Origin of the sequence: Shouchella xiaoxiensis, assembly GCF_016907895.1 — a bacterium.
GTDB classification, from domain to species: domain Bacteria; phylum Bacillota; class Bacilli; order Bacillales; family Bacillaceae_D; genus Shouchella; species Shouchella xiaoxiensis.
Genome location: NZ_JAFBCV010000007.1, coordinates 1 through 217660, shown reverse-complemented (window position 1 = coordinate 217660; position 217660 = coordinate 1). Strand labels below are relative to the sequence as shown.

Below are 217660 nucleotides of genomic sequence, written 5' to 3'. Positions count from 1 at the left end.
GTCACACCCGTTCCCATGCCGAACACGGCCGTTAAGCTCTTTTGCGTCGATGGTAGTTGGGGGCTTCCCCCTGTGAGAGTAGAACGTTGCCGGGCTTTTTTTCTACATATATTTATTTTATTCCACAGTAGCTCAGTGGTAGAGCTATCGGCTGTTAACCGATCGGTCGCAGGTTCGAATCCTGCCTGTGGAGCCATTTTTTTGCTTCCATAGCTCAGCCGGTAGAGCACCACCATGGTAAGGTGGGGGTCAGCGGTTCAAGTCCGCTTGGAAGCTTTCGTATAAGTGCTGGTACATTAAGGTTTCTCTGATGATGGAGAGGCTTATTTTTTTTGTTTAAATAAGAAAGTAAGTTTCAAATAGACATTTTTATCCTGAGACAAAATAAAAAAGGTGTTAAGTATTAAAATATACTTAACACCTTTTTTATGGTTATTTGATATGAGCAAGAATACTTTTCTTAGAAGCCCAAATCGCTGGGGCTAAAAAAGCAATAATACCAATTGAAGGAGAAAGGAGTAATAAGATTAGACTTAATAAAATTGGAAGAGTCAAGATCTCTCCGTTAAAGGCAAAGTTTAAGTGTATAGTAATCCAAAAAGATATAGTCACTGAAACAAATCCACATATGGTAGACAATAGTGCCCCTTCTAAAATTAATGAGTAAGTCTGCAATTTCTTACTTAAGCCAATTGCTCTTAATATGGATAACTCAGGTAATCTCTCCTTAATGCTACTAACAGAGTTGTTCATTAATCCAATCATAGATAAACCTATCATTAATCCAACAGCTAAAAATAGAATAATTAATCGTTGATTGAACTGCTCATGAAAGTCATCAACAGCATCATATCGATTATAAATAGTTACTTCATTACCAAGGCCAAGATCGTCAATCATATTCTTAATAGTTGATTCCTCTAAGACATGACCTTGTGAAGAATCAATTAAGAGTTCTGAGTGGTTTATGACACCAAAGTGATCCTTCATTTGTTCGGATGTCATTAAAATTGTGTACACTTCGTCCCCTAGCATATGTGTATCCTCAATTAACATTCCAACTCTGAGAGAATAAACCCCATTTGTTTCTTCATCAAGTAATTCAATCGTGTCGCCAACACTATAGCCTAAAGTAGTAGAAGTACTAGATGTAATAATTACCTCATCGTCTTCTAGGTCAGTTATATTTTCTTTTCCTTCTAAAAATCCTGATGTTTGCAATAATCTACTTATATCTGTGCTAGTGATACCTGTTAGTGTTTGCAAGGATTTTGATTGTTCTACTGAATACATACCTGCCTCTGGATTTGGTAAATTTGTCGTCATATACATCAACGGCTTAGTGAAAAATAAAGAATGATCTGCAACGCTGTCTAGCTTGGATAAACTATTATACAATTCTGGAGAAAAACCATCAGATTCAAGTCTTTCATTACCGTATGAAACTTCTGTAAGCTTATAATCAGTAGGGTTAAGCGAGAATAATTGGTCAAAAGTTGTTTTTCTCATACTGTCTAAAGTTGAGAAACCAATGATACTAATTGACATACTCACAATAATGATTATGGCTACTTGCTTGTTTTTGTTCATTTGTCTCAAAGCATTAAACGGAGTAATCTTTAGAAAATGATTATTACCGAATAACCTTAGCGACTTAAGTGATAGTATTAGACCATAATGTAAAAAATAATGGACTAATAGCAATAACATGGTCATTAATGCTAGTATTGCAATAATATGCATGACTGTATTATTTACAATAAAACTCAATATCGATATAAAAACAGAAGCTGTTAGTAAAGTTGCAAAATAAAAACCTTTTATTTTATATATTGCATGACTTTTGCTCGTGTTTTGATAAGCCTCAATAGGTGAGAGGTTTGCTGCTTTAATTGCTGGTAAAGTAGACGCTGTTAGAATGAGCATGATATAAATCACACTGTAGAGAGTAATGCTAGACCAAGGTATTGATATAGAAACGACTTCTATATCTGCAATTGAAATCGAATTCTTTAATAGGAGCGATGGTATGAATATTCCTATTAGGATCCCCAATACTAACCCAATACTACCTAGAATAAGAGACTCAGTTAAGTTTAAAAAAACGATGGTTTTTTTGGAAGCCCCAATTATTCTCATTACTGCATATTGTTGTTGGCGATTCTGCAGAGAAATGTGAAGAATACTAGTAAGTAGTAAACCACTAACAATTAAAATGGCTATATTAAGCGCTGTGAGTATTGGGTAAAGACCACCTATATTATCACGTTGCTCGTCGGCTTCTTTAAGAAAATCAATTTTTAACTCAGAGTTAATCATATTAATCTGTTCACCGACAGCTTGTTTAGAACGATAAGAGTCTAAACGTATCATTAACATATTTGGGCCTTTTCTTGTTACGTTTTCTAACCAATCGTAATTAAATAAAAACAATCTATTTAAATATTCTCTCTCTTTAGAAAAACCAACTACTTTTAAGTTTTGATGTTCCTTGGGTGGAAATGGAAGGCTAATACTATCCCCTTCAGTAATGTTATTTGCTTTTGCATAAGCAGTAGAAACAATTACTTCGCCAGGCCCCGGAAGTCTCTGGTCTCCAATTTCAACCATAGTTGTTTGATATGCAAGGGGTTCATCTTTGAATCCAACATATATATAATCAAACATATCGTATTCAACTTCAAAGCCAAGATAAGGATAAGAAACTGGGGTAATTCCTTCGACTTTCTCAAGGTTTTCTATTGAACGATAATCATCTTCGGAGACGGGGTCAGTTGTATCATCTGCTACACCTAACTGATGGCCAACGTATAAGTCCATTTCTCCATAAAGCTCTTTGATAGAGGCTTCATTAGACTCTTCAATTGATGAAATGAAGATTTGTGAAGATGTAATAATAATGGCTCCTAAACTTATTCCGATTATAATTAATAAATTTCGTAGTTTTTGCTCCTTTACTAGTTGAAAAGCTAATTTTATTATTTTCATTGTCAATCCCTGCCCATGTCGTTAAGTAAATTAGACAGATACTGTACTTTTTTTTCTTGACCTTCTATACCATTAAGTAACTCATCTTCTACAACACAGCCATCGTGCATGAGTAAAACTCTATCTGCATAAGCAGCTACAGTAGCATCATGGGTTACGATAATGACTGTTTGCTTTTTTTGGATATTTAATTTCTTTAATTGTTCCATCACTAGTTTCGATGTGTTTGAATCGAGGCTACCAGTTGGTTCATCTGCCAGAAGGATGTCAGGATTATTGATTAATGCCCTGGCTATTGCTACTCGCTGCTGTTGTCCTCCAGACAATTCAGAAGGGAATGATTTAGAAAGGTGGTTAATATCAAGTTCTTTTAAGATTTTTAATGCACGCTTCTTAAGCACTTTATCATTTTCATTATTTTCCGAAAAATAATTAGGGAGCAAAACATTGTCCATAACATTCATGACAGGAATTAAGTGAAAGAATTGAAAAATAAATCCATAGTACTTGTTGCGCAAATTCGTCAATTCATTATCGTTAAGTTCATTTAGTTTGATGTCATTAAAAAATAGTGTTCCTTCGGTTGGTGTGTCTAAGCCTGAAATAATGTTAAGTAATGTAGATTTACCTGATCCGCTTGTTCCCATAATGGCAGTGAAAGACCCCTCTTCAAAAGTTACATTCACTGATTTTAAAGCATAGACAGTGTTTTTATTACTATCGCCAAATTGTTTTGTTACATTAATACCTTTTAGAATAATACCTTTTAGAATACTCATTATAGAAGCCCCCTCTTCAGATACTATAACAAGCGTTTATTAATTCATTATTATATTTTTATAAGAGGAAAATAAAAGTTATATATATATAAATTTATAGAACAGATTTATGTTGAGATGTAATTAGTAGAGACGAAAATTAAATGAATTATCGAGAGCAAACCTGTTCACCATTACGCTATAATAGCGGTGAGCTAATATGAATTATTGAAGTCTTGGATTAAAAGAAGGAGGAGTTGTCTTGTCTAAAAACGTTCTATTAGTAGACGATCAAGCGGACATTTTAGAAGTAATGAGTGATTATCTAGAAGCTGTGCAATATACTGTGCACATTGCAAGTGATGCTGAAGGAGCATTGAGGACTTTAGATAAGGAAGAAATAGATATTATTCTGTTAGATGTAATGATGCCTGGAGATAATGGTTTTACTTTATGCAAGAAAATAAGGAAATCTAGTATGATTCCTATTCTATTCCTGACAGCTAGGGAAAGCGATAACGATCGAATCAGAGGATTAACGATTGGTGGCGATGATTATATCTCTAAATCCTCAAGTCCTGCAGAAGTAGTTGCTAGGGTAAATGCTATAAATAGAAGGCAACAACATCATTTAGCTAGTATAAACGAAAAGTATAATAAATCTTCTTGCGTAGAAATTGACCATCTCTCATTAGAAATTAGTATTCTTGGAAAAAAAGTAGATATGAGCATTATTGAGTTCAAGCTATTTTCTTATCTCTATCATAATGTAGGAAATGTATTGTCATATGACCAAATACTAGAAAAAGTATGGAAGGATGATTTTTATGATCCTCAAATTATTAGGGTTTATATAGCGAAACTTAGAGAAAAATTAGCTGAGTACGATCAACTATTTCAAATAAAAAATGTAAGAACGGTTGGTTACCGTATGTTAATGGTTACTCAAGATGAAGAGTAAGAAAACCATTTCTGTTAATTGGTTATTAGTGAGTTTTTCAGTATGTTTAATTGCGATACCTCTTGGTTTAATACAAATCTACGATAACATGCTATATGACATTTTTCATAAAGAGGACCCAAATTATTATGATAACCCTAACAGGTGGATTGGCGAGAACCTTTTCATAGAAGACATATTTCTGGAAACAGCTGAGTACATAGACTATTTGGATCAGTTGGTAGAAAAAGAAGGCGTTGATATTGAAATTTTCAATGCGAACAGTGAATTGATGTATAAAAGTAGACAAACCACAAACCGTTCAATAGTAGATGATGAAGGAGATCTAACAACTGAAACCTCTTATAAAACAACAGTCTCAAATGAGGAAAATCAGCTTATAGGATATATTTATACAACGCCTGATGGGGCGAATTACACAAATGAATTGCCTACATCAAACGAATCTGTTGTCGTGTTTATTTTGTTTATTGTTATATTTGTAATTCTTCTTATCTTTTTAGTGTTGGTTAAGAATGAAATGATTAAACCTATTGTCGCTTTAAATAAAGCTTCTATTGAGATTTCTAATGGGAATCACTCGATTAAAACAAATACTTCTAGAGTCAAAGAAATCAATGAATTGACCGCATCATATGAGAAAATGAACGACAATTTGCTATCTTTAAAAAAACAAAGAAGCGAGTATGAAAACGATAGAAATTTATTTGTGTCTTCTATTGTTCATGATTTAAGAACGCCTTTATTTGGATTAAAAGGTTATTTAGAAGGTTTAACAAGTGGTATAGCTAATAACAACGAGAAAAGAGAAAGATATCTTAATAAAGCTCTGAAACAGGCATTAAGAATGGATGACTTAGTAAGTTCTTTAACTAATTATAATCGGTCATTCTTTTTATCCGAACATAGCTCTAAAGAAAAAATCGAGTTAAATAAACTCGTTGAAGAAGTCTTAACAGGTTTAGATTACCAGAAAAATAAAAAAGAACTACGTTTTATTCCTAAAATTGAAAAGGTATTGATTTTTGCAGATTACTTTTTATTATACCAAGCAATTGAAAACATAATTGCGAATGCTATTAGATTTAGTCCCATTAAAGGAACGATTTATGTTGGAGTAGGAAAAACCGAGGAAAACTGGGCAAAAATTGTTATAAAAGATGAAGGGCCTGGCGTAGAAGAGACGATGATTAATAATATCTTTAAACCTTTATATCAAATAGATCAATCACGAAAGTATGATGGTCATAGTGGCTTGGGTTTAGCAATTAGTAAAAAAAATATAGAAAGCCAAGGTGGAATAATAAAAGCTGTTAATTCAAAAGATAAAGGCTTAGAAATTGAAGTACTATTAAGGGTTAACAAATTTGATTAAGAGAGTCCTGATTGAAATGGGGGACAAAATCAATGCTTTAGTTAAGGGTTTTACGGAAAAGTTAAGCCCGCTCATATCTCTTGATACAGATAAAGTAGGTGGCGAATAGTTAGTGTCGAACGAGCATGGTTTTTTGACCGGAAGTGTGTTCATCCTCTGATTCATTACTTGTGATTCGTTAAGATACGTTACCAAGCGCTATATTTCCAAACATGGGTAACCACAGTCGAAAAACAGCTACATGGGAACCTTGAACGGTTAAGTAAGCAAACGTTGTGATACTAAAAAAATATAAACCGACTAAATTCATATGTAAAATGTCACCAAGCATCACATGCTTCCTCTTATTAATACCTTCCTTGCTGAAACATACTTACTATTTTCATACTCTTTATTGCTTTACTTAAAATGAATGAGTAAATTACCATCGAACGCTAATTTGAAACGTTTCATGTGTTTAGCCTTGCTACTAACTGAATTCAAAAATTGAATAAGGCGCTTTCATTTCATTTTTTTAAAAAACGGATTGATTTAAGTTCATAAGCTGTCTTCTTCGATTGATGATTACGTTTGTCCTTAAGCTTAAACATATGTCAATTAGTGAACAATTCTCAATTGTAAATAGTGAAGTGGGCTATCTTTACAATTCCTCTATATTAGATTTACAAATTCTCGGTATGATCAATTTAGGTTTTGAAAAGGCGGTAGTCTTTTAGAAGGGATTAACGTTCTTTTGGAGAATTTTTTTGAAGGAAACGAGCAATTTCTATTAAGTATGTCAGTCAGACTGACTTCTTTAGATCGGATGTGTTGATAGTGGATGCGTTTGTCATGCCTATTATTGAATTTTTAAAAGGGTTTTCATACTTTGGTATCATGTTAGCTTTGTCTTTTGAGTTTATTCCTGCTGAACTGGTGCTACCTCTTGCTGGCTACTGGGTTTATCAGGGGGATTTTAATTATTATCTTGTGGTGCTAGCTGGTACGATTGGTGGAGTAATCGGACCAATTACGCTCTATTGTTTGGGGAGATTTGGTGGGCGCCCGCTTGTGCTTCGGTACGGAAAGTATTTTCTGATTACGCCGAAGCAAGTCGATGCGGCGGATCGCTTTTTTGCGAAGTATGGGGGTGGAGTGGCGTTCTTTGGGCGCTTCTTGCCAATTGTGAGAACGGCCGTTTCGGTTCCTTGTGGATTGGCAAAAATGAGCATTGTGAAGTTTTCTTTGTACACAGGACTGGCTATGCTTCCTATTACGGCTTTATACGTTTACATTGGGCTTCAATTAGGTGAGCATTGGCAAGATGCTGCGCCGTTGTTTAATCAATATCTGAAGCCTGTTGCATTCGTTATTATCCTGCTTGTAGTCATCTTCGTTATTTATAAAATCATTAATAATAGTAAGAAAGGGTATTCAAAGCATGGTTAAAAAGATGCAACCTTTCTTTACATAAAAAATGGGGTAATTGCCCATCCTATGCTAAGAAAAGTGAAGGGGTGGGTAATTTTGCGTAAAAAAGGAATTGTCGTAAGCATGATCTGTTTTCTGCTTATGAGTACATCATTAATGACTGTTTCTGCTAAACAAGGAAATGAGGACGAGCGTCAGACTGTACCGTTACCAACCTTGCAAACCGAGTATCCAGGTGTGGTTTTTGTAAAAGGTGACACGACCACGAAACAAATTGCTTTAACATTTGATGATGGTCCTGATCCGCGATTTACAGGTCAAGTTCTTGATAAGCTTAAAACCTATGATGTACCAGCAACTTTTTTTGTGTTAGGTATGCGCGTGAATAGCAATCCTGATTTACTGAGACGTATTAATAGTGAAGGTCATGAAGTGGGCAACCACACGTTTTCTCATCCTAATTTAACAAATGCGAGTGTCGATGAGCTAGTGCAGGAGGTAACGGACACTGAACAAGCCGTAGAAGCGGTCATTGGTTATCGTCCGCGCTTGTTTCGTCCTCCTTATGGTTTTATTACAAGACCTCAAGTAGAGCGTCTAGCAGAGTTAAATAATTCAATTATTGGTTGGGATGTAGACACGAATGATTGGCAAGGAATTCCTGCTGAAGAAGTAGCTCAAACCGTTCTACAAACAACAAATGCGGGTAGCATTATCCTGATGCATGACGGCGGTGATGTAAACACGGCTAATCCAGTTATCTATTCTGCTGATGCATTGGATGAAATTATTCCAACGCTACAAGACCAGGGTTACACATTTGTTACTGTTTCTGAACTACTTGGGGTTTCGAGGGCTAAATAAGAAAAAAGCAAGCTGAGTTCCAGCTTGCTTTCCATATAGTGGATGCACGAGTTTGTTATTTTACGTAAGCCGCTCCAATGATGATAAGAAGAATGAATAAAACAACGATTAGCGCGAAACCGCCACCATAGCCACCGCCACAAGCGTTTCCGCCGTAACCGCCGCCGTAGCCGTAACCTTCGCATCCGCCGTAACCTCCGCCGTAGTAACTCATGTGTGTACACCACCTTTTTGTTAGGAATAATATAACCTATGCAAAGCAATCATTTTGGCGACAAATCTGGGCTCAAACAGCGTTCGTGCTAGAAGGTAGTAGGATGAAGGTCATTCAAATAATAAAACGATAATTTAATTGCTAAAAACTATTGCATTTGATTAGTCATTTTGTTATTATATTATTTGTCAGTAACGGCCCGTTGGTCAAGTGGTTAAGACACCGCCCTTTCACGGCGGTATCACGGGTTCGAATCCCGTACGGGTCATTTTTAAAATAAACTTTGTTTATTTTAAAACATAATGGGTAATCATAAGATGTGGTTATCAGTTTCATATGTCCGGTGGCAATGGCAAAGAGGTCACACCCGTTCCCATGCCGAACACGGCCGTTAAGCTCTTTTGCGTCGATGGTAGTTGGGGGCTTCCCCCTGTGAGAGTAGAACGTTGCCGGGCATACATATTTTTAGAATAGTATTGGCTACAAAGAGAAGTAGGAAGTTTCACTTATCTGAAAAGTCATTGACAAAGCGAAGCAAGAAGTTCGAGGACAAGAAGTGCTGGAAGGAAGGAGCGTACAAACGTACGTGACTAACTGAAAGACACGAATTGGACGAAGAAGTTCACCGCTTATCTGCAAAGTCATTGACAAAGAGAAGCAAGAAGTTCGAGGACAAGAAGTGCTGGAAGGAAGGAGCGTACAAGCGTACGTGACTAACTGAAAGACACGAATTGGACGAAGAAATTCGCCGCTTATCTGCAGTCAAAAATGGAGGATTAGCTCAGCTGGGAGAGCACCTGCCTTACAAGCAGGGGGTCGGCGGTTCGATCCCGTCATCCTCCACCATATACTTTACTCCGTGGAGGGGTAGCGAAGTGGCTAAACGCGGCGGACTGTAAATCCGCTCCCTCCGGGTTCGGCAGTTCGAATCTGCCCCCCTCCACCATTATTTAAAAATAATCCGATGGGCTATAGCCAAGCGGTAAGGCAACGGATTTTGATTCCGTCATTCCCTGGTTCGATCCCAGGTAGCCCAGCCATCGAGCCATTAGCTCAGTTGGTAGAGCATCTGACTTTTAATCAGAGGGTCGAAGGTTCGAATCCTTCATGGCTCATACAGAAACGGCTGACTCAGCCGTTTTTTTTATTTTCCTTATAAACAGTGATGTGGATTAGAACGTGAAAAAACGACCGAAGAGGTCGCTTTTTTTATATGGTCTTACTTGATTGACCGCTATGGATTATTAGAAAGGTTCTCATATTGATTTAGAAGGCTATCCAGCTTTTGACTTAACTCTAAAACATACTCAGAGTTGAGCGAATAAACGGAGACCGAATCGTTTAATTCCATACGGACATTTTCAATTGAGCGCGTTAATGGGTGAATGAGATGCTCGTTTGTCATAGCCATACCTCCCTTTCTTAATAAAATACGCCATGGGGCAAAGAAATCCTGCTATTTTTAAGAAAAAAGTTAAAATTTCTGTTATTATAAAAAACGAAACCAAATGTCGGTCAGTTCCGTATGTTGAATTGTAGGTAGGGGATGTAATGGATTCGTTAACAAATCGATTAATTAAAGAAATTAAGCAAGGTGATGAGAATGCCTTTGCGGAGTTAGTAGAACTCTATAAGGATAAAGTGTATCAAGTTGCTTATCGGATGGTTGGGCATGCTCAGGAAGCGCAGGATGTGTCTCAGGAGGCTTTCTTAAGAGCTTACACAAATCTCGATAAATACGATATGACGAGAAAATTCTCGACATGGTTATTTCGTATTGCAACAAATGTGGCAATTGATCGCTTGCGAAAACGAAAGCCTGATTTTTATTTGCAGGAAACAGTAAAAGGCACAGAAAATATGACGTATGAATCACAGCTTGCTGCGACAGATGATCTTCCAGAAGAACAAGTTGTGCAAATGGAACTACAAGAGTGGATTCAGTCAGAAATAAACCAGTTGCCACCTAAGTATAGAACGGCTATTATACTTAAGTACTTAGAAGATTTATCGTTAAAAGAAATAAGTGAAATCATGGATCTACCTGTTGCTACGGTAAAGACACGAATTCATCGAGGTCGTGAAGCGCTACGTAAACGTATGCGACATGTATAAATAAGGAGGAGTGACACGAACATGGATTGTCATTCTTACAATGAACTCATTCACATCTATTTAGATGGGGATGCGACGAAAGAGCAAAAAGAACAGTTGGAGGCTCACCTTACTAATTGCCCAAGCTGTAAGGAACACTTGCATGAGTTAAAAAAATCAATTGCCTTCATTCAAAGTTCTTCTCATATAGAGGCGCCAGCTAATTTTACTGCAGGCGTGATGGCTAATTTGCCAAAAACTAAAAAACGGTCGAAAGTGAAAACCTTTCTGAGGAAGCATCCAATCTTAGTAGCAGCAGCTATTTTCTTGATGATGATGTCAACGGCTGTGTTCTCTACATGGAGCCAGTCATCAGATGGAATTGTTGTCTCAGGGAATGGACCGTTTGTAATTAATAAGGAAACCGGCGTTGTGCTTGTTCCTGAAGGTGAAGTCATTGAAGGGGATTTAATGGTTCGCAATGGTACATTGGAGCTTGAGGGCGAGGTTCGAGGAGACGTGCTGTTATTGAATAGTTCTTTTGGACCTGAGAGCTTGTATGCTTCCCCAAACCAAGTTACTGGTGAGATTGAAGTCGTTGATCAAGCATTGTCATGGGTTTGGTATAATGTAAAAGGATTCTTCAGCGATGTTGTTACTGTTTTTAATGAGGAAGATGAAGAGAAATAAAATAAGCTAAAAGAATCAAAGATCGTGGGGTTTCTGTGTAAAACGGAAACTCCCTTATTTTATGGGCAAATAAATGCTATACTAGTTATATTTGACGCTCTGTGGTTTAAGCTAAGCCCTGTTTGTCAAAGGTAAAAAGAAGAGGACTGAAACATGGAGGGTCATATGTGTTTTCGATGAATTTTGATAACTTACCATGGCTAGTTTATATTGGTCAAATCGTTGATATTTTACTGGTTACATACGTCGTATACAAACTAATTATGATCATTCGCGGCACGCGGGCGGTTCAGCTCGTCAAAGGAATTGCTGCTATTTTCATTGTTTGGTTCGTCAGTAGTTTTTTAGGGTTAAGCACATTAGAGTTTATTACAAGGCAAACGGCTACATTTGGTTTGCTTGCCATTATAATCATATTTCAGCCTGAGTTACGTCGTGGGTTGGAGCAGTTAGGAAGAAGTCGGCTGTTTTCTAGTCGATCGATCTCAAAAAATGAAGCCATTCAACCGACTATTGACGCTTTAATGAAGGCGTCAGTGTATATGGGAAAGCGTCGAATTGGAGCGCTCATTTCGATTGAGCGTGAAACCGGGCTTAATGATTACGCTGAAACGGGTATCGCCATGCATGCAAATGTATCTTCTGAGCTTCTTATTAATATTTTTATTCCAAATACGCCGTTGCATGATGGGGCGGTTGTGTTGAAAAACGATAAAATCTTGGCTGCAGGTTGTTACTTACCTTTATCTGAAGATAGTTCTATTTCGAAAGAACTTGGGACGCGCCACCGGGCGGCTCTCGGGGTAAGTGAAGTAACGGATGCGATTACGTTAATTATTTCTGAGGAAACTGGTGCCATCTCGCTTTCTAAACGTGGAACGCTGTATCGCGAATTAACAAAAGAACAATTAAGAGATTTATTGGAGCAAAATTTATTAAAAGCAGCAACAACCTCTGACAATCGTTGGCAGTGGGGTGGCAAAAAAGATGGATAAAATGTTAAATAGTATCTGGTTCATTCGAATTCTAGCGTTTTTTATAGCGTTAATGTTATTTATCATGGTTAGCCAAAACAATATGGGTTCTCATTCAATTTTGCCTGAAGTTCCAACAGGGAATTATCTCATTGAAGATGAACCACTGACGGTTCTATATGATGAAGAACGATTTGAGCTTGTAGATCAACAAGAAGCAGTTAATGTTCAACTACAAGGTTCTCAGGTGTCCATATCCTTATTTCAAATTGCTAGCAACCGTTCAACAGAAGTGTTTGTTGATGCAACGGAAATAGATACGGCTGGAGAGCATATGTTAGCAGTAAACACGCGAAACTTTCCGAGTGATTTATCTGTAACCGTGCAGCCGCAAGTCGTTCGGATTGAGCTCGAGGAAAGGCAAACCGCATCCTATCCTGTCCTTGTTGAACTTGAGAATGCAGAAGCTGTTTCAGACGAACAGTCAGTTGGATCAGCGATTGTGGCTCCGTTAAATGTAGAAGTGACTGCAAACCGAGAAACAATTGAAGCGATAGAAGAAGTGAAAGTGTTCGTTGATTTAACAGATGCAACTGAAACGATAGAGGAAGACTTTCCTGTTCACTTTTATGATGAGACGGGTCAAAAAATGGATGTGCAAGCTGAACCTAATTTTGTTTCTGTAACCGTTCCGATCACGAGCCCAAATAAACTTGTGCCGGTAAAAATGATGCGTGAAAATCAAATGCCTGATGGTTTAAGCATTGATGATGTAACCATTTCACCGAATGACGTGACGGTTTATGGATCAAAAGCAGATTTAGAGACAATTGAATTTGTAGAAAGTGAACCAATTGATTTAAGTGAAATTGAGGACAGTGGCGAAACGACTGTTTCCTTAATGGTGCCTGACGGAGCAGAACGAATTGATCCTGATGAGGTAACGGTTACTTTTACGGTTGGTGACGAGGAAGAAGTGGTGCTTGATTCCGTTCCAATTGAAATGGTTGGTAGGGAGTCCGGAGTTGCTTTCGCCGATGGAGCACCAAGATCTGTAAGTGTTAGAGCATTTGGATCTGAATCAAGGCTGGATGGATTAATGGTTGAAGATTTGTCTGTACAGGTCGATGCGAGTGGATCTTATGATGGGGAGCAGGTACTGCCCTTATCAGTCACTGGGCCATCTCATATACGTTTTGAATTAGAGGAAGAAGAAACAACATTGCGCTTTACGGAATAATGTGGAGAGTGTTAAGAAGGAGCGATTATTCATATGGGTAAATATTTTGGAACAGATGGTGTTCGAGGAGTTGCGAATACCGAGCTAACGCCTGAACTCGCCTTTAAGTTAGGGAGAGCGGGTGGCTATGTATTAACAAAGGAAGTCAACCAACCAAAAGTGCTAATAGGGCGGGACACACGGATATCAGGCGAAATGCTTGAGGCCGCTTTAACGGCTGGCTTAATTTCAATCGGAGTTGAAGTGATGCGAATTGGCGTTATTTCAACACCAGGTGTGGCATTTTTAACAAAGCAACTAAGTGCCACAGCGGGAGTGATGATTTCAGCTTCACATAACCCAGTTGAGGACAATGGGATTAAATTCTTCGGTTCAGATGGATTTAAATTGCTTGACTCACAAGAAGAGGAAATTGAAGCATTGATTGATGGAGAAGATACAATGCCTAGACCAGTGGGGGCAGCGCTCGGTCAATTAAATGATTACTATGAAGGTACGCAGAAATACATGCAGTTCTTGAAACAAACGGTTGAAGGTGATTTTGAAGGAATTCATGTAGCAATTGATTGTGCTCACGGTGCAGCTTCTGCATTAGCTACACATGTGTTAGCTGATCTCGAGGCAGATATTACATCGATGGGAGCTTCACCAGACGGAACGAATATTAACGAATGCTGTGGCTCGACCCATCCAGAAGAATTAGCAAAGCTCGTAGTTGAAAAACAAGCTAATATTGGTCTTGCTTTTGATGGCGATGCCGATCGCTTAATCGCTGTTGATGAAAATGGTGCGATCGTTGATGGGGACAAAATTATGTTTATCATTGCGAATTTCCTTAAGGAACAAGGGCGCTTGAATCAGAACACCGTTGTATCAACCGTAATGAGTAATCTTGGTTTTTATAAAGCGCTTGAAGCCAATCAAATTGAAACAAAACAAACAGCTGTTGGTGATCGCTATGTAATGGAAGAGATGCGTAAGGGCAACTATAACTTAGGCGGCGAACAATCGGGCCATATCATTTTCCTTGATTACAATACAACAGGCGACGGATTGCTATCTGGTGTGCAGCTCGTATACATTATGAAGAAAACGGGTAAAACATTGTCAGAGCTAGCAGCTGCGATGGAGAGTTTCCCGCAATGCCTCATTAATGTTCGCGTCACGGACCGTGATGCAGTTAAGGAAAATGATCGAGTAAAAGAAGTAATTGCTCAGGTTGAAGAAGAGATGAATGGTGATGGCCGCGTTCTTGTACGTCCTTCTGGAACAGAGCCACTAGTGCGCGTAATGGTCGAGGCGAAAACCGATGAATTGTGCCATAGTTATGCGACGAAAATTGTTGACGTGGTAAAAGAAGAATTAGGTGCTTAAACATCGACATTGCTTTCTAACAATAGGGAGCAATGTTTTTTCTAGTTAAAAGAATCAACTATGTAACTAAAAGAATGACGTTGCATAATTTAAAACTATGAAGAACGATTGAATTCGATTGACGTAGGTTCTTCAATGATTTAAGATGAAGCTTGTATGATTAAGCTCATACAAAAAAAGCGCCAGGACTGACGGTAGGTCAGTTGACGAGGAGAGGGCTAATCGACTATTCGGCGGATTCCCTCCGGCTGCGTGTACAGTCGTAAGCTTATGTTAAAAACGACGAGGTGACTCGTTGCACAAAGACAAAAGCAACACGCATCAAATTCAAAGAGTGGGGGCAGGTCTGCCCCTGCAGAACCGTGCTCCCACTGCGGGAGGAAACTGGATTATGTGTGGAATTGTTGGGTACATCGGAAATGAAGATGCAAAGGAAATCTTGTTAAACGGGCTGGAAAAACTAGAATACCGTGGCTATGACTCAGCTGGTATTGCTGTTCGAACAACCGACGGAACGCATGTGTTTAAAGAAAAAGGAAGAATTGCAACATTGCGCGAAGCCGTAGACATGTCTGTAAAAACAACAGTTGGGATTGGCCATACACGCTGGGCGACACATGGTGTGCCAAGTCAAACCAACGCTCATCCACATCAAAGCACAACAGCGCGCTTTACGCTTGTGCATAACGGTGTAATTGAGAACTACAGACAGATTAAACAAGATTACTTGACTGATGTACATTTGCAAAGCGATACGGATACAGAAATTGTTGTTCAATTTATTGAACAGCTTTCAAAGGAAGGTTTGTCAACAGAAGCGGCAGTAAGCAAAGCACTCTCAATGATGAAGGGTTCTTATGCGATTGCGCTTCTTGATAAAGAAGACCCTGAAACGATTTTTGTTGGAAAAAATAAGAGTCCTTTACTAATTGGTGTTGGTGACGGCGTGAATGTAATTGCTTCAGATGCAATGGCAATGCTAAACGTTACGGATCAGTTCGTTGAGATTATGGATGAAGAGCTTGTTCTTGTGAAGCGCGATGGAATTGAAATTAAGACGTTGTCCGGAGTTGTTCAAGACCGGACTCCTTATACAGCTGAACTTGATGCAAGCGATATTGAAAAAGGCACGTATGACCACTTTATGTTAAAAGAAATAGATGAGCAACCGATCGTGATTCGGAACATCATTCAGAAATATCAACATGAAGATGGCAGCACCCGTCTTGATGAAGACATCCGCTCGGCGATGCAAGAAGCTGACCGCATTTATATCATTGCAGCTGGAACGAGCTATCATGCTGGTCTAGTTGGCAAACAGTTACTAGAAGGCATCTCGAAGAAACCAACAGAAGTGCATATTGCAAGTGAATTCTTGTATAACATGCCATTATTATCAAAAAATCCACTCTTTGTTTTTATCTCCCAAAGTGGAGAAACAGCCGATTCGCGTGGTGTGCTAGTCCATGTGAAAAAGCTTGGTCACCGTACGTTAACGGTAACAAATGTTCCTGGTTCAACACTGTCACGTGAGGCAGAATTTACGCTTCATACGTTTGCAGGTCCAGAAATTGCTGTAGCGTCAACAAAAGCATATACGGCACAAATGGCTGTCTTGACGTTGCTTGCTGTTGATACAGCGTATGCAGCAGGAATTAAATTAGACTTCGATCCTTTGCAAGAGTTGGGAATTGCAGCAAACGCAATGGAAGCACTCTGCAATCAAAAGGATGTTTTTGAAAAGATCTCAAGAGATTATTTATCTGTAACACGTAATGCCTTCTTTATCGGTCGTGCGTCTGATTATTACGTCGCGATGGAAGGTGCGCTTAAGCTAAAAGAAATCTCTTACATTCAAGCGGAAGGTTTTGCAGGAGGCGAATTGAAGCATGGTACAATTGCTTTAATTGAAGACGGCACGCCTGTAATTGCCCTTGCAACACAGGAACACGTTAATTTAAGCATACGTGGGAACGTGCAGGAAGTGGCAAGCCGTGGCGCTGCAACGGTCATCATTTCGATGGAAGGATTGAATCAAGAAGGCGATGCAATTGTCTTGCCGCGTGTGCATGAGTTAATTGCGCCACTTGTTTCTGTTATTCCAACCCAGCTAATTGCCTACTATGCAGCTCTGCACCGTGGGTGTGATGTTGATAAGCCGAGAAACTTAGCGAAGAGTGTAACGGTTGAATAATCCAGACTAAACGTTGCAAGACATGGCCCCACTAGATAACGATGATCTAGTGGGGCTTTTTTGCATAGCTGAGATCGGGGTTTAATTAAGGCGAGAAGATGGCAACTTAAAACGAACTATTTAATTGGACCGATCAAAGTGGTCGGCACTTTTGCCATTGTGAGTGAAGCTATATTTCACTATTGAAGCTGCGATAACACTAGCTTCTTTAAAAGACCAACTGGGTATGAATGTGGCTATCATGGAGCAGAACTTGAACTGGTTATCGCGCTATTATGCTAGAGACAATCCGATACATGCAATAAGCTTAATATACATAGCTGCATTCTTGCTTAGAGCTCTTGACAATAGTACGCTAGGGGAGAGAGAGTACCACATTTATCTTGCTAAAAGGAGATTTAATTGATGGACAGTATTATATTTGATTTAGACGGAACAATTTGGGATTCCCGCCAGACGATTGTTCGTGCTTGGAATCAGGTGCTTACCCAGTATGATGAAGTAAATAAAGAAGTTACGGAAGATGATTTAAAACGCGTGATGGGGCTTCAGGAAGACGAAATATCGGAAATTCTCTTTCCTGAATTAAGCAAAGAAAAGCGTAAAGAGATTATGGTCGCATGCGGCAAGCAGGAAAATGCAGTCCTTGCTGAAAAGGGTGGCGAGCTATACGACGGTGTCGAAGAAATACTTCAACATCTATCGGAAAAATATAAGCTTTTTATTGTGAGCAATTGTCAGGATGGCTATATTGAATCCTTTTATGCATTTCACCAAGTGGAAAAATACTTTATTGATTTTGAGAATCCAGGACGCACCGGTTTATCAAAAGGTGAAAACATTAAACTTGTGATGGAGCGAAACCAGTTAGAATCACCGATTTATGTCGGCGATACAGCTGGTGACCAAAAGGCATCAGAGGTAGCGGGCATCCCGTTTGCTTATGCCTCTTATGGTTTTGGTACAGTTGAGAAATATGATTACAAACTTGAACGTTTTGCTGATCTGAAGAGGTTTCTATAGAACAAAATTAAAGGGAGGACAGGTGGAAAACCTGTCCTCCCTTAGTTTTAAATTAAGTTGCATCATTATAAGCTAGATACATAACGTGAGTCGATAAAAAGTCTCCAAGACCGTTTTTTCCATCGGTGCCACCAATGCCTGATTGACGCATTCCAGCATGGTAACCTTGTACAGCTTCTCCTGTATCTCGATTGACGTACGTTTCTCCATATTGCAGGTCACGAGAAGCTTGCATAATTTCATTGTAATCATTGGAGTAAAGTGCTGATGCAAGGCCGTAAATGGAATCATTGGCTAAGTCAATTGCTTCACTAAAGTGCTTATATGTGGTGATCGGTAGAACCGGTCCAAAAACTTCACTCGTCATAATCTCGAAATCATGGCGAACGTTAGTGAGAACCGTTGGTGCATAAAAGTAGCCACTGCTATTAAGGCGTGTTCCACCCGTTTCTACTTTTGCGCCTTGTTTGATTGCTTCGTTAACGAGCGTTTCGATTTTTTCGAGATGGTGTTCACTGGATACAGGACCCATCTCAACCGTGTTGTCTTCAAGCGAATATCCGACTTTTACTTCTTGCATAGCGGCGATCATTTTTTGTGTAAACGCCTCGGCCACATCCTCTTGAACGTATACGCGTTCAGCAGAAATGCAGGCTTGGCCGGCGTTTTCAATACGCGATGCCTTGATATGCTTTACAGCCAAATCGAGATCTGCGTATTTTGAGACGATGATGGGTGCTTTTCCACCAAGTTCAAGGTTTACTTTTGTGATATTCTGAGCGGCAGCCTCCATCACTTTTGTTCCGGCTGCGACACTTCCTGTCATGCTCACCATTGCTACTTTAGGGTGTTTGGAAAGTTGGTTGCCAACGGTATCACCCTTACCCGTTACAAGGTTGTAAACGCCTTTGGGCAAACCAACTCGATCTAAGATTGCAGATAAAGCAATGGCGGTGTTTGGCGTTTCTTCAGAGGGTTTAATAACAACAGAACACCCTGTGATTAAAGCGGTAGCCACTTTCCGAGCGAAAATAAAGACAGGGTAATTCCACGGAATAATACCGGCAACGACACCGATTGCCTTGCGCTGAATTAAGATTTGCTCGTTAGGATCGTCACTTGGTACGATTTCTCCACCAATTTTTCGATTCCATTCAGACATATAGTAAAAGAAATCAACGGCTTGATCAACCTCTCCGCGAGCTTCTTCAATAGGCTTGCCTTGCTCCTCGCTTAACATCTTCGCAAAGCGCTCTTTGTCTGCGGCAATTTCATCGCCAATCTGACGTACAATTCTGCCACGTTCAACCTGTGGCACCTTTTCCCACTCTTTTTGCCCATGCCAAGCTGCTTCGATCGCTTGGTTTGTTTCCACTGCGGTAGCATCAACTATTTGGGAAATTACTTTCTCAGTTGCTGGATTAATAACATCAATGGTTTCCGTTGATTTTGAATCGATAAATGTACCGTTTATATAGAGTTGCTGTAAGTTCATTTTTACCTCTCCTCATTCATTCTGATGAAGCTTGTATTCCCAGTGAATGAGGAGTTAAACATCAATACTTTAAAGAAAGTTTCTGTTTTAAAAAGAAAATGAAGATGTAGCAATCGTGTAAACGGATACGTTATATTTTTAAAACCCCTGTTATCGTTCATGTAGTTTTAAATGTATATAGCGAGCGCTTAGTTGTTGTGATAGAGCGATAGCATGATTTCGGATTGGTTCAGGTGCAATGATCTCTGCAAAACCGAGCAATGGTAGAATGGCCCGTTTTGCATACGTTTCATCAAATAAGTTAGCGGAAATGGTTAGGTTGTTGTCCTGTTCTTCTGATCTTAACCATTCTAATTCTGGTAACAAATCAGTGTCTTGTTTATGTAACTGAAATGAAACAGGATAATATTCATTTTGAGCACAGTTCAGTTTAAACTGTTGCTGATTTACTGTCCAAAAAGATTCTAGATTGAACGATGCCGGAACGGTATAGTGCTCATTTAATACGGTAGCCTGCTCAATTCGATTGCATTTAAAAGTCCGGATTGCTTTTCTCGTTTCGCAATAAGCAACAAGATACCAGTCCAGTCGTTTGATTACAATGCCATAAGGATGAACGCGACGAATTGATTGGCTATGGCTGCTGTAGATCATAGCCAACGTCGTTTTCGTGAAAATGGCTTGGATTAACGTGTCTAAACAAGAGGCTGTTGTAGTTTTTCCCCACCAAGGGTTTTCATCAATGAAGAACATCGTTTGAGCTGAATCCATTAGCTTCTTTTGTTTTTCGGGGATGTGTTTTTGTAACTTCAACAGCGCATTGTTTATTTTTAAGGCAAGCTCTCCTTTAGTTGGTTTAATGCCAGCTGAGCTTAAATAAAGGTGGAGCAAATCTTCTTCATGGAGTTGCTTCATACCAAGCGAGTAGGTATCGACCATTTGAATGCCACCTGTTGGACCGGTAGAGGCGATGAGTGGAATGCCTGCTTCGCACAGGGTGTCAACATCGCGATAGATCGTTCTAGTTGAAACCTCTAGCTTCTCTGCGAGCTCCTTTGCTTTAACCGGACCTTTTGTTTCAATTATAAGTAAAATTGAGATAAGACGATGAATTTTCATAAAAGACCCCCTAGTCAATTAATTGATGACAGTCTGTTGTCATCAATCGCTTGGTACAATTTCTTTATAAATGGTTACGAAAAAGGAGCGTGTCATCATGAATGTAGCGGTATTAGGGACTGGCTTTGGGGTCGAGCATATTAGGTTGTATAAACAGCTGAAGTCCATTCATTCTATCACAGTGTTTGGTCGAAACGAGATAAAGCTAAGAGAAATAAGGGCAGAGTGGAACGTGGAGACCACGACGGACATTCATTCGATTCTTACAGATGATACGATTAAACTTGTGGATGTATGTCTACCGACAAATGTACATATGGAATACGTTATTAACGCATTAAAGCATGGTAAAGACGTCTTCTGTGAAACGCCAATCGCACATACGTTGGAAGATGCAAGGGCCATGTTAGAGACAGCTGATGAACTGGGACAGCGTTTATGGATCAATCAATTTATAAAGCGAGAAGCGCCTTATCAGGTGTTAGCAAATGCCTATGAAGACAACTTGTATGGGAAGCTCAAACTGCTTCATATCCAGAGACTGACGCCGCCTTTATGGGGAGACTTGTCATTAAAGACGCTATCAACGGAATTGATGATTCATGATTGTGATGTAGTGTCGGGGCTGTTAGGAGTGCCTGAGCGTGTAACTTCAATTGGAGCAAGTCATTTGCAGGGTCAATCGCAGCTTTATGGACTGCTGCAGTATCCCGACACGCTTGTTCATATGGAGGGGGCGTCAATGATGCCGTTTGGTTTTCCTTTTCGGGTAGGATTTAAGGCGATTTTTGAGGAGGCTACTTTAGAGTATCAAGAAGACGGCTTTAGGGATGAAGTAGTTGAGTGGTTCAAGCGATATAGTGACGGAAGATGCGAAGATGTTGTTTATACTAAAGGGAACTGTCTAGAAGAGACGCTGAAAGAAGTAGTACAGCTCTGTTTAAGCGAACGACAAGCTTCTAACCTAGATGCAGCTTACGCAGTCGCGTCGTTAGAGCTAGCACTTACGTTAAATGAACAGGTTATAGGGTAGAAAAAAACCAGAAGCGCTGCTGCGCTTCTGGTTTTCCCTTTATTGTTGACCTGCTTTTACCCAGCCAGCAATCGTTGCTGTACGTTTTGCTTGATGTTTCACGGCTTCTTCTACACCTTCAACCATGTTGCCCTCTTGGTCAACTGTAACGCTTGTTCCGTAAGGGTTTCCACCTGATGAAAAGGCAACTGGGTCTGTATAACCAGGTCCAGCAATAATGGCTCCCCAATGGTACATTGTTGTATAGAGTGAAAGAATCGTTGCTTCTTGACCACCGTGCGCATTAGCTGCTGAAGACATCGCACTTACGACTTTATTAGCAAGCTTACCGCCAGCCCATAAACCACCTAATGTATCAAAAAATTGTTTTGCTTGCCCAGGAACGTTACCAAAACGTGATGGAACACTGAAAATAAAGGCATCTGCCCATTCCATGTCATCTGGAGTTACTTCCGGTACGTCTTTTGTTGCCTCAACGTGAGCTCGCCACGCCGGGTTTGAATCAATTGCTGCAGCAGGTGCAAGCTCAGGGAATTTTACTAATTTCACTTCTGCTCCTGTTGCTTTAGCTGATTCTTCAGCCCATTGTGCAAGTTGATAATTTGTACCCGTTGAACTGTAATAAACGATCGCTACTTTTGTGCTCATAATTAGCTCCTTTAGTAGGTCGTATTGACCTGAGTATTTTTATCTTACCTTTACTTTAGTTTGAACCAATGGATACCACAAGTATGCACTTTATTGTAACTAGGTATCCTTTTTGTAACTAATGGGTTGAATAGGGGGTTTAGTCACTGTTTTTAATCAAGATAGCAGCCACTGTTCGATTTCTTTGATAAAAGTAGGATCTTTCCACACTACTAGCGCTTCATGCTCACCTCTTTCTTCTAAAAGCTCTTTAAAGAAAAGATCGCCAAGATAGTAAGCAAGTCTAGTTTGACCAAAGCGCTGCCCTCCATTTATGGAGTACCATTCACGAAACAATGCTTGTGTAGACATCGTTTGGTAATCGGATGCAAGTGACGTTTTAATAGCTAATTGGTTTTTCTCACTAAATTGGAGCCATTCTGGTCCTCCAAGACTTGAAAAAGTCAAATAGAGGTGGTCAGCAGCCTCAGGGACAATTTTCCTTGATAGATGGGTAGCAGCGCCTTCGCGATACAGCGCCAATAAGAGGCTCTCCCATCGGACGGTTTCCCACTCAATCCCTGTTTGGTTCGTCAATCGATTTTGAATGGCATGGCCGAATTCGTGAGCAACGAGAATAGAGAGTCCCTCTTTTGTTAAAGGCACTTGTTCCATTGCGAATGAAATATCAGGTATATATTGCCGATGAGTGTAAGCATTTGAGCCAAAAAGACCTACAAATAAATGAACAGTTCCTTCAAACAATACGTTGTATTGTTGGTGATAGCGTTCTTGTATCTCAGGCAATATGCGTTGAATGGTCTCATGCGACTGTTTAATATGAGGCAAGCATTGGTCATATTTTTGAAGGGAGTTATGAAGCCGCTCGTCAGTTTTCTTGCAATGAAATGAAAAATATTCTTGAAACGTTTGAGGGTGTTCGTTGTAATAGGACTCTAAAAATGCGAGCGTCGGCTGATACTTTTCAAGGAAATAAGGCACTGAATTCATTAGTTTCACGTTATTTACCCCAATCTATTCGTTCGATTATTAGCTCTGATTCTCTATCAGCAGATTTCCTAAAAAGTTATGACCTGCATGATGGAATCTTCTGTAAAATAATTTCATCTTTCACTCTTTAGGGATTCGACAAAAATACTTATTTCCCTGTCCTTTTGTTCACTTTTGCAGTGTAGACGATAAATGACACGCCGATTAGCACAATACAACCACCTAGCAATTGCATGGGGGTGGGGACTTCACCAATCCAAATCCAAGCGAAAAGTATGGCAAGAGCAGGTGTTAGAAAGAGGAAGCTAGTTGCTTCTGATGTACCAGATTGCTTGATTGCGAAGGCGAGACAGAAATAAGGCACAACTGTAGGGAAAAGGCCTAAGTAGAGAACAGTAAGATTCACATGTAATGGTGCACTCATTACCGTCTGTCCTAAACCTGGTAGGAAAGGCAACATAAACAGAGAACCAGCGACAATGGTATAAATCGTAAGTGGGATAAAGCTATATTGTTCTAAATACCTTTGCTGAAAAGCAAAATAGATACTTTCGCTGAATGCGCCAATCAATATGATAAGTGCACCTAAAGTAAGATAAAAAGATTCGCCTCCTCCAATAACGAGTAGTACAATCCCGAAGAAGGAAAAAACCATCGCGCTCCAACTTCTTATTCCAAGCTTTTCATTAAAGAAACGATTCGCTAGGATAGCCGCGAGAATCGGGGTTGTAGACACGAGAATCGAGGCGACTCCAGCTCCCACAGATTGTTCGCCAATACTAAGAGCCGTGTGGTAAACTGCAAAGCCAGAAAAGCCTAAAGCAAGCAGACTAGGTATGTCTTTTCTACTGGGGAGAGGAATGTTTAAGGACAAACCAATAATTAGTAGTACAATGGATGCAATGAGTAATCGCATGAGCGAGAGATGAATGGGCCCATAATGAGTCAGACCTATTCGTATTCCAGGAAAGGCGGAGGCCCATAAAACAAGCGCAATCGTATAAGCAATAATTAATTTCACACTAACACCTCAATCTTTACTATAAGAATGAGTTTAGTGAAAAAAGAGCGCTAAAAACCAACAACTTTTTGCTGATATAAACCAACATGTTAGGAGATCGTTACATGGCAACAAAAGTGGAAAAAGTAGTTGTCGATGTGGCAACAAAAATTGCTCAAGGAGAATGGTATTCTGGTATGAAGTTGCCTTCTCAGCAACAGTTGTCTTCACTTTATGGCGTAAATCGTAGCACCGTTGTTGAAGCACTTTCAAGGCTGAAGACAAGAGGAATCATAGTGTCTCATCAAGGGAAAGGAACGTTTGTAACGAGTGTTAAGAATTGTCATGATAAAGGCGAAGCTGTGGTTTGGAATGATTTAATAAACTGGTCTTTTTATCCTCGTAATAAACGAATGGTGCAGTTAGTCAATCATTGGGAAAATGACTCGAATTTGATTCAACTAAGCAAAGGGGTTTTATCTTCAGAATTAATGCCATCAGACCGCATTCAAGCCGCCCTGCAAGAGATAGCCTATTCAACACTTAATCAAGAGTACGGGGATGGCAAGGGCGATTGGGAGCTGCGGAAAGAACTAAGTGACTACTTGAACAAAAAAGGCATTCAAGTCTCACCAGAAGGAATACTTATTGTTTCGGGCGCATTAAATGGCATTCAACTGATCTGTACAGGTGTCTTACAAGCTGGAAGTACAATTTATCATGAGCCACTGAGCTATCTTCATACGCTTAATGTCTTTGACGCATTGGGCTTACGAACAAAAGTGAGTCCAATCTCAACTTATGCTACAGCATTTACGGGATTAAAAAAGAGTGCGCATTGTTTTTATACCAACCCAACGTATGCAAATCCGGACGGGCGTACGCTTACTGAGTATGAGCGGCTTTCTTTTTTGGCGAAAATGCGTGAAACAAGCACGCCGGTGATTGAAGATGACATTTACAGCGATTTATACTTTGATGATGCGGTTAAACCAATTAAGGCATACGACCAGATTGGACAAGTCCTCTACGTAGGCAGCTTTTCTAAAACACTTACACCTGCCTTGCGAGTTGGCTGGGTGGTGGGACCACAGGATCTTATTCGTAAATTGGCTGATCTACGGATGCAGACTGATTATGGCTCAAGTATTGTCTCACAAGCAATCTGTAAGGAGTTGTTGCGCTCTGGCGAATATGAGGCTCATATTCTTGAATTGAGAGCAGCTTTAAAAAAGCGAGAGCTTCATTTAAGAACATTGCTCGACACTTATATGAGTGAATTCGGAAGGTATAACGTGCCTAAAGGTGGCTTTTTTATTTGGTATACATTCGATGAAGCATTTCAATTATCTTCTCGATCACTCGCACTTTTATGTAGGAAAAAAGGTGTTGTTATTAACCCTGGATTTATCTATGGCGAACGAGGGTCCGTCTCCATTCGACTTTCATTTGCTTATGAGACAGAAGGTCAATTAGAAAAAGGGATTCAGCTATTAAAGCATGCCGTAGAAGAATTGCTAGCAAAAAAAAGGAGAGGAGCGGGTAGCGTGCAAAAACTGATGTGGGAAGATGCTTGGGATCGAACCATTGCGCCAAAGGATCGTCAAATGTATAGAGAGTTGTTTCAAACAAAAGAAAATCAAGAAAAACGATTTATCCCAGTTAGAGAAGCCATTAATTATAGGGGTGATTTGCTAATCACTGTCATTGTGCAAAATTTTAGCGATGTTATAGACCAATGGAACAGCGTCACTCTTGATTATGTAGAAGGCCATCAAATCATAGCGGAACAAACATTTTCACCGAAACAATTAAAGATTCCTCCTAAAACAAGCATGCCATGGACCTTTATATTTCCGAAGCATACGTTGAGGCACCGCCCTCAATTTAACGGTCAGCTTGGTGAGAAATAAAGCGCTTTTTGACTTGTTTAAATGGGATTATGGTAAACTTAAAAAGAAAAGAGAATTGTTGAAATCAATCCTCTTTCTTTGTAGTTGAATCAATCGTATCTTCTTCTGCAAATTCTGTATCAAATGCAAACCGAGTTCTCGGCTGTCTTCTGCTTCTCGTTTCACTAACATGCTTAAGAACATAGCGGTGAACAAACACTTCTGAGAAGGTAATAACAGAAGCGGAAATAATGCTGCCCCAAGCGATCAGCATGTAGTTGTGAAACAGAACAGAGCCAAAGACCCAAACTGTGAAATAAGTTAAAACAAAATCACTTACTAGTGCGGTACGATTGCCAAACCGCGGCAGTACGATGAGATCAATAGCCACATACGAAACGACGACAGTCAGTAACGCAAATGTAATAACGTCTACATAAGTCGCTTCAGTAAAAAATAAAAACCCAATGCTGAACGCGAATAAGCTTACAACGAGTTTAATTAGTAGCGTAATGCCATGCTTCATAAAAATAACGCCTCCTTCTTCTCTTCAGTTTTTCTGAAAAAGAAGGACGGTATACCTGTTAAACCTAAAAACGTCTCTTTGTTTCATTGTAAGTGGAGGATAACTTTTCTAAATAGAAAAAAGGGTAGATGGAGGGAATGACTTATGCGCTTTATTGCAATGACCGAAGATCAAGCGAAGTGGGTCGCGTATCAATGGAAATACAAAGGAGCTTATTCTTTTTTCCATGACAAAGATCAGCCAGATGTCCAGATGTTTCTTGAAGTTGGTAAGAAAAACACGCGCCAGTATGCGGCTTACGAAAAGGATGAAATTATTGGATTTATTGGAGTGAAATTAAAAGAAAAGACGCTTGAAATTGCCCCTGGGTTGAATCCCGAATTAATTGGGAAAGGCAGGGGAAAAGAATTTTTAGAGAGCTGTATTTCTTTTTTACATGAGGAGACGTTAGAGCAACTGCATGTGTATATCTCTAAAGAGAACCAACGAGCGATAAACGTGTTTGAAGATGTTGGCTTTATGCAAAGCTCAGCGAATGAACAACAAAGAATTCAAATGCAATACCGTTATTAAAAAGAAGAAGCGAACGAGTTCGCTTCTTCTTTTTTCATCCAATTATGCACTTTTTTGTTGCGGCTTGTTTCGCTTCATCGTAACAATCTGCCATCCAATTAAGGCTACAAATAAGATGAAGCCAATGATATCAGAGTAGCCTTCTGGATAAATGAGCATTAAGCCTGCTGCTAATGAAAGAATTCGCTCAAGCCAGTTGATTTTTCTAAACCAAAATCCAATCATACAAGCGCCGATGGCAATCATACCGACAAATGCGGTAGCAAAGGCTAACGCAATTTCAAAGAATGTAGAATCAATCATTAAGAGCTGTGGTTGTAAAACAAACATATATGGAATAATAAAAGCTGCAATCGCAAGCTTTGATGCATTTATTCCTGTCCGTATCGGTTCTCCTCCGGAAATACCCGTAGCAGCAAAGGCGGCTAAGGCAACTGGAGGTGTAATATCTGCCAAAATTCCAAAATAGAACACAAACATATGCGCAGCTAGAACAGGAATTGCAATTTCAGGATGACTGTTTAAGGCAATAATAGCCGGTAGCGCAATTGTTGAAGTAATGATGTAATTGGCTGTTGTTGGTGAGCCCATCCCAATAATGATTGACGTAATCATTGTGAAAAAGAGCGTTAGTAATAGCTGTACTTCAATACTTGTTGCGATTGAACCTGCAAGTCCTACGATCATATTCCCCATCGTCAGTCCTAAACCAGTCGTGGTCACAACACCAACAATAATTCCGGCACAGGCGGTTGCTGCCGCGATACCAAGAGCAGTGCGAGCGCCACTCGTAAGCGCCAAAATAAATTTACTTGGCGTAATTCTTGTTTCTTTCAAAAATAAACTAACAATAATCGTTGATAAAATACCAAGTAAAGCCGCTCGTTCAATACTAAATCCTGCAAAAAGGAGATAGATGATTACAAGAATTGGAATTAAGAGATGCAACTTTTTAAATACGACACTTTTAGGTGGTATTTCTTCTTTTGGTAATCCAAGTAAGCCGAGACGTTTTGCTTCAAAATGCGTCATGATCCATATTCCTGCAAAATAAAGAATGGCTGGAATGATCGCTGCTCTGGCAATTTCCCAGTAGCTTACACCTGCAAATTCAATCATTAAAAAGGCGGCAGCACCCATAATAGGTGGCATAATTTGACCACCTGTTGATGAAGCAGCTTCTACCGCGCCGGCGAAGTTTGGTTTGTAACCAAGCTTTTTCATCATCGGAATCGTGTAAGCACCGGTTGTAACAGTGTTGGCAACGGAGCTCCCTGAAATGGTACCGTTTAGAGCACTAGAGAAAATTGCTACCTTTGCAGGTCCCCCGACACGGCGACCAGCAATTGTAATGGCCAAATCATTAAAGTAATTCCCAACGCCAGTTTGTACAAGAAATGCACCGAATAATAGGAACAAGAAAATAAATGTGGAGGATACTTGTAATGGGGTTCCTAAAATCCCTTGTGTTGTGAAGTACATCGCATTAACGAACTGTTCAATGCTCAGACCACGGTGTGCGAGTACTCCGGGCATGTATGGACCAAATAAAGCGTAAGCCATAAACACCGCAGCAATAATAATGATTGGTAATCCGACAGCTCTTCGAGTCGCTTCTAAAACAAGCAAAATCGCCGCGATCCCAATAATTAATTGTGCGGTTGATTGAATGCCCCCAACTTGTTGAACGAGCGAATCATAAAAGAATGGCCAGTAGCCACAAACAATAACGGAAGCAAGTGCTAGTAAATAGTCATACCAAGGCACTGTCTGGCGCATTGTTTTTCTACGTGCTGGAAAGAGTAAAAAAATTAAAGTTAACGCAAAACCTAAGTGGACGGTCCGCTGGATATAAGCAGTAAATTGACCGAAAGCACCTGTGTAGAGGTGGAACAGTGAAAATGATAATAATCCAATAAACACGATGGCAGCTGTAATACCTTTTAGATTACGCGTGTTCGATTCAGGATCATATTTACGAATTAGTTCATCTTGTTCTTCTTGTGTTAGTGCTTCATTCGTTGTTGCCATTTAATTGTTCTCCTTTCAACCATTGCCATAAACTTAAGTGATCGACCTTCATTGTAATCCATGACCGTAGTTCGAAATGATCTTTAAACCAAATTTGATTTTCGGCATCATTTCCCCAAACCAACCGTTGCTCGGGAACAACGTAGCCCGTTCGAATGGCAATTTCAGCATGAGTCGTGTTTATGTTACGCAAATGGTATTCGCCTTCTTCAAAAACAAGTTCTTGGTCACCAGTTGCGTAAGACGGCATTCCAATACCGAATTCTGAAAAGCTCATTTCAGTTTGCTTAATCTCATAATCATCTGTAACAACATAATGTTCTGTTACATCGGTAAGGTGTATCGAATGAGTGTAAACAATGTTAAAGTGATCATTAGCGTTTAAAGGTAGATGCGCTAGGATTGTATTTGTATTTTCTTTATAAAAAACGAGAGACGATTGAACCGGTATCATCATGATGATTATCAAAACTAGTAAGCTAAAACCAATGAAAAAAAATGTACGTCTTTTCTTATGTAATTTCATTGATTACATTTGCTCCCCATATGAAAAGTCGGCTGTACATAAAATGAAGCACTATGCTACAGCCGACAGACTTTGTTCTATCCTCTTAAATTATTCTTGTTCGTCAAAATAACGTTGCGCACCAGGGTGTAAGTCAAATCCAATTCCTTCTTGTGAAGTCTCAAGTTGAATGGAAGAAGATCGTTCGTGAGCAATTTCGTCTGTTCTTTCATAAATAGCTTTAGTCATGTTGTAAACAAGATCTTCAGAAAGCGAGTTAGAAACAGCAATCATCGCGTAGACAGCAACCGTATCTACAGCGCTATCAATTCCATCGTACGTACCAGCTTCAACTGTAATAGGTGCATAGAAAGGATACTTTTCTACCAATTCATCCACTTTATCTGGTGACATTGTTACTAAAGCAATATCATTTGTTGCTGTTAAGCCAGATACAGCTCCGGTAGGTGTACCTGCAGTAATAAAGGCAGCATCAATATTGCCATCCTGTAATCCACTTGTAGACTCATCAAAGCTTAAACGTTGTTCATCAATGTCATCCATTGTCATTCCGTAAATTTCGAGAATTTGCTCTGCATTTACATATGTACCAGAGCCAGGTGCACCAACTGATACAGCGCGTCCTTCCAGATCCTCAACCGTTTCAATTCCAGATCCAGCAGTTGTAACAATTTGAATTGTTTCAGGATAAAGCGCACCTAAAGCAGATACATTGTCAATTGGCTCATCAAACGCATTGATACCTTCAATCGCGTCAGACATAACATCCGTTTGTGTAAAGCCAATTTCTGCCTCTCCATCACGCAATTGTGCTAAGTTGTCAGCAGATGCATTTGATGATTGTGCTGTTGTTTGTAGACCTGTTTCTTCAGAGATAATGGTTGCCATTGCACCACCGAGTGGATAATACGTCCCACCAGTACCGCCTGTTAGAAGACTTAGAAAACTAGGATCATCTGATGAGCCACCATTATCCCCATTCCCGTTGTCATCATCGCCCCCACATGCTCCAAGAAGAAGTGCTGCGCTTAAAGTGAAAAGAATTGGAAACGCTTTTTTCATTTGTAAAACCCCCTGTTTATTCAAGTTACTATTCTCTTAGTTTACAAAAAAATATTGAAAAATGTCAAACTTTTAGTGATTTAAAGTAATCAATTAAAAGAATATACGAAGAGATCCAACTTTAGAAAAAGTTGGATCTCTTTCGTCTTATTTTTCATCCTTAGTTTGTTTTAAAATTTCTTGAACCGCTTCTTTTTGCTGCATTTCTACAAGAATATACAAGTAATCATCGGCTTTAATCTCCGTACTGCCTGTTGGTGAAATAACGGAATCTTCACGTTCAATTGCGCTTACATTGACGTGAGGTGGGAACTTGATTTCTGCCAATGTTTTTCCGACGATAGCTGTGTTTTCTGTCGTTTGAAAGTGTAGCATTTCTGCTGTAGACCGTCCGGCAGCAAGCAGTTCTCTTCTAAGTTCTTCACGCCACTCTTCAGAGAGTTCTCGACGTAAATCTTCATAAGCTTCTTCTTTCATCGCTTTCTTTAATGCGTCATCATGGTCAGACTGTTTCCGTCGTTGTTCGGTTTTCCAATCACGAGTGATCATCGTTGCGACTGCAATGAGCATGAAGACGAGAATGAAAGCAAATGGAAGTGCTGCGGTTAAAGCGGCGGTTTGCAAAGCATCTAATCCACCGTCTCCACTAATAAGCAAGACTGAAGCCGTTCCTGCAATTAATACACCCCATAATACTTTTAGTTTAAAGGCCGGGTTTAGGCTACCATTTGATGTCATTGACCCGAGAACGAAAGCGGCTGAATCAGCTGATGTAACAAAAAATATTCCAACTACTATTACAGCTAATAGACTTGAAATCAATGTCAAAGGTAGCTGGTCAAGCATGTAAAATAACGTTAACTCTACTTCAGAATTAGCGATGTCTGCCATTCCGAAAATACCTTGAATTTCAATGTCGAGTGCTGTCCCGCCAAATACTGAAAACCAAATGACAGCCATGAGAGTGGGGACGAGCAGAACACCAGCGATAAATTCACGAATCGTTCTTCCTTTCGAAATACGGGCAATGAAGAGCCCGACAAAAGGTGACCACGACATATGCCATGCCCAGAAAAAAATCGTATTGGCTCCAAGCCAACCATCGTCTGAATAAGGCTCCATTGAGAAGGACATCGATACAACGTTCGACACATATCCACCGAGTGTTGTGACCATGCTCTCAAGTAACGTAATTGTAGGACCGGCAAATAGAACAAATAATAATAACATACCAGCTAAAATTAAATTTAAGTTCGTCAGTTTCTTTATTCCTTTATTAATGCCTCTTACTGCAGAAAATAAGAATAGAACCGTAATAATGGCAATAATCGTTAATTGAAGTGGAATGCCATTTTCTAGTGGCGTTAAGAATGAGACGCCTCCGGAAATCTGTAAAGCACTAATGCCAAACGTTGTTGCGACACCTGCACATGTTGAGATTACCGCTAATAAATCAATGCCTTTTCCCATCCATCCATCTGTTTTTTTCCCTAGAAGTGGGTAAAAAGCAGAACTAATCAATGCAGGTCTGTTTTTACGGAACTGAACATAGGCAAGCGTTAAACCGACAACAGAGAAGGCTCCCCATGCGTGAAGTCCCCAATGAAATACTCCGTATCGGAGGCCAACTTCGGCTGCTTCACCGGCTTCACCTGGTAAATTAAACGCATAACCTGGAGGAGGATCGGAATAGTAAAGAATTGGTTCAGCGACCCCAAAAAAAACAAAACCGACACCTAGCCCTGCTGCAAAAAGCATACCAACCCAAGAAATGAATGAGTGCTCTGGTCGATCAGTTGGTTTTCCGAGCCTTAGTTTCCCGAATGGTGTTAGTGCCACAACGACACCAAACAAAATGAAAACACTGGCAATTGTCATGTAGAACCAGCCGAAATTCGAGATGATCCAATCAAGAGCTGAGTCGGCGGTTGCGCCTAAATGCTGTGGGCTAATGATACCCCAGAGCACAAATAAAGCGATAATGACCGACGAAGAGATAAGAACAAAAGACGATGATTGTTCTTTCAAATTTGAAGATGAATCAGGCTGTTTAGCCATACGCATCAACTCCTCTTTTCCTTTTTATGTACATGCACAACGGGCATATAAGTGTCCCATACCCGGTTAAGGATGTTCGTATACATCTTTTTAGAAATATCTTTAAAGACAGTTAATTAGTTTGCTACGTTAAGACAAGCACGGAAGCACTATTATTTCATTCTATAGGTCATTTGTGTGCGCCATTTATGCACGATTGAATACTGTATGTAGGGGAAATCTTGGTGATAGAGCAACTTGTAGAATATGGCATGAATTTGTCGAGTGAAAGTCTACAAAAACCCGTTGACTTTCTAATTTGAGAGGAGTAAGATTCGTCTTAGACTTTGCGATCTTGCTGCAAGTGAAATCACAAAAGCTAAAAAGGGGATAGACAACATGGAGAGAGGCATTGCTTCTTTTTCGTACTCGGATAATACGCTTGAATACTCAATTACAGGGGAAGGCGACCCAATTTTATATTTGCATGGGGGCCACTCAAGCTGTTTGGAGCAGCTCGGACTAGAGGAGTTAGTGGATCAAGGATATTCTGTCATTGTTCCATCTCGAGCTGGCTACGGGCACACGTCAAAGAAGATCGGGCGCACGCTCGAGAAAGCATGTAGTTTCTATATTGAACTACTAAATGAACTACAGATTGATCAAGTGCATTTAATTGCCGCATCAACTGGAGGACCATCAGGAATTTATTTAGCAAGCCATTACCCAGAACGAATTAAAACGTTTACGTTGCAAGGTGCCGTTACAAAACCTTGGAAGGAAAATCGTTTAAGAGATGCGGTTTTGAGCAGATGTTTGTTTCACCCATATGTGGAGAAATTTATTTGGAAAGGCGTATCGTCATTTACGCGTTTTTCACCAGATCTTGCTTTTAAAACAATCGCACCAGCATATAGTAAATTACCATATGAGGAAATAAAACAACGAACGCTGGCAAGGGACTGGTATTTATTTGACCGAATGACAGAATTCCAGCGCTCTCGTCACGGTTTTTTAATTGATCTCCAGCAAATGAAACATTCGCTTGAACACGAGCTTGATTCAATTTCAGTTCCTACATTAATTGTTCATAGTATAAATGACGCAATTGTGCCACTTGATCATGCAGAGTATGCGAAAGGCCACATTCAATCAGCTAAACTACTTTGTCTTGATACATGGGGGCATTTGCTTTGCCTTGGTAAAGGATCTGAACAACACGCAGATGAACTAATTGGGTTTTTAAATCAACATTCAGCATAAAGAACACGGCTATGCCGTGTTCTTTTCTTGTTAACAGCTAACTTAGTATTACAACAATTTCGATCCCCATTGACTTCGTTCGACCATTTTCTTAAGCTGAACGTTGTTAGAATCTTTTTTTAACATTGTCCAAAAAAAATCTGCAATAACTCTACAAAGTAGGGGATAGTAAGAAAACAATATACATATGACACCCAGGAGGTTATTATGCAACATGTATTATGGGGTTTAATGGGAATAGTGGTCCTATTAGGAATCGCTTTTTTACTTTCTTCGAACAAGAAAGCGATTAATTGGCGAACAATAGTTACTGCTTTGGCACTACAGGTTTTATTTGCTTTTATCGTGCTGTGGACGGAAGTAGGAAGAAATGCTTTGGAAGGGTTAACAAAAGGAGTCCAAGCTGCTATTAATACGTCAGAAGCAGGTATCAATATGCTATTTGGCGATGTATTAGCGCTTGAAGGAGTGGGTAATGTCTTTGCCTTCCAGGTACTGCCAATTATCATCTTCTTTTCAGCGATCATAAGTATTTTATATCACTACGGAATCATGCAGTTTATTGTAAAGTATTTAGGTGGCGGGATTTCTCGTTTGTTAAAAACGAGCCGCGCGGAGTCAATCTCTGCAACTGGAAACATTTTTGTTGGTCAAACAGAAGCGCCTTTGCTTATCAAACCGTATCTTGGCAAGATGACGACTTCTGAACTATTTGCAGTTATGACAGGTGGTATGGCAACGGTAGCCGGTTCTGTAATGGCTGGAATCTCTATGATGGGAATTCCGCTCGAGTACTTAATTGCCGCGACGTTTATGTCAGCACCAGGTGGTTTGTTGATGGCGAAAATGCTTGTGCCAGAAACAGAAGTAAGTGAAACGAAGGACAAAATCAATTTTAAAGTAGAAAGTGAATCACGTAATGTAATCGACGCTGCATCAAACGGTGCCCTTGATGGCTTAAAGCTTGCACTAAATGTTGGGGCGATGTTAATTGCGTTTGTATCTCTAATCGCTTTGATCAATTTAATCCTTGGTTCAGTTGGTAATTTGGTTGGATTTGGAACAATTACCCTTGAAGAAATATTAGGATATGTCTTCTCGCCAATTGCTTGGGTCATTGGTGTACCTTGGGGAGAAGCTGTTCAAGCAGGTTCCTTTATCGGGCAAAAAACGATTGTTAATGAGTTTATCGGATTTGATGCATTAGCAAGTGCAGAGGGCACTTTATCAGATCGGACCTTTATTATTACAAGCTTTGCTCTATGTGGTTTTGCGAATATCAGTTCAATTGCTATCTTGCTAGGTGGTTTAGGTGGATTGGTTCCAGAACGTCGTCCACTAATTGCAAAGTATGGTGTGAAAGCACTTATTGCCGCAACGCTCGTAAACTTAATGAACGCAGCCATTGCTGGAATGTTAATTGGATAATGAATGAAGGTAGTCAGAATCATGGCTGCCTTTTTTATTTTCCGATAGAATGATGTGAAAGGAGAGTGAGAACCATTGACAATTGAAATAAAGGAAGCGACGTTACAGGATGCGAGGGCTATTCTTGAGTTACAAAAAATCGCTTACCAAAGTGAGGCGGAACTATATAAAGATTATTCCATTCTTCCGCTCCATGAGACAGTTGAAGACGTAGAACGGGCTTTTACGAAGAACGTCGTGTTAAAAGCCGTTAGTAATGAGAATAAAATAGTTGGTTCTGTTCGAGCAATGCGTGAAAGTGACACGACGAAAATAGGGAAATTAATGGTGCACCCTAGCTGGCAGGATCAAGGTCTTGGAAGAAAGTTGATGGATGCGATTGAAGAGACTGTTGAGAGCTCAGTCTATGCGCTATTTACAGGAAGTAAGAGTGAGAAAAATTTGGCGTTCTATCAAAAGCTAGGTTATAAAACGATTAAGCTCGATACGTTGCCAGGCGAAGCAACCGTCTTTGCATTTATGGAAAAAACGGTTTCATCGAAATAATTATTATGGAGCAGCGCGCATAGACTGAAACTATGTCATATGTAAGCGAGGGTCCTGTTAATGCAAGAAGCAATCTACACCTCTATTCATGGGAAATGGAACTCCTTTCAATCGATGTTTACACAGCTAGAAGCGTATATTGCTGAAGAACCAATGTGTAGGTATAGAATCAGTATAGGGACAGATTCACAAGTACATGCTCAGACAACGCGGTTTGTGACTGGAATTGTCGTTCAACGGATTCATTTAGGGACATGGGCCTGTCTGACTAAAAGAATCGTTGCTGAAAAGATGCTTAATTTGTACGAACGTCTCTCTTATGAGACGGCATTGACTGAACAGGTTTTAATTTTATTTACCCAAGCTCGTAAGGAACAGTTGCTTAACTTGATTAACTCACAATTAGGAGAAGAGGCCTTATTGTTTGAAGCACATCTGGATCTTGGTTCGCAACTAGAAAATCGCTCATATGTCTATGCAGACGAAATGATCAAACGTGTAGAACGATTTGGTTTTGTTGGTAAACTTAAGCCGGATTCTTTCGTTGCAAGCAGTTATGCAAACCGGTTCACCAAATAAGGTCACCTCGCTTAGCGAGGTGGCCTTTTCCAATGTGGATGCCTTTGAGGAAGAGGCGGTGGTCCAATCGTTTCACGAATAACGGTATCGTTCTGATGGGGAAATTGATGAACATGACGATAAACTTTATTTGTTACATAATGTGTTAATACAGGGTGAACTTCTTTTACAACAAATTCTTCCACATAAGGGTGTGGACCGTTTGGGCGAAATCTCGGTTTTCGAAACATAAGAATTCATCCTTTCCTTTACGATCAGCTTATGTACCAGAGAGCGAATTGGTATAGGCAAAAAGTAGATCGATTATGCACGAGTAAAAAGCCAGCAAACGGCTCCTTTCAAAGGGGGCTGCTTGCTGGCTTCATTTAAACGCGTTTTGGACGTGATCGCATGCGAATGCGAATGAGACGGTACGTATGTTGAACAATAACTTTACCAACTGCGTACGTCGGAACAGCAAGTAAAATACCAATGAAACCGGCTAATTGACTTGCTACCAATAATACAAAAATAATTGTCAGTGGGTGAACGGAAAGCTGTCTACCCATAATTTGTGGTGAGAACACATTGCTTTCAATTTGTTGGATAACAACCACTCCACCGATAACAAGAAGTGCGGTGAACGGTGAGTGAAATAACGCGACAACAACGGCAGGGGCTGTACCAATCCATGGCCCGATAAACGGGATAACGTTCGTAAATAAAGCAACTAAAGCTAAGATTAAGGCGTAATCTAGCCCAATAATTAAGTACCAGATTAAACAAAGGACTCCGACACAGGCGCTAACTAGAATTTGTCCTTGAATGTAACCGCTAAGTGCACTATCTAAATCACTTAGTACGCGATTTCCTTCTTCTTGTTCTCTAGCAGGAAACTGATTGATAACCATCATCGGTGCTTTTTTTCCGTCTTTAAGCATGTAGAACAAGACGAAAGGAATAATAACCGCGACAATTACAAAGTTGGCAATCGCGCTAATAAACGAGCCAATACTATCAACGGCTGATTGAAGGTAGCCCTCTAAGTTTTCCGTAATCGTGTTAGAAATGTTTTCAAATGAAAAATCCATCTGCTCAACAATGTTTTGAAACGCTGGTTGTTCTTGCAGATCTTCAACAAAACTTTGCACGGTATTGGCGTAACGAGGTACATTATCAAAGAACGACATGACCTGATTCTGAAGAATCGGACCAACATAGAGCAACGCACCTGTTGCAATCCCAATCAAGACTAGAAAGACAATTAAAATGGAAAGTCCACGATGGAGCTTTTTGCTCAATATATTCACAAATGGTCTCAGCAAATAATAGATAATGAGCGCGATAACGATTGGAGCAAATAACGTTTGAAACAAAACAGCAATAGGTCGGAAGATGAAGTTAACGAGTGACCCAAGGTAAATGATAAGAAGGATTACGATAATCCAACTTGCAAATCGAAATGCTTTGTTATCCATCATAACGAGCTAAAACCTCCTCTTTTAAAAAGTATATGTATCTCATTTTGAAAAATATTAGTAAGTGTACTATACCACAAATTTTAGAAAATCCAATCAATATGAGAACCAATCGCTGTTTCAGTAAAGTCGAACAGGGAATACATCTGTACTACGAAGAAAAAGGGTGAGAGTCATGCGTATCGTAACTGGTGAAGAAATGGCGAGCATTGACGCAATCACGATAAATAAGATAGGTCTTCCCGGAGTCGTGCTGATGGAGAATGCGGGGCGAGAGATTGCTCGCAGATTAATTGATCTATATGGGATGGAAAAACGCTTTCTTCTATTTATAGGAAAAGGAAACAATGGAGGCGATGGCTTTGCTGTTGCGCGAATGCTCAAAGAACAAGGTGTTTCCGTTCTTACATGTATTGTTGAAGATGAAGCGATTTTTGAAGGAGACGCTAAGCTTCATAAACGTGTTTACGAGCAAAGCGGCTACCGCTGGCGTTACTGGAAAGAGATGAATCGAACCTGGAGTGAGGTGCTTTGTGAAGTAGACGTTGTTGTCGATGCGATGCTCGGTACAGGACTAAGAGGCGCCATTCGCGAACCGTATACGTCCATCATAAAAAAAATCAACCTTGCGGATAAAGAGATTGTTTCAATTGATTTACCTAGCGGTGTACCAGCAGGGGAAGCAGAAATGGAAGGTGAGCCAATATCGGCTGATCGCACATTTACATTACAATTAATGAAACTTAGTTACTATTTAGAGGCAACAAAGCCATACTATGGCGAGGTAGAGACGCTACCAATTGGCATACCGCCTGCAACAATGAATCATCTGGAAGCGCAACGGTGTGTGTGGGGCAAAGATGAAGTGGTTAATAGTTGGGTTAAGTCGAATCCTTTTGCTCATAAAGGGAGCAATGGAAGAATTGGAGTGATTGCAGGTAGTCAACAAATGCCAGGTGCAGCCGCATTATCAGCTAGTGCGGCTATTCGAGGAGGGGCAGGGTTAACGACTGTTGGTACGGTCAGTACAGCGATACAAACCGTTGCCACTCATGTAAAAGAAGCGATGTACACAGCATTTAGCGAGCAGAGCGGATTGATTGCTCCGACAGAAGAAGAACTCTTTGCTTTTTATGAAGGGAAAGCAGCTATCGCAATTGGTCCTGGGATTGGCCGAAGTACTCGTATAAAAGCAATGATTGCCCATGCCATTGAGCATTACACTGGTATCCTCATTCTTGATGCTGATGCACTCGTTTATGTAAGTGAACTACATGATGAGGTAAAAAAACGCCGCTCTCCGCTTGTTCTCACTCCACATATTGGTGAGATGGCGCATCTTGCAAATGAGTCAGTTGATGTTGTAAAACAATATCGATTTACTATTGCTGAGACGTATGCACAGACTTATCAGGCTCACATCATCTTAAAGGGTCCGCACACAATTGTTGCGAATCCGAATGGGGGAATGACGGTCAACCATTCTGGAAATGCCGGTCTTGCCAAAGGAGGATCAGGTGATGTGCTAACGGGTATCGTTACAGCATTAGTGGCAAGGCAACCACTAGAAACCGCCTTGTCAACAGCTGTATTTCTTCATGGGCATGCGGCAGATCTATTAATTAACCAAGGTTTCTCAATTAACAGCTTGACCCCAAGTGATTTAATTGAAGGTTTAGCAGAAGCATATAAACTGTGTGAATAATCCTTACATGATGATACAAGCTCTTACACCTCATGACGTGTTTTTATTCTCCTATTTTTGAGAATACTGGTAGTAACAGATTCTACATGATAAAGGAGTATGTGAAGATGAAAAAATGGTCAATGGTTTTTGTGGCGACTTTAACAGCTACTGCTTTGGTCGGATGCAACCAAGATGAGCCTCAAGGAGAGACCAATCAGTCTCCTGACACTACGAATGGTGGAGAGCAAGGAGATAGCACAAATAATAGCAATGAGATGGACGACCTTGGTGTCTATATTGATCTTAATGTTGCTTTACAAGAGTTTGAAGATGCCTATCCAGATGCTTCATTAACATCTGTGGAGTTTGATACACGTGCGATGCTATACGAATTTGAAGGTATGGATGATGATACCGAATATGAGATGGATATAGATGCAACAACGCAAGAAATCACCCATCAGCGAGAGGAAGCTCTTGATGCAGACGATGCAGCTGGAATTGAGAGAGAGGAAGAAGGTTTTTCATTTGAAGGGCTAATCACTCTTGATGAGGCAGTTGATTTAGCACGAGAAGAAGTTGCTGGTGAACTTCGATCTTGGGCATTGGATCGTGACAATTCAAGAACGATCTATGATGTGACAATGGATGTTGAAGGTAATGAGCACGAAGTGAAGATTGATGCAGAGACGAGTGAAATTATAGAAGTTGACAAGGATTAATTAAAAAAGCTGTTTAGCCTATTTATTGGCTGAACAGCTTTTTACTTTTGGGTTTCCGCTAGGTGCTTTAGTTCTTGTGTTCGTTGTTTTAAAAAACGAGTCATATAGGCTTTTAGAAACAGGAAATTTGCTATGTGACCAAGAAACCCTAACGGAGCTTTATACGTAAATGTATCAGTCATCATTGTGCCGCCGCTAACCTCGTGAAATTGGTGAACATGTGTAAATGAGTGAAAGGCACCATTTACCATAACATCAGTAAATTCAGCGGGAACATTCAAATCAACTATTTGAGCCGTCAACCGTTGCTTTACACCAAGATGAGTTGCTTCCCATGTTACGGTGTCATGTAGCTCTAATAACCCATGTGTGACACCAGCAACTGCTCGCTCGTTTGTATTCCCTGTTGTTAAAGTGTGAATGGTCACGTCGCGGGCGAGATCAAAGCAAATAGAACGATCAGCTTTAATAAACGTGCGTATTCGTATCGTCGGCATCGGCTCGCTCCTTCTATCAGTCTTTGCAGAAAACTGTACAATAAGTATGATAGAGATACAAGAGGAGGGAAAGCTGATGAAAATGGAAACCCATTTATTTTTGTTTGGCGGAGGACCTCCGTTTACGGGGAAGCTCGCTAGACAGTTTTGTGAAAAAGCCCTACGACAATCATGTACGATTCTAGTAATGCCGCGTCCTGGGTGGGAGAACTATCAGTCTGTTTATGCGGATAAACTGGCTGAATATGGGTTAAAATGCGCGTTCATTCCGTTGGGGCAGGTACCGGTTAACGAGGCCGTAGAAGAGATTAACCAAGCAGGTGCACTTGTAATTGGTGGAGGAAATACAGAGCGCTATATTGATGAAGTGGTTGAAACGCCCATCGGAGAAGCACTAAAAAAACGTTTTCGAGCAGGTGTGCCAGTCGCTGGCTTTTCAGCAGGTGCAATTCTAAGTATGGAAGAGAGTCTGCTTTCACCGCGCGACAATAACACAGGGAGATTATTGGAACGGCGAGGATTAGGCCTCGTAAAACATACAGCGGTTGCCGTTCATTTTAGTGAATGGAATGATGAACAACACTTGCTTGATCTGGCATCTACTTATAAGAATAAGGAATGTTACGGGATTGATGAACAAACCGGTCTCTATTTAAAAAATGGGGAAATCGAATTCTATGATGGCCGTGGTGTTTATACGGTCTTACATAATCAGATCGTGAAGCTGGGGGAGAAACCATGACTGAGTTTAAAATAAGACATGCGAAAGTTAGTGATGCGGCAAATCTAATTGCGCATATGAAACATGTGTTTACAGAAAATCCTTCATTTTATGGCACGGCCGTAGAAGAGTTTACATTGAGTGTCAGGGAAGAAGAGGAATGGATTAAAAACCATCATGCAGATGGGCTCATTTTGCTGGCAGAAATCGATGAGCAACTGATTGGCATGATGCATTTTAAGCCTTCATCTAGTAGGCGTTTTGCCCACCAAGGCATTCTCGGAATCAGTGTTAAAGAATCATATGCAGGATTAGGAATTGGTACCCGATTGCTTACGCAGCTGCTTGATTGGGCAAAGAAGAACCCCAACCTTGAGAAACTAACGCTTGAAGTGTTTTCAAATAATGAGCGTGGAATTCACTTATATAAAAAATTAGGGTTCCAAGAAGAGGGGCGCTTGTTAAGAAACGCGAAGCTCGATGATGGGACATATGTTGATGATATTATTATGTGTCAGTTTGTTTGAAATTTTACTTGCGTGTGACGTTACGTCATCAACTAGGATAGAACAATGGAGGTGACGTGATGGAAGAGACGATTGGACGTTTTGCTAAAAGGGTCGGGACAACACCTAGAACATTGCGGTACTATGATCAAATTGATTTACTTAGGCCAGCACACTTAAACGAAAAAGGACAGAAGGTATATACATTAAAAGAGTGGGAACGTTATCAGCAGATTCAAGTGTGCAAGCATTTAGGAATGTCGCTGGAAGAAAGCAAACAGGTTGTGAATAATCCTGACTTAAGTCCACGCTCCATGCTGAACTTGCAAAAGAAACTGCTCATTAAAAAGAAGAATGAAATAGAAGAAGTACTTGAAACAATTGAACGGACAGAGCGGCTATTTGAAACGGTAGAAATAGGAGACAAAGAAGTCGACGATCTTTTTTTTATTTTATTAGATTCATTTCGAAAAGAGCAATTACAGACTAAAGAGCTAAAAGATCATTTTTCTGAAGAGGTTATCGGTACACTCTTTGGAGAATACGAAACCCCTGCTGTTCGCAACGCGATAGATCAGGAAGTGCTTCTTTTTTATAAACGGATGCGGCAATCAATGGAACAAGGGCAAGATCCGACAGCTTCTAAGGTTCAAGAAATGGTGAAATCTTTTTATACACTTTTACCGGTCGATTTTTCAGCTGAACTATTGAGTCAAGATGCATCTTTTTTTGATAAGCATCATGGATTGTTCTCAGTTTATTTTCCAAAAGAGCTTGGGGACTACATTCATCAAAGCATTGTCGAATATTTTGATCAAAGGGAGAATGATGCACGTGGACGTTGAACAAAAGCAAACGCTAGGAATTGGCCGTTTTTTCTCAATGATAAAGCCGTTTCTTCCTAAACCATTTTTACTTGTGCTAGCGGTTCTCCTCGTTGTATTTGAGACAGCTCTCGCTTTAATTGTGCCGCTGTTAACGATGAATTTCATTGATGGAATGACGTTAGACGGGATGCAATGGAGCACGATTTGGATATTAGTTGCCGTCTTTATCTCCCAACTGATTATGTCTGGTTTGGCTATTTATACAATGGTCTACATCGGTCAGCGAGTGGTCCTGTCGCTAAGAGAGACGGCGTGGCAGCGGATATTGCGTCTACCTATTTCCTTTTTTGATCGGCATTCTTCTGGAGAAATGATGAGCCGGATGACCAATGATACGCTTGTTATTAAGGATTTTATGACGCTGCAACTAATCCCATTCATTTCTGGAATTATCTCAATCGTTGGTTCCATTGTGATTTTACTTGTGCTCGATTGGCGGATTACGTTAATGATGCTAGCGGTGGTTCCGGCTTCCTTGCTTGTGATGATGCCTCTTGGACGGCGGATGTATAAGGTGTCCCGTTCTTTACAAGACGAGACCGCATCATTTCAAGGCGATTTAGGAAGAGTGCTGTCTGACATTCGGTTAGTTAAAGCATCTCTTGCTGAAGATCAGGAAAACCGAGTTGGGTTGTCTCGAATGAAGAAATTGTTTGGCTACGGGGTGCGAGAAGGGCGAATCATGGCCGTCATTCAGCCAATCATGATGAGTTTGATGCTCATTATGCTTGTCGTTATATTTGGATACGGAGGCGTGAGAGTTGCAGCAGGAACACTCTCAGCGGGTGCGTTGGTTGCCATTATCTTTTACTTATTCCAAATTTCTATGCCATTTACGCAAATGGCAAACTTCTTCACACAGCTGCAAAAAGCACTAGGAGCAAGTGAACGAATCGATTCAATCTTAAAAGCGGAGCAAGAGAAAGACGTCCATGAATTAAGTAAACAAACGAACGCTTCAGAATCACTTGAGTTTAAGCGGCTCTCGTTTCAATATGCGGATGAAAAACAGATTTTAAATAAAGTAGCATTTCAGGCACCGATTGGACAAATGACTGCATTTGTTGGTCCGAGCGGGGCTGGGAAAACAACGTTGTTCTCGTTAATTGAGCGTTTTTATCAGCCAACTGAAGGAGATATTTCCTATAGAGGAGAATCAATCTATTCAATAGGGTTAAAAAATTGGCGCAATAAAATTGCTTACGTTTCTCAAGATTCACCGATGATGTCGGGGACGATTCGAGATAATTTAACATATGGACTTGATCATGTTAAAGATACTCAAATTGATCAGGCGATTATGGATGCGAATCTCCAGTCCTTTGTTCAATCCTTACCAGAAGGGTACGATACAGAAGTGGGTGAGAGAGGTGTTCGCTTATCAGGCGGTCAGCGTCAGCGCCTTGCAATTGCCCGAGCAATGATTCGCAATCCAGAAATCCTCCTGCTTGATGAAGCAACAGCACATTTAGACAGTTCATCCGAGAAGCTTGTCCAAGAAGCACTTGAGCGCTTGATGTTAGACCGGACTACGCTCGTCATTGCGCACCGCCTAGCAACGGTTCGTCACGCTAGTCAGCTGATTGTTTTAGAGGAAGGGCAAGTGACAGGAGCAGGAACACACCAAGAGTTGCTTGAAACACATGATCTGTATAAAGAGCTTGTGCAGCAGCAATTAACATTTGATTAAGGAAAAAGTTGCCTAAGGGTAGCTTTTTTTTATACCTTAATCTTGCTTGAATAAGGTCGAGACCGGGTAAAAAATATTGTTTAGCTTGTTACCTACTATTTTTTAATGAGCGTCATATAGTAGCTTTAAAGGAATTAAATTGGTTATGGAGGAATGATAATGGAAGAGAGACTGGGCACGGAAGATCGTAATGAACGAACGATGCAGATGGATGAAATGCCGCTAAGGAATTTACTTCAAATAATGAATCAAGAAGATGCTCACGTCATTTCTGCCGTAAAAAGCCAATTGCCACAAATTGAACAAGCCGTTCAGGCTGCTATAGAGTCATTTCAAAATGGAGGAAGGCTTCTTTATGCTGGTGCAGGAACCTCAGGTCGTCTTGCTGTTTTAGATGCGGTTGAATGTAAGCCTACTTTTGGAATGGGGGCAGATCGGATTCGAGCTGTTATTGCTGGAGGGCAAAAAGCGGTAACTGAGGCGGTTGAAGGAGCAGAAGATGATTATGATACCGGAGTAAGAGAATGTGCGTATCTAAAGGTAGGTGCTAAAGATACCGTTATCGCTTTAGCGGCAAGTGGTCGGACGCCCTATGCGATTGGCTTCTTAAAAGAAGCTAGGGCACGAGGGGCCAAGGCTATCTCAATTAGCTGCAATAAAGATAGTTTGCTTAGTGAACAAGCTGATATTGCCATTGAACCAGAAACAGGGCCGGAAGTCTTAACTGGGTCAACACGCTTAAAAGCTGGAACCGCTCAAAAGCTCATTTTAAATATGATTTCAACTGCGGCAATGGTCGGGATTGGCAAAGTTTATCAAAACTTAATGGTCGATTTGCAACCAACTAATGAGAAATTAGTAGACCGATCAAAACGAATTGTGATGGAAGCAACGAATGCTACGGAAGCAGAAGCGATGCAGGCGTTAAAATTAGCAAACAATGCTGTTAAACCTGCTATTGTCATGTTGCTTTTAGATTGTAGCAACGAAAAAGCTAATCAATTGCTAGCAGAGAACAATGGTTTTATAAAGGAAGCTGTTCAAAGAAAATAAAGAATTGCACAGGTGTTTTTTTACCTGTGCAATTTTTTCCGTTTAAAACAAATATGTAATTAACCATTTCCCGTTATGTAGCATTAATTCAACTTCAATTTCTTGCGCTTCTTCATCATTAAAGAAAGATGTGGTCATCGCCATTGTGGCATAGACCGTTGCATATTCCCCATCAATTTCTTCTTCTAAATTACTTAGCTCAAAGTCAACCATTGAGAACATTAGTTCTTCGAATCCATTCCCAAATTCAGCATCCATCTCTTCTAACACGTGAGCACCTTCTTCGGGATGAATATATGTTTTCATCTGTTCAAAGTCAGCTTCGTTTAGTGAATGAACGAATCCTTCAACAGCTCCCGTTGGCGTGTTAGCAAAAGTGGTGCGGAAGAAAGCGAAATAAATAATGAGTGCGATGACTGCGACTGAACCGATACCTATGAAAATCTTCTTTTTAGACGTGTTCGTAGATTGGTTTGCACCGTTTGAATGAATCGGTTGTGATGCAGATTGTTGACTCGCTTGTTCCTCTGTTGCAAATGCTTGACCGCAGTTCGTACAGAACCGGTCATTTTCCTGACGTTTTGTACCACAATTTGAACAAAACAAAAAAATCCCACCTTTTGTATGAATTAGAGCTCCTCTATCTTATAACTGATTGCAGGTAAGAAGAAACCCTTTTTTGTTTTATTTACGGTAAAAAATTGGAGTTGAGGGTTTCTTTTTATAAATTGTTACGAGAAGCAGTATAAGTATAAAGGATTAGTATAAAAGATTGTTATTTTGCTTGAATCTGTGCATAAATGACCGATATAGTTAATTGGTGGCAAACGATAAAAAGGAGGTGAAGTTGTGTCTTTCTGTGGACAATGTGGAAATAAACGAGAGGTTGGAAAGCCCTTTTGTGGGAACTGTGGTCAATCATTAACCGAACAAACCAGAAATGGGAGTGCAAAGCCAGCCTCTGTAGTCAAACGAAAGCGTACCAAAAAAGAGAAAGGTTTACTTGGTGGGATGATTGCTGTCATTTTACTTGTAATGGGGGGAATCTATGCTGGAAATGAATACACATCAGCAGAACGCACCGTTGATCGATTTGTGAGTGCAGTTAACGCTGAAGATATTGAGGCGATTGAAAAGCAGTTGGATCGGGCTGGGGAACACGCCGTGCAGCCATTTGAAGTAGAAGCAATGATTGCTCTATTTGAGACAGGGGATGTAAATCTAAATCAATTGGCATCGTCATTAAAGAGTGTAGGATCATCGGAAGGATTCACGCTTGTAGAAGAAGGCACTTTTTTATTTATATTTAATACATATCAAATTGAAGTTAATGAACATTATTACGAAGTACATATACCACATGAAGAAATTGAGTTGACAATTGATGGCGAATCAATTAATACTGCTCAGGCAGACGATTATTTTATTCGAGTTGGACCGTTTATCCCGGGGATTTACACAATTGAGGCACTCGTTACTAATGAGTTTGGTGAGTTTACCCATACACAAACAGCGTCCTTTATCTATGGATACGAAACAGTCTATGTCGATATGAATATCGACCTTGTTTCTTTTAACATGTATGAGGAGAACGAACATGTTTCGATTTTAGTGAATGACACAGAGGTGTCGCTTGCAGAAGGTTCGGCTGAAGTGGGACCAATGCTAATTGATGGGCTATCGAGCTACCAAATTGTCGTTGAGTACCCATGGGGGGAAGAAACGTCTGAACCATTCCCAATTGATTCTGCCTATCAAGATGTGCTACTAGATTTTGAGATTAATGAAGAAATAGAAGCAAAGTTGGCTGAAGCAATCATTGAGTTTGGTGAATCGTATTATGAAGCGTTTAGTCAGTTTGATGAGGGGTTGCTAGTAAGAACGAGCGGAGAATTGCCTCATAATCATCTAGCAACGTTTTATGAAGTGTATGAAGATAATTCCTATGAATACGCAGCGCAGCTTGATTCAATTGATGTTTGGTATGAGGATCACTACTTAAGTTCAACTGAATCAGGAGAAGTGTTGCTCGTCCTGCCGATTGAATACGATGTTCAGGTAAACCGTTCTGGATTGGATTTAAGTGACGGTTTGTATCATTCAAGTGAAGCTTGTTTTATGAATCTTACCTTTGATAAAGAGGCGGGGTGGAGCGTGTATGACTGTCAGTTAAGCGTATCTAGCTGGCTTAACAGTGGTGATTCTGTCTCATATCCAGGATCTCAAGTCTTGCATCAATCAGATGATTCAGTGGAGATAGAGTTTTAGACCATAGATGAACCGTCAAATAAGCAGCTTTATCAGGTAACTAAATAATAGTAAAAAGGAGTACAAAAAATGAATTGTCCTAACTGTCACAAGGAAGCAAGTCCGAATGAAAAATTCTGTACAGCATGTGGTACGAAATTACATACACAATTTGGTGAGGGTAACCCGAGTAGCGAGAGCCACAGTGACCATACAAATGTGCAAGCGCAGCCACCAAGTCAACAAGCCTCTCAGGGCGACACTTTTTCAAATCAGGCAACCACTTTTGGAAAAGGGTTTGCACAAACATGTCTCGCTGTTTTAAAATATCCAACATCTATAAGTCAAGCAGGTGCAAGTGGTTTTGGACACGGTTTAGCGGCGCTGCTTCTATTCTCCGTTTTCATGCCGTTAGCAATCTATGCTTTTATTCAAAACATGCCATTTTTCTCGGCATTCGGTGGCGTTAGCTTTGGAGATATTGTTCCAGAGGTTTTCCTAATGATCATCATTACCCAAGCTGTTGTAGTCGGTTCTATATTTGTCTCATTAAAAATAGGTAAGGTTCAGGTCGCGTTTAAAGAGGTTGTAGCGCGTTATGGCGGGTTAATGATTATCCCAACGGCGCTTTCACTCTTATTGATTTTTATAGGTTTCGTTAATATAACAACTTTATTTTGGTGGACGATCATCTTAATTTGCATTACATCAAACCTTGCCTTGATAACAGCCATTTATAGTTATGCAAGTAAGAAAGCGCAAGCGGGTGTCGATCTCTTTTACTTACCTGTCATTGCACAATTCATCCTTTACCTTGTGATCTATTTTTATGTAGAAGGCCGCTTGAATACCTTTATGAACGGGTTATTTGAGATGTTTGGCGCTATGAATATGTTTTAAGCTGAAGCCATTCTCTGTTAAGGAGATGGCTTTTTTTGAAAATGAAAAACAAGAATGTTATAAATGTAGCAACCTAAGTAAGTTCCCTAACGTATAATAGAATGAGAGAAGAGGGGGCGGAATGATGAGTAACTCAAAAATGAGCTTAATTACATGGACAGCACTTTTTGTCATAATGACGCTTTGGTTTCCTAGCAAAGCCAACGCAGAAGCAGTTGTAGAGGACAATGTATCGTTTTTTTCGAGCACGGAAGCGGAACAAATTGAAGCAGAAGCGGATGATACATACTTTGATTATTACATACAAACCGTTCCGACTGTTGGCGAACAGAACATTGCTGAGGCAGCTGATGAGTTATTGAATGAGGTTGGTCAGCAAGGTTTTGATGTGTCGGTCTTAATCGTAGAGGATGTAAGCGAGATCTTTGTAAATATTCGACCAGGTTCTGAAGTAGATGATGTGTTGGGTGGAACAAGTATTGAATCGGTTATTGACCAGACCTTTATGAACTCACCTGATGGAGAGGGAATTACCGCGCTAATTGAATGGTTTGAGACGGAGCGCACGAGTGAATCATTTTATGGCATGATCATAAGCATTGTGATGATCGGTTTTGCCGGTTTTATTGTAGTCGGGTTTTTCATCAAGAAAAGAAATGAGAAAAAAGAGCGACAAGCTTCGATTAATACCCTTGTTGATCGACAAAAGCGTGTGCTTGCCGATACGCTTGAGCCGTATCATCAAGCGAATGAGCGTAGTGAGCTGAGTCGTGGAAAGACGCAGGAGTTATTTAAAGAGCTACACCAAGAGTTGTTTCAATTCTTAACAGAAGCAAAAGATCACGAGCAAGCGCTTAACAAATGGATAGGAGAGAATCAAAAGCAAAAAAAGACTGCATTTACGGCTGCCATTAAAGGATTGATGCAGGTAACAGAAGCTCAGGAGACTGAACTTGAAGAAAAAAGAACACGTTTGAAAACGATGATTGATCAAGAGATGGAAATTTCGTCTCAGATAAAATCAATGCGTGGACAAATGGATCAAATTCAGCAAAAAGCGAAGCAGGCAAAACAAATCTCGTCGTATGAATTAACAAAGGCTATGGATGAGATAGCGGAAGCAGAAAAGAAATTTGAGGAGATTGTTGCGGCAGATGAGGCATTTGACTTTATTACAGCTGCTAATCTTTATACCCAAGGAGAGAGCTTAATAGAGACCGCTGAAGCGCATATCGAGCTTATTTCTGCACTGTTGGAAAAACAGGATGAAGTTCTCGATCAAGTAGCGCAGCAGGAAGAGGATATTAAGATTATAGTGAAACGGGAAAACCTCCTATTAGTGGACGAAGATCCATATGCTCTTTTGCAAGGAGTGAGAGACAACTATTCGACATTTAAGAAGTCTCTAGAATACGGCGATGCAGCAAAAGCGAACCAGCAGTACGAAACGATGCAAAAAAGTATTGCTGAAGCTAAAACAAAAGTAGAATACCTTGTGCAATTAAGAGATGCAACGAAAAAGAGTTACCTTGAAGTGGAAAAGGAGCTTCGTAGGTTCCAGAGCCTTGACGAAATGTTTGCGGTAGAAGTAGAAAAATTGCGCGAAACGTATCATTCCAGTCATTGGACCCATATCGAGCAGTCGTTTCAGCAATTAATCAAACAGCTTTCTGAACTAAAAACAAAAATGCCGGTCATTGCTTCACTGAATGATGACCAGACGCAACACTATAAACAGGCGAACCAAGAATTGACTGAGGCCCAAACGATGCTTGGATCTGCAAGATCATTGTATAACGATTGCTTCCATACATTTGATCAGTTAGAGGCACAAAAAAACCAACTAGAAGAAAAGGCGCAATCGTTGCAGCAGGAATGGTCTGCAACTGAAACAAGAGTCAAACAGCTGGTGCTACCTCTTTCAAATGGGCTACTTGATCAATCCGAGCGGTCGATTAGGCTGCTTGAGCAAGGATTGAAGGAAAAGCCATTGAATCTAAGCAGTTCTGAGCAGGACCTAGCAGAAGCATCGCATCAGCTTAGCCTTATGAGAGATGAGGCGACAAGGATGGAGGAGGAAAAGAGGCAAGTTGAACGAGAGTGGCAGGATGTAGCGGCTTCTTATCAGCGTATCTCGCGTAAACTCTCACTTAGCTTCAGCGGTTCCTCCTTTAGAAGACGGTTTGAAACGGCGCAACAACAAATTGTCCGCTTGATTAGCCAAGGTTCCTATGCAAGCGCCAAGAGTGAGGTAGACATTGCTAGACGTATCGTTGACGAGATGCGGGAAGAGGAGCGGAGAATTGCTCGGAACGCTCAAACGGCGGCAACCATTAGTACAATGAGACATTCAAGCCGAAATTCTAGCGGTGGAAGCTGGGGATCTGGCGGTTCGCGTGGTGGCTCCTCCCGTGGAGGCGGCGGTGGTTTTGGCGGCGGTTCCTCGCGCGGCGGCGGAGGCAGTTTCGGCGGCTCATCACGTGGCGGTGGCGGCAGTTTTCGGAGCAAAGGCGGCGGAAGAAAGTTTTAATAGTGGACAAAGGATGCTCTGGTTAAGGGCATCCTTTTTTATAAAGGAGGTATGGATGGAACGAAAGGCGCTAGTCTTAATTGATTTGCAGCAAGCAATGTTTTATGAAGTTTAGGTTATCAAGCCATTTTAGCTTCTGATTGCCCATAGTACTTGGGATTCACAGGACTTGACGGTAAGCGAAATAATGACCCATTATAATCGTGTGCTAAGGTGGTTTGCAGTAGTAAAGCCGTCTCCGTTAATTATCTTCTAATAAGAAAAAAGCCTATCCGCAGAGCGTGATAGGCTTAAACGGGTTAGGCTTCATTTTTCTTGTTCAATTTTGCTTTTAACGCTTCCAGTTCGCTGTCCACTCCGCTGTTCTTATCGAGTGCGGCAAGCTCATCATCGAGTGATTTATTGTCGCTCCGTAGCTCTCCTGATGCATCAGCTTCGGCTTCTTGGCGCATTACTTTTTCTTCCATGCGGTTAAAGCCGCCACGAGCTCCACTTGAACCAATCGATGATAGGGATTCATTAACCTTAGAACGCGCTTTCGCACTTTCTGAGCGGGCCTTTAACGAATCTTTTTTCATATTCATGTCACGGTACTCATCTTTCATTTCGCGTAACTTTTCTTTCAGTTCTTCTGATAACTTTGCGGACTCTTCATGAGATTCTTTTAGTGAATCACGTTGCGTTTGTTGTTTGTTTTTATCTTCTAAAACACGACGAGCTAAGCCTTCGTCACCAGATTCTAATGCTCGCATAGCTTGATCTTCGCGCTTCGCGACAATCTCAGCGACTTCGTCATATTGTTTCTTAAGAAGCTTCTCGTTTGCTATTTGTTTGGCAACGGCTGCTTCAACATCAGAAATGTCTTTCTCCATATCAAGTAAATATTGGTCCAGCATTTTGCCTGGATCTTCAGCTTTGTTAAGCAAAGAATTTAATTCGGAAGATACAATTGTGCGAACACGGTTAAAAAAACGAAACATTGGTCCTTCCCCCTTTAATTGATCTATACATTCTTACGATACCATAACTCGTTCGGTAATGGATATTTCTACGTTATGAATGCATAAATGGTTTCACTTTTATTCAGCGAAGCAAGGTTTGTTCAGAGCTGCGCTCGTGGTATGCTATAGACATACAGATGCTAAAGGAGTGGAGAATCAGATGAAACGAATTGCAATTGATATGGATGAGGTTATGGCGGACTTCACGAAAAAATTCATCTCATTATATAATACGGATTATCAAGAAGCGATTACCTTAGAAGACTTGCATGGGAAGAAGCTGCGCGAACTTCGGCCAGAGCGGGCCGAAGCGTTACGCAATTATCTAGTTGATCCTGGTTATTTTAGAGACCTTGAGGTCATGCCGGACGCCCAAGCGGTCATTAAAGAGTTGTCGGGCAAATATGAAGTGTATATTGCGACTGCTGCTATGCATTTCCCCTCTTCCTTCACTGCAAAATATGAGTGGCTTCAGGAACATTTCCCTTTTTTAGATGACCAGCATTTTGTTTTTTGTGGAGATAAAAGCGTGATTAAAGCCGATTATTTAATTGATGACAATGTCTATCAGCTAGAACGTTTTACTGGCGAAGGAATCTTATACACTGCTCCTCATAATGTACATACGACAGAGTATACGCGCGTAAATAATTGGCAGGAAGTGCGGTCGTATTTTTTAGATTAACGTAAAAAGCCGAGACTTTGTCTAAAGTCTCGGCTTTTCGTATACCTTCTTCATTCTTCAGGGCGCTTCCCTGGATCCATCTGTTCACTCGTTGCTGTACGCAACGGTTTTACTTTCATGTCTTTTTCGATTCTAATTTGACAGGATAGGCGTAAGTTTGGTGCAGTGATGCCTTTCTTTTCGCGAATCCCTGCTTCCGCCTCGCCGATCGGCTCAACTTCTCCTTCAACAATCTCACAAATACAAGTTGTGCAACGGGCATTGCCGCCACAGCGGTGAAGAATATCAACACCGTTGTCTTCCAGTGCTAAAACGAGCTTCTTTCCTTGTTCTGCTTTAAATGAGTGGTACCCTTCAACGTGAATAATTGGCATGAGCGTTATAACCCCTTTATAGATGCTTTTTTTCTCTCTTTCATTAAGTTTAGCATGAAACACTCAGAGCATGAATGACTTTCATGAAACTCATGAGAAAGGATAAACGATCTAATGAAAAAAGGGCAATTATATGTGGCGATAAGTTGTGTTATTCTAAGCCGTAATGAACGAGTAACTGAGTTTCTAAATGCTCTGCTTGTTCGAAGCTCAAGCTTTTACGTTTCTTCCGAACATATTCTTCAATTGCGCGTAAGTAAGCAGACAGCTCACTCGTTGCCGTTGGGATTAGTTTACTTGCATGATTTTCAATTGCTTGTAGATCTTCAGATGTATACATCGCGTTCACTCCTATGAACATTTCCTTTATACCGTTTAGTGTACCCTGGATGTCCTCCCATAACTATTAAACAGCTGCTAAACAATACGTGAAAGTGTCTAAACAAGTTGTAAAGAAAGCGGATAAAGTCTCTGAATGATTTGTTTTGATAAGACAAGGGAATGGGTCTATGTATGAGTGAAGTAAATTAGTCAATCTTAGTAGAGAAAAGAAAAAGGAGTGGTGTTAGATGTTATGCCGTTCGAATGATGAGTTACAGCTCCTCGTTAATCAGGCAAAAGATCTCTGTCCTGATGGGAAGGTTGCTGATTACATACCTGCTCTTGCTGAAGCAGATCAGGCTAAACTTTCTGTCGCTTTATTTTATCCAGATGGGCGTCTTTATTCAGCTGGAGATACAAAAGAAAATTTTACATTGCAAAGTATATCCAAAGTGCTCGCGCTTGCGCTCGCATTAATTGATCATGGAGAGGAACATGTTTTTCAGTGGGTGGGCAAAGAGCCAACGGGAGACCCGTTTAATTCCATTGCTAAATTGGAAACAACTACTTCAAAGCCGCTTAATCCGATGATTAATGCAGGAGCGCTTGCGGTAACTCATATGATAAAAGGGTCTTCGGTGTCCCATCGGTTTGAACGTCTACTCGAGTTTGTTCGCTGCCTTTCTAGCAATAAAGACATTGATTATAATGAAGAAATTGCAAAATCGGAGTACGAGACAGCGCACTTAAACCGAGCACTGGCTTTTTTTATGAAACAGCATGGTGCGATTGATGAAAAAATTGAAGGACTAATTGACTTGTATACGAAGCAGTGCGCAATTGAGATGAATTGCATGGATTTAGCGAGAATAGGCTGTGTGTTTGCAATGGATGGTCGAGATCCAGAGACGGATGAGCAACTCGTTCCGCTTGATGTAGCTCGGATTTGTAAAACATTTATGGTAACGTGCGGCATGTATAATGCCTCAGGTGAATTCGCTATTAATGTAGGAATACCCGCTAAAAGTGGTGTGTCTGGGGGCATCATGGGGGCAATACCGAAGAAATGTGGAATTGGAATATGTGGTCCCTCACTTGATGAGCGAGGAAATTCAATCGCTGGGATGAAGCTGCTGGAGATGATGTCAAAACAATATTCTTTTAGCATGTTCTAAGCAGGTCACAAAAAGTGGCTTGCTTTTTTGTATTTCCTCTAAAGCTGTTATCGCGTATAATCGGATGGCGGAAAAGTAGGGAGACGTAATGGAATGAAACAGATAAGTAGTGAATTAAAACAATTAAAGCAAGAAGTGCTGGCGCGAAAACAGAAGCGGATGACCATTAAGATGCGGTCTTTTTTAACTCGGCTCGGGCAGAAGCGCAGAAGCAAAGCACTCATAAAAGAAATAACCTATTGGCTCGATAAGTATGAGTTAGAAGCTTACACGTCAAAGAAAGTACCTTGGCATCAAGTGAAAATGGAGCAGTGGCTGACCTTTTCGGAGAAGAGAGTAAACCAATTTGCACGTCAAGTTCTAGTAAAAGATCAGGCTGAACCACTCAGACTGTATGTTCATCAGGAACAAGCGCTCAGGGCGATAAATAAACAAATGCATGAGCGATTTTCTGGCATTCTATCTATTCCTACAGGTGGGGGAAAAACGATTGTGGCTGTGCAGTGGTTGCTTTCGCATGGGATTCGAAATAAGAGAAAAGTGTTGTGGCTTGCTCATCGCCATGACTTGTTGGAACAGGCATATCATTCAATTGAAACGCTCGCTGTAAAGAGTTTGCTTTCTAAGCGAAAATCGTTTACTTGTCGTTTAATTTCAGGTCATAGCGAACACGATTCGATTACAGAGGTAACGGCGATGGATGACGTCGTTATTGCGACATGTATGAGTCTCGCCAATGCCATCCAGCTTTTTACGGAGCGATGGTTGAGAGAAGATGAGGAACTGCTTGTTATTGTAGATGAGGCACATCATGCAACAGCGAACACGTATCAAGTCGTTTTAAATGAATTAAAGCGTTATGCGAATCCGAAAATCCTTGGACTTACGGCCACGCCCTTTCGGACAATCGAAGAAGAGAAAGGTCTTTTAAAGAAAAGCTTTCGCGACGATCTCATTTATAAGATCGATTTAAGAACTTTAATCGCACGAGGAATTTTAGCTGATCCATATTTTAAAGAAGTAAAACTGAATGCAGGGGAACCCATTTATTTAACAGATTTAGAGAAAGAACAGATTAACCATTTTGATCAACTACCAGAGCGAATTGCTTCTCAATTAATTGATCACAAAAAACGAAATGATGTCATTGTAAAGGAATATGTATCAAACAAGGATGCGTACGGGAAAACAATTGTGTTTGCCATTAACCGAAAACATGCGGTTCTTCTGACTGTGCTGTTTCGGGCAAAAGGAGTGCGAGCCGCCTATGTTATTTCGCAAGAAAAAGAATCCAATCAACATAGAGATGCTACGCTCCACCAATTTAAGACAAATAAGCTTGATGTCATCATTAATGTGAACATGTTAACGGAAGGAACGGATCTACCCGATGTTCAAACCGTATTGCTGACAAGACCGACAACATCAAGAATATTGATGACGCAAATGGTTGGTCGAGCACTGCGGGGAACGGAAGCTGGGGGTACGGAAAAAGCATCTATTGTTTATTTTCAAGATAATTGGCATGACACGCTTACATGGGTTCTACCGCAAACGCTTTATGTAGATGAATCAGCAAGTCAACCAACTAGCAGAATAAGAGAGAAAGAGATTGTGCAGAGTCGTACGATCCCTCTCGAGCACTATGAACAATTGTTTAAACAAATTCCCACTAGTGAGCAGATTGATCACCTTCCATATAATAAAACAATTCCCGTCGGCGTCTATTCTTTTACCAAATTGAAGAATCCGGATGGGGAAACGATCGATATCCTTGTTTACGAAGTTCTTGAAAAGGAGTATCAATTGTTTGTGGAAGCTTTGCCGAAATTAAAGCCCAGCCAAAACATATGGGAGGTTGAAAAAGATTATTTTCCAGGACTAACAAATCAATTTGGATATCGAAGAGAAGATGTTGAAACGATCATACTCTTTTATAACGAAACGAAGCAAAAACCAATTTTTCGCTATTTTAAAGATCGTCATAAAGTAGATTTGGCTGTCATTGCGCAAAAAATACACGAAGAAAAGTTAGTTGGACAAGCAAAAAAAGCCTATATTGATGCTTGCTGGAGTGAGGAATCGAGTTTTCTGCCGATTTACTTCGGGTGGAATAAGCTGCTGTTTCGCAAGCGACTTGAGGTGGAGTTATTAAAACTGGAAGAACCAGAGCTTTTTATGAATGAGCAAACACCCAGTTGACGAGGCAACTGGGTGTTTGTTGTTTAAATTGGACAAGTGCCAGAGCAGTACACAGTTCCTCTGTAAGTAACAGTGTGACCACCAAATTCACTGTTCGTACTAACTCGTTGGAGTGTACCAGAATATCCTCCTTGGTTATAACGAATGGTATTAGGAATTGATTGGTTGCTAGAATAAAAACGCTGAACCGTTACAACTCTACTATTTTGAATCGTCACATCTCTATCAACCTGCGCATTTGTACCTGCTTGTTGCGGAGCAGCCTGCATGTCCCCTTGTGGGAAAACAACCATCGCTAGAACCGCCATAATCGTCACCATACTCATTTTTACTGTTTTCATGTAATGCCTCCTAATTATTAGTAGTTTTTACATTTCAAACATAGCAGTTTTTAATAGAATAATCAATCTATTCTGTGTTGGGAAAAATAGCAGTCTATTGTCTCTTTTTTTCATAGATTAAAGTAAAAAATAGAGAATATTATAGTAAATAAGCGATATACTCCTTCTGGGATGATGGAATTATTGGGAAAATTAACGTCAAGTAAACAAATTTTTATTCCATCATTTGAATAAAAGAACGTGCGACAGTATGAATGGCTTTCACTGTATCAACATGCATAAAAAAATGCTTTGTTTTAAGATAAAAATTTCGTACAATTAACCTAGTTCATTTTATCTAGTTGATGCGTTATACGTTATTTTTAAAACCCAAAAATACATAAAACATGGGGAGGAAACATATGAACGATTTGTTTTTTCTTTTATTTATCTTATCGATGGTTTTATTTATAGTTGGATTAATTAAACCTCAGCTTGCGCTCTGGTGGCTTCCAAACGAGCGAAGAAGTAGAGGGAAAGCGATGACATTATCTGTTATTGGGATGATTTTGTTTTTAGTTTTGTTTGGAGTGACGGCCGATCCAGTAGAAGATGAAGCTGCTGCAGTTACAAGTTCTAATGGAGAAGCAAAAGAAGGTTCTGATCATGAGGCAGAGAACTTAGCTGAAGAAAAGGCAGAACGTAAAGCCGAGGAAGAAGCGAAGAAGCAGGCAGAAGAAGAGGCAGAGCGTAAAGCCGAAGAAGAAGCGGAGAAGCAGGCAGAGGAAGAGGCAGAGCGTAAAGCCGAAGAAGAAGCGGAGAAGCAGGCAGAGGAAGAGGCAGAGCGTAAAGCCGAGGAAGAAGCAAATGCAGCTACGGCATCACAACAGCAGGCAATTGCAATGTCTCTGAGCTACTTGGACTATTCCGCGTTTTCAAAAAGCGGGTTAATTGACCAGCTAGAATTCGAAGGGTTTAATACAGCGGATGCTACATATGCTGTAGAAGCAATTGAGGTGGATTGGTCAGAACAGGCAGTGTTAACAGCTGAGAGCTACATCCAATACTCGGCGTTTTCAAAAAGCGGATTAGTTGATCAACTAGAATTTGAAGGATTCAGTAGTGAAGATGCAACTTATGGGGTAGAGACAATACATGTTGACTGGCCAGAACAAGCTGTAATAATGGCACAAGACTATCTCGATTACTCATCATTCTCTCGATCAGGGTTAATTGATCAGTTAATTTTTGAAGGCTTTTCTCAAGCTGATGCAACAGCAGCTGTTGATGCTGTAGGACTTTAAATAGAAAGTGTTAACCCGTCATGAAAAATCATGACGGGTTTTTAGTGTGAATTTATCAAAAAAAATGGAATTGTGCGTTTGAAAAACAGTGACAAGGTAATAGAAGAATAGGATTATTCCTTCAATTCTATTAAATGAGAGGAGAATGGGATTAATGAAGCTCGGTTTAGAAGTAGCAAAAGAACTAATCGCACGTGCCGAAGAAGAGGCTGAACGAATCGGTGTACAAATGGTTATTACAATTGTTGATGACGGTGGAAATTTAATTGCTTCGCATCGAATGGATGATGCATGGCTTGCAAGTATCGATATTGCTGAGAACAAAGCATGGACGGCGGTCGCTTTAAAAACGAAAACGGCTGATTTAGCTGAAGCTACAACACCGCATTCAGAACTTTTTGGATTGAATACAACGAACAATGGACGAATTGTTGTGTTTGGTGGAGGTATTCCGTTAGAGAATGAGAATGGCATTGTTGGCGCGATTGGCGTGAGCGGTAGTTCGGTTGAAAACGATATTCGAGTTGCTGAAGCAGGGGCAGAACTATTTACACAACAAGTTGAAAAGATGAGATAGGCGTCAGCTACAAACGAATTTGAAAACCACTCATTTATACCGAATGGATTAAATAAATCTTTACGAGGAGGAATCAGCGTGGTCGGAAATCGTGGTGTTGTCTACATGGGTAAAAAAGGTGTCGAAATACAGGATATTGAATACCCAGATCTTGTCTTAAAAGACGGTCCAGGAGTACCTGCTGCAAACGTAGGAAGAAAATGTGAACATGGTGTTATTCTGAAAGTGCTTACAACAAATATATGTGGGAGCGATCAGCATATGGTGCGGGGGCGGACAACTGCTCCTGAAGGTCTAGTGCTCGGTCATGAGATTACAGGCGAAGTAATTGAGGTTGGGCGCGACGTTGAATTTATTCAAAAAGGTGATTTGGTGTCTGTGCCATTTAACATTGCCTGCGGTCGTTGTGTGATGTGCCAAGAGAGAAAAACGCATATCTGTACAAACGTAAATCCGGAGCGCCCAGGTTCAGCCTACGGATACGTAGATATGGGCGGCTGGGTCGGTGGTCAGTCGGAATATGTCATGGTTCCGTATGCTGATTTCCAGCTACTCAAGTTTCCAAATAAAGAAAAAGCAATGGAGAAGATACTTGATTTAACGATGTTATCTGATATTTTTCCAACAGGGTTTCACGGAGCATATACAGCTGGCGTAGGAATTGGTTCGACTGTCTATGTAGCTGGGGCAGGCCCAGTTGGTCTTGCCGCTGCTCATTCGGCTCAGTTGCTCGGGGCATCAACCGTCATAGTTGGTGACCTGAACGAAGAGCGTTTGCAACAAGCAAGGAGCTTTGGTTGTGAAACAGTTAATCTAGCAAAACATGATCGACTTGGTGAACAAATCGAGCAAATTCTAGGAGTTCCAGAAGTCGATGCTGCTGTCGATGCCGTTGGTTTCGAGGCCACAGGTCATGGAGAAGGCGGTAGCGAACAACCTGCTGCTGTGTTAAATGCGATTATGGAAGTCACACAAGCGGGAGGAAGGCTTGGAATACCAGGCTTGTATGTGACGGAAGATCCCGGAGCATCTGATGAAGACGCTAAGGTGGGTTCACTTAAAGTTCGTTTTGGACAAGGTTGGGCGAAAGCACATACCTTTGTTACTGGACAAACACCCGCTATGCAGTATAATCGCCAGTTAATGAAGTTAATCATGTCCGATAAAGCGCAAATCGCTAAGGCGGTTAATGCGACGGTGATTTCTCTTGATGAAGCGCCTGCTGGGTACAATGATTTTGATGGCGGGGCTGCGAAGAAGTTTGTCATTGACCCTCATGGTGTGTTGAATTAAAAATAGGTTAGCATCTTAACGAGCGAGGGCTTCCTTGCTCGTTTTATTTTTGGCATAATAGATAAAAAGAACGTTGTTTAAAGGAGTTCAAACGATGGATAAAGAACAGGCTGAACAGATCATACAACAATTAAGAAACAAAGAGTTGGATCAATATAAAGTGGCAAAAGAAGATTTTCCAGTCTTCAGAGAAACATTGATTAGTCAAGACGACATCAAAGATTTTCGTGGGAATGCACAACATTTCGGCGCAATCATTTATACGTATCAGCCTGGGTGGACTGCTTAATCGTACTTCCATCAAGTTGAATACATGTAAAGCGTACTCATTTAGAGTACGCTTTTAAGACTGCCTTGAAAACCTAGCGATAGCGTTCATGAATGGTATTTTTCTTTAATGTACCGTCCGTTCCAAATTCATAGAGTTCAAGGGAAAGAGCAAGGGATCTTTGCGTAAAAGTCTTAGAGAAGTGGTCTGTTAAAACGGCAAATAAAGCAGTGCAAGTGTGATCTTTTTCTGTTTTTGTTCGTCCTGCTCCAATCTTCAAAGTAAGATGGACAAAAGCGTCGTTGCTGTCTGCCCCATCCGCCACATAGTAGTGTTCCAAGGCAATGGCTCTTGAACGGATACCACCGATAGGGAAGGTTTCTGGTTGAGCAAGGAACACCTCGTGAAGGGACGGGAGTAATTGATTGACGTTTATATCTGCAACTAAATTATTCGTGTACTCAACGATGATATGAGGCATGACGATCTGCTCCTTTTTTTGGCGTAAACGTTTCATCTCCGGCGATCGTATTCACCAACCTACCAATTTGCTGAATTTCGGTTATGACCTCGTCTCCAGCGAACACATTTGCTAGTCCTTTTGGCGTGCCAGTTAAAATGATGTCGTTTGGGCTTAACGTCATGAAAGAGCTTAAGTATTCAATTAAAAAAGGGATGTCAAAAATCATGTCACATGTGTTGCCTTCTTGTTTTAATTCGCCATTTACGTACGTTCTTAATGCGAGATTCATAGGATCGTCAATAGCTTCAGCATCAACAAGATAAGGACCAATCGGTGTGCATGTATCACGGTTTTTTACACGTAAATTAGGTCGATAATAGTTTTCCAGATAATCTCGAATGGCGTAATCATTGGCTATTGTATAGCCTTTGACATAGTGATACGCGTCTTCTCGCTTAATGTGTTTGCCCGTTTTTCCAATGACAACGCCAAGTTCGCATTCATAATGCATCTGCTGAGCTGAGTCAGGTCGGTAGGTAAGAGATCGATGTCCAACAAACGTATTCGGTCCTTTTAAGAAGACAAGTGGCTCTTCTGGCGCTTTAAAAGAAAGCTCACCAGCATGATCAGCGTAGTTTAATCCAAGTACAAAGACAGTTCGTGGCTTAACAGGAGGCAAAAATACGACATCTGTCTCTTTGAGCAATTGCCCGTTTTCTAACTGCAATGTTCCATCGGGTAAAGAAACGGCCTGCTGGACAACACCGTTTGCTGCGACACGTGCTGTTCTCATTAGCCAGCCTCCTTTTTTTCAGCTGCAATAGCATGATTTAACTGTCCAATTTCTGCAATATAAATGTCAATTTGATCGCTTTGTTTTGCCAGAGGCAGCTCGCTTGGTGTACCAACTAGTAAACAGTCACCTTGTTGCAGCGTCATGAATTCAGTTACTTCGCTAATGAGCTGTTCGACAGAACGGACAAGCTGAGATGTATGGAATGTAGCTGTTTGTTCGTTATTAATAGTTGTTACAATCAACAGGTTATTTGGGTCGCTGACTGCATCTTTGTTGACGATCCAAGGTCCAGCTGGATTAAATCCATCAAGTGCGCGGTATTTAACGGCAGGGCGAAAAAAAGAATCGTGAGGTAGGGAAAGATCGCTGACAATGGTATAGCCAGAAACGTAATGAAGCGCATCCTCGATTTTGACAGAAGAAGCTGTTTTGCCAATGATAACCCCTAGGGTAGCACCGACATGAACATGACTTGCAGAAGGTGGTAGCGTTACTTCTGCTCCGTGACCCGCCTTTGTATTCTCCGGTTTTATGTAAAGGATGGGTGCCAGAGGTGGAGCTATATAGGGTTTTTCAGTAAAACGAGGAGCGTTAGCTTTTAGCGCATTTACTTCATTTAGCAAACAACCGTAAATTGTACCTGTTATGGGGCAATCATAGTTACGATCTGTCGCGAATGCGCTCCGCATACCATGAAATTGTTTTCCGTTATAATTACCAGTTATCCGTGTCACATAAAAACCTCCTTTAGTTATTTATTATGGGGATTCATTATTTTGAATACAGCTTTCAATGAAGCGAAGAGCAGCTTTTGATAAGTAACGGTCCCTTAACCAAATAAATGCAGACTCTGTTTCTAGTTGAGTTTGTCTAATTGCTGTGACTGAAGTATGAGGGGGTTGGAAAGCAAGTAAAGTCGATTTTGGCACGATTGTAACCCCAAGACCGCTTGATACAAGTGATAGAAGCATAGAAACATCTGGACATTCACAAAGGATTTGTGGATGAAGCCCTTTATTCGTAAAAGCTTCTATAATTTGTTCATATTGACCTGTACCGCTTATGCGGTGGAGTAAAAGCAAAGGAGTGGTGGCAAGTTCGGTTAAATCAATGGATGGAGCGGCAAACTGTTGAAATGACGATGGATAAACAACAACATAAGGTTCTTTTACTAAGTGATAGTAGTCAAAATTATCTAGGTTAAGAGGCATGCGAATGAGCCCAATTTCAACTTCTCGTGCTTTTACGAGCTCGCTAATTAAGTAACTGTCTCCCTGTCGTAGAGAAAAAGAAACATTTGGATAACGTTTATGGAATTTTTTCATTCGTTCAGGAAGGTAAGCAAAACATGATTTGACAGCTCCTAGACGCAACGTCCCACGTAAGCCGAGGCCCGTTTCCCGTATTTCTTTTTCCAACTCGTCCAGCTCATCAAGTAGATGTTCTGAACGTTGATAAAGCGCTTCTCCTGCCTCAGTTAAGAGCAATCGCCTGCCTTTTCGTTCAAACAACATCACGTTTAACTCTTCCTCAAAAATTCGGAGCTGCTGGCTTAAAGGAGGCTGCGCCATATGCAACGATTTTGCTGCTTTTGTAATCTGCCCCTGTTTCGCTATTTCGCGAAAATACCGCAATCGCTTTAAGTCCACAAGTCATCACTCCTTCACCTATAGCGTGTAAGATGAGCAAACTATACTTAATGCGTATGTACTTGATACAAAACTAATATTTTTCCTATACTTTACCACGTGCTAGAGTATATGCAAAGACTTTTTGTAAGCGCATTCATAAAGGGAGTGATTCATATGTATGAAGAAGTGAAGAAAAAATTAAGAGGATCCATTGCACCAGTTGTCACACCATTTAATGAAGATGAAACGCTTGATTTAGCTACTTTTTGTTCATTAATTGACTGGCATATTGAAAGCGGCAGTCATGCAATCTCCGTTACAGGCACAACAGGAGAGCCGAGTTCATTAACGATTGAAGAGCGGGTCCTGTTGATGGAGACAGCTGCCAAGCAAGTGAACGGACGCGTGCCATTTGTGCCGGGGACAGGATCAACGAACCATCAAGAGACGTTGTATTTAACAAAAAAAGCGAAGGAACTGGGTGCTGATGCGGCTCTAATTATTGTTCCTTATTACAATCGTCCATCTCAACATGCGCTGTACAAACATTTCAAAGCGGTTGCCGACGCGGTCGATATTCCGATTATTATTTACAATATTCCCGGTCGAACAGCGACCAATCTGCACGTAAAAACATTGGCTCAATTAAGCAAAGACTGTGAAAACATTATTGGCGTCAAAGAATCGAATAAAGATTTCGAGCATGTGAACCGCGTATTGCTTGAGTGCGGCCGTGATTTTCTATTGTATTCAGGCATTGAATTGCTTTGTTATCCGATGCTAGCAATTGGTGGTGCGGGACATATTAGTGCAACGGCTAATCTTGTTCCGGGTAAAGTAGCTGAAATCTATGATGCTTGGCAAGCAGGTGAAGTCAATCGTGCTTTAAATCTACATTATGAGCTCATGCCGTTAAACGACGTTTTGTTTAAAGACACAAATCCAGCACCGTTAAAAGCCGCTCTCGGAATGATGGGCAAAACAAAACCGGTATTAAGAATGCCGATGGACGTTCCAACAAAAGAACTTCAAGAAGAGATTCGTACCGTATTACAAGACTACGTAGAAGTCGTTACAAACTCATAAGTTAAGGAGGAAGTCTAATCATGAGCCAACAAACGCAGACGGTTTGGAAAAGAGAAGACGTTCAAGTGAGAGACATCCAGCACTATATCAATGGGTCTTTTGTTGAAGCGAGATCCAACGAATCTTTCGCGAACATTGATCCGTTTAAAAATAAAGAGCTTAATCAAGTTGCTTCTGGAGATGAGCGTGATATTGATGAAGCGGTTGAAGCGGCCTCGCGCGCTTTTAAAAGGGGGCCTTGGGGATCGATGACGGTTGAAAAACGGATGGTTTACATTAACCGGATTGCCGATTTAATTGATGAAGACATTGATGAGATCGCTCATCTGGAAGCTCTTGATACAGGATTACCTATTAGCCAAACGAAAAAAATGACGGCACGTGCTGCAGAAAATTTCCGCTTCTATGCACGAATGGTGCAGTCCGTTTTACATGGTGAGTCTTACCCAGTTGATCAAGCATTTCTTAACTATACCGTTTACAAACCGATTGGCGTTGTTGGATTAATTACGCCTTGGAATGCCCCGTTTATGCTAGAAACGTGGAAGGTTGCTCCGGCGCTCGCGACAGGAAATACGGTTGTTTTGAAGCCTGCGGAACTGTCGCCACTCACGGTTAATAAATTGGCGGAAGTAATTGATCGAGCTGGTTTGCCAGCAGGCGTGTTTAATGTTGTTCATGGATACGGAGAAACGGCTGGTGCTGCTTTGGTTGCGCATAAAGATGTCGCTGCGATCTCGTTTACAGGAGAAACAACAACAGGAACGACGATCATTAAAAACGCAGCCGATACATTAAAGAAAACATCGATGGAGCTTGGTGGAAAGTCGCCTTTAATCGTTTTCGAAGATGCAAACTTTGAACGTGCGCTTGATGCAGCGGTTTGGGGGATCTTCTCGTTTAACGGAGAGCGCTGCACAGCTAACTCTAGAGTTTTTCTTCATAAGAGCATAAAAGATCGGTTTGTTGAAGCGATGAAAGAGCGAGTCGATCATTTAACGTTAGGTGATTCGATGGATCAGACGACTCAGCTTGGACCACTTATAAGTAAAGAACATATGAACAAAGTAAAGAGCTATATTGACCTTGCAAAAGAAGAAGGTTGTGACGTGTATCAAGGGGCTGTGCCTGATGCATTAGTCGATGGGAATTTTGTGCCACCAACGCTGCTTTTAAATGCAGAAAATCATATGCGTGTCTGTCAGGAAGAAATTTTCGGACCGGTAGTTGCAATTATTGAATTTGAAGACGAGCAAGAAGTGATTGACGCAGCAAATGACGTTGAATACGGCTTAGCGGGCTATGTGTGGACGAATGATTTACAAAGAGGCCACCGCGTTGCCCAAGCTGTGGATGCAGGGATGATTTGGGTCAATGCACAGAATGTTCGTGACTTGCGCATTCCATTCGGTGGAATGAAAGCGAGTGGAATCGGTCGTGAAGGCGGGCATTACGCGATGTTTGAATTTTATACAGAGCCAAAAGCGATTCACATTGCGCTTGGCGATCATCCTATTCCGCAATTTGGAAAGAAAAAATAACGGGGGGCGTTTTCTTTGCCAGCAAAAACAGGACAGCAGTATATCGACCGGTTAAAAGAAGCGAAAAACAATGTATACATGCACGGCGAACGAATTGATGATGTCACGACTCATGCGGCAACAAAAAATGTCGTGCAGTCGATGGCGAAGCTGTATGACGTACAGTTCGAGCAAAAAGAGAAGATGTTGTACACCTCAGAGCAAACGGGCGATCAAGTTGGCATGACGTTTCTGCGTCCTAAGACGATTGAGGATCTTGAGCGTCGTCGTGAAGCGATTCAAGAGTGGGCGCGAATTTCTGGTGGAATGATGGGCCGTTCTCCGGATTATTTGAATGCTGAAGTGATGGCGATGGGCGTTTCGAACGACCTTTTTGCGGAAGATGAGCAGCGTTTTGCTGATAATGCCCGGCGCTACTATGATTTTGCTAGGGAAAATGACATCAGTTTAACGCATACGCTAATTCACCCGCAAGTGAATCGAGCAAAAGCACAGCATGAACAAAAAGATGCGAACGTGGCGCTTCGTTTAGTTGAAAAACAGAAAGACGGCATAATTGTAAACGGAATTCGCTTATTAGCGACGCAAGGAGGAATTACAGACGAAATCCTTGTGTTTCCTTCGACTGTTAAACCAGCGGGAGAACTTGACGATCCGTATTCACTGGCGTTTGCGATTCCAAACAATACGGCTGGCTTGAAGTTCTTGAGTCGTGAGTCGTTTGATTACGGGAAGAATGCTTGGGATCACCCGATGTCTGCTCGTTTTGAAGAAGGAGATGCCATTGTATCGTTTGAAAATGTCTTTGTACCTTGGGACCGCGTTTTCGTCTGTGGAAATTCATCAATCTGTAATCGGACGTTCCGCGATACGAACGCGGTTGTGCATATGTCTCATCAAGTTGTTTCGAAGAACGTCGTGAAAACAGAGTTTTTACTAGGCGTTGTCTTAAAACTAATGGATGCAATTGGTATTGACGGTTTCCAGCATGTTAAAGACAAGGGCACGGAGATTATGCTCACGCTTGAAGCAATGAAGTCTCATTTGTATCGTGCAGAGCAGACTGCCAAACTCGATCAATGGGGAACGATGACACCGAATTTTGAAGCGTTAAACGCGGCCCGTAACTGGTATCCGCGCGTATATCCGCGCTTGAACGAAATTTTACGAGTACTGGGTGCTTCAGGCCTGATGGGAATTCCGACAGAGGCGGACTTTCATAACGAAGAAATTGGGGATATTCTTAACCGCGGGCTACAAGGTAAGAACATGGAAGGATATGAGAAAGTACAGCTTTTCCGCCTTGCATGGGATATGACGATGAGTGCGTTCGGAAGCAGACAAATGCACTATGAATACTACTTCTTTGGAGATCCAGTTCGGATGGGGATGGCTTACTTTGATGGGTTTGAAAAAGAGTCATACAAAGCACAGGTTGACGAATTTTTAAAGAGTATACCAGGTGTGAAACCGACACTTGTGAGGGGGTCATAAGATGAGCGGAGAAATTATTCGTACAGGTCGTGCGGTGCTTCACGTAACGGATTTTGAAAAGGCAAAAGACTTTTATGTAGAAAGTTTAGGTTTCATTGAAACGGAATCAACGGAAACAGAGATGTATTTAAGAGGGTTGGAAGAACATAATCATCACTCATTACTACTGAAAAAGAAAAAGGAAGCCGCAATCGAGGCGATCAGTTATAAAGTCTATACTGACTCTGATCTGGACGCACTTCATGAACAATGCCTAGTAGAAGGGCTAGAGCCGATATGGATTGAAAAAGGAGCTCAGCAAGCGATTGGCCGCACGCTCCGTGTGCAAGATGTATCCGGTCTACCGGTTGAATACTACGCCGAGATGGACGGAGTCGAGCGTTTATTACAACGTTACGATTTATATAAAGGTGCTCGCGTGCAGCGAATTGATCACTTTAACTGCATGGTCAGAGATGTAGAAAAAGCCTATGCCTTTTATACAGAAAAGCTCGGCTTTGCTTGTTCGGAGTATACAGCTACGGAAGAGGAGCGAGTGTGGGCGGCTTGGTTACATCGGAAGCCTTCTGTCCATGATGTTGCGTTTATGAATGGAAAAGGTCCTCGTTTACACCATGTTGGTTTTTGGTTAAGCGATCCACTTGCTCTGATTCATGCATGTGATGTATTAGCAGCAAAGGGTTATTCCCCAAGCATCGAACGTGGCCCTGGTCGACACGGCTTATCAAACGCCTTTTTCTTATATGTCCGTGATCCAGACGGGCACAGAATTGAACTATACAATGGCGACTATTTAACAAGTGATCCAGATTTCAAACCAATTCGGTGGGGGATCAATGACCCGATGAGAGGGACTTTCTGGGGGCATGAAGCGCCGGATAGCTGGTTTAATGAAGCGTCGATCGTACTTGATGTTAAGACACAAAAGCCAGTTGAAGTGAATACACCAGTATTAAAACAAGGAAAGCCACAATTTGTGATTTAGGAGGGGATGCGACAAATGGATGATCGTTTGTTTCGCACAGCAATGAGTAAGTTTGCGACAGGTGTTACTGTCATTACAACAGAAGTCGAGGGTGACGTACATGGGATGACTGCAAATGCGTTTATGTCCGTTTCATTAGACCCGAAGCTTATCCTCATTTCGATTGGAAATAAGGCAAAAATGAAAGGCTTTATTGAGCGTTCGGGTGTTTTTGCAGTTAATCTTCTGTCTTATGCACAAGAAAACGTTTCGAAACAATTCGCAGGACAAATTAACGATAAAACAGCTGCGCAGTTCACGGAATTTGCTGGACTTCCCGTTATTGACCAAGCGCTTGCGAACATTGCCTGCGATGTTTATGATTCGAGCGTTCAAGGAGATCACACCTTATTTATAGGAAAGGTGAGAGATATTGTTGTAACAGATGCAGATCCTCTGACGTTCTATTCAGGGAAATACGGCATGATTTCATAAAAGAAGAACCGATCAAAGAAGTTGATTGGTTCTTTTTTTATGGTGGATACAGTTAAATGTTTGTTTTCCTTCCGGCAACAGCTCTGTTTTTGTCAAAGGGCAAACGATTAGGTTGATTCAGTACTCTGACTAAACCAGGACGAAAAACTGTGTCTTTCCAACGTTCAGGTTGAAAAGGCAGAAAAGGATATAAGTATGGGACACCTACCGAGTTTAAGCGTGCTGCGTTAACAAACAAGAAAGCAGAACCAATAAAAATCCCCACAAAGCCTAGAAAATGTGCAAGCAGCATCAATAAAATTCGATTGAAGAAAATGGGTGACAATAAACTCCGATGTAAGACTGGAAAGCTTGTTATGTAACATATGCCGATAATGACGATTGTAACTGGGTGAAAGAAATTCACTTCAGTTGCAACATCACTTATAAGCATCGTTCCGATAAAGGTGACGGCAAAAATCGCATTTCCAGGAAGTTTATATGAACCGTCCATAATAAGCTGCATTAAAAGAATGACAAACAACAACTCAATCGTAAAGGGTGTAAGCGTGTCATGCGTCTTTTCTAACTGTTCGTATAAGCGATTCGGCATGGAATCCAAATGGAACTGAACAATGGCGACGGTAATTGCTGGGATGAAGGTAGAAATAAAAAAGTAAGCGTAGCGTAAAGGACGAGCACCAAATCGACCAAAATCAGAGAGATAATCGTCTTGATTTTGAAAAAAATGATAAAGGATGCTTGGCGCGATTACTGCCAAAGGTGATCCCTCAACAAGAACGATGATTTTTCCCTGTGAGAGGGCCATTGCACACGCATCAGGCCGATCAATCGACATCGTTCGTGGAAATAAAAACCCTTTTCCCTCAAGTGAGTCCGTTGTGAGCTGATTTATGATGAATTGATTGGCTTTTACGCTTTTTAACCGGTAAATCACTTCTTCAACAAGCTTGGTATCCGCTGTGCCATTAACAGAAAGAACAGCCATTTCTTTTTTTGCAGCGCCGCCAACTAAAAAGCGCTCAATTGCTAAGTTACTGCTTCGATAATAGTTGCGTAATAAATTTAAGTTAATGGAGATGTCTTCTGTTAAGCCCGATGCTGGCCCTTCATAAACACCGCTACTGAGTGGCTGGTCCACAACACGAACTTGCCAGTTTGAACAGTTCATGACATAAGCTGATGAATGTGCAAACAATAAGACAACGCGGCCATTAAGTAGTTGATCAATGCAGCTCTGTACCGATTGAGTTGAAAATGGACTTCCGTCGCGAATGACTTCGCTAATTTGTTCAAATGAAAGTTTTTCGTCTAGCAGGAGCTGAAGGGGTTCTAACAGGAATGAGTGAATTTTTTTTTCATCTACTGTTTCTTCTAAGTAAAGGAGAACTCCCTCGATCTCAGAGCCGACTTGAATGGATAATGATTGTATGCTTTCAGAGTGATTGAAAGGCTGTTTAACTAAATCAACGTTTTTTTGCAGGTTAGTCGTTAGTGTCGTCATCGTTAAAGACGCCCTTTTTTATAAGATGATTGTAGTATGTAAAAAAAGGAAGTGATGTATTCACCACAAGATCCATTTATATCTAGGGTATATGTTCAAGCACCTTCTCTGGGCATGTGCGTAGTATAGAGCATAGATGATCAAGGAGGTTGTGCCATGAATTCATATCCATACCGATTTAGCCCGCCATTCTTCCCCCCTTTTCAGCCAGGAGATAGTCCAGGTGGTCCAGGGTACCCAGGTCCAGGGTTTCCGGGTCCTGGTGGTTCAGGTTTTTTCCCCGCTCCTGGTCAAGGCGGGCAGGGTTTTCCAGGTGGACCGCCACCGCAAGAAGGCCCAGGAGGTTCCGCTGGTCCACCAAGTGGTCCACCCCCGGCAACGGCACCGCAGTTGAGTGCGCAAGCAGGTGTGTATGCGGTTGATCCAGGCGCAATTAGCGGCTGTATGTACCGCTACACGTATATGCGCCTAAACAGCGGTGAGCAATTTTGGTTCTATCCAACCTATGTGGGACGCCAATCAGTTGCTGGTTATCGCTGGGTATTCTTTCGTTGGATTTATTTTGGCATTGATACGAATCGAATTGCCAGTTTTCAGTGTGTGTAAGGCAAAAGAGGAGACCGCAAAAAAGCGGTCTCCTCTTTTATTTACTTATCGGTTCAATAGTTTGCTCAAGAGTAGCGACAATACCATTAGCTTCTATGAGACCACTTAAGTGAATAACGCTCTTCTTAAAAGAAGTAGGGAAATCAGAAATGGTTGGAAACAGCCAATCTGCCTCTAATAAAGCTGAGATCATAGTAGTAATTGGCACTTGTTTCTGCCACTCCGCTTGCATATTTTCCAGTGCTTGTTCATTGTCACGAATAGCTATTTTTTTATTATTAATGGTTACATACCAGCTACCATCCTCTGCCTTGGCGACGGTGCGGTAGAACAGTAACAATGCGGCTAGAGATAGGGCTAAATGGTCGTTAGATTGTTCACTGACGCTTGGCCAGACGCGTGCTTCCCATTTTGATAAAGAATGCATGGCGATGGCGCTGAATTGATGTTCCATATAGGGATTTGCGAATCGTTCTAGCGTTTCCTGCGCAAATCGATGTTTCCGTTCATCGTCTTGATCAATTGATGGAAGGATATCTCGTACTAATGCTTGTTCCACAAATACTTGCAGGAGCGGATGCGCCATGGCCTCTTTTACGGTGGAAAGACCGCATAAAAGAGACGGTGCCGCAAGGGTTGTGTGTGCGCCATTTAATATACGGACTTTTAACGTGCGGTATTCAGCGATATGACCGTAAGCTACGTTGAATCCTGCTTTTTGTAAAGGAAGGATCGCTTCAATTGCAGTTCGACTTTCAATCGCAAAAAAATGATAAGGCTCACTTACAGTTAAAAGAACATCATTGTATGGAAGCTGAAATACGTTCGGTTGATCAGGATAGCCTGTGACAATTCGGTCTACAAGCGTGTTACAAAAATCAATTTCTTCTTCAATCCAGAGTGAAAAGCTTTCCGGTAACCGCCAGTCTATTGCCAGCTGAAGCACAATTTCCTTTAGCTGCTGTCCGTTGTTTTCAATCAGTTCAAGAGGGACCACAATTAGTCCTGCTTCACTACTGCCGGAAAAATGACGATAGCGGTGATAGAGAAAAGCCGTAACCTTCCCTGGATAAGATAGGGGACTGATGCTAGGATCGAATGGTTCCTGCTCATACGTGATCCCTGCTTCTGTTGTATTGGAAACAAGCAGCTGAATGTCTGTTGATCTGGCGAGTGCGAGCACCTGATCCCACTCTTCATAAGGATTAATTCCACGTTGGATTGAGCTAATAAGCGTTGATTGATTGATGTCGGTTCCGTTCAGCTTGCCCCGTTCAATAAGTGTAAACAAGCCCTGTTGTTTGTTGAGTAAAGGCACAATCTTTCCCCGAGGGGTTGGTTGAATTGAAACAATTTTTCCGTGATAAAGCCCTTTTTTTAACAGCCCGTCAATCATCCAGTCAAAATAGGCTCGAATAAAGTTTCCTTCGCCAAACTGAACGATTGTTTCCGGGTAAGGCTGCTGTTGATCCTGATAGGTAAGCAGTGGTTTTTTAGTCAATTGGGGATCCGTCCCTTCTTATAAAATAACACCGTCTTTAAAAATGGCGATTTCCTTGAAGTTATATGTTTCGTTCCGAGCTTGTTTGGTCCCTTCAGCAATTTCTACTACAAGGGAAAACAAGCTATCGCGAGCTGTTTCCATCTCTGTGTTTTCCATTAATACGCCTGCATTAAAATCGATCCAATGTTTTTTCTTCTCGTATAATGTGCTGTTTGTTGCAAGTTTCAACGTCGGAACAGGGCCACCAAATGGGGTGCCACGGCCAGTTGTAAACAAGACGATGTGGGCACCTGCCGCAGCCAAAGCAGTCACGGAAACCAAATCATTACCTGGACCTTGAACAAGGTTTAATCCATTTCGTGTAGCGCTTTGACCGTAGTCGAGCACATCGGTAACAGGAGAAAATCCGCCTTTTTGAACGCAGCCTAATGATTTTTCTTCAAGGGTAGTAATGCCACCTTGTTTGTTTCCGGGGGATGGGTTTTCATAGACTGGCTGATTGTAGCGCATGAAGTAATCTTTAAAATCATTAACGAGGGAAACTGTTTTATGAAAAATTTCCTCGCTTGATGCTCTCTCTAATAAAATGGTTTCGGCTCCGAACATCTCTGGAACCTCAGTCATGATGGTCGAGCCTCCATGAGAAATGAGATGGTCTGAAAAGGCTCCAACGAGAGGGTTGGCGGTAATTCCAGAAAATCCATCTGATCCGCCGCATTTCAAACCGACTTTTAAACGGGAGAGAGGGACGGGTTCGCGTTTGAATTGGGATGCGTACACGGCCAGCTCTTCAAGCAGAAGCAAACCTTGTTCCATTTCATCATCAACGTCTTGGACGGCTAGAAAACGCAAGCGTTCTTCGTCTAAATGTGGGAATGCTTGTTTGAAGGATTCAATATAATTGTTTTCACATCCTAAACCAAGAATTAGTACTCCGGCTGCGTTCGGATGGTTAGCGAGCTGTGCCAGTATTTTCTGTGTGTAAGTTAAATCATCGCCAAGCTGTGAGCAGCCGAACGGATGAGGGAAGTGGTAGACTCCGTCAAGTGAATCACCATTGAGCGTTGTATTCCCTAGCTTTGCTAAGTGCTCACCTACTTTATTAATGCAACCGACCGTGTTGAGAATCCAAATCTCATTGCGGATACCTACGTCGCCATTTTTACGAAGATAACCAGAAAAAGTAAGCGAAGAAGAGGGTGTTGGCTGCATTTGAGTTGGTTTGCTATACGTATAGGATAGAGTTCCTGTTAAATTGGTCTTTAGGTTCTCTGTATGCACCCAGTCTCCACGCTTTATTGCTTTTGTTGCATGTCCGATTGGATAGCCATATTTTAGAATGGTTTCGTTCACGTCAATTGGCCTGAGCGCTATTTTATGTCCTTTTGGAACATCCTCTGTAGCTGTTATTGCTGTGCCGGCAATTGAAAAAGATTCATTTTCTTTAATATCACGAAGTGTAACAAGGACATTATCTTGATTATGAATCTGTAAAACACTATTCATCGCAAGTTCTCCTCTTTTTTAAATGTTACAAAAAGTGTATCATTTAAAAAAGGTAACTGTAATTGCTTACATTGACTGTTTTATACCTTATTTTGATTAGGGAGGTCTGAATAAATTGGCTATAAATAAATCGTATGGACGACAAATGAAAGGACCTCTTTATTTATCTTATCACCAGAACAAACCGACTGAGGAAGAGCTACCCGATCATCTGCATGACTGGCATGAGGTAATTTTTGTTTTCGGAGGTTCAGGAACGTTTTTAATTGATTCGCAACTTCTTCCTGCGAAGGCCGGGGATGTTTTTATCATACCAAGTAATAAAATACACCGCGGTATACCTGATAAACCTCATTATATTTTATCGAATGTTCTTTACCTTCACCCGCGTTTGTTTGCCGAATCGAGCGACTACGAGGCATCGATTATTCACTTAGCGAATCAAACGAAGCAATACAAGTTTCATTTAACTGAGCAAGCGCACTGTACATATTTGCTCGATCAATTGCATAAAGAACAAACGGAGCAGGCATTAGGGCATGTGCAAGCTATGATGGCGTTCGTGCAGCTAATTTTTGTGCATTTAAACCGTTTCGCAATTGAAGATCGACTCCAACCGCGAATGAGTCGATTTGGAAGCTTACTTGCTTATATAGAAGAACATCTTAGTGAGCCTCTCTCTTTAGACGAGTTAGCTAAAAGAGAGAATGTCACAACCGCTCATCTAAGTCGGTTGTTTAAGCGGGAAGTCGGTTTAACTGTGTTTGATTACATTTTAACGAAGCGAATTAGCCTTGCTAAATCAAAATTAATGGAGACGGGTGATACGATTGAAGAAATTGCCTATCACTCAGGTTTTTCTAGCCTCCCTCATTTTTACCGGAGTTTCAAACGACTGACGGACATGACGCCGCATTCTTATCGAAAAGAAAACCGTATCCTAAAAAAGTAAAACGGCTGGAAGATTAAAGTTTTGTAAAGGCAAGGATTTTAGATTAGATGTATGGGAAAATGAATAGGAGATTCCAGTGAAGGGAGACAGATAAAAAAGTGACAGCCATTTACGGACATAGAGGAGCGATGGGAACCCATCCAGAAAATACGTTGGAAAGTTTCGCTGAAGCGATAAGAGCAGGGGTAGAGGGAATTGAACTAGATGTGCAAATGACGAGCGATGGTCATATCGTCGTCATTCATGACGCGACCGTTGATCGAACAACGAACGGAACTGGATCTGTGCATGAGTTAACGTTGGAACAAGTAAAGAAGCTTGATGCAGGAGGAAAGTTTGCACATAAAACAGCAGGACACATTGAAATTCCAACATTAAAAGAAGTACTTGAACTAATTACGCCATATGAAATTGAATTAAACATTGAATTAAAACCAAATCTAGCAACGCGGCTAGGCATTGAGAAGGCTGTGCTGAAAGAAGTAGCTCCATTTCAAGAAACGCTTAAGGTGATTTATTCTTCATTCCATCTGCCCTTGCTAATTCGATTAAAGGAAATTCAGCCGGAAGTCTCCGTTGCCTTGCTACTTGAGCAGGAAATTCCATATCCAAGCGATTATCTGGCAACGTTTGAGCTAGAGACTTTTCATCTGGCGAAAGCAATTGCGCTGCGTCAATCAAACCAGTTTCAACAAGCTGGTCTGATGAAAAAAGTAAGAGTTTGGACGGTAAATCAAGAAAGTGAGATAAAAGAGCTGCTTCAACTTGGTGTAGCGGCCATTATGACGGACTTTCCAGCCAAAGCCGTTGCTTTAAGAAATGAGTGAAAGAAAAGGTTCTTTGCCTAAAGCAAAGAACCTTTTCTTTATTCGTCTGCCTCTTGGTAGCGGGTATACGCCTCAGCTTGAATGGACATGTACTCTTCCAGACCAAGCGATTCCACTTGTTCTACATATGCATCCCATTCGTCAAACGATTTTCTCCCGGTGATAAAGGCATCTTCTGTTTCATTGATAAACGTTTCAAGGTCAGCCCCAACAGAATCTCTAAACTGCTGTTCTTCTCTTGTGTAGTTAAAACCGTTCCAAACCTCTTCGACAACGTCGGGTTGAGCCATTTCACCGTTCTCTACAGCGTTGGGCAGTGTTTCAGAACCTTTGAAATAATGTTCCTGCACATAGCCAGGATAGCTTCCCCCTAACCAAGTCACATAGCTTGCGAGTGCCTGGTCTTGCGTTAGACCGTCGGGGTTGTCGGTAATTAGCTCGGTAAAATCAAGGCTGCCATCATCGTTCTCTACAAACGTATTTCCTTCTTCACCCATAAAGTAAAAGGTAGCTCCCTCTTCACTATAGAAATGATCCATCCAGCGCAATGTCGCTTCGGGATGCTCATTTTTATTGGTAATTGCAAAAGCGCCTACATGGATAAGCGGTGGTTTTACATGACTGTATAGTTTATCACCATAAGGCCCTTCAAGTGCCTCGCCACCAGAGAAGGTATCTTGATTCATGAGCGATTCAGGGTTGCTTGTTATAACCGCTCCGAGTCGTCCCGCAGCTCCTTTTGCCAGAAGTTGTGTGCTGTCATGCGTGTACACTTCATGGTCAAGCAGCTCTTCTGTGTAGAGCTTGTTCAAGTACTCAAGAAACTCTTTGTATTTGTCTTCTGTTCGAAAGAAACGAAGATCATTTGTGTCTGGATCAATGTCAATAAACTTATGACCGACCCCCCTGGTACCAAAACCCCAAGCGCCTTGAAGGTGTCCACGTACTTCTGTTATATTCGTTCCAGAAAAGGGGATGGCGTCTCCTTCACCAAGTGTTGGATGATCTTTAACTGCTTTTAAAAATTCATAAAACTCATCTGTTGTTGTTGGTCGTTCCATCCCAACCTCGGCTAGCCACTCTTCATCAATCCAAAGCGGAACACCTATCAACATTGGTAAGAAGCTAGGGTCATAGTAAGAAGGAATGGAATAAATATGTCCATCTGGCATCGTTAATCCTTTACGCATGTCTGGATGCTGCTCGAGCGCTTCATGGAAGTTTGGTGCATATTCTTCAATCATCTCGTCTAGGGCAATCAAAATCCCTTGTTCACCATAAGTAGCAAGGTCACTTGATGTTAAACGCGCTGAATAGAAAGCATCGGGGTAATCACCACTTGTTAAAACAAGGTTTCTTCGTTCAGACAAACCATCAAATGAATTTAATTGAAAGTTGATCTTCATATCAGTCATGTCTTCATAGGTGCTCCAGACATACGTTTCTTCAAAGTTATTTGTATTTGGTTCTGATTTTCCAGTAAAAAAAGTCAGCTCAATTGGCTCAGTGACAATTGGAAATCCGGTTTCGTTTACTAAATCTGCATTGTTGCTGTCTGGATTAGAAGCATCATCTGAATTTGAGCAGGCACTAATGACACCTAATGCAATGACTGAAGTTAAAACCGTTAATCTTTTTTTCAAAGTCTGCATCTCCCTTACTTCAAAGATATTCTACAGCCTATACGCAATAGAAAAAACCCTAATGAACGCCAATATCTATTGGCGTTCATTAGGGTTTTCTCCGGTCGACTCCACCCGCATATGAAGCTGTAGTGACCTAAGTATTAAATAAACAAACTGAAAAGTCAATAACAAAAAAATAAATATATTGTAAATTATTTTAATTTAAACATTGACAAAGAAAGCGCATTCATTTATCTTTTATAGATATTCACGACCAAATGTTTCTTTAACAAAATCATTACTTGGCATTCATATTTGTTTTACAAGAAAATGTCATAATGAATACTATAGCTTGGGTGGAGTCCATTGAGAAAACCCTAATAACTGCTGGCCTTATGTTTAGGTTGCCTGCATTTATTAGGGTTTTTTTCTGTGGAAAAGGAGGATGAGATGAGGCATTACGACCATTATTTCTTTGATCTTGATGGAACGCTGATACATGGGAAAGCCCTGCTTCCTAAAGCAGCAGACTTGATTACCTATCTATATGAACAAGACAAGCAGGTGTTTTTTTTGACAAATCATCCTGTGCGTTCCAGAACGGTATTAGCAAAGTATTTACAAGATCTGGGACTATCGGTCTCGTTTGATCAGCTAATTACACCGGTTGCGGGGCTTAAGGAGTACATCAGATTTAGGCATAAGGGCGACAGGAAATTGTTTGTTGTGGGGTCAAAGATGATAAAGGAAGACCTCTGTAAATCAGGTTTTTCAGTTGTTGAAGACAGCACTGAACATCCAACCGAAATGTCGGTTGTTCTGGGGATGTCTCCTGACCTAACATACAGCCAACTGCAGGAAGGGTTTTGGCTTATGCAGCGAGGGGCTGAGTTAATCTTGCTAAATGAAGATCTATTGTGTCCTCATCCAGACGGGTTTCTCATTGACACCGGATCATTGGCGCGCGTACTCCAGCATGTAAACAAAGATCCAGTTGTTGTTGGTAAACCGTCAAGTTGGATGCAGCAAGCGATGCGTCATCGCACGGGGAACAATCTGCAGAAGGCTGTTATTGTGGGAGATTCCTTAGCAAGTGATATTGGAATAGGCAATGCATTAGGAATTGATTCTGTGCTTGTCTGTTCAGGAGTTACATCCGTCGAACAAATCAGGCATGCGGTTCAGACACCTACAACTGTTTTTCCATCTATTCGTGAGGTCTATCAAACGATAAAGGGGTAAAGCCGAATGTTTAACCAACCATTCATCCATGCCATCACGAATGAACATCAAGAAGAGAGATGCTTGCAGTCTGATTTAAGTACCATTTTTTTACTGACAGGAAATATGCACTTGTTACCTGACCAAGTCTATCATTTTCAGAAGAAGGGCAAGGAGGTATTTGTGCACGTTGATTTAATTTCAGGAATCGCCTGTCATACCGCAGATGGAATGAAGTATGTCGCAGAAGTGATCGCACCTGATGGCATTATTAGCACAAGAAGCCAGTCCATTATGCAGGCAAAGAAATGTGGATTAAAAACGGTTCAACGAGTTTTTTTAATTGATAGCCATGCATTAGAGAAGGCGGTGCAGACTGTTAATAAAATTAAACCTGATGCGGTGGAGGCGATGCCTGGCTTAATGCCAAGAGTGATTAAAGATTTGGTCGGAATGACCAAGGTGCCAATTGTTGCAGGAGGTTTATTTAAAACAAAGGATGAAATGAATCAAGCACTTCAAGCTGGAGCTATAGCTGTATCAGCAAGCATTATTTAAAAAAAGGAGGGCGTAAAGATGGAGAGCAAGTTGGAACCGGCTCGTAGAAAGGTAAACAATCCTAAGCAGTTGAGACGCAATCGGATTAGACGCAATTGGGATCTGTATTTACTTGTTTTGCCTGTTATTGTCTACTTTCTAATTTTTAAATACTACCCGATGTATGGGGTACAAATTGCTTTTAAAGATTTTATAGCAATAGAAGGAATTTGGGGAAGTCCTTGGGTCGGTTTTGAGCACTTTACTCGCTTTTTTAATAGCTTTTACTTTGACCGTTTACTTACAAATACGATTGGACTAAGTCTTTATAATTTAGCGATTGGTTTTCCAATTCCTATCATTCTCGCCTTATTGATTAATGAAATACGACTTAAAAAAGCGAAGAGTTTTGTTCAGACCGTAACGTATGCCCCTCATTTCTTATCAACTGTAGTTGTTGTCGGTATGCTTTTCCTTCTTCTATCGCCTTCAGGAATAGTGAATCAATTTCTTGGTTTATTCGGGCTATCGGAGATTTCCTTCATGACCGAACCTGAGTGGTTTAAGACCACCTATGTGTTTTCAGGGGTATGGCAGCAGATGGGCTGGAGTTCAATTATCTATCTAGCAGCGCTTGCCGGAATCGATCCACAGCTGCATGAAGCTGCCAAAATTGATGGAGCAAGTCGGCTAAAGCGAATTTGGCATGTCAATCTTCCCGGAATCCGCTCGACTATTATCATTCTATTAATCTTACAAACAGGAAGCATTGTGAGCGTTGGTTTTGAAAAAGTATTTCTAATGCAAAATCAATTAAATATGGAAGCGTCAGACGTTATTGCAACACATATTTACCGAACAGGGATAGCAGGGGCTCAGTATAGTTACTCAGCAGCGATTGGATTGTTTGAATCAGTCATTAACTTTTTCCTGTTGATTCTAGTTAACTATACGGCAAAGAAAACGAGTCAGACAAGTCTATGGTAGGGAGGTGTTAGGGATGAGAGAAAGTGCAGGCGATCGTTTCTTTGGTATAAGCGTCTATGTACTGGTAGGTTTGATTACGTTAATCGTACTATATCCACTTGTTTATGTGCTTAGTGCATCTTTTAGCGATCCAAGTGCCGTTTTAAGAGGAGAACTATGGTTATTCCCAATCAACCCGACCATTGATTCGTATCTGCGAGTTTTTAATAACCAAGATATATGGATTGGTTTTCGAAATACCTTTCTGTATACAACGCTTGGTACAGCATTAAATTTAGCATTGTCGATTATGATTGCCTATCCGCTAAGTCGAAAAGATTTTTATGGTAGAAATGCATTAACGATTTTCCTTGTGTTTACGATGTTTTTCAGTGGAGGGATGGTTCCTACTTACTTACTTGTAAGAGATTTAGGAATGCTCAACACAATCTGGGCGGTCATCGTGCCTGGAGCTGTTTCCGTCTATAACGTCATTATTATTCGAACGTTTTTTCAGAATATCCCAGTTGAATTAAGAGAGTCGGCAGAACTAGATGGCTGCTCAAATATCCAATACCTCTTTAAAATCTTACTGCCTTTGTCAAAACCGGTTATTGCCGTAATGATTTTATTTTACGGTGTCAGCCAATGGAATGCCTTCTTTGATGCATTAATTTACTTAACCGATCGAAGCTTGTTTCCACTTCAATTGTTCTTACGGGAAATGTTAATTCAAGACCAGCTTTCCGATATGGTTCAGGTTAGTGATTCAACCTTGGATGCCCATGCGATGACGGTTGAAGGAATTAAATATGCTGTTGTTATTGTTGCGAGTTTACCAATGCTTATTTTATATCCGTTTTTGCAACGTTTCTTTGTTAAAGGCGTGATGATTGGGTCCATTAAAGGGTAAAGCTTTATATAGAATGTACTAAATTAAAAGAGAGGGTGTATTCCCATGACACGCACAATAGCGCATCGAGGCTATTCAGCAAAATTTCCAGAAAATACGCTAACAGCTTATCAGGCAAGTATTGATCAAGGTTTTACTCATATAGAAATTGATGTCCATTTGAGTAAAGACGGGGTACCTGTTATTATGCACGATAAAACCGTTGACCGAACAACAGATGGTGAAGGACCGATTATTGAGCATACATTAAAGCAATTAAAAGAGCTCAAGATGAACGAGGATGAACGAATTCCTACGCTTGAAGAAACGCTTGATTTTGCCAAGGGTAAAGTTAAAGTGGCGATTGAATTAAAGCAACCAAATGATTTGTATGCTGGTCTTGAACAAAAAGTGTACGATTTAGTGGTAGCAAAAGACATGGTGAAGGACGTTTACGTGAATTCGTTTAATCACCAAGCGATCGTGCGGATGCGGGAAATTGCCCCAGAGTTGGAGCTCGGACTGATTAAAGCGAAAGCAACGGATGAACTGTTTCCTTTAATACATGAAATAGGTGCAACGTCCCTTGCGATGGAGTTACAACACTTAACAGAGCCGTTTGCGGAGCAATGTAAACAAGCGGATATCCAACTAATTGTTTGGCCGGTTGATACAAAGGAAGCTTGTTTGCAAATGAAGCGCTATCCTGAGATTTGGTGTACAGTTAATGAGCTAGAAACTTTTAATGCGCACTATATGAAATAAGTTTGAAACGTCTTGGCTTGTAGCCAAGACGTTTTTTAAACTCTTTGTATACCCACTTCTTTCTGAAGTTAATCGTATAAATTAAAATTCTTTTTTAAATGTAGGGAGTAATAGGACTGATTTCAGTTGAAATGATAGATTTGAATCAGTATAAATAGCCCTGCTAATTCCTTTATAAGGAATTGAATGAGTTTGATTTTTATTTAAGAGGAAACACTACGGTGTTTTAGGCAAGAAGAATACAGTAATAGAAGGATTTCTCAATTCTAGTAAACTAGTTCTATCACCTGAGACGAACTCAAAAGTTAATTGTAGATATTTTTTGTCAAGATAGATCCTAAGAACTATAGAAAAAAAGAGAAAGATATGTAGGAAAATAAAAATTCATAAACAATAATATCCATTATTAAACATAAAACCCTTTTGTAAGTTGGTTGGTTCTCGTTATTTTACAACTAGACTTTAAGACTATGGTCTCCGGACTATTGAAACAGCTTTTATAAAGGTCTATGATTTTGTAGGTAGATTAGCGGATACAATTAGTAGGTAACTTGCAGAGGAGAGAAGCGATGACCACATTATCAAGAGTTGAAAAAGTGCGTCTTAGTAAACGGGCAAAGCGGATTAAATTAACGCGCACAGGAGCTATTTCAACGATGGCATTAGGGCTAGCTGGGTGTGTTCAAGCATCGGCAGCTGCTGCTTATAAGGTTCCAGAGACGATTAATCAGGAAGCTGGGCAATTAGTAGAAAAAAAACAAACTGTTTCCGTTGTAAAGAAAGAAAGTCCCTATTATTTATATTCAATTTATGAAAACGATGATTTGAATCAAGAAGTAAAAGTGTATGGTTTCAAGAATACAACTGAAGAGTCAAAATCAAACCCTATACGGTCAGATAAGACCGAATATACAGCTAATAATGAAACAACTAAGCCATCAATTAATCATAAGTTAGCTCCAGCGGAAACCAACGCAAAAGCGAGTGTTGCTGAAAAAGTAGACGCTGACGTAGCAAAGAAAGAAAAAGAAGTAGTGCAAGAAGAAAGCACTGAAATTGGTGAAGAAAAAGTGGCGCAAGAGATTGAGGAAAAAGAAGTCGACCAACGAGAAATGGACAGCGAGGAGCCAGTAAGTGAAGAAAACAATGGATTGGAAGATGAGCAAACGGCGAGTAATGAAGAAGAGACAACAGCTGAAGAGAAAAATGAACCTGTTGATCAAGAGCAACCGCAAGCAGCGATTCAGTGGAATAACCACGGAAAAGTCTTATATGTAGAAGACAATCGGTTTGCGTTGGAAACAGAGGATGGACCGAAATGGTTTGTGAACAATGGTGAGAAATCGATTAATAAAATCGAGCCTGGAATGGCGGTTAGCGTTTATTTCGTCGTTGCTGGAGAAGAAAATCAACTCATTAATTATTTTATAACATATATACCTGATAAAGGTGATCTATCTGAATTCATTGAAGCTAACTTCTTGCACTATGCGAGTGAAGAAAAGCGTGCGATTGTTGTATACATCCCGCACCAGCAAGTGATTTTTGATTTGTCTGAGCAAGTGCAGACCCAGGAACTTGAACAGGAGTTTGCAAACGGGGATCCGATTATGCTGAATACAATAAAACAAGAAGACGGATCGATTTTAGTTAAATCAATTACTGCAAGAAATTAAAAGAACGACAGTCCCAATACGGAGGCTGTCGTTCTTATTTATATTCATACTGAATAAGCGTGCTGATTACACCTAAATAAGCTTCAGAACCATGGCGGCTTCTTTCTTTAAACCCGATCTTCTCCAACATCTTTCTTGAACGAATACTAGCTTCATGTGTTTCTGCATCAAATACCGTTATTCCTAAGTTCACATAAGCATCATTCATTATAATCTTAGCAGCAGCTGATCCAATCCCATTTCCCCATAATGTTCGTTTGCCAATCGCAATGCCAATTTCGGCGCGTCCATTTTTTATACAGGCGAGGTCGGCGTAGCCAATAAGCTCGCCATCGTATTCAAGACCCTTTCGGATAAAATCGTCGGCTGTATTGGTGACACAGTGTTGCCACCATTGATAGAGTTCGATCGCATCTCTGTTTCGTTCCCACCCGTTTGCGGTACAAAAAAGTTCATCCTTACTCCATGATAAAACCGTTTTATAATCCGCGAGAGCGATTGGGCGGATGTGTAGTTTCTCTAAATGATTGAACAATTTCAAGCCCTCCCTAGTAGCTTTACTTACCATTCAATAGATAATGCGCAAATCCTTTTAAAAAGATACTTGATTTTGACGTTAGGTAAACTTTTATAATGGAATGGAGGGGGGATGACATGCTGACCATTGGAGAACTTGCTAAAAAATCAGGTGTTACAACGAGAACGTTAAGACATTATGATGCAATTCATTTATTAACACCGGATAAACTGTCAGAGGGAAAGCACAGATTGTATTGTGAAGAATCAGTGCTGACATTAGCGAAAATTCAGTTATTTAAAAGAATGGGTTTCTCATTAAAGCGAATGAAACCGCTACTTGAGCTACAATCCAGCAATGTACTGGAAGAACAGTTAAGAGTGGTTAAAAGAGAGCAGGAAAAGCTGAAGGAAATGGAAGAGACAATTAATGGGCTTCTTCATATCCATAAAATAGAGGGTCAGTTTAACTGGCATTTACTGCTTGAGTTGATTAAGAAAACCGAGGATCCGGTCAAGGAGCTTGATCGATTACAATTTATTTTACCTAAATTATGCGATGATTCAAACGAAACCAAGTCGCTTCTTCTGTTAATTAATCATTCAAAATCAGTTGACCAATCCAATTTAATGCAAATGCATGACTTAGGGAGTCGACTAAATGAATGGATAGGTAAATTATGTGGAGGTGATGAACGTTTAATAAAAGAGCTTTATAAGCTGCTTTATAATGGGAATATCTCGGCGACTTTGGGCTGTTATCCAATACCAGCACCTATTGTTTCGCTTTGGAAAGAGGCAACATCATGCTATTACTAACGATTTGCATCATCTTACTCTGTTGCATTTTCTTTATGCCAATAAAAAAACAAAAACCTTCACTGAAACAGAGGGAGAGTGTATCGGTGGACGGATTGAGACTCTATTATCTAAAAGAAGGAAGTGGGCAGCCTCTAGTCTTCTTACACGGAGCTATTCTTTGTGCAGATGATTTTTCAGAGAGTATAAAAGCTGCAAGTCATGCTGGGTTCCAAGCTATTGCATTTGATCGACCCGGTTATGGAAAAAGTAAGCGGGATGACCGGTTATGGACACCAGAAAAACAAGCTGCCCTTATAAAAAAAGCGCTGAGCAAATTAAACATAAAAGATCCAATTTTAGTTGCCCATTCGTGGAGTGGGGCGATGGCACTTTCGTACGCAAGGCAATATCCAAATGAGGTGAAGGGCGTTGCTCTGGTAGCAGCAGCTATTTATAAAGAGGGTTATCCTGCAGAACACGGGGAGCCAGTCTCAACACTTCTTGCAGTACCGGTTATTGGCAAGCTTATTTTAATGGCAATATGCTCTACTTTCTTTGGTTGGTTTTTAGCAAATGGAATGCTAAAAGCGACGTTTGCTCCGGAAAAGCCCCCTTCTAACTACGGGAGGCTTGTCTATAATCTCGGATTGACAAAACAACAGTTTCTCGCGAATCGGCAAGATGTTCAACTGTTTGCACAAAGTGCTTTCAAGGAAAGCAAACATTATAGTCGAATAGAGACACCTGTATTTATTCTAACTGGTGAGCAGGATCCCTTTGGTGTAAATGAACAGGCAAAACGTTTAATGTCCGAGCTTCCTCACGCTAAAGGTCATCAATTAAACAGCGCTGGACATATGATTCCCCATCTGCACGCTGAACGGATGATTCAGCTCATTAAAGAGCATTCGGTAAAGGCTGAGTAAATCATTCGAAGAGCGCTAAAAAAAAGTTTACACTTGAAAAAGAAGGCGAGGAGGAATGAAGATGGATCTACATTTAGCAGGGAAATCAGTTATTGTTATGGCAGCAAGTAAGGGTCTTGGTCGAGCGACGGCCGAATTGTTTGCTGAAGAAGGAGCAAAGGTCGTTATTACGAGTCGCAACGTTGAAGAATTAGAAAAAACAACAGCTGAGATTAAACAAAAAAACGTGCAGGCTCAGATCGATTATCATGTTTGTGATGTCACACAAGTAGATGATGTAAAAAAGGTGGTCGCTTACACGAAAGAGAAGCATGGTTCTGTTGATGTGCTCATAAATAATTCTGGCGGACCACCGGCAGGAGGATTTGATCAATTCAGTGATGATGATTGGCAGGCAGCATTTGAATTGAATTTGCTAAGTTATGTTCGAGCCATTCGAGAGGTCATTCCACATATGCGTGAGCAAGGAGGCGGTCATATTTTAAACTTTGCCTCGTCATCGATTAAGCAGTCACTCGACAACTTACTCCTTTCGAATACGTTTCGAGCTGGAGTTGTTGGGCTGGCGAAAAGCTTGTCTCAAGAGTTAGCAAAAGATCATATTCTTATTAATACACTTGGTCCGGGGCGAATTGCAACTGACCGGCTCGCGCAGCTTGACCAGAAAAAAGCCGAACGTTTAGGACAAACTTTTGAAGACGTACAGGCAGGAGAGCAGAGTGCTATCCCTATCGGGCGTTACGGGGAACCGGAAGAATTCGCGCGCCAAGCTGTCTTTCTATGTTCAGGGGCAAATACGTATGTAACGGGACAAGCGTTTCTTGTTGATGGAGGACTTGTAAAAGCGCTTTAGATCTTTCCTTTTAGGGTATAGGGCTTTAGACTTGAAAAAGGAGAGGTTTATAAATGGCAAATGTAAAAGTTGCAGTTATCTATTACAGCTCAACAGGAACAAATTATCAGCTTGCCCAATGGGCTCAGGAAGCTGCTGAGAGTGAAGGTGCTGAAGTTAGACTCCTTAAGTTTCCAGAGCTTGCACCTAAAGCGGCAATTGATTCAAACGCTGCTTGGCGAAATCATGTTGACGCCACAGCTCATGTTCCGGAAGTAACGACTGATGATATGCTTTGGGCAGATTCGTATATCTTTAGCGTTCCTTCACGTTTTGGCGTTGTGCCGGGACAAGCAAAACAATTCTTTGATACATTAGGCGGGCTATGGGGAGAAGGTAAGCTAGCAAACAAAGTTGTTAGCGCGATGTCGTCAGCAGCAAATGCTCATGGTGGTCAGGAGCAAACAATCCTGTCTCTTTATACAACAATGTACCATTGGGGCGCGATCGTTGCTGCACCTGCCTACACGGACCCAGTAACTTTTGCGGCTGGTGGGAACCCTTATGGAACAAGTGTTACGGTTGATCAAAATGGGAAGATGGTTGAAGATGTGGAATCAGCTGTTAAGCATCAGGCAAAACGAACAGCTGCTGTTGCAAACGCCATTGCCACCAGTTTATAAAAAAGAAAACAGCCTCCGGCGCTTTGCAGGAGGCTGTTTCGTTTAAAGGCGGGGATCAACGGGGTCGCTTTCAAGCCCTAGTGTTGCTAAAACACATTCATGCACACGTTCAACAGACTCTTCTTCAACAAAACGGCGAATGCCTTCAACGCCAAGCGCAAATTCTTTTAACGCGAGCTTTTGTTTCTTCGAGACATTGCGTTTCTTCAAACGCTTGAGGTTATGCGGTTCTAGATAATCGATTCCGTAGATAATGTGAAGGTACTTCTGACCGCGCACTTTAATTGCAGGTTGAATTAATTTCCCCTTTTCTTTACTAATAAATAGGTCTGGTTTAATGACTATCCCTTCATGTCCGTCGGCGGTAATCTTTTCCCACCATGAGATCACATCGGCAGCGGAAGCATCTGAATCAATGATCTTGTATTCCGTTCGGACAAACAAAGAAGATCGTTCAGATAGCTGTTCATTCATTCCCATATGCCATTCATGAGACTGATCAAAAAACGTTTTATTGCTATGGGCTAAAATATGGAATGGAGCAATTTGAATCTCATTAAGACCGTGAATCTCCCAGCAGTATTTCTGATAGACTTGTTCAAAAATTTCCGTGTGAGCAAGCTTGTTTTGATAATCGTAAAGCCATTCGGACAGATCATGGTCGAGCGTACTATTCTGCATTTTATCAATCAGATGACTACGATCCATGCGCGCATTCTCCGCCACATGCGCATATTGCTGAGCAATGAGTTCTTTTGCTTTTAAATTCCAAGGCATAATCTCCGCATCAAGCAAAACAAAGTCAGTTTTATGTTTCTCGTAATAAGGCTGTAGGTCAATGCACAATTTTTCAAGTACTTTAGCTTCAGTATCTTTATCAAAGAATGCTCTTCCAGTTCGGGTATAAATAACTCCGAGACTAGCTTGATCGATGTAACGTACGCCCGTCTCTTTTGATTTAAACAGCAGGAGAACAGCGCGGCTGCCCATATGTTTCTTTTCTGCAATCATGCGATTTACACCCTTTTGTTGGTAATAATTAATCGCTTCTTGCGGATGCTCTAAATACGAATCAAGCGATGAAGGCGCAGGAGTCGGGCTCATCGTTGGTGGAATGTAAACAAGTTCTTCTAACGGGACAGTGACATGTGAGACAGCATCAAAGGCGGGAATGATCTGCTGCTTGCCAACATGGATATCGCCAAAATCCTCCGTTGATGTCGAGTATCCATCCATATACTTCGTTAAGTTTGGTAAGTCAAAGCGCTTTTTTTCCAGTTCTAATAAAGGGTTATGGGAGCCGTCTGAATAATCTGTCTCGACATTAACGGAAACGCGTTCTTTTTCAGGGTAACGAAAAGCCGTTAATTCACCACCGAATACAGCACCTTGATCAATGTTGATTGTTTGGTTTAAAATCGTCGCTTTTTTCCTCGGGTCATGTCCCCAGATAATAAGTAAGCTGTTTTTATGGTTGATGGTCCAATCTTTGCGGATGGGCTTTTGCTGCTCATCAAATCCATCAGTATCGCCATAGCGGCAAAAGTCACTAATGGCATGAGATTGTTTACCGATCCATTCATCACGGATACCGGCATGGACACAAGCGGCTGTGGGCACTCCCTGTTTCTTGATGATGTAATGGGAAGGTGCTTGCAGGAGCATCTCCTTGAGCTTTAATTTTAATTCCTCTGTTTTTTCTCGTCCGTTCGCCTGCTCAAACGCTTGTAGTTCCTGCATCATTTTTTCATCACCGTGAGTGAGTTGGACGTCCTTGCCGTCAAGCCAGCGGGCAATTTTCCAACCGTGATTGCTGTCAATCATATAGGCTAAACCAGCCTCGAGATGGCGATAAAAAAAGAGCATTGTCGGCAGCGACTTCGGACCACGACTCATAATATCTCCTAAAGAAATAAACTTTCGACCTTCTGGATGAATGTATAAGCCTGCTTCATTTTTCTGATAGCCAAGCTTCGTTAGTAATTCCAACCATTCATCAAAACATCCATGAATATCCCCGACTATATCGAATCCTGATTGTAGTTCTAATTCAAGCGGTGAATTCTTTTGGCGTATGACACTCAAAGGCTCGCCGTCCTTAATCGTGTAAATCCGGGCATAGCGTTCTTTTTTTAGAAAACGTAATTCACGTTTAAATGATTGGAACTGTTGCTTAATGCGCTTTTTTCCTCGTGGTTCTTCTCGGTTGTTGTCTCGATCTAATAACGTTTGTTCATCCATATGAAAAACGAGTGAAAGTATGGGTAAATGGTGCTTCTTTGCTAGTTGACGGTAGCGCTCTCGATCATCTGGATGCAGATGTGTTGCGTCAATGATTGTTAACTTATTTAAACGACATCTTGTTTCAACAACTGCGTCCATCGTTTGAAAGGCTTCCCTCGATAGTTCTTGATATTGATCGATTAAAGAATTAGCCTCGTCCCTTGGGCGCCCTTTCCAATCAAGAAAACGGAGATCACCCACGAGCTCGCGAAAATCGTCTGAGCTGACGACTTCAGAACGTTTAACGGTGCCAGCGGCAATCCAAGATTGGAGTAACGTGGTTTTTCCACTATTGGAAGGCCCGATACAAAGAATAATTCCGGCGTAAGGTAGATACATATCCATTTAGCTTGGCTCCTTTCTCGTAAAGCAACATAGTTGAGTGGGGCATCCGAATGAAGCGTGCTCCTCCCCAATCCCAGTGAAGGATAAATCGTAATGTCCATTATTAGTTGTTTCACACCAGTTCTTAAACTGATCTCTTGTCCATTCAAAGCGGTGGTCAGGATGTCGGTAACCTACTCCCATATCATAAATCTGATTATATTCTTGGTTTGGAGTCGAAATAAGCAGTGTGTTTGGACGGTATCGATCGAGTAGGGTATCCATTATTTTTGGCAAACGCTGTTCGTCAATGTGTTCAATTACTTCGCATAAGATCATTACGTCCATATCTTGCAATCGTTCATCGTAATAAAATAAGGAACTCCTTACGGGAATTGGCTGAAGAAACCGTGGATCCTCCAAGCGTTTCTCAAATCGTTTTAATGCTTTGTTCATTGCTGGTTCAGAAGGCTCAACTGCAAACAACGTCTGAATTCCTTGAATGTAGCCTAATTGCGAAGTGAGCTTTCCCTCGCCAGAACCGAAATCGACAACGGATGTTTTCTTTTTTAAGGAGTTCACGTAGGAGACAATCGTTTCGTAGCGTTGCTCATTTAAGCGAACAGGTTTTACTGGTTGAGCAGAGTCTTTGGTTTTCCTTTCTGTTTGTTCATATTGCTGATAAACGGCTTTAAAGCGTAGTGCTTTTTCAAGAATGTATGAGCGTTCAGGGTGGTTCTCAAGCCAACCTTCGCCGTAGCGGTTTATCTTTTCAACTTCTTTTTCGTCAATATAGTAATGTTTGTAGTCATCCAGCACCGGAATGAGCACAAAGAGCTGTCTTAAACCTGTTTGTAAACTTGTCTTTCCTTTTAATGTAATCATTTGTGCAGAGCCTTTATCTTTAATGTCAGCAGGTGCTTTCTGATCGCTTAACTCAATAAAAACTTCATAACCAAGCGGTTCAAACAATCGATTTAGCAAGTGATCTCCTACTGGTTTGGCAAGAGGACCAATAGAAAATTCAAGCTGAAATGCGTAATCAACCCAAGATAAATAAGCTTCCTTCGGTTTCCCATTTAACGCGGTGCCAAGCGCAGAGCGGAGCAGCGTACAAAAAATGCTGGAGATGGCAAACTCACGGTCATTAATATAGGAGGTAATGTCAAAGGCGTCGGCATTGTCTCGAGAAAGCTCTATAGAGTCAGGCGTAACAAAAAAAGTTACTTCTACATACTGATAAGAAAAATGGGAAAAAAACATACGGACAAGATGTCCATTTACCTCACGTTCATACAAGCGGTGTGGGTTTTTGGCAAGTAAGTGTGATAGAACTTCAACATGTTCACCTGTAGCTTTAATTGTTAACTGCACATCGTTCTCTCCTTTTTACTATAGATGAGGTAGTTCCATCATACTATGAACAGGAAGATTGTGGCTGATTAAATCTCAGAATAATCGATGTCTCGCTCAGATGAGAGATAAAAAGTAAGAGGAAATCATCGGTTTGTAGCGAAGTGTAACAGTAAGAGGAGATTGAATGTAGGGGAGGAATAGAGATGAAAGTTGGATTAAGTTCATATAGTTTAGTAAGCGCATTAATGGACGGTAGGATAACTATTTTAGAAGCAATTGATTGGGTGGCGGCAAACGGTGGCACACATCTAGAGCTTGTCCCCGCAGGTTATTCTGTTGTTGATAATCCTGAGCTCGCTTTAGCGATAAGAGAAAAAGCGGCAAGTGCGGGAATTGAACTCTCTGCTTACTGTATTCCTGCAAATTTTATTCAAGCGACCGAGGAAGCTTTTTATACGGAAGTAGAGCGAGTAAAAACACATGTTGATGTGGTCCAGCAAATGGGTATTAAGGTGATGCGCCATGACTTAACGGGTTTTTCTAGAAAACCCGAAGAAATTTCCATTCATTATTTTGAAGAGCATCTTAAAGAAATGGTACTAGGAAGTCAACTAATTGCTGATTATGCAACAAAATACGGCATTACGACCACGATTGAAAACCACGGCTTTAATGTGCAGGCGAGCGACCGAGTTCAACGAGTGCTGCGGGCAGTAAATCGCGATAACTTTAAAACTACATTGGATATAGGTAATTTCTTGTGCGTTGACGAAGATCCTCTCGTTGGCCTGCGAAAAAACCTTCCTGCTGCGGCAACGGTTCATTTTAAGGACTTTTATGTGCGTCCCTACTATGAGAATCCAGGAGAAGGACCATGGATTAAAACGACGAATGGAAATTTTCTTAGGGGAGCAATTGTGGGGCATGGGGAATTGCCGATTCGTGAAATCATTCGCCAGCTGAAAGTCGATCAATACGATGGTTACGTGGTAATTGAGTTTGAAGGAATGGAGGATTGTTTTGTCGGATCGCGAATTGGCATGAATAATGTCAAGCGGCTGTGGGACGAAGTGCAAGTAGATGGTTGGAAAACACTAGATGAGAAGGTGGAAAAGTAAATGCTAAAAGTAGTTGTAATAGGTCTTGGAACCATTTCTGATATGCATATTAAGTCTTATGTAGCAAATGAGCAGGTTGAGCTGTATGGCTTGTGCGATATGAATGAACAACGCGCCAAAGAAAAAGCTGCTACCTACGATGTGAGACAAGTGTACACAGATCCCGAAGACGTTTTTGCTAGTCCTGACGTTGATGCAGTCAGCATTTGTACTTGGAACAAAACGCATGCAGATCTTGCTGTGCGGGCTTTACGAGCAGGAAAACATGTTCTTGTCGAAAAGCCATTAGCAATGACGGTGAAAGAGGCGGAGCTAGTAGCAGAAGCCGCGAGAGAAAGTGGAAACATCCTGCAGGTTGGTTATGTTAGGCGGTTTGGGACAAATGCCCAAGTGTTAAAGTCATTTATAGATAAAGACAGGCTGGGCGATATTTATTATGCAAAAGCCTCGTTGCTGCGCCGGGTCGGAAACCCGGGTGGTTGGTTCTCTGACAAAGAGCGCTCAGGTGGTGGACCACTTATTGATTTAGGTGTTCATATTATCGATAGCTGCTGGTATTTAATGGGTCGACCAAAAGTAAAAGCAATCACAGGTCATGTTTATGATCATTTAGGCAACCGCAGCCATATTAAAAACCTGTCATTTTACAAGGCGGCTGATTATGATGCATCAGCCAATTCAGTAGAAGACTTAGCCAATGCGCTTATTACATTTGAAAACTGCAGCTCGCTCATGGTTGATGTTTCTTATTCACTTCACACAAAAAAAGACCAGCTGTCCATGCAACTTTTTGGCACAAAGGGCGGTGCGGAGCTTGAACCAGAGCTTCTACTCGTTATGGAAGAGAATGATACAATTTTGAATGTTGAACCACAGATCGATCAACGAACCTTTGATTTTAATGGCGCGTTCCAGAAACAAATCGATGCCTTTGCAGAAGCCTGCCTGACAGGTGGACCGAGTCCTGCTCCGGCAGAGGATGGTTTGGAGCTGATGAAAATATTAGAGGGCATTTACCAAGCGTCTGAACAGAAAAAGACCGTTCAGCTGTAATATCATAAAGGAGGAAGGGGTTTGTCTAGGAATTTTCAGGTTGCAATATGGGTTGCCCTTGGCTTGTTTTTAGCATTTGCTCTCATTGGGCTAATCACGTTTTTCTCAAACATATAAAAGCATAGTAAGAGGGGCTAGGATAAATAGTAAGCTCTCGTTAAAACACGAACTCTCATACCAATCCCGCTACAGGAGGAGTCTCCGGTTTCCGTTCTCTCGTGACGGCAGAAACTATTAATAGACGACTGATATTCATTGGAATCAGTCGTCTTTTTACTCTGTTGATCTCTATTTGTCCCAGCCTGTTATTTCTATCAAAGATGCAGGTGCCTCTCTCTTAATGCAAATAATAGATGAAAATCAACTTCTGCAACAGCACCGATTGGTTCCGTTAGATCCCATAAACGAATGGCAGAAGTTTCATTATTGGTGATAAAAGGATCAATTGTCTGCTTGGTCGTTTGGTAAATCGGATTTATTTTGTGTAAACCCCGCCTATTTGTACTATGGGCAAATCCAAGAAAAGATAGGTTGGAAGAACGTTGACCGGTTTCCTCATAGAGCTCCCTGATCGCGCAATCGAGAGGGGTTTCATTTGCTTCTCGTTTGCCAGCTGGAAGCTCCCATTGTTTGCGCAACGTATTATAACAAAGCAGGACTTGTTTGTTTACTTGTAGGATAACCATTGAACCGGATAAGCTGGTGTGAGAGGAGAGAACAGTTGAGTTAGCATCTTCAAATCGAAGAAAGGAGAAGCCATTGTTATTAGGATATGTATTCAACTTGATAAATACTCCTTCATCATAGTATGTGGGAAATCGTTATTCACTTCTCTTAAAAGATCAGTCATAAACAAATCGAGCAATTGAATAAAAGCGTCCATTTCTTTTTTTACTACTCCGTTTTCAATTTGATTAAGAGGGAGAGGTAGCTCCTCCATATCTAAGATGGAATAAGATAGATCAGGTAGAATAAGTAAATCAATGATTAGGTCACAAAACTCGACTGTATGTGTTGTAAATGTGGTTCTGGAAACAAAGTTAACGTAACTACCGAGGTACTGACCGGTTTGATTTCGCCAGATATAAACATTGTAGAAGCGATTTTTCCAATAGTAGGCAGTTGTATATGTACCTATAGGAACGTAAAATGTAGCTCCATTCGTTTTAATTTCAAAAGAATCTTTTATTTCGTGAAACAAAACAGTAAAATCAGTCGTTTGACGTAATAATTTACAGCTATGATCTACGATGTCACCCCAGTATGTATGTTTTCGCTCGATTATCTTTTCCATTCATCTCCCTCCAGTTCTAAACACAGGTTATCACATTACGAAACTGAATGGGACGTTTTGATTGAATAGATAAATGAAAATTAGCCTTAGCTTATTATCAAGCTGAGGCTAATTTTACGACTGTAACAGTCTCTGTGAAGGTTTTATGTGTCCCAATAGTAAGAACTGAAGCAATGATGATAGAACCGATTAAGAATTTCACTTTCTTATCTAAAATCACCTTCCTTTAAGAGGAAGTATTCATGAATACTAACTGAAATTGTGGAAAGTAATTTTGATACTATCGAATAGAGTAGAAGCTTTAGAACCAGGCAGCTACATTGTTTTTTACATTATGACATGCACTAAAATCGTCAATCCTCAAGCAATGTCTCTTTACTTCGCGTAAAAAAGGTCTTGCGTTTTCCGACCCTTTTCTTTATGTAGCCACCTTTAAAATGACGAGGTTCAAAGGAAACAATAAAGGCGTCAGGCTCATGGCCATGAACGAGATTCATAAACTCCGCTTCACGATCTCGTCGCGCAGTGCAGTCGAGTCGAAAGCGAAGAGAATCAATGCCTTCCACTGCAGAAATAGCGACGCTGAATCCTTCATTTCTTAGTTGGTTCACTAACGTTTTATTATTTTTCTGTGTATTTACTTGTAAAGAAACATAGCCAATCGCGAGTCGTTCTTCCAGTAAAGAGCCAAGGTACATGCCGACTCCAAATCCAATCGAATAAGCAATCATGTTCAAGTGATTGGATAGATCGCTAAATACAATTGACAGAGAAACAACATGAACAGCTCCTTCAAGCGTAGCGAATAAAGCAGATCGTTCTTTTTCTCCTTTTACCATCATTAATGTTCGGAGTACGACAAGTGGAACGTAAAGCAGCTGTGCCCCAAAAATAAGAAGTGGTTGTAGAAGCATTTCTTATCACCCCGGTACCAAACTTGTTTTGGGTTATTATGACCAGACTTTTCATTTCTATTCAGAGCGATGTGTGCAGTAGAAGCAAGTATTGATTGAATAAGAAAAAAGCCCCTTACGTAAGGAGCTTTTTCATTCTACCGGATAAATTCAATGCCAAAGTACAATAAAACACCGAGTACGATTGACCATGCGGTAATGGCAATAGTCATCCAGAGTGTAATATACTGGCGGCTTGCACCTGATGCTAGCGCAATGGCTGCACCAATATGATAACCAATTAATGGACCAGCAAATGACACACCTGGGACACCGTATCGCTGAAACAGCCCTTGGGCTCTTTTCCAGCGTCCGCCGTCTTTTTTCTCTTTTTTACGCTTTCCACGAAAGTAGTCAATAATCCAAATGAATAACAAGACGGATGCTAGGTTACCAACGATTGCAATAAGCACAATTGGTATAGCAGGGAACTGCAACGCGAGACCGAGTGGGATGGCCGCGTATGATTCGAAGAAAGGGCCGATTGAAATGACAAAAATGCCAATATACTGATAGATGGTATCTGCTTCCATAATTGATAAAATGAAATTTTCCATTGAGAGAGTCGCTCCTTTTTTGTTTGTATACGTTTAGTTTATAGCATTAAAAGACAATAAGCCTTATGTTTGGAGCGAATGGAGGAAAGATCACGTTAAGATGAGTTAGAATAAGCCTGAATGGAGCATTTTTTTAAGAGATGCAACAGTAATTTCACTTCTTATCGACAAAGAATGATAAATTATTTCCAAGGAAATAAAAGAATGACGATTTTCGTAACTACATATTCAATAGATCTTTTAATGACCCATAATTCCCTTTTGATAACGGAATCGTGCTCTTCTTTTTATCCTTGAGGCTCAAGCTGTAGCTGTTTCGGCTCCAGACGATAATTTCGCGAACTCGCTGAAGGTTTACAAGATAGGAACGATGGCATCGAAAAAAACCAAATGGAATGAGACGTTTTTCTAAATCTTTTAGCGGGACGGTTGTTTGAAACATTTCTCCATTTACATGTAACAACGTTTGTCCATCTAAGCTTTCTATGTAATCGAGCTCCATTGGATCAAATAAGATAATTTTATCGTCAACTTTAGCGGAAATTTTCTCGACTTTAAAGGGGTGAGCTGTTTCGCTATCGCTGTCGGAGTTCTCAACTGACTCAAGTCCACGTTCGGTTAGTTGATAGGCTTGACCAAGTTGGACAGCTTCCTCAAGAGATGTTGTTAGGAGAATGACATATCGGTGTTCAAGCCGTTTTAAAATTGACTGAAACACATGTTTTGTTTGCCTGTCAACATGGTGTGTTGGCTGATCAAATAGACAGACAACACTTGACGTGATGAGGCTGCGCGCAAAGTGAAGCCTCCTGATCTCTGAATCATTAAGGAAACGAATTCGTTTGTCCGCAACGCTTGTTAACTCGGTAAAGGACAAAAGATCTTGCAGCTGAGCATTGGAGTTGTAGAGCTTTTTCCAAAAAGCAAGTGTTTGTCTAGCCGTTAGTCGCTTATAGAGCCCATCGGTAAGCTGATGGATAAAACAATCTGTCTTGTGATCATAAGGCGTCTGATCCTCAAAGGAAAAGGAGCTCGTTTTCTCCACTGGTTCTTCAATTGCTGCTAGAAAGCTTGCCATAAATTCTGGCTCCATTTGCAGGGCGACAGGTGTTCCCTTTTGAATGGTTAAGGTAATTTCGGGATGGATTAGTGAGTTGCCTTCTATTTTCGCAGGCAATGATAAATGAAAGGTCATACAGCGCGCTCCTTTGAATCTTCTGTCTTTTAAGACTACAGATTTTTGACAAAAAAGTACAGTTAAAGCATGAAAAGCCGGCTAGTAAGCCGGCTTTTCATGCTTCGGTTTTGCAACCGTTTCTGCTAAATCCAGTAAGTACGGCATTTTTAGTTTCTGCGTACTGTTGTCTTCGTTTTTTAAGTGGGATAGAACAATGGCTGCCCCTTCTTTTCCTAAGTCTTCATAGGAGAAGGACACACCTGCTAGTCGCAAGCGTGACGCGTCTGCTAAAACCGTATTATCGAGTGATAGAATGGAGATGTCTTCTGGTACTCGGTAATTTAATTCAGCCAAAGCTTTCATAGAGCCGAGAGCTAGTCCATCATTAACCGTGATGATAGCAGTAAATGGTTTATTTTTTTTAAATAAATCTAGTGTTTCCCGGTAGCCAGATTCGATGTGGTAGTTCGTTGCGACAGCTAAATCGTCTTGAAATGAAAGGTTGCTATCAGTTAATGCCTGGATGACGCCGTTTTTCCGTTCTGCAGCTGTTAATGAATTTGCTGGACCTCCAAGTAGAGCGACAGATTGATGTCCCAATTTTAAAAGCGCCTTTGTTGCTTGATAGCTCAACCCAGCATTATCAAAAGTAACGCATGAAATTGGTTCACTTTTTGTATCTTGAAGAAGGACAACAACAGGAACGGGTAAACGTTGAATGAAAGCAGCATGCTCGTTAGTGAATGACCGGGTAGAGAATAGGATCGCATCAACCCGTTTTGATAGGAACGTATTAAAGTGATTTTGTTCCCGCTCTTTACTTCCTTTTGATGTAGCAATTAAAAGCTGATAACCGTTAACTTCAAGCGTTTCACTAATGCCATTTACCATCCGAGGAATGCCCTCTCCAACGAGGTCATAGACAATAAGTCCAATCAATGCGGTTTTTTTATGAATCAATTCCCGCGCTAAAATATTCGGGCGATAATTGGTTTCATGGATAACCGCTTCTACTTTTTTTCGTGTCGCCTCACTTACATAGGAAGAATTGTTAAACACGCGTGAAACAGTCGCCATGGATACGCCTGCACGTTTTGCGACTTCCTTAATGTTAATTTCTTCTCGTTTCATGTCTAATCACCTGGGTATTTTTAATACTCCCATTGTATCGCTTTTATTGACGAGGATCCATCTTCTGAAAAAAAGGAAATACCCGTGCTTCCTTCTTGTGGAAAGATGCGTGCAGTGAAGGTAGCTTCTCCATTGTTCACAAACACTTCAATTGAGGATGAGTCAACAAAGATTTGGAGTTTAATGTGATCTTTTGAATAAGGGACACTTCGTGTGGTTCCATATTCTTCAGCAAATGACACGCCCGAGTTTGTGCGGTCGAGTACGACTCGATTTAACATGCGATCCATATAGAGAAGCGTTTGCTCTTGCTCGCCAACGCATAAGGCAAGGCCGGCCTTCTTTGCAGAGGAGAGGGTGATGGTTGCAGCCAATTCATAGCGCTTAGCTGAGAAAGAAGAGAGTAGCGTGTGTGTGGAGGAAACTTGGTGCTTTTCTGTCACAGCTGGACCGCGTAATTCCTTCAGTTCTCTAGCAGGGCGTTGGCACAAGCTGCCGTTTTGTAAAAAAAGCTCCCGTGGGATGGTCATACAGTGTGCCCAGCCTTCTTGGTCGGTAGGGTAGGCAATTTCAGGCAAGCCCATCCAGCCAATAAGTAAGCGTCTCCCATCAGGTGCTGCTGTAGTTTGTGGTGCATAGAAATCAAACCCCGCATCAATTTCTTGAAAAGGTGCGTGAGTCAGTTTACCCGATTTTAAATCGAGTCTGTCTCCAACAAATGTTCCAGCTTGATAGAGGTTTTGGTAAGATTCTCCTTGCGATTGCAGTCCTTGAGGAGAAAAAAGCAAGATGCCTCGTCCATCAAGTTCGAAATAATCAGGACACTCCCACATGAAGCCAAACTGATCTTCATTTGTCTGTAGTTCCCCAATCAATTTCCAGTCGAATAAATTCTCCGAGTCGTAGAAGAGGATACAACCTGACATGTCGTCGCGCTGTGCTCCAATTACCATATAAAAGCGATTTCCAGCTTGCCAGACTTTTGGATCACGGAAATGTTCGGTATAGCCAGGCGGCTGCTTTGCGATAATTGGTTTTTTAACTTTTGTTATGGTTCCATCCGTTTCCATGATTGCAACACACTGAGAAGACTTACGCTCCCACTCGTCGTTGCGATGGTTAGCCGTATAAAACAAGTACAGTTTATCGCCATAAACGAGACCGCTACCTGAAAAAATTCCGTGACTCTCATGATCGTATTCTGGCTTAAGTGCAATGCCATCACTCTCCCAGTTTGTTAATTGGGCAGAGGATGTCTGATACCAGTTTTTTAAGCCGTGTACGGGTCCGAAAGGGAACCATTGATAAAACAAATAAAAGCGTCCATTAAACCAGGTGAATCCGTTTGGATCATTCAGCAACCCGTATGGCGGCTGAATGTGAAAGCCTTGTCTCCAGAAGCTGGTTGAAACACTGGACAACAGCGTGTTTTGTTCTGCTGTTGTCATTGTGTCAAAGGTGCGATAGCGTTGTTCTCTAGTCCATTCCATTACTGATACACTCCTGTTTAAAAAGTAGCTTATCTACAATTATATGTCTTGTTTTTTACCAATTGTTTTTGAGAAAACGATTGTCATAACAACCGTTACGATAAAGGATATCGAGATGCCGATAATAAAATCAGTCACAGCATCTGGTCGAATGGCAATCACTCCAGGAATTCCAGCTGGACCAAGTGCGCCAGATAGAACCTGTTGCCATGTTATATAAGCAGCGGCAACACTTGAACCGATTAATGCTGCATAAAATGGAAACCGCAGTTTTAAATTCACGCCAAAGATTGCTGGTTCAGTAATACCGAGCAGAGCAGATATGCCTGATGCCGATGCCGTTCCCTTCATTTTTTGGTTTGTTGTCAACCAGAATACGGTTAAGGCAGCAGCACCTTGTGCGACATTGGCAGCAGAGGCAATCGGGAAGATAAATGTTCCGCCTGTTCGAGCAATGTCAGCAAGAAGCTGAACTTCAATGGCAATAAAGCTGTGATGAACGCCAGTAATGACAATTGGGGCATAGAGAGCCCCAAAAATCGCTCCTCCAATCGGTCCAACTGTTTCATATAAGAAGACAAGACCTTGTGTAATCCAGTCACCGCCTGAGCGCATAAAGGGTCCAATCACCGTAAAGGTTAAGAAACCAGTGATGAATAAGGTGAGTAAAGGAGTGAGCAGATTATCAAGTACAGACGGTACAATCTTTCGGAAAAACTGCTCAATCTTTGCTAATAAAAAAGCGGCAGCTAAGACAGGAAGGACGGTACCTTGATAACCTACTTGACCAATTTCTAAGCTGAAGATAGACCAGGTGGGAACATCGCCACTCAGAGCTGCTTCTCCTGCCCCGTAAGCATTTAATAAGTCAGGATGAACCATAATCATTCCGAGCGCAGCCCCAAGATAGGCATTTCCACCAAACTGTTTTGCCGCAGAAAAACCAATTAAGACCGGGAGAAATACGAATGCGGCATTGGCAAATAGATTAACCATGCTAGCAAAATCTTCAATTTGGGGAAAGGCTTCGATAATGGATTGGTCATCAAAGAAAAGACCTGCTGATGTAAGAACGTTATGAATCCCCATCAATAACCCACCGGCAACGATAGCAGGGATGATGGGAACAAATATATCGGATAAGGTTTTAATTAACCGTTGAAACGGATTCATTTTTTTAGAGCCTGCTTGTTTGACCTCTTCTTTCGAGGTGTTTTCATTTAAATCTGCTTCTTTAACAAACTGAGCATAAACGGTATTGACGGTCCCCGCGCCAATAATGATCTGATACTGTCCTTGAGTCGAGAACGTTCCTTTCACCACATCAAGCTGATTTAGTTTTTCTTCATCAACCAGCGCTTCATCTTGAAGAACTAATCGCAGCCTGGTTGCACAATGTGTTCCTGTAACAATGTTTTCGGGCCCACCAAGAGCAGTAACAATATCGGAAGCCACTTTTTTACTATTCATCTCTAACCCTCCATTACGTTCTGAAAAGCTTTTCATAAGGAATTATAAAAGCGCTTACTAATGTTGTCAATATTAATTTATTTGAATAACGTATTTATGAAAAGCTTTTCCTCTTTTGCGGATAAGAAGAGAGCGTGCCTTGTAAGGTCATTACTTAAACCTTAATCGCACACTCTCTAGTTTCATTAAAACTCTTCGTATTCATTTGGGTTTTGTTGATCAATTCGACCGTCTGCTTTTGTTAATGTGTTAATGGCGCTCATCGTTTCGTCGCGTAAGGAAAAATCGAATACCTCTAGATTTTCTAATTGGCGTTTGGCTGATGACGATTTAACAATTGGCAATGTACCAAGCTGAAGTTGCCAACGAAGAATGATTTGGGCGGGGGTTTTTCCATATTCTTCAGCGATCTCGCCAATGTGTGTATCGGTAAGCACACCGTCTTTTCGACCACGACCAAATGGGCTCCATGCTTGCGTGACAATCCCTAATTTGTCGTCATACGCACGCTGCTCTGCTTGTGAAAAATACGGATGTAACTCGTTTTGATTTATGCTTGGCGTGACGCCGGTTTCATTAATAATTTTGTCTAAGTGTTCAGGTAGGAAATTGCTGACGCCAATCGAGCGGACAAGTCCCCAGCGTTTTGCATCAATCAGTGCTTGCCAAGCTTCAAGAAACAAGCCTTGTTTTGGGTTTGGCCAATGAATTAAGTAAATGTCGTAATAGTCTAGTCTGGCGCGGAAAAGAGATTCTTGGATTGTCACGACGGCGTTGCTGTAGGCATGGTGCCTTCCTGGTAGTTTTGAAGCAATAACGAGCTGTTCTCGGGGAACTGAACTACGCCGAACCGCTTCACCGACAGCACCTTCGTTTTCATAATTAAAAGCTGAGTCAATTAAGCGAAAACCATTCTCTATTGCACTCATTATGGTCGTAACACCGACTTGACCCTTCACATGTGCGGTTCCAAAACCAATGGAAGGAACGGTTAGGCCGTCATGAAGCGTTCGTTCCTTACGTATTTGTACCAAATGAATCACTCCTCCTACGTATTGTCTATCAGTCTAGCATTCTGTCATAATAGAGTCTATTAAGATGCATGATTATTTCGAAAAAGAGAAGGGGAGGGGTAGTCATCTTTGAACTAGCACAGGAAATTGAACAAGCATTTCTAAATCAATCAAGAAAGCGTCCTTATCTTGTCGCGCTCGATGGGTTAGGCGGTGCAGGCAAAACAACGTTAGTGAAACAGTTCGTTGAGTATGCCATGGATCGACAGCACGCTTACGTGATTCATATAGACGATTACATTGAACAGAGGCAGGAGAGGTATCAAACGGGCTATGAGCCTTGGTATGAATACTATCAGCTTCAGTGGGATGTGGACAAATTAAAGCGGCAATTATTCAAACCACTACTTGAAGGAATCACACAGATTGAATTAGATTCATACGAAAAGCAGACCGATTCTCACAGAAAGACGACGTTAAACATTAAACAGAAAAGCATTGTATTCATTGAAGGTATTTTTTTGCAGAGAGAGGAGTGGCGCTCTTTCTATGATTATATTGTTTTTTTAGATTGCCCAAGACAGACGCGTTATGAACGGACTTCAACACGAGAAGGGTTAGAGCAAGACAACCAAACGCGACTTTCAACCTATCAAACACGCTATTGGCCTGGAGAAGAACATTATTTAACAACCATGAAACCGCTGGACAGAGCAACGAAGGTCTATTGTACTGATAATGGATAAGCAAAAAAACGCCCCACATATGCATATGCGGGGCGTACTGCTTATTGTTCAATTGCCAACTGAATTGTTTCACCTTCAACATCAAACGAATTCATGTTTGCTGTTTCTTTGAAGTGAAGCTGATTAATTAAAACGTGGTTTTTCATAAACGCTTCATAACGTGAAAGGATATCTTCAGCAGGAGCAGAGGCGTGAATGATGAGATCAACTCGTTTTTCAACTGGAAGCTCAAGCTGTTTGCGATAAAGTTGAACAGCACGAATGACTTCACGGACAAATCCTTCTTCTTTCAAGTCTTTCGTCACATTCGTATCAAGCACGACAAGGTAAGCATCACCTTCAGCAAATTCAAACCCTGATAAAGGTGTTTTCTCAACGAGAACATCTTCTTTTTCTAGTTCAACGACTTGATCATTTGGTAAGCTCAATACCATTTTTCCAGCGTCCAAGAACTGAGAAGTTTCAGTCTCGCCAAACTGCGCTACCATTTTCTGCACAAGCCCGACAGATTTACCAAGTTTTGGTCCTGCGACAGGGAAATTTAGCTTTAAGTGATGAGAAACGTATTGATCTTGTTTTGCATCAAACTGAACGTTCTTCACGTTTGTTTCTTCGGCAATAATTGATGTGTACGCACTTAGGTCAACTGTTTCTTTCTGTGATACAACGGCAAGTTCTGCTAAAGGCTGCTTTGTTTTCAAACTTGTTGAATTACGGATCGATCGTGTTAATTCAACGATTTGACGAACAGCCTGCATTTCTTGTTCAAGCTGCTCATTCACAAGCGAACTGTCGGCTTTCGGATAATCGCTTAAGTGGACACTTTCTCCTGTTAAATCACGGTAGACATCATCGCTTAAGAATGGTGCAAATGGTGCAAGCAGCTGCGTTGTTTTTGTTAGTACTTCATAAAGTGTGTGATACGCTGCTTTTTTATCGTCTTCCATTCCGCTTGCCCAGAAGCGAGAACGAGAGCGACGAATGTACCAGTTGCTGATTTCTTCTAAAAAGGCACTGATTGCGCGTGCTCCCTTTGTCACATCGTATGCGTCGAGGCTTGTTGTTACCTCTGCAATGACCGTATGCAAACGGGAAAGAATCCACTCGTCAAGCTTAGCAGGCGTCCCTTTTGCAACTGTTTTCGCATCAAACTGATCAATTGATGCATACATCGCGTAGAAAGAATGGATGTTTGCGAGTGTATCTAGCACTTTTGATTTTGTTTGACTAACGGTTTTCTTAGAGAAACGCTTGTTGTTCCAAGGCGCGCTGTCAGCAAGAAGGGCAAAGCGCAGGCTATCTGCTCCGAATTCTTCAATTAATTCAACCGGACTTAACGCATTGCCTTTACTCTTCGACATCTTCTGCCCGTTTTCATCGAGGATATGGCCAAGAGAAAGTACGCGTTTATACGGTGCTTTTCCTGTAAATAATGTCGAGACGGCGAGCAAGCTGTAGAACCAGCCTCTCGTTTGGTCAACTCCTTCAATGACAACGTCAGCAGGGAATTGAGTCTTCATTTTTTCATCGTTTTCAAACGGGTGGTGGTACTGAGCAAATGGCATTGATCCACTATCGAACCAAACATCAATTACTTCACTTGTACGCTTCATCGTTCCGCCACATGAACAAGTGAAAGTGACTTCGTCAACATAAGGCTTATGAAGTTCAAAATCAGGCGCTAAATCTTGATCAGCGCGTTCCCGTAGCGTTGCAATAGAATCAGGTGATTCCTGCTTATCACAGCTTTGGCATTCCCAAACGTTAAGCGGTGTGCCCCAGAAACGATTTCGGCCGATATTCCAGTCAACGAGGTTCTCTAAGAATTTACCGAAACGACCGTCTTTCATATGGCCAGGGTACCAGTCAACTTCTTGGTTGTTGGCAACCAGCTGCTCTTTTACCTTTGTTGTTTCAATGAACCAGCCTTCCATTGCATAATACAGAAGCGGGCTGTCGCAGCGCCAGCAGTGAGGATAGCTGTGCTCATAGCGTTCTTTTGCAAATAGGCGATTGCTTTGTGCAAGCATTTTAACAATGTCTACATCGCAATCTTTCACAAAACGACCGGCAAGTGGGCCAATTTCTGCCGTATAGCGCCCTTTTGAATCAACAACATTAACAAAATCAATGCCATTTTCACGGACAACGCGATAGTCATCGTCTCCATGAGCAGGTGCCATGTGAACAAGACCAGTACCACTTGAGTCTGTAACAAAGTCAGCACCAACAACTTGATGGCCTTTTTCTACGGAAATAAAGTTAAAAGGCGGATCATACGTAATTCCAACGAGCTCAGATCCTTTTAAAGTCGCGACGACATGAAGGTCTTCGCCAAGCAGTGATTTTGCCAATCCTTCGGCAACAACATACACTTCTTCATCTTGCTGAACCTTAACATATGTCAGTTCTGGATTAACGGCAATCGCTACGTTTGCCGGAAGGGTCCAAGGTGTGGTTGTCCAGCCAAGTAAATATTCATTGTCTGTTCCATCAATTAAAAACTTCGCTGTTGCAGACAGGTCGGTCACATCAGCATAACCTTGTGCGACTTCATGAGAGCTAAGTGAAGTTTCACAATTCGGGCAGTAAGGCACAACGCGGTGTCCTTTGTATAATAAATCTTTGCGATGAATGGTCGAAAGGATATTCCAGACCGATTCAATATACTCGTTATCGAGCGTTACGTACGGGTCATCCATATCAACCCAGTAACCAAGTGCTTCGGTAAACTGGCGCCATTCTTTTTCGTAAGTGAAGACACTTTCTTTACATTTCTTGATGAACGCTTCAATTCCGTACGCTTCGATATCATCTTTACCACGAAGGTTCAGCTGCTTTTCGACTTCAAGCTCGACCGGAAGACCGTGCGTATCCCAGCCTGCTTTTCGTAACACTTGATAGCCAGACATCGTTTTGTAGCGGGCTACAAAGTCTTTCATTGTACGTCCGAGCGCGTGACCTGCATGAGGCATGCCGTTTGCGGTCGGGGGCCCTTCATAAAATACATATGTTTCTTTGCCAGCACGATTATCCATTGATAATTGGAACGTTTTTTCCTTGTCCCACTGTGCCCGCACTCGTTGTTCGCGTGCGCTTGCCGTTTCAGCCATCCTTATCACCTTTTCTTTATAAAATAAAAAAACTCCATCCTGGTCGCAGGATCGAGTGAATAAACCAATCGATTTAATGAGAAAAAGAAAAAACCATACAGAAGTAGTGGTTTAAAACATTCTCAGATCACTACGTACCATCATACGCGCCCTCAGTAACGGTTGGAGACCGTCAAAGCTTATCAAAAGCATTCAGCTTTGCTTCTCGGAGATGATTTTCATTAAGGTCTTAACGTTGATTTTCAGCAAAACATCAACTCTCTGGGGATAAGTTCCAAAATTACTCGTTCTCGTCATCAAATTTCTATTGAATTAGTCCTAGTATAATGAGGGATTGAGAGAAAGTCAAATTGTGGATAAGATTTAATGGTAGTAAAAAACAAGCAGGAATCCGCATTTCTTAAGCGGAAATACAATCACAAAATAAATTGTAGAATGTTGAAACTTTTTCATGAAGGTAGAAGCTCTAATAAAGGAGGTGGTCAGGGGATGGGAAACAACGCAGAACAAATAACAGCAGCCCAAGAAGGAGATGAAGAGGCATTTACAGCTTTACTAGCTATGGAAGAAAAGAAATTGTATTATACCGCACTCTCATTTACAAAAAATCATGATGATGCGCTAGATGCTGTGCAGGAAGCAGCGTGCCAAGCTTATCTAAACGTGAAGAAACTGCGAGAGCCTGCTTTTTTCTCAACTTGGCTGCACCAAATTCTCATGCGTCAATGTTTAAAAATCATTCGTAAGAAGAAACGGTGCTTGCCCTATGAGGCAGAAGTATTGAATCAACAACTCATCTATCATCAAGTGCTTGAGATCGAAAACGATAGGCTAAAACCAATCATACGATCATTGAATAAGCGAATGCAGGACGCTATTATCCTCTTTTATTATCACGACTTATCGATTAAAGAAATAAGTAAGATCCTTCAAAAGCCTGAAAACACGATAAAAACCTATTTAAGGCGTGGCAAACAAGAGCTGAGAAAAATGCTAGAGGAGGACGGACACAATGAGCGATGGATTTAAGAATGATAAACGTTTTCCAAAAGAAGCAGTAGCCTCGGCCATTTCAGATGGGCTAAAAAAAGCCAAAAAGAAACGGAAACGGAAGAAAACCGTGCTTACAACTGTTTTGATTGCCGTTGCCCTCTGTTTAATCTTTATCGGTTCGGCACGGCAATCACCAGCAATAGCCGAGACATTGGCAAAAATTCCGTTAATCGGCAGCGTTTTTTTAGATTCTGATCGCGAAAGGGTTAGCCAAGCAAGTGAAAGGGGGCTATCGACGAAAGTTGACGATACAAAGGAAAGCAATGGACTGACTGTAACTCTTGAAGAAGTACTTTATGATGAGAACTGGTTAAGTCTATCGTTTAACATGCAAGTAGACGATGCAGTGGAGCTCGCTGGTGACTATAGTCGGGACATTTCATTTTATGTGGATGGAGATAAGTTTGAACCTATTAGCTCAAGCTCAACGTTCAACAATCCTACTGAGAATGAGTATTCTCAGTTCACGCAAATAGAATCAGAGGCGGATCTGCCAGATGAATTTGAATTGAAGGTAGAGTTAACGATTGAAGACGAGCTATTTGCTTTTACACATGAAGTGCAAAAAAGAGCAAGCGAGCAAGTTCACGTTGATGATCGGGTAATTGAAGCGGATGGGGTTACGATTGAATTGGAGAAGTTGACCCTCAGCCCGTCTAGTTTAGAGCTTGTTTCTGTCTATCGCTTTGATGAAAGTCTTCCGAAGCGGGAAATAGGCTTTGTGTTAGCAGCGCCGAATCTTGGGAGGCTCGAACCCTATATGGTTCATATCAAAGGAGTTGAAGAAGATCAACCAAGAGCAACCTACTCATTTGACTATACAGGAGAAGAAGACCTTCACATTATTCCATATGTAACAGAGGAGGGTAGCGAGCAACGTATCTATCTACAGCCAGTTTTAGTTCATACAGAATCTGAAGGAGCAAACTAATGGACATCATCGTTATAAGTATACTCCTCGCTTTCAGTGGGGGCGTTTTATTCTTACACTATTTGCCAACGTATCTGAGAAAAATTGAATCGTCTCGCTTCGTTTACCAGCTCCAAGAAGCTGACTGGTTTCAAAAACCTGTTTATGCTGGGTTGTTTATTTTCGGTGTAAATGCCCTTTTGTTTAGTCTCGTTTGGTTGTTGGTGCTAATGCCACTTTTTCAACAAGTATGGAGTGTGTTGCTACTTTTAAGCATGACAACTTTATGTAGTGTTTGGTTTTGGATGGTTACGAGCAGAGCATATCGTCAGCCAAGCGGCAGATGGATCTTTAGTGTGATCGGAAGCAGCTTTTACTTGTTTTGCTTTCTGTTGCTCCTTTATATACACACCACAGTAGCGCCAGTGGATCTTTACTTAGAGGTGAGTTTCTTTTATTTAATCGGTGCGTTTATTGCTCTAGCAGCATCAATCATCCAGTTCTTTGTAACAAGCATTGAGCCGAGACAGTTGGAAAAAGAGCAAACCTGAGCGGTTTGCTCTTTTTTTATGAAACGGCTTTAAGACCAGTAACACCGATAACAATAATGACTAGACTAATTACGCGGCCTTTGCTTTTCGACTCACCAAAGAACAGCATATTAATTAGTACAGCTGCAGCGGTCCCAATGCCAATCCATACAGCATAAGCGACGCTTACTTGTAAATGCATAAAGGACAAGTATAAAAAGACGAATGATAATCCAAACCCGCCAAAGAATGGTGCCCCGTTTTTCAATGATTTGTGCTGACTAAACGATTTTAAACCAATCACGCCAAGAACTTCAAAACCAGCTGCAAGAGCAACATAGAACCAACCCATATTATTCCTTCTCCATTTCTGTATGTTGATCAGACAATTTCAGCAATATTACACCGAAAACAAGTAGCGTCATGAAAAACAATTTAGCAACGCTTAGTGCCCCTTCAAATAAAAACAAGTCCATTAATGCCGTACCGACTGTTCCGGCTGCGGCAAAAATGGCATAAACCGTTCCTGTTGGCAATGTTTCGCATGCTTTTGCTAGAAAGTAGAAATCAATTAAAATGATTGTGATAATGATGATCCAGTGCCACCAAGCTGACGCGACGTTAAAGCCATATACCCAAAACAGTTCAAATAAACAAGTGAGAATGACATAAATCCAACCTTTATTCACAACGATCCATCTCCTATTCTTTTTGATGAATGACGATCAGTCATTTTTAATTGAAAGAAAAGCAAGCGGTACTACTCGCCTGCACGTAACGCTTGCTTAATAAATGTTAACAGCTCTTTTTTATGGGCTCTAGCATGGGCAAAACCTTCTTGGTTGTACAAATATATTTGTTCAGCAGTCGATTCAATCGCACCGACCATGATGCGCGCGGTAAAAGCTTCTTTAATTTCTGGGCGAATAGAGCCCGCAGCTTTCGCAGATTTCAGAAGGTTTTCCAACCAATCATATAAAGGCGTATAGATGCTCTCCCACTCTTGTAAATGCTCCGATTGGGTTAAACCAGAGTAGATCAAGATTGCCAGATCTTTGTTCTCATCTGTTATGTGAAAAATAGATTCAACAACTTCAGTTAGTTGCTGGTCAAACGATTCACCAACTACCTGCGTTTGCAGTCGAGTTAAGATTTTAGTTACAAACACTTCTGCGATACCTGGCATCACGGAAAGCTTGGAAGGAAAATATAAATAATATGTGCCTTGAGCAATACCGGCGCGCTTTACAATATCGGTAATCGTCGTCTTTTCGACACCTTTTTCTTGAAAAGCGATCATAGCTGCATCAATAATTTTTTCACGTTTGTCCAACCTGATAGCACTCCTTCTCTTCACAATATGACTGACTGTCATTCATAATTCATTTTACGTGCAATTTCTTCATCTGTCAAGTACGATCATTAAGTCAAATGAATTAGTTCAAAAGGTTTATTTTTTGGATAAAAGTGGTACATAAAAAAGAAAAACAACGAGGGGGCAATACTAGTGTATAAGATTTCACTGCAGAATAAAGATCATGCCATTATTGAGATAAAGTGGGAGAAAGAGCTCACTCCTGAAGGAGTAGAAGCGGCTAACCGGGAAATAGCTGAGATTATTAGAGAACAATCTTTTAAGCGCTTTGATTTAATTGTTGATATGAAAGATGTGGTTGTTTTTAAGCCAGAGACTCAAAAAGCGATTGTCGCTCATCAAGCATGGCTTAAAGAAAAAGGAATGAATCGTGCGGCTGTTATCGTAAAAAGCAGCGTTGCCAAACTGCAGTTAAAGCGGACAGCAAAGCAATCAAGCCACACAACAGAACAACATTTCGTAGATCATAGCGAGGCGCTTGCTTTTCTTATAGAAATGCAGGCGGTGTAATATAAGCGACACAGTCTGATTCATTCAGGCTGTTTTGTTTTGTCCAAACGATTTAATTAAACGTTTGATTAAAAATGGGAAAGAGTTCTTTATCTCTAATAAGCTCTTTGGTATGATGGATGAATTGAAATTGAGGACAAAGGAGCAAAGAGATGGAAGAGTTTACAACAGAGAAACAGAAACGCTATTATACTTTTTTACTATTTGTTGCTGTATTAATGATTGCTTCAACTCTTAGATCTCCTATTACGTCAGTCGGTCCACTTATTCCATTTATTCGAGCAGATTTGGATGTTTCGAATGCATTAATTGGTATGGTCAATACCCTACCGTTGCTGGCCTTTGGTCTATTTTCACCGTTTGTACCAGCGATATCCAGACGATTTGGAATGGAGAAAACGCTTCTTATTGCGATGGTTGTTCTAGCGATTGGTATTGCTGTTAGGGCTTTTGGTGGCATCTCGATGCTTTTATTTGGAACGTTGCTGTTAGGTATGGCAATTGCTGTCGGAAACGTGCTCATGCCTGGCTTAATAAAATTAAGCTTTCCATTTCGCGTCGGATTAATGACAGGTTTATATTCCGTTTCTATGAATGTATTTGGGGCGCTTGCCTCAGGCGTCTCTGTCCCGTTAACGCAAATCGCTGCTTTTGACTGGAGGACAGCATTGCAGATATGGAGCGTATTAGCAGTGGCATCAATTATTGTTCTACTTATGCGACTGCCTGCTATACGCGCTGGTCAAAAGAAGGTGCCTGGAAAAGTGAAAAACCAGCCACCGACCGCTCTTTTTAAATCGAAAATTGCCTGGTCAGTTACGCTTTTTATGGGACTCCAGTCATTTATTCCATACAGTTTATTTACGTGGCTCCCTGATATTTTGCTAACGAAAGACTTTAACGAAAGCGAGGCAGGTTGGTTAATTGCCCTTTACCAAGTCGGTTTAATTCCGGCAACATTTGTTGTACCGATCATAGCTGCCCGTATGAAAAACCAGCGCGTCATCGCCTGTATGTCCGGTATTGTTTTCTTCTTAGGCATTCTTGGTATTACGCTTACTTCTTCCTCACTAATTATCGCATTTTTGTTGTTGGCGGGTGCAGGGGCTGGAACGACGTTTAGTTTAGCGATGATGTTCTTTGTACTTCGGACGAATACTGTTACTGAATCATCGCAGCTATCAAGTATGGCGCAGTCGATTGGATACATGATTGCGGCGATTGGTCCAATTATGCTCGGGACAATTGCCGAGTGGTCTGGCGGTTGGATTGTACCACTATGTATCTTAATGGCTGTCGCTCTCTGCATCGCCTTCTTTGGAACGATCGCTGGGAAAGATGAGAAAATCGCTTTTAAACCAACATCTTAACAGAACAGTTAAATGAGCTCTTGGCTTACAAAGGGCTCTTTTTTTTTATCTATTTGCGTCAGGTTTGTAAGCGTTTAATTAGTAATTAACGAAAAAAAAGACTTGCCAACGGAAATAAGCTTTGCTAAACTAAGCTTCAATTCAAACAAATTTAATAGCAATATCTTATTAAGAGGAAGCAGAGGGACTGGCCCGATGAAGCTTCAGCAACCCCACGTAAGTGGAAGGTGCTAATGCCTGCAGGAGAATATCCTGGCTGATAAGAGCGTGCTTGAATAGAATCTATTCGCCCCTCTTTCATCAGAAAGAGGGGCTTTTTCGTATCTTTTTTAAAAGGAAACTAGAGGAGCAGGAAATCGTTTAAGTAAAAAACTTAGTAAATCAATAAGAAAAATAAGTATTAGAGGAGAGTGATCTTCATTGATCGTATTTGATGGAGTTTCAAAATCATTTCAATCAAATAAACAAGCAATTACGGCGCTTGATAACGTGAATTTAACCATTGAGACGGGTGACATTTACGGTGTGATTGGCTTTAGCGGAGCGGGTAAGAGCACGCTCTTGCGTTGCGTAAATCAGTTAGAGAAGCCAACATCAGGTGCTGTCTGGGTGGACGGAAAGAACTTGGCGACATTAAGAAATGGGGCCCTGCAAAAAGAAAAACGTAGCATCGGTATGATTTTCCAGCACTTTAACTTGCTTCAATCGAAAACCGTTTTTGATAATGTCGCGATGCCTCTTCGACTGGTGCGCACGTCAAAAGCTGAGGTAAATCAAAGAGTCACCGAGTTATTGTCGTTTGTCGGTTTATCTGATAAGGCAAAATCATATCCTGAACAGTTGTCAGGAGGGCAGAAGCAACGGATTGGCATTGCGAGAGCACTGGCAACAAATCCAAGCATTCTCTTGTGCGATGAAGCAACTTCAGCACTTGATCCAGAAACAACAAGCTCAATTTTACAGCTGCTGAAGAAAGTAAATAGAGAGTACAAGATAACGATTTTGCTCATTACTCATGAAATGGCGGTTGTTCGTGAAGTCTGTCATAAAGTTGCTGTGATGGAAGCGGGCAAGGTTGTTGAGAGCGGAAGTGTTCCCGCCGTTTTTGCATCACCTCAGCATGAAACGACGAAGAAATTTGTCCAATCAGTTATTCCAAACACGGTTCCGCAAAGCGTACTGGAGCTAGTGAAGAAAGTGGAAGCAGATCAGACGGTTCTTGAAGTTAGTGTATCTGACCAACAGCCATCAACAACGTTAATCAGTGAGTTAACAGGTTTAGGTGTAAGTGTCGATCTGCTGTATGCATCAATGAATGAAGTCCAGGGTACCTCGTTTGGTAAATTATATATCGCGCTAAAAGGAAGCCGGCAGGAGCTGGCAATTGCGAGAACGTACTTGGAAGAAAGTCATTTTAAGGTGAGAGAGGTGAACAAGCATGCTGAACTGGTTGCCTGAAGCAATTCAACCACAAATTACAAGTGAAATCCTTGTGCAAGCACTTTACGATACGCTCTATATGGTTGCCTGGTCACTCTTGTTTTCAACAATTATTGGCATTTTGCTAGGTGTTATCTTAGTTGTTACGCGACCAGGTCATATTATGGAAAATCGATTTATCTATTCTGCCATTAATCCAATAATTAATGTTATACGATCCGTCCCTTTTATTATTTTACTAGTCGCTTTAATTCCGGTTACTCGATTTATTAATGGTGTTGCTATTGGCGCAACAGCTGCGATTATCCCTCTCGTTGTATACGCAGGTCCATATATTGCTAGACTTGTCGAAAATTCGTTGCTGGAAATTGATTCAGGCATTATTGAAGCTGCGGAAGCAATGGGGGCAACAAAGTGGCAGATCATCTTTCGCTTTCTTGTACCGGAGGCAATGAGCTCATTAATCTTAACGATGACAACAGCGACGATTGGTCTAGTAGGTGCTACGGCAATGGCAGGTGCTATTGGCGCTGGAGGAATTGGAGATGTTGCAATTGCTTATGGCTATCAGCGCTACGATGACGGAACTACGTTGTTAATGGTTGTTCTGCTCGTGCTCATTGTGCAGGGACTTCAATCACTTGGAAATGTCGCATCAAAACGAGTTAGACGTAGATAAAGAAACTGGAGGAGAGAGAAGATGAAGAAAAAACAAGGATTTACACTAGGGTTGGCACTAACAGGTCTCATTAGTTTGACTGCATGCGGTAATGAAGAGGCAGTGACTTTAGCTGAATCAGACGGGACGTTTAGCCCGGAAAATCCGGTTAACGTAAAGGTCGGCATCAGCGGTACGGATTCACCTGAATGGGATTTAGTCGCGGAGAAAGCAGCGGAAGAAGGAATTGAAGTGGAAATTGTCCGCTTTAATGACTATGTCTTACCAAATCAGGCGCTTGAAGGCGGTGAGGTTGATATTAATGCTTTTCAAACCGTGTCCTATTTTGACCATTTCAAGGAAGAACACAACCTCGATTTAACAGCAATTGGGTCAACTGTGCTGGCGCCTATGGGTCTTTATTCAGATAAGTACGATTCAGTTGAAGATATTCCTGACGGAGCGGAGATTACAATTGACCGTGAAGCGACAAATCAAGCGCGGAATTTAATGCTGCTGGCAGAGGCAGGTTTGCTTGTGTTAGAAGATGATTTTGGCGTTACAAGTGGAATTGATCAGATTAAAGATAATCCGAAAAATATTAAGCTAACGGAAATTGTGGCGGGAAATGCGCCGCGTTTAATGCAGGATGTTGATGCATCAACCGTTAATAATGGCATTGCTGTTGACGCTGGATTGAGCCCAAGTGAGGATGCTATTTTCCTCGAAAGTGAGACTGCTACACCCTATATCAATATTATTGCTGCTCAGACTGCAGACCAAGATAATCCAGTTTTGAATCGACTTGTGGAGATTTATCAGACAGAGGAAATGGCAGATTTCATTGTGGAAGAACACAAGGGAGCGCGGATTCCCACCTTTATTTCATTAGATGAATTAAATAGCTATCCACGCTAATCCATATAGAAGAGAGGGATATGAATGACAACAGTTACAGCAAGCTTATTAATTGAGAACTCTATTGAAAAACAAAGAGAAGTTTATATTAAAACAAGTCACGAAATTCATGAAAATCCTGAAATCGGAAATCAAGAAGTATTTGCTTCGTTTAAGCTGATTGCTCTGCTTGAAGCAGCAGGTTTCTCAGTGCGAAAAGATATTGCCGGTCATGCAACAGGCTTTATTGCCGAGAAAAGAAGGGATTCGGGACCAACTGTGGCCTTTTTAGCGGAGTATGATGCTTTACCGGGTCTTGGTCATGCATGTGGACATAACATTATTGGCACGACGAGTGTGGCAGCAGCAATTGCTTTAGGCGAACAGCTGGAGGAGACAGGTGGACGAGTCGTTGTTCTAGGAACCCCAGCCGAAGAAGGCGGTGATAACGGCAGTGCGAAAGGTAGCTTTGTGCGAGAAGGGTTTCTTGAAGGGGTCGATGCTGCTCTTATCATTCACCCTGCTAACCAAACGAGTTCTTCTAGTCCTTCTCTCGCTGTTGATCCAGTTGATTACGTCTTTCATGGGAAACCAGCGCATGCTGCGGGTGCTCCAGAACAAGGAGTAAATGCTTTAGATGCAGTCATTCAACTATTTAATGGAATTAACGCTCTGCGCCAGCATCTAACGGATGATGTGCGGATACACGGAATTATTCCTGATGGTGGAGAGGCTCCTAATATTGTTCCTGAATACGCGCGCGCTCGTTTCTACATTCGTGCAAATACACGACCAAAAACAGACGTCGTCAGGGAGAAAGTCAATCGAATTGCACAAGGTGCAGCGCTTGCGACAGGTGCGACATTGGACATTGTGGAATTTCAGAACAAGGTTGATGATTTAGTTTTAAATGATACGCTGAATGATGTTTTTAAAGAGGTGTTCCAAGAGCTTGGTGAAGACATTCAGGAAAAGCGGGGCACAGGTATTGGATCGACCGACACGGGTAATATTAGTCAAGTTGTCCCGACAATTCACCCCTATATAAAAATTGGTCCTCAGGAAATTGTTCCACATACGGTCCCTTTTCGCGAAGCGGCAGCATCTGAAAAAGGAGATCAGGCACTTTTAACGGGGGCAAAAGGGTTGGCGCAAATTGGCTATCGTTTGCTGACTGAACCGGCAATCTTAGAGCGGGCAAAAGCTGAATTGCAGGAAAGAAAGCGTCAAGCAGAGAAGCTTGTTCAAACGCTTTAAATGGGTATTGGTAACAGACGTCTCCTAAATTTGGGGCGTCTGTTTAACGTAAATCATGACAAAATTCTATTATTTCCAGGGGAATAATTGCGCAGCAGCTGTCGAATTGTCGTTTATTCTTTTCAGCAAAAAACAAGTCGGTTTGTTTTTTCAATGAGAAACGGATAACTTATTTCAATTTTTAATTCCTACTTAGTTTGTAAGTTTTTTGTCTGTTAAACAGTTATCCTTTTGAAAAGAGATGGGCATATCTTTTAGATAAGCAACATAAACCTTTTCCAAAAAGGAATTAAAAGTGTTAAGAAGATGTTTATAAAAAAACAAATAAATTCTAGTTGACTAATCGGGATTAAATGCATAAAGTAGAAAATACATTGTTGATGGAATGAGTGTCCACGATAGATGAACTTAAAAAAGTAAGGGGAGATTTAATTGGAATTATGGCTAACAATTGCCGTCATTGCGTCCGTTGTTCTGGTTGCGGGAATTCTTTTCTGGATGCAGCGGAAACGATTGTCCTTTTCCGTTCGGGTTTTAACGGCATTAGGTGCAGGGATTGTGTTAGGATTTATTTTACAATACTTTTTTGATCCCGAATCCAGTGTTATCGCAAGCGCAATGGATTGGATAAGCATTATGGGAACTGGTTATGTGCGGCTGTTACAGATGATTATGATGCCGCTAATTTTTGTAGCAATCTTGTCCGCGTTCACGCGTATTACTGCAGCTAAAGATGTTGGTAAAATTAGTGGACTTGTAATTGGGATGCTAATTGCAACAACGATTATTGCTGGTGCGATTGGCTTTACATCGGCTTCTGTATTCAATTTAAGTGCCGATGATATCCAGGTTGGGCAAGCGGAAACAGATCGTGGAGCATCAATGGAAGAGCGCTATGAGTCAATGGAAGGAACGACGTTACCCCAACAGATTGTACAGTTAATTCCATCGAATCCTTTTCAGGACTTAACCGGCGATCGAGCAACATCAACATTAGGCGTCGTCATCTTTGCAGCATTTTTAGGCGTTGCGTATCTTGGTGTCCGCCGAAAAGAACCAGAGGCGGCGGAACTGTTCGGTAAGATCATTGGAGCGATATTTGCGGTTGTTATGCGAGTCGTTACGCTTATTTTACGTCTAACACCATACGGGGTCTTAGCAATTATGACATCGACGGTTGCTCAAAGTGATTTAGGTGCCGTCTCGACGCTTGGTACATTTGTTATTGCTTCATATGTGGCATTGGCAGCGGTGTTTGTTGTACATCTACTCATTTTGTTATTTATGGGGCTTAGTCCAATTCAGTATGTGAAAAAGGCGTTCCCAGTGCTTGCGTTTGCATTTACGTCACGAACAAGTGCTGCAGCGTTGCCAATGAACATACAAACACAGAAAAAGCTTGGTGTCCCTGAAGGTACAGCAAACTTCGCCGGATCATTCGGTCTTTCCATTGGACAAAATGGCTGCGCGGGTGTCTATCCAGCAATGCTAGCGTTTATGATTGCGCCAACGGTCGGACAAAATCCGTTTGATCCAGGTTTTATTGCGATGTTGCTTGCTATTATTGCGATTAGTTCATTTGGTGTCGCTGGTGTTGGTGGGGGAGCAACATTTGCTGCAATTCTCGTTTTGGCAGCAATGGATCTTCCAATTGCGCTTGCAGGACTCCTGATCTCGATTGAGCCACTGATTGATATGGGAAGAACGGCAGTGAATGTATCAGGAAGCATGGTTTCAGGAATCTTTACATCGAAAGTGAAAAAAGACTTAAACCACGATGATTACCGCAATGATCAATTGCGGATTGATATGGAAGAAGCGAGTTAAACAAAACGAAGCCAGCCCTCTTTATGAGGCTGGCTTTTTACTTGCGGTTATATTCTTCTCATTCGGGCAAAAATGGTGCAGGTAAAAACGTTATTCAATTAATTGGTGGCGTATTGACTCGCCCATTCTTCTCGCAATATGCCCATGCGAATCGAATCATAGTGAGTTCCATTATAAAAGCGAACTTTTCGCATACGGCCTTCCATTGTCATACCAAGCTTTTCGGCCACACGCACCATGCGATAGTTGCCTGACCATGTTGTTAAACCAACGCGAACGAGGGGCATTGTTTGAAACAAATGGTTCATCCATAGGATGAGCGCACGAGTTCCAAGCCCTTTTCCCCAGCTTTTGCCTTCGTAAAACCCAATCCCCATCTCTAACCAACGCTTCTGGGCGTCCTCATAATAACAAGAGACAGTGCCGACGACGACGTCATTCACCTCAATTAACCAACAATGATCATCGTCAATCCACTGTTCTTTTTTAGCGAGAAAAGCGGCAAGTGTTTTAGTGTGGTGAGGGAAATAAGGGGCATCCCACTGCTTCCATTCAGGATTTTCTTCTTTAAAGATAAGTTCCCAAAGTCGGGGAAGGTCCTTCTCTTTAACAGGACGAATGGTTAATTCTTTATCTGTATACATGCAGCAATTCCTCTTTTCAATGAGTAGTTTCCAATACGATTGAAAAGAAGACGAGTAATGAATCTACTTTTCAACCACCGTAAAATGCTTGTTCTGTTTCATTTTTATCACACTCCTCTATGTAGTAGTGCATTAATTTTAGCACTAAAAGCAGCTCGATTGTAAATAATTAATAGAATAATAAAAATAGATCATTTACAATTATGAAGACGGGAGCAGAGTGAGTGAAGTTAATCCAATTAATCTAAAGTAGACTTGGTATGTTAAGCATCAATTATATTTATCTAATAGAATGATAAGCCAAAGTGAATAGGAGATCGAAAAATGAACTGTTTTTTGTGAGATTGTTTCAGGCGAACGCCAAGCTGAGATTATTTATGAAGACGATTTTATTCTTGCTTTTTATGGATTGCATTTTTGTGCGCCTGTACATGCGTTAGTTATCCCTAAAATTATAAAAAACGTAATGGATCTCACAACTACTGATGAACATTGTATTTAAAATACATCAGGGCTTGCAAAAAGTTGCAAAGCAATTAGGTGTGGAGAAACCTGGATTTCGGGTTGTATCGAATAACGGCCCTGATGGTCAGCAAGAAGTAGACCACTTGCACTATCATCTTATGGGAGGAAGACAGTTGAAGTGGGAGATCTAAAGAATAGTAGAAATGGCATGTAACGATTCTAATTGAATAGGAGGAGCCAACATGAGGTTTTGTAACAGCGGCGATTGATAAAAAAATCAAACAAAAAGGAAGGTGGTAAACGAAAAAAATCTGAGGTGTTTAATCAATGTATACATTATTAATAAATCGTAATTTTGTGCAACTGTGGTTTCACAACATCACAAAAATTCTTAACGAACGTTTTCGTGAATTGATTATTCCGATTGTTGTGTTGGGATTAACCCAATCCCCGCTTGCAACGGCACTCGTCATGTTGTCGCAGCAGCTTGGTGCAATCCTGCTTGCAATTCCAGTAGGTACTTGGGTTGAAAACAAGAACTTATTAAAAGTAGCGCGAACAAGTCAGTTTTTGTACGCCTGTCTTGTATTTTTACTTGCTTATTTCATAGCAGTTGAAACCGTTCATGCCCTCTTCATCGCGGTGCTGTTGTTCATTATGGGAATCGTAGGGTTGGTTCACGGAACCGTATTCCAAGCAATGGTTCCAAGAGTTGTTGGGAGAAAGCGACTTTTAAGTGCACATAATTTATTGGAGGCAGCAGATGCAATTGTTACGCTGATTGGTCCGGCCTTGGGCGGGATACTGCTGGCCCGGTATGGGGCGTCCCCGACGTTAATGATATGTGGCTTACTTTTGTTCACCTCTGTTATCTTTTTAAGCTTTGTTAGAGCTGAAACGGTTGTTGAAACAAGAGATGCAGCCCTACCTCTCAAAAAAAGGGTAAGTGAATTTTGGCTACGTTCACAAGAAGGTGTACAATACCTATTTGCAAATTCAGCGCAGAAAGCGGCTATTTGCACAGCGGTTGCACTGGGATTTACAACAATTTTCATGTCTTTAAGCGTTATTTTTCACGGTAGAACAACCCTTGGTTTCAATGAAGCGGAGATAGGTTTGTTATTGTCGTGTGCAGGCATTGGTAATATCATCGGTGTGCTCATAATGAAGCGGTTTAAACAAGTGAACTGGCTGTATTTTTTAACAGGTTTGCTTATTGTAGCTGGTTTAGGAGCAAGTTTTCTTTTAGTGCCTGTTTTTGTAGTGATGTGTGTGGGCATGATTCTGTTTGATGGGGCGCTGTCGATGGGCTTTGTTGCACAGATTACTGTGCAACAAGGAATTACACCAGACTCAGCCCTTGCTCGTGTGAGGAGTGCCACGACCGTCATTAGTGGTGTGGTGACGCTTTGTGCTACATTCTTATCCGGTTTATTTGCAGAATGGAATTCCTATATTGCCCTTGGATTTGGAGCGAGTATGCTTGTGAGCGCTGGTTTCTTCATTTTAAAGTATAAAAAAAGTGGCATTCCGCTAGACCAAATCAAGCCGATAAACAAGACGAATTGATCTTCCGCATAGAGGAGGAGAGGAATAAAAAATCCTTGCCTTTCTTGTCTGTTCAATTGGGAATTGAATGAAAATGTGACAATTAATAATCTTTTTTGGTTCGAATTGACATCACCTTCTGTGCCATATACAGTAAAAATGTAGCATGAAAATCGCAGGAGGGGTCAAGCCGGATGAAATATGAGTTAAATCGTTCTGACAACACCGAGATCGTTACCCACAACTTAGAGAGATACGAGAAAGATGTAATCATCCACTTGCATGATGTACTTAAACAGAGAGGGCTGACAATAAGTGATTTGCATCGGATGACAGGGATTCGAATCGCTTCGCTTAGTGAGCTTGCAAACGCAAGAAAATACTCAGTGAATATTATTCACCTTGTCTTAATCATGCAGGCTCTACGAATTACAGATGTGACTGAGCTGTTCGAGGTACGCTTTTCAGCAGAAACTAAAGCAGAGTGGGCAGAGGAAATGGCCCATTATGTTTCAGGTTTAACAAAGCAGCAAGAAGACGAGGTAAACGATAACTTGCAGCGAATGAATAAATAAAGGACAAAAACGAGCCGGATTGACGTGCTCGTTTTTTTGTATGGTTGTGAGCACGGTGATCAACCTCATCGCTAAAAATCGTTTTGAGCTGGACGGGTTTTTAAGTATAACAACTCCTTCTATTTCTTTTCTGTGATGAAGCCTAACAAAAAAGAGTTGCATCGTCGTTTGTTATCAAAGATGATGGAATGGTGAAGAAGTGTAAACTTGAGCAAGTTGTCGTAAAGGGAAAGAGTGTAAAAAGGAGATCTAATTCATGCAAAGAGACTGGAAGTTAATTGGCATGTTGTGGCAAGGTTTTGTCATTATGGCACTGGCGGGCATATTGATGGTTTTCTTTATGCAGTGGGGTAATACGGTTCCTTTCATTGTGCGCTTATTTCAAACGGATGCATACAAGACATCAACCCTTGTGTTAATTGGCGCGTCAAGTGGTTTGATTATGGCTCTTACTGCTCTTGGTTTGATTAAGTTTGCAAGAATTACATTACCGGAAAATGAGATGACCGACATCTTGTTTCGACTGGTCCACGTCCGTGGTGGGTTACTGACGATGAGTCTTGGTGCAGGTATAGCTGAAGAATTCTTGTTCCGAGGAGTCCTTGTTGGGCTGTTTCTTGGTTTTATGCCTGTGGGTGTGTTACTCCCGCTAAACGCGCTTTTATTTATGCTCGTCCACATTCCTCAATATAAAGGCAGACCGCTACTGCACGTATTTATTTTTTTCATTGGCTTATTCTTAGCTTACTTGTTTTACATAACGGGCTCGCTTGTCGCCCCAATTATTGCTCATTTTACGTACAATTACGTGATCGGCTTGTCAATGCGAAAATCTTCGTAAACAAAAGCTGTGCCTGGTCTGGGCACAGCTTTTTATCCGTTATTCTTCTTCAACGATATCGTAAGTCCACTCAACTGATTCAAGCTCTGATTGGAGGATATTCATTAGCTCTTCGGAATCTGCTTCGAGATCATCGACTGTATAGTAAGAAATGTATATCTCACTAGAGCGATTTGAATTTGTTGCTAAACGGATATTCCAATGCTGGATCGTATGCCCCATCTGCCGGTCTAAATAGTCCATCTGTAGACGGTTTTCTAGGTTTTCCCCGTCGCCTTCGAACGTAACGTGAACATAAGGAATTTCAATGTATTCAGGAGTCTGATCTCGGCTAATAAAGATATATGCAGCCGCTCCGACAGCGATTAAAAAGATAAGCGGAATGATTAGTTTTTTACCCAAAATGTCATCAGCTCTTTTCATGTAGTCTTTCTATTATAAACAACTGTGGGCTAAAAAAACAAGTTGTGCCTCCTGTTGGCACAACGAAATAGCTGTTATTCTTGTTCAACGACATCGTGAGTCCACTCAACCTCTGCAAGTTCCGTTTCAAGTAAAGAGATGACTTCATCAAGGTCTTCTTCTAATTGATCCATCCCTAAATAGGATATATACATTTCGCTAGGCCGGTTGGTGCTGTCTCTTAACGTTATGTTCCAATGGTTGACGGTCTTGTGAATTCTTTCGTTCAAGTATTCACTCTGAAATGTGCCTAATAGTGAAGGATCGCCATCTCCTTCAAAGGTTACATATATGTATGGTGCTACAATTCTCTCAGGCGTTCGATCGCGGTTAATCCACAGAACGATAACAACAAGCAGCGTAATGAAAGAAATAAGGGCAATCATCCATTTTCGATTCATCTGTTAGATCAACTCCTTAAACCGTCTTTCCTGGTGAAAACGTTAGCGAGAAAACGTCTCACCGGAAAGTGTTTGATGTTATTGTTTCATAACCAAAATCTCTTCAGGTACACAAGTCTCGCAGTACACAGATGGAACGCCAGATAGTAGATAGTCCAACGTTACTCGCTCTGAGTCTGTTATTCGTTTCTGGCAGTTTTCACATACAAGTAGTGATCGAACAAGATCAGCTCCCTCCATATATACCTTTACCCAGATATATGGAAATAAAACGGTAACAGCTTGAATTAAAAGGAGTTATGGACGGATACAAGTAGCTGTTCGAACAATTCATAATCCATTTCACCGGTCTCCCACAGAGGGCGTGCTTGTTCAATTAAGCGCTGTGTTTGCTCGGCCCACTCTAAATAGAGCTTTTCCTGCTGGATTGCATGGGCGTATACGGCTGAGGCAATTAACACACGTTTCTTTACCTGACGCCGCTCTCGGATGGAGGCTAAACTTTCAGCCAAAAAAGCATTCATTGCAGTCAGCTTTTCTTGCTGCTGTTTTTGGAAAGTTTGTAGCTGAAAGATCGTTTCATCAGCAGAAAGCTGATCCATAAAAAAGCTCTGCATCAGAAAAGCATCTTTCCGTTTTGGTAAGGTGGATGGTTTACTAAGCCACTTGACTAACTCTGATTTGCCATCATTGGTAATGGTGTAGAGCTTTTTATCGGGCTTGCCTGTTTGTTCAATGAGTCGACTCTTGATAAAACCATCCTGTTCCAATTTCGTTAATTCAGGATAGATCTGCGATAGATTTGAATGCCAAAATACACTAACAAAACCATCGAATTCTTGTTTTATATCGTATCCGCTTGCTTCCCAGTCACTGAGCAGGCCGAGTAAGCCGTGTCGTAAGCTCATCTTTTCTCTCCTTTGTTTTGCCAAGCGCCGGAATAACGAGGACACCGCATATTCCTGTAATGATTAAAACGCTGGCGATAAGTAAAACCGTTGCTTCTATTGTCAGTGTACTTAAGAGCAGACCGCTTAACAAGATGCTCGGCAAGATCATTCCGCTTGTAAGCAGTAAATAAAGCGTAAAGACGCGTGATTGAAAGGTTGCGGAAGTCCATTCTTGAATCAGTGAGATTGTTGTAACTTGAAAAAGACCAATAGCCACGCCTTGTAAAGTGAAGAAAGGCAGTAGGAAAAAGAGCGTATTTGCAAAAAATAGGGCCACAAATGTAACTGCAATAAAAAAGAACGGTGGAAGTAAAAGCCATTTACGATTAATGAGGCGCATTAGTTTTGGCGCGAGAACGGAACCGATCATGAGACCAACAATGCTTGCTGATCCAATCCAAGCCATATTTTCCACACCAACTCTAAGTGTATCTGTTAGAAAGGTGAGTAAAATTAGTTCAAACGAGTGAGCCACAAACATGCCAATCGCAATGAAAATAAACAGCAATTTCAATCTTTTATGATTCCAACAAAATTGAAGACCTTCGTTCATTTGTGTAAAGATGGACTGTTTAATTGGAACGTTGATTGGAACATGGGGTATTTTTTGAACGGTTAAGGCTGAAACACCAAATAATAGTGCACAAACAATTAGCAGGGAGAGGGGATTTAAACCAATAGAAAGAAGAAACCCACTTATTATCTGAGCCAGAATGCGAGAACCGGTTAACGCGAGCTGGAACAAGGAATTGGCTCGTGGACGATGTACCTCATCAACTAAGCGAGGTAACAGCGTCTGACTTGCAGGTAGGAAAAATAAATCCAGCATGCTTAATAGGACGAGTACAACAAAAACAAATAGCAAAGGCATTTGCGGTAGAAATAAAAAGGCCGCGAGTAGCAAAGCAGCTCTACCGATGTTCGTTACTTGAATGACGCGATGAAGAACTTTTGCACCAACCCACGTTCCAATAGGCATCCCCAGCAAAACGACTGGAGCATAGTAAGCGACATAAAACCAAGTAAATGAAAAAGAGGAATCAACACGTAGCTCGATTTCTTTTAACAAGGCAAAGAAAAGCAGAGAATCAGCAAATACACATAATACACGAGCAGAAAATAATCGTTTAAACGAAGGAGACCACATCCAAAAGCACCTCATTAATATATAAATTATTATATATAAATATTTATATATTAAAAAGAAGCCTTTTGCAACTCTTTTTGAAGAAAATTCTGGTTTTTGATTTTAGTAAGAGGGAATTGTTTGTTTAGGGGAGGTCTTATGATGACGATTGAAGTAAATATCCTTACTCTTCTAATTGGTGGCGTTGTTTTTCTTGCAGCATTGTTTGTTGTCGTGGAAAAAGCCGTCCAGCGTGGAGTGGATGCATCACGTTTAAGAGATCAAGTGGAAGCTTATATGGAGGATGAACGTAAGAAACGAGACATAGAATAGCGCCTTAAGCAAGATGAAGCATCTCGATATGATACAATTTAACTAAAATAAAAAACATCCACTAGGGGTGCGATTTCGCTGAGAGAGGATTTGGGCCTCAACCCTTATGAACCTGATCTAGTTTATGCTAGCGGAGGGAAGTGGCACGCTGTTCATCGACAGGTATGCCGTTTTCTCACTGGAAAGCGGTTTTTTTGTGGAAAAAGGAGAGTATTTGATGCAAAGTGTGATTGACCAAGTTGAACAAAGAGAAGAAGAATTAATTCAGCTCGTTTCGCAACTTATTACGTTTGAAACGCCAGCACCACCTGCTCGTAATACAAGTGATATTCAACAGTTCATTGCCCGGTATGTAGAGGAACTAGGGTTAACTGTCGATCAGTGGGAGGTTCACCCAAATGACCCCAATTTGGTTGCAACGTTGAAGGGGCGCAATTCGAAACAGTACAGCAGCCTCATTTTGAACGGGCATGTTGATGTAGCAGCCATTGAGCCAAGTGAGAAATGGCGCTATCAGCCGTTTGAGCCAACTGTTTCTGGACGTGAGCTGTTTGGACGAGGCGCTGCTGACATGAAAGGCGGATTAGCGGCATGCTTATTTGCGATAAAATTGATGAAAGAGGCGGGGGTTGAACTTAATGGCGATGTGATCCTCCAATCAGTGGTTGGCGAAGAAGTGGGGGAAGCAGGGACGAAGCAGTGTTGCGAACGAGGGTACAAAGCGGATTATGCGATCGTGGCAGACACGAGTAATTGTGAAATACATGGACAGGGTGGCGTTATTACAGGATGGGTCACCGTCAAAAGTCCCGCGACGCATCATGATGGTACTAGAAGGCAAATGATTCATGCTGGCGGTGGCTTACGAGCTGCAAGCGCCATCGAAAAGATGACTAAGCTAATGACAGCCCTGCAGGAACTTGAACGGGATTGGGCGGTTACGAAGTCATACCCAGGATTTCCAGCAGGAACAAATACGATTAATCCAGCTGTAATTGAAGGAGGAAGGCATCCGGCTTTTATTGCAGATGAATGTCGGCTCTGGATCACAGTCCATTATTATCCGAATGAAACGGCTGAAGCTGTTGCAGAAGAAATTGAAACGCATCTCTTAGCTGTAGCGCAAGGTGATGTCTGGCTACGAGACCATCCACCGCAATTTAGTTGGGGCGGCGAATCGATGATTGAAGACCGTGGCGAAGTTTTTCCATCCTTTTCTGTTGATGAAGCGCACCCTGCCTATGCTCTTCTAAACGAAAGTCATCAAGCTGTTTTAGGAAAAGCCCCGCAAACACGGATGTCGGAAACGGTAACCGACGGTGGGTGGCTCGCCGCATATGGGATTCCAACGGTCTGTTACGGACCCGGGCAGTTGCGCCACGCCCATGCAGTTGATGAACGGGTTAACATTGATCAGCTTGTGCAATACACGAAAACACTCCTCCGCTTTATGATGAGCTGGTGTAATCAACCGAAGCAGACGTAAAAACACGGCCGCCAAAGCGGCTGTGTTTTTACCTTACCATAATGAGAGCAGCGGTCCATTTTCACCAAATATAGGATCGGATTGTGGTTTCGAAACCGTTTTTATATTGCTTAAGTGTCGTTCACGCTCGTTCGGATCTCCCGTGCATAAATCAAAAACAGCTCCGTTCGGATAAGCGCCAACAACAGCGAAGTTGTCGCTCCCTTCAACAAACTTATGACCAAAGCCTGCTGGTAGCACGAGAACATCACCTTTTTCTACATAAACTTGCTCACCCTGAACGCCACCAAGATGAAGTTCAGCATGCCCTGTATCAACGACAAGAACTTCATGGGCGTTGCTATGGTAGTGATGATACGCAAAAACGCCACCACGCCAAGAATTGCCCCAGTTGTTTGCATTAAGTACTTGTTCTATATTGTCACTCGCATCAAAGACATGTTTGTATATGAGGAGTGGGTAGGTTGGATGATTGGGAACCTTACCATCGTCAGGGAAGGAAAGAGATTTAATTTCAAATTCACCTTGGGTTTTCATGTAAACGCCTCCAGTCTGTTGTTATTGTTCTATACCACAATGGCTGGAGGTGAAACATAGACGAGTTTCATATGCAACTTGAAGAAAGGAATGATGGTGCAGCAACTCGTATAGAGAAGGAAGATTAAGCTGACAAAGGATGGGTGAAGGCAAGTGGAAAGAAAAACACTTCTCATTTGTTGGGATTGTGAAGATGTTGAAGTAGCTTAAACATACAAAGAATGAGAAAGTGAAAAATATACCGGTTGAACTAGTCTTTGATGATAAACGATTAAATAGAGAAGGTGATCGTTTGGTAAGAAAAACTGCACGAGAAGCAGCGAAAGAGTTTATTGGAGCGCATTTTCCAACATGTGAATTGGCGATTTTGGCCGGAAGTGTAGCGCGGGCAGAGGAAACTACTTCTTCTGACATTGATCTTATTCTATTTTTAGCAGAAACAAATGGTTATCGAGAGAGTTTCTTTGCTTATGGCTGGCCGTTTGAAGTGTTTGTCCACAGTCAAGAAACCTACTTAAATGAATTAAACCGCGAGACTCAAGTTGGACGATCTCTGCTGGGCAATATGCTTTCAGAAGGGATCGCGTTAATAGATGACGGTTCTTTTAACCGCATCAAGCAAGAAGCTATTAACCATCTAAAAGCAGGACCAGCCCCATTAACAAGAGAGTATATTGAAGCTTCTCGTTACGTGATGGGCAATTGTATTGATGATCTTATTGACGTAACGAGTGAAGCTGAAGCACTAATGATCGTGAATACGTTATCGATTGAAGTTCCCCAATTCATATTGCGTTACCATAATCAGTGGCAGGCAAAAGGGAAATCGCTCAGCAGAGCGCTATACGCATACGATTATGACTGTGCGGAACGATTCTTTTATTCTCTTCAAGCCTTTTATAAAAAAGGGCAAAAAGACCCTATCATTGCCTTTATCCAAGAAATCTATGAACCAATAGGAGGTTTCTTATTCTCAGGATTTCGCCGGGAGCATGGCAAATAAGCAACATCTTTAGGATTGTTTACCTATGTAGTGATCAAGTTCGGGAGACGGATACCAATCCGGTTCAGCCGTCGGCGTAGCATCGCCATATTTGATTGTGTGAATAACGGCATCGGGATGCAGGTAAAGATTGTGGGGACAGTACGGTGAGACAGTCATTGTATCACCAGGGATGAGCTCCTTTATGACAAACGTATCCCTTTCTAGGATGGCAAATAAAATTGAGCCTGATTGAACAACATAGAGCTCGGTCATTTGTTTATGAAAGTGGCTGTTTTGCCAAGCCCCCTTATCCGAAGCTTCGGTTCGGCAGTAAGAAGAGCCATCTTTTGCTAGAAGTCGAAAACGTTTTTCTTTGTTAGGCATCTCTTCGAATAGTGGTTCAATTCCGTATGCTTTTGCTTCTTTCAAAGAAATATGCTTGTTCATTAACAGTGCCCCCTTAAACTAGTTACTTTCCAAAGATATAGTTGAAAAAAAGATAAGTTGTTGTAAGTAGCTGTTCTTCTTCTGAATCGAGCTGAGCCGTAAATCTTAATGCACGAATTGAGCGCTCTTTCCTGTCTCCTATTGCAACCTCTTGATGCGCATCAAACAAGGATGCACGGGAACCAATTAAAGCGGATTGCCACTCATAATGCCTGTCTTCATACTGAACGAACAGTTTACGTTGCTGATCTTTCACGGTTTTAAGTGATTGATCAACTGCAATTGAGCCAATTTGCATTTCGTTCTGATAGATTCCCCACGTTCTGATTTCTTGCTTTTTCTGTAGTTCCTGGATGGTCAGCGTAGGACCATCTTCAAATGATATATGAAGCTTTAAGTACCAATTTCCAGGCCGGCCCATCCCGTCAGCAACATAACGCTGCCACCATTTCTCATAAACGCGTTGGTACGTTGCAATTTTGTGTTGATTAGAAAAAATAGACTTTGGTTGATCCGACACCCGGTCGGCAAGACGAGTTGAGAGAGCTAACATCTCAGCCGGTGGTCTATATTCCTGGTCGTTTATGTACTGTTTTCGTGTAAATAGGGCAATGACAATCGCTCCAATCGGAAAAAGTATGAGCAGTAGCAATTGATTTAATTCGAATTCACCTACATATACAAAACGGAGCAAAAGTCCAATGAAGCCTGCAAGGAATAGTACGAGTAGTCTAGTCAAACAATCATCCTTTCTATGAAAGTCTTAAATGTCGAGTATACCGAATCGAGCTATACCTCACAATCGAAAGGAATCTAATGATTTGAAGAAGAAGATAGAAGAAAGATAATTAGGAGGAGAAAAGCATATGAGACAGTATGAGCAAGAGCGCTTTCGAGTTAATGCACCGCATCATCCGCAAATACAAGATATTGATGAGCAGATTTGCGCGTTGTTGCAGAAGCGGAAGCAACAGTCAGCAGGTAATCCAGGCATTCCAACGGATGCGCTTTTAGAAAAGTGGGCAGGTCAATATCAGCTGGAGGAAGACATGCTTTATTCGATTTTTTATGCATCCAATAGCGAAAAGGATTTTAAGCCTGTTGTTGTGCCAAAAAATTATCAAAAAACAATTCCGGTTCATAAGTGGCATGAAGAGAATGGCGTTATTTACTCCATATCAACCGTACAGCAATATACGAATGCGAGCGTAATGGTGTTGCAGACGATATGGGATAACAATCGTTACGAGGAAACTCCTACCTATACGATGATCGATCTAGGGTCAAGCTTTCAGGTGATTAAAACGGATGGCGTTGGGTCATCAGGTACGAAAACAGAACGGTTTGTTATCACCCCGCCACTTACAGATGACCTACCAGCAATTAAGGTCACGGTTAAACAAATGGAGAATGACACAAGAGTAGTCGAGTGGAGCTTTTAATGAGTCTGGTGAACTTCAAGACAATCGACTATTTGGCAGCAGGGAATTCAAAACAGAGAAGAGCGTTTGATACATTAAACGAACTTCAGCTATTGACTAAGTTAGCTAGTTACAACCCGGTTTTATGTGGAACGATTCCACTAGAAATTGATACAGACGTATCTGATCTTGACATTATTCTAGATGTTGCTGATTTTTCCCAATTTGAACAGAGTGTACGTCAGTTTTATGGTGATCTGGCTTGCTTTTGTGTGAAAAGAAAACACATTCGTAGTAAGCCGATTATAAAAGTGAATTTCAATTATGGTGGGTTTGAATTTGAACTGTTTGGCCAGAACCAGACCGTTACAGAGCAGTACGCTTATTTACATATGGTTATTGAACACGCCATTCTGCAGCGCCATCCAGAACTAAGGCAGCCAATTATCAACTTAAAGCGAAAAGGGGTAAAGACAGAGCCAGCTTTTTGTACATTATTAGGCTTAAATGGTGATCCTTACGAAGCGTTATTGACATATGGACGTCAGAATCGGATGATCTAGCACATAAGCATTTGAGGAAGATGTTGTTTCGTGTTCTTTCCGCTTTTCAGGTGGTACAATAGAAAAAACAATTCACTAAGGTTGGTGTACAATCGATGCAAACTGTTCCAACAAGCGCGTTAAAAGTCGTAAAGCGCGCCAAAAAAGAAACGATCCCAAAAGCACATAAACAGCTTGCTTACTGGAAACAAGAAGGTCAGAAAATACAGGATGAAGAAATTCGCAATCAAGCAACCTGGACGGTGAACGACAAGACGTTTCACGCGGAAGGTGGAAGTATCATTGGTCTGCTTGCTGGTGATAACCAAGATGGATACGTCCAGTTTATGGTTGGCTACCAATCGATCTGCGATTACTTGGACACGCTGTGCGATAAAAATGACAGCCACAATCCTGATGATTTCCGGGCAATGCACCAAGCGTTACTCGATTCGCTTGAGAAAGACGGCGATATGGGGGACTACTATCAGCATCGACCTGGATTTAATGATGATGGTTACTTGAAGAAACTGGTTGCTAGTTGCCGGGAAGCCATTCAGACGTTTCCAGGCTTTGAGGTGATGCAGGCTGACATGAAAGAAGTGTCGCAATACTATATTGATTTCCAAGTGTACAAGCACGTTGAAGAGGACAAGCGCGAGCCGCTACTCGTTCAATTTTATGAAGAAAATCAAGCGCTAGTTCCGGGAATGCGCTGGTATGAATTTGCCTGTGGTGCCGCATCAACGCTTGCGCTCTACACGCTTGCGGCCTATGCTTCTTCCGCTCCACGAACAAAAGAAGTGTCAAAACAAATCAAAGAAGCGTATTTTCCATGGGTGCAAGGGTTGCACATTATGCTTGATTATTTTATTGACCAAGAAGAAGATCGTTTGGAAAATGAAATGAATTTCGCAGCTTATTACGAGACAAAAACAGAGCTGTTTGAACGCTTCCGTTTTCTTGATGAACAAGCGACTCAGCGCCTAGCTGGTTTGCCGGATGAGAAGTTTCATTTGCTGATAAAAAAAGGGCTATATGCCATTTATTTATCAGATGAAAAAGTGAGCGGAAATGAAGAATTAAAGAAAGATGCAAAAGAAATTATTAAGCTTGGTGGAAAGCAGGCAGCGTTTTTCTTCCAAAATCGCTGGATGTTCAAGCGTGCCATTTAAATAGTCTGGAGGGGGGTCTTTCAAATACAAACTCCCCTTATTTTTTAGAAAAGGTGACTTTATGTTGATAATTAAACCGATTGAACCAAACGTACAAGGCGATGTGACGCATTTCTTTCAAGCGCGTTGGGGTTCAACACAAATGGTTATTTCAAGTGGCGTGTATGACTGTGCTTCTATGGACGGATTTATTGCTTTAAACGAAAAAAACGAAATAATTGGACTGCTTACATATATGGAGAGAGAAGAGAGCGTGGAAATTATTTCGCTTGATAGTATTGTAGAAGGACGGGGAGTTGGCAAGGCTTTACTTCAGGCGATTGAACAACATGCGTTAAGGAATCAGATAAACAAGATTTCACTTGTAACAACAAATGATAATCTATACGCATTAGCATTCTATCAGAAACGAGGCTACCGATTAAGACGTATTATAATTGATGCTGTTAAGCAGGCAAGAGTTCAAAAACCGAGCATTCCTTTAGTGGGTTATGACAAGATTCCGATTCATGATGAGATTGAACTGGGAAAACAGCTAATGGAGCAAAGCTAAAACCGCTGCTACTTTTTTCTTTTTTTGATGGAAAATTTGAAGGAATAGAACAGGGTTCGGAGCGCCGCACAAGAGATAGAGGATACGCCCACCGGGAAAAAACGCGAAAAAGCTTGCTATAAAAAGGTTTTTGAACGATTTTTAGACGATAGAAAGGTCTCGTTTTTACCCTTTTCAAAGGGGGGTAAAGTAGCGTTTTTACCCTTTTTAAGATGGTGACCAAGCTGGAGGGATTTTTGAGTAAAATACGCTCCAAACCATTGCTGCATATAGTTTTTAGGTGGTGAGGAAGTTCCGAGGAGGGGGATTTAGGGTGACGATTCACATTGAACATTCGCGAGACCCAGAAACGATATATAGCGTGATGATGAAAGCATTCTGGGAATATCAACAAGCCGATCCCCCATCAAGTGCTCTGGCAGAAACGGTTGAGCTGGTTGCTGAAGATTTACAAACGAATGGACAGGCGCTTCTAATGTGGGAATATAGCAAGCCAGTAGCGATGGTGCGCTTTACTCTTGAAGGGAAGACATTGACGTTTTACCGTCTGTCAGTTATCCCCGAAAAACAAGGTCAGGGCATGGCGAAGCAATTGCTGCAAGCATTAGAACAAATAGCAAGGGAACAAGGCGTTGAAACCATTTATTGTAAAGTGAGGGCTGCTGTCAAGAAAAATCTACAGCTGTATCAATCGGTTGGATTTGAAATCTATGAAGAATCGATTGTTATAAATCGAAACAATCAGCCTGTACAAATTGTTGCAATGAAACGTGTATTGGAAAGGGGTGACATCCATGGGCGTCGAGCTAATACGAGCTACTCAGGCCGATGAAGAAGTGCTTAAGCATTTGTTTCAGTTTTATATTTATGATTTTTCCGAGTACATGCCCATTGAGGTTGAAGGCAATGGAAAATACGATGACTATCCTTTAGCTGCCTATTGGGTTAATCCAGCTTATTTTCCATACTTAATTAAAAAAGGTGTGCATTATATCGGCTTTGTCCTAGTAAAAGAAAGCAGAACGCATACAAGTATTGCTGAGTTTTTTATTATGAAACGACATCGGCGTGGTGGTTTTGGCAAAGCTATTGTACATAAAATTTTCCATCAACATCGAGGCAACTGGGAAATATCGCAACTAAAGAACAACGAGCCAGCCCAGGCTTTTTGGCGCCGAGTGATTAACGAGGCTGTAGCGGGAACGTTTACTGAGGAAGAAAGAGACAATAAGGTGGTTCAAACGTTTTCTGTTTGATCGAGCACAATTAGAAAAGGAGGGGATTGAAGATGGATGTAGTTGCAATTGATTTTGGCTGGCCATGGTGGGTTTGGGCTGTGGCGCTTGGTGTAGCGGTAATTGTCGTGTTAGCAACGATTTCTTTAATTAAAAAGTTTGGCTGATAGAACCACATTTTCGTAGAAGAAAGGGTTGAACTGCATGAAGCAAGCGCGAAATCCGGCAACTGTCCATAAGCCAGTTGCCCCTTATGTACATCAAATTGAAGTAACAGGAGACAATCGGTGGTTGAATCTATCTGGACAATTAGGAATGGAACAAGATGGAACGGTTCCGGACAGCCCAATGGATCAATTGAGCTTGGCATTTGAGAATGTGAAGCGAAATTTGGAAGCGGCAGAAATGGGCGTAAGTGATCTTACGAAGCTCGTCTTTTACTTAGTGGGGGATTTTGACGCAGCAGAAAGAAGAGAGCGCATTCAAGCTTTCTTAGGAGAGGCCTTACCTTGTACAACAATGATCTATGTTGTTGCGCTAGCTGCACCAGTCTTTAAAGTCGAAATTGATGCCTGGGCATGTAAAGCAACGGAAATGCCGCTATAAAAAAGATCTGGCGCAGCCAGATCTTTTTTAGGTGGAATCTCTCGTTCCATATGCAACCAAAGCAAAGCCGGATAAAACCGTTGTGAACGCTAGCACTAAACCGCTCCATGCACCATCGAGAATGGTGATATGAATGAGAACGGTTAGCTGCATCAGGCAAATAATCCAGATGAACAGGCGGGAGATTTTCATATCAACTCCTCCTTTTTAATTAAATGTATCATGGATTTTTTTGCTAAAAGGGTTGTTGATTTAGCTTTTTGGTTTCTGTTTCGATCGTGCCAACATCAATTCGCTTGAATAAGGGAGCGACTGTTGGGATTGATGTTGCTGCTAATTCAATCGGCTGCCAATTGAACGTCTTAAGACTGAGCCACTCGCATATTTTTTCACTTGAAAAAGGCAAAATTGGTGCAAGCAGTTGAGCGAGGTTTGCAATGAGATATGTGCAGGTAGCGAGCGTATCGCGGCAGGCACGATCGTCATGTTTCACCTGGAGCCACGGCTGCTGGTCATCAAAATATTTGTTGGCTTTGCGAACAACAGCAAAAATTTCTTCAACAGCTCGTTTAAATTGTGTCTGTTTAAACAAGTGCCCCACGCGATCATACAAATCGTGTACCTCTGCTTTGAAAGTAGGGTCAATGGTTCCTGTTGGGACTTCGTGCTGATAGGATTTTTCGATAAACTTCAGCGTTCGATTGACGAAATTGCCGTATGCACCAAGCAGCTCGCTGTTATGACTATACACAAATTCGCGCCAGGAAAAGTCGGAATCACGGTTTTCCGGGGCATTAATCGTTAAGAAATACCGAATCGAATCTGGATCGTAGCTCTTTAACATATCGGGTAGCCAGACGGCCCAGTTTTGGCTGGTTGATAGCTTTCTTTTTTCTATCGTCACGTATTCATTGGAAACGATATGTGTCGGTAACGCTGGCTGTTTGAGTCCAAGTAATATCGCCGGCCAAATGATCGAATGAAACGGGATGTTGTCTTTACCGTGAACGTAATACGAACGGGTCTCTTTAGTCCAGAAGGATGCATCATCCTGACCTGTTGCCGCTGCCCACTGCTTGCTAGCCGAGTAATAGCCAGAAACTGCCTCAATCCAAACGTAGATTTTCTTGTCTTCATATCCTTTTATAGGAACAGGAACGCCAATGGACAAATCCCGTGAGACCGCTCGATCCAGTAATCCTTCCTGCAAGTAACGCTCAGTCAAATGAATCGCATTTTCACGCCAGCGTCCTTCATTTCTTGCGACTTCTAGATAGCGTTCTAGCTCTGCTTGAAAAGCAGATAGTTTAAAATAAAAATGCTCGGTCTGCTTTCTTGTCGGTTCGTCTCCGCAAAGTTTGCATTTTTTTTGAAGCAGCTCAAGCGGTTCAAGAATGGTGGCGCAATGATCACATTGATCTCCGCGTGCGCTCATACCACAACTAGGGCACTGGCCCTCAACAAACCGATCAGGTAGAAACTGATCACAGCGATTGCAGAAAGCTTGCTCTACTTCTTTTAGCTCAATTGTGTTGTTCTTATAGAGCTGCTGAAAAATGCTCTGAACCGTTTCGTGGTGATGCGCTTCATCTGTATGAGTATAGTGATCAAAGCTAAAGCCTAGCTGTTTGAAGCACGACACAAACTCAGTATGATAACGATTGGTTATCGTTTCTGCAGGCACGCCTTCTTGACGGGCACGAACCGAAATGGGCGTTCCGTTACAGTCGCTGCCAGATACATATAACACCTGATCACCCTTTTGTCGGTAGTAGCGAGCGAGCAAGTCGCCTGGCAATAAGCTGGCGACATGACCGACATGCAAAGAACCGTTTGCGTATGGCCATGCTCCTCCAATAAATACATTCATCTTTTTTCCTCCTTTATTTTTGAAAACTAAAAAAGCCCGCCCAAGGATCATTGATCCAAGGACGAGCTTATACCCGTGTTACCACCTTTATTTACCAGTTATTCACATAACTAGCCTCAACAAGTACGGAACGCAAAAATAGGTTCTTATACTGTGACAGTTGTAACGAGTGCCAACTCTCGTCATCGTCTAACGGGTACGCTCAACGATGCAGCTCCAGGGCCATTTTCAATCAACGATTCTTTGCTTCTTTTCAGCAACCGAAGCTCTCTGTGTAAGAATAAGTGGATTTACTTTCCCTATCATTGCTTTTGTTTGGTATGAATATAGCACATCATAGCATGTTTTTTGCTAAAGTCAACTCGTTGAAGATTCTTCTATATACCGTTCAAAAACGAGATCATTAGACTTTAATTGGCCGTATCCTCCAGTACGGTTTGGTACCGATCCCACGTAGCGCCAGCCTTTTGATGCGTAATCATTAATAATCGATCGGTGGGCATTTGTACTCAAAAAATTGGATAGACCTACTTCAACATACTCGTAAATATACATCTCATTCACCTCGTTTAAGATACGTAGCAACGCGGATAAGTGTTTCATTTTAAAGAAAATTTTGTTTTCAAATCAAGGAAAATGATGTAAAGTAAACGAACAAGATAGAGAAGGTGTTAGGAAAATGAATCCACGTTATCAACCGGTAAAGTCAAAATATGAACGCTTTAAAACATTCGTTATCCATACGATTAATCTGCTTTATTTACTGATGATTTTGGTTATAGGTGTTTCTCAATGGATCGACTATATGGGGACATGCTCGATATCGTTAGTGATCTTATATCCGTTATTAATGGTTGCTCTGTTGTTTCTTTGGGCCGTTAACTATTATTATCAATGGTTTACAAGAAGCGGTTCTCTTATTGTGGTAGGAACCTGTTTATTTATATTTCCTTTCACTTGGACAACAGCCGTATTCTCGGCAAGTTTGTACCGCTCTTTTTGCTAACTGATTAAAGACATTGGAGGAGAGGCATATGTATAATAAGTTTGATGAAACAATGACAACGGAACGGTTGGAGCTGCGCTTATTTAACCAAGATGATGCTGAAGAAGTAAGCAGGCTCTGTAACAATTATAATATTTTTAAAACGACACGTAGTTTGCCCTATCCCTATCCAATTGAAGCAGCAAAGCAGTGGATTGCTTCACTTGAACAAAACAAGAATGGGGATAAAGGTTATACATTTGCCGTAACAGATAAAAAAAGCAGCATTTTGTACGGTGCGATAGGTCTTTCTAACAATGCCGCTGATCAAAATGGGGAGCTTGCGTACTGGATTGGTGAACCTTATTGGGGAAGTGGTTACGGCACAGAAGCTGCGAAAGCGATGATTGCATTCGCATTTGCAGAAAAAGGCTATCACCGTGTGTATGCGCGCTTTTTTAAATCAAACCCTGCATCAGGAAAAATTATGGAGAAGTGCGGAATGACCTACGAAGGCACGCTCGCCCAACATGTGCTAAAGGAAGGGAACTTTGAAGACATGGTTCATTATGGAATCATCCATCCGAACTCGAATGAAGCGAGTGACGCAAATGAGATCAAAGTGGTTTGATTGAGGGAAGCTGTTCATTAAGCGAACAGCTTCTCTTTAAAAAAAGAAGAAAACACTTGATAAACCGTAACGGTTACGATAAGATTAATGACAGATATAAAGGGTCTTTAATAGTTGGTTATGATGTAAGTTCATCATAATGGCAATAAAGATCTTCTTTTTAAGGATATAAACAGTCTTTAATATATATGATAAAGGAGTGAATGAATCATGTTTGATTGCATCGTTGTTGGAGGTGGCCCAGCAGGATTAAATGCAGCGCTTGTGCTTGGACGGTCAAAGAGGAACGTGATGTTGATTGATGAAAACCAGGCAAGAAACGCGGTTACGCATGAGTCACATGGGTTTATTACGAGGGATGGGGTTAGTCCGCAACAGTTCCGCGCGGCGGCGCACGCTGATTTGCAAACCTATCCGAATCTACAGATAGAGCAAGATCGAGTCATTGATATACAAAAAGAAGAATCCGTTTTCGTTGTAAAAACGGCAACAACGGTCTTTAAATCGAGAAAAGTGATTCTCGCAACCGGTTTAAAAGACAAGCTGCCAGATGTCGAGAATATTTGGCATTACTATGGGAAGAGCTTATTTAACTGTCCGTTTTGTGACGGCTGGGAAATGAAAGATAAACCATTGCTTGTCATTGTTGAGAGTGAAGCGGCACTGCATTTTCCTAAGATGATTTGGAACTGGAGTGACAACCTCGTGCTAGCAACAAACGGAAAGTGGCGCTTAACCGGCGAGCAGAAAGCACCATTTTTAAAAAGAGAGATTGCGATTATGGAAGAAGCCATCATCGAGCTCGAGGGAACAAACGGGCAGCTTGAAACCGTCCATTTCCAAGATGGAACATCGGTCAAACGAAGCGGGGGTTTTGTGGAAACGAAGCTTGTTCAAGCAACATCGCTCGCTGAAGCGGCCGGTTGTGAGCAAACGGATATAGGTGGAATTAAAACAGATGAGTTTGGACGCACCACGGTTGCAGGTCTTTTCGCATGTGGTGATACAGCGTTGAAAGCTCCGCCACAGCTTATCCTGGCAGCTGCTGATGGAAGTAAAGTAGCAAGCAGAGTCATTGGCGATTTAATTGATGAAGATTTTTAGAGAGTAAAAGAGTGGTGCTATTACCACTCTTTTTTTAGATTAATAAATTTTCAAAAAAGTATTGCAAAAAAGAAAAGGAATGCATATAATCTGAACTACCATACTAGTATAATTAACGTAGAAGATTATACGAGTAGAAAGGAGGTACATCTAATCGCAACGATTGAATCAAAGCGTGTTAATGGTTCGACAAGAGATTATGTCTATCAAACCATTAAAAACCGCATTATTGACTGGGATCTAGTCCCGGGTGCGAAGATTTCTGAAAAGGAAGTAGCCATGCAGCTTCAAGTGAGCCGGACTCCTGTAAGAGAAGCGTTTTTAATGCTTGCCCAAGAAGAGCTGCTTGATGTATTTCCGCAAAGCGGAACAATGGTTTCTTATTTAGATCTTGCCCTTGTTGAAGAAGGTCGGTTTATCCGTCAGACAATTGAACAAGTGATTGTGAGAGAGGCATGTGTAACGTTGCAAAGCGACCAATTATTTAAGTTAGAGAGCAATTTGGCGATGCAGACACTTTGTTTAGAGAAAGGCACGCATCAGCAGTTATTTGAACTTGATGAAGCATTCCATCAATTGCTGTTTGAAGGCTGTCAGAAAATGCGTTCTTGGAAGATCATCAGGCAATTAAATAGTCATTTTGATCGCTTACGTATGTTAAGGCTTGCGTCTAATTCGGATTGGCTCAACATCGTACAGCAGCACCACCTTATATTCGAGGCGATAAGCAATAGGGATGCCGATAAGGCGGTTCAACAAATGACGGACCATCTTCAAGTCGTTAATTTTGAGAAACAAGCATTAAAGGAAAAGTATCTTGATTATTTTAAGTAGGTTTTTGAAAGCGCTTTATATTAAAGGAGGATCAAACGTATGCAACATGTGGAAATGGAATCCATGACGGAACAGGCTTATCGCTGCTGGCTTCAGTATGAAACAATTTTGAACAAGCAGGAAGAAGCACATTACTGGAGCTATGTACAAACAATTTCGTTGCAAAAAGAAACGTTGATTGGGCAAGCGATCAAGAGGGAACTAAATTTGGCGGTTGAGTCGATGTTTGGAAAGACGTCCACTTGGCAAGAAGATGCACAGCTTGTCCTGACAACGGTTGCTGATAAAGCTCGTTTACGGAAACATGGAATCAATCAAGAGGAAATCGCTGAATTAAACGAAGAGGGCTACATAATAAAAGAAAAGGACAATCAACTGATTGTCGTGGGTGCATCGGAGAAGGGCTTGCTGTATGGCGTGTTTCACTTGCTCAGGCTCATTTCGCAAAAACAGTCATTAACAGATTTGACGATCCAAGATGCTCCGCAAAATCAGATTCGGATGCTCAATCAATGGGATAACATTGACGGGAGTATTGAGCGAGGTTACTCTGGACAATCAATCTTTTACAGCAATGGTACCGTAACGACAGATGAAAAGAGATTAACAGACTATGCGAGACTGCTTGCTTCCGTTGGTATAAATGCGATCTCGATTAATAATGTGAATGTCTGGAAAGAAGAGACCCATTTGATTTCAGAACGGTATTTAACGGACGTGCAGCGGCTGGAAGAAATCTTTCAATCTTACGGCGTTACAGTCTATTTAAGCATTAACTTTGCAAGTCCAATTGAATTGGGCCATTTAGATACAGCAGATCCACTAGATGCAGGGGTTCAGCAATGGTGGAAAGAGAAAGTAGCGGAAATCTATTCATATATGCCACGATTTGGCGGTTTTGTCGTCAAAGCAGATTCTGAGCATCGGCCTGGACCATTCACATACGAGCGTGATCATGCGGATGGGGCAAACCTATTAGCTGACGCCCTCAGCCCTTACAATGGCATGGTGATCTGGCGTTGCTTTGTTTACAATTGCATGCAAGATTGGCGTGATCGGAAGACGGATCGAGCCCGTGCTGCCTATGATCACTTTGTTCCGCTGGATGGACGTTTCCGTGACAATGTGGTGCTACAAATTAAGAATGGACCGATGGACTTTCAAGTGAGAGAGCCGGTATCGCCATTATTCGGTGCGCTGCAACAGACAAATCAGCTACTTGAATTCCAAATAACACAGGAGTATCTAGGACAGCAAAAAGATCTCTGTTACCTTGTGCCAATGTGGAAGGAAGTGCTTCAGTTCGATACGAAAGTGCAGGGAGAAGGATCCACGGTGCAGTCAATTGTAAACGGATCGTTGTACCAAGCAAAAATAAGTGGTATTGCCGCAGTAGCAAATAGTGGTGACGAACAGAGCTGGACAGGTCATACGCTGGCCCAAGCGAATTTATTTGGATATGGTCGATTGACGTGGAATGCTGATCTTACAGCCGAGGAAATTTTGCATGAATGGATTGTCCTCACTTTTGGCCATGAAGAAAAGCTAAAGCGAGTTCTATCGGAAATGCTGCTGGCGTCTTGGTCGATCTATGAAAACTATACAACGCCATTAGGCATTGGCTGGATGGTAAACCCGAATCATCATTACGGAGTCAATGTTGATGGGTATGAATATTCACGCTGGGGCACGTATCATTTTGCTGATCGGGAAGGGTTGGGCGTTGACCGAACAAGAGAGAGCGGAACCGCCTTTGTGGACCAGTATGCAAAGGAGAACGCAGACCGCTTTAATGCGCTTGATCAATGTCCTGATGATCTGCTACTCTTTTTTCATCATGTACCTTATACGCACCGCTTAAAAAACGGCAAAACCGTCATTCAGCACTATTATGATTCCCATTTTGAAGGTGTTACTGACGTGGAGTGGCTCATTAGTGAATGGCAGTCTCTCAAATCACTAATTGACCCTTATCGTTATAAAAATGTTGCTGAAAGACTGCAGCTACAGCTATCGAACGCCCGAGAATGGCGTGATCAAGTGAACACGTATTTCTTACGGAAGTCGGGAATACCAGACGCAGATGGACGAAAAATGTATGAGTAGGAAGTAAAAAAACGAAAAACGACAAAATCTGAAAGAATGGAGGTCAATTCAACAGAAAGAGGATATTGACATTTCTGAAAATGGACGATATGCTTCTGCTATACTAACATGCTAGTTGGAAGACCATAGTAAGATCTTAAATGGAAGCGCTATCTTTTTTTATTAACTTTGTTTATCGTATGAACAAACAAAGTTTGAGACGAAGAAAATGCTTCCTTAAAGGAGGGAATTCTTTGCAAGAGATTGCTAAAACGATAACCATGCATTCACCTGAGCCTAGTACGAAGTGGCGCAAGTTTAAAAAAGTGATAAAAAAAGATTGGCAGCTTTACTCGTTACTCGTCTTGCCGATTCTATTCTTTTTAATATTCAGATACGGACCCATGTTCGGAAACATCATTGCCTTTAGAAGATTCATTCCTGGAGGAAGCATTATTGGTGAAGAATGGGTCGGATTTTATTATTTCCAAATGTTTTTAAGTGATCCAACGTTTTTGATGGTCTTTCAAAATACGCTTATTTTAGCTTTTCTCTTACTTGTTATTACCTTTCCGATTCCTATTATTTTTGCACTGCTTTTGAATGAAATCAGGCGAAAAGGGTTTAAGCGATTTGTGCAAACAACTTCCTACCTGCCTCATTTCTTCTCAATGGTTGTTGTTGCAGGGATGGTTCTTGAGCTTGTGGCGATTAACGGCTCAATTAACAACTTGGTCGAATTCTTCACGGGAAATCGCTATAGCTTTATCCAGTTGCCAGAGTGGTTCCGTACCATTTTTATCTCTTCTGAAGTCTGGCAAACAACTGGCTGGGGTGCCATTCTTTATTTAGCAGCACTTACGGGAATAAATGATGAGCTCTATGAAGCGGCCCGGATTGATGGAGCGAACCGGTGGAAGCAGACACTCCATATTACGATACCGGGAATACTACCGACGATTATCGTGCTTCTCATTTTGAACATAGGAAATTTCTTGCAGGTTGGTTTTGAGAAGATCCTCTTATTGTATAACCCACTTGTTTATGAAACGGCTGATGTCATTTCAACCTATGTTTACCGGATTGGAATTCAATCAGCAAGCTTTAGTTACGGAACAGCAATTGGTTTATTTGAAGCTCTTGTCGGACTTATCCTCATTTTCGGCGCAAATTTTCTATCGCGGAAGATGACGGACAACAGCTTATGGTAAGGAGGGATGGCTGATGAAAGATTCTGTTTCGTACCAAGTGTTCAAAGTATTTAATGTTTTTCTTATGCTTGTAATCGTATTTGTAACGCTGTATCCATTTCTGAATATCATCGCGCAGTCGTTCAGTTCAGAAACCAATATCATCGCTGGAAATGTAAACCTCATCCCACAAGGATTTAACATTGATACGTACCGGGTTGTCATGAGTGATTCGATGTTTTGGATCAATTACCGAAATACCGTTGTTTACACGGTTGTCGGTACATTTATCTCTCTCGTTTTATCGACAATGCTGGCTTATCCATTAGCGAAGAAACGATTACGAGGTCGGAATTTCTTGATTATGTTTGTTGTGTTCACAATGTTTTTTAATGGAGGACTGATTCCGAACTATGTGTTAATTAACAGTCTTGGTTTCGGAAATACGATTTGGGCGGTAGTTGTTCCAGGGGCAATCAGTGTATTTAATCTACTGATTATGAAAACCTTCTTCGAGAATATTCCAGATGAGCTGGAAGAAGCAGCAATTATCGATGGTTCAAGTACGTATGGTATTTTGTTGAAAATTGTGCTCCCACTATCGAAGCCAATTTTGGCAACAATGATGCTATTTTACGCAGTTACCCATTGGAATTCTTGGTTTCCAGCGTTTTTATATTTTACCGATAAAGACTTATTTCCGGTTTCTATGTACTTGCGCAATATGATAAAAGGCGTTGAGGGGACGCTCTCGACAGGCGCGACTAGTGCAGATAACTTAAATCAAATCTCATCTAATATTAAATCTGTCACGATGGTGTTAACGGTACTGCCGATCCTTTGTGTCTATCCATATATTCAAAAATTCTTTGTATCAGGGGTGATGCTTGGTTCTGTAAAGGGATAAGGTTGTACGTCTTTGTAAGCGTTTAATCCATTAAAATCCAGAGGGGGATTTATTGTGAAAAAAATCGGAAAAGCTTCTATGTACCTTATGTCCAGCGTTGTGATGTTGTCAGTGTTAGCCGCTTGTAATAACGAGGATGAGGCGGCAGGAGTTGACGAAGATGTGAGCGGAGCTGCAATGGAAGAATATGCAGTGGGAGATCAGTTCCAAGCAACAGAACCCATTTCATTCTCTTTATTATTTAGTGACCACCCGAATTACCCGTACAAAAATGATTGGCTGTTAATGGAAGAGATTGAGGAACGGACGAACGTCTCATTGGACGTTACGGTTGTGCCGATGAGTGACTACACTGAAAAGAGAAGTTTATTGATTAGCAGTGGCGACGCGCCTTATATCATTCCAAAAACCTATCCAGGAGAAGAAGCTCCGTTTGTTTCGTCGGGCGCTATCTTACCTGTAAGTGAATACCTGCATTTGATGCCGCATTTCTCCGCAGCGATTGAAGAGTATGAGATGGAACCGTATTTAGAAACGTTGGAGCATGAAGACGGGAATTATTACATTCTGCCGGGCATGCATGAAAACGTTTGGCCAGATTACACGTTGGCCATGCGCATGGATATTTTAGAAGAATTGAATCTAGATGTGCCTGAGACATGGGATGAAGTGGAGACCGTTCTTGAGGAAATGAAAAATGCCTATCCTGATGTCACTCCTTTCTCGGACCGATTTACGTTTGAGAGCACGATGAATATCGCGGCGCCTTCTTTTGGGACGGTAGCTGGTTGGGGACTTGGTAATGGGTTAATGTTTGATCATGACAATGAAGAGTTTTATTTCGCGCCAGCAACGGACGCTCACAAAGAATTCGTTACGTACTTTAACGGACTTGTTGAAAAAGGGCTGCTTGATCCGGAAAGCGTTACGCAGGAAGACCAGCAGGCACAGCAGAAGCTGGTAAACGAAGATTCGTTTGTGATTAACACAAATTCACAAACGGTTATTGATTACCGTAACGATTTAAACGGGACGGTTGGTGAAGGGAATTTTGAAATTAAAAAAATTCCGGTGCCAGCAGGTCCTCTCGGTCATGTCATTGGTGGTTCTAAGCTTGAGAACGGCGTTATGATTAATGCAAAAGCAAAAGAAGATCCAAACTTTGATGCGATGATGCAGTTTATTGATTGGCTTTTCTATAGTCCAGAAGCAAAGGAATTCACCAAGTGGGGCGTTGAGGACGTCACGTTTACTAAAGACAGTGACGGCAACCGACAGCTTGCTGAGGATGTTAACTATGTAGGCTTGAATCCAGCTGGGACAAAGGCGCTTAATGTTGACTTTGGTTTTTCTGGAGGGAACTTATCGTATGGCGGTTCAACTGAGCTCTTACATTCCATGATGAACGAGGAAGAGATCGAATTTCAGGAAGCGATGTTAGCAACAAAAGAAGTGCTTCCACCGAACCCGCCAATTAAATACAATGCGATGCAGCTTGAGCAATCAACGCTGTTAAGTACGCCGCTAACCGATTACGTTAGACAAAATACACTGCGCTTCATTTTAGGGACGCGTGACTTGTCGGAGTGGGATGAGTATGTCACCGAGTTGGAATCGAGAGGCATGCAGAACTTCGTTGATCTTGCGAATAGCGTGTATTCAGAACAATAATCCTATCGATCTGCCTATCTTTAGGCAGATCTTTATCCATTCTAGAAAGGTGTGAACCTCATGAGTGAAGACGGCAAAGCATTTGGTCAAGGAATTCTTTCGGTCATTACGAATCATATTTACTGGCTGGCGATGCTTAATTTTTACTTTATCGTTTGTAATCTGCTTTTCCTTGCTTTTTTTCTGTTTCTTGTTCCGAGCTTTTCAAATATGGGGCTTTATTTCTTGGCGCTCATTCCGACAGGACCGGCAATCACCGCCTTGTTTTGTTGTTTAAATAAAATGATTCGTGAACAGGATCTTTCACCTACAAAAGATTTCTTTCACCATTATAAAAAGAACTTTTTCAGTTCAATAAAAGTATGGCTTCCGATGTTAATCGTCTATTTTATATTAGTTGTCGATTTTTATTATTTTAATATCCAGCCCTCTACATTTAATCAAGTCTTGGCAGGGATTTTTCTCGTTGCGCTCGGCCTAGCGCTTACGTTCTCCTTCTATGTATTTCTCTTACATGCCCAGTTTCATTTTCGCGTACGAGATTTTTACCGTTTGGCCGTGTATTATAGCTTTCTTAAAGTAAAAGCGACAACCGGAAATGTAGCAATCGTTATTCTGACGGTCTTTGTTCTGTCGATCACATCTGACTTCCTGTTGTTATTTGGTGCAAGCGTAATTGCTTACTTAATAGCCCTTAATAGCAATAGCCTCCGAGGTGATGTGATGAGCGAGTTTATTGAAAAAGAGGAGCAGACTGAAGAGGAGGGTGATCATGAATACAAAAACATTATTTAACAGCGATTGGCAGTTTGCAAAAACGTCATTAGGTGAGGGAAGTTGTGAAGGAAGCTTATTTGAAAACGTGGCGCTTCCTCATGACTGGCTAATTGGCGACGCGACGAAGCTCTATGAACCATCAATTGGCTGGTATAAAAAGACGTTACATTATCGAAAAACAAAGAGCGAGCGGGTTTGGCTTACATTTGACGGCGTCTATATGAATTCGAGTCTGTTTGTAAATGGAAAAAAGGTTGGAGAATGGAAGTACGGTTACTCAACTTTTGAACATGAGATAACGACCGCACTAAGAGATGGCGACAATGAAATTCTAGTGAAGGTAGTGTATGAAAGCCCGAACAGTCGGTGGTACACAGGTGCAGGCATTTATCGCAATGTCTGGCTTAAGCAAAGAGGTCCTACATACATTGAAACGGATGGGGTGTATGTGCATACTCGGAAAAATGAGGAAGGTTGGCATGTTGAACTGGAAACAGCGCTTTTCGTGCAAGAGAAGGTACGGCTGTCGCACCACCTGTTTGCTGGAGAAAAGGAAATTGCGTCGAAATATCAGCTTTTAGAACCAGCGGAACAAAGTGTAACAGACATCCAAGTGATGAAGGTTAGCGATGTATGCTTATGGGAACCGGATAACCCCCACCTGTACAAACTTGAAACGCGAGTTTACCGTAGCGGTGATTCATCTACTTTAATTGAGACAATGGCGCAAACAATCGGTTTTCGTACCGTTCAAATGGACGCGAAGCAAGGGCTATTTGTAAATGGAAAGCAGATGAAGCTAAACGGCACATGTGAACATCATGACTTAGGTGCGCTAGGAGCTGTTTTTAATGTCGATGCGCAAAAGAGACGGTTTCGGTTGTTAAAGGAAATGGGCGTGAATGCTGTTCGTTCGGCACATAATATGCCAGCTAAAGAATGGATGGAGCTGGCGGATTCATTCGGCTTTTTTGTTGTGACAGAAGCTTTTGATATGTGGGAACGTCCAAAGACTACTTATGATTACAGCACGTACTTTAAAGATTGGGTAGATAAAGATGTGAGAAGCTGGGTTCGACGAGATCGAAATCATCCATGCCTACTCATGTGGAGCATTGGAAATGAAATTTATGATACTCATGCTGGTTCAAACGGGACGGAGTGGACCATCTATTTACGCGATCAAGTGTATAAGCATGATCCAAAAGGCAACGGTAGAGTGACGATTGCCTCCAATTATTTGCCTTGGAAGCAAGCGCAGGAGAGTGCTGATCAGCTAAAGCTAGTTGGTTATAATTATGGAGAAAAGTATTATCAACCGCATCATAAAGTGTATCCGGACTGGATCATATACGGGAGTGAGACAGCGGCAGTTGTGCAGAGTAGAGGGATTTATCATTTCCCGTTGGGGCAGTCAATTTTAGCTGATGATGATGAGCAATGTTCCGCGTTAGGGAACAGCGCAACGAGTTGGGGAGCATCCTCCATGGAGGCATGCATCGCCCATGAACGAAACACGCATTTTTCCTTAGGACAGTTTATCTGGACTGGTTTTGACTACATCGGTGAACCAACGCCGTACCACACAAAAAATGCCTACTTTGGTCAGCTTGATACGGCCACTTTTAAAAAAGACTCCTACTATATGTACCAAGCAGCTTGGACAGTAGGACAGAATAAACCAATGCTGCACTTGTTTCCGTATTGGGATTTTAATCCGGGGCAAGTAATTGATGTCCGGGTTTGCTCAAATGATGCGGCGACGGTTGAACTATATTTAAATGGAAAATCGCTAGGTGTTAAAGAGGTTGATCATAACCAAAACGCTTTTGTGTTGGATTGGAAAGTCCCTTACCAGAAAGGAGAATTAATGGCTGTTGCTCGCAATAAGGCGGAAGAGCAGATTGCAACAGCTGTGCGTCACTCTTTTGAAGACGCTGCTGTATTAAAACTAAAGGCAGATCAAGAACAGATCCGTGCAAATGGAGCGGACCTTGTTTTTGTAGAAATTTATACGGTTGATCAAGAGGGCCATATTGTCGAAAATGCAACCAATCGCGTGACGGTGACCGTTGGTGGAAAAGGGCGTTTGATTGGGATTGATAACGGAGACAGTACGGATTTAGATTCATACAAAGGAGTCAGTAAACGGCTTTTTAGTGGGAAACTGGTGGCGATTGTTGCCGCAACAGGAGGAGCAGGCGAAGCAACGATTGCCGTTCATTCTGCAGGGCTGTTGTCTGCTTATTTATCGATCGATGTATTGGACACAGAAGAAGTTAGGGCAATTCCAGCAAGCAATGAGCCGAGTCTCATTCTTAATGGAAATAAAGAAGAGCTGCCGGTACGGAAATTGGAGATTGTTAGTGAGAGTGGTCAATTGTTTCAAGCTGGGCAAGCAGAAAAACAAGTTCGAGTAGATGTTTTACCTGCAAATGCCTCCTATCCCGATCTAGAGTGGAGTACGGTGAATGACCGTGGCATACCATCAGACATCGCTGTAATTAACGCGGATGGGCGAACGGCTACTGTGCAAGCGAAAGGAGACGGCAGCTTCCGCATTCGCTGCACGAGCAAAAATGGGACAGATAAAGTGAAGCTTATTTCTGAACTAGAGTGTCAGGTTGAGGGACTCGGGATATTACATAAAGATCCTTATCAATTTATTTCAGCGGGCCTTTATGATTATTTCAAGGGTGACCTCACAAACGGAAATGAACGTGGCATCGCCACAAGCCGAGATGGAGAAACGGTTGTCGGTTTTAAGGATATTCAATTCGGTCAGACGGGATCAGCAGAGATCACGCTGCCGATCTTTGCATTAACCGATGAACCCTATTCTCTGCAAATTTGGGAGGGGGAGCCTGAAACGGTAGGAAGTCAACTGCTTGCAGATGTCATTTACCAGAAAAAATCTCGCTGGAATGTCTATCAAGAAGCAACGTATACGTTGAACAAAAAACTAACAGGTTTGTGCGCAATTAGCTTTGTGACAACAAAAAAGATGCATATCAAGGGGTTCTCATTTCTGCAACCTGAGCAGGCGTTTGCGCGTCATGCAGCAAGCAGCTGTGAGCGAGTGTATGGCGATCACTATCATGTAAATGGTGACGTTGTTGAAGAGATTGGCAACAATGTCTCGCTTGAATGGCGCCACTTTTCTTTCACAGGAGCAGGTACTGATGCCATTAAGATCAAGGGTCATGCACCGATTGCAAATTCTATTCATTTGCTTTTTTCCAACGGGGTAGAAAAACAACAACGTCTGATCGAATTTCCGCAATCGGAAGGGTACGTCGAGCAAACCTTTCCGCTTGAACGACTGACTGGAAAATGGGACGTAACGTTTCTCTTTTTACCTGGAAGTCACTTTCATTTTAATGGCTTTCAATTTCTGGAAGGAACGAACCGCTGAAAAGCGGTTCTCTTCTAATCTTTAGATGCTGTCTTCTGTTGTAAACGGTGCCGCAGGTAACCCTTCTTTGTTATAGAGCGAAGCGTCACGCGGGTTAGCCGACCAGCCATAGCGGGCGTGAAGCGGTACCTGAATCCGAGGATGATGAACATGCACCGTGTCTCCGTGGATTGATGCATGAGCAGGGTGGAAAACGCCGTCCTCCCCGCATAATGAAAAGCCGGTTAAAACCGAATTCCTACCTATGAGCCCGCCACCGACTTCAGTAAATGAAACGATGAGGACCGCTCCTGTCCTCTCAACATGAGAAAATGCTGGGCCACTAAAAACAAGAGATTTTCCGTAAGCATAGTGTTTTGCACACAAGGCAAGCCGCTCACCAACGGCTTTTTTGTTTTGTGGATGAAGGTCGTTTTCCTCACCGACATCGATGGTAACGGCCATTGCGGTGCCAGTTGTGTTTAAACTGCGGCGCTGCTTCTCTCGAATAATTGGCCAGTTTTCTTCAGCGGTATCCGCTTTGAAATTCGCTAATTGCACAAAGAGAAAGGGGAGGTCGCCTTGTTGAAACAGCGTCCGCCAGTCATTTATAACCGCTTGGAACATCTCTTCATAATGTGCGGGTGCTTGAGTGTCGGATTCGCCCTGGTACCATAAGAAACCCGTGATCGGATGTTGTTTTAATGGCGCAATCATTCCATTGTAGAGTCCTGTTGGTTTTGTTTGAAAAAACGTTTGTGGTTGAAGTGGCTCAAGCTGTGCGCCTACACGGTAGTGCCATTCACCACTTAAATCAATAGATTGGTCTAGTAGATTAAGCTCATAAGGCATGTTAGCTACAAAACCACCAGTTGATTCTTTGCAAATGACCCGAACGATAAGTACGTTTTTACCTGGTTTTAAGAGATTGGAACGAATAGAATAGCGTCTTGGCGGATATTTATAGCCGGTTTGCCCAACGAGCTCTCCATTTAAATAGGTTTCATCTGCATCAACAATGGTACCTAGTTTAAGTAAGGATGAAGTTGCGGTAGCTTGTTCACTGTATAAGTGAAATTCTTTACGGAACCAGATGGAGCCGCGATAATTGAGCAACGACTCGGTAAAGCGGGTTGGGAGTTGAATTGACGTCCATTGTTTAGTCCATTCTGTTTGTTGATACCATACAGGTTTTTTCAGACCAGGATCTGTCGCATTCAGCTTGTAATGCCATTGATCAATTCGCTTTGAGTCCGCGGCAATGGTCTCCTGAACGTGCAGAGGATGTTGAACTTCTGCTAATTTGGCTGCATCTGGAAGGGTTTGACGATAGCTTGCTTCGGAAACCCAAGCATGGGCCGGGGTACCACCTACAGCAGTAAGGATTAACCCAATTGGAACATTCTCTGATTGAGAAATAGCCAGCGCAAAAAAGTAGCCAACTGCACTGAAATGATCAATGGCTTCTCCGGTTGCTTGTATCCAATCACCTTTAATTATGGTGGAACATGGTCCTGAGAAGTCATAGACTTGAGGAACGTTAAATTGACGGATAAAAGGGTAGTGATGATTCTCAATATCCTTCTGATGGCGATCTAGTGTCCGCTTTATAGGCAGTTCCATATTCGACTGTCCACCTAAAATCCAGACGTCGCCAATAAGAATATCGCTGATGACCGTTGTTTTTGCTTCAACAATCGTTAGTTCGTATGGACCGCCAGCTGGGAAGGACGGCAGAGTTATTGTCCAGTCACCTTGAGCATCCGCCTTTGCCTGATAAAGAGTATCTCGAAAAGAAGCGCTTACATTAGCGTGTGGTTCTGAGTTTCCTCTGATCGGATAAGGTTTATTTCGCTGAATGACCATTCCATTGCTTAACATCTATACCGCCTACTTTCAGTCAGTAGAATCGTTTTCATAGACTATCTAAATCTATTATAATGAAAGAAAGTCGAATAGAGAATGGGGAGGAAGATTCTTTGTGGAATTAAAAGAAGCATATCAGCTACTAGAAGTACATGAAGATGCAACGGACGAAGAAATTGAGAAGCGCTATATGATCTGGGTTCGTAGAGAAAGAGCCAATCCATCTCTTTCAATCGAGAAGGTCACGGAAGCGTACACCATTATTCGTAGGTACAGAGATTATGGCCCAGAGGTAGAGAAAAACGAGTCTTTTAAAGCTAAAGCTGGCCACTTCTTTTACTACTATAAAGTGCATACATTCGCTGTAATCGCGGCAATGGCTCTCTTAATCTCAATTGGTTTTACAATGTTTACTAACTATCAAGAGAAACAGCAGCTCGCCTTATTGCCTGACGAGCAACTTGAAGTAATGTTTTATGGTGCCTATCTAGATCCGCTTGCTTCAATAGATGATGGTGCAGTAGAGGCAGTAGAGCAGAATATCCTAACTTTGATGCCAGAGTGGGAGCGTGTATCTCCCATTTTAAACTATCATACGTTTCAAACTGACAGCATGACCGATGTAGGAACGCAACAGCGCAGTGCCGTACTGCTGGCAACGGAGCAACCCGACTTATATATTCTGGATGAAGCGTCGTTTCAGATGTATGTTGGAAGCGGAATGTTTCTACCATTGGATCAACTAGATCATGAACTGCTAGAGACGGTTGATGCTGGAGCTCATGCTTATGGAGTTGTTGAGAATGAAACAAAAGAACAGCTTTTTGGGTTAGCGCTACCTGCACATCCGATGCTAGATAGTGTAGGGACAGATGATGGTGTTAAACAAGTTGCAGCAATAAGAAGAGACGCAGCAAATCAAGAAAATGCACTGGAGTTGCTACAAAAGCTAATACAGGCAGAGATCAATTGATAAGGAGGATACAATGAAGCTAGTAGAAATCCATCATGTCAGTATCATTGTCCACAATCTGGAGCGGGCAAAACGCTTTTATGGCGAGACGTTGGCGTTGGAAGAATTAAGTCGACCGCCTTTTGATTTTGAAGGGGCATGGTATGCAATTGGCACGCAGCAGCTGCATTTAATTGTGCAGGAAATAAAGGAAGAAGCACCAGCGACCATTCAAACGAGAGGGAGACATATCGCATGTAAAGTCGACCATTTCGATCGAGCGGTGCAATTTTTACAAGACAGAGGAATTGAAACAATCGTAAAGAAGCACAGCACAAGTGGATTTCATCAAGTATTTTTCACAGACCCAGATGGAAATACAATTGAATGGATGGCAGAAGTAGAATAAGAAAAAAGGTGAAGAGAGCTTCACCTTTTTTCTTATTTTCCCCGGGCATATGTTTTCTTTGTTCTGACGCTTGAGCTGCGTCGTATCATGTTTAAAAGCGGTTGTCTCTTTTCACCAATAAGCCCAATAATCTCTGCGAACAGCTGAACAAACAGCGTTACGAGCAACAGAAGGAGCAAAGAGAGCCACAAGTTTGACATGGATAAAAGCAGGGCGGCAATGCCAAACAAAAGACTGACGCCATAGATGGTCAAAACAACTTGTCGATGGCCATAGCCTTTTTTCAATAAACAATGATGGAGATGACCTTTGTCCGCTTCGCCAATGCCTTGTCGATTTAATTTCCGTCGCACGATCGCAAACAATGTGTCTACAATAGGGACGCCGAGGATGAGCAGGGGGACGATTAAGCTGACGATCGTCACGCTTTTGAAGAAGCCCATTGTCGAGAGTACGGCAATCATATAGCCTAAGAAGAGCGAGCCCGTATCACCCATAAAGATTTTTGCTGGATGAAAATTGAAAAGCAAGAAGCCACTGAGGCTGCCGATTAACGGAATGGCAAAAGCAAAAACAAGTGCGTAGGCAGCTGGATTTCCGGTGGCGAGTACAAGCATTGTCCCAAGCGCAATGATGCTCACGCCAGCAGCCAGTCCATCAAGGCCGTCGATTAAATTGATGGCGTTCATAATGGCAATGAGCCAGATGAAAATCATGATGCTGCTTAATAAGCCAAGATCAAGCCGTTCGCCAAAGGGGATTGCAATAAATTCAATTGAAATGCCCGAGCTGACAATAATGGAGGCAGAAACGAATTGAGCGATTAATTTATGTCTGGCTTTTAACGTGAAGCGATCGTCAAGCAATCCAATGAATATCAACGGAATCGCGCCAGCAATCATAAACATCGTCGTGCGATAATCGATTTCCAGCAGGTCTTTGACAAAGAAAAGACCGACAGACATTCCGATGATAAAGGCAAGCCCACCAATTCGAGGCATTGCTTTATTATGGACTTTCCGTTCATTAGGGGTATCAACAAACCCGTAACGGCGAGCGAGCTTAATCACAAATGGCGTCACGAGAAGGGTCACGATAAAACTGGCAAGGAATGCAATGAATAAAGAGTTCATGTTGTTCTCCTTCGAGTGCGGCTTCAGGTGTCAGGTTCAATGCAGTAATGGGTAGGTCATATTACATGTCCTTATAATTTTTTGAAGCCATTCCAAGCGTAGCTACAGAAAACACGGCATGATTTCAATAAGGAAAGTTCTTCATGCTTGCGGTAGATCTCCCAGTTTTGTTTGGCAGCTTTCCACTTGTTGCTTGAAATAGAGTTGCCAACCTTGCGATACGCTGCTAGCTCTTCGTTTATGCCATAGGCAACCGTTCCTTTTTTTAAAATGGATAGCCAGAGCAACAAATCCTGTCTCGTTCGTAAGGTTGGCATCTGTAGCTTTCCGAGCTTTTCTTGATTTAACATGACGGTCAGGCAGCCAATAATGGTGTTCGCAAGCAGCTGGTCATATGTAATTCGCTGGGGGGCCTGAATGACTTTTGCTCGCTCCGTCCCATCTTCCTTTAGAATCCGGTAACCAGTGAACGTGAAGCTGTATTGATTATCTTCCATGAACTGAACCTGGCGGGTGAGCTTCTCATTTTTCCACAAGTCGTCCCCATCTAAGAAAGCGACGTATTTGCCATTCGCATGCTGAAGCGCTTCATTTCGAGCAACGGCAGCACCACTGTTTTTAGGTAAATGGTAAAGGTGAATGCGGCTATCTCTTTTGGTATAGGCATGAGCAATTGTTTGGCTGTAATCACTTGAAGCATCATTGATAAGTAATAATTCCCAATTTTCATACGTTTGATTGAGGACGGATTCAATCGTATGGGGCAGGAAAGCCTCGCAATTATAAACAGGTGTGATAATGGAAACGAGCGGTTGACTAATCATTGGAACGTTCCTCCATAACCGAAGTAATCTTCCATACGTTATGAACCTGTTCGTATTGAACAAGAACAGTTGACCAGCGTAGCATCACCGTATTCTCTTCTTCCATCAGTAAAACAGGCTCAACATCAACCGGAATGGAAAGAAACAAGGCTATGTCTTCAGGCTCAATTGACGATTCGAAATGAACGTCGAGCCAGTCCTGATCTCCTTCTTCGGCCGTAAATAGTGCTGCTTGATGATGGCGTTTTATCTCAGCGATCGTGTGGTTGTCGACTCGTTCATTTTTTTCCCGATAAGGATCGGCGTTTCCTTGATCAAGAAAGAAAAAACCGCTTAAAAACAAGAGACCGATGCAGATGAATAAGAGACGGGGTACCATTGTCTTACCTCCTTCTAGGTGAAAACCTGTTTATTTCGCTTTTCGGTGAGGCATGGAATGATACTCGAGCTGCCCGTCGAGAGAAGATAAGCGATTATCAACAATTTCCCGCCCAACAGAGTCATAATAAAAGCCCATTTGTTTCATATGATTTGGATTGAAGATATTTCGACCGTCAATTACAACAGGTTTTTTCATCTTCCGTTTTAATTCACCTAAATCAATTGCTTTGAACTCCTCCCAGTCTGTTAAGACAAAGAGGGCATCTGCTTGATCAACAGCTTCCTGCCAGTTCAATGCTAGTTCTAGCTCGGGCATTAGTCTTCTTGCTTGAGCTGAGGCAATGGGATCATAGGCGATAACTGTTGCACCTTCGTTCTGCAAGAAGTCAACCACTTCAAAAGCTGGAGATGCTCTCATATCATCTGTATTTGGTTTAAAGGCAAGGCCGAGTATGGCAATGCGTTTCTCGCGTAAATAATGACCTGGATAAACCGTTTTTAGTTTCTGCACAAGCCGTTGCCGTTGCTGCGCATTTACTTTTTCTACAGCAGGCACAATTTGCAAGTCGTAGCCAGCATCTTCAGCGACGCGTATAAATGCCTGAGTATCCTTTGGAAAACAGGAACCGCCGTAGCCCACTCCTGCTTGCAGAAAGGAGGGACCTATACGGGGATCAAGTCCGATTATTTCTGCAAGAGACTGCACGTCGGCACCAACACCTTCACATACATTGGCGACTTCATTGATAAAACTAATTTTTGTTGCTAAAAAGGCGTTTGCTGCATATTTAGCAGTTTCTGCTGTTTCAATTGTTGTAACGATAATGTTCGTTTGAATTGGTTCATGAAGCGCACGTAAAACGCTCTCAGCAAGATCGTCTTCTACACCAAAGACGGCTCGTTCCATGTGCAATGTATCTTTAATTGCACTACCTTCCCGTAAAAACTCAGGACATGAGGCAACTGAAAACTGCTGATGGCCGCAGGAGAGCGTAATCCATTTCTTAATTTTCTTATTTGTACCGACGGGAACGGTGCTTTTAGTAATAATGGTCATTCCAGGACGAATGTGCTGACCAATTTCAATTGCGACTTCTTTAATGAACGTTAAGTTTGCTGACCCGTCCCGGTTAGCAGGTGTACCGACTGCAATAAGAATCGCATCGGCATCAGCCATAGCTTTTTGCAAATCTCCTGTAAAAATAAGGCGCTTTGCCTGCCTGTTTTTATTCATTAGTTCCTGTAATCCAGGTTCGTATATAGGAGAAATGCCTTCATTCAGCTGATCAATTTTAAGTGAATCATGGTCCACGCAATAAACTTGATGACCGAGCTCACTGAAGCAAACACCTGACACAAGGCCGACGTAACCTGTTCCAATTACACATACATTCATGTTGTCACCTTCGCTTTCAAAAAGGGTTCTTTTCCGAATTGATTTAATGCTTTATTTCGGCGTGCTAGCTCAATAAGGCCAGCGACAATTATGACAATGAGCCAGAAGCGCGGAGAGGCAAAGTCCGATCGATACATGCTGGTTACACCGAGGTGGAGCCAAAGTAGAAAAGCAATGCCAACATAAAGATGGTTGTTGCGCTTAAGCCACAAATACAGCAAAATGCTTAAAAATACGCCGGTAAAAAGTAAACTGCCAATTATTCCATGTTCGAATAACAAATCAACAAACACATTATTGGATGTGCCGCTTAGTGTACCTTGGTGACTTAAAAACTTCGTTCGGGCAAGAAAGTCATAGCTCCCCGAACCAAAACCAAACAACATATTGATCATCGAGTAATCACTTAACCAGATGAATGGAAAAACGAGCATATACAAACGACTGTGATGCATCACATCAAACAGTCCGTCTAGACGACCGAGCACAGGCATAAACAAGTTTAGAAGAAGCTCTGGAAAAACGGCTAACGCCAGACCAACCAAGACGAGTGATGAGAGAATACTGTAAAGCATTGTTTTTCTAGAAATTCCTTTTTTAGAAATCAAAAGAACAAAAGCCGCACAGCCAATTACAGCGAGATTTAAGTAGCCGCTGACTGAAAAGGACAGAACTAAAACAATAACTGCAAACAAAGCGTAAAGGAAATAGGTTTTTCGTGATAAAAGCAAGCTACCAATAAGCAATCCATCAATTAAAAAGGGGACAAGGAAACTTGGCTCATCTGTGAAAGAAGTCAGTCTAAAGTTAAAAAGAACGTCGCTTTCGACGCTATGTACATAAGCGCGTGTTTCAAAACCAGGCATCGGATAGCCGATTGTAAAGTGCAGGAACTGCCAAATCCCACCGACAATTAGGATGCCAGCTCCAATCGTATAGCCAAAGATAAGCGCAGAAGTTGTTTGTTGTGCCTCTTTATTGATGTAATAGAGAAGGAGCATGGTCAATACACTGTATAAGCCTAAGTTAATAAGCCTGTTCACAAGTGATTCACTCATATAGTCAACGTATTCAACTGATAGAAGCGTCAAACTTGCAGTCAGCACTCCTATGAGCGAAAGCAATGCTGGTAAAGCAATTGAAAGACTAGTCAGTGCGCCTACTTTATTGACGCTTTTTAATGAAATCAGCTCACGGTTTGAGATGATTGATAGAAACAGGAAGCTGATAGCTGTAAATGTTAGCAAAACCGAGCTTGGCAGAGGCGTAAGATGTTGCAATCCTCCAGACACAGCGATCGGTGCACAAGCGGCGTAAAGCGTCATGACTGAGTAAATTGGAATCATACGCCTTTTTGATAACGGATAGGACAGTGACTGCATGTAAGATGACCCTTTCTCGATTGAACTGCCGTCATCGTATCATGTGAACGCGCTCTAGTTATAAAGGCTTCTTAAAGATAACGTTAAGATTCAGGAGCCATGTTTTTACGATTTTAATCATTCAGATATTTGTCCCCACGGTATCAAGCTTTGTCCTGAATGTGGCATCTTTACAATTGAATTTCGATCCTCTTCCATCTTTTTTTCGTTGGAACTATACTAGGAATAGTTCAGCTTATGGAGGTTAGAAGATTGAAAAAGCTACTTATTTTGCTATGCCTCAGCCTGCTTGTGGGGTGCGGAGAGCAACCATTAACCGTACGCTCGACATTAGAAGGAGACAGCTACTTACGAAAAAATAGCCAAGCGTTATCAGAAGAACAGTTTCTTTCGCTGTCGAGTGAACAACAGCTGCTTGGTGGGGACGATTACGAATTGTTTAAGAATTTGATGAAGGAACATGTAAATACGCGATACCTGCTTATAGATGATCGGATCTACCGGTATTCACAAAGTGATAAGCTGCTATATGTAGCGGACTGGGTCGAAGAAGAGGGGGAGTATAAGTTAAATACATTGGTTTTTCAATAGAAAAATGCGCCCAGCAAGGGCGCATTTTTTATTCGCTATTTGGTCTAGTTTTAAATAAACGTTCGTACTGATCAGCGCAGGCGTTGACGGTAAAGGCAGCGGCGCGCCGCTGAAGAGTCTCCGGTTCCATTGGCTGAAGAAGGGCTTTCTCCATTGCGTGAGCGAGTTCGACGGGATCTCCAACTGGCACGATATGGCCGTAAGCCCCTTCAGCAAGAATTTCTCTTGGACCGCTCGGACAATCGGTTGAAACGATTGTCGTACCGGCGGCTAGAGCCTCAACGAGCACATTCCCAAATCCTTCATAAAGAGAAGAGAGTACAAACACATCTGCTTGTTTGATATAAGCATAAGGATTGTTTTGAAAGCCGACAAAACTGACGTCATTCGTTAAACCGTTTTCGTCTACAGCTGTCTGCAAGCTTGTTCGTTCTTCACCGTCGCCCACGAAAAGTAAGCGCGCCTCTGGTATACGACTGCGGACATGTGCAAAGGCTCTAATCAGAGTGGTGTAATCCTTCTGCGGATGAAGCCGTCCAACGGTTAAAAAAACCTTCTTGTTTGCTTCGCTAAAGTAAGGGTGATCTGCTGTTTCCGTCATTTTCGCTTGAAGATCACCAGTGACTACCGGGTTATAAATCGTATGAACGGTAGGCAAATGGGCAATTGCTTTTATATCTTCAGCGACTCCGTTTGATACCCCAACAACATGATCGGTGAAGCGGTATGTTCGCGCAACCCATTTCTTCATTTTTTTTGTTGACGGATTTAACCGGGCTTGCTCACTTAAATGAACCCGGCTCGAAACAATGAGCTTTCCACTTGTACCGCTACATTTTTTTGCGACAATGACAAGAACATTGAGATAGTCTTTTGCTGAAATAATAACGTCGGGCTTTCGCTTGCGAAAATATGAAATCATCGCTGGAATGGCATTTCGTGCTTTTTGTTTAGAAAGATGAATGATCTCAACTCCAGCCGGCACTTGATTGATGTAATCCCCGACTAAGTGAAAAACGAGCAGGTCAACTTGATAGCCTCGCTTTAAGAAATCTTCAGCGAGATGAAGCGTCATCCGTTCAACTCCACCAGTCTCGAGAGAGTAAAGGACGAATACAATTTTCATAGATACTCTTCTCCCTAATGTACAATCTTTTTAGTTGATTCAAGTAAAGCCTTTACTGCTTTAACATAGCTAGTTGCCGGGTGTCGAATAACTCGACCCTTTTTTATAAATAGGGCCGTTAATAACAATAAACCAATTGGGACATTATACATTTCGTTGAACAAAGGACCTTTACTCATTAGCTGGGCCTCTGACAGCCGTGACTGTTGCGTTGGTTTTTCATGATAGACAATGATTTCTGGAAAGTAAGAGAGTTGATTGCCAGCTTGAATGAATTGCTTAATAAATAAATTTTCTTCTCCGCTTGGGTATTTTCCACCTAAGCCAAACGCTTCGTTAAACCGAATCGACATAATGGCTTCTGTTTTAAAAAAAAGCTCAATTGATGATTTACGAAACAGCATGCGTCCTTTGACTTCTGTTGCAGAGCGCTCAGGATATGATTTATAGCTTTCTTTCATATAAGGATCGTAAATTTGAAAGCAGCATGCATCCGCTTCACCTTGCATCCGTTTCGTGACTCGAGCAACCGCATCGGGTGGATACCAGCAATCATCGTCAGAGAAAGTCACCATATCACCTTTAATTAGTGGAAAAGCATGGTTACGCGCTTTTGAAAGTCCTTTTACCGATATTTTTACATGCATTATTTGCAACGATGTTTGCTGAATCCAAGCTGCGACTACCTCATGATTGTCCTGTGAAACAACAATCAGTTCAAAGGATGTATTTGTTTGTTCTTGCAAGCTTGTAAGAAGCCGTTCGAATGCTTCTGGGCGCTGTCCTAGTGTGGGTACAACAATCGATAGCATGATTAACCTCCTATGCCGTCTCATTCTGTTTCGTTCGCTTGCGTAAAAATAGCCGAATTTGCTTTACGGAAAGTAAGCCAAGCACAACGGAATAGCTGAAAATACCAATAAGTATTTGCAAAATTAGAGCAAAAGCGCTGCTTTCGGAAGAGAATGGGAGCAAGGCGAAAAACATGACAGTGCCTGCACACATAATCTTTACAAAACCTTTAACTGGAAAAGGCAAGGATGTTTGTTGAAAATAGAGCAGAAACCAGCTGCTGAGAATGGCTAACGCATAGGCGATAACTGTAGCGATTGCCGCACCTTGTAATCCGTAGGAAGGAATGAACCAGATCGTTAAACCGACATTGGCCACAGCAGCAAGCACAACCGGAATAATTTGTAGCTTCGTTTGTTTTTTTAGATGAAAGAGAATATCAATTCCGTAAAGTTTGAAGCCTTTCAGCAAAGCGCCGACTGCAATAAAAGGAATGAGGCTGACCGCTGTTTCCCTAAATGCCTCCCCTAAGAACAAGGTTGCAATTGATTCTCGTGCCATGACGAATCCAATAAGCATCGGAAGTCCAATCGCTAAAAGCAAGGTCATGTTTGCTTTTACTTGACGATTAGCTGCTTGCTCGCCCTCATTGTCTAGTTTTTTAACAGCAAGCGGAAAGGCGGCAAGATTCACTATTAGCAGTAAAGTAAAGATAGACTGCTCTGTTAAGTCGTAGGTAACCGCATAGCTACCAGTGGCCTCAACTCCCATCATTGCTCCGATAATGAATCGGTCTGATTGATGAATAATCATTCCAAGCAGCAATGTAATCGTCAACGGTAGTCCGTAAGCAGCGTAGCTTCTGAGCAATGGTAGACTGACAAGAGCAGGTTTTATGGAAAAGCCCCAACGTTTCCTAAACAAAGGCATGGTTGAAAGGAGTAACCCACCGATTAAGCCAAGCAAGAGCCCGATTTCTGCATAACCGAACCAAATAAAGAGACTTGCAAGTGCAAGTCCGAGCACAGCACGAGCAAAAGCAACTTTTCCGTATTGTAGTGGCTTTAGTTCAGCACGGAGTAACGATAGGTTAAGCTGATACCATGACTGTCCCCACGAGAGCACTAAAGCGAGAAGAATCAAAAATCCATCGATCTGACTGCCGTTGCTCAACAACCAAAACCCACTTGCACATACAAAGGTGATGCCCAATAAGGCGAAAAAAACGACTTTAACAGACATATAAAAGACTTCGTTAGGAGCGCCGTTTCTTTGTAAGCGAAGAACACTTACCTTCAGCCATTCAAACACAACGGCATTCATTACGGCTGCCGAAGCAAATAGCAGCGCGTAGCGTCCATATTCTTCAGGGGTTAACCAGCGCGAATAAAGCGCAATCCCGACAAACCCTACAATGGCAGGCACGCCGTGGGACAATAGATAAGCAAAAGCATGTCTAGCTAACACACGCTGCACAACCCTTTCTATGCTTTTTTAAATTTTATTATAGGACAATCCGATTTTAGCAAAATCATTCAAAAATGAAAAAAAGGCTCTGTTTACATTTTAAATGAACCTTTTACAATCGTTACAATGATTAAACAATCGATTGTAAGAAAAGGTGAATAAGTCTGATGCACGTACATATTTTTAATGAAAGCTGAATTAATCATTGCTACGATTTCCCATTAAAGCAGCTTAATTCAACAAAAGTGACAAAATAAAAGCAGCTATATTAAAAGTTTGTAAATTATCTATGTAAGAATCAGCGTTCTTCTTTATTTGCTTCGTGTATTTCTGTATAATCTTGTTAACGCTGTCACAGCAGGGATTATAGTTTGTTACACATGAAAATTTCCTGCATTTTGATGATGGGGTAATCCGATTTAATGATAATGATAGGGGAGGGAATGACATTGGGAAGGCGTTATTGCTTACTAACTTGTTGGAAGAACTAAATTGCGTCGTTAAGGAAAATACGAGAAGAATCAATAGCAGCCTTTTTGCTGTTCCCTTTCCTTTTTTCTTATAAAAGACGTTTTCTAGTAAGAACGGGAATAGATCATTGCCTATTGAAGCACCCTGTCTCTATACAAAGGGCAAAAACTCGTATGATCCAAGAGGTTTTAAGGACAAAAAAGAGTTTTTAATTTTGTTGGAGGTGAATCCCTCATTTTGAGGGGAAGAATTGGATTTAATTACATTGATTAATCTTATTTTGCTTGTTATTTTACTGGCATTAACAGCATTTTTCGTTGCTTCTGAATTTGCCGTTGTTAAGATTCGCGCATCTAGAATAGAGCAGCTTATAGCGGAAGGAAACAAAAAAGCGTTCGTAGCGAAACGAGTAACGGAAAATCTTGATTATTATTTATCTGCTTGTCAGCTCGGTATAACGGTTACCGCTCTTGGTCTTGGTGCACTGGGAAAGCCAGCTGTAAGCAACATTATGTATCCTGTTTTTGACTATTTTAATGTACCGGATTCATTGTCATCCGTCATTTCATATGCGATTGCTTTTCTACTCGTGACCTATCTGCATGTCGTAATTGGTGAAATGGCTCCTAAGACATTGGCCATTCAATTTTCAGAGAAGATGACGATGTTGTTAGCAAGTCCGTTGTACTGGTTCGGTAAAATTATGTTCCCGTTCATCTTAACGTTAAACGGGGCTTCGCGCCTGCTGCTTCGCATGTTTGGTGTGAAACCAATTGGGCATGATCAAGCCTACACTGAGGAAGAGTTAAAAATTATTATGACGCAAAGCTACCAAGGCGGTGCGATTGATAAAGAAGAGCTTCAATACATGGAGAACGTATTTTCTTTTGATGAGCATGTTGCAAAAGACATTATGGTACCCCGGACAGAAATTGTTGCTATTCATCAGGATATGACAAAAGATGAACTGGTTCAGGTGCTAGACGAGCACAATTACACGAGATATCCCGTTATTGAAGACGGTGATAAAGATAAAATCATCGGTGTGGTCAATGCAAAGAAAATGCTTCAGTCCATTGTTGCTGGTCGAGATGTCGACATGAGCGCGTATATCCGTGATCTTCCATATATCTTGGAAGCAACAAGTATTCAAGATGTGATGTTGAAGATGCAGCAGGAAAAAGTGCATATGGCAGTAATTATTGATGAATACGGCGGTACATCTGGAATTGTGACGATGGAAGAAGTGATTGAAGAATTAGTCGGTGAAATTCGCGATGAATTTGATGAAGATGAAGAAGCCGACATTGAAAAAGTCAGCACGGACGAATATGTGGTCAATGGCCGCGTTCTCCTTGATGATTTAGAAGAACAGTTCGGCTTGGAATTTGATGACCGAGAGAATGTTGATACGATTGGTGGCTGGGTTCAATACAAATCTCAGGAATTTGATGAAGATCAAGTGATTAACGTTCAGCTTGATGACCATGTATGGACTGTGTTGGAAGCGGACAATCATCAAGTAAAGAAAGTGAAGTTTAAACAATACATTGATCAGACACGCATTGGTCAGGCTTAGAGGATTTTTATAAACCATGGAGGTGAAGCCCTCTCCTAGGAGAGGGAATAATTGGACTCAATTATTTATATTAATTTAATTCTTGTAGCTGTATTTATTTTATTAACAGGGCTTTTTGTTGGTGGAGAATTTGCCATTTTGAAAGTCCGGATGTCCCGAATTGATCAGCTCATTTCAGAAGGAAACAAAAAAGCAGTTTTAGCAAAAAAGGTTGCTCATGAACTAGATTATTACTTGTCAGCCTGTCAATTAGGAATCACCATTACGGCGTTAGTGTTAGGAGCGCTAGGTGAACCAACTGTTCAAAGACTCCTTCGGCCCGTATTTGATTATTATAGCGTTCCTGATGCGATGGCGACGGCTCTTTCCTTCGCGATTGCCCTGGCGATCGTTACGTTTCTTCATGTTGTTATTGGAGAACTTGCGCCGAAGACGCTGGCCATTCAATTTCCTGAGAAGATGACGCTATTATTAGCACCACCGTTGTATTGGTTTGGTGTCGTAATGGGTCCGTTTATTCGCATTTTAAATGGGTCGGCGCGTAGTATTCTCGGTTGGTTTGGTGTAAAGCCTGCCGGGCACGAAACCGTTTATTCGGAAGAAGAACTGAAGTTAATCGTTGCCGATAGTTACAAAGGTGGAGAGATTAACCAAACCGAGCTGGCTTATTTAGAAAACTTCTTTTCTTTTGATGGTCGGACGTTAAATGAAATTATGGTTCCAAAAGAACAGATTATCACGCTAGATGTCGATATGGAGCTTGATGGGATTTTGCAAGTGCTTGATCAGCATGATTACACACGCTATCCGGTTCTTAGCGGCAAAGACCGCAACGCAACGCTAGGGTTTGTTAATACAAAAGAAATGTTAACGAGCATTGCAGCAGGCCGTAATGGCGGAATTGAACAATTCTTGCACCACATTCCTCGTGTAAAACAGTCGATGTTCATTCAGGATGTCTTCTTGAAAATGAAGCAGACACGCACGCATATCGCGATTGTGACAGATGCTAAAGGCATAATGATCGGCCTTGTTACAATGGAAGACATTCTAACCGAGATTGTTGGGAAGATGGAAGACGTATATGAGGGAACTGAAGGATTTGCGACGTAACGAAAAAGCTTTCTCTATCTAGAGAAAGCTTTTTCATCTGGTCTTAACGATCTTTAAAGACGTATAAAAGTATGCTTAAGACGGCTAAATAAAATAACGCTACTAAAGCACCGATGATATAGGTAATGTACTCAAGATAATAACTGGCTGATAGTGTGAAACCTTGTTCACCATTATTGATATTGAGAATTGCAGGTACAATAATGGGGGTAAGCAGAGAAAGCAAACTGATCAACGTTAAACTTAATACGAGTTTTTCTTTACTAGTTAATTTGCTTGATTGTTCAGTCAATGAAACACCTTCCTTTATGAATTTGTACTTTATGTAATCAACTTCCAAAAATGAGTGCTAATTGAAGTATAACTCTGGTATAAGAAATAGCAATAGGCTATCTAAGCATATTTCAAATGGAATGTTCAATCTTTGCTTTCGAATTTTTTTAAGGAATTTTAAAAAAGGGGGATATTCATGTATGGTTGGTTAAACATAGCAAGCTTGGTGTTAGGGCTAGTAGCGTGGATCGTGCCGATCATTTATCTGATGAAGCAAAACAAAGAGAAGGATAAAAGATGGGGACTCTCTTTAATAGTAAGTATGAGTGCCTGTCTCATGTCTATTTGTTTTCAACTTTTATATAACGATTATTTAGTCAGAATTGAGGATTGGTCTGCACTTATGGATACTTCGAAAGGATCTGTTCGCCTTTCTTTCTTGCTTGCTGTAGGAACCATTTTTCTTAACAGCGTCGTGGCAATCATCTATAGCAGAAAAAGAATGTAACTTCAATTTCAATATCTTTAAAAAAAGGATTGTAAAGGCGAGAAAAGACACTACTTTTCTTGCCTATTTGTTGTGAATTCAACTTCAGTAGGAGATGACAAAGTGCAGCGTTGTATCGACCTTGGTCGGATTTATATAACGGTGAATTTGGTTGCCGTTAAAGCGAATGGCGTCGTGCTCGTACAGGTGGTGTGTTCCGCTCTCTAACGCAATGATTAGTTCGCCACTCATGACGGTAATACATTCGGTGACTCCAGGTGCATGCGCTTCTGACTGGTAATCACAGTTCGCTTTCATATAACCTCGATAAAGCTCATATTCTTTTTGCTGAAAAATAGGTTCCGCAATAAACGTCTCTTCTGTGTTTGTTAGAGCAAGCCTGGCTTTTTTTCGTGAGATTTCTACTTCATTATTTGTGGCAAGCAACGAAGCAACGGGCACTTGCAGTCCGTTCGCTATTTTCCAGATTACGGACAGGGTGGGGTTTCCATCGCCACGTTCAATCTTAATGAGAGTTAATTTACTAATGTCAATTTGCTTAGCAAATGCTTCAACTGTCATGCCTTTCAGCAGGCGTTGATGCTTAATGGTTTCACCAATTTGTTTAGTAACATATGCGTCCATTCGTCTCCTCCAGTATATTTTAGTGATAAAAAAATATATTTAAATATTGATTTTATATTATAATATCTTTATATTAAATTATAATATATAAAATCAGAGGAGGCAAGATGAAGATGAACGTAAAGAATGCAACCGTTCGAACAGTTTGGATAGAAGGTGGTCCTGTTGCATTGGCGATTGCTTCTTATGGTGTTTCTTACGGGGTATTAGCGAATCAAGCGGACTTCTCGATTTTGACTGCAGTTGCGATGTCGATGCTGTTGTTTGCCGGTTCGGTTCAGCTCGCTTCTGTTGCGATGTGGGCATTAGGTGTGAGCATTCCAACTATTATAATGAGCGCATTTTTACTTAATTTGCGGGACCTTCTTTATGGTGCTGACATTGCAGCTGACTTAAAAACAAAAAGCAAAGGGTGGCGGATTACTCATTCTTTTGGAGTATCTGACGAGCCATATTTGCTAAGTAAACTTCATTTTGCCAAAGCTGGAAGTGATCCGCTCTATTTTTCACTCATTACGTGGCTGTTTTATGTGACCTGGGTTTGCGCTTCGTTTGTAGGTGTAATGGTTGGTGATGCGGTAGACCCGGTTCAGTGGGGGTTAGATTTAGCCTTTCCGGCTGCATTTACGGCATTATTAATACCGGCTTTGAAAGGAAAAGGAGCGCTAGTCACATTGTTAGCGGCTGGAATGATTGCTTGGCTATGTGAACGAATTGCACCAGGAAATAGCTGGACGATTTTAATTGTCGGAATTGTATCACCGCTATTTGGGATGGCTTTAGATAAGGAGGAAGGGGCGTGAATGAGCAATGGTTGTTAATTGGACTATTAGCGATTGTTGTTTTCGGCATTCGCGTTATTGGACTTGAATGGCTTGGGAAGAGAACGTTTCCGCCGCTGCTTAAGCGCTTTTTTTATTATGTTCCAATTGGTATTATGACGGCTCTGCTTGTGAAGCAAGTACTTGTCTCGCATGATTCCACTTCACTTGCCCTCTCATTGCCTGTACTTACAACATGTCTCGGCACAGGGCTTTCTTATTTTTGGACGAAGCGGTTTCTGTTATCAGTTGTAATTGGGGTGGTGCTTGGTTTGGCAGTGAGGGTAGGGGGATTGTAGCAACAGAGCAACAAGCTAGGTGTTTCGCCCGTTGCTCCGTAATTAGCTCCATTGTGGTGCTGGCTAAGTAAAAGTAAGTAGGATTGTTTCTAGTAGTTAGGCCTAAAAGGATTCATTTTTGGACCGCTTTTTGTTTTGCTTTTATTAGAAAATCTCTAGATTCTTGCGCCAATTTACGCAGTTTAGTAAGGTCATGATGAAGCAGCTTCCCATCTTTCTTGACAGCTTTTCCAGCAACGTAGACAGCATCAATATTCCCGGTATGAGCACATTGCGTTACAACGCCGACAGGGTCGTTCACAGGAAATACATTGATAGCGTCCTTACGTATCATGATAAAGTCTGCTTGTTTGCCAGGGGTTAACGAACCGATTTTATCATCTAATAATAACGCTTTTGCTCCGTCAATAGTTGCCATTTCAAGCACGCGCTCAGCGGTAAGATGCACTTCTGGTCCAGGCATAGTGCCTTCATTTAATAGTTGCTGGTTGATCCGAGCGCGCTCAGCTTGCAAAGCAAACTTCATTTGGGTAAATAGGTCACCACCAGTCGAAGTTACCACATCAACACCAAGTGCCGGGTTTATGCCGTTTTCAAGCGCTAAACCTGTTGCCGGGTAACCATGTCCCATCATCATTTCAATTTCTGGCGTTACTGAAATGCTGCCGCCTTTTTCAGCAAGTAATCGGACTTCTTCAGGGCGTATAGCGTTGGCATGGGCAAAATTTAAGTCGCGTCCAAGTAGATTCGCTTCAGCTAAGCGGGTAATCGACTGTGAGGAGTGCCCCCATGTACCAAAGCCAAGATGCATGCTACATACGGCATCTAATTCACGTGCGAGCTGTATTTCTCTAACACTTGTCTCCCACGCGCTAAATTCAGGTCCGCGAATAGCAAGTCCCATTGTTAAGAGCTGGTCGTCAGAAGAAAAATAGCGAGCTTTTGATCTGCGCGCATCTTCGGCATTGTCTATTGCACTATCATTATTCCAGAATGAAGCATCGCCCGGTGAACCGTGGGCAAAAACGGCTCGAATTCCAGCATCATCTAATCCACGAACCAACTCATGCGTATGGTCAGGTGATTGAATCATTGTCCAATCGAGCAATGTGGTTACGCCAGCATCAAGTGCTTCTAATGCCCCGATTAAATTTCCAATATAATCATCCTGAGGTCTCCGAAGAGAGCCATAGTTCCCGTAATAGATTTCGCCTAAATACGTCTGTAATGACCAATCAACACCGATATTACGAATTAAGGATTCCCATGTGTGCCGGTGGGTATCGACGAATCCTGGCATGATGATCCGATCTGTTGCATCAATTTCCTCATACTCTTCATGCTTTTCAGCTTCTAAATGAGGTGCAATTGCTTCAATTGTTGAACCGTTTATAAGGATATCGGCTTTCTCGAGATTGCCGATTGTTCGATCTAATGTAAGAATAGTTGCATTTTTAATTCGTTTTTTCATCATATCCCGTCCTTTTTAGATAAAAAACACTATAATTTCGTTTAAGTAGATTCACACTTAGCAAGTGCGTCAGATTCCCCATTAATATATGAGCTGAGTCATGCCTCTTTAGCCACTTTATCAGTACCTCAACCTATGAAAAATCCTCTTTATAGCGTTCCATACCTTTTATGATGAAAATTAAAACAACATTCTTTTCGCTAAAATAGTGTATGGACGTTTTGTAAATCTCCCGTTATTTCTTTACAAATGACCCCATAAGACGAAGGCAGGAGATGAACCGCCCGTTCGGTTTAACTGGTTTTTGGTAATTAATAGATGCGGCTACTAGTTTACATCATTTTTACATAATGCATAAAACCGTTTTATGATTCCTTAAAAAACAAGATTTACAATAAAGGTAAGTCATTCAGTAAAAGGAGTGGGGCGATGATTGATTTACACATGCATTCAACAGAATCTGATGGTGAAGATGACCCGTTCGAACTAATTAAAAAAGCAAAGGCAAGTGGGGTTTCCATCATGTCGATAACCGACCATGATGTTGTCTCTGCTTATAAGCATGCCCTTTCTTACGCAAAACGTTCAGGGATTTAACTTATTCCTGGCATCGAGCTCAATACAAGTTCTGAAGACGGAGAATTTCATATTCTTGGTTATGGCATTGATGTAGAGGCAGAAGCGCTCAGGAAACACACAGAGTGGAGAAAGCAGGATCGGGTGGAGTGGAATCAGCTACTAGTCCACCGGCTTCAGTCACTTGGCTACGCTATTACGTGGTCAGATGTTTTAGCTGAAGCGACTGGAGAAATCATTGTTAGAACACATATTGCAGCGGCACTCGTCCGAAAAGCATACTTCAGAGATGCTCGAGCTGCTTATCAAAATCTTCTTATCAAAGGAAAACCTGCATATCAACCACGTTCTCAATTTTCCGCTGAAGAAGCCATTGCCCTAATCCATCGTTGTGGCGGGCAAGCGTTTCTGGCACACCCAGGAACGTACCTAGAACCGATTCCGCTAACGACCTTAGTACGAGCGGGTTTAGATGGGATTGAAGCATATCACAGCCTGCACTCACCAGCTGAAGCAAGCTACTGGCATCAGACAGCATCGGCACTTGGTCTGCGTATTAGCGGTGGTAGTGATTATCATGGAACTCATTCGAAAAATCCGTTTCCCATTGGCAGCGTTCATTTACCTGAAGGAATTGTAGCTGAGTGGGAAAGGGAGATGGAGGTATCCCAATGAATCTTTATGCCTCATCAACGCTCTATTGGTCAAAACCAATACCAGATGTGTTACGAGAAATAGCAAAGCTAGGCTTAACTGGTGTGGAAATATGGGCAGAGCAAATTGATAATCACCAGACAACTATTCGTGACATTCAACGGATTCAGGCAGAATTAGCGCTAGCCTATACCGTTCATGCCCCGAGCTGGGATTTAAATATAACATCTATTAACCAAGCGATAAGGGAGCGGTCTTTAGGAGAAATTGAGCGAGCATTTGAGACAGCCGCTTTGCTAAAGGCGAAAAGTATTACCGTACACCCAGGTCAGTTAAGCCTTACAAACCAATGGCTCCATTGGCATAGAGAACAACAGGTTAAGAGCACTGCACGATTAGTTGATTTCTCTAAGCAATATGGTGTGGGATTAACGCTTGAATTAATGGAGCGTAAACCAAAGGAAACAGTTACATCGCCTGAAGCAATGAATGAGCTGCTTCGTGCTCTTAATTACCGCTTTGGTGTTACGTTTGATGTCGCACATATTGCCCTCAACGAAGATGTTGTTCAAGCTTATTTAAGAACTGAAAATGTCGAGGTTGTTCATTTAAGTGATACATCTTCTTCCATTTATCACATTGGCTTAGGAGAAGGTGAACAACAACTGCATCCCATTCTACAGCTTTTATCAAAGGAAACGGTGCCGGTTGTGTTAGAGGGAATGTCTGCATCGGGCGGAATGCTTAAGCGTCATCTAGCCTATCTTGAGGCATTCTCGTATCGCAAGAAGGAGGATCTGTATGAAGTTTCTAGTTACAAATGATGATGGAATCTTCGCACCTGGTGTAGCCGCGCTTGTTGAGACCCTTCAGCATTTTGGCGAGGTAACTGTAATTTGTCCGGACCAGGAGAGAAGCGCAATCAGTCATTCCATAACGCTTCGTCAGCCGATAAAAGCGACCCCCGTCACATTTTTTGGTCAGCATGTGCAAGCCTACGCACTAAATGGTACCCCGGCAGACTGCGTAAAGCTTGGTTTAGAAGTGATTTGTAAAGAGAGACCTGATTTCGTTTTCTCAGGTATGAATGTAGGACCAAACCTTGGGCGCGATCTTTACTACTCTGGGACAATGGCTGGTGCATCGGAAGCTGTGCTACATCAAATACCGGCAATTTCAGTTTCCTTAGATAGAAACGAAGAGCCAATCCAGTATGCCTATCCGAAAGAGCTGTTATATGACCTGCTTGAAGGGCTGTTTCAACGCAAATGGGGAAAGGGGCTAAATGCAAACGTCAACTTGCCGTATTTGCAAAAAAAGATGGTGAAGGGCATTGCGGTTGTGCCAATGGATATGACAATTGATCGGTACCATTACGTCGGTTTAAACGATCCTCACGGAAATGTGTATTACTGGCTTAAGGATCATTGGAATCAGCTTGAGGATACAGTTCTTGCTGATGATAGTGACTATGCAAAGCTCCGCGAGGGTTATATAACGGTAACACCGATTGACCAACAGCGTTCCAATCGAAAGGTGATGGAACGGTTAGAGCGACTACTTGTGAATAAACCAGACTATATTGGAGGGCTTACACAATGAGAAAAAGAGTACTTCAAACAACTGCAGCAGCTTCGTTAGCGCTTTTCTTAGGTGCATGTGGAGCAGATTCTGTTCAAGAACAAGTAAACACATCGACTTCTGGAACGAGTGAAGAGAATAGTAATTCAACAGGAGAAATAAGTGGGCCATTATCGTTTTATACCTCGCAACCAGATGCCGATGCCGAAGCGCTTGTTGCTGGTTTTAATGAACGCTACCCTGATGTCGATGTTTCGGTTTTTCGCTCGGGTACAGAAGAAGTGGTTAGTCGTTTGCTTGCGGAACAAGAGGCAGGAACGGTACAGGCTGATGTATTGCTATTAGCAGATGCGGTGACGTTTGAGAGTTTAAAACAAAATGAGTTGTTACAGGCTTACGAAAGTCCTGAACTGAATGCAATCCCTGAAGAATTTATTGATCCAGAATTTATGTATGTAGGTACGAAGCTAATGGCAACCGTTCTTGCTTACAATACAACGATGGTCAATGAAGCTCCGACCTCATGGAAAGCAATAACAGAGGAGCAAGCAAAGGGTGAAGTAACAATGCCAAGTCCGCTTTATTCTGGTGCAGCTGCTTATAATGCCGGTGTTTTCAGCAAAACGGATGAGTTTGGCTGGGATTTTTACGAAAATCTTTATACCAACAACGCAACGATTGTCCAAGGAAATGGAGCGGTTGTTCAGGCGGTAGCTGGCGGAGAAAGTGCTTACGGAATGGTCGTTGATTTTGTCGTAGCCAATGCGAAGGAACAAGGTTCGCCGATTGATTTAGTTTATCCAGCAGAGGGAGTTCCTGTTATAACAGAACCAATTGCAATAACGCAAGAGGCAGACAACGAAGCAGCAGCGCAAGCATTTGTTGATTATGTTCTTTCAGAAGAAGGTCAGCAGCTCAGTGTGGACGTTGGGTACACGCCAATCCGTGAAGGTGTAGATATTCCTGAAGGTTTACAAGGAGCAGAGGAATTAAACGTATTGTCGGCGGAGATTAGCGACTTACTTGATACAAGAGAAAGCGACAAGGAATCGTTCCGTTCTATTTTTGGAAACCATTAAAAAAGGGGACGATGTGCAGTGGTGCAACAGGGTAAAGCGCAATCTAGTCGATTTTTTACCAAGCGAAGACTCTACACAATAGGGTTAACGGGAATTATTTTCTTCTTATTTGTCTTACCGATCATTCGCTTGTTTTCCTTAAGTTTCTTCTCAGAAGGTCAGTTCACGCTGGAAAATTACGGGGCGATTTTTGCAGAGGCACGCACGTGGAGTATTCTTAAGAATACCGTCGTGATGGTTACAGGTTCAACAGTAGTAGCGCTCGCCTTAGGATTATTTTTTGCTTGGATTGTGGCGTACAGCGATATTCGTGGCAAGCGCATGATGCTGCTTTTTATTATGATTCCATTTATTATTCCATCCTATATTGTGACGCTTTCATGGACCCAGTTAATGAGCCGTAATGGAATGGTCGCAACGGTTTTGGATGTGCTGCCTTTTGACCTTGCGCCATTTAATATGTACTCCATGGCGGGGATGATATTCGTGCTTGGTTTGTCTCATTTTCCACTTGTATTCTTATTTACAGTAGGGGTTTTACGCAGAATTCCTCGGGATATGGAGTGGGCAGCACGAGCGAGCGGAGCCCGGTCGTGGACAGTATTCAAAGACATCACCTTAAAGCTGGCGTTACCAGGTCTTGCGGGCGGTGGATTGCTTGCTTTTATTGCCAACTTAGATAATTTTGGCATTCCAGCTTTCTTAGGCATTCCAGCAAATATTACCGTATTAAGCACGGCTATCTATCAAGAAGTCGTTGGATTTGGGCCAGCTGCCTTTGCGAGAGCGGCAACACTTTCCGTTATCCTATCACTCGTTGCTTTAATTGGAACGTTCATTCAATGGTTCCTTGTCCGAAAATCAAAACAAGACGATACGGTTGAACAGGACTATCAACCCCGCTTTCACCTTGGTAGATTTAGGCGGTTTGTTGAGATTAGCGTTTGGAGCTTCCTACTTTTTATTACCGTTGTACCAATTGTTTCAATGAGCATGTCTTCTCTCATTCAAGCATACGGGTTACCGTTTGCTTGGGAGAATTTAACGATGGATCATTATCGGTTTGTCTTATTTGAGAACAACCGGGTTCAAGAAGCGCTTGGGAATAGCCTTTTTCTTGCCACAGTGACAATGGTTGTTTGTCTTTTCGTTGGAACGACGCTCGCCTACATGCGCGCACGGAACCCGAATGGGTTAAACCGTTCTTTGGAATTATTTGTTGGTTTGCCATATGCGCTTCCAGGAATGGTGCTGGCGCTTGCGATGATCTTTATGTGGCTTGAACCAATTCCAGGCTGGAACCCTGGTCTTTATGGGACGTTAGGAATTCTGTTGATCGCTTATATTACCCGGTTTCTTATCCTGCAGGTGCGGGGGAGCTTTACCGCCATGACACAAGTCGATCCGTCAATGGAGGAAGCGGCACGTTTGGCAGGGGCAAATTCCTTTGTAAAGTGGCGAAGGGTCTTGCTGCCACTGCTTCTACCAGGTGTAATTAGTGGCGCCTTTCTCGTATTTTTAACCGCATTGACGGAACTAACGGTATCATCGCTACTATGGTCAAGTGGCTCAGAAACGATTGGCCTCGTTATTTTTAATTTTGAACAAGCCGGATATTCGACGCATTCCACGGCATTTTCAATGGTTATTGTCATCGGCATTTTACTTGCAATGGGGACGCTTTATGGACTACAGCAGGTTTGGAATAGGAAGGTGAAGCAAGCATGACAACGGAATTGAGTCAGATAAAAAAGCGTTTTGGTACCTTTGAAGCACTAAAAACGATTTCTCTCTCAATAGAAAAAGGAGAGTTTATTGCCATCCTCGGTCCTTCTGGTTGTGGCAAAACAACTTTATTACGTTTACTAGCAGGATTTGAAGAGCCGACAGCAGGGCATATTGCCATTGATGGAGATCATGTAAGCAGTGCGAAGAAAACAACACCTCCTGAGAAAAGAAATATCGGGATGGTCTTTCAATCGTTTGCATTATGGCCCCATCTATCGGTACAAGAACAGGTGGAATTCCCCCTCAGGCATCACCCACATACTCGGAAAGACTGGAAAAAGAATTACCAAGGACGAGCGTTAGATGTGCTAAAGCTCGTCGGGCTGGAACAGTTAGCAAAACGAATGCCCAATGAACTATCCGGGGGGCAGAGGCAGCGGGTTGCTTTGGCCCGAGCACTTGCCCATCAACCGGCGATTTTACTAATGGATGAACCTTTGAGCAGTTTGGATGCAGAGTTAAGAGTAGATATGAGAAAAGAAATTCAACGTTTGCACCGTTTGACAAACAGTTCCATCGTATATGTCACCCATGACCAAGAAGAAGCGCTGGCAATGGCCGATCGAATTGTTATTATGAAAGATGGCCAAATTGAACAGGTCGGAACGCCACAGCACATTTATTTGTATCCAGAAACACCTTTTGTTGCTAGGTTTGTTGGCAAAGCGACAATGGTTGATGGGAGATGGGAAGGAAATCGCTTCAGGCCAGATGCAGCGCCTACTTTATCATGGGATGGAGAGGGTGTCAGCGAGGTATTTAAACAAGCAGACACATATCCAGTTCGACCTGATCAGTGGCTATTTAGTCGAGAACAAACAGGTATGGAAGCAACGGTGGTAAACGCGATGTACCAAGGCAGAGAGAGACATTACGCCGTGGAAGTTGGCGGAGAGGTCATCCACGCGATTAGTCCGGCTACTGAACAGTATAAAATTGGCGAAAAAGTCAGTCTGAAAATGCGACAGGCGGAGAAACAAACAAAAGCACATACAGGATAAAAAAAGAGCTCGTATGAGAGCTCTTTTTTACTTTACTGCATCAACAATAAGCAAAACAAACCCAAGCTCACCGTGCTGGTTACGATGATCAAATCGTTTTGATCGGTAAATAAACCCGTCTGCTTCTTTCCAAGATACAGCGTGAAATTGACCGGCTTCGTCAGTATTCCAGCAGCGATACTTGAAAACCGGCTTCTTCAAACATCGCCGTCAATGTTTTATATGTATGAACAATTTTGTGACTGGCAGCAGGGTGGTCTGCTGGTCCAGGTCCGCCAACTTGAACACCTTTTTGATAAGCTTCATTTGGAAAGTAGCCATCGGGAACGGCACAGCGGACGTAGCCAGAGGGCTGTAAAAAATCGTAGCACAGCGCAGCTGCCTGAACGCCTTCCTCATAAGTTAAGTGTTCCCATACATGTTCTGCTAAAATTGCCTGAAGAGACGATTGTGGGAAATGTTCCTCCCACTTGCTACGGTTTAGTAAATTCAGCTGCTCTTCTTGGGTTTGGAGCCATGTTGGATTGTTGTTATGTTCTCCTGCGCCAATTACTATTCTCGTTGTCATGCATTTATCTCCTTTTCAATTACAGGTGGACGTTTACGGAGTCGTGTTGCTTGTTCATATCCATAAGCAATTTTAATCAGCTGACCTTCTTTATAAGCGCCACCGGCAAACGTCACGCCAAAGGGTCTACCGCTTTTCGTATAGCCAGCTGGAACAGCGATCGAAGGGTAACCAGCCTTAGCGCTAATTGTGGAACCGATATAAGCAGGAAAAAGAATAGCATCTAGTTCATTCTGTTGAAGAGCGGCATCGAGTCCGTTCTCACGAGCGAAAGTCAAGTCATCAAGACGGGCAACAATGTAGGACGAAGCTGTCATGGGGTTGGTCAATGCGGCGGCTTTTTCCAGTCGATCCTGTCCGTATTTTAGCGCTTTTTTTTCATTTACTTTGTTAAATTCAATCAGCTCAGATAACGAATGTACCGGGGCATGAGCAGGCAAGCCCATAAAAAAATGATTCATGCTATGTGCGAATTCATGCGTCAACACATCGGTTTTCCAATCTCTTTCAACTGAAGGAATAGCAAGATGATCGATAACGATTGCGCCTTCGTTTTTAAGTGTTGAAACAACATCTTCAAACAGAGACGCATCGTATTCAGCTGATTCAAGAAAGGATTGATTGTTTGCTCGGTAAACGCCAATACGGGCACCTTTAAGTCCAGCTTCGCTCAAAAAGGAGAGGTAATTGTCCGTTTTTGCATGCTTCGTTGTTAATGTCGCGGCATCTCGTTCATCGACACCTGCCAATACCCCTAGGAGAATGGCGGCATCTGTTACGGTTCGGGCCATCGGACCTGCTGTATCCTGCGAATAGGAAAAAGGAATAATGCCGGTGCGGCTAATTAACCCCACTGTTGGTTTAATGCCAACAACAGAATTTTGAATGGATGGACTGAGAATCGATCCATTTGTTTCGGTTCCCACAGCGAGTGGTGCAAAATCCGCGGCGACTGCAACGCCGGAACCGGAGCTAGAACCGCCGACAAAAAGCGACTCATCTCCATAAGGGTTTCGAACCTGTCCACCACGAGAGCTGTAGCCCGCCCACATGGTTGAGGACATGCCGTTGGCAAACTCCGTCATATTCGTCTTGCCGAGAATAATGGCACCTTCCTCTCGTAGTTTCGTAACGAGATGCGCATCGATTGTGGCGCGATGGTGTTCAAGTGCAATTGAACCAGCGCTCGTGTGCATGAAATCCTTTGTCTCAATATTATCTTTTAATAAAATCGGAATGCCGTGCAGGCTTCCTGTTCGTCCATAGTGGTTTCTTTCTTGATCCAGAGCCTCGGCAATAAAAAGAGCATCTGGATTAATCTCAATAATCGACCGCAACGTTGGACCTGCCTGGTCGAAAAGCGCAATTCTTTCTAAATACATGCTAATAAGCTGCTTCGCCGTTAATTGGTTTTTGTCATATAAAAAATGGATCTGTTCAATTGATAAATCATTTGAATTTGACATCAGGATCTCCTCAAAGGCTCTTTTAGTCTTATTGTATCAGAGTAATCAGAATTAAGGAGAAAAAACAAGTCTTGAATCGTAGACAGGAAAGCGGTAAAAAGAAGAGAGTGTAAATAAAGGAGTGGAATGAATGATGAAAAAGAGCATTGCGGTCTTTTGTGGATCAAGCAGCGGCTCGGACCCGCGTTTTATTGAGGCTGCTAAAGAATTTGGGGGAATCCTCGCGGAACAAGGAAGGACTCTTGTTTATGGCGGAGCGCAGGTCGGCTGTATGGGAGCCATTGCTGACCAAGTATTAGCTTTAAACGGTACAGTAATCGGTGTCATCCCTGAAAAATTAAAGCGCGTTGAGGTTGCGCATCAACAATTAAACGAGCTCATTACCGTTAAGACAATGCACGAGCGCAAAGCGCAAATGGCAGAACGATCAGATGCATTTGTGGCGCTGCCGGGAGGAGCAGGCACGTTAGAAGAGTGGTTTGAAGTATTTACTTGGGCACAGCTCGGTTATCATCAAAAACCATGCGCAATTCTTAATGTGAACGGATTTTATGACCCTTTATTAGAAATGATTGATCATACAATTGACCAAGGTTTCATGAACCCTGCTTATAAAGAATTAATTCTTGTCAGTTCTGATCCTGTTGAGCTGTTAGCAAAGATTGATAACTACGAGGCAAACTACATTAGTAAATGGAATTAGTTCGATCGTTCGAAGAGGAAGGACTTTTAGAAATGGAGTATAAAGTTATTAAAATCCCTACTGGTTCATCAAAGAAGAATCGATTAAAAACGGAGACTCTGTTAAATGAAGAGGCTGCGAATGGCTGGGTTGTTGATCAGATTCTGCCCATCCAAACGATCTTAGGAAGTTCAATGGACCATGCCTCAGTTCTATTAAAGAAAGATGCCTCTAAATAGAAGCGACTCCTTGCAGATTAAAAAAAGATAGAGGATTCATTCACTTTCCAGCGAAACTAGTGTTAAAAAGGGAGGTGAATAAGGAATGATATCTGAAAAGATCAATTTGGATGTGTTTATAAACAATAGCGAAGTTGTTGCGATGAAAGACCTTTGCTCCGAGTTAAAGAGTCTATTTGCAGAAGTAGAAGAGGTTGCCTTTTATCCAAAGTCTTCAGAGTTATCCAATGGTCAAGTTCAGCAAGAAGATCCTGGTAATATTTTCTTGTTCTTTACAAATGCCTTTATCTTTGAGGTTGTAAGGTATTCTTCAGAAAAACAATATACGATTGAACGTTTAAATTTAAAAGATATTAAATCGGTTATTAATCGAACCTCTGAAGCTGAGCAGGATTTGCAGGTCAGTTTTAACAGCGGAAAAATGATTCATCTTAATAATAAACAAGATGCGAATGAAGAGTGGCAGGACGAATTCGCTCAGATGATAAAAAAGGTAAGAAAGAAGTTGTTTTTTCCACAGTAACGGGTAAGCAAAGAACTGCCTACAAGGCAGTTCTTTGCTGTTTAGAGTTCTCGCTTAAACCTAAGTCCTGTCCCTTCCTTCTGCTTCTCACTTATACAGACAAAGCCCCGAGCTCGATAGAATGGAATGCCTTTCTGATTGTCTTTATAAACGGAAGCCCACTGTTCCGTTGCTCCTAGCTTTATCTGTTCTCTCGTTAAAAAATCGAGCAATGCCGTGCCAATTCTTTCATTGCGCCTAATTGGATTTAAGTAGAGGACAAACACTTCTGCTGTATGCGGTCCCGTAAATCCCCCGCCGATCGCTCCAACCACTTCATCCTCGTCTAAAGCAACCATGTATCCAAGCCATTCCCGACTTGTTTCAGTAATTTCGTTTTCAATACGCGGTAGATTGTAAAACTCCTCGCATACGTTTTTAATTTGATCGCTTGGCAGCATATGGGAATAGGAAGCCCAGTAGCCGTCCGTGCAGACAGATTGAATCCCTTTCGCATGTTCAAGTTTCGCATACGTAACATGAATCATTGTTTACGCTCCTTAGTATATAGGTTGTGTGAAGGGAGAATTATCGTCTAAAGCATGTTCGAAGAGTGAAATGAGAATTTGGGATGTGCAGTTTTAATTGTTAAATAATGAGAAACCTAGTTTGAAAGACAGTTTATTCTAGTATTGATGATAAACGATGCTACTTCTTTCCATCAAGGTTTCCTTTGTCAGCATTTTCGTAGAAGCTTGTCGAATACCCTGTTATTTGTTCGAATAACGACTAAATTCATATAATTTATTCAATTATTGTTGCAAATCCTATATGATAGATAGTAAGAATGATATAAGATGGGTGGGCGATTAATAATCTATGCATAATGAGATCATTCAAAAATGTCGATTAAGCAAAGAAGACATCCTTGAACTAGGTTGGACAAGCATCTTTAATCAGTATGATGAACTACAATTTGAAGACATGATTCTAGTAACCTCTCATTTCTTTTCTTTTAAAGAGGCAGGTCAATTAATTGTCGACTATTGCATGCAAACGAAAAATAAGCACCATCTAAAAGACGGGTTTGAATTTATGTCTCTTTATGGTTATGAGGCTAAAGCACAGCAGCTTTATACAGAATATCAATACGATCAAGAGTTAGTCTCTCACATTGCTGTATATCAACTTGCCTATCATTCCAGAATGAAAAATACGGAATATCTAGAGACAATGAAGCAAGCAAAGTATTTGTATGAAACGATAGATAATCGAGCTCTTTTGTTAAAGTTAGATTTAATTATGCTCTATGAACAAACGATCAATAAACAGCCAATCGCTGCTTCCATTTATGATACCTTAATTTCTAAGCTACGAGAGTTAGAGAGTGGATACTTAAAGACATGTCTACTAACTCGGTTACTCTCTTTGTACAGCTATAGCCTATTCTACTATGAAGGTCGATTGGAGGAGGCGGAGGCGAACTGCTTAGCGAATTGCGTTAATCCTCTCGCTCCCCCCATATTTAAAGCATCCGCTCGGCATATTCTTGGATTAATTTATTCGCTAACAAATATGGAGGCGAGTCTGGATTCACTGGAGAAAGCATCGGAATTATATCTTGAAGCGGGGTACAGCCGGGCAGCTCAAGCTGTTAAACGTAATGATATACCGTTTGTGTTGAATATACACAATCAAGCACTAGAAGCTCATATTGAGCTAAATTTGGTTGATGAGGATGAACAAGCTCACTATTTTCTGCTTCAGTTCGAATACAAAAAAGCGAAAGATATTTTAGAGAGTCGTTTAAAGCAACATCCAGATCATTTTATTGCTCAGCTTTATCTCGCGTACGCTGAGCGGGACTCTTCTTTATTAAACAAGCTCGCTGTTAATCGGAATGCGCAGGAAAAACGTTTGATTACTCACTTTGCTAAAAAACTGATTTAAGTAAAGGAGGTGTTCATATGAAGAAATTCTTGCTGACGCTTGCTGTTCTTGCTGGAGTTGGACTATCGAGTGGAGTCGTTCTTTTAGGTGGAGGAAGTGTACCTATTATTATTCCATAAGTGGTTGTTGGTCTAGAAAAGCATGGGTGAATGATGCCTATGCTTTTTATTATGAGAATTAAACAAACGTTTAATTAAAACTGAAAAGGAGAGCTTTGGTTGAAAAAGGTAGTCATTCTAAGCGTTATTGCTGCTGCTCTATTTGGCATTTATTCCTACAGTGATGGGAGTTCTGATAGAATTTTTCTCGCTGAAGAGCTCACTCCTGAGATAAATGATCGTACAAAATTACAAATCAATGACTACCGATACAATCAACGAACCGGTGGCGTTAAGGTTGCTGTGACCGAGGATAAAGCGCAAATTGATTTGTTACTCAAAACAGTAAATCAGCTGAAGCTCCAGGAAACAGAAGCATTTCAGCGCGGTAGCGGACCTTATGATTATTTGTTCTATTTAAAGCCAACATCAGCTACCGGGGAAACCATTGCTATTTATAAACAAGGTTTGGAATACAGAGGGCGCTAATATACATATGTGGAAGAAACCGATCTAACCGCCATTGTGAAACACTTAGACTTGGATTGGAATACGTTTAAATGAAAATATAACAATAGGATCTTCTTTTTTAGGTAAAAGGTTTTAGAATGAATGAACCGGGAATTATAACTATAGTTATATATTCTTAGGGGGCTATTGTATGGTGGACAAGCAAATGAATGATAAAGTAGCAATCGTGACAGGTGCGGCATCCGGAATTGGTGCAGCCATTACAAAGCAATTAATCGATCAAGGGGCATCCGTTGTCGGAGCCGATTTGAATGAAGACGCTTTAACAACGTTAAAAGAGCAGTACGGAAAGGCGTTTCACGGATTAAAAATAGACGTCACAAAAGAAGGCGATCATGTAAAGCTCGTTGAAGAAACGGTATCTACTTTTGGAAAACTTGATTTTGCCTTTAATGTAGCAGGTGCAAACAAAACGGGGACAATATTAGAGCAGTCAGAAGAAGATTGGCGCTTTACAGTTGATCTTGTTTTAAATGGAGTATTCCTTGGGATGAAACACCAGGCGCGTCAGATGAAAGAGCAGGGTGAGGGTGCAATTGTAAACGTATCGTCGCTGAATGCACGGGTACCGATGTATTCTGGTGCGGCGTATGCATCAGGTAAAGCAGGTGTTGAGATGTTGACGAAAAACGGTGCGCTTGAGCTTGCTCGGTATGGAATACGCGTAAACGCCATTTTACCAGGATTAGTAAGAACACCTATCACTGATTCGTTTACATCAAATGAAAAAGCACACAAGATGTTCATGGAGCGTATTCCAATGAAGCGCGAAGCAGAACCAGATGAAATTGCCGGTCCAGCACTGTTTCTTGTAAGTAAAGAAGCGGGATATGTAAACGGTGCTTCTCTGATTGTTGACGGAGCGTGGGCAGTTAGCGGGTACCCTGACTTGAGCTTGCTTTAAATTTAAAATAAACAAGATTGGTCCTTGGTCTCCCATTACAGAGGGGGACTTTTTTTACGTTTCTTAAAAATAAAAAACGGGAAAAGTACGTTATTAAGCGATTGTAAAGGAGTTCTAAATCATGCGGATTATTTATCTTTGTGGAAGTTTGCGGAAAAACTCGTACAACCGAAAGTTAATGGAGACAATGATGAGTGAAGCTCCATCTCATTGGGAGATGGCAGAGGTTGAGTTAAAAGACATTCCGTTTTATGATGCAGACATTGAATCAGCTGGAGAACCAGAAGCAGTAAAACGATTAAAAGCGGCTATCGCCGATGCAGATGGAGTCATTATGGTCACGCCTGAATACAACAATGGCATGCCTGCCATCTTAAAAAATGCAATTGACTGGGCTTCAAGCCCACCAGACTCATCTCCTTTACCAAATAAAGCGGTTGCTCTTGCCGGAGCCTCGCCACAAGGTGCTGGGACGGTCCAAGCACAAGCGCAGTTACGTCAAGTGCTTGGTGCAATCCAGACTCGCACCATGCCAGGACCGAAAATTCTAGTTGGTCAAATTCAAAATCGAATTGCGGACGAAGACCGTCTCATAAAAGAAGCATCTACTGTAAAAAGAATCAAAGCTTTCGTCGGTGCATTTGATGAGTGGGTTCGTTTCTTTCAGAAATAACGGCTTTATTCGATCCTTTCTGTTTAAGAGGGGATCGTTTATTTAGTAATAGAAAAATTTTAGCTGAATAAAAGAAAAAGTGTGATAAGGTAATAAGACTTGTGAGTAAGGAGGTAATCGTTTGATAAAAGAACGAGAACATCAACGAAATGGGCTACGTTATCGAATTCGTGTTGCAATTCTTACAGACGCAAAGTCACTTTCAGACATTAGGGTTCAAATCGATGGGGAAACGGAAAATTTAGATCGAGAAGCTGGTGAAGATTTTCTAAATGAAGCTGAATTTGCCAACATAATAGCCCAAGATCAGCAGGCAGAAAGAAACCTATTTTTAGTCTGTGAGGTAAACGGAAAGATAATTGGTTTTTTACGAGCAAAGGGGAACCATTTAAAGCGGAAAAGCCATCAGATCGAGTTCGGACTCGCTATTTTAAAGAAGTATTGGGGTTATGCAATCGGTCGACACCTACTTGAAACGTTAATCGACTGGGCCGACGCAACGGGCATTCATAAGATTTCTCTACAGGTAATCGCAACAAATGAAAGCGCCATCGCTCTATATAAGAAGTATGATTTTATAGTAGTAGGTGTTTTAAGGGATGATAAATTACTAGCGGATGGGTTTAGAGATACGCTAGTGATGGGCAGAATCAAGCAATTTTAAAGGAGCGGTATACATATGTTGCAATCGAAACGAATTACATTAAGAAAAATGGAAAGCGAAGATATTCCTACATACCACGAGTGGCGTAACGATATAGAGGTGATGCAAACAACGAACCTTGATTTGGATCGGTATTCAGTTGAAGAAACAAAGCAGTTTGTTGAAACAGTCATACTCGGGTCACAACAGTCAAAAACGTACATACTAGAAGAACGAGATGAAAAAACAGCGATTGGAATTACCTCATTGATTCATGTTGATTACAAGAATCGGAATGCTGAATGTATTATTGATATTGGTCATAAGGATTACTGGGGGAAGGGTTATGCAACAGAAGCGCTCCAGCTGTTGCTTGATTACGCTTTTCTTGAACTGAATATGCATCGCATTGCATTACGTGTTTTTTCATTTAATGAGAAAGCCATTCATGTTTACAAAAAAATTGGTTTTATTGAAGAAGGTAGAAGTCGGGAGAGCGTCTACAGGAACGGAGATTGGCATGACATCATTCACATGGGGATTTTAAAGGAAGAGTATCGATCCGTTAAGTAAGCACATTCTGAAAGGATAACGATATGAAGGTGTATTTCTGGGTAGGGGTAGCTGGTTTTTTAGGAGCGGCGTTGCGGTATGCCGTCGGTGTCGCCTTGTTTAATGAAGCGCAGCTTTTTCCGTTTGCAACGCTTCTCGTAAATTTAAGCGGGAGCTTTCTTCTAGCATGGTTCACGACCTCATTCACGAAAAAGATTCGAATCCCGTCACATTTCCAAACAGCGATTGCAACAGGCTTTCTAGGCTCATTCACCACCTTTTCTGCTGTCAGTGTAGAGACGGTTCAATTGATTCATCATGGATCGATTGGTCTGGCTGTTCTCTATATTGTGGTCAGTTTGTTTGGTGGTTTATGGATGAGTCAACTTGGTTATCGGCAGAGTCAAAAGGAGTTTGGTTCATGACGATATGGACTGTGTTTCTCGTCGGGATCGGTGGTTTTTTTGGATCGATAAGCCGATATGGTATAAGTGAGTTCGCCAAGAAAAGAAGCTCACAAAAATGGCCAATGGCGACCTTAATCATAAACTTATCAGGCTCTTTTCTATTGGGTGTTTTTTTCGGTCTCGACTTAAATCAAACACCGCTTCTGTTGATTGGAACCGGCTTTCTTGGTGGCTACACAACGTTCTCGACCTTGAATCTAGAGGCGGTACGGTTGAAAGAAGCAAAGCAATCTAAAGCAGGGAAACTGTATCTATTGGCGAGTTACGCAGGTGGAGTTTTTCTTGCTGCTTTGGGATTAACGATTGGGTTATGGCTTGCTCGTGACTAGAAGAAGGGATTTCCTTCTTCTTTTTTTGTGTAATAATGTACGATGATGACGAACGTATGTATGGTATAATGGGATGTGCTAGAGGAAAGGTGAAGAAGATGACTGGAAAAACACATATTATCGGTGGTCTGGTTGCCTGCCAAGCAGCTGACCTTTTTTTATTTTCTACCACAAGTGGATTTAGCTACTATGCAGCGGGTGTGGCAGGTGCGCTCTTACCGGATATTTGCCATACGCATTCAAAGATTGGAAGGCGTTTTTCGGTTCTCTCAAAAGTCGTCGCGACTCTTTTTGGTCATCGGACGTTTACGCACAGCCTGTTATTTTTGGTGGCAGTAAACCTTGTATTTTTAGCATTTTTTCCTGAGCATGTAGCTATTCAACGAGGCATTCTAATCGGTATGATTTCACATTATTTCTTAGATGCCTTAACGGTGCGGGGGATTCGTTTCTTTTATCCAGCAGATGTGCGTGTGCGCTTAACCAGAATGAGAACGGGTGGTGTGGGAGAAACATTCTTACTCGTCGGTCTAGTTGTATGCATAGGTTATCTGTTCGTTGCTTTTTAATCTTTGATTCAATTTGTATTAATTATTATGTTATAATTAATATAAATAACAAGGCGTTCAGTTGGTTAAACTAGCTTAAATGAACGAACGAAAAAGGAGCAAGAGCAATGTCTGAAACGAATGCAATTGAATGTCGTGATGTGTATTATTCAGCAAACGGGCATTCCATCATAAAAGGCTTAACAGGTTCATTTGCAAAAGGAAAAATTACCGCTATTGTCGGGCCGTCTGGTGCTGGGAAAACAACATTATTTCGGCTTTGTAATGGGATGAGATCGATTGATTCAGGGCAAATCTTAATTGATCAAAAACCAATAGATGCGTTTGAACCGACTGCATTAAGAAAAAAAGTGGGCGTTGTCCTCCAGCAAGCGACGATGTTAAGTGGAACCGTTCATGAGAATGTAGCTCTGCCGCTAACGCTTACAGGGAAAGCACTTCCTCAAGCAAATGCAGAACAATCACTTAAAGAAGTTGGTTTAGAAAAAGAGCTACTAACAAGGAAAAGTAAGGATTTATCTGGAGGACAAAAACAAAAGCTGTCCATTGCTCGAACGCTGTTAAATCAGCCAGAAGTCTTGCTTTTAGATGAAATTACATCTTCCTTAGACCGGGTTTCACAGCACGATATTGAACAGCTGATTCAAATGATAAATCGTACATATGGAACAACGATCATCTGGATTACACATAATTTAGAGCAAGCACGACAGATTGGGCAGGACGTATGGGTGATGATGGATGGGCAACTGATAGAAGCAGGACCAAGTGAATTACTCGATCAGCCTAAGGACGAGCGTGTGCTTCAGTTTGTGAAGGGAGAAATGTCATGAGCTTCTTAACCCTATCGCTCACGCTAATTTTTGTATTCATTCCACTGCTCCTGGCTAAGACACTGAAGTTAGGCTTAACAAAAGATATTCTTGTTGCGACAATTCGCTCGATTATACAGTTACTCGCGGTAGGCTATGTTCTTCAGTTTGTTTTTGATTCAGACAGCTTGGTGTATGTAGGTGCAATGGTTGCGTTAATGATTGCTGCAGCCACACAGAATGCTCGAAAAAAAGGCAAGGCAATTAAGGGGATTACGTGGAAGCTTGTGCTTACGTTTCTTTCAATTCAAGTACTGACGCAAGGCATCTTGCTAGGTTTGCAAATTACGCCTGCGACCGCGCAATACATTATTCCGATTAGTGGAATGGTTATTGGAAACTCAATGGTACTCGGAATTCTCTTTTTAAATCGGTTTACGGCAGAGATTGAAGCGAGAAAAGAAGAAGCGGAACTCATTTTATCGCTCGGTGGAACACCAAAACAAGCGATTCATCGGCAGTTGATAACATCCATACAAGCAAGTACAATCCCAACGATTGAAAGTCAAAAAACGATCGGGCTTGTTCAGCTTCCAGGAATGATGAGCGGACAGATCATTGCAGGTGCTGACCCTGTCCAAGCCGTCATGTTTCAATTGCTTATCTTGTTTCTCCTGCTTACAACGGCAATTGTGACAAGCATTATGCTCGGATTCTTATCATACCCAACCTTATTCAATGAACGTATGCAGCTAGAAGAATAACGAAAAAACGGCAAAGAGCGATGTCTTTGCCGTTTTTTGTCTGTTGTTTTAGTTAAACGTAAACCCTTGCTTTTTCAGAATATCAGCGGTCTGTGGGATGCCATTCTTATTGCTGTAGTAACGCGCAACGGTATCAGCCCATGTTTTTGAGGTATCACCTGTACGTTTTACCATATAATTAGAAAAGGTTTTCTCGTAAGCCCCCACGTAGCTGGCTTGATCTTTTTGGTAGCTTTCTTGATGATAAAAAGCTTCTAATGGTAAGCGTGGTTTTAGTTCATTTTTCTCAGCCGGGTGGCCGATAACGAGTCCCGCAACTGGAAAAACATACTCAGGTAATTCCAGCAAATCAACGATTTCCTCTGCCTTTGAACGGATTGCGCCAATCGGGACAATGCCAAGACCCATTGATTCTGCCGCTGCTGTTGCAAAACCAAGAGCAATGCCAACATCGGTGGAGCCAATTAGTAGCGTGTCAACATTATCACCGGCAACAAAGGATTTTCCCTCTGCTTCAAGCGTTTCTTTAATGCGATAAAAATCAAGATTAAATGACAGAAAAACGGCTCCTTCATTAATCCAAGGCTGCCCAATTAACTCCGCTATTTCATTTTTTCTGGCGCTTTCGGTTACTCCAACAACGCTAAGCTGTTGACCATTTCCCCATGTAGGTGCGGATTGAGCTGCTTTAATAATCGCTTTCAGTTGTTCGTCAGAAACGGGGTCCGATGTATAGTTACGTATCGATTGATGGCTAGATAAAACAGATAAGGTTTCGTTCATAATCAAGTCGCCTCCTTCTTCGTGTCTATCTTTGTTATAACAAATGAGCGGCGTTCGAGCATCTCTTATGCTCAAAATAGGTTTTTAAAATGCTTTAAGCGGTCACGGAGAATGACGATAAATGGATTGAAGCCATATAGAGAGGATGACGGGGATGAAAAAGTGGTTTATATCCATATCTGGTGTACTGGGGTTAATCCTTGTAATTATAGCTGTACTTATCTCAACAGACGCATGGTCATTTGAGCCAACAGAGGCATTTGAAGAAGCTCATTTTTCGGCTAGTGACATTAACTCCATACATATTTTTAGTAATGTTGGAAACGTTACGGTTATGCCTCATCAAGGAGAAGAAATTGTCGCTTCTGTTACTGGTCACACGAGGATGTTTGAGGAGGAACTTGAGTTTGAGACAAAGGAAAGTGGAGCAGTTCTTTCCATTCATGCGGAACAAAAAGACCGAGCTTGGCTGTTTTCTTTCCTCCCGAAGTCTAGTTACGTCATTACTGTACGGATACCTGAAACGGAGATGGCAGAGCTTGTAATCGAATCAAGCGTGGCAAATTTATCGGTACTAGATGTAGAGGTGGAACAGATGACGTTAAAGTCTGAGGTTGGCGATGTTGAATTAAGCGGGGCGCCTAAGATACTTGAAATAGAAACAGATGTCGGAAACATTAATGCAAAGGTACAATCGATTTATGAATCGATGAAACTCCTTTCATCTGTAGGTGATATTAAGCTTACCGTCGCTGAGTTACCTGATCAGTTAGAGTATACTGTGCATACATCAGTTGGCTCAACGGCTATTGAGCCGCTAGAGTCAGTCATTCAAACAGAGGCAGCACCCGTGTTAAAAATGGAAACGAGCGTGGGAAGTATTGAGGTTTTATCAGGAAGGTAGTAAAGAGAATTCATTACAGAATTAAAGGAAATGAAGGAACGGAGAGAATAGTAGAAGGTGATTGTTTAGCATTTATCTTGATGGATAACGAAGGGACTGAGATGTATGGGGGCTATTATTCGACATGCATTCTTTGGTGCACTCTTATAAGTGCTTTAGACAGTTTTTTCATTCGGGGGTATCTTGAGTGGATGGACGTTCTTAATTCTTTCATTGGCACCTTCATCATTTGGGCCGTTTTTTTTCCATTCGTGAACACGTACTGTTGAAAAGAAAGTGCGGATGAGTAAAAGCACTAGTAAAGAATGGCAACGAACTTGATGATGCAAGTTCGTTGCCATTATTTAATCTTTTAGTATATGCTCAGCCACTTTTTTAATTAATCCTTCTGCCAGAGGGGTATCTGGTTGTGATGCGGTTGCCACATTTCCTTCTGCATCTTCAGGTGTCTCTCTTAGTGCGTGGCCCATTCCTTCAACAATGAAAAGCTCTGAGTCAGGGTTAGCTTCGTGCAACAACTCGGCTTCTGATTCTGGAATCTGTAGATCGTTCGTTCCGTTAACAAGTAAGATGTTTGTGTCGAGCGATACAATTACTTCTTGAGGGTCATAAGCCATCCAAGATAAGAGGAATGGTTGCGAGCTGACGTGAAAGATTGGTTCAAGCTCTAAACTCATTTCTTCAACTAACTCACCTGCGCGCAGCTGATCAAAAATAGCCGCAGCTTCATTTAAAAGAGGCAGTGGGAAGGTTGGATCGGCGCTAATTTGGTCCAATAAAATCCGATCAATCGTCTGGCCGGCTCCAGCAAGTGAGGTGTACGAGTCAACCTCTATGTCTTTTGCAACGAGCTTTCCAATTAAAGCCCCTTCGCTGTGTCCAACGATGTGAACCGTAGAAAAGCGCTCATCTGTCAATGCATATTGAATCCATGCACGAGCATCATTAACAAAATCGTCAAAAACGACTTCCTCAGGGTTTGAAACGAGCTGGGTGTTGTCGCCAACACCTCGTTTATCATAGCGAATTGTTGCAATTCCTGCTTCATTCAGGCCTTCTGCTAGTAACTTCAAATTATCATTTCGGCCCGGTAAGAGCGGGGAATTTCCATGTTTGTCGGTTGGCCCTGAGCCAGCAATGATTAGCGCAACGGGTACAGGTTCATCAAGGTCAGGCATATCGACTTTAGCTTTCATTGTGCCTGCTTCCATTTCCAGCTCGACTAAGTCTTCGAATTCTTTTTCAAGTAAATAAAAGGGTAGCTCCTGCCCCATCTGTGTAAATATACCTTCGATTTTTTCTTCAGTACGTTCACCTTCAAATAAAAGAGATTGACCTTGTAAGTTCATTTCAAGCTGAAGACGATCTTCACTAATGTCAACCGAATCAAACGGTTGTTCCTGGAGTCCTTGAATTGGAATACTCAGTGATGCTTGGTCGCCGTCAAGGTGAATAGAAATTGATAGCGGTTGTACTGGAACTTCAATTTCTCCTTCCCATGTACCACTTAATTGCTCAATCGGTTCAACTGGATCAGGCTCTTCAGATACATCATCATTCCCGCCCGCACAAGCTACTGCGAGCAAAGCAATGCTAAGTAAGCTACTGCTTAAAATCGCTGTTTTTTTCATATTGACCTCCGACTTCTAATTCATCCAATTAAATTACGCACAACTAGAAAAAAGGTTTCAGTTTTCATCATGAAGAGAGAAAGGATGAGAAAGTCTCGCTCTCTTTTATTTCTCCACCATCTGCTAATGTCCTTTATACTAAAGAGAATTGAATGAACAAAAGGAGATAAAGAATCATGAAGCAAAAACAAGGTACATTTTGTTGTGAAGATATGGAGGCTCATATGCATCCAACCGATTGTGACCATGACGACTGCCCTGACAAACTCATGGATTATAACAACCGTTTTGACGAATATAGTCTGCGCATCCATGATGGAGGAAGCGCCGTTATTCAAATACATTTTTGCCCTTGGTGTGGGGAAAAACTACCTAAGTCCAAACGAGATGAATGGTTTAAGACGCTTGAGCGTCTCGGGTTTGATGAACCAACTGAACAAGATATTCCAAAATCGTTTCAAACAGACGAATGGTACAGGTTAAAAAAATGAAGCAGAAATGACTCTGCTTCTTTTTTATATTTCACATGTAATATTTATTTGACAGGTAAATGATTGTTGTTGTATCTTATACATGTAACAAATAACTTACAGGTAGAAAATCGTGATGAAAGCGTGGTGGTAAAAATGAATGAAGCACCATGGTATAGCTTGTTTGGTATGGTGTTTGTAGTAGTGATGGTTGGTTTATTTATCGCTTTATTAATTGGTTATTTTAAAGTAAAGCAGAAGCGGATTGAGACTGAGAAGGATTACATCTTAGAAAGATTAAAGCAAGAAGTGGAGGAAAACGAGAAAGAGCTACAATCCTTGCATCAACATTTAAATGAAGAGCGGGATCAACGACAAAAACACACGTATGTGATTGAAGGTTTGCTGGAAGAGGTTAAGTAAGAATGGATGAAAAACAGTTAACGGGGGACCAGCTTCTAAGTTTGTTTGAGGCCTTGGCCAATCCCCATCGATTACGGATTATTGGCATTTTAAACGTGGAACGTAAATACGTTAGTCAATTAGCACGTGAAATGAACATGAGTCGTCCTTTAATTCACATGCATTTAAATCGACTCGAACAAGCGGGCTTAGTCAAAAGCAATTTAGAAATTTCTTCAGATGGAAAAGCCATGAATTATTTTGAATTGGTCTCGTTTCAGTTTGATGTAACAGCGACTGTAATTGAAGAGCGGTTACAGTCACTGTCGAATAAAAAGAAAAAAAGAACGGAGGATTAAAATGACAGAGAACATGTGGGTCCCTTTATTTGGAATGGCGTTTGTCGTGTTAATGACGTTGCTCGCCATCGTGTTACTTGGAGCAATTGTGCGTTTAACTAAAGCAAAAATGATGTATAACAAAGAAGAAGCATACAAAACCATCGCGTTACAAGCTGTTGAAACACAGCGTTTGTTAATCGAAGATCAGCGTCAAGCGCTCAATGAGGCAAAGAAAGAAAATGAGCAGTTGAAGAACATTCGGACATTGCTTGAAGAAGTGAATTAAAAGAAGGGTCCCTCAGAAGAGGTGACCCTTTTTACTGACTATTAGCCCATTCAAGCAATAATTCAGCAATCCGTTGCTGTTGTTCATTTGCTTCGATGGAAGCGTCGTTATCTCCTGATTGAGGACCATACATGCCGAACTGAGCGTGATTGCCGCCTCGTATTTCAAAAAAGTCCGTTTCCTCAGGTAATAGATTTACAGATTCATTAATATCATCTTCAGATGTCAAACCGTCATTTTCACCGTAAATTGATAAAACAGGCAGGGAGCTTTCCGATAAATCAATTGAAGGATAGGAGGCAAGAAAGAACAAACCGCTTAATTGCTCAGTAGATTCACTTGCGTACATCGCGGCTGCAACCCCACCTAAAGAATGTCCTCCGATATACCATGAGTTAATGGGACTGGCTGAAATCATTTCGTCGGCTTTGTTGCTATCTGCTATCGCCAGATTAAAACGAACAGACGGAATCGCAACAGTGTAGCCTTTTTCTGTAAGCATGCTGGCAAGATAACTATAGGCTTCCGGCTCTACCCGAGCTCCAGGGTACAAAATAAACCCCTTGTCTTGCGATGATTGGCCCGGCTCAAAGACGAGCCAGTCGCCTTCTTCCGTTGCCTGTTCTGTATATTGATCGATTTCCTCAACCGCAGTGTACGTTTGCTGTGTCCAAATGTAAATCCCGATTACACCGATAAGAAGCAGGGCACCAACAGTACCCAATGCAATAAAAAGGCCTTTTTTAAAACGTTTGTTCATGATGTCTATTCCTTTCTATCTGTAACCTAACGCTTTCTTAGTAAGACAATTAGCGCTAATCCAAGCTGAACGACGATACATAAGGCAGTTACAACAAGAATACTCGTCTGATCATTTTCTGTAAAAATCGCTATGAAGGACCAAACGAAAACGAGTGGATAAATCCAGTCGCGGTATCTTAGCGCTACATAAGCAGCTAGAAGTGTTGCAACAACAAGCATAATTAATGTCCAGCTAAGCTCGTTTAAACCAAGGATGCTTGTCACATCAGCTTGAACGAGCCACGCAAATACATTGACGATGGAAGCGACCGATACCCATCCGAAATAAATCGAAAAAGGGAGGCGGTCAAACCAGCGATAGGCTGTTCCATTAATTTTGAGATACATGATAACGAGTGTGATAAGCAGTGCGAAAATAACAAGTACAGATACGAGCAGCCATTCTTGCGTAAAGGCAATAATCCAAAGTCCGTTTAGAGCAAAATTAACAGGCAACCAGTAGCCAATGCGCTGGTAAATTTCACTATTCCAACGGTCAACAAAGAAGATCCGGATAGTCCAGATAAACAGAAGGACGTAAATTAAGCCCCAGATGGAAAAGGCAAACCCTGCTGGTTGAATTAAGGATTGATCTTGATTAGCTACAAAGCCAACATTTGTTGCGGACCAATAATTTAAAAAGATCATAAGCGCAAAAAAGAGTAAATAAACAATTCCTAGGCGTGTTGTTTGTTTCATATATGTTCCTCCTTCGTGGTATACAAGACGTTACTTGGATGTATTCACACTTTTATTCCGACATAAACGTCGGATTGTAAAAAGAAGGAGAAACTTTTAAGAAATGTTGCTAATAAATGAAATGAACCATCTTTATTTTACAGCTAAAAGAACAGAAAGCTGAATAGTTTCAGGAAAAAGGTTGTTTGGATGAAGATTAATTAATTGTTGTTTAAACTCAGCTTCAAACACGCCTCTATCATCACCTAAATAGTGACGGGACCCATAGCTGGTTGAATAGAGATTTCCAAGGAGCGATTCTACGGTCCAGTGATGAGTGTAGGAAGAAAGCGTATGGTTTTCCAGTCGGAACGGCGATTGCAATAGAATCTCTTGATGGCCAATCTCAGGGTGTTGGTATGTAGCGTTCCCTGCTCTACGCGCAGATCCGTACCATTTACGGACGATTTGTTCCATCTGAGTTTGCCAAGCGTGTTTTTCAGGTGCAGGAAAAGTGGGATCAATAATAGCAACCGAACCACCATTTTCTAGAAGCGGGTATAGGCGTTCTAATGTTTTTCGGCGGTCCATCCAGTGAAACGCTTTGGCAATAACAACAGCACGGAATGGGGAATCGAATGAAATAGAAGGAGATTCCAAATCACCAATAAGCCAGTTAACATTTTTCACCCGTTGGATTTCCTGTAAGCGCCTGGCTTCATCAATCATTTCCTTCTCCTGATCCACACCGGATATTTGTTCAAACCAATCGCTTAATCGTAAAGTCAGTTGACCAGTGCCACAACCTAAATCAAGCAGCTTGCCTGTCCCATCCAACGCTAAAGTTTGGACGAGAAAACGAATGAGTGAGGCTGGGTAAGGTGGTCGATAGCGGGTGTAGTAAGGAGCGGTCCCTTTAAATAAATTTGGTCCGTATGTAGTCATTTGTCCTCTCCTCTATCGATTAATTGATGTCCCCTAAATAAACGGGGGCTGATGAACCTTGCAGATGGGTCAAGAGCGAACCAATCAGTTGTTTTGGATACAAGCGGATTGAGTTTAACGTTGAAAGAGGAACCCACTCAACGCCAACTTGATGATTGTCTGGTTCCTTAGGGTCAGTGGCGGTAACCGAACTTGTCAGCGAACAGAGGAAATAAAACTCGACCTGATGAACATTTGAGTCGAAGGAGGCATGCTCATGGTGCTTTCCAATATAGTCACGAACGAACGTTAGCTCTCCAACATCCACCGAGAAGCCTGTTTCTTCAAGGCACTCTCGCTGAACGGTTTCAGCAAGCGCTTCGCCAAAGTGCTGACCGCCTCCTGGAAAAAGATAAAAGAAGCCTTCCTCATCACGGTTCTTTGTTAGCAATACCTGTTGATTAGCTAGAATAATGGCCTTTGCAGAGTTTCGTTGATTCAATCATTTCACCTGCCAAAGTAGATTTGTTCATAAAGAGAACGGATGATATAGTATACCAGGCTTTTGAGAAAAAACTAAGATTTTTTATATAAACACTTCATAAGGTGTTCCTCTAAGAAATAAAGCGAATTGTTGAAGTAGATCGTCCATCTCTTTAAGAACGTAGATACCTTGCCAATTAGACGGTAGAAATTCTGGTGGCAGCATGGGGTCTCTGTTCAGTAACTCTTCTTTTAAAGCATATATCGTTAAATATTGAGCAAGAATAAAAAGGTTGGTCTTTTCTTTGTCTTTAGATAGATGATCGAGTAATTGCCTGGATTCATTTAGAAAGGGCAGCTGATTTTCGTAATGTGATTGTAAATCTGCTAATTTCCAAATCTTTTTAGCTGTATTTGGTCCTGTGAAACTATCTGCCCGAATATTATTGAGTAAAAACTCCGGGCTTAATGTAATCGTAACAAAATCCTCTATTTCCAACTCATCAATGATTGTTAACAGCTTATCTGATACGTCCCATGGGTAAATGTAAACGCCTTTATATAGTAGTCCAAACCCCATTTGCAGAAGTATTAAGCGAAAACGGTCACGTTTTTTTCTTTCTGCTTCAGGAATGCCAACTAATACAATTAGCCACTGTCTACTCCATTCTTGTTTGTAATAATTTTTATGAGGTAAATAGTTTGCATGAGTAAAAAGACCTTTTTTAGTTAAATTGTAACTACCTCGTTCAACAGAAACGATGAGGTTGGCTTTCTTTAGTTTTGCCAGTGCGTTTCTAATTGACTGTGGCGTAAATTTCATTTCCTCTAAAATGGCAATAAGTTCCTTGCCCGACATTTGACGTTTTTTCTCTAAAAGGAACAACACGTGTTTTTCAAGCGTCAACAATCTCACCTCTACTAAAAGCATACCAGTTTATTTAGTGATAACAAAAGAATAAATTGACAGATCTTTTATGAATTATATAATATAAAAACTAACTAACGTAATAATTATATTATATAATTGGAGAGAGAGGTATTCAAAAGATGAATACATTCTATGAATTTGGAGATCAATTTAAGCCAATGCAAGTTATTGATGAGAACGGTGATGTTGTGAATGAAGCTCTGATGCCTGACTTAAAGAAAGAGCAGTTACAGCAATTGATGGAGCGAATGATCTATGTACGAACGATTGATGAAAGATGCATGTCTTTAAGCAGACAAGGGAGACTGGGGTTTTACGCACCCGTCTCGGGACAAGAAGCAAGTATGATTGGCAGTCAGTACGCTTTGGAAAAAAAAGACTGGTTGTTGCCAGGTTACCGAGACTTGCCGCAAATGTTTTATCACGGTGTACCACTAACGCAATTGTTTTTATGGTCAAGGGGTCACTATCAAGGTGGAGCAATGGAGGAAGGGGTTTACGTAACTCCACCGCAAATCATCATCGGTGCACAAATTGTTCAGGCAGCTGGAGTTGGTTTAGGACTTAAGAAGAAAAAGAAAAAGAATGTAGCTGTTGCTTATACAGGTGATGGAGGTTCATCTCAAGGAGATTTCTATGAGGGTATGAATATGGCCGGTGCTTTTCAAACACCTACGCTATTTATTGTCCAAAATAATCAGTATGCCATATCTACACCTTTTAATAAGCAGACAGCTGCTGAAACAATTGCTCAAAAAGCAGTTGCAGCGGGCATTCATGGAATGCGAGTTGACGGAATGGATGTACTAGCAGTATTCGCTGCAACAAAAAGAGCGCGAGAACAAGCGATCACAGCAAATCAGCCTGCTTTAATTGAGACACTGACTTATCGCTACGGACCGCATTCCACTTCAGGAGACAATCCGCAGTTGTATAGAAATAAGCAGTCAGAGAATACATGGTTGGATAGAGATCCACTTAAACGGTTTCGAACTTTTTTAGAAAAACAAAACTTATGGTCTGAAAGGAAAGAAGAGGAAACCATTAACAAAGCGAAAGATGATGTAAAACAAGCAATTAAACAAGTTGAATTGATGAGAGCGCAAACGGTTGATGATTTAGCAAACAATATGTACGAACGAACGACCACTTAAATATTTAAAATCCTAAAGAGAGTCTTTACAGCTAAATCAATCTGTAAATCGATGAACGATCTGGAGCAGGCGCTCTTTCTCGTTGTTGCTTATTCCCTCGGCAAGTCTAGCGCCGGCAATGATCGGTTCCCATTGAAGGATTACGGATTTTGGTGTTCCGCTTCCTTCACAATACAGAGCAAGATAGTGTTCGGCAAATCGTGCGGATACATTCTGATATAGGAGATACGAACGACAAACATCGGCACGGGGATCTCCCATGCTAGCGTCTACCCAATCAATAATGGTTGATTGTTCGCCTGAGTGAATGATGTTAAATAGGTGAAAGTCGCCATGGCATAAGCGGGGCTCGTAAGCAATCTCGTGCATTTGCTCAATTAATAGAACTCGTTGATTAGTAGTGAGATCAGGCGCTTGGTTGAGCTGGCTTATTAATTTATCAGTCATAGATTCTATTAAGGCTGTTTTACTATGAATCTTTCTCTGGATCTCAATTGATTGCCTTAAATAGGACGATACCGTGCTCAAATCATCAAGCATACTATCGCCGAGTGTTCTGCCGTCAACATAATCCATAATAATTGCTTGTTTTCCGTCTCGCTCAGTGATTTCATGGACGGCTGGTACGCGTAGGCCAGTTAGAGCTACTTCAATTTGTTTAGTTGCTTCTCGTGTTGCTTCCGATGCTGGCAGCGACTCATCAAAACGTTTAATGATAAACGATCCCTGCTTGTATATACTTGCTGTATTTCCTGCTGCAATAAATTGATCTGCGTCTTCAATAGCAACAGGATGGTTATAAGGGAGGTTTAATGAGTCGCGGTACTGTTTGAGATGATTTAACTCTGTATCTGTGAAGAGCACATGATCGTGCTGTTCAAGAATGCTTTTAATTGAATGAATAAACATATTATAGTCTGGCTGCCAAAGCTCGTGACCCGAATGAGGAAATGGGATAAAGGTTACATTTTCTAGTTTTTCTTTGTACAACTCGATGGCGTCTTGTTTCAATAGTGCAGCGTCCATGCCCCCATGCAAAATGTAAACTGGTAGCTTTAGCTGGTCGAGTCGGGACCATAGTTCAACTTCAGCTGATTCTCTTTGAATGCCAGTAATTGCGCGTTTTTCTGTTTGAGAAAACGTTCCATTTATTAAAAGCTGATTAGCCCATACGGGGGAGATGGCTGGGTATCGGGCTGGGTAATCACATAGTATAAGGGCTACGAGCTTCTCTTCGTTTTCAATGGCATACTGAATTGCATAAGGCACACTCATTGAATACGCCATTAAGCAGAAGGGGGCAGGCTTCTGTTCATTTACCACTGCTGCAATATCGGAAACGTGGTCAAAAAACGTGTAACCAACTTTTGGAGTGTCGCTTTTTCCTCGACCACGCAGGCTAACTGATAGGCATTGTCTGGGATAGAGAGCGTCCATTTCAGCCCTAAACTGTTCGGCAGTACCTAAAGCTCCCGGTAAGTAGAGAAGAGGATGAAATCTATTCTGGGACGAACCGGACTGGATAGAATGAATATGTACACCCTGATTATTAGAATAATGCTCTGTCTGTTTCATAATAAACCTCCTGTTCATTAATGAATCTGAAGTATTGTGTGATGAATAAAAGCTGTTTATTTAGAAATTTATTTGTTAGAATTAATTGAATCTACTGGAAAGAGGCGTGATTGTATCATGATAGTCTGCATTGATATTCCCACTATGACAAAGAAACAAGCGGGAGTACAACAAGTATAACCTTTATCGAGGAATAATTTGTTAAGATGTTTGCTTCCGCTGAAAAAATGAGCGGGGGAAAAAGGTTGAACAAAGAAAATAAGTTTGTTGTTTTTTTATGGATTATTGTTAGTCAGTTTGTTTCATTATTAGGATCAGCGATGGCGCGATTTGCGATGGGGATCTGGGTGTATCAAGATACGGGACAAGTGATGAGCTTTGCTGTCGTGCTCGTTGCTAGTTATTTACCGAGCGTGTTGATTTCTCCTTTTGTTGGGGGAATGATTGATCGAAAAGGGCCTCGTTTGGCGTTGGCTGTTGGAGGGGTCATTGGAACGATTGCGCTTGCGGTTGGGTCTGTTGTTGCATTATCGACAGCGTTAAACTTCACAGTTGTTTTGCTTCTATCCATTGCTTTATCGATTGTTAGTGCACTAGAAGTACCAGCTCTTCATACGATCACGCCAATGCTTGTTTCAAATGAGCGACTATCCCGGGCTAACGGGATGCTTGCGTCAGCAACTTCCACTACTTCTGTATTAGGTCCAATCTTGGCTGGAGCTTTATATGGATTTGGAACAATTGAGTGGATTATCTCACTTAATTTCATCACTTATTTAGTTGCGCTAATCGTAATCGTAGTGCTGTGGAAACAGATTGCGCGTCAAAACGCTCTAAGTATGGACCCAGGCGAAGAATCAACGGGATTTTTTCAGGAAATGACGAGTGGGTTTCGCTATACATTTGCGCATAAAGCCTTATTTGCGATGATTTTATTCCATACATGGCTTAATATGTCGTTTGGAATTAATAGCGTGATTAGACAGCCGTACATTCTTGGTTTCAGTACCGAAGAACAGTTTGGTTTGGTCACATCACTTTTTGGCGTCGGAATGGTGCTTGGCAGTGTATTTCTATCGCTCGTTAAAGTCGATAAGCGCTTAATGACGATCATCTTTGTTTCGAATGTAGGGATGGCGCTTGCAGTGATGTTAACCGGGGTCACGCAACAGATCTTCTTTATCGGTTTTCTATGGGTGATCATGGGCTTCTTATTACCAGTTGGAAATACGCTGAGCATCACGCTAATCCAGCGCAATACGGACCAAGCTTATTTGGGAAGAGTATTCTCGATTTCACGAATGTTGTCTTGGGCTACGTTGCCTGTGGCCTATCTAGCAGGAGGAATACTTGCGGATGCGATGGTTGTTCGAGAAATGTCTGTCGCTCTTTTTGGAGAAGGTGAATTAAGTGTGTACGCTTCATTGTTAGTACTCGCTGGCTTTTCCATTATTGCGATTGTAGCGTATTACGCTTCCTTAAGTAGGATTAGACAGCTAGAAGATGATCCTTTAAATCAGACGAACAAACAATAATTCCAAAAAACCTGTTGCCTCTCAATGTGCGAGGCAACAGGCTTTTTTATATGTTTATACGCTGTATTTTAATGGGAATTGGACTTCGGTTAGCCAATTTTGATTGTTTGTTTCGTTCCAAATGCCATCAATCGCTGCTTCGCGAGGAGGACCATTTAACTGATAGGGGTTATGGGCAAGCCATTCGTGCAGAGTAGCGTGAGCGTGTCGGATTGTTTCATAAGGACCTCGGTGAATGAAACAGGCTGCTAGTGGAACTTCAGGCAGTTCTTTAAAAACAAGTCCATTCTGGTCAGGCAGTCGTTTAGTAACTGCCTCGCAAAGCTCAACGTCAATGTTATAATCGCGGTATTCTGGGTCATGGAACATTTGAAAACAGTATTCAAGCGGGTCAATTTTACAACCAGCCCTCATCATTTTTTCTCCCATCGTTGGAAAAGCGGTAAAAAGATCTTGCTGACTTGATATCGTCATCCGCATGGAGGCAACGATGACAGACGGCAGGCTCTTTATATAAATATCCGGTATTTGTTCTTGAGTGAGATAATAATCCGCTTGAGCTAACTGGTTGGTGAGCGACGTGATTTCCGCTAAGATTTCTTGTTTTCTTATGCGGATAAGTTCAGCCAGATCGTTGTTTTCAGCAGCCCCTTTCATTTCAGCAATAGAAAACCCTATTTGCTTCATGGCCATGATTTGATGCAGCGTGCTAATTTGAGTTGATGCATAATAACGATAACCAGTGGTTTGATCAACATGTGCAGGCTTTAGTAAGCCTTCCTTATCATAATGGTGCAGCGTTTTGACCGTGACTCGATTCATTTTTGAGAAGGCACCTATGCTATACATATGAACTCCTTTCTTTTAAAAAAACAGAGCAGTTCAACTGCTCTGTTCACGTTATTCCCAGCGAAACGTGCGAATAGAAATGAAGATGCCAAGAAGGGCGACTCCTACTAAGACTGTGATGTGTAATGCATAGCCACCAGGCTCATGTAGTGCGATTCCTTTTAACCACTCAATCCCGTAAGTGAGAGGAAAGATTTTAGCTAGTGTTTGTAAGAAGTCCGGCATGATTTCAATTGGAATGGTGGCGCCTGATAAAAGAAACATTGGAAAGTAAATCGCGCTACTAATGGCACCGGTTGTTTTTTCTCTAGGTGACAAGCTGGCAATGACCATCCCGATGCTATGAATGGAAATCATTGTGATCAAGTAGGCGCCTATAAACAACGATGGAGATCCGAGAAACTCCATTCCGAAACCTAATTTGGCAACGAGGAATACGCCAATCATTGAAACAATACTTAAAGAAAAACAGAAAGCGACATGAGCGGATAAGAGATGTGCAGGGCTGATAGGAGTAACTTGATACCGTTTTAAAATCTTTCGTTCTCGGTAGGATGAAAGAGATAATGGCAAGGACATCACCCCAGAGGAAACAAGTCCGATCGTCGCAACCGACGCAAATGAACGGTTTAAGTCCTCATTACTTTCTCCAAAAGCCCCGAGGAGAGCCATCAGCCCGAGTGGTAAAATTAAACCGAAAATAAAGGAAGACATTTCACGAAAAGACAATTTAGCTTCGGATTTGTAAAGGAGCCAGAAGGTTCTCATAGTATATCCTCTCCAATCAATTTTAAAAATGCCTCATCCATATTTTTAGCGTCGCTTGCTTCGATCACTTCAGCAACGGTACCGCTCGTAATTGGGCGACCATTTTTCAGAATAACGATGCGATCGCAAAGCTGTTCAACTTCGTCCATGAAGTGGGAGGTCAGGAAAATGGTGACGCCAGCTGCGTTTAATTGTTTTAATGTTTTCCATATATCTCGTCGCGCGACGGGGTCTAGTCCAGTTGTTAACTCATCTAAGAAGATGACCTCTGGATTTCCCATCATCGCGAGTAAAATACAAAGCTTTTGACGTTCCCCACCTGATAAATCAGTGATTGTCTTTTTTGCTTTACTCTCCAACCCAAATTCGGCTAGTTTTTCTTTCCAATCAAGCGGGTTCTTGTAGAGGGAGTGTGTGATCTCACAGAGCTCGTTGACTTTTAAACCAAGCTGAAAGGCATTCTCCTGGAACTGAACACCGACCTTTTGAAAAAGATGTTTTCTGTCTTTTATTGGATCAGCACCGAGCAGGTGTATCGTGCCCGCACTGGCTGTTTGCGTACCGAGGATGCAATCAATCGTTGTTGATTTGCCTGCTCCATTATGACCGAGCAGACCAAAAATTTGACCGTGTTCGATTTGAAGATGGAGATCTTGGACTGCCGTTTGATCCCCAAATGACTTGGTAAGACCGTTGACTTCGATGGCGTACGTTGAATTCAAGTGAACCCCTCCTTTTTTTTGGAACAAAGAGTAGTGTACGGTCTCCTGTAAGGGGAGGGTCAAGTTTAAAAAATGAAAAGATTTTAAGAGAGGATTAAAGATAAAAATAGAGTTGCTGAAGTTTCGAGCTTGTTGGGACTCTCATACAAACGAAGCTTGAAAATGATATGATTAGGAAAAAGAGCTAAGCCCAAGTGGGTGTTTACTATATGAGGTGATTCGGTTGGCATTTACGTTTTATATCGGTAGAAGCGGTAGTGGAAAATCAGCGACGATTATGGAAGAAATTACGGCGGAGTTGAAAAAAAGTCCGCTAAAAGGACCGAATATCTTTGTTTTAGTCCCTGAGCAGATGACATTTCAAACCGAATATGAACTAGCGAAACGAACAGGTGGATTTTCAAGAGTAAAGGTCGTTAGTTTTTCGAGTTTAGCAAAATCGATTTTGCAAGATGAAGGCGATGATTACCAAGAGAAGTTACAAAAAACAGGACTGCACCTCATCTTGCAACATGTCATTGAGCAAAAGAAAAACGAGCTTCGTGTGTTTAGACGGGCCAGTGGGCTGCAAGGATTCATCCAAGAAATGGCGCAAATTATTGCTGAATTAAGACGGCAGGCAATTCCTGCTGATGATATACGCCCATCAGTAGAGTTTGACCATTCGCCATTAGGAAATAAACTGCATGATATTTATACCATTTACAAGCAGTTCGAATTGCAATTCTCAGGTGTATATTCGGACAAAGAAGATTCGTTGATTCGGGCGATTGCTTACATCAATGAATCCCACTTAATAAAGAATACTTCTGTTTATATTGATGGTTTTCGTGATTTTAATCCGCTTGAACTACGCTTTCTCAAAGCGCTTGTACAAGCTACTAATCAAACAAAGTTGGCACTAACTGTAGCGAGCATACCACAGGCTAATGTCGAAGAATCCCATTTATTTTATCTGACGAGCCAAACATTCATCAACGTGGTAAATATGCTTAAAGAGATTGATTGTCGTTTTGAAGAGCGATTATTTGAGCCTGGAATTCGATTTCAAACAACGGGGCTGAGTTCGCTTGAAGAAGCGCAGCAGGAAGAGGATCAGCAAAAAAGAGAGAATGATGGCAGTGTCCAGATCAAAGAAGCGGTTAATCGCCGAGTTGAAATGGAGACAGTAGCTCGTTCAATTCGAACGCTCGCTCGTGAAAAAGGCTATCGCTATAATGAGGTCGCTGTTTTAGCAAGAGATTTGTCTGCTTATGAAGACTTACTGAAGCGCATTTTTCAGTCGTATGACATTCCTTTTTTCTTAGATGATACAAGGTCCATGATGCACCATCCCGTTGTGGAGTGCATTCGCTCTTCGCTTGAAGTGATTCAACAACATTATCCTTATGAAGCCTTATTCCGTGCGTTTAAGACAGATCTGTTTTTTCCGTTAAACGCCGATTGGCACGAATACCGTGAACGAGTTGATGAACTTGAGAATATCGTTCTTGCCAATGGAATCACGGGTGGGCGTTGGTCAAATGGTGAACGCTGGAGTTATTCAAAGTGGCGTCATCAAATAAAAGACGCCGAGCAAACAGACGAAGAGCTTGAAATCGAAGAGCGAGTGAACGACACAAAAAATACGCTTGTGAGACCTTTGAATATACTTGGCAGGCAGTTGAAAGCAAGCAAAACGGTCAAAGACATGTGTCTCGCATTATATGACTTCTTATTGGAGCTTCGAGTTCCTGAAAAACTCGAGCGATTGAGTATGGAAGCTTCAGAAGCTGGTCATTTAATGCAGAGCAGTGAGCATGATCAGGTATGGGATGCTTTTATTGAGTTAATTGATCAACTTGTTCTCGTAGCGGGCGAGGAAAAGATGACGCTTGCTCAATTCATGAAGATGATTGATACAGGTATGGAGAGTATGAGTTTTCGACTTGTCCCGCCAGCGCTCGATCAAGTAACGATCGGAGATATGGAAAGGTCTCGTCTACCTGCAATAAAAGCGACGTTTATCATTGGCTGTAATGAAGGGTTAATTCCGGCGAGACCAAATGAGCGGGGAATCTTAACCGACACGGATCGATCCGCACTAAATGAACGAGGACTGATACTTGGGCCATCAGCAACAGCGCGCCTTTGGTATGAATCATTTTATCTCTATATGGCACAAGCAAGTGCGAGCCACCTATTAATCTTTACGTATGCGTTGGCAGATGAAGATGGTGCAAGCTTGCTGCCCTCAGCTTTAATTCGGCAAGTTAAAGAGATGCTTGACCCAGTAGAGACGGACTTAATTGAAGCAGAAGCGAGCGGTTTAGACGTCGATCAACAGCTGCCGTACATCGCGCATCCACAGCAAACGTTAATGGACTTAGCTAGGCAGCTACAGAAGTGGAAGCAGGGGGACAAGATCGAAGAAATTTGGTGGTCTGTTTACAACTGGTTTGTGGCAAGAGAAGACTATCATCCTGCATTATCGTCTGTCTTAAAAAGTTTATATGAAACATATGAACCTCTAACGCTTAACCAAGAAACGACAAAGGGCGTTTTTGGGGAACATCTTGTTGCTAGCGTAAGCAGGATGGAGCTTTTTGAGCAGTGTGCATTTCGCCATTATAGTCAGTACGGGCTGCGTTTAAAAGAGAGGGATGTTTACCGTTTCGAAGCGTTTGACATGGGTGAGCTATTTCATGCGGTCTTAAATGAAGTGTCAGATCAATTAAAAGCCGCTCGCCAAACGTGGAAAACAATTGAGGAATCTGCATTGAAAGCAATGACGATTGAAGCTGTAAAACGGCTTGCGCCAACGATTCAACGTAATATTCTAGAGAGTTCTAACCATTATCGGTATATTAGTGAAAAGCTTGAACAAATTACGGATCAAGTGACAAATGCCCTTCACAAGCAAGCGAAGCAATCCATGTTTGAGACAATTGATTTAGAAGTTGATTTTGGTCCGCAAACAGAAATTCCTTCTCCTGTTTATCAACTTGGTAATGGGATGACGATGTCACTACGGGGGCGAATTGATCGCGTAGACCAGGCTCGTTTGGCTGATGGGCATATTTTGCAAGTAGTTGATTACAAATCAAGCGGGCGCTCGCTTGCTTTTTCCGATGTGATTCACGGTCTATCGCTTCAACTACCAATTTACCTGCAAATGGTTGTGAATGGTTCTGAGGCTTGGTTAGGGGAACAGTCTCAAATGGGCGGGATGTTCTACTTTCATCTTCATAACCCAGTGATGGATGGAGACGTAAATATGGACTCGCAGGAATTGGATGAGCTCCTTCTAAATCAATTCAAACTAAGCGGCTGGCTAGCAGATGACGGGGATGTTGCTTCTTTAATGGATCAATCCCTCATTGAACGAAAGAAATCAAATATTATTCCAGTTGAACTAAAGAAAGATGGACAAATAAGTGCTCGATCTAAAGTGTTGAATCAAGAACAACTTTCGACCTTGCCACAATTTCTTGAGAAAAAAGTTACGCAGATCGGACGTTCCATCGCTGGCGGTACTACTGCTGTTCATCCATATAGCAAGGAGAACGGGCAAACCGCATGTACGTATTGTCCATATCAATCGGTCTGCCAGTTTGATCCGACCTTACCTGGATACGACTACAAGCAATTGAAAAAAAGAACGGATAAAGAAGCACTGGTTTATATGAACGAAGTAGTAATGGGAGCGGAGGTGAAGGAAGATGAATAAATGGCAGATTGAAGCTAAACCAAATGATGTGTATTGGACGGACCCACAATGGCAGGCGATATCATTAAAAGGTGGGAATATATTGGTTGCGGCAGCTGCGGGAAGCGGGAAAACAGCTGTTTTAGTTGAACGGATTGTGCGACGTATTATTGATCCACTTGATGAGGTAGAGGTCGATCGCTTATTAATTGTTACTTTTACAAAAGCAGCTGCAGCAGAGATGAAGGCACGAATTGGTGAAAGAATTGAGGCTGAGCTTAGTTTGAATCCAACAGCTCATTTAAAAAGGCAAAGACAGCTTTTGAATCGTGCGAATATCTCCACACTGCATGCTTTTTGTTCAGAACTCATTCGAAAGCATTATTACGAAGTGAATGTTGATCCAACCGTTCGAATTGCAAATGATACGGAGCGAGAGTTATTAAAAGAAGAGGTGCTTGACGCTGTTCTTGAAGCTCACTATGAGAAGCCGTTGGAAGAAGCCGCTCCATTTTATACCATGGTTAATGCGTACAGCAATGATCGCTCAGATCAAGGAGTACGTAAACTCATTCTTGAACTCTATCTACGATCACGAGCGCATCCAGAGCCTGCTAATTGGTTAAAAGAAGTTGTATGGATGTATGAAAGAGAGTATGAGCGACTTGAAGAGACCAAATGGGGTCAGGAATTTTTCAAGCATGCGAAAGAACAAATTCAAGCCGTTCAATTGATGCATGAAAAGGCGTTACGATTGGCAGGTGCTGCTGATGGTCCGGCTCACTACGGTGGTATTCTTCAGTTCGAACAGGAAAATTTGGTTCGGCTAGAGGCGCTAACGACATGGGATCAGTTATACGAGGCGCTCAAATCATTTAAATGGGATCGTTTGCCCGGTAAAAAGAAAGAGATGGAATTTGATCAAGAGCTGGCAGACAAAGCAAAGTCCTACCGAGATGAAGCAAAAAAAGAATTAGGGAAAGTAGCCAATCAACTCGGGATGGACGAAGCAGGACATTTAGCCGCGATCAAGCAGATGCGAGAACGAATTGGAATACTTGTTCAAGTTGTACAAACGTTTGCTGAGGAATATAAAAAAACCAAACAAGAGAAAGCTTTAATGGACTATGATGATCTGGAACATCTCGCTTTAGCGATTTTAAGTAGGGAGACAATTACAGAACCATCTGCGATTGCGAACACATACCAAACGCATTTTCAGGAAGTCTTAACGGATGAATATCAAGATACCAATCAAGTTCAAGAAGCCATCTTAAACTTGCTATCAAATGGACATAATCGATTCATGGTTGGTGATGTTAAGCAAAGTATCTATCGTTTTCGGTTAGCGGAACCGGGGCTGTTTATAGAGAAGCAAGAGAGCTATGATACGCTCTCAACTCCTTTAGAACAGCTTGATAAGAGTCTAGGCATACGCATTGATTTAGCTGATAATTTCCGTAGTCGAAATGAAGTACTAGATGCAGTTAATTACGTTTTTGAGCAGACAATGGATAAGCAAGTAGGTGAAGTCACTTACGATCATACGCAAGCCCTTCGTTATGGAAATGTCGATTATGAGACGGATGCAAGCGGGTACGAGGTCGAAGTCGCTTTGCTCGAGCGCGAGGCGGACGAAGATGAGGATGATGAGGCAAGCGGATTGTCAGCTGCTGAGAAAGAGGCGCTTTGGACAGCAAATAAGATTAACGCATTCATTGATTCGAATTATCCGGTGTTTGATAAAGAAGCCAAACAATTACGTCCTGTTGAATATCGCGACATTACGGTATTAATGCGGTCGCTTCCATCTGCACCAACGTATCTTGACGTATTTAAACAAGCAGGAATTCCAGCTTACTCCGACCGTGATGAAGGGTATTTCCGCCATGTTGAGGTACAGATCATGCTGTCGCTGCTTCATATCATTGACAATCCCTATCAAGACATTCCGCTTGCAGCCGTCCTTCGTTCACCGATAGTCGGCCTCAGTGAACAAGAGTTAGCGGAAATTCGCCTGATGCGTAAACAGGGGCACTTCTATGAAGCGGTTAAAGATGTTGTCAGCGAACACGTCGTTCAAGAAGGGAAAGAACAGGAAACTTACTTACAACAACGATTAGCTAATGCGTCATGGCAAGGAAAGGTAGCCCTTTTTGACCAGCATTTGCAAAAGTGGCGTGTCCGTGCACGTTCGACACCACTCGCCTCGTTTATTTGGGAGCTGTTTCTAGAAACGGGGTATGATGCTTATGTCGGGGGATTGTCGGCGGGAAAACAACGTCAGGCGAATGTCCGAGCCTTGTATGATCGAGCGAAAACGTTTGAGAAAACATCATTTAGAGGCATTTTTCGCTTTCTCCGGTTTATTGAACGAATGGAGGAGCAGGGAGATGATTTCGATAGCGCGCGAACATTAAGTGAACAAGAAAATGTCGTCCGCATCATGTCGATTCATAAAAGCAAAGGGCTAGAGTTTCCGGTAGTTTTCGTAGTAGATATGTGGAAGTCGTTTAACTTAATGGACGTCAAGAGAAGCACACAAATTCATCAAAGCTTAGGGTTTGGTTCAATTTATGTTGATACTCATAGACGGTTGAAAACATCAACCTTACCGGAAATAGCAATCAAGCAAGTACAGGAGCGGGAACAGATCTCTGAAGAGCTCAGAGTGCTTTACGTTGCGTTAACAAGAGCAAAAGAGAAAGCGATTTTAGTAGGTAGTGTAAAGAACCGCGAAAAAGTAGTGTCTAATTGGCTAGAGCAAGCAGAACATCCTGAACAATACTTGTCACTGCAAGGAAGAAAAAAAGCGAGACGTTTTTTTGATTGGGTTATGCCAACTGTTTTACGTCATCCAGACATTTTAAAGCAGCATGAGAGTCTTGAACTCTCCAAAACCTATCCACATCAAGCGAAATGGGCGTTGACGTTTGTTGATGAGATTCCTCCTTTAGCAGCGAACAATCACGTTGAAGTGGACGATCGAATGGAAATAATCCAACGATTACAAGCGTTTCCTATTTCTCAAGCTGAAAAAGAACTACTAGTCGAAGAACGGTTAAGTTTTTCATATGCTTATCCAAATGCAACGCGGTCATTTGCCAAACAAAGCGTAACCGAATTAAAGCGTGATGAAGCAGAAAGTGATCCATATGAAGCGAAAATGGAGCGCCAGACTTCTTTTCAGTCAAACATTGCAGCGCGACCGGCATTCTTAAAAGATGAAAGCTTAACGGGAGCTGATAAGGGAACAATTATGCATACAGTTATGCAACAGCTACCCCTTCAAGCAATGGATAGTCAGGCACTTAAGCAAGAGCTAGAGACAATTATAAGTAAAAATCAATTAACTGCTAGTCAAGTAGAAGCCATTGATGAAGAGGCAATCAATCAATTTCTTCAAAGCCATTTAGGAAACCGATTAGAGCATGCGCAAGAAGTTCTGCGTGAAGTGCCGTTTTCGTTTATGCGACCATTGCGCGCTTTTCAAATGACCACTGATCATGAGGCAAACGATTCGATTTTAATTCGAGGAATGGCAGATGTCTTGTTTTGGGACGAGTCGAACCAATTGATTCTCGTCGACTATAAAACGGACCAAATCGAGTCGCGCTTCCCGGGAGGCATGACAGAGGCTGAGCCTATCCTGCGAGCTCGGTATGAATCTCAGCTTACATTATATAAAGAAGCGCTCGAATCGATCTGGGGTCAATCAATTGTAGAGTGTTGGTTGTACTTTTTTGATGGTGGGCATAGCTTGAAGGTATAAAAAGAGAAGAGCGGGCGGAAACCCGGCTCTTCTTTTTTCATATCCAAAAATGACCTGATGTTTTTGGGGAATGGTTTGTAGTTTCTGCAACGAAAGCAATGAATTCCGGACAATAGTAATAATCCTTGATTGAAAGAATTTGGTCTTGATCATGTTCAATTACTTGTAAGGTGAGCAGGACAGCTTGACCTTGTTCATCTTTTGCATATACAAAGAAGGCTGCTTTTCCATCGAGATAGTCAAAATAACCATGAGTTTCTTCTTCGTCTTTTTGCCAGTCAGTCAGTGAATTTGATCGAATTATTTCTTTTCCGTATTCTTCTGTGACGCCGATGATCTCCATAACGGCTTGGTCACTTAAGAGCTGAGCAATTTTATCCGCATCTTGCGCATTGAAAGCATGAACGTACGCAGCACGTATGGCTTGATCAACTGGAGACTTTTTGTTAGTTGACATTTGTTTTTTGCGGTCTAGTTTAGCTAGTGTTTGTCTCGCTCGGAATAATAGCGATCGAACAGCTCCTTCAGATAGTGAAATCAGTTCACTTACTTCTCTCGTCTGGAATTGAAACACATCGATTAATAGGAAAACAACGCGTTGTTTTGGCGGTAACGCATCACAAAGTAAATCAATTGAATGTTGAACATCAATCATTGGAACTTCTTCTACAGATTGATGAAGCAACTCTTCTTCTGGAGCATAGCGAATGCGCTGGTTTTTACGACACTGATCGATCCATGTATTGGAAGCAATGCGGAATAAATACGGTTTTGGTTGCTGTGCCTGATACAAATAAGGAAGCTTGGCAAATGCTTTGAGCAGCGTATCTTGAAGTAGGTCCTCCGCGTCCCATGGTGAACCAGTTAACTTATAACAGTAGGACCAGAGGGACTGCCTATGCTCTGTAATGAGCTGTTCAAATTCTTTTCTGAGCGTTCTAGAAGCAGCATACGTATGTTCCATTCTCTTAATCACTCCAATTGTCTTTACTAGTATAACGAAGAAGAAGTGTTATTTGGTGCGGTCATGTCTAACATTTTTTAAAAAGTGAAACAATCGGTTGAGAACATCGTAACTAGTGATAGATAGTGATAGAAAGAGAGAAAGTAGGGATAAGATGTTTGTTATTAATGTAGAAGGTGCTGTTTTGCGTAAAGGAAAATGGTTATTGATTGAGCGGAGCGATAAAGAAGAGCATGCGGGTGGATTGTTGGCATTTGTTGGGGGGACGGTTGACCCCATTGCTCAGTCAACCCATTTACTTGAACAAACCCTCAAACGTGAAATGTTTGAGGAAGTAGGGTTAACGATTCACTCAGAAATGACGTATGTCCGAAACTCATCGTTTACCCTACCCGATGGCCGACATGTGGTAAACATCGTTTTTCTGTGCAGCTGTGAAGGAGATAGTGAGCCTTATATCAAAAGTGCAGATGAGGTGAAGGGAATCTATTGGCTGACGACGGACGAGGTTTTAGCTCATAAGAATGCTCCTATTTGGCTTAAAGAAAGTATGGGAGATTTGAGCAGTTTGCTAGCCTCCAAATGATAGTAGGACGAGCACCTAATTTTACAAAAGCAGGTGCTCGTCAGTAATCACGTTTCTTTCCTTTTTTAACCTCGTTCCAATCTTCTTCAATATTTCCATTCACTTTTTTTAGCAGACGAAACAAGGTAGAAATCTCTTCTTCCGATAGACCCTGCAGCGCCACTAGTTCAGAATGATCATTTTCTCGCATCAGAAACTGATAAATTTCTTTCCCACGCTCCGTAGGAAAAAGCTTCTTAATCTTTCTGTTAGAAGGATCTTCTTTTTTATAAATGAAGCCTTGTGACTCTAACTTTTTAATGGCACGGGCAGCGGTCGTTCGGTCTACCCGCAACAGTTCCGCAATTTTCTCTTGAATGTTGCCTGGATGTTCGCAAATACGAATTAAATAGAGATATTGGCCTTTTGTTAAATGAATTTCTTTAAATTCAATGTTACTAATGGAGTCAAGGGCTCGCGCAATTGTACCAATTTCTCGTAAAATCTCTTTCATAAGAAAAACTCCTTTCTTTTTGTTGCAAATACAACAAAAATGAGTTAGATTAAAAGCAGACAAATCGTTATTTAAAAGGGGACAAATCTATGAGCGTGGAACAGATACAAGATCAAGCTTCGTTAGAACAAGCATTTGCAATTCGGATTGCTGTGTTTGTGGAAGAGCAAGGTGTTCCCCTCGAAGATGAGCTTGATTCATTTGATCGACTGGAGTCTGGTTGTGCACATGTATTGGTTTATTATAACGGAAAACCAGTTGGAACGGGGCGTGTCCGAAAAATTGATGCAGGGGCAAAGCTGGAACGCATTTGTTTACTAGAGGAATATCGCAAACATGGACTTGGTAAAGAAATTATTGGGAAGCTTGAAGCGATAGCGCAAAGCTGGGAAGTCCAACATGTGATGCTTCATGGGCAAACGCATGCCGAAGCATTTTATCAAAAACTCGGCTATACAACCGTTTCAGATGTGTTTGATGAAGACGGAATTGATCATGTCAAAATGAAGAAGGAACTAAAGAAAGGGGGATTCTGATTGCGATGGAATCTTTAACACCTTTTCAGAGAAAGATGCTGATAGGCTCCATTTTATCTGCATCTTTTCTGTTTTTGTTTAATCAGTTTCTATTGATCACAGCGTTCCCACAAATTATGGCTGACTTCGGCATAAACGCAACGCAAGTCCAGTGGCTAACCAATTCCTTTTTATTAACAACAACTATTCTTATTCCAACGATGGGTTATTTTATGGGACGTTTTTCAACACGGGTGCTCACATTAGTGGCAATCGGGTTTTTTATTGTGGGCACAGGTCTAGCCATTATTGCGCCTAGCTTTTCGTTATTAATCGTGGCCCGTGTCGTCCAAGCAATTGGGGCGGGGATGATGCTCCCGCTTGTTCAGACGGTACTTCTACTTGTTTACCCAATTGAAAAAAGGGGCTATGCGATGGGATTAATGACGATGGTTGTTAATGTTGCTCCTGCCATTGGTCCGTCCATTGCTGGTTACATTGTTGATTTATATAACTGGCGTTTTTTATTTTGGCTTGTTTTACCGCTGACCATCGTGTTATTCATCTTAAATGCAAAATATATGAGAAATATAACGGACCAAGCCACCTCACGCTTAGATATCCCTTCGCTTGTTCTCTCAGCTGTAGGGTTTGCGGGCATTATATTAGCAATTAGCAATTCAAGTGTGTATGGATTCAATAATTCATTCGTTCTTATTCCTGCTCTTGTTGGTGTACTTGCGCTCGCTTTATTTATTTGGAAACAGCTGCGCATGGATGCCCCAATGTTAAATCTGCATTTGTTTAAGCGGAAATGGTTTGTTCACGGAACCATTCTTACGTTTGTTATTTCCATTTTATTGTTATCAACGGAAACGTTGCTGCCGTTGTTTATACAAGACGGTCAGAACCGTAGTGCCTTTATTTCAGGAATGGTTTTACTCCCTGGTACGCTGTTGCTGTCATTGACCGCATTTTTGTCAGGAAAGTGGTTTGATCGTTTTGGTGGAAAAATTCTTGGTCTTATTGGTTATTCAACCCTGCTTATCACCTTTGTTTGGTTCTCATTGATGGGAGCAGAAACAAGTGTGGCATCAATGATTATTTGCTTTAGTTTATTTATGGGAGCTGTTGGAATAACAATGACCCCAGCAACGGCGATTGCGATGAATGCCCTGAAGCAAGAAGACCTGGCCCATGGTACGGCCATCTTGAACACGTTAAAGCAGTTTGGTGCAGCTCTTGGTGTTACTGTTTTAACGACAATCGTCAGCTTAAACGCTGCCAAACCGGATCACAGCTATGTAGAAGGAACGTTAATTGGATTAAGATGGGCGTTCCTGACAATGAGCATTCTTTCGTTGGTTGCATTACTCCTTGTCATTTTTGCACAAAATAGAAGCAAATCATCCAATACGCTAATGTAGTTGATGGAGATGATGTTGGCGGATCTTTTTTCGTGGAAAGCTATTCTTTATTGATGATAGTGTATGCAATAAGTGCACCGTCTACTTGAAGATTTCAAGCATATGGCGTTTATAGTTACTTACGAAGCAGTGCGGAAATTAATTCCTGCACTGCTTTTGAAATTATCCCAATACAAAATTTTTTGAAAATCTATTAAACTGAGAATAGCACCTAAATTTACGAATGTAGGAGGACGGTCCAATGAAGAAATGGCTTATCGGATTGTTTTGCGTGTCAATGGCATTCGCCTTTGGCAATGAACCAGCACAAGCAGAGAGCGACAGCCCCAAACGAGAGCTGCGCGCTGTATGGATTGCAAGCGTCAATAATATTGACTGGCCACCGCGAAAAGGCGCATCGGCAGAAATCCAGCAAGCAGAGTTTATTGCACAACTTGAGGAAACGACTGAGATGGGCATGAATGCAGTCGTTGTCCAAATTAAACCGACGGCTGATAGCTTTTACCCTTCTGAATATGGTCCATGGTCTGAGTATTTAACCGGTGTTCAAGGCGGTGATCCTGGTTATGATCCGCTCGCCTTTATGATTGAAGAAGCCCATAAACGCAATCTTGAATTTCACGCATGGGTTAACCCTTACCGAATCACAATGAACCATACTGATTTGAATCGCTTAGCTGAGGGGCATCCAGCTCGAGAAAACCCAGACTGGACCGTAGCCTATGGAAACCAACTATACTTTGATCCTGGCATTCCAGCAGTGCAACAGTTTTTAGTAGATGGCGTCAATGAAATTGTCGCTAATTATGATGTTGATGCGATTCATATGGATGATTATTTCTACCCTTACCCAATTGCTGGACAACCCTTCCCAGATGACGCTTCCTTCTCTGAATATGGCCATGGCTTCACGAACCGTGCAGATTGGCGCCGCAATAATGTAAATACGCTCGTCGCCTCCCTTCAGCAATCCATTAAAGCAGAAAAAAGTCATGTGAAATTTGGTATTAGCCCGTTTGGTGTTTGGCGTAATATAAGCACAGACCCAACCGGTTCAAATACTCGCGCTGGAGTGCAAAATTATGATGATCTTTACGCAGATACAAGACAATGGATTCAACAAGGATCTATAGATTACATCACGCCACAAATTTATTGGAATATCGGATTTGCAGCTGCTGCTTTTGATGTGCTTGTTGATTGGTGGCAACAGGAAACAGCTGGATCGAATACACACGTTTATGTTGGTCAAGCAACTTACAAAATCGGCGTCAACAGTGTGCCAGAGTGGCATGATCCAGAAGAATATTCACGCCAAATCGCCTATTTGCGTGACCGTAACGGTGTGCATGGTAGCATGCACTTTAGTTTAAAAGACCTTCGCGCCAATCGGCTAGGCTCAAGAGATCGCCTGATTCAAGATGAATATGCACAACCGTCGCTCATCCCGGTTATGCCTTGGCTTGGTGGTGAAGCGCCTCCTAATCCTCAAAAAATAGCACCAAAACGCACTAAACATGGTATATCATTAAAGATTCACGATAAAGGCGAAAATGCAACTTATTACGCTGTGTACCGTTTTGAAGGTTCTAAAGCTGGTTCAGTAGATGACGAAGCATCTTTAATTGGCACCGTTCGAAAAACAGGTAGTAAAACGACGTTTATCGACGATGGCGCTGAAAGTGGACAAACGTACACGTATGTCGTGACCGCACTTGATCGGCTTCACCATGAAAGTAGCGGGCGCGAACGAACAATACGATAGTAGGCAATAACAAGAGACAGTAATGCCCAGCATCTTCTGAATAATCTTCTGACTGACTCAAAATAAGTTGTTCGCCAATTTTTCCGAGCTGATGCTTATCTGTAACTCCTGATTTACGATAACGTTGTTGCGCGGATAGGCTTCTATGATTTACAGCAGTTTTTAGAAAAGAAGCAATGCTTAGCATTGCTTCTCAGATTGTCGAGAAAGCCTTGGTTCTGTGAACCCAGGCTTTCTCTTATGGTCTTTTGATTGGTCCCAATGACGAAATTTGATGGTGAAAAGGATAAAAAGCCTCTCCTTCCATCTGGAGAGGTGCATCGCAATCTTCTTGATGTTCTGCACCGTGGCCGTCATAAGTGCCTGTTCCGAGGCACCTTCCAAACTTCGCAAACGACAATAGCGAAGCCCGTGGAGTTGTTTTGAATCCGCAAAGCTTCGCTCAATTTTATATTTTCGCATGCGATAGATTGCTTTTCCTTCCTTTAA

Annotated in this window: 218 protein-coding genes, 7 tRNA genes, 2 rRNA genes, 2 pseudogenes, 2 riboswitches and 1 other annotated feature; of the genes and pseudogenes, 142 read left to right on the top strand and 87 right to left on the bottom strand. The window is 41.6% G+C overall.

Annotation, left to right across the window (positions count from 1 at the left end; genetic code table 11):
• The 3 genes from rrf (JOC54_RS12780) to JOC54_RS12770 all read left to right on the top strand — a co-directional run.
• A 5S ribosomal RNA gene (gene rrf, locus JOC54_RS12780) occupies positions 1-95 on the top strand; the annotation flags it as partial.
• Positions 96-121: 26 nt separating this feature from the next.
• A tRNA-Asn gene (locus tag JOC54_RS12775) sits at positions 122-196 on the top strand.
• 7 nt (positions 197-203) lie between these two features.
• A tRNA-Thr gene (locus JOC54_RS12770) sits at positions 204-276 on the top strand.
• 156 nt (positions 277-432) lie between these two features.
• On the opposite strand, the gene JOC54_RS12765 is transcribed toward JOC54_RS12770, so the two are convergent.
• Positions 433-2988, bottom strand: a complete 2556-nt coding sequence (locus JOC54_RS12765) for an ABC transporter permease (protein WP_204466609.1) — start codon at positions 2986-2988, stop codon at positions 433-435.
• Positions 2989-2990: 2 nt separating this feature from the next.
• Positions 2991-3767: an ABC transporter ATP-binding protein gene (locus JOC54_RS12760; protein ID WP_204466608.1), complete on the bottom strand. Its 777-nt coding sequence runs from the start codon at positions 3765-3767 to the stop codon at positions 2991-2993.
• A 241-nt stretch (positions 3768-4008) separates the two neighbouring features.
• On the opposite strand from JOC54_RS12760, the gene JOC54_RS12755 reads away from it, so the two are divergent.
• Together JOC54_RS12755 and JOC54_RS12750 are read left to right on the top strand one after the other, a co-directional pair.
• Positions 4009-4707, top strand: coding sequence for a response regulator transcription factor (locus JOC54_RS12755; RefSeq protein ID WP_204466607.1), 699 nt, complete (start codon positions 4009-4011; stop codon positions 4705-4707).
• Entirely contained in the window at positions 4697-6082 is a 1386-nt protein-coding gene (locus JOC54_RS12750) for a sensor histidine kinase (RefSeq protein WP_204466606.1), read from the top strand. The genes JOC54_RS12755 and JOC54_RS12750 overlap by 11 nt, the downstream gene beginning before the upstream one ends.
• 178 nt (positions 6083-6260) lie before the next feature.
• Here the strand turns inward: JOC54_RS12750 and JOC54_RS12745 are convergent, their stop codons facing one another.
• Complete coding sequence (locus tag JOC54_RS12745) at positions 6261-6413, bottom strand: hypothetical protein (RefSeq protein WP_158332440.1); 153 nt, start codon at positions 6411-6413, stop codon at positions 6261-6263.
• Between the two features lie 500 nt (positions 6414-6913).
• Here JOC54_RS12745 and JOC54_RS12740 point away from each other — a divergent pair, with 500 nt between their 5' ends.
• Both JOC54_RS12740 and JOC54_RS12735 read left to right on the top strand, forming a co-directional pair.
• Positions 6914-7510, top strand: a complete 597-nt coding sequence (locus JOC54_RS12740; protein WP_054795155.1) for a DedA family protein — start codon at positions 6914-6916, stop codon at positions 7508-7510.
• A 78-nt stretch (positions 7511-7588) separates the two neighbouring features.
• Complete coding sequence (locus JOC54_RS12735; protein ID WP_204466605.1) at positions 7589-8356, top strand: polysaccharide deacetylase family protein; 768 nt, start codon at positions 7589-7591, stop codon at positions 8354-8356.
• Between the two features lie 55 nt (positions 8357-8411).
• Here the strand turns inward: JOC54_RS12735 and JOC54_RS22955 are convergent.
• Positions 8412-8492 (bottom strand): annotated as a pseudogene (locus JOC54_RS22955) (YjcZ family sporulation protein); the annotation flags it as partial.
• A gap of 274 nt (positions 8493-8766) precedes the next feature.
• Here JOC54_RS22955 and JOC54_RS12725 point away from each other — a divergent pair.
• From JOC54_RS12725 to JOC54_RS12700, 6 genes are all read left to right on the top strand, one after another.
• Positions 8767-8838: transfer RNA gene (locus JOC54_RS12725), tRNA-Glu, on the top strand.
• 71 nt (positions 8839-8909) lie between these two features.
• Positions 8910-9025 (top strand): 5S ribosomal RNA (rrf, locus tag JOC54_RS12720).
• Positions 9026-9340: 315 nt separating this feature from the next.
• Positions 9341-9416, top strand: a tRNA-Val gene (locus tag JOC54_RS12715).
• A gap of 15 nt (positions 9417-9431) precedes the next feature.
• Positions 9432-9516, top strand: a tRNA-Tyr gene (locus JOC54_RS12710).
• A gap of 19 nt (positions 9517-9535) precedes the next feature.
• A tRNA-Gln gene (locus JOC54_RS12705) sits at positions 9536-9610 on the top strand.
• A 2-nt stretch (positions 9611-9612) separates the two neighbouring features.
• A tRNA-Lys gene (locus JOC54_RS12700) sits at positions 9613-9685 on the top strand.
• Between the two features lie 119 nt (positions 9686-9804).
• Here JOC54_RS12700 and JOC54_RS12695 read toward each other — a convergent pair.
• Positions 9805-9975, bottom strand: coding sequence for an aspartyl-phosphate phosphatase Spo0E family protein (locus JOC54_RS12695; RefSeq protein WP_157684417.1), 171 nt, complete (start codon positions 9973-9975; stop codon positions 9805-9807).
• Between the two features lie 146 nt (positions 9976-10121).
• Here JOC54_RS12695 and sigW point away from each other — a divergent pair, with 146 nt between their 5' ends.
• The 7 genes from sigW to JOC54_RS12660 all read left to right on the top strand — a co-directional run bounded on the left by sigW (position 10122) and on the right by JOC54_RS12660 (position 18159).
• A complete protein-coding gene (gene sigW, locus JOC54_RS12690) occupies positions 10122-10685 on the top strand; it encodes an RNA polymerase sigma factor SigW (RefSeq protein WP_035419283.1) in 564 nt (187 codons plus the stop codon).
• A gap of 21 nt (positions 10686-10706) precedes the next feature.
• Positions 10707-11354, top strand: coding sequence for an anti-sigma factor family protein (locus JOC54_RS12685; RefSeq protein ID WP_035419284.1), 648 nt, complete (start codon positions 10707-10709; stop codon positions 11352-11354).
• A gap of 176 nt (positions 11355-11530) precedes the next feature.
• Positions 11531-12349: a diadenylate cyclase CdaA gene (cdaA, locus tag JOC54_RS12680; RefSeq protein ID WP_204466616.1), complete on the top strand. Its 819-nt coding sequence runs from the start codon at positions 11531-11533 to the stop codon at positions 12347-12349.
• Complete coding sequence (locus JOC54_RS12675; protein WP_204466604.1) at positions 12342-13568, top strand: CdaR family protein; 1227 nt, start codon at positions 12342-12344, stop codon at positions 13566-13568. Before cdaA ends, JOC54_RS12675 begins: the two co-directional genes overlap by 8 nt.
• A 33-nt stretch (positions 13569-13601) precedes the next feature.
• Entirely contained in the window at positions 13602-14942 is a 1341-nt protein-coding gene (gene glmM, locus JOC54_RS12670; protein WP_035419287.1) for a phosphoglucosamine mutase, read from the top strand.
• A gap of 391 nt (positions 14943-15333) precedes the next feature.
• Entirely contained in the window at positions 15334-17136 is a 1803-nt protein-coding gene (gene glmS, locus JOC54_RS12665) for a glutamine--fructose-6-phosphate transaminase (isomerizing) (RefSeq protein WP_204466615.1), read from the top strand.
• Between the two features lie 405 nt (positions 17137-17541).
• Positions 17542-18159 (top strand): HAD family hydrolase, encoded by a 618-nt coding sequence (locus JOC54_RS12660; RefSeq protein WP_035419291.1) that lies wholly within the window; start codon positions 17542-17544, stop codon positions 18157-18159.
• 52 nt (positions 18160-18211) lie between these two features.
• On the opposite strand, the gene aldA is transcribed toward JOC54_RS12660, so the two are convergent.
• Both aldA and JOC54_RS12650 read right to left on the bottom strand, forming a co-directional pair.
• Positions 18212-19654: an aldehyde dehydrogenase gene (gene aldA, locus JOC54_RS12655; RefSeq protein ID WP_204466603.1), complete on the bottom strand. Its 1443-nt coding sequence runs from the start codon at positions 19652-19654 to the stop codon at positions 18212-18214.
• A 150-nt stretch (positions 19655-19804) separates the two neighbouring features.
• Entirely contained in the window at positions 19805-20773 is a 969-nt protein-coding gene (locus JOC54_RS12650; protein WP_204466602.1) for a helix-turn-helix transcriptional regulator, read from the bottom strand.
• A 97-nt stretch (positions 20774-20870) separates the two neighbouring features.
• Between JOC54_RS12650 and JOC54_RS12645 the strand changes: the two genes are divergently transcribed.
• Positions 20871-21806, top strand: a complete 936-nt coding sequence (locus tag JOC54_RS12645) for a Gfo/Idh/MocA family protein (protein ID WP_204466601.1) — start codon at positions 20871-20873, stop codon at positions 21804-21806.
• Positions 21807-21845: 39 nt separating this feature from the next.
• Here JOC54_RS12645 and wrbA (JOC54_RS12640) read toward each other — a convergent pair whose 3' ends face one another.
• The 3 genes from wrbA (JOC54_RS12640) to JOC54_RS23405 all read right to left on the bottom strand — a co-directional run bounded on the left by wrbA (JOC54_RS12640) (position 21846) and on the right by JOC54_RS23405 (position 24465).
• A complete protein-coding gene (gene wrbA / locus JOC54_RS12640; RefSeq protein ID WP_051991400.1) occupies positions 21846-22454 on the bottom strand; it encodes an NAD(P)H:quinone oxidoreductase in 609 nt (202 codons plus the stop codon).
• A 156-nt stretch (positions 22455-22610) separates the two neighbouring features.
• Positions 22611-23453 carry a hypothetical protein gene (locus JOC54_RS12635; RefSeq protein ID WP_204466600.1) on the bottom strand — a complete coding sequence of 281 codons (843 nt, stop codon included), beginning with the start codon at positions 23451-23453 and terminating at the stop codon, positions 22611-22613.
• A gap of 139 nt (positions 23454-23592) precedes the next feature.
• The gene (locus JOC54_RS23405) at positions 23593-24465 is read right to left on the bottom strand and encodes a DMT family transporter (protein ID WP_204466599.1); all 873 of its coding nucleotides are present in this window, start codon (positions 24463-24465) and stop codon (positions 23593-23595) included.
• Positions 24466-24569: 104 nt separating this feature from the next.
• On the opposite strand from JOC54_RS23405, the gene JOC54_RS12625 reads away from it, so the two are divergent.
• Positions 24570-26357, top strand: coding sequence for an aminotransferase class I/II-fold pyridoxal phosphate-dependent enzyme (locus JOC54_RS12625; protein ID WP_204466598.1), 1788 nt, complete (start codon positions 24570-24572; stop codon positions 26355-26357).
• Positions 26358-26421: 64 nt separating this feature from the next.
• Here the strand turns inward: JOC54_RS12625 and JOC54_RS12620 are convergent, their stop codons facing one another.
• A complete protein-coding gene (locus tag JOC54_RS12620; RefSeq protein ID WP_054794973.1) occupies positions 26422-26862 on the bottom strand; it encodes a YndM family protein in 441 nt (146 codons plus the stop codon).
• A gap of 144 nt (positions 26863-27006) precedes the next feature.
• Here JOC54_RS12620 and JOC54_RS12615 point away from each other — a divergent pair, with 144 nt between their 5' ends.
• Positions 27007-27435 (top strand): GNAT family N-acetyltransferase, encoded by a 429-nt coding sequence (locus JOC54_RS12615; RefSeq protein ID WP_204466597.1) that lies wholly within the window; start codon positions 27007-27009, stop codon positions 27433-27435.
• Positions 27436-27477: 42 nt separating this feature from the next.
• Here the strand turns inward: JOC54_RS12615 and JOC54_RS12610 are convergent, their stop codons facing one another.
• From JOC54_RS12610 to JOC54_RS12595, 4 genes are all read right to left on the bottom strand, one after another.
• Entirely contained in the window at positions 27478-29466 is a 1989-nt protein-coding gene (locus tag JOC54_RS12610; protein WP_204466596.1) for a TRAP transporter permease, read from the bottom strand.
• Positions 29450-29992, bottom strand: a complete 543-nt coding sequence (locus tag JOC54_RS12605; RefSeq protein WP_054794971.1) for a DUF1850 domain-containing protein — start codon at positions 29990-29992, stop codon at positions 29450-29452. Before JOC54_RS12605 ends, JOC54_RS12610 begins: the two co-directional genes overlap by 17 nt.
• 90 nt (positions 29993-30082) lie before the next feature.
• Positions 30083-31054: a TAXI family TRAP transporter solute-binding subunit gene (locus JOC54_RS12600; protein ID WP_204466595.1), complete on the bottom strand. Its 972-nt coding sequence runs from the start codon at positions 31052-31054 to the stop codon at positions 30083-30085.
• Between the two features lie 147 nt (positions 31055-31201).
• The gene (locus JOC54_RS12595; protein ID WP_239586701.1) at positions 31202-33112 is read right to left on the bottom strand and encodes a BCCT family transporter; all 1911 of its coding nucleotides are present in this window, start codon (positions 33110-33112) and stop codon (positions 31202-31204) included.
• Positions 33113-33490: 378 nt separating this feature from the next.
• Here JOC54_RS12595 and JOC54_RS12590 point away from each other — a divergent pair, with 378 nt between their 5' ends.
• The 4 genes from JOC54_RS12590 (at position 33491) to JOC54_RS12575 (ending at position 36907) form a co-directional block, all read left to right on the top strand.
• A complete protein-coding gene (locus tag JOC54_RS12590) occupies positions 33491-34354 on the top strand; it encodes an alpha/beta fold hydrolase (RefSeq protein ID WP_204466593.1) in 864 nt (287 codons plus the stop codon).
• 207 nt (positions 34355-34561) lie between these two features.
• A complete protein-coding gene (locus JOC54_RS12585; RefSeq protein WP_204466592.1) occupies positions 34562-35782 on the top strand; it encodes a NupC/NupG family nucleoside CNT transporter in 1221 nt (406 codons plus the stop codon).
• Between the two features lie 75 nt (positions 35783-35857).
• The gene (locus tag JOC54_RS12580; RefSeq protein ID WP_204466591.1) at positions 35858-36328 is read left to right on the top strand and encodes a GNAT family N-acetyltransferase; all 471 of its coding nucleotides are present in this window, start codon (positions 35858-35860) and stop codon (positions 36326-36328) included.
• A 60-nt stretch (positions 36329-36388) separates the two neighbouring features.
• Entirely contained in the window at positions 36389-36907 is a 519-nt protein-coding gene (locus tag JOC54_RS12575; RefSeq protein ID WP_204466590.1) for a ribonuclease H-like YkuK family protein, read from the top strand.
• A gap of 11 nt (positions 36908-36918) precedes the next feature.
• Here the strand turns inward: JOC54_RS12575 and JOC54_RS12570 are convergent, their stop codons facing one another.
• Positions 36919-37137, bottom strand: a complete 219-nt coding sequence (locus tag JOC54_RS12570) for a CotD family spore coat protein (RefSeq protein ID WP_204466589.1) — start codon at positions 37135-37137, stop codon at positions 36919-36921.
• A gap of 135 nt (positions 37138-37272) precedes the next feature.
• Complete coding sequence (locus tag JOC54_RS12565) at positions 37273-38367, bottom strand: AI-2E family transporter (RefSeq protein ID WP_204466588.1); 1095 nt, start codon at positions 38365-38367, stop codon at positions 37273-37275.
• Positions 38368-38539: 172 nt separating this feature from the next.
• On the opposite strand from JOC54_RS12565, the gene JOC54_RS12560 reads away from it, so the two are divergent.
• Positions 38540-40069 carry an NAD(P)H-hydrate dehydratase gene (locus tag JOC54_RS12560; RefSeq protein ID WP_204466587.1) on the top strand — a complete coding sequence of 510 codons (1530 nt, stop codon included), beginning with the start codon at positions 38540-38542 and terminating at the stop codon, positions 40067-40069.
• A 107-nt stretch (positions 40070-40176) separates the two neighbouring features.
• Positions 40177-40773 (top strand): PepSY domain-containing protein, encoded by a 597-nt coding sequence (locus JOC54_RS12555; protein ID WP_204466586.1) that lies wholly within the window; start codon positions 40177-40179, stop codon positions 40771-40773.
• A gap of 41 nt (positions 40774-40814) precedes the next feature.
• Here the strand turns inward: JOC54_RS12555 and JOC54_RS12550 are convergent, their stop codons facing one another.
• Positions 40815-41270: an SRPBCC family protein gene (locus JOC54_RS12550; RefSeq protein ID WP_204466585.1), complete on the bottom strand. Its 456-nt coding sequence runs from the start codon at positions 41268-41270 to the stop codon at positions 40815-40817.
• A gap of 76 nt (positions 41271-41346) precedes the next feature.
• Between JOC54_RS12550 and JOC54_RS12545 the strand changes: the two genes are divergently transcribed.
• The 5 genes from JOC54_RS12545 to murQ all read left to right on the top strand — a co-directional run bounded on the left by JOC54_RS12545 (position 41347) and on the right by murQ (position 46127).
• Positions 41347-42012: a Type 1 glutamine amidotransferase-like domain-containing protein gene (locus JOC54_RS12545; protein WP_204466584.1), complete on the top strand. Its 666-nt coding sequence runs from the start codon at positions 41347-41349 to the stop codon at positions 42010-42012.
• On the top strand, positions 42009-42518 hold the full coding sequence (locus tag JOC54_RS12540; protein WP_035440098.1) for a GNAT family N-acetyltransferase: 510 nt from the start codon (positions 42009-42011) through the stop codon (positions 42516-42518). Before JOC54_RS12545 ends, JOC54_RS12540 begins: the two co-directional genes overlap by 4 nt.
• A 59-nt stretch (positions 42519-42577) precedes the next feature.
• Positions 42578-43342 (top strand): MerR family transcriptional regulator, encoded by a 765-nt coding sequence (locus tag JOC54_RS12535; protein ID WP_204466583.1) that lies wholly within the window; start codon positions 42578-42580, stop codon positions 43340-43342.
• On the top strand, positions 43326-45074 hold the full coding sequence (locus JOC54_RS12530; RefSeq protein ID WP_204466614.1) for an ABC transporter ATP-binding protein: 1749 nt from the start codon (positions 43326-43328) through the stop codon (positions 45072-45074). The genes JOC54_RS12535 and JOC54_RS12530 overlap by 17 nt, the downstream gene beginning before the upstream one ends.
• A gap of 159 nt (positions 45075-45233) precedes the next feature.
• Positions 45234-46127, top strand: coding sequence for an N-acetylmuramic acid 6-phosphate etherase (gene murQ / locus JOC54_RS12525; RefSeq protein ID WP_204466582.1), 894 nt, complete (start codon positions 45234-45236; stop codon positions 46125-46127).
• Positions 46128-46169: 42 nt separating this feature from the next.
• On the opposite strand, the gene JOC54_RS12520 is transcribed toward murQ, so the two are convergent.
• Entirely contained in the window at positions 46170-46733 is a 564-nt protein-coding gene (locus JOC54_RS12520; RefSeq protein WP_054794955.1) for a zinc-ribbon domain-containing protein, read from the bottom strand.
• A 243-nt stretch (positions 46734-46976) separates the two neighbouring features.
• Between JOC54_RS12520 and JOC54_RS12515 the strand changes: the two genes are divergently transcribed.
• From JOC54_RS12515 to JOC54_RS12505, 3 genes are all read left to right on the top strand, one after another.
• Positions 46977-48395: a zinc ribbon domain-containing protein gene (locus JOC54_RS12515; RefSeq protein ID WP_204466581.1), complete on the top strand. Its 1419-nt coding sequence runs from the start codon at positions 46977-46979 to the stop codon at positions 48393-48395.
• A gap of 69 nt (positions 48396-48464) precedes the next feature.
• A complete protein-coding gene (locus JOC54_RS12510; RefSeq protein WP_204466580.1) occupies positions 48465-49274 on the top strand; it encodes a zinc ribbon domain-containing protein in 810 nt (269 codons plus the stop codon).
• 124 nt (positions 49275-49398) lie between these two features.
• Positions 49399-51804: a septation ring formation regulator EzrA gene (locus tag JOC54_RS12505; protein WP_204466579.1), complete on the top strand. Its 2406-nt coding sequence runs from the start codon at positions 49399-49401 to the stop codon at positions 51802-51804.
• Between the two features lie 299 nt (positions 51805-52103).
• Here JOC54_RS12505 and JOC54_RS12500 read toward each other — a convergent pair whose 3' ends face one another.
• Entirely contained in the window at positions 52104-52784 is a 681-nt protein-coding gene (locus JOC54_RS12500) for a PspA/IM30 family protein (RefSeq protein WP_204466578.1), read from the bottom strand.
• A gap of 181 nt (positions 52785-52965) precedes the next feature.
• Here JOC54_RS12500 and JOC54_RS12495 point away from each other — a divergent pair, with 181 nt between their 5' ends.
• Positions 52966-53490 (top strand): 5' nucleotidase, NT5C type, encoded by a 525-nt coding sequence (locus tag JOC54_RS12495; protein WP_204466577.1) that lies wholly within the window; start codon positions 52966-52968, stop codon positions 53488-53490.
• Positions 53491-53540: 50 nt separating this feature from the next.
• Here the strand turns inward: JOC54_RS12495 and JOC54_RS12490 are convergent, their stop codons facing one another.
• Both JOC54_RS12490 and JOC54_RS12485 read right to left on the bottom strand, forming a co-directional pair.
• Positions 53541-53864, bottom strand: coding sequence for a 2Fe-2S iron-sulfur cluster-binding protein (locus tag JOC54_RS12490; RefSeq protein ID WP_204466576.1), 324 nt, complete (start codon positions 53862-53864; stop codon positions 53541-53543).
• Positions 53865-54015: 151 nt separating this feature from the next.
• The gene (locus JOC54_RS12485) at positions 54016-54204 is read right to left on the bottom strand and encodes a hypothetical protein (RefSeq protein ID WP_035419325.1); all 189 of its coding nucleotides are present in this window, start codon (positions 54202-54204) and stop codon (positions 54016-54018) included.
• Between the two features lie 229 nt (positions 54205-54433).
• On the opposite strand from JOC54_RS12485, the gene glsA reads away from it, so the two are divergent.
• Together glsA and JOC54_RS12475 are read left to right on the top strand one after the other, a co-directional pair.
• On the top strand, positions 54434-55360 hold the full coding sequence (gene glsA, locus JOC54_RS12480; RefSeq protein WP_035419326.1) for a glutaminase A: 927 nt from the start codon (positions 54434-54436) through the stop codon (positions 55358-55360).
• Positions 55361-55453: 93 nt separating this feature from the next.
• A complete protein-coding gene (locus JOC54_RS12475) occupies positions 55454-57562 on the top strand; it encodes a DEAD/DEAH box helicase (protein WP_204466575.1) in 2109 nt (702 codons plus the stop codon).
• A gap of 23 nt (positions 57563-57585) precedes the next feature.
• Here the strand turns inward: JOC54_RS12475 and JOC54_RS12470 are convergent, their stop codons facing one another.
• Complete coding sequence (locus tag JOC54_RS12470) at positions 57586-57903, bottom strand: hypothetical protein (RefSeq protein ID WP_204466574.1); 318 nt, start codon at positions 57901-57903, stop codon at positions 57586-57588.
• 401 nt (positions 57904-58304) lie between these two features.
• On the opposite strand from JOC54_RS12470, the gene JOC54_RS12465 reads away from it, so the two are divergent.
• From JOC54_RS12465 to ykzS, 4 genes are all read left to right on the top strand, one after another.
• Positions 58305-59186 carry an Ltp family lipoprotein gene (locus tag JOC54_RS12465; RefSeq protein ID WP_204466573.1) on the top strand — a complete coding sequence of 294 codons (882 nt, stop codon included), beginning with the start codon at positions 58305-58307 and terminating at the stop codon, positions 59184-59186.
• Between the two features lie 154 nt (positions 59187-59340).
• Positions 59341-59763, top strand: a complete 423-nt coding sequence (locus JOC54_RS12460; RefSeq protein WP_437183541.1) for a GlcG/HbpS family heme-binding protein — start codon at positions 59341-59343, stop codon at positions 59761-59763.
• Between the two features lie 78 nt (positions 59764-59841).
• On the top strand, positions 59842-61056 hold the full coding sequence (gene fdhA / locus JOC54_RS12455; protein WP_204466571.1) for a formaldehyde dehydrogenase, glutathione-independent: 1215 nt from the start codon (positions 59842-59844) through the stop codon (positions 61054-61056).
• A gap of 94 nt (positions 61057-61150) precedes the next feature.
• Entirely contained in the window at positions 61151-61345 is a 195-nt protein-coding gene (ykzS, locus tag JOC54_RS12450) for a protein YkzS (RefSeq protein WP_035419334.1), read from the top strand.
• 73 nt (positions 61346-61418) lie between these two features.
• Here ykzS and JOC54_RS12445 read toward each other — a convergent pair whose 3' ends face one another.
• The 4 genes from JOC54_RS12445 to JOC54_RS12430 are packed head-to-tail and all read right to left on the bottom strand — an operon-like array spanning position 61419 to position 64232.
• A complete protein-coding gene (locus tag JOC54_RS12445) occupies positions 61419-61805 on the bottom strand; it encodes a 5-carboxymethyl-2-hydroxymuconate Delta-isomerase (RefSeq protein WP_035419337.1) in 387 nt (128 codons plus the stop codon).
• Positions 61786-62580: a fumarylacetoacetate hydrolase family protein gene (locus JOC54_RS12440; RefSeq protein WP_204466570.1), complete on the bottom strand. Its 795-nt coding sequence runs from the start codon at positions 62578-62580 to the stop codon at positions 61786-61788. Before JOC54_RS12440 ends, JOC54_RS12445 begins: the two co-directional genes overlap by 20 nt.
• Entirely contained in the window at positions 62580-63317 is a 738-nt protein-coding gene (locus tag JOC54_RS12435; RefSeq protein ID WP_204466569.1) for a fumarylacetoacetate hydrolase family protein, read from the bottom strand. The genes JOC54_RS12440 and JOC54_RS12435 overlap by 1 nt, the downstream gene beginning before the upstream one ends.
• Positions 63318-63341: 24 nt before the next feature.
• On the bottom strand, positions 63342-64232 hold the full coding sequence (locus JOC54_RS12430; protein WP_204466568.1) for a LysR family transcriptional regulator: 891 nt from the start codon (positions 64230-64232) through the stop codon (positions 63342-63344).
• Positions 64233-64388: 156 nt separating this feature from the next.
• Here JOC54_RS12430 and hpaI point away from each other — a divergent pair, with 156 nt between their 5' ends.
• From hpaI to JOC54_RS12405, 5 genes are read left to right on the top strand one after another with little or no spacing between them, the layout of a single operon-like run.
• Entirely contained in the window at positions 64389-65300 is a 912-nt protein-coding gene (gene hpaI, locus JOC54_RS12425; RefSeq protein ID WP_204466567.1) for a 2,4-dihydroxyhept-2-ene-1,7-dioic acid aldolase, read from the top strand.
• A gap of 20 nt (positions 65301-65320) precedes the next feature.
• Positions 65321-66841 (top strand): 5-carboxymethyl-2-hydroxymuconate semialdehyde dehydrogenase, encoded by a 1521-nt coding sequence (hpaE, locus tag JOC54_RS12420; RefSeq protein WP_204466566.1) that lies wholly within the window; start codon positions 65321-65323, stop codon positions 66839-66841.
• A 15-nt stretch (positions 66842-66856) separates the two neighbouring features.
• Positions 66857-68335, top strand: a complete 1479-nt coding sequence (gene hpaB, locus JOC54_RS12415) for a 4-hydroxyphenylacetate 3-monooxygenase, oxygenase component (protein WP_204466565.1) — start codon at positions 66857-66859, stop codon at positions 68333-68335.
• A 1-nt stretch (position 68336) separates the two neighbouring features.
• Positions 68337-69320 (top strand): 3,4-dihydroxyphenylacetate 2,3-dioxygenase, encoded by a 984-nt coding sequence (gene hpaD / locus JOC54_RS12410; RefSeq protein ID WP_204466564.1) that lies wholly within the window; start codon positions 68337-68339, stop codon positions 69318-69320.
• 15 nt (positions 69321-69335) lie between these two features.
• Positions 69336-69794, top strand: a complete 459-nt coding sequence (locus JOC54_RS12405; RefSeq protein WP_204466563.1) for a flavin reductase family protein — start codon at positions 69336-69338, stop codon at positions 69792-69794.
• Between the two features lie 52 nt (positions 69795-69846).
• On the opposite strand, the gene JOC54_RS12400 is transcribed toward JOC54_RS12405, so the two are convergent.
• Positions 69847-71298, bottom strand: a complete 1452-nt coding sequence (locus JOC54_RS12400; RefSeq protein ID WP_204466562.1) for a spore germination protein — start codon at positions 71296-71298, stop codon at positions 69847-69849.
• A gap of 156 nt (positions 71299-71454) precedes the next feature.
• On the opposite strand from JOC54_RS12400, the gene JOC54_RS12395 reads away from it, so the two are divergent.
• Positions 71455-71904: a hypothetical protein gene (locus JOC54_RS12395; protein WP_204466561.1), complete on the top strand. Its 450-nt coding sequence runs from the start codon at positions 71455-71457 to the stop codon at positions 71902-71904.
• A 37-nt stretch (positions 71905-71941) separates the two neighbouring features.
• On the opposite strand, the gene JOC54_RS12390 is transcribed toward JOC54_RS12395, so the two are convergent.
• Complete coding sequence (locus tag JOC54_RS12390; protein ID WP_204466560.1) at positions 71942-73405, bottom strand: tagaturonate reductase; 1464 nt, start codon at positions 73403-73405, stop codon at positions 71942-71944.
• Positions 73406-73423: 18 nt separating this feature from the next.
• Positions 73424-74914 (bottom strand): UxaA family hydrolase, encoded by a 1491-nt coding sequence (locus tag JOC54_RS12385; protein WP_204466559.1) that lies wholly within the window; start codon positions 74912-74914, stop codon positions 73424-73426.
• Between the two features lie 115 nt (positions 74915-75029).
• Between JOC54_RS12385 and JOC54_RS12380 the strand changes: the two genes are divergently transcribed.
• Positions 75030-75866 carry an AraC family transcriptional regulator gene (locus JOC54_RS12380; RefSeq protein ID WP_204466558.1) on the top strand — a complete coding sequence of 279 codons (837 nt, stop codon included), beginning with the start codon at positions 75030-75032 and terminating at the stop codon, positions 75864-75866.
• A gap of 98 nt (positions 75867-75964) precedes the next feature.
• Positions 75965-76693, top strand: a complete 729-nt coding sequence (locus JOC54_RS12375; RefSeq protein ID WP_367617800.1) for a glycerophosphodiester phosphodiesterase family protein — start codon at positions 75965-75967, stop codon at positions 76691-76693.
• A 38-nt stretch (positions 76694-76731) separates the two neighbouring features.
• On the opposite strand, the gene JOC54_RS12370 is transcribed toward JOC54_RS12375, so the two are convergent.
• Positions 76732-78345 carry an extracellular solute-binding protein gene (locus tag JOC54_RS12370; RefSeq protein WP_204466557.1) on the bottom strand — a complete coding sequence of 538 codons (1614 nt, stop codon included), beginning with the start codon at positions 78343-78345 and terminating at the stop codon, positions 76732-76734.
• Between the two features lie 423 nt (positions 78346-78768).
• On the opposite strand from JOC54_RS12370, the gene JOC54_RS12365 reads away from it, so the two are divergent.
• The 6 genes from JOC54_RS12365 to JOC54_RS12340 all read left to right on the top strand — a co-directional run bounded on the left by JOC54_RS12365 (position 78769) and on the right by JOC54_RS12340 (position 84375).
• Complete coding sequence (locus JOC54_RS12365; RefSeq protein ID WP_204466556.1) at positions 78769-79560, top strand: HAD-IIA family hydrolase; 792 nt, start codon at positions 78769-78771, stop codon at positions 79558-79560.
• Positions 79561-79566: 6 nt separating this feature from the next.
• Complete coding sequence (locus tag JOC54_RS12360; protein WP_054794320.1) at positions 79567-80097, top strand: glycerol-3-phosphate responsive antiterminator; 531 nt, start codon at positions 79567-79569, stop codon at positions 80095-80097.
• Positions 80098-80115: 18 nt separating this feature from the next.
• On the top strand, positions 80116-81063 hold the full coding sequence (locus tag JOC54_RS12355; protein WP_204466555.1) for an ABC transporter permease: 948 nt from the start codon (positions 80116-80118) through the stop codon (positions 81061-81063).
• A gap of 13 nt (positions 81064-81076) precedes the next feature.
• The gene (locus JOC54_RS12350) at positions 81077-81955 is read left to right on the top strand and encodes a carbohydrate ABC transporter permease (RefSeq protein ID WP_035419352.1); all 879 of its coding nucleotides are present in this window, start codon (positions 81077-81079) and stop codon (positions 81953-81955) included.
• Between the two features lie 45 nt (positions 81956-82000).
• Positions 82001-82699: a glycerophosphodiester phosphodiesterase gene (locus JOC54_RS12345; RefSeq protein ID WP_204466554.1), complete on the top strand. Its 699-nt coding sequence runs from the start codon at positions 82001-82003 to the stop codon at positions 82697-82699.
• A 569-nt stretch (positions 82700-83268) separates the two neighbouring features.
• Entirely contained in the window at positions 83269-84375 is a 1107-nt protein-coding gene (locus JOC54_RS12340; protein ID WP_204466553.1) for a hypothetical protein, read from the top strand.
• A gap of 34 nt (positions 84376-84409) precedes the next feature.
• Here the strand turns inward: JOC54_RS12340 and JOC54_RS12335 are convergent, their stop codons facing one another.
• Positions 84410-84910, bottom strand: coding sequence for a GNAT family N-acetyltransferase (locus JOC54_RS12335; RefSeq protein WP_239586700.1), 501 nt, complete (start codon positions 84908-84910; stop codon positions 84410-84412).
• A 119-nt stretch (positions 84911-85029) separates the two neighbouring features.
• On the opposite strand from JOC54_RS12335, the gene JOC54_RS12330 reads away from it, so the two are divergent.
• The 4 genes from JOC54_RS12330 to wrbA (JOC54_RS12315) all read left to right on the top strand — a co-directional run bounded on the left by JOC54_RS12330 (position 85030) and on the right by wrbA (JOC54_RS12315) (position 88133).
• Positions 85030-85710 carry a MerR family transcriptional regulator gene (locus tag JOC54_RS12330; RefSeq protein ID WP_204466551.1) on the top strand — a complete coding sequence of 227 codons (681 nt, stop codon included), beginning with the start codon at positions 85030-85032 and terminating at the stop codon, positions 85708-85710.
• 86 nt (positions 85711-85796) lie between these two features.
• A complete protein-coding gene (locus JOC54_RS12325; protein WP_204466550.1) occupies positions 85797-86618 on the top strand; it encodes an alpha/beta fold hydrolase in 822 nt (273 codons plus the stop codon).
• A gap of 61 nt (positions 86619-86679) precedes the next feature.
• Complete coding sequence (locus tag JOC54_RS12320; protein ID WP_204466549.1) at positions 86680-87471, top strand: SDR family oxidoreductase; 792 nt, start codon at positions 86680-86682, stop codon at positions 87469-87471.
• Positions 87472-87524: 53 nt separating this feature from the next.
• Positions 87525-88133: an NAD(P)H:quinone oxidoreductase type IV gene (gene wrbA, locus JOC54_RS12315; protein WP_035440123.1), complete on the top strand. Its 609-nt coding sequence runs from the start codon at positions 87525-87527 to the stop codon at positions 88131-88133.
• Between the two features lie 42 nt (positions 88134-88175).
• Here the strand turns inward: wrbA (JOC54_RS12315) and JOC54_RS12310 are convergent, their stop codons facing one another.
• A complete protein-coding gene (locus JOC54_RS12310; protein WP_204466548.1) occupies positions 88176-90761 on the bottom strand; it encodes an AAA family ATPase in 2586 nt (861 codons plus the stop codon).
• Complete coding sequence (locus tag JOC54_RS12305) at positions 90762-92114, bottom strand: 3' terminal RNA ribose 2'-O-methyltransferase Hen1 (protein ID WP_204466547.1); 1353 nt, start codon at positions 92112-92114, stop codon at positions 90762-90764. It abuts the gene before it with no gap.
• Between the two features lie 185 nt (positions 92115-92299).
• Here JOC54_RS12305 and JOC54_RS12300 point away from each other — a divergent pair, with 185 nt between their 5' ends.
• Together JOC54_RS12300 and JOC54_RS12295 are read left to right on the top strand one after the other, a co-directional pair.
• Positions 92300-93214, top strand: coding sequence for a sugar phosphate isomerase/epimerase family protein (locus tag JOC54_RS12300; protein ID WP_035419358.1), 915 nt, complete (start codon positions 92300-92302; stop codon positions 93212-93214).
• A complete protein-coding gene (locus JOC54_RS12295) occupies positions 93215-94267 on the top strand; it encodes a Gfo/Idh/MocA family protein (RefSeq protein ID WP_204466546.1) in 1053 nt (350 codons plus the stop codon). It abuts the gene before it with no gap.
• 314 nt (positions 94268-94581) lie between these two features.
• Here the strand turns inward: JOC54_RS12295 and JOC54_RS12290 are convergent, their stop codons facing one another.
• The 9 genes from JOC54_RS12290 to JOC54_RS12250 all read right to left on the bottom strand — a co-directional run bounded on the left by JOC54_RS12290 (position 94582) and on the right by JOC54_RS12250 (position 103373).
• Complete coding sequence (locus JOC54_RS12290) at positions 94582-95049, bottom strand: NUDIX hydrolase (RefSeq protein ID WP_239586699.1); 468 nt, start codon at positions 95047-95049, stop codon at positions 94582-94584.
• Positions 95046-95561 (bottom strand): ribonuclease FAU-1 family protein, encoded by a 516-nt coding sequence (locus tag JOC54_RS12285; protein ID WP_204466545.1) that lies wholly within the window; start codon positions 95559-95561, stop codon positions 95046-95048. Before JOC54_RS12285 ends, JOC54_RS12290 begins: the two co-directional genes overlap by 4 nt.
• A 353-nt stretch (positions 95562-95914) precedes the next feature.
• Positions 95915-96475 (bottom strand): DUF2179 domain-containing protein, encoded by a 561-nt coding sequence (locus JOC54_RS12280; RefSeq protein WP_035419360.1) that lies wholly within the window; start codon positions 96473-96475, stop codon positions 95915-95917.
• A gap of 137 nt (positions 96476-96612) precedes the next feature.
• Positions 96613-97071: a small multi-drug export protein gene (locus tag JOC54_RS12275; protein WP_204466544.1), complete on the bottom strand. Its 459-nt coding sequence runs from the start codon at positions 97069-97071 to the stop codon at positions 96613-96615.
• A 220-nt stretch (positions 97072-97291) separates the two neighbouring features.
• Entirely contained in the window at positions 97292-98266 is a 975-nt protein-coding gene (locus JOC54_RS12270) for a LytTR family transcriptional regulator DNA-binding domain-containing protein (RefSeq protein ID WP_035440125.1), read from the bottom strand.
• An 81-nt stretch (positions 98267-98347) separates the two neighbouring features.
• Positions 98348-99379, bottom strand: a complete 1032-nt coding sequence (locus JOC54_RS12265) for a LacI family DNA-binding transcriptional regulator (protein ID WP_204466543.1) — start codon at positions 99377-99379, stop codon at positions 98348-98350.
• Positions 99380-99399: 20 nt separating this feature from the next.
• Positions 99400-100869 carry a glycoside hydrolase family 32 protein gene (locus JOC54_RS12260; RefSeq protein ID WP_204466542.1) on the bottom strand — a complete coding sequence of 490 codons (1470 nt, stop codon included), beginning with the start codon at positions 100867-100869 and terminating at the stop codon, positions 99400-99402.
• A gap of 39 nt (positions 100870-100908) precedes the next feature.
• The gene (locus JOC54_RS12255) at positions 100909-102339 is read right to left on the bottom strand and encodes a sucrose-specific PTS transporter subunit IIBC (RefSeq protein WP_204466541.1); all 1431 of its coding nucleotides are present in this window, start codon (positions 102337-102339) and stop codon (positions 100909-100911) included.
• Positions 102340-102524: 185 nt separating this feature from the next.
• Positions 102525-103373, bottom strand: a complete 849-nt coding sequence (locus tag JOC54_RS12250) for an aldo/keto reductase (protein ID WP_198316132.1) — start codon at positions 103371-103373, stop codon at positions 102525-102527.
• 68 nt (positions 103374-103441) lie between these two features.
• On the opposite strand from JOC54_RS12250, the gene JOC54_RS12245 reads away from it, so the two are divergent.
• A complete protein-coding gene (locus JOC54_RS12245; RefSeq protein ID WP_204466540.1) occupies positions 103442-104098 on the top strand; it encodes a zeta toxin family protein in 657 nt (218 codons plus the stop codon).
• Between the two features lie 41 nt (positions 104099-104139).
• Here JOC54_RS12245 and ileS read toward each other — a convergent pair whose 3' ends face one another.
• On the bottom strand, positions 104140-107211 hold the full coding sequence (gene ileS, locus JOC54_RS12240) for an isoleucine--tRNA ligase (protein WP_204466539.1): 3072 nt from the start codon (positions 107209-107211) through the stop codon (positions 104140-104142).
• A gap of 489 nt (positions 107212-107700) precedes the next feature.
• Between ileS and JOC54_RS12235 the strand changes: the two genes are divergently transcribed.
• The 3 genes from JOC54_RS12235 to JOC54_RS12225 are packed head-to-tail and all read left to right on the top strand — an operon-like array spanning position 107701 to position 109725.
• Positions 107701-108240, top strand: coding sequence for a sigma-70 family RNA polymerase sigma factor (locus JOC54_RS12235; RefSeq protein WP_035419401.1), 540 nt, complete (start codon positions 107701-107703; stop codon positions 108238-108240).
• Positions 108224-109195, top strand: a complete 972-nt coding sequence (locus tag JOC54_RS12230) for a DUF4179 domain-containing protein (protein ID WP_035440127.1) — start codon at positions 108224-108226, stop codon at positions 109193-109195. The genes JOC54_RS12235 and JOC54_RS12230 overlap by 17 nt, the downstream gene beginning before the upstream one ends.
• Complete coding sequence (locus JOC54_RS12225) at positions 109195-109725, top strand: hypothetical protein (protein ID WP_204466538.1); 531 nt, start codon at positions 109195-109197, stop codon at positions 109723-109725. Before JOC54_RS12230 ends, JOC54_RS12225 begins: the two co-directional genes overlap by 1 nt.
• Before the next feature lie 16 nt (positions 109726-109741).
• On the opposite strand, the gene JOC54_RS12220 is transcribed toward JOC54_RS12225, so the two are convergent.
• From JOC54_RS12220 to JOC54_RS12210, 3 genes are all read right to left on the bottom strand, one after another.
• The gene (locus JOC54_RS12220; protein ID WP_204466537.1) at positions 109742-110056 is read right to left on the bottom strand and encodes a DMT family transporter; all 315 of its coding nucleotides are present in this window, start codon (positions 110054-110056) and stop codon (positions 109742-109744) included.
• Between the two features lies 1 nt (position 110057).
• Positions 110058-110393, bottom strand: coding sequence for a DMT family transporter (locus JOC54_RS12215; RefSeq protein ID WP_081765666.1), 336 nt, complete (start codon positions 110391-110393; stop codon positions 110058-110060).
• A 71-nt stretch (positions 110394-110464) separates the two neighbouring features.
• Positions 110465-111037: a TetR/AcrR family transcriptional regulator gene (locus JOC54_RS12210; RefSeq protein WP_035419371.1), complete on the bottom strand. Its 573-nt coding sequence runs from the start codon at positions 111035-111037 to the stop codon at positions 110465-110467.
• 174 nt (positions 111038-111211) lie between these two features.
• On the opposite strand from JOC54_RS12210, the gene JOC54_RS12205 reads away from it, so the two are divergent.
• From JOC54_RS12205 to JOC54_RS12175, 7 genes are all read left to right on the top strand, one after another.
• The gene (locus JOC54_RS12205) at positions 111212-111589 is read left to right on the top strand and encodes an STAS/SEC14 domain-containing protein (RefSeq protein WP_035419372.1); all 378 of its coding nucleotides are present in this window, start codon (positions 111212-111214) and stop codon (positions 111587-111589) included.
• A 152-nt stretch (positions 111590-111741) separates the two neighbouring features.
• A complete protein-coding gene (locus JOC54_RS12200) occupies positions 111742-112959 on the top strand; it encodes a CynX/NimT family MFS transporter (protein WP_204466536.1) in 1218 nt (405 codons plus the stop codon).
• A gap of 162 nt (positions 112960-113121) precedes the next feature.
• A riboswitch (SAM riboswitch) is annotated at positions 113122-113225 on the top strand.
• Positions 113226-113379: 154 nt separating this feature from the next.
• Entirely contained in the window at positions 113380-114417 is a 1038-nt protein-coding gene (locus JOC54_RS12195) for a methionine ABC transporter ATP-binding protein (RefSeq protein WP_035419374.1), read from the top strand.
• Complete coding sequence (locus JOC54_RS12190) at positions 114398-115078, top strand: methionine ABC transporter permease (RefSeq protein WP_204466535.1); 681 nt, start codon at positions 114398-114400, stop codon at positions 115076-115078. Before JOC54_RS12195 ends, JOC54_RS12190 begins: the two co-directional genes overlap by 20 nt.
• Positions 115079-115099: 21 nt before the next feature.
• Entirely contained in the window at positions 115100-115975 is an 876-nt protein-coding gene (locus JOC54_RS12185; protein WP_204466534.1) for a MetQ/NlpA family ABC transporter substrate-binding protein, read from the top strand.
• A gap of 24 nt (positions 115976-115999) precedes the next feature.
• Entirely contained in the window at positions 116000-117211 is a 1212-nt protein-coding gene (locus JOC54_RS12180) for a M20 family metallopeptidase (RefSeq protein WP_204466533.1), read from the top strand.
• 498 nt (positions 117212-117709) lie between these two features.
• A complete protein-coding gene (locus JOC54_RS12175) occupies positions 117710-119038 on the top strand; it encodes an L-cystine transporter (RefSeq protein ID WP_081760732.1) in 1329 nt (442 codons plus the stop codon).
• A gap of 98 nt (positions 119039-119136) precedes the next feature.
• On the opposite strand, the gene JOC54_RS12170 is transcribed toward JOC54_RS12175, so the two are convergent.
• Positions 119137-119682, bottom strand: coding sequence for a GNAT family N-acetyltransferase (locus tag JOC54_RS12170; RefSeq protein WP_054794294.1), 546 nt, complete (start codon positions 119680-119682; stop codon positions 119137-119139).
• A 343-nt stretch (positions 119683-120025) separates the two neighbouring features.
• Between JOC54_RS12170 and JOC54_RS23225 the strand changes: the two genes are divergently transcribed.
• The 5 genes from JOC54_RS23225 to JOC54_RS12150 all read left to right on the top strand — a co-directional run bounded on the left by JOC54_RS23225 (position 120026) and on the right by JOC54_RS12150 (position 123111).
• The gene (locus JOC54_RS23225; RefSeq protein WP_367617801.1) at positions 120026-120184 is read left to right on the top strand and encodes an HIT domain-containing protein; all 159 of its coding nucleotides are present in this window, start codon (positions 120026-120028) and stop codon (positions 120182-120184) included.
• Positions 120168-120338 carry an HIT domain-containing protein gene (locus tag JOC54_RS23220; protein ID WP_275582706.1) on the top strand — a complete coding sequence of 57 codons (171 nt, stop codon included), beginning with the start codon at positions 120168-120170 and terminating at the stop codon, positions 120336-120338. The genes JOC54_RS23225 and JOC54_RS23220 overlap by 17 nt, the downstream gene beginning before the upstream one ends.
• Before the next feature lie 136 nt (positions 120339-120474).
• Positions 120475-121716 (top strand): MFS transporter, encoded by a 1242-nt coding sequence (locus JOC54_RS12160; RefSeq protein WP_204466532.1) that lies wholly within the window; start codon positions 120475-120477, stop codon positions 121714-121716.
• Positions 121717-121889: 173 nt separating this feature from the next.
• On the top strand, positions 121890-122270 hold the full coding sequence (locus JOC54_RS12155; protein ID WP_035419381.1) for a helix-turn-helix domain-containing protein: 381 nt from the start codon (positions 121890-121892) through the stop codon (positions 122268-122270).
• 256 nt (positions 122271-122526) lie between these two features.
• Complete coding sequence (locus JOC54_RS12150) at positions 122527-123111, top strand: CPBP family intramembrane glutamic endopeptidase (RefSeq protein WP_204466531.1); 585 nt, start codon at positions 122527-122529, stop codon at positions 123109-123111.
• Between the two features lie 39 nt (positions 123112-123150).
• Here the strand turns inward: JOC54_RS12150 and JOC54_RS12145 are convergent, their stop codons facing one another.
• The 4 genes from JOC54_RS12145 to JOC54_RS12130 all read right to left on the bottom strand — a co-directional run bounded on the left by JOC54_RS12145 (position 123151) and on the right by JOC54_RS12130 (position 126071).
• Positions 123151-123513 (bottom strand): hypothetical protein, encoded by a 363-nt coding sequence (locus tag JOC54_RS12145; RefSeq protein ID WP_204466530.1) that lies wholly within the window; start codon positions 123511-123513, stop codon positions 123151-123153.
• A 95-nt stretch (positions 123514-123608) separates the two neighbouring features.
• Positions 123609-123974, bottom strand: a complete 366-nt coding sequence (locus tag JOC54_RS12140; RefSeq protein ID WP_204466529.1) for a hypothetical protein — start codon at positions 123972-123974, stop codon at positions 123609-123611.
• 287 nt (positions 123975-124261) lie between these two features.
• Positions 124262-124882 carry a PadR family transcriptional regulator gene (locus JOC54_RS12135; protein ID WP_204466528.1) on the bottom strand — a complete coding sequence of 207 codons (621 nt, stop codon included), beginning with the start codon at positions 124880-124882 and terminating at the stop codon, positions 124262-124264.
• Entirely contained in the window at positions 124845-126071 is a 1227-nt protein-coding gene (locus JOC54_RS12130) for an MFS transporter (protein WP_204466527.1), read from the bottom strand. Before JOC54_RS12130 ends, JOC54_RS12135 begins: the two co-directional genes overlap by 38 nt.
• Before the next feature lie 141 nt (positions 126072-126212).
• Between JOC54_RS12130 and JOC54_RS12125 the strand changes: the two genes are divergently transcribed.
• Both JOC54_RS12125 and JOC54_RS12120 read left to right on the top strand, forming a co-directional pair.
• Positions 126213-126383 (top strand): hypothetical protein, encoded by a 171-nt coding sequence (locus JOC54_RS12125; RefSeq protein WP_204466526.1) that lies wholly within the window; start codon positions 126213-126215, stop codon positions 126381-126383.
• A 53-nt stretch (positions 126384-126436) separates the two neighbouring features.
• Positions 126437-126539, top strand: a riboswitch (TPP riboswitch).
• A 61-nt stretch (positions 126540-126600) separates the two neighbouring features.
• A complete protein-coding gene (locus tag JOC54_RS12120) occupies positions 126601-127869 on the top strand; it encodes an acetylornithine deacetylase (protein WP_204466525.1) in 1269 nt (422 codons plus the stop codon).
• Positions 127870-127902: 33 nt separating this feature from the next.
• On the opposite strand, the gene JOC54_RS12115 is transcribed toward JOC54_RS12120, so the two are convergent.
• Positions 127903-128406: a cupin domain-containing protein gene (locus JOC54_RS12115; protein ID WP_035440142.1), complete on the bottom strand. Its 504-nt coding sequence runs from the start codon at positions 128404-128406 to the stop codon at positions 127903-127905.
• A 229-nt stretch (positions 128407-128635) separates the two neighbouring features.
• Here JOC54_RS12115 and JOC54_RS12110 point away from each other — a divergent pair, with 229 nt between their 5' ends.
• Positions 128636-129409 carry a nucleotidyltransferase domain-containing protein gene (locus JOC54_RS12110; protein ID WP_204466524.1) on the top strand — a complete coding sequence of 258 codons (774 nt, stop codon included), beginning with the start codon at positions 128636-128638 and terminating at the stop codon, positions 129407-129409.
• A 9-nt stretch (positions 129410-129418) separates the two neighbouring features.
• Here the strand turns inward: JOC54_RS12110 and JOC54_RS12105 are convergent, their stop codons facing one another.
• Positions 129419-129838, bottom strand: a complete 420-nt coding sequence (locus JOC54_RS12105; RefSeq protein ID WP_204466523.1) for a cupin domain-containing protein — start codon at positions 129836-129838, stop codon at positions 129419-129421.
• A 22-nt stretch (positions 129839-129860) separates the two neighbouring features.
• Positions 129861-130577: a hypothetical protein gene (locus JOC54_RS12100; protein WP_204466522.1), complete on the bottom strand. Its 717-nt coding sequence runs from the start codon at positions 130575-130577 to the stop codon at positions 129861-129863.
• A 127-nt stretch (positions 130578-130704) separates the two neighbouring features.
• On the opposite strand from JOC54_RS12100, the gene JOC54_RS12095 reads away from it, so the two are divergent.
• The 7 genes from JOC54_RS12095 to JOC54_RS12065 all read left to right on the top strand — a co-directional run bounded on the left by JOC54_RS12095 (position 130705) and on the right by JOC54_RS12065 (position 135370).
• Positions 130705-131280, top strand: coding sequence for a hypothetical protein (locus JOC54_RS12095; RefSeq protein WP_204466521.1), 576 nt, complete (start codon positions 130705-130707; stop codon positions 131278-131280).
• Complete coding sequence (locus JOC54_RS12090; protein ID WP_204466520.1) at positions 131280-131822, top strand: DUF4269 domain-containing protein; 543 nt, start codon at positions 131280-131282, stop codon at positions 131820-131822. Before JOC54_RS12095 ends, JOC54_RS12090 begins: the two co-directional genes overlap by 1 nt.
• A 95-nt stretch (positions 131823-131917) precedes the next feature.
• Positions 131918-132976, top strand: coding sequence for a tetraprenyl-beta-curcumene synthase family protein (locus JOC54_RS12085; RefSeq protein ID WP_204466519.1), 1059 nt, complete (start codon positions 131918-131920; stop codon positions 132974-132976).
• A gap of 61 nt (positions 132977-133037) precedes the next feature.
• Positions 133038-133529 (top strand): GNAT family N-acetyltransferase, encoded by a 492-nt coding sequence (locus JOC54_RS12080; RefSeq protein WP_204466518.1) that lies wholly within the window; start codon positions 133038-133040, stop codon positions 133527-133529.
• Positions 133530-133842: 313 nt separating this feature from the next.
• Positions 133843-134361, top strand: a complete 519-nt coding sequence (locus tag JOC54_RS12075; protein ID WP_051992017.1) for a GNAT family N-acetyltransferase — start codon at positions 133843-133845, stop codon at positions 134359-134361.
• Positions 134324-134785 carry a GNAT family N-acetyltransferase gene (locus tag JOC54_RS12070; RefSeq protein ID WP_051992019.1) on the top strand — a complete coding sequence of 154 codons (462 nt, stop codon included), beginning with the start codon at positions 134324-134326 and terminating at the stop codon, positions 134783-134785. The genes JOC54_RS12075 and JOC54_RS12070 overlap by 38 nt, the downstream gene beginning before the upstream one ends.
• 183 nt (positions 134786-134968) lie before the next feature.
• Positions 134969-135370 carry a RidA family protein gene (locus JOC54_RS12065; protein ID WP_204466517.1) on the top strand — a complete coding sequence of 134 codons (402 nt, stop codon included), beginning with the start codon at positions 134969-134971 and terminating at the stop codon, positions 135368-135370.
• Positions 135371-135397: 27 nt separating this feature from the next.
• Here the strand turns inward: JOC54_RS12065 and JOC54_RS12060 are convergent, their stop codons facing one another.
• From JOC54_RS12060 to JOC54_RS12050, 3 genes are all read right to left on the bottom strand, one after another.
• Positions 135398-135562, bottom strand: a complete 165-nt coding sequence (locus tag JOC54_RS12060; RefSeq protein WP_157684309.1) for a hypothetical protein — start codon at positions 135560-135562, stop codon at positions 135398-135400.
• Positions 135563-135605: 43 nt separating this feature from the next.
• Positions 135606-137240: a methionine--tRNA ligase gene (metG, locus tag JOC54_RS12055; RefSeq protein ID WP_204466516.1), complete on the bottom strand. Its 1635-nt coding sequence runs from the start codon at positions 137238-137240 to the stop codon at positions 135606-135608.
• A gap of 54 nt (positions 137241-137294) precedes the next feature.
• Positions 137295-137555: a binding site (T-box leader), on the bottom strand.
• A gap of 42 nt (positions 137556-137597) precedes the next feature.
• Positions 137598-137795, bottom strand: a complete 198-nt coding sequence (locus JOC54_RS12050; RefSeq protein ID WP_204466515.1) for a DUF4177 domain-containing protein — start codon at positions 137793-137795, stop codon at positions 137598-137600.
• Between the two features lie 124 nt (positions 137796-137919).
• Between JOC54_RS12050 and JOC54_RS12045 the strand changes: the two genes are divergently transcribed.
• The 10 genes from JOC54_RS12045 (at position 137920) to JOC54_RS12000 (ending at position 150839) form a co-directional block, all read left to right on the top strand.
• Positions 137920-138246, top strand: a complete 327-nt coding sequence (locus tag JOC54_RS12045; RefSeq protein WP_204466514.1) for a hypothetical protein — start codon at positions 137920-137922, stop codon at positions 138244-138246.
• Between the two features lie 28 nt (positions 138247-138274).
• Positions 138275-138856 (top strand): GNAT family N-acetyltransferase, encoded by a 582-nt coding sequence (locus JOC54_RS12040; RefSeq protein WP_051992021.1) that lies wholly within the window; start codon positions 138275-138277, stop codon positions 138854-138856.
• A gap of 210 nt (positions 138857-139066) precedes the next feature.
• Positions 139067-139960 (top strand): NAD(P)/FAD-dependent oxidoreductase, encoded by an 894-nt coding sequence (locus JOC54_RS12035; RefSeq protein ID WP_239586698.1) that lies wholly within the window; start codon positions 139067-139069, stop codon positions 139958-139960.
• Positions 139961-140122: 162 nt separating this feature from the next.
• Positions 140123-140794: a GntR family transcriptional regulator gene (locus JOC54_RS12030; RefSeq protein WP_437183542.1), complete on the top strand. Its 672-nt coding sequence runs from the start codon at positions 140123-140125 to the stop codon at positions 140792-140794.
• Positions 140795-140833: 39 nt separating this feature from the next.
• Positions 140834-142900 (top strand): alpha-glucuronidase family glycosyl hydrolase, encoded by a 2067-nt coding sequence (locus tag JOC54_RS12025; RefSeq protein ID WP_204466513.1) that lies wholly within the window; start codon positions 140834-140836, stop codon positions 142898-142900.
• A gap of 260 nt (positions 142901-143160) precedes the next feature.
• A complete protein-coding gene (locus JOC54_RS12020) occupies positions 143161-144090 on the top strand; it encodes an ABC transporter permease (RefSeq protein ID WP_035421761.1) in 930 nt (309 codons plus the stop codon).
• A 13-nt stretch (positions 144091-144103) separates the two neighbouring features.
• The gene (locus tag JOC54_RS12015) at positions 144104-144976 is read left to right on the top strand and encodes a carbohydrate ABC transporter permease (RefSeq protein WP_035421718.1); all 873 of its coding nucleotides are present in this window, start codon (positions 144104-144106) and stop codon (positions 144974-144976) included.
• A 54-nt stretch (positions 144977-145030) separates the two neighbouring features.
• Positions 145031-146647: an ABC transporter substrate-binding protein gene (locus tag JOC54_RS12010; RefSeq protein WP_367617799.1), complete on the top strand. Its 1617-nt coding sequence runs from the start codon at positions 145031-145033 to the stop codon at positions 146645-146647.
• Between the two features lie 60 nt (positions 146648-146707).
• Positions 146708-147442 carry a YesL family protein gene (locus JOC54_RS12005; protein ID WP_204466512.1) on the top strand — a complete coding sequence of 245 codons (735 nt, stop codon included), beginning with the start codon at positions 146708-146710 and terminating at the stop codon, positions 147440-147442.
• Positions 147420-150839 (top strand): glycoside hydrolase family 2 TIM barrel-domain containing protein, encoded by a 3420-nt coding sequence (locus JOC54_RS12000; protein WP_204466511.1) that lies wholly within the window; start codon positions 147420-147422, stop codon positions 150837-150839. The genes JOC54_RS12005 and JOC54_RS12000 overlap by 23 nt, the downstream gene beginning before the upstream one ends.
• 21 nt (positions 150840-150860) lie before the next feature.
• Here the strand turns inward: JOC54_RS12000 and JOC54_RS11995 are convergent, their stop codons facing one another.
• Complete coding sequence (locus JOC54_RS11995; RefSeq protein ID WP_204466510.1) at positions 150861-152699, bottom strand: sialate O-acetylesterase; 1839 nt, start codon at positions 152697-152699, stop codon at positions 150861-150863.
• A 100-nt stretch (positions 152700-152799) separates the two neighbouring features.
• Here JOC54_RS11995 and JOC54_RS11990 point away from each other — a divergent pair, with 100 nt between their 5' ends.
• Together JOC54_RS11990 and JOC54_RS11985 are read left to right on the top strand one after the other, a co-directional pair.
• Entirely contained in the window at positions 152800-153657 is an 858-nt protein-coding gene (locus tag JOC54_RS11990; RefSeq protein WP_035421727.1) for a hypothetical protein, read from the top strand.
• 13 nt (positions 153658-153670) lie between these two features.
• Positions 153671-154045, top strand: a complete 375-nt coding sequence (locus JOC54_RS11985) for a VOC family protein (protein WP_054794264.1) — start codon at positions 153671-153673, stop codon at positions 154043-154045.
• Between the two features lie 32 nt (positions 154046-154077).
• Here the strand turns inward: JOC54_RS11985 and JOC54_RS11980 are convergent, their stop codons facing one another.
• From JOC54_RS11980 to JOC54_RS11960, 5 genes are all read right to left on the bottom strand, one after another.
• Positions 154078-155178 (bottom strand): glycosyltransferase family 4 protein, encoded by a 1101-nt coding sequence (locus tag JOC54_RS11980; RefSeq protein ID WP_204466509.1) that lies wholly within the window; start codon positions 155176-155178, stop codon positions 154078-154080.
• Between the two features lie 71 nt (positions 155179-155249).
• A complete protein-coding gene (locus JOC54_RS11975) occupies positions 155250-156002 on the bottom strand; it encodes a glycosyltransferase family 2 protein (RefSeq protein ID WP_204466508.1) in 753 nt (250 codons plus the stop codon).
• On the bottom strand, positions 155995-156381 hold the full coding sequence (locus JOC54_RS11970; protein WP_204466507.1) for a hypothetical protein: 387 nt from the start codon (positions 156379-156381) through the stop codon (positions 155995-155997). The genes JOC54_RS11975 and JOC54_RS11970 overlap by 8 nt, the downstream gene beginning before the upstream one ends.
• A gap of 30 nt (positions 156382-156411) precedes the next feature.
• Complete coding sequence (locus JOC54_RS11965) at positions 156412-157779, bottom strand: UDP-glucose dehydrogenase family protein (protein WP_204466506.1); 1368 nt, start codon at positions 157777-157779, stop codon at positions 156412-156414.
• A complete protein-coding gene (locus tag JOC54_RS11960; RefSeq protein ID WP_204466505.1) occupies positions 157776-159161 on the bottom strand; it encodes an O-antigen ligase family protein in 1386 nt (461 codons plus the stop codon). Before JOC54_RS11960 ends, JOC54_RS11965 begins: the two co-directional genes overlap by 4 nt.
• Positions 159162-159413: 252 nt before the next feature.
• Between JOC54_RS11960 and JOC54_RS11955 the strand changes: the two genes are divergently transcribed.
• The gene (locus JOC54_RS11955) at positions 159414-159752 is read left to right on the top strand and encodes a hypothetical protein (RefSeq protein WP_204466504.1); all 339 of its coding nucleotides are present in this window, start codon (positions 159414-159416) and stop codon (positions 159750-159752) included.
• A 28-nt stretch (positions 159753-159780) separates the two neighbouring features.
• On the opposite strand, the gene JOC54_RS11950 is transcribed toward JOC54_RS11955, so the two are convergent.
• The 3 genes from JOC54_RS11950 to JOC54_RS23400 are packed head-to-tail and all read right to left on the bottom strand — an operon-like array spanning position 159781 to position 163137.
• The gene (locus tag JOC54_RS11950) at positions 159781-160878 is read right to left on the bottom strand and encodes a glycosyltransferase (protein ID WP_204466503.1); all 1098 of its coding nucleotides are present in this window, start codon (positions 160876-160878) and stop codon (positions 159781-159783) included.
• Between the two features lie 14 nt (positions 160879-160892).
• Entirely contained in the window at positions 160893-161690 is a 798-nt protein-coding gene (locus JOC54_RS11945; protein WP_204466502.1) for a glycosyltransferase family 2 protein, read from the bottom strand.
• Positions 161691-161700: 10 nt separating this feature from the next.
• Complete coding sequence (locus tag JOC54_RS23400; protein ID WP_204466501.1) at positions 161701-163137, bottom strand: oligosaccharide flippase family protein; 1437 nt, start codon at positions 163135-163137, stop codon at positions 161701-161703.
• A 721-nt stretch (positions 163138-163858) separates the two neighbouring features.
• Between JOC54_RS23400 and JOC54_RS11935 the strand changes: the two genes are divergently transcribed.
• Both JOC54_RS11935 and JOC54_RS11930 read left to right on the top strand, forming a co-directional pair.
• A complete protein-coding gene (locus JOC54_RS11935; protein WP_204466500.1) occupies positions 163859-165187 on the top strand; it encodes a hemolysin family protein in 1329 nt (442 codons plus the stop codon).
• A 51-nt stretch (positions 165188-165238) separates the two neighbouring features.
• The gene (locus JOC54_RS11930; RefSeq protein ID WP_035421752.1) at positions 165239-166300 is read left to right on the top strand and encodes a hemolysin family protein; all 1062 of its coding nucleotides are present in this window, start codon (positions 165239-165241) and stop codon (positions 166298-166300) included.
• Between the two features lie 43 nt (positions 166301-166343).
• On the opposite strand, the gene JOC54_RS11925 is transcribed toward JOC54_RS11930, so the two are convergent.
• Positions 166344-166592, bottom strand: coding sequence for a hypothetical protein (locus JOC54_RS11925; RefSeq protein ID WP_035421753.1), 249 nt, complete (start codon positions 166590-166592; stop codon positions 166344-166346).
• A gap of 177 nt (positions 166593-166769) precedes the next feature.
• Here JOC54_RS11925 and JOC54_RS11920 point away from each other — a divergent pair, with 177 nt between their 5' ends.
• Positions 166770-167081 (top strand): hypothetical protein, encoded by a 312-nt coding sequence (locus tag JOC54_RS11920; RefSeq protein ID WP_204466499.1) that lies wholly within the window; start codon positions 166770-166772, stop codon positions 167079-167081.
• An 84-nt stretch (positions 167082-167165) separates the two neighbouring features.
• Here JOC54_RS11920 and JOC54_RS11915 read toward each other — a convergent pair whose 3' ends face one another.
• The gene (locus tag JOC54_RS11915) at positions 167166-167705 is read right to left on the bottom strand and encodes a helix-turn-helix domain-containing protein (protein WP_204466498.1); all 540 of its coding nucleotides are present in this window, start codon (positions 167703-167705) and stop codon (positions 167166-167168) included.
• 113 nt (positions 167706-167818) lie between these two features.
• On the opposite strand from JOC54_RS11915, the gene JOC54_RS11910 reads away from it, so the two are divergent.
• Both JOC54_RS11910 and JOC54_RS11905 read left to right on the top strand, forming a co-directional pair.
• Positions 167819-168508, top strand: coding sequence for an AzlC family ABC transporter permease (locus JOC54_RS11910; protein ID WP_054794250.1), 690 nt, complete (start codon positions 167819-167821; stop codon positions 168506-168508).
• Positions 168505-168825 (top strand): AzlD domain-containing protein, encoded by a 321-nt coding sequence (locus tag JOC54_RS11905; protein ID WP_204466497.1) that lies wholly within the window; start codon positions 168505-168507, stop codon positions 168823-168825. Before JOC54_RS11910 ends, JOC54_RS11905 begins: the two co-directional genes overlap by 4 nt.
• Positions 168826-168937: 112 nt before the next feature.
• Here the strand turns inward: JOC54_RS11905 and JOC54_RS11900 are convergent, their stop codons facing one another.
• Entirely contained in the window at positions 168938-170299 is a 1362-nt protein-coding gene (locus JOC54_RS11900) for an amidohydrolase family protein (protein ID WP_204466496.1), read from the bottom strand.
• A 426-nt stretch (positions 170300-170725) separates the two neighbouring features.
• On the opposite strand from JOC54_RS11900, the gene JOC54_RS11895 reads away from it, so the two are divergent.
• The 7 genes from JOC54_RS11895 to JOC54_RS11865 all read left to right on the top strand — a co-directional run bounded on the left by JOC54_RS11895 (position 170726) and on the right by JOC54_RS11865 (position 176975).
• Positions 170726-170893: a PHP domain-containing protein gene (locus JOC54_RS11895; RefSeq protein ID WP_204466495.1), complete on the top strand. Its 168-nt coding sequence runs from the start codon at positions 170726-170728 to the stop codon at positions 170891-170893.
• 123 nt (positions 170894-171016) lie between these two features.
• The gene (locus JOC54_RS11890) at positions 171017-171547 is read left to right on the top strand and encodes a PHP domain-containing protein (protein WP_204466494.1); all 531 of its coding nucleotides are present in this window, start codon (positions 171017-171019) and stop codon (positions 171545-171547) included.
• Positions 171544-172350, top strand: a complete 807-nt coding sequence (locus JOC54_RS11885) for a sugar phosphate isomerase/epimerase family protein (protein ID WP_054794247.1) — start codon at positions 171544-171546, stop codon at positions 172348-172350. The genes JOC54_RS11890 and JOC54_RS11885 overlap by 4 nt, the downstream gene beginning before the upstream one ends.
• Positions 172328-173128, top strand: a complete 801-nt coding sequence (gene surE / locus JOC54_RS11880; RefSeq protein ID WP_051991853.1) for a 5'/3'-nucleotidase SurE — start codon at positions 172328-172330, stop codon at positions 173126-173128. Before JOC54_RS11885 ends, surE begins: the two co-directional genes overlap by 23 nt.
• A complete protein-coding gene (locus tag JOC54_RS11875) occupies positions 173125-174186 on the top strand; it encodes an ABC transporter substrate-binding protein (protein WP_204466493.1) in 1062 nt (353 codons plus the stop codon). The genes surE and JOC54_RS11875 overlap by 4 nt, the downstream gene beginning before the upstream one ends.
• Positions 174187-174204: 18 nt before the next feature.
• On the top strand, positions 174205-175914 hold the full coding sequence (locus tag JOC54_RS11870; RefSeq protein WP_204466492.1) for an ABC transporter permease: 1710 nt from the start codon (positions 174205-174207) through the stop codon (positions 175912-175914).
• Positions 175911-176975, top strand: a complete 1065-nt coding sequence (locus JOC54_RS11865) for an ABC transporter ATP-binding protein (protein ID WP_204466491.1) — start codon at positions 175911-175913, stop codon at positions 176973-176975. Before JOC54_RS11870 ends, JOC54_RS11865 begins: the two co-directional genes overlap by 4 nt.
• Before the next feature lie 27 nt (positions 176976-177002).
• Here the strand turns inward: JOC54_RS11865 and JOC54_RS11860 are convergent.
• Both JOC54_RS11860 and JOC54_RS11855 read right to left on the bottom strand, forming a co-directional pair.
• Positions 177003-177543: pseudogene (locus JOC54_RS11860) on the bottom strand (class I SAM-dependent methyltransferase).
• Positions 177540-179009: an amidase family protein gene (locus JOC54_RS11855; protein ID WP_204466490.1), complete on the bottom strand. Its 1470-nt coding sequence runs from the start codon at positions 179007-179009 to the stop codon at positions 177540-177542. The pseudogene JOC54_RS11860 and the gene JOC54_RS11855 overlap by 4 nt, the downstream one beginning before the upstream one ends.
• Before the next feature lie 130 nt (positions 179010-179139).
• Here JOC54_RS11855 and JOC54_RS11850 point away from each other — a divergent pair, with 130 nt between their 5' ends.
• The 3 genes from JOC54_RS11850 (at position 179140) to JOC54_RS11840 (ending at position 180453) form a co-directional block, all read left to right on the top strand.
• Entirely contained in the window at positions 179140-179712 is a 573-nt protein-coding gene (locus JOC54_RS11850; RefSeq protein ID WP_035421049.1) for an LOG family protein, read from the top strand.
• A 32-nt stretch (positions 179713-179744) separates the two neighbouring features.
• On the top strand, positions 179745-179930 hold the full coding sequence (locus JOC54_RS11845; protein WP_204466489.1) for a DUF4177 domain-containing protein: 186 nt from the start codon (positions 179745-179747) through the stop codon (positions 179928-179930).
• Positions 179931-180015: 85 nt separating this feature from the next.
• Positions 180016-180453 carry a DUF3908 family protein gene (locus tag JOC54_RS11840; RefSeq protein WP_035421047.1) on the top strand — a complete coding sequence of 146 codons (438 nt, stop codon included), beginning with the start codon at positions 180016-180018 and terminating at the stop codon, positions 180451-180453.
• Positions 180454-180494: 41 nt separating this feature from the next.
• On the opposite strand, the gene JOC54_RS11835 is transcribed toward JOC54_RS11840, so the two are convergent.
• Positions 180495-180980: a GNAT family N-acetyltransferase gene (locus tag JOC54_RS11835; protein ID WP_204466488.1), complete on the bottom strand. Its 486-nt coding sequence runs from the start codon at positions 180978-180980 to the stop codon at positions 180495-180497.
• Between the two features lie 331 nt (positions 180981-181311).
• Between JOC54_RS11835 and JOC54_RS11830 the strand changes: the two genes are divergently transcribed.
• The 11 genes from JOC54_RS11830 to JOC54_RS11780 all read left to right on the top strand — a co-directional run bounded on the left by JOC54_RS11830 (position 181312) and on the right by JOC54_RS11780 (position 188724).
• Entirely contained in the window at positions 181312-182382 is a 1071-nt protein-coding gene (locus JOC54_RS11830; RefSeq protein ID WP_204466487.1) for an AimR family lysis-lysogeny pheromone receptor, read from the top strand.
• Positions 182383-182600: 218 nt separating this feature from the next.
• Complete coding sequence (locus JOC54_RS11825; RefSeq protein ID WP_204466486.1) at positions 182601-182969, top strand: hypothetical protein; 369 nt, start codon at positions 182601-182603, stop codon at positions 182967-182969.
• 172 nt (positions 182970-183141) lie between these two features.
• On the top strand, positions 183142-183915 hold the full coding sequence (locus JOC54_RS11820; protein ID WP_200872436.1) for an SDR family NAD(P)-dependent oxidoreductase: 774 nt from the start codon (positions 183142-183144) through the stop codon (positions 183913-183915).
• A 121-nt stretch (positions 183916-184036) separates the two neighbouring features.
• On the top strand, positions 184037-184588 hold the full coding sequence (locus tag JOC54_RS11815; protein WP_204466485.1) for an NADPH-dependent FMN reductase: 552 nt from the start codon (positions 184037-184039) through the stop codon (positions 184586-184588).
• 121 nt (positions 184589-184709) lie between these two features.
• Positions 184710-185252, top strand: coding sequence for a GNAT family N-acetyltransferase (locus JOC54_RS11810; RefSeq protein ID WP_204466484.1), 543 nt, complete (start codon positions 184710-184712; stop codon positions 185250-185252).
• A 15-nt stretch (positions 185253-185267) separates the two neighbouring features.
• Complete coding sequence (locus JOC54_RS11805; RefSeq protein ID WP_204466483.1) at positions 185268-185804, top strand: GNAT family N-acetyltransferase; 537 nt, start codon at positions 185268-185270, stop codon at positions 185802-185804.
• Positions 185805-185827: 23 nt separating this feature from the next.
• Positions 185828-186208, top strand: coding sequence for a fluoride efflux transporter CrcB (gene crcB / locus JOC54_RS11800; RefSeq protein WP_035421040.1), 381 nt, complete (start codon positions 185828-185830; stop codon positions 186206-186208).
• Positions 186205-186579, top strand: a complete 375-nt coding sequence (gene crcB, locus JOC54_RS11795) for a fluoride efflux transporter CrcB (RefSeq protein WP_204466482.1) — start codon at positions 186205-186207, stop codon at positions 186577-186579. Before crcB (JOC54_RS11800) ends, crcB (JOC54_RS11795) begins: the two co-directional genes overlap by 4 nt.
• Before the next feature lie 98 nt (positions 186580-186677).
• Entirely contained in the window at positions 186678-187148 is a 471-nt protein-coding gene (locus JOC54_RS11790) for a metal-dependent hydrolase (protein WP_204466481.1), read from the top strand.
• 107 nt (positions 187149-187255) lie between these two features.
• The gene (locus tag JOC54_RS11785; protein ID WP_204466480.1) at positions 187256-187981 is read left to right on the top strand and encodes an ABC transporter ATP-binding protein; all 726 of its coding nucleotides are present in this window, start codon (positions 187256-187258) and stop codon (positions 187979-187981) included.
• The gene (locus JOC54_RS11780) at positions 187978-188724 is read left to right on the top strand and encodes an ABC transporter permease (RefSeq protein WP_204466479.1); all 747 of its coding nucleotides are present in this window, start codon (positions 187978-187980) and stop codon (positions 188722-188724) included. The genes JOC54_RS11785 and JOC54_RS11780 overlap by 4 nt, the downstream gene beginning before the upstream one ends.
• A 48-nt stretch (positions 188725-188772) precedes the next feature.
• On the opposite strand, the gene JOC54_RS11775 is transcribed toward JOC54_RS11780, so the two are convergent.
• Positions 188773-189507 (bottom strand): NADPH-dependent oxidoreductase, encoded by a 735-nt coding sequence (locus JOC54_RS11775; protein WP_204466478.1) that lies wholly within the window; start codon positions 189505-189507, stop codon positions 188773-188775.
• Between the two features lie 154 nt (positions 189508-189661).
• On the opposite strand from JOC54_RS11775, the gene JOC54_RS11770 reads away from it, so the two are divergent.
• Complete coding sequence (locus tag JOC54_RS11770) at positions 189662-190411, top strand: DUF4097 family beta strand repeat-containing protein (protein WP_204466477.1); 750 nt, start codon at positions 189662-189664, stop codon at positions 190409-190411.
• A 344-nt stretch (positions 190412-190755) separates the two neighbouring features.
• Here JOC54_RS11770 and JOC54_RS11765 read toward each other — a convergent pair whose 3' ends face one another.
• Positions 190756-192042 carry an alpha/beta hydrolase family protein gene (locus JOC54_RS11765; protein WP_204466476.1) on the bottom strand — a complete coding sequence of 429 codons (1287 nt, stop codon included), beginning with the start codon at positions 192040-192042 and terminating at the stop codon, positions 190756-190758.
• 176 nt (positions 192043-192218) lie between these two features.
• Between JOC54_RS11765 and JOC54_RS11760 the strand changes: the two genes are divergently transcribed.
• The 4 genes from JOC54_RS11760 to JOC54_RS11745 all read left to right on the top strand — a co-directional run bounded on the left by JOC54_RS11760 (position 192219) and on the right by JOC54_RS11745 (position 193541).
• Positions 192219-192533 (top strand): DUF6980 family protein, encoded by a 315-nt coding sequence (locus JOC54_RS11760; protein WP_204466475.1) that lies wholly within the window; start codon positions 192219-192221, stop codon positions 192531-192533.
• A 135-nt stretch (positions 192534-192668) separates the two neighbouring features.
• Positions 192669-192935 (top strand): hypothetical protein, encoded by a 267-nt coding sequence (locus JOC54_RS11755; RefSeq protein ID WP_204466474.1) that lies wholly within the window; start codon positions 192669-192671, stop codon positions 192933-192935.
• A 2-nt stretch (positions 192936-192937) separates the two neighbouring features.
• Complete coding sequence (locus JOC54_RS11750; protein WP_035421031.1) at positions 192938-193273, top strand: ArsR/SmtB family transcription factor; 336 nt, start codon at positions 192938-192940, stop codon at positions 193271-193273.
• A gap of 1 nt (position 193274) precedes the next feature.
• Positions 193275-193541, top strand: a complete 267-nt coding sequence (locus JOC54_RS11745; RefSeq protein ID WP_204466473.1) for a hypothetical protein — start codon at positions 193275-193277, stop codon at positions 193539-193541.
• Between the two features lie 31 nt (positions 193542-193572).
• On the opposite strand, the gene JOC54_RS11740 is transcribed toward JOC54_RS11745, so the two are convergent.
• The 5 genes from JOC54_RS11740 to JOC54_RS11720 form a co-directional block, all read right to left on the bottom strand.
• Positions 193573-194301, bottom strand: coding sequence for an alpha/beta hydrolase (locus tag JOC54_RS11740; RefSeq protein ID WP_204466472.1), 729 nt, complete (start codon positions 194299-194301; stop codon positions 193573-193575).
• Between the two features lie 26 nt (positions 194302-194327).
• Complete coding sequence (locus JOC54_RS11735; RefSeq protein WP_204466471.1) at positions 194328-195041, bottom strand: TspO-related membrane protein; 714 nt, start codon at positions 195039-195041, stop codon at positions 194328-194330.
• Positions 195042-195173: 132 nt separating this feature from the next.
• A complete protein-coding gene (locus tag JOC54_RS11730) occupies positions 195174-195965 on the bottom strand; it encodes a class I SAM-dependent methyltransferase (protein ID WP_204466470.1) in 792 nt (263 codons plus the stop codon).
• A 19-nt stretch (positions 195966-195984) separates the two neighbouring features.
• Positions 195985-196446: an NUDIX domain-containing protein gene (locus tag JOC54_RS11725; protein ID WP_204466469.1), complete on the bottom strand. Its 462-nt coding sequence runs from the start codon at positions 196444-196446 to the stop codon at positions 195985-195987.
• A gap of 84 nt (positions 196447-196530) precedes the next feature.
• A complete protein-coding gene (locus JOC54_RS11720) occupies positions 196531-197334 on the bottom strand; it encodes a PaaX family transcriptional regulator C-terminal domain-containing protein (protein WP_204466468.1) in 804 nt (267 codons plus the stop codon).
• Between the two features lie 143 nt (positions 197335-197477).
• Here JOC54_RS11720 and pdhA point away from each other — a divergent pair, with 143 nt between their 5' ends.
• Positions 197478-198512, top strand: a complete 1035-nt coding sequence (gene pdhA / locus JOC54_RS11715) for a pyruvate dehydrogenase (acetyl-transferring) E1 component subunit alpha (protein ID WP_204466467.1) — start codon at positions 197478-197480, stop codon at positions 198510-198512.
• A 36-nt stretch (positions 198513-198548) separates the two neighbouring features.
• On the opposite strand, the gene JOC54_RS11710 is transcribed toward pdhA, so the two are convergent.
• Positions 198549-200087: an alpha/beta fold hydrolase gene (locus JOC54_RS11710; protein ID WP_204466466.1), complete on the bottom strand. Its 1539-nt coding sequence runs from the start codon at positions 200085-200087 to the stop codon at positions 198549-198551.
• A 245-nt stretch (positions 200088-200332) separates the two neighbouring features.
• On the opposite strand from JOC54_RS11710, the gene JOC54_RS11705 reads away from it, so the two are divergent.
• Entirely contained in the window at positions 200333-201622 is a 1290-nt protein-coding gene (locus JOC54_RS11705) for an MFS transporter (RefSeq protein ID WP_204466465.1), read from the top strand.
• 54 nt (positions 201623-201676) lie between these two features.
• On the opposite strand, the gene JOC54_RS11700 is transcribed toward JOC54_RS11705, so the two are convergent.
• From JOC54_RS11700 to JOC54_RS11690, 3 genes are read right to left on the bottom strand one after another with little or no spacing between them, the layout of a single operon-like run.
• Positions 201677-202471: a MerR family transcriptional regulator gene (locus JOC54_RS11700; protein ID WP_204466464.1), complete on the bottom strand. Its 795-nt coding sequence runs from the start codon at positions 202469-202471 to the stop codon at positions 201677-201679.
• Positions 202472-202522: 51 nt separating this feature from the next.
• Entirely contained in the window at positions 202523-203239 is a 717-nt protein-coding gene (locus JOC54_RS11695) for an ABC transporter permease (RefSeq protein ID WP_204466463.1), read from the bottom strand.
• Positions 203236-203961, bottom strand: coding sequence for an ABC transporter ATP-binding protein (locus JOC54_RS11690; protein WP_204466462.1), 726 nt, complete (start codon positions 203959-203961; stop codon positions 203236-203238). Before JOC54_RS11690 ends, JOC54_RS11695 begins: the two co-directional genes overlap by 4 nt.
• Positions 203962-204184: 223 nt before the next feature.
• Between JOC54_RS11690 and addB the strand changes: the two genes are divergently transcribed.
• Together addB and addA are read left to right on the top strand one after the other, a co-directional pair.
• A complete protein-coding gene (gene addB / locus JOC54_RS11685; protein ID WP_204466461.1) occupies positions 204185-207670 on the top strand; it encodes a helicase-exonuclease AddAB subunit AddB in 3486 nt (1161 codons plus the stop codon).
• Entirely contained in the window at positions 207663-211421 is a 3759-nt protein-coding gene (gene addA, locus JOC54_RS11680) for a helicase-exonuclease AddAB subunit AddA (protein ID WP_204466460.1), read from the top strand. Before addB ends, addA begins: the two co-directional genes overlap by 8 nt.
• Positions 211422-211458: 37 nt before the next feature.
• On the opposite strand, the gene JOC54_RS11675 is transcribed toward addA, so the two are convergent.
• The gene (locus JOC54_RS11675; protein WP_204466459.1) at positions 211459-212385 is read right to left on the bottom strand and encodes an RNA polymerase sigma factor; all 927 of its coding nucleotides are present in this window, start codon (positions 212383-212385) and stop codon (positions 211459-211461) included.
• Between the two features lie 154 nt (positions 212386-212539).
• On the opposite strand from JOC54_RS11675, the gene JOC54_RS11670 reads away from it, so the two are divergent.
• Positions 212540-212971, top strand: a complete 432-nt coding sequence (locus JOC54_RS11670; protein WP_204466458.1) for an NUDIX hydrolase — start codon at positions 212540-212542, stop codon at positions 212969-212971.
• A gap of 40 nt (positions 212972-213011) precedes the next feature.
• On the opposite strand, the gene JOC54_RS11665 is transcribed toward JOC54_RS11670, so the two are convergent.
• Positions 213012-213464 carry a MarR family winged helix-turn-helix transcriptional regulator gene (locus tag JOC54_RS11665; protein WP_204466457.1) on the bottom strand — a complete coding sequence of 151 codons (453 nt, stop codon included), beginning with the start codon at positions 213462-213464 and terminating at the stop codon, positions 213012-213014.
• 89 nt (positions 213465-213553) lie between these two features.
• Between JOC54_RS11665 and JOC54_RS11660 the strand changes: the two genes are divergently transcribed.
• The 3 genes from JOC54_RS11660 to JOC54_RS11650 all read left to right on the top strand — a co-directional run bounded on the left by JOC54_RS11660 (position 213554) and on the right by JOC54_RS11650 (position 217171).
• Positions 213554-214000: a GNAT family N-acetyltransferase gene (locus JOC54_RS11660; protein ID WP_035421019.1), complete on the top strand. Its 447-nt coding sequence runs from the start codon at positions 213554-213556 to the stop codon at positions 213998-214000.
• 5 nt (positions 214001-214005) lie between these two features.
• Positions 214006-215406 carry a DHA2 family efflux MFS transporter permease subunit gene (locus tag JOC54_RS11655; protein WP_204466456.1) on the top strand — a complete coding sequence of 467 codons (1401 nt, stop codon included), beginning with the start codon at positions 214006-214008 and terminating at the stop codon, positions 215404-215406.
• A gap of 241 nt (positions 215407-215647) precedes the next feature.
• On the top strand, positions 215648-217171 hold the full coding sequence (locus JOC54_RS11650) for a glycoside hydrolase family 10-like protein (RefSeq protein ID WP_204466455.1): 1524 nt from the start codon (positions 215648-215650) through the stop codon (positions 217169-217171).
• A gap of 180 nt (positions 217172-217351) precedes the next feature.
• Here JOC54_RS11650 and JOC54_RS22940 read toward each other — a convergent pair.
• Positions 217352-217660, bottom strand: a 309-nt coding sequence (locus JOC54_RS22940; protein WP_239586697.1) for a transposase, incomplete at its 5' end; no start/stop codon positions are given.

What these genes read in the sequence shown, in the direction of transcription:
- JOC54_RS12765 (WP_204466609.1), bottom strand. Translation starts at nt 2,988, where the DNA reads ATGAAAATAATAAAATTAGCTTTTCAACTAGTAAAGGAGCAAAAACTA.
- JOC54_RS12760 (WP_204466608.1), bottom strand. Translation starts at nt 3,767, where the DNA reads ATGAGTATTCTAAAAGGTATTATTCTAAAAGGTATTAATGTAACAAAA.
- JOC54_RS12750 (WP_204466606.1), top strand. Translation starts at nt 4,697, where the DNA reads ATGAAGAGTAAGAAAACCATTTCTGTTAATTGGTTATTAGTGAGTTTT.
- JOC54_RS12745 (WP_158332440.1), bottom strand. Translation starts at nt 6,413, where the DNA reads ATGCTTGGTGACATTTTACATATGAATTTAGTCGGTTTATATTTTTTT.
- JOC54_RS12740 (WP_054795155.1), top strand. Translation starts at nt 6,914, where the DNA reads ATGCCTATTATTGAATTTTTAAAAGGGTTTTCATACTTTGGTATCATG.
- JOC54_RS12695 (WP_157684417.1), bottom strand. Translation starts at nt 9,975, where the DNA reads ATGACAAACGAGCATCTCATTCACCCATTAACGCGCTCAATTGAAAAT.
- sigW (WP_035419283.1), top strand. Translation starts at nt 10,122, where the DNA reads ATGGATTCGTTAACAAATCGATTAATTAAAGAAATTAAGCAAGGTGAT.
- JOC54_RS12685 (WP_035419284.1), top strand. Translation starts at nt 10,707, where the DNA reads ATGGATTGTCATTCTTACAATGAACTCATTCACATCTATTTAGATGGG.
- cdaA (WP_204466616.1), top strand. Translation starts at nt 11,531, where the DNA reads ATGAATTTTGATAACTTACCATGGCTAGTTTATATTGGTCAAATCGTT.
- JOC54_RS12675 (WP_204466604.1), top strand. Translation starts at nt 12,342, where the DNA reads ATGGATAAAATGTTAAATAGTATCTGGTTCATTCGAATTCTAGCGTTT.
- glmM (WP_035419287.1), top strand. Translation starts at nt 13,602, where the DNA reads ATGGGTAAATATTTTGGAACAGATGGTGTTCGAGGAGTTGCGAATACC.
- glmS (WP_204466615.1), top strand. Translation starts at nt 15,334, where the DNA reads ATGTGTGGAATTGTTGGGTACATCGGAAATGAAGATGCAAAGGAAATC.
- JOC54_RS12660 (WP_035419291.1), top strand. Translation starts at nt 17,542, where the DNA reads ATGGACAGTATTATATTTGATTTAGACGGAACAATTTGGGATTCCCGC.
- aldA (WP_204466603.1), bottom strand. Translation starts at nt 19,654, where the DNA reads ATGAACTTACAGCAACTCTATATAAACGGTACATTTATCGATTCAAAA.
- JOC54_RS12650 (WP_204466602.1), bottom strand. Translation starts at nt 20,773, where the DNA reads ATGAAAATTCATCGTCTTATCTCAATTTTACTTATAATTGAAACAAAA.
- JOC54_RS12645 (WP_204466601.1), top strand. Translation starts at nt 20,871, where the DNA reads ATGAATGTAGCGGTATTAGGGACTGGCTTTGGGGTCGAGCATATTAGG.
- wrbA (WP_051991400.1), bottom strand. Translation starts at nt 22,454, where the DNA reads ATGAGCACAAAAGTAGCGATCGTTTATTACAGTTCAACGGGTACAAAT.
- JOC54_RS12625 (WP_204466598.1), top strand. Translation starts at nt 24,570, where the DNA reads ATGGCAACAAAAGTGGAAAAAGTAGTTGTCGATGTGGCAACAAAAATT.
- JOC54_RS12620 (WP_054794973.1), bottom strand. Translation starts at nt 26,862, where the DNA reads ATGAAGCATGGCATTACGCTACTAATTAAACTCGTTGTAAGCTTATTC.
- JOC54_RS12615 (WP_204466597.1), top strand. Translation starts at nt 27,007, where the DNA reads ATGCGCTTTATTGCAATGACCGAAGATCAAGCGAAGTGGGTCGCGTAT.
- JOC54_RS12610 (WP_204466596.1), bottom strand. Translation starts at nt 29,466, where the DNA reads ATGGCAACAACGAATGAAGCACTAACACAAGAAGAACAAGATGAACTA.
- JOC54_RS12605 (WP_054794971.1), bottom strand. Translation starts at nt 29,992, where the DNA reads ATGAAATTACATAAGAAAAGACGTACATTTTTTTTCATTGGTTTTAGC.
- JOC54_RS12600 (WP_204466595.1), bottom strand. Translation starts at nt 31,054, where the DNA reads ATGAAAAAAGCGTTTCCAATTCTTTTCACTTTAAGCGCAGCACTTCTT.
- JOC54_RS12595 (WP_239586701.1), bottom strand. Translation starts at nt 33,112, where the DNA reads ATGGCTAAACAGCCTGATTCATCTTCAAATTTGAAAGAACAATCATCG.
- JOC54_RS12590 (WP_204466593.1), top strand. Translation starts at nt 33,491, where the DNA reads ATGGAGAGAGGCATTGCTTCTTTTTCGTACTCGGATAATACGCTTGAA.
- JOC54_RS12585 (WP_204466592.1), top strand. Translation starts at nt 34,562, where the DNA reads ATGCAACATGTATTATGGGGTTTAATGGGAATAGTGGTCCTATTAGGA.
- JOC54_RS12575 (WP_204466590.1), top strand. Translation starts at nt 36,389, where the DNA reads ATGCAAGAAGCAATCTACACCTCTATTCATGGGAAATGGAACTCCTTT.
- JOC54_RS12570 (WP_204466589.1), bottom strand. Translation starts at nt 37,137, where the DNA reads ATGTTTCGAAAACCGAGATTTCGCCCAAACGGTCCACACCCTTATGTG.
- JOC54_RS12565 (WP_204466588.1), bottom strand. Translation starts at nt 38,367, where the DNA reads ATGATGGATAACAAAGCATTTCGATTTGCAAGTTGGATTATCGTAATC.
- JOC54_RS12560 (WP_204466587.1), top strand. Translation starts at nt 38,540, where the DNA reads ATGCGTATCGTAACTGGTGAAGAAATGGCGAGCATTGACGCAATCACG.
- JOC54_RS12555 (WP_204466586.1), top strand. Translation starts at nt 40,177, where the DNA reads ATGAAAAAATGGTCAATGGTTTTTGTGGCGACTTTAACAGCTACTGCT.
- JOC54_RS12550 (WP_204466585.1), bottom strand. Translation starts at nt 41,270, where the DNA reads ATGCCGACGATACGAATACGCACGTTTATTAAAGCTGATCGTTCTATT.
- JOC54_RS12545 (WP_204466584.1), top strand. Translation starts at nt 41,347, where the DNA reads ATGAAAATGGAAACCCATTTATTTTTGTTTGGCGGAGGACCTCCGTTT.
- JOC54_RS12540 (WP_035440098.1), top strand. Translation starts at nt 42,009, where the DNA reads ATGACTGAGTTTAAAATAAGACATGCGAAAGTTAGTGATGCGGCAAAT.
- JOC54_RS12535 (WP_204466583.1), top strand. Translation starts at nt 42,578, where the DNA reads ATGGAAGAGACGATTGGACGTTTTGCTAAAAGGGTCGGGACAACACCT.
- JOC54_RS12530 (WP_204466614.1), top strand. Translation starts at nt 43,326, where the DNA reads ATGCACGTGGACGTTGAACAAAAGCAAACGCTAGGAATTGGCCGTTTT.
- murQ (WP_204466582.1), top strand. Translation starts at nt 45,234, where the DNA reads ATGGAAGAGAGACTGGGCACGGAAGATCGTAATGAACGAACGATGCAG.
- JOC54_RS12510 (WP_204466580.1), top strand. Translation starts at nt 48,465, where the DNA reads ATGAATTGTCCTAACTGTCACAAGGAAGCAAGTCCGAATGAAAAATTC.
- JOC54_RS12505 (WP_204466579.1), top strand. Translation starts at nt 49,399, where the DNA reads ATGAGTAACTCAAAAATGAGCTTAATTACATGGACAGCACTTTTTGTC.
- JOC54_RS12500 (WP_204466578.1), bottom strand. Translation starts at nt 52,784, where the DNA reads ATGTTTCGTTTTTTTAACCGTGTTCGCACAATTGTATCTTCCGAATTA.
- JOC54_RS12495 (WP_204466577.1), top strand. Translation starts at nt 52,966, where the DNA reads ATGAAACGAATTGCAATTGATATGGATGAGGTTATGGCGGACTTCACG.
- JOC54_RS12490 (WP_204466576.1), bottom strand. Translation starts at nt 53,864, where the DNA reads ATGCCAATTATTCACGTTGAAGGGTACCACTCATTTAAAGCAGAACAA.
- JOC54_RS12485 (WP_035419325.1), bottom strand. Translation starts at nt 54,204, where the DNA reads ATGTATACATCTGAAGATCTACAAGCAATTGAAAATCATGCAAGTAAA.
- glsA (WP_035419326.1), top strand. Translation starts at nt 54,434, where the DNA reads ATGTTATGCCGTTCGAATGATGAGTTACAGCTCCTCGTTAATCAGGCA.
- JOC54_RS12475 (WP_204466575.1), top strand. Translation starts at nt 55,454, where the DNA reads ATGAAACAGATAAGTAGTGAATTAAAACAATTAAAGCAAGAAGTGCTG.
- JOC54_RS12470 (WP_204466574.1), bottom strand. Translation starts at nt 57,903, where the DNA reads ATGAAAACAGTAAAAATGAGTATGGTGACGATTATGGCGGTTCTAGCG.
- JOC54_RS12465 (WP_204466573.1), top strand. Translation starts at nt 58,305, where the DNA reads ATGAACGATTTGTTTTTTCTTTTATTTATCTTATCGATGGTTTTATTT.
- JOC54_RS12460 (WP_437183541.1), top strand. Translation starts at nt 59,341, where the DNA reads ATGAAGCTCGGTTTAGAAGTAGCAAAAGAACTAATCGCACGTGCCGAA.
- ykzS (WP_035419334.1), top strand. Translation starts at nt 61,151, where the DNA reads ATGGATAAAGAACAGGCTGAACAGATCATACAACAATTAAGAAACAAA.
- JOC54_RS12445 (WP_035419337.1), bottom strand. Translation starts at nt 61,805, where the DNA reads ATGCCTCATATCATCGTTGAGTACACGAATAATTTAGTTGCAGATATA.
- JOC54_RS12440 (WP_204466570.1), bottom strand. Translation starts at nt 62,580, where the DNA reads ATGAGAACAGCACGTGTCGCAGCAAACGGTGTTGTCCAGCAGGCCGTT.
- hpaI (WP_204466567.1), top strand. Translation starts at nt 64,389, where the DNA reads ATGTATGAAGAAGTGAAGAAAAAATTAAGAGGATCCATTGCACCAGTT.
- hpaE (WP_204466566.1), top strand. Translation starts at nt 65,321, where the DNA reads ATGAGCCAACAAACGCAGACGGTTTGGAAAAGAGAAGACGTTCAAGTG.
- hpaD (WP_204466564.1), top strand. Translation starts at nt 68,337, where the DNA reads ATGAGCGGAGAAATTATTCGTACAGGTCGTGCGGTGCTTCACGTAACG.
- JOC54_RS12405 (WP_204466563.1), top strand. Translation starts at nt 69,336, where the DNA reads ATGGATGATCGTTTGTTTCGCACAGCAATGAGTAAGTTTGCGACAGGT.
- JOC54_RS12400 (WP_204466562.1), bottom strand. Translation starts at nt 71,298, where the DNA reads ATGACGACACTAACGACTAACCTGCAAAAAAACGTTGATTTAGTTAAA.
- JOC54_RS12395 (WP_204466561.1), top strand. Translation starts at nt 71,455, where the DNA reads ATGAATTCATATCCATACCGATTTAGCCCGCCATTCTTCCCCCCTTTT.
- JOC54_RS12385 (WP_204466559.1), bottom strand. Translation starts at nt 74,914, where the DNA reads ATGAATAGTGTTTTACAGATTCATAATCAAGATAATGTCCTTGTTACA.
- JOC54_RS12370 (WP_204466557.1), bottom strand. Translation starts at nt 78,345, where the DNA reads ATGCAGACTTTGAAAAAAAGATTAACGGTTTTAACTTCAGTCATTGCA.
- JOC54_RS12365 (WP_204466556.1), top strand. Translation starts at nt 78,769, where the DNA reads ATGAGGCATTACGACCATTATTTCTTTGATCTTGATGGAACGCTGATA.
- JOC54_RS12360 (WP_054794320.1), top strand. Translation starts at nt 79,567, where the DNA reads ATGTTTAACCAACCATTCATCCATGCCATCACGAATGAACATCAAGAA.
- JOC54_RS12355 (WP_204466555.1), top strand. Translation starts at nt 80,116, where the DNA reads ATGGAGAGCAAGTTGGAACCGGCTCGTAGAAAGGTAAACAATCCTAAG.
- JOC54_RS12350 (WP_035419352.1), top strand. Translation starts at nt 81,077, where the DNA reads ATGAGAGAAAGTGCAGGCGATCGTTTCTTTGGTATAAGCGTCTATGTA.
- JOC54_RS12345 (WP_204466554.1), top strand. Translation starts at nt 82,001, where the DNA reads ATGACACGCACAATAGCGCATCGAGGCTATTCAGCAAAATTTCCAGAA.
- JOC54_RS12340 (WP_204466553.1), top strand. Translation starts at nt 83,269, where the DNA reads ATGACCACATTATCAAGAGTTGAAAAAGTGCGTCTTAGTAAACGGGCA.
- JOC54_RS12330 (WP_204466551.1), top strand. Translation starts at nt 85,030, where the DNA reads ATGCTGACCATTGGAGAACTTGCTAAAAAATCAGGTGTTACAACGAGA.
- JOC54_RS12320 (WP_204466549.1), top strand. Translation starts at nt 86,680, where the DNA reads ATGGATCTACATTTAGCAGGGAAATCAGTTATTGTTATGGCAGCAAGT.
- wrbA (WP_035440123.1), top strand. Translation starts at nt 87,525, where the DNA reads ATGGCAAATGTAAAAGTTGCAGTTATCTATTACAGCTCAACAGGAACA.
- JOC54_RS12310 (WP_204466548.1), bottom strand. Translation starts at nt 90,761, where the DNA reads ATGGATATGTATCTACCTTACGCCGGAATTATTCTTTGTATCGGGCCT.
- JOC54_RS12300 (WP_035419358.1), top strand. Translation starts at nt 92,300, where the DNA reads ATGAAAGTTGGATTAAGTTCATATAGTTTAGTAAGCGCATTAATGGAC.
- JOC54_RS12295 (WP_204466546.1), top strand. Translation starts at nt 93,215, where the DNA reads ATGCTAAAAGTAGTTGTAATAGGTCTTGGAACCATTTCTGATATGCAT.
- JOC54_RS12285 (WP_204466545.1), bottom strand. Translation starts at nt 95,561, where the DNA reads ATGGAAAAGATAATCGAGCGAAAACATACATACTGGGGTGACATCGTA.
- JOC54_RS12280 (WP_035419360.1), bottom strand. Translation starts at nt 96,475, where the DNA reads ATGCTTCTACAACCACTTCTTATTTTTGGGGCACAGCTGCTTTACGTT.
- JOC54_RS12275 (WP_204466544.1), bottom strand. Translation starts at nt 97,071, where the DNA reads ATGGAAAATTTCATTTTATCAATTATGGAAGCAGATACCATCTATCAG.
- JOC54_RS12270 (WP_035440125.1), bottom strand. Translation starts at nt 98,266, where the DNA reads ATGACCTTTCATTTATCATTGCCTGCGAAAATAGAAGGCAACTCACTA.
- JOC54_RS12265 (WP_204466543.1), bottom strand. Translation starts at nt 99,379, where the DNA reads ATGAAACGAGAAGAAATTAACATTAAGGAAGTCGCAAAACGTGCAGGC.
- JOC54_RS12260 (WP_204466542.1), bottom strand. Translation starts at nt 100,869, where the DNA reads ATGGAATGGACTAGAGAACAACGCTATCGCACCTTTGACACAATGACA.
- JOC54_RS12255 (WP_204466541.1), bottom strand. Translation starts at nt 102,339, where the DNA reads ATGAATAGTAAAAAAGTGGCTTCCGATATTGTTACTGCTCTTGGTGGG.
- JOC54_RS12245 (WP_204466540.1), top strand. Translation starts at nt 103,442, where the DNA reads ATGATTATTTCGAAAAAGAGAAGGGGAGGGGTAGTCATCTTTGAACTA.
- ileS (WP_204466539.1), bottom strand. Translation starts at nt 107,211, where the DNA reads ATGGCTGAAACGGCAAGCGCACGCGAACAACGAGTGCGGGCACAGTGG.
- JOC54_RS12235 (WP_035419401.1), top strand. Translation starts at nt 107,701, where the DNA reads ATGGGAAACAACGCAGAACAAATAACAGCAGCCCAAGAAGGAGATGAA.
- JOC54_RS12230 (WP_035440127.1), top strand. Translation starts at nt 108,224, where the DNA reads ATGAGCGATGGATTTAAGAATGATAAACGTTTTCCAAAAGAAGCAGTA.
- JOC54_RS12225 (WP_204466538.1), top strand. Translation starts at nt 109,195, where the DNA reads ATGGACATCATCGTTATAAGTATACTCCTCGCTTTCAGTGGGGGCGTT.
- JOC54_RS12220 (WP_204466537.1), bottom strand. Translation starts at nt 110,056, where the DNA reads ATGGGTTGGTTCTATGTTGCTCTTGCAGCTGGTTTTGAAGTTCTTGGC.
- JOC54_RS12200 (WP_204466536.1), top strand. Translation starts at nt 111,742, where the DNA reads ATGGAAGAGTTTACAACAGAGAAACAGAAACGCTATTATACTTTTTTA.
- JOC54_RS12190 (WP_204466535.1), top strand. Translation starts at nt 114,398, where the DNA reads ATGCTGAACTGGTTGCCTGAAGCAATTCAACCACAAATTACAAGTGAA.
- JOC54_RS12185 (WP_204466534.1), top strand. Translation starts at nt 115,100, where the DNA reads ATGAAGAAAAAACAAGGATTTACACTAGGGTTGGCACTAACAGGTCTC.
- JOC54_RS12180 (WP_204466533.1), top strand. Translation starts at nt 116,000, where the DNA reads ATGACAACAGTTACAGCAAGCTTATTAATTGAGAACTCTATTGAAAAA.
- JOC54_RS12175 (WP_081760732.1), top strand. Translation starts at nt 117,710, where the DNA reads ATGCAGCGGAAACGATTGTCCTTTTCCGTTCGGGTTTTAACGGCATTA.
- JOC54_RS12170 (WP_054794294.1), bottom strand. Translation starts at nt 119,682, where the DNA reads ATGTATACAGATAAAGAATTAACCATTCGTCCTGTTAAAGAGAAGGAC.
- JOC54_RS23220 (WP_275582706.1), top strand. Translation starts at nt 120,168, where the DNA reads ATGAACATTGTATTTAAAATACATCAGGGCTTGCAAAAAGTTGCAAAG.
- JOC54_RS12160 (WP_204466532.1), top strand. Translation starts at nt 120,475, where the DNA reads ATGTATACATTATTAATAAATCGTAATTTTGTGCAACTGTGGTTTCAC.
- JOC54_RS12155 (WP_035419381.1), top strand. Translation starts at nt 121,890, where the DNA reads ATGAAATATGAGTTAAATCGTTCTGACAACACCGAGATCGTTACCCAC.
- JOC54_RS12150 (WP_204466531.1), top strand. Translation starts at nt 122,527, where the DNA reads ATGCAAAGAGACTGGAAGTTAATTGGCATGTTGTGGCAAGGTTTTGTC.
- JOC54_RS12140 (WP_204466529.1), bottom strand. Translation starts at nt 123,974, where the DNA reads ATGAATCGAAAATGGATGATTGCCCTTATTTCTTTCATTACGCTGCTT.
- JOC54_RS12135 (WP_204466528.1), bottom strand. Translation starts at nt 124,882, where the DNA reads ATGAGCTTACGACACGGCTTACTCGGCCTGCTCAGTGACTGGGAAGCA.
- JOC54_RS12130 (WP_204466527.1), bottom strand. Translation starts at nt 126,071, where the DNA reads ATGTGGTCTCCTTCGTTTAAACGATTATTTTCTGCTCGTGTATTATGT.
- JOC54_RS12125 (WP_204466526.1), top strand. Translation starts at nt 126,213, where the DNA reads ATGACGATTGAAGTAAATATCCTTACTCTTCTAATTGGTGGCGTTGTT.
- JOC54_RS12120 (WP_204466525.1), top strand. Translation starts at nt 126,601, where the DNA reads ATGCAAAGTGTGATTGACCAAGTTGAACAAAGAGAAGAAGAATTAATT.
- JOC54_RS12115 (WP_035440142.1), bottom strand. Translation starts at nt 128,406, where the DNA reads ATGAAAACCCAAGGTGAATTTGAAATTAAATCTCTTTCCTTCCCTGAC.
- JOC54_RS12105 (WP_204466523.1), bottom strand. Translation starts at nt 129,838, where the DNA reads ATGAACAAGCATATTTCTTTGAAAGAAGCAAAAGCATACGGAATTGAA.
- JOC54_RS12095 (WP_204466521.1), top strand. Translation starts at nt 130,705, where the DNA reads ATGAGACAGTATGAGCAAGAGCGCTTTCGAGTTAATGCACCGCATCAT.
- JOC54_RS12090 (WP_204466520.1), top strand. Translation starts at nt 131,280, where the DNA reads ATGAGTCTGGTGAACTTCAAGACAATCGACTATTTGGCAGCAGGGAAT.
- JOC54_RS12085 (WP_204466519.1), top strand. Translation starts at nt 131,918, where the DNA reads ATGCAAACTGTTCCAACAAGCGCGTTAAAAGTCGTAAAGCGCGCCAAA.
- JOC54_RS12080 (WP_204466518.1), top strand. Translation starts at nt 133,038, where the DNA reads ATGTTGATAATTAAACCGATTGAACCAAACGTACAAGGCGATGTGACG.
- JOC54_RS12070 (WP_051992019.1), top strand. Translation starts at nt 134,324, where the DNA reads ATGGGCGTCGAGCTAATACGAGCTACTCAGGCCGATGAAGAAGTGCTT.
- JOC54_RS12065 (WP_204466517.1), top strand. Translation starts at nt 134,969, where the DNA reads ATGAAGCAAGCGCGAAATCCGGCAACTGTCCATAAGCCAGTTGCCCCT.
- JOC54_RS12060 (WP_157684309.1), bottom strand. Translation starts at nt 135,562, where the DNA reads ATGAAAATCTCCCGCCTGTTCATCTGGATTATTTGCCTGATGCAGCTA.
- metG (WP_204466516.1), bottom strand. Translation starts at nt 137,240, where the DNA reads ATGAATGTATTTATTGGAGGAGCATGGCCATACGCAAACGGTTCTTTG.
- JOC54_RS12050 (WP_204466515.1), bottom strand. Translation starts at nt 137,795, where the DNA reads ATGTATATTTACGAGTATGTTGAAGTAGGTCTATCCAATTTTTTGAGT.
- JOC54_RS12045 (WP_204466514.1), top strand. Translation starts at nt 137,920, where the DNA reads ATGAATCCACGTTATCAACCGGTAAAGTCAAAATATGAACGCTTTAAA.
- JOC54_RS12040 (WP_051992021.1), top strand. Translation starts at nt 138,275, where the DNA reads ATGTATAATAAGTTTGATGAAACAATGACAACGGAACGGTTGGAGCTG.
- JOC54_RS12035 (WP_239586698.1), top strand. Translation starts at nt 139,067, where the DNA reads ATGTTTGATTGCATCGTTGTTGGAGGTGGCCCAGCAGGATTAAATGCA.
- JOC54_RS12025 (WP_204466513.1), top strand. Translation starts at nt 140,834, where the DNA reads ATGCAACATGTGGAAATGGAATCCATGACGGAACAGGCTTATCGCTGC.
- JOC54_RS12020 (WP_035421761.1), top strand. Translation starts at nt 143,161, where the DNA reads ATGCATTCACCTGAGCCTAGTACGAAGTGGCGCAAGTTTAAAAAAGTG.
- JOC54_RS12015 (WP_035421718.1), top strand. Translation starts at nt 144,104, where the DNA reads ATGAAAGATTCTGTTTCGTACCAAGTGTTCAAAGTATTTAATGTTTTT.
- JOC54_RS12005 (WP_204466512.1), top strand. Translation starts at nt 146,708, where the DNA reads ATGAGTGAAGACGGCAAAGCATTTGGTCAAGGAATTCTTTCGGTCATT.
- JOC54_RS12000 (WP_204466511.1), top strand. Translation starts at nt 147,420, where the DNA reads ATGAATACAAAAACATTATTTAACAGCGATTGGCAGTTTGCAAAAACG.
- JOC54_RS11995 (WP_204466510.1), bottom strand. Translation starts at nt 152,699, where the DNA reads ATGTTAAGCAATGGAATGGTCATTCAGCGAAATAAACCTTATCCGATC.
- JOC54_RS11985 (WP_054794264.1), top strand. Translation starts at nt 153,671, where the DNA reads ATGAAGCTAGTAGAAATCCATCATGTCAGTATCATTGTCCACAATCTG.
- JOC54_RS11980 (WP_204466509.1), bottom strand. Translation starts at nt 155,178, where the DNA reads ATGAACTCTTTATTCATTGCATTCCTTGCCAGTTTTATCGTGACCCTT.
- JOC54_RS11975 (WP_204466508.1), bottom strand. Translation starts at nt 156,002, where the DNA reads ATGATTAGTCAACCGCTCGTTTCCATTATCACACCTGTTTATAATTGC.
- JOC54_RS11970 (WP_204466507.1), bottom strand. Translation starts at nt 156,381, where the DNA reads ATGGTACCCCGTCTCTTATTCATCTGCATCGGTCTCTTGTTTTTAAGC.
- JOC54_RS11965 (WP_204466506.1), bottom strand. Translation starts at nt 157,779, where the DNA reads ATGAATGTATGTGTAATTGGAACAGGTTACGTCGGCCTTGTGTCAGGT.
- JOC54_RS11960 (WP_204466505.1), bottom strand. Translation starts at nt 159,161, where the DNA reads ATGCAGTCACTGTCCTATCCGTTATCAAAAAGGCGTATGATTCCAATT.
- JOC54_RS11950 (WP_204466503.1), bottom strand. Translation starts at nt 160,878, where the DNA reads ATGAAAATTGTATTCGTCCTTTACTCTCTCGAGACTGGTGGAGTTGAA.
- JOC54_RS11945 (WP_204466502.1), bottom strand. Translation starts at nt 161,690, where the DNA reads ATGCTATCGATTGTTGTACCCACACTAGGACAGCGCCCAGAAGCATTC.
- JOC54_RS11920 (WP_204466499.1), top strand. Translation starts at nt 166,770, where the DNA reads ATGTATGGTTGGTTAAACATAGCAAGCTTGGTGTTAGGGCTAGTAGCG.
- JOC54_RS11915 (WP_204466498.1), bottom strand. Translation starts at nt 167,705, where the DNA reads ATGGACGCATATGTTACTAAACAAATTGGTGAAACCATTAAGCATCAA.
- JOC54_RS11910 (WP_054794250.1), top strand. Translation starts at nt 167,819, where the DNA reads ATGAACGTAAAGAATGCAACCGTTCGAACAGTTTGGATAGAAGGTGGT.
- JOC54_RS11900 (WP_204466496.1), bottom strand. Translation starts at nt 170,299, where the DNA reads ATGATGAAAAAACGAATTAAAAATGCAACTATTCTTACATTAGATCGA.
- JOC54_RS11895 (WP_204466495.1), top strand. Translation starts at nt 170,726, where the DNA reads ATGATTGATTTACACATGCATTCAACAGAATCTGATGGTGAAGATGAC.
- JOC54_RS11885 (WP_054794247.1), top strand. Translation starts at nt 171,544, where the DNA reads ATGAATCTTTATGCCTCATCAACGCTCTATTGGTCAAAACCAATACCA.
- surE (WP_051991853.1), top strand. Translation starts at nt 172,328, where the DNA reads ATGAAGTTTCTAGTTACAAATGATGATGGAATCTTCGCACCTGGTGTA.
- JOC54_RS11875 (WP_204466493.1), top strand. Translation starts at nt 173,125, where the DNA reads ATGAGAAAAAGAGTACTTCAAACAACTGCAGCAGCTTCGTTAGCGCTT.
- JOC54_RS11865 (WP_204466491.1), top strand. Translation starts at nt 175,911, where the DNA reads ATGACAACGGAATTGAGTCAGATAAAAAAGCGTTTTGGTACCTTTGAA.
- JOC54_RS11855 (WP_204466490.1), bottom strand. Translation starts at nt 179,009, where the DNA reads ATGTCAAATTCAAATGATTTATCAATTGAACAGATCCATTTTTTATAT.
- JOC54_RS11850 (WP_035421049.1), top strand. Translation starts at nt 179,140, where the DNA reads ATGATGAAAAAGAGCATTGCGGTCTTTTGTGGATCAAGCAGCGGCTCG.
- JOC54_RS11845 (WP_204466489.1), top strand. Translation starts at nt 179,745, where the DNA reads ATGGAGTATAAAGTTATTAAAATCCCTACTGGTTCATCAAAGAAGAAT.
- JOC54_RS11840 (WP_035421047.1), top strand. Translation starts at nt 180,016, where the DNA reads ATGATATCTGAAAAGATCAATTTGGATGTGTTTATAAACAATAGCGAA.
- JOC54_RS11835 (WP_204466488.1), bottom strand. Translation starts at nt 180,980, where the DNA reads ATGATTCATGTTACGTATGCGAAACTTGAACATGCGAAAGGGATTCAA.
- JOC54_RS11830 (WP_204466487.1), top strand. Translation starts at nt 181,312, where the DNA reads ATGCATAATGAGATCATTCAAAAATGTCGATTAAGCAAAGAAGACATC.
- JOC54_RS11820 (WP_200872436.1), top strand. Translation starts at nt 183,142, where the DNA reads ATGGTGGACAAGCAAATGAATGATAAAGTAGCAATCGTGACAGGTGCG.
- JOC54_RS11815 (WP_204466485.1), top strand. Translation starts at nt 184,037, where the DNA reads ATGCGGATTATTTATCTTTGTGGAAGTTTGCGGAAAAACTCGTACAAC.
- JOC54_RS11805 (WP_204466483.1), top strand. Translation starts at nt 185,268, where the DNA reads ATGTTGCAATCGAAACGAATTACATTAAGAAAAATGGAAAGCGAAGAT.
- crcB (WP_035421040.1), top strand. Translation starts at nt 185,828, where the DNA reads ATGAAGGTGTATTTCTGGGTAGGGGTAGCTGGTTTTTTAGGAGCGGCG.
- crcB (WP_204466482.1), top strand. Translation starts at nt 186,205, where the DNA reads ATGACGATATGGACTGTGTTTCTCGTCGGGATCGGTGGTTTTTTTGGA.
- JOC54_RS11790 (WP_204466481.1), top strand. Translation starts at nt 186,678, where the DNA reads ATGACTGGAAAAACACATATTATCGGTGGTCTGGTTGCCTGCCAAGCA.
- JOC54_RS11785 (WP_204466480.1), top strand. Translation starts at nt 187,256, where the DNA reads ATGTCTGAAACGAATGCAATTGAATGTCGTGATGTGTATTATTCAGCA.
- JOC54_RS11780 (WP_204466479.1), top strand. Translation starts at nt 187,978, where the DNA reads ATGAGCTTCTTAACCCTATCGCTCACGCTAATTTTTGTATTCATTCCA.
- JOC54_RS11775 (WP_204466478.1), bottom strand. Translation starts at nt 189,507, where the DNA reads ATGAACGAAACCTTATCTGTTTTATCTAGCCATCAATCGATACGTAAC.
- JOC54_RS11770 (WP_204466477.1), top strand. Translation starts at nt 189,662, where the DNA reads ATGAAAAAGTGGTTTATATCCATATCTGGTGTACTGGGGTTAATCCTT.
- JOC54_RS11765 (WP_204466476.1), bottom strand. Translation starts at nt 192,042, where the DNA reads ATGAAAAAAACAGCGATTTTAAGCAGTAGCTTACTTAGCATTGCTTTG.
- JOC54_RS11760 (WP_204466475.1), top strand. Translation starts at nt 192,219, where the DNA reads ATGAAGCAAAAACAAGGTACATTTTGTTGTGAAGATATGGAGGCTCAT.
- JOC54_RS11755 (WP_204466474.1), top strand. Translation starts at nt 192,669, where the DNA reads ATGAATGAAGCACCATGGTATAGCTTGTTTGGTATGGTGTTTGTAGTA.
- JOC54_RS11750 (WP_035421031.1), top strand. Translation starts at nt 192,938, where the DNA reads ATGGATGAAAAACAGTTAACGGGGGACCAGCTTCTAAGTTTGTTTGAG.
- JOC54_RS11745 (WP_204466473.1), top strand. Translation starts at nt 193,275, where the DNA reads ATGACAGAGAACATGTGGGTCCCTTTATTTGGAATGGCGTTTGTCGTG.
- JOC54_RS11740 (WP_204466472.1), bottom strand. Translation starts at nt 194,301, where the DNA reads ATGAACAAACGTTTTAAAAAAGGCCTTTTTATTGCATTGGGTACTGTT.
- JOC54_RS11735 (WP_204466471.1), bottom strand. Translation starts at nt 195,041, where the DNA reads ATGAAACAAACAACACGCCTAGGAATTGTTTATTTACTCTTTTTTGCG.
- JOC54_RS11730 (WP_204466470.1), bottom strand. Translation starts at nt 195,965, where the DNA reads ATGACTACATACGGACCAAATTTATTTAAAGGGACCGCTCCTTACTAC.
- pdhA (WP_204466467.1), top strand. Translation starts at nt 197,478, where the DNA reads ATGAATACATTCTATGAATTTGGAGATCAATTTAAGCCAATGCAAGTT.
- JOC54_RS11710 (WP_204466466.1), bottom strand. Translation starts at nt 200,087, where the DNA reads ATGAAACAGACAGAGCATTATTCTAATAATCAGGGTGTACATATTCAT.
- JOC54_RS11700 (WP_204466464.1), bottom strand. Translation starts at nt 202,471, where the DNA reads ATGTATAGCATAGGTGCCTTCTCAAAAATGAATCGAGTCACGGTCAAA.
- JOC54_RS11695 (WP_204466463.1), bottom strand. Translation starts at nt 203,239, where the DNA reads ATGAGAACCTTCTGGCTCCTTTACAAATCCGAAGCTAAATTGTCTTTT.
- addA (WP_204466460.1), top strand. Translation starts at nt 207,663, where the DNA reads ATGAATAAATGGCAGATTGAAGCTAAACCAAATGATGTGTATTGGACG.
- JOC54_RS11675 (WP_204466459.1), bottom strand. Translation starts at nt 212,385, where the DNA reads ATGGAACATACGTATGCTGCTTCTAGAACGCTCAGAAAAGAATTTGAA.
- JOC54_RS11670 (WP_204466458.1), top strand. Translation starts at nt 212,540, where the DNA reads ATGTTTGTTATTAATGTAGAAGGTGCTGTTTTGCGTAAAGGAAAATGG.
- JOC54_RS11665 (WP_204466457.1), bottom strand. Translation starts at nt 213,464, where the DNA reads ATGAAAGAGATTTTACGAGAAATTGGTACAATTGCGCGAGCCCTTGAC.
- JOC54_RS11660 (WP_035421019.1), top strand. Translation starts at nt 213,554, where the DNA reads ATGAGCGTGGAACAGATACAAGATCAAGCTTCGTTAGAACAAGCATTT.
- JOC54_RS11655 (WP_204466456.1), top strand. Translation starts at nt 214,006, where the DNA reads ATGGAATCTTTAACACCTTTTCAGAGAAAGATGCTGATAGGCTCCATT.
- JOC54_RS11650 (WP_204466455.1), top strand. Translation starts at nt 215,648, where the DNA reads ATGAAGAAATGGCTTATCGGATTGTTTTGCGTGTCAATGGCATTCGCC.